Origin of the sequence: Pseudomonas frederiksbergensis, from assembly GCF_001952935.1 — a bacterium.
GTDB lineage: Bacteria > Pseudomonadota > Gammaproteobacteria > Pseudomonadales > Pseudomonadaceae > Aquipseudomonas > Aquipseudomonas frederiksbergensis.
Map to the genome: position 1 here is coordinate 57,672 of NZ_CP018319.1, position 224,725 is coordinate 282,396.

A 224,725-nucleotide genomic window follows, 5' to 3' on the forward strand; every position below is an offset into this window, starting at 1 on the left:
CTACCTACGAACAGTTGAACAGGTTGTCGCAAGGGACACGGATCCACGTATTGGAACGTTCGGAGTATGTCCATGACGGCGTGCGGTTTTTGGGTTGCACCCTGTGGTCCGACTATCGTCTTTTCGATTCTGCAGAGGATCGGGCACGGGGTGTTGATCTGGCTACGAAGCTTATGCGGGACTACACCCACATAAAAATCTCGCCCGATTTTCCAGACCTGTTCACTCCGGCAGTTTCACAACTGGTTTTTTTGCAGACAGTCGCCTGGCTGGAAGACTGCTTCACCCGCGACAGAACGACGCCCACGGTGGTGGTTTCGCATTTCGCACCGACACGGTTGAGCATAAGCCCGCTATTCGAGAATTCACCGATTAACGCGAGTTTTGTTTCAGACCTCGAAGAGCGGATCAACGTCTGGCAGCCGGCGCTTTGGCTGCATGGCCATACCCATGGAAGCTTTGACTACGTGGTGGGCAAAACCCGGGTCATGTGCAATCCCCGGGGTTATGCAAAAAATGGCGTTAATGAAAACCCGCAATTCAGTGACTCATACGTAATTGACCTGGATGTCTGAGGCAACACGGCCCGGTTTCCTGCAAGCCGGATCGAGAAAGCCGAGCAAGGCCTGCCGGGTGTCATGCAAGGCCGCCGGGTGTTCCATATCGAGGAAATGCCCGGTGTTCCTGATGGTGTGGAAGCTGGCCTGAGGGGCGTGATCAGCAAAAATCCGGGCGTCTTCTACCGAGGTGTACTCATCCCATTCGCCGTTGACAAACAGCAGCGGAATTTCAATGGCATTGGCACAGGCGACATAGCAATGAGTGTTTTGAGTCAGCACCTCATTGACGTGGAAATGCATCTGCCGGTACTCGTGCTCGGCCAGGCTGCTGACATGGCGGTCATTAAAGCGTTTGAACAGCGATGGCAGGTGCTTGCCGATCGTGCTGTTGATCAAGCGACTGACATTGAGACGGTCACACGCCTGGAGATGGTTCAAGCCGCGCTCCAGGTAATCGCGCATCGGCGCATTGACCCGTGCTGCGAATGAACCGATCACCGCTTTCTCGATACGTCGCGGCTGCTGGGCCAGCGCCAGCAAGGTCGCCGCACCGCCCCAGGAAAAGGACAGTACATGCTGTGCACAAAAGTGCTCGATCAACTCCAGCAGGATCGCTGCCTCGTCTTCCTTTCGGATCGGTTCGCCGTGGAGGTTGTGTTGCTTCGACTGACCGGCGTAGGGCTGGTCGTAAAGGACCACGTTGAATCGTGGTTGCAGGTAACGCACCGTTTGGGCAAAGGATGCTGTTGTTGCCAGTGAGCCGTTGACCAGAATGATGGTCTTGTTAGCGGCTGTGTTGAGATAGTGCTCGGTATGAACCTTGTACTTCCCGCAGATCTCGACGATGGCAGTTTTCGGCATCATGTAACTTTTCCTTGTACCAATTTGAGCTAAGCGCACAGCATGACGGTGCCCGGACGGCCTCCGTGACTACCTGGTCACGGACTGACCATTGATTCAGAGTTAAGCAGGGATTTTCCCGTCTGCAAGAACCCAGACGCGTTAGTTCGGATGCCGTCGCGCCGGCACTGCACAAAAAAAAGCCGAAGTCCCTAAAGGCTTCGGCTGTTTTTTTCGATCTGTTTTCGAAAGGCAGTGGCTGTCATCAATCGCTAGACGGTCGATTGCACGACTGCCGTTTGCCGCCCCTTGAACGCCAACGAAAAACAGAAAAATACTGCCAACGCGAACCCGGCCGGGAACAGCCAGATGCTTTTCCAGTCATGGCTGCCCGCCAACGCGTAATGATCGGTCACCTGCCCTGCAACCCAGAAGCCGATCAGCATGCCCAGGCCGTAGGTCGCCAGGGTAATCAGGCCCTGGGCGGAGCTTCTGAAGTGCTCCGAAGCTTTGGCATCGGTGTAGATCTGGCCCGAGACGAAAAAGAAGTCATAGCAGATGCCGTGCAAGGCAATGCCGGTGAACAGCATAAAGGCCAGGTCGCCATTGTTACCGTAGGCGAACAACAGGTAGCGCAAAGCCCACGCCAGCATCCCCACCAGGAGTGCGATTTTGATGCCGAAGCGCTGAATGAACAGCGGCAGGAGCAGCATGAACAGCACTTCCGAGACCTGACCGATGGCCATTTTCGCGGTGGGGTTGGTCATGCCGATGTCCGCCAGGAACGGATTGGCATTCTGGTAATAAAACGCCAGCGGAATGCAGATCAAAATGGACGCGATGAAGAACACCAGGTAGCTGCGGTCCTTGAGCAAGCCCAAGGCGTCCAGCCCGAGCATTTGCTTGAGGCCGCCGCTGCCGGACTCTGGCTTCAGAGGTGCAGTGCGCGGCAAGGTGAAGCTGTAAAGGCCCAGAACCAGAGACGCCATCGCCGACATCAGAAAGGTATTGCGCAACCCGCCTGTTGAAATCGCGGCTTGAGAGTCCCAGGCAAACACAAAGCTGATCACCACACCGGCCACAATCCAACCAACGGTGCCCCACACACGGATGCGCGAAAACTCCAGGGCCGGGTCGCTCATCTGCCGGAACGCGACCGAATTGACCAATGCCAGGGTCGGCATGTAGATCATCATGTAGGCCAGTACGAACGGATAAAACGTGCTGAAATCCGGCGCTCGATAAAGCTGATACAGCAACACCGCGCCTACCAGGTGCAGCACGGCGAGGATGCGCTCGGCATTGAAGAAACGGTCGGCGATCAAACCGATCACAAACGGCGCGATGATCGCGCCCCAGGACTGGGTCGAGAACGCCATGCCGATCTGCCCGCCGCTGGCGCCCAGATCACTGGCGAGGAAGGTACCGAGGGTGACGAACCATCCACCCCAGATAAAGAATTGCAGGAACATCATGGCGCTTAATCGCGCGGTCATCAGGGTCATAACAGTCACCGACTTATTGTTTTTGTTTTTGGAGAAGAGCAACGAACAGCTTTTTATTCAGGCATCGGGCAAACCCAGCAGGCGACGATTGAAACCTTCGTCGGACGTCACGCTGGCGAAGTCGTCGAAGGCCTTTTGTGTCTTGGTAATCATGTGCTGCTCGATGAACGCCGCTCCTTGCGCGGCCCCCTGTGCCGAATCCTTCAAACAACACTCCCACTCCAGCACCGCCCAACCGGCAAAGTCGTATTGGGTCAGTTTGCTGAAGATCGATTTGAAATCGATCTGGCCATCGCCCAAGGAACGGAAGCGGCCCGGTCGGTCGACCCATGCCTGATAGCCGCCGTAGACCCCCGAACGGGCATCGGGCCGGAACTCGGCGTCCTTGACGTGGAACATGCGGATGCGGTCGTGGTAGCGATCGATGAACCCCAGGTAGTCCATTTGCTGCAGCAGCAGATGACTGGGGTCATACAGAATGGCGGCGCGTGGATGATGATCGACCGCCTCCAGGAAACGCTCGAACGAGGCACCGTCGTGCAGGTCTTCGCCGGGATGGATCTCGTAGCACAGGTCGACGCCGGCCTCTTCGAAACAGTCGAGGATCGGCAACCAGCGCTTGGCCAGTTCTGCAAAACCCTGTTCGACCAAACCGCTCGGCCGCTGCGGCCAAGGGTAGAGATACGGCCAGAGCAGCGCGCCGGAAAAGGTTGCATGGGCCTTCAACCCCAACCGCTGACTGGCGCGGGCCGCCAGCTTCAATTGGTCGATGGCCCATTCGGTGCGAGCCTGGGGCTGACCGCGCACATGCGCCGGCGCAAAGTCATCGAACAAGGCATCGAACGCCGGATGCACCGCGACCAGCTGCCCCTGCAAGTGCGTCGACAGCTCACTGATTTCGACGCCCGCCTGAGCACAGGTGGCTTTCAATTCGTCGCAATAATCCTGACTGTCGGCGGCGCGCGCCAGGTCGATGTATTGCGTGCCCAACGTGGGTAACTGAATGGCCTTGTACCCTTGGGACGCCGCCCAACGAGCAATATTGGCCAGCGTATCGAATGGTGCTTCAGCGGACATGAACTGCGCCAGGAAAATGCCTGGACCACGCAAGCCCGTCGAGGGTTGGGATGTAGGGTTCACGGGGGAATTCTCCAGGTTCATGGATGGCAGACCAGTTCGGTCCACTTGTTGTCGCCACGATGGTTGGCGATCACGGTTTCGATGAAAGCCATGCCGCGCAATCCCACTTCAATGCCCGGCACACCGGGGGCCTCATTGCCTTTGAGGTTGCTGCGGATCGCGCTGGCGAAGTCGCCGTAGAGGTTGGCCATGGCCTCCAGATAACCTTCGGGATGCCCGGCGGGCAGGCGCATGCGACGGCTCGCGGCTTCGCACAACCAGGGTTGACCGACACCGGAACGCAGGGTGCGCAAGGGTTGATCGATGGAGCGATGAATCAGGCTCGACGGTTCTTCCTGACGCCACTCCAGCCCGCCCTTGTCGCCGTAGATACGGATCTTCAACGGATTCTCTTCGCCAGCGCAGACCTGGCTGGCGATCAATACACCGCTCGCGCCGTCGGCCATCTTGAACAGCATCGCCGCGTCGTCATCCAGTTGCCGGCTTGCAAGGTGCGTATTCAACATCGCACACAGGTGCTTGATCGGTTGGTCTGCGACGAATTCGGCCAATGAAAAGGCATGGGTGCCGATATCGCCAATGCAGCCGCCCAGCCCCGACTGTTCGGGCAGATCGCGCCAGCCCGCCTGCTTGTTGCCCTGCCCGGCCACATCCTGACTGAGCCAGCCCTGGGGATACTCGACGATGACCTTGCGCACCGTGCCGATCACGCCGTCGCGGACCATTTGCCGAGCCTGCCAGACCATCGGATACCCGAGGTAGGTGTGGGCCAATCCATAGAGGCGGTCGCTGCTCTCCAGCAGTTTCTTGAGAGGTAACAGCTCGGACAGATTCAGCGCCGCGGGTTTCTCGCTGAACACATGAAACCCTGCACTCAGCGCCCGAGTGGCAATCGGCGCGTGCAGGTGATTAGGGGTGACGATGACGAGCAGTTCCATACGCCGATCGGCGGGCAGTGCGCCCTCGGCATCGAGCATCTGCTGCCAGTCGCTGTAGCAGCGCGAAGCGGACAATCCCAGCGCCGCGCCCGTATCCTGATTGTTGCGGGCGTCTCGGCTGAACGCACCGCACACCAGTTCAAAACGACCATCGAGCCCGGCGGCCTGACGATGAGCCTTGCCTATGAAGGCGCCTTCACCGCCTCCAACAAACCCCATTCTTATTTTTGGCACTGGAACGTTCATCGCGACTTTTCTCTGTTTGAGGCGGATTCAGGCGGCTTCTCAAAAGTGAAGCCTCACGACTATGTAACCGGTTACATCGTGACGGAAATTTAGGCCCTGTTGCCCGAAGTGTCAAACCCCGGATTAATATCGACGAACATTTCAGGGCACGGTCGACTTGCGCTAAGCTCGCCAGCCGCACAGTTCGACAACGAGGTGGTCTTGTCCAATATCCGTGAAGTTGCCCGGCTTGCCGGCGTCTCGGTGGCCACGGTCTCCAGAACGCTGAAATCGCCTGAGCGCGTGCTCCCCGAAACACGGGACAAGGTCAACGCCGCCGTGGAAAAAGCCGGTTATCGGCCGAACCTGATGGCGGTGCAGTTTCGCTCGCGCAGGACGGGCAATCTGGTGATTCTGGTCCCGGCCATCGCCAACACGTTTTTCGCCCGGGTGATCAGCGGTGCCCAACAGGCTGCCCAGGCCGCCGGGTACCGACTGCTGCTGTGCGACACCCAGGGCCGAGAGGAAATCGAACGGGAATTCGCCGAGCTGGTGTACGCCCATCAGGCCGATGGCGTGATTCAGCTGCGCGCCTACGACCCTTTTGAAGCGCCCTTCCCCAGCGCCGAGTTACCGCCCATCGTCAACGCCTGCGAGATGATTCAAGGCGGCCGCCATCCCACGATCAGCCTCGACAACCGCGCAGCAGCCAAGGCCATGACCGAGCATTTGATAGAACTGGGCCATCGCCGGATTGGTCTGATCAAGGGCCCGAAAAGCAGCCCGCTGACCCGCGATCGTGTGGCCGGTTATCAGGACGCATTGCGCCAGGCCGGCATCGCGTCCGATCCCGCTCTCATCTGCCACGGTGATTTCAGTTTGAAGGCAGGTGATGACGGTGCCGCAACGATGCTGGAGCTGACCGACCGTCCCACCGCGCTCTTTTGCGAAAACGATGAAATGGCCATCGGCGCGTTGAAGCGCATCAAGCAGCAGGGCTTGCGGGTACCCGAGGATATTTCACTGGTGGGCTTCGACGACATTCCCTTCGCAGCCTATTGCGATCCCCCCCTGACGACCATCGCGCAACCCGCCGAAGTCTTCGGCCAGAAAGCCGTCGAAATGCTGATTGCCTTGATTGAGAAGAAACCGATTGCGCAACGTCATGTGGTATTGCCGTTTGAACTGACGTTGCGCAATAGCACCGCAAGGGTCAACGAGCGCTGAACGATTCGCCCCTCGGCTGGATGAGAGGCTTGGGGGCTACTTGCCGGCCCCCCATTGCTACTTGACCAGGCGCTTTTCCTTGGAAGGTCTGTAGCCGAAGTAAGAGCTGTAACACTTGCTGAAATGGCTGGGCGATACAAAGCCACAAGCCACCAATACGTCCACCTGGGACAGTTCGGTGTGCTGGAGCAGCCGACGCGCCTCGGTAATCCGCAATTCCATGTAATACCGTTGCGGTGTCGTGCCCAGTTGCTCCTTGAACAAGCGCTCGAGTTGACGACGCGAACGGCCGGCGTAAACCGCCAGCTGCTCCAGTTCCAGAGGTTCTTCGAGGTTGGCATCCATCAGCTTCACCACCTCGCGTAATGGCGCGCTCACACAGATATTTTCAGTCGGTTTTATCCGCCGATAACGCGACTCCTCGAAAGCCAGGATGTCTTCAATCCCCTCGACAAGGGCTTTGTCGTGCAAGCTTTTGATCCAGTCCAGCGCCATGTGGAACGCCCCCGAGGGACTGGAGGCCGTGAGCCGGTCTCGATCGATGACGTAGGGTTCACTGGTGACATGCGTCGCCTTGGAGATTTCCGCGAGCGCGGGGCGATGTTCGGGGTGAATCGCGCAACGATATCCGTCAAGCAAGCCTGCCCTTCCCAGGAACCATGCGCCATTCCACAACCCGGCCAGAATGACGCCCTGGTCTGATGCGGCCCTCAACAGGGAGATGAGTTCATCCGTCGCTTTGAGTTCTGTCCTGTAGCCGCCGCAAATGACCAGCAGGTCCAGGTCCTGGATCGTTGAGCCAACGAAATGGCCATCCGGGCGGATGACCAGGCCCAGGTCACTGATGACTTCCTCATCGGTCAAGCCGAACGTTCGGGAAGAGAACAACCCGGGTCGCAGAAGATTCGCGGTGACAATCGTATCCAGTGCCTGCGTGAACGCGGGCAGCGAGAAATGCTCAAGCAGCAGAAATCCTGCCCGGACCACCTGAGTCTTCTCGTTGGGGTTCTCATTCAGATAGCGGAGATTTTTCCCCTTCATGCCCCCGCTAAATTGGCGTCGCTCGATCAATGTTCGGCCTACTCGGTTACGTTACCCAACAGGTCGTTGGGTGCGTTGATAAACCTCAATGCTAACTGTAGAGGTTTCAAAACCACTAGCGCCATTTTTCGCCTAAACGATGGCGGGATACCCATCGACACTATCGGGCCAACGGGTCAGCACCTCGAAGCCGTCGTCAGTGACCGCGACCATATGCTCCCACTGAGCCGAGAGTGAATGGTCCTTGGTGACCACGGTCCAGCCATCCGCCAGGGTTTTCACATGGCGTTTGCCAGCGTTCAACATGGGTTCAATGGTGAAGATCATGCCGGTTTGCAGTTTCAGGCCCTGGCCGGGGAAGCCGTAGTGAAGGACCTGCGGCTCATCATGATAAATCTTGCCGATACCGTGGCCGCAGTACTCGCGCACGACGCTGAACCCGTCTCTTTCGGCCACCTTCTGAATGGCATGGCCAATGTCACCCAGCGTAGCGCCGGGGCGGACCACGCGAATACCGGCACACATCGCTTCATAGGTCGTCTGTGCCAGACGTCGGGCTTGCGGGCCGGGCTCGCCCACGAAGTACATGCGGCTGGTGTCGCCGTACCAACCCTCCTTGATCACGGCAATGTCGATATTGACGATGTCGCCATCCTTGAGTGGTGTGGCCGAAGGAATGCCGTGGCAGACCACTTGGTTGACCGATGCGCACACGGTTTTCGGGAAGCCGTGATAGCCGACATTGCCCGGAATGGCTTTCTGCACGTTGACGATGTAATCGTGACAGAGCCGGTCAAGTTCGTCGGTGGTGACCCCCGCTTTGACATGCGGAGCAATCATGGCCAGGACCTCGGCGGCCAGCGCGCCCGCAGCACGAGACATGGCTATTTCTGCCGGGGTATTGAGCTTTACATTGGCCTTCATGGCTTGGCTCCTGATGCTGCATCAACCTGGGCGTTTTGCGAAAAATCGGCGAGTGCGCACAGCTGTTTCACATCGAGGCCGCCCGCCAGCTCCGCACGAATCAGCACGCGGCAGATGTCGCTGTGGTCCAGGTTGGGATGCAACTCCGCAAGCATCCCGATACGCATCCAGTGCTCGGCCTGAGCGTTGATCGAGCGACTCAACGCATCGCTGGCGACGCGCAGATTCTCATGCATGGCTTCTGAAATTTTTACGATACCCACTGATCAATCCAATATGAAATGTATATGGATCGTATATTAGTCGGTCGTCGTGTGAAATTGCAATTTCACGATATACAGCCAAGCCAGAAGCGCGCGGCGGCGTAGAAAGTCATTGGGTGACTTGAAGCCCGACTTCAATAGCTGAGGGAATGAAGTGCTGAGCAATCATCGTTTGTACCCCTACTCGATGATGCTCAGAATTCGTGGCGCAGACGTTAGCCGTTGTTCTTCCAATTGATCGAGTCCGTACCTGTCAGAAAGAGCGCGATTCCCCCCTTTCACACCGCACCATTCGACTCAGGAGATAACAATGAATAAAACCATTTCTCGTCGTAGCGGAGGTCAGATTTTGGTGGATGCCTTACGCATCCATGGCGTCAAAAGAGCTTTTTGTGTTCCGGGAGAAAGCTACCTCGCGGTGCTCGATGCATTGCATGACGTGCAAGAGGAAATCGATCTGGTGGTGTGCCGCCAGGAAGGTGGGGCAGCCTATATGGCAGAAGCCTACGGCAAGCTCACTGGCGAGCCCGGCATCTGCTTCGTGACCCGAGGCCCGGGGGCAACGAACGCTTCGGTTGGCGTTCACACCGCGTTCCAGGATTCATCGCCGATGATTCTGTTCATTGGCCAGGTTGCTCGCGATCAGCAGTATCGCGAAGCCTTTCAGGAAGTTGATTTTCGCCAGATGTTTGGCCCCTTGGCGAAATGGGTCGTGCAAATAGACGACACCCGCAGAATTCCCGAACTGATCAGCCAGGCGTTCCACCGAGCGGTCAATGGCAGGCCTGGGCCTGTAGTGGTCGCCCTGCCGGAAGACATGCTGACCGAAATGGCGGAAGTCAGTGATGCCGGGCCTTTCAAACGCGTATTGATGACCCCGGCAGCCGAGCAAATGGCCGCCATGCAGCAATTGCTTGAACGATCAGAGCGGCCATTGATGGTGCTGGGTGGCAGCGGCTGGGATACCGAATCAGTGCATGACATCCAGCTGTTTGCTGAACAGCAGAACATCCCGGTTGCCGCCTCCTTTCGCTGCCAGGACCTGTTCGACAATCGACACCCGAACTATGTCGGTGATCTTGGTTTCGCCGCATCAGCGCAGCTGTCCTCAGCGGTAAAAAACGCCGACCTGCTGTTGGTCGTGGGCTCCAGAATGGGTGAGGTTTCAACGGGCGGGTATGCGACCCTGGACATCCCGGTACCGAAGCAAACCTTGATCCATGTTCACCAAGGCATCGAGGAACTGGGGCGGGTTTACCAACCTGCGTTAGCGATAAACAGCAGCCTGTCGACCTTTGCCCAATCAGCCGCAAAGCTTCCAGCGGTGACCAGCCCGGTAAAGAGTGAATGGACGCGCACCCTGAACAATAACTACCGCGAAAACCTGCAACACTCGCCCTCCCCTGGCGATGTGCAAATGGCCGAAATCATTGAATGGTTGAATCGCAGACTTCCAGACGATGCAATCCTGACCAATGGCGCCGGCAACTACGCCGTCTGGCTTCAACGTTTCTATCAGTTCCGCCAATACCGCACCCAGCTAGGCCCGACCAATGGCTCCATGGGCTACGGCGTTCCTGCGGCGGTGGCCGCCAAACTGACGTGCCCGGATCGAGTGGTGGTTTCGTTTTCCGGGGATGGCTGCTTCTTGATGAACGGTCAGGAGATAGCGACTGCAACGCAATATGGCGCGCATGTGATTTTCGTTGTGATCAACAACGGAATGTACGGCACCATCAGAATGCACCAGGAACGCAATTACCCTGGACGCGTGTCAGGCACTGAACTGCTCAACCCGGATTTCGCCGCCCTGGCCCAAGCTTATGGGCTGCATGGCGAGGTGGTCACCGCCACGTCGGAGTTTGCCCCAGCGTTTGAACGCTGCCTTGGCATGTCCCGGCCGTCCTTGATTGAGGTCAGGGTCGACCCTGAAGCCTTGACCCCTCGACTCAGCCTGACTCAGATCAGAGAACAATCAAGCAAGAAGTAACCCGCTTCTTGGGTTTTGGGCGCCTGACTCACGATTGACCAGACGCCTTTTTTGAGCTTGTGACTCATCAGTTCATCGACCTGTCCCACCTACAACAGCAGTCGATCAATGGCCTGAACAGCATGCATCCGCAACGACAAACCCTGCACAACGAACTGCACGCGCGTCCGTCACTGTATTTCGACGAACCGGCCCATGTGTTTCATCTGGCCTTCCTTGGCGGGGAGCCGCAGTGCAACGCGCTGCTGGAGCGCTGCTGCCCTGCTCCGATCGATCCTCACGCCGCCCAGGGCATCACCCGACTCGATGGCCACGCCCTGAAATGGGAACGCCACGCCGAGTTCTTCACCCTGACCCTGGTGGTCACTTCATCCAGCGATGACCTGTCCTGGACATCACTGCCCGAGGTGCTGGCGCAAAAGATCGATGCGCATTTGCCGCAGCTGATCAACTCGGTGCAGATCGTCGTGCGTGGCGAAGCCGGCCTGGACCTCGCCGGCTACGGCTTCAAGGACCCGTGCGGTTCCTGCGTGGGCGGTGGCGATGCGGTGGTCTGGAGCGATTTTCGTCTCAGCGCGGATGGCGACAACCACATCCTGTTCGTCAACCGGCGCCTCAACGCTTACCGCCAAGGGAGGATGATCCGTCGTCTGCTGGAAATCGAGACCTACCGCATGATGGCCTCGCTGTCGTTGACCATGGCCAAGACCTTGAGCGCGCAACTCGATGTCTTTGACAAGACCTTGGTCACCCTATCCGAGCGTAACGCCGACGCCGACAGCGGTAACGCGAAAGCCCTGCTGGCTGACATCTCCAACCTGTCAGCCCAAGTGGTCAGCAGCACCGCGAAAACCCGCCACCGCTTCAGCGCCACCCAGGCCTATGCGCAACTCGTGTACGAGCGCCTGGGCGAATTGCGGGAAAGTCACGTCGGCGATTGCCAGCGTCTCGGGGTGTTCATCGAACGCCGTTTCAAACCCACCGTCAGGTACTGCACCGCCACCGAACAACGCCTGGAGCACCTGGCCAAAAGCGTGGCCAACCTGGGCGACCTGTTGCAAGCCCGGGTTCAGGTGGAAATGGAAGAACAGAACTCGGAAATTCTCAAAAGCCTCAACGCCCGCGCCGATGCCCAGATCAAGATCCAGCGCGCCGTGGAAGGCCTGTCGATTATCGCCATTACTTATTACCTGCTGAACCTGCTCAAGCTTGGCTACTCAGGGTTGCACCTGCTCGGCGCCGAGGTGGCTCCGCGAGAGGCGATGCTGGCGATGACGCCCCTCGCGATCGCGATCCTTGCGTTGATTATTTTCCGCATCAAAAAAGTCAAAGAGCACTGATACGGTGAGTCGCAGGGACGCGCCATCCCCCATCAGGACGGGAGCAGGTCCAGTGTGCGTTCAACCTCTTGAATGTCGATCTTGAAGCCATCGCCCTCTGGCGTTCCGACCACAAAGCCAAAATTCTGGTGGTCGCGATCCGTCAAGTACTTGAAGTAGCTGACGAAACGGTTCGGTGGCTGCAGTACCAGCAACGAACCACCCTGCGGCAGTACATTGACACCATGTACAAGCTGGCTCCCTTCGACCCCCATCACGATCCGCGCCCCGGCACACGTCGCCACGATGGTCGGCACATCGGTTTTCAAAGGATCGACTACGCGAAACCCTCTGCTTTTGCGCAGATGTTCAGCGAGCTCCCTTTCATTGCGCAAAAAGCGCAAGTCACCGTCGCCACCTCGCAGAATGAACACGCCGGGGTGAGACTCATAGCTCACGTGCGACAGGAGTTTTTCGCCCATGGCACGGAAACGTAAATGCCTGCTTTGATTGTTGCTCACATCGTCGAACAGCACGAGTTCACGAAAAAACGCACTGTGCAGGCGAAGCGGTTTCATATCAAACCAGTCCTCATAAGCGGGAGCCTGGGTAAACAGAGGAAACCTGGCAGAGGGCGCGGTGGTTATCGGGACGCCTTCGTTACATGCCAATGAATAGGTCGGGCAGTCTTCCATCAACCACGTACCAAACCATGTATTTCCGTTTTGCGTGCAGTAGGCGGCGCCGCGCTCGATTTCGTTTTCCACGAGAATTCGCGGAAACATACCGGGCTTGAGAGACAGCCAGTGACTTGCATTGTTCTTGTAGAGCGCTCCATCGATCAGCCAGACATCCTTGATCAGGTAGCCACGTGTCGGGCCTTGCACAACGGTGCCCAGCCCTTCCATTGTGCGAGCGGGATGCTCGAAAGGATAAAAGCGCTTTGCCTCCCAGCCTGTGACACGGTCCATTTGATTGGGCAGGAAGAAAGCAGGCGGAGAATACGATGTGCCACCCGGAGCCACGTCCCAGGTTTTCGCCGCCAGGCTTTTCAAGCTGATCTCAGCTTTTCGTGCGAATCTTTTTCTTGCCATATACCTGTAGGCGGCAAGGGTCCATTTTTTCCGATTGCCCGTGGTTGAAGTGCTGATTGGCGAGACATCGCTTTCCATGAAAAGTCCTCCCTGCACAGGGTCAATAGTCAGACGCGAAGCGCTCTGTTTATTTCAGGCCTGGAAATTGTTCAGCTCGATGCAATCCTTTTCATAATGGGTGGGGTCTGCAAACTGGCGTAGCGACTACGCAAGGTTTCGAGAAACTGTTCGCCCGAGTTCCTGGCGCAATAAAGATAAATCTTGTGCAGCCCGCCAAATACCATTTCATGATAACGGCTGGCCACTTCCTCATCGCTTGGCCCGTCCGGCAAGCCAAGGTGAAGGGTCAATTCCTTGCCTTCAACCGCGAATAGCGGTGTATCCCAGAGGAATTTGGCCGCCCCTGTCTTGGGCAGCCGGACAAACATGTAAGCGTGGTTGCCCATGGAATCAATATCACCGCCACGCCTTCTTTTCCATTTCAGAAGTCCGTCATCCGGCCGCGCCAGGCAAAGACCGATGTCGTAATAATCGAAGCCATTGTCTATCGCCCATTCAAGTGCCATGAAGGTGGTAATCGAGTTCACTTCACGCAGTCTTTTAGCATCGGAAAAAATCGCCTCGGTGTATCCGAAACGCAGCGTGCTCCAGTAGCGCTTTCCGCCCCGGGTTATTACGCAGCCTAGGTGACAGGCAACGACCTCGTCCTCCAGCATGATCAGGTCGAGCCGGCCGACGGTCTTGGCAATCCTGAAGACCTCCGGCGTGGCAAATTGCGCAGCGTGGATGCCTTGCCTTGCCGTGGCATAAGGTCGAAGCATTTCCCTGTCGGCCTTTTCAATGTCTTCGTCCAACAGCGTCTGGACCATTCGGTAGCGCGGTCGATTCTTGCGTATGTTTCGCCGTAATTCGCTGTCGTATTTTGTGGTGATCTCCTCGATGGATCGCCCCAGCGGTACGACGGCACTCAAATACAGGGGTACAAACAAGGCCCCCGAAGTCGGCATTTCACTGACCACCACTACATGGCTCGACACGCCAGGTTGCGCTTCGACGTCGACAACAGGGGAATCACCCTGGGTCTTTCCCCTGATGAGAAGCTTGGCCATCTCGCGCTTCTTTTTTCTTCCGATATAAAGGATTTCGTAGGGACTTTCGTTCTGCGCTCTGAACCTGGCAATCTCCCAGCGCCAGAAACACGCACGCCCAAGGATGTCTCGCAACCAGTGTGAAGCGTTTCTAATCTCATACCGCATTGAAGGAGATATGAATTTGCGGATAACGGCCGCCACGTTCTCTTTCATTTCTTCGTCATCCTTTGAGCTTTCTTTGGGGCAGATCAGAAAAAGATCAAGGCGGAACTTCAAAGTGGCGCGCTTAAACCTTGATATAAAAGACATTTATTGATGACGAACGCTCTCACGTTCAGTGACTAGTAAAGTTCAAGGTAGCCACTTTGCAAGCGATATGAAGTGGCGTCAGTTGTCTATTTCATGACGCCAATTTTTCCTCCGGATCCGGTACAAAAATCTCGAACTCAAGCCATGGCATCGAATCCAATGTTCAGGCCAATGGAGGTCAGTGAAATGAACAACGATGACAGTGTTAACGACGTCGAATCAGACGAAACGTCAAACGCCGAAAGAGATCTTGAGAACAGGGACACGGACACCAAAGAGGCGAATGAAACCGTCACGCCCTCTTCACCCCGAACCCGGGAGCAGGAAGCTGAGGAGCTCAATCGGAAAATAGCGGAGATAGAACGCAAAGTGGCGGACGGTAACTAGCAGCACGCCAAGGGCCGTGAAGCCATCATCTGACGCCCTTCCGTTCCTGTGTGTCGTCACGCATGTGCATTGACATTGGCCGGGGCTTGACCGGGTTCCGGTGCTACGCTTTTATTTCCTCGAATAGAGAACGAAGCGATGCGCACCGAACCCTCACCCCCCAGACGTTCACGACTGTAGCCATGAAACAGATCCTGATCGGTGGTATCACCGTAGCGCTTATCGGCACGATGACGTATGGGTTTTTCCAATGGAAAATCGTCGAAAGCCAGAAACACGACATGCTGTGCGGAGAAGCCAAGCAGACGCTCAAAGGCGTGGAAATCCGGGCGCGGGCGTTGGCTGCCGGGCTGTCCGTAGAAGCCTATGGCAAGGCTGAAGAAGACGAAGTGGCGACACTCATTGGTGCACTCGACGCCGCCAAGAGCGACGCAGAAGTCGATTCGGTCATAGAAGCTCACGCGGCCACCATCGAAGCAGAGGATGCGGCTATCGACGCAGAGGTCGATACCCGAGGCGATCAGACATTTCTCGAGCAACGGTTGGTGAAACAGCGGATACCGGTCGACGTTAAACAAGAACTGCAACGCGCCGCGAAGGCCGTCAGCGTCAGGTGCAGTTAGTAATCAACAGTAGTGCCCTCCTCCACAGCCCCAAGTAACAGTTCCCGATATCCTCGTGCGAGACCAACCCGCCGAACCTACTCCCACAGATTGACCAACGCTTGCGGCACCATCACGAATTTCAGCCCGCGTCCGGTTTGCGGACGGGAGGATGATCATGGTCAATACTTAGAGACTGGATGTACGTCGCACGAGCCGCACGTCGGGCGGCTAATCCACGGGAGGTTCGTCATGTCTGGTCAATCCCGCTTCATGCTGGTTGCATCACCGCTGATGGAACACAGCCCTGCTTTCGACAGGGCCGCTGCGCTGGCCAAGGCCGAAGACGCCGCGCTGCACATCGTCGCCTTCGATTACCTAGAGGGTCTGGCAACCGCCAGCCTGGTCAACGAAAAGGCCCTGGAACAGATGCGCGTGGGCTACGTCGAGCGCCACCGCCAATGGCTTGAGGAACAGGCCCGTCCCTTGCGCAAAATCGGGGTTCACGTCACCACCGAAGTGGCCTGGGTAGAACGTCCGCTGGAAGAAATCCTGATTCACCTCAAAGAACAGCCGATGGATGTGCTGATCAAGGCGCTGGAGCACGAATCCCTACTGTCGCGGCTGATATTCACCCCGCTCGACGTGCATTTGTTGCGCGAATGCCCGGTACCGCTGCATTTCGTCAGCCACGCCGTGCACGCGCTGCCACGAAAAATCGTTGCGGCGGTCGACCCCTTTCATCGCGATGACCATTACAAAACCTTCAACGACCGGATCCTTCACGAGGCGGCGAAACTGGCGAGCGCCTGTAATGCCGAGCTCGATGTGGTCTATGCCTATGACCTTTCATCCATCAGTGCCGATGAATTCGGCTTCGACAACGGTTCGGCGTACTTCTCGTCGGGCAAGGCCAAGACCGTATTCGATTACCAGGAGGATGCCTTCAACGACCTGGCCGAGCGCAACGGCATCGCGCCGGAGCAGCGGCACATGATCATGGGCAACCCGACCAAGGTCCTCACCCGCTATGTCGATGCCTATGACGTTGACGTGATTGTCATGGGCCGGATCGGCCATCGCGGCATGGGCCGGCTGATCGGCAGTACGGTGGAGCATCTGCTGTACAAAATGCCGTGCAGCGTTTGGGTGGTGTACACCGAGCGGCTGGATGAGTAACTGCCCCCCCGACAAACACCACAAACCCTGTGGGAGCGAGCCTGCTCGCGATGGCGGACTTTCAGTCAACATCAATGTTGAATGTAAGGCCCTCATCGCGAGCAGGCTCACTCCCACAGGGGGATAGTGTTGCCAGATCAACGCCGGGTGATGACTACTTCCAGGTATTCACTCGGCACCACCAGCGATTTTTCTCCCGCTCGGTTCAAGCGGTTCAACAGTTCAGTCAGGTCGTTTTCCAGCGCCTGGGCGCCTTCAGGAGGTAGCGCCGCGAAGGCTTTGTGGACTGGGCCGTACCAGGTGCGGAACGTGTCGATGAAATGCGCGGCCGAGCGGTAACGGAAGTTAAAGGTCTTGCGCGCTACCTGGAGCAGGAAGTCTCGTTCGTCGAACTGCGTGCGCAGCCAGGCTTCGGTGCCCCACTGCGAAGGCGGTTGAGCGCCCGGCGGTGGCGGCAGGTGGCGGCCGAGTGTCTTGAACATCTGGCCGACAAAACCTTCGGGCGTCCAGTTGGCGAGGCCAATCCGCCCTCCGGGACGACAGACCCGCGCCAGTTCCGCCGCGGCCTTGGGCTGGTCCGGGGTAAACATCACGCCGAAGGTCGAAAGCACGGCATCGAAGCTGGCATCCTCGAACGGCAAGGCTTCCGCGTCAGCCACTTGAAAGGTCACGTCCAGGCGCTCTGCCCTGGCCCGGTCTTCGCCGCGTTCCAGTAGCGCGGCGACATAGTCGGTAGAGGTGACGTGGCAACCACGGCGCGCGGCAGCGAGCGTCGCGTTACCGTTGCCGGCGGCCACGTCGAGCACGCGTTCATCGCAAAGCAAATCGCAGGCTTCGGCCAGTTGCTCACCGACAATCTGCAAGGTGGTGCCGATCACGGCATAGTCGCCACTGGCCCAAGAGGCCATCTGACGGTTTTTCAAGGCAGTTAGATCAATGGGTGTACTCATGGATTCTTTCTCCGGCGGAGTGGGATCACTGAGCAGGAACCGGCGGATACTGACTCCGCCGTCATGGGATCGATAATGTTCAGGACCGGGGAAACGCTGACGCTGCGCCCGGGATCTCGCGTTCTATAACAAACTTGGGCATGGCAACCTCTCATTCTTTTTATTGATGACAGGGTCGGCAGACCCTGTGTGCCAACTATCGCGCCGGGCAACGCTGGCGTCCTGCCCGATCGTCGGCCAACCCTGCCCGATCGTCTGGAGATTTCACGGGTGGAGCTGTTGATTTACAGGTTCATGCGGCAGGTACGGGGGCTTTGGCGTCAGTCTTGGCCTCTTCGAGCAACTGCTGAATCATCTTCTCCTGAGCCTCGTAGCGACCTTCACCGAAATGGGTGAAACGCACCTGGCCCTTGGCGTCGATCAGGTAGTGAGCCGGCCAGTACTGGTTGTCGAAATTGCGCCAGATCGCGTAGTTGTTGTCGATGGCCACCGGGTAGGTGATGCCGAGCTTTTTCACCTGATCCTTGACGTTGTCGATGATGCGCTCGAAACCGTATTCAGGGGTATGGACGCCGATCACCACCAGGCCATCCTTCTCGTATTTCTTCGCCCAGTCCTTCACGTACGGCAAGGTGTGCTGGCAGTTGATGCAGTCGTAGGTCCAGAAATCCACCAGCACCACTTTGCCTTTCAGCGAATCGTTGCTCAGCGCCGGCGAGTTGAGCCATTCGACCGCACCGGACAGCGACGGCATCGGGCCTTGGGCGTTGTCCATGGACGACTCTGCGCTGACCTTGCTGACGAAGTAATCGACGACTTTCGGCACGGTTTCCAGCACGCGTTGCTCAACCGTCGTCAGGCTTTCGGATGAAGTGCCGGCCAGCAGTGTCTTGTCGGCACCGGTAGAAATCACCGCCGCAGCCGCCAGCACCGCAACCCCCGTACCCCGACGCAGCCAACCGGTGACCGGAATCGACGACTTCAAGCGATTGACCAGCCCGCGGCCGGCGAAAATCAAGGTGCCCAGGGACAATGCGCTGCCCAGGCCGTACGCCACCAGTAACAGGCTGGTTTGAGCGTTTGCGCCTTGCAGCATGGCGCCCGTGAGGATCACCCCGAGGATCGGTCCGGCGCATGGAGCCCAGAGCAGGCCGGTGGCGACGCCGATCATGACCGAACCCAACGGGCCGGACATTTTGCGGGTGTCTGGATCGAGGCGGTTGCCCAGCGCCACGAAGGGCCGGGCCAGCCAGTCACCGACACGGGCGGAAATCAGCGACAGGGCAAACAGCGCCATTACGATGAGGGCCACGTGACGGCCGGAATTATTGGCGTGTACCACCCACTCGCTGCTGACCACGGCCAGGCTGGAAATCAGGGCGAAAGTCAGGACCATGCCGCCAAGGGTGAGCAGGATCGAGGAACGTGTGCGTTTGACACCGGCGAACAGGAACGGCACGACCGGGAGGATGCAAGGGCTGAGGACGGTCAATATGCCGCCCAGGAAAGCGATGAGAAACATGAAATCACCTTGAATATAGAGAGGGGCGACACACCACCCATCCCTGTGGGAGCGGGCTTGCTCGCGAAAGCGGAGTGTCAGTCGACATGAATGTTGAATGTTCTGACGCCTTCGCGAGCAAGCCCGCTCCCACACTGGATCGGTGGTGTTCACAGATCAGTGTTCTGACTTCAGACCGTCTGGTTTTCCAGCTGCTGGCCCTGCGACGTCCGGCTGGAGCCATCCTCAGCAAGGAAGATTCCAGCCCCCTTCTCCCCCACCGGCGTCAGCTGAAAGCAAGTCGCGCTGCCACAGCTTTTCTGTTCAACAGCAGCATTGGCATGGGCGGCGGCGCCCGCCACGGAGAAGGCAATGGCAGTAAAAAAGCGGCTTACGTTGTTCATGATGTTCCTCCTGTTTGAAATGGGTCAGCGCAGGACTCAGTTGTCTGAGTTGCAGCTATCCGCAAATTTGCGATAGTCCAGGACCTGGGTTTTGTTATGGGAATCCAGGTAAGTCAGCTGGGCATCCACAACTGCGCAGGAAGTCGAGTCGTCCTGTTTCAGCGACACCACTTTCTTGATGTCCAGGTGCGTGCCGTAGGTGTAGGTTTTAGCGGCGACATCGGCTTCGGCGCGGGCCGACAAGGTGCAGATGTTCAGGGCGGCAAACAGGCAAGCGGCACAGACGGCTTTGGCGTTCATGGTGGTTTCCTCAAGGCTTCAACAGGGCAATCGTTGATTGGGCCGAGGCGGTTTGATTTGCCTCGATGGAACCTATTAGAAGCTCGCGAGGTATCTCGTCTGTGTCGGGAACAGGCGCGGGTAAATCGTTACGTATCAGAACCGGGTCGGGATACACAGCGATACAAATGCCCTGAAAACGGGGGTTTTTGCGTCCACGTGTATCCGCCGACAGGCCAGATACACTGCAATACAAAGGACTGCGGGCGAGCGGGCCAAGGCTCGATAGACTGCGCGACATCCCCCATCTACAGAGGCCTGGCCAAATGGAACACGTCGATCACATTCTCATCGTGGACGATGACCGCGAGATCCGGGAACTGGTAGGCAATTACCTCAAGAAAAACGGCCTGCGCACCACCGTCGTGGCCGATGGACGGCAAATGCGCACGTTCCTGGAGTCCACGCCGGTGGACCTGATCGTGCTCGACATCATGATGCCGGGCGACGATGGCCTGGTGCTGTGCCGTGAGCTACGCGCCGGCAAACACAAGGCCACGCCAGTGCTGATGCTCACCGCGCGCAACGATGAAACCGACCGCATCATTGGCCTGGAAATGGGCGCCGACGATTACCTGGTCAAGCCTTTCGCCGCCCGTGAACTGCTCGCCCGCATCAACGCGGTGCTGCGCCGCACGAGGATGCTGCCACCCAACCTGGTGGTCACCGAAAGCGGTCGCTTGTTGGCCTTCGGACGCTGGCGCCTGGACACCTCGGCCCGGCACCTGCTCGATGAAGACGGCACGATGGTCGCCCTCAGTGGCGCGGAATATCGGTTGCTGCGGGTGTTCCTCGATCACCCTCAGCGGGTGCTCAATCGCGATCAATTGCTGAACCTGACCCAAGGCCGCGATGCCGACCTGTTCGACCGCTCCATCGACTTGCTGGTCAGCCGCTTGCGCCAGCGCTTGCTGGACGATGCCCGCGAACCGGCCTACATCAAAACCGTGCGCAGCGAAGGCTACGTATTTTCCCTGCCGGTGGAAGTCCTCGGGGCGCCCTCATGAACCTCTCGATGCGCTGGCCTCGCACCCTCGCCTCGCGACTGTCGCTGATCTTCCTGATCGGCTTGATTCTCGCCCAGGCGCTGTCTTTCGGCGCGCAGTACTACGAGCGGTACGAAAGCACGAAAAACACCATGCTGGGCAATCTGGAAACCGACGTCTCGACCTCCATCGCCATCCTCGACCGCTTGCCGGCAGAAGAGCGCATGAGCTGGCTGCAACAACTGAATCGACGTAACTACCGCTATTTGTTGAACGAAGGCTCGCCGGGCATGCCGATGAGCGATTCACCCATGGCGGTGACGTCGATCAAGGAGGCCATCGGCAAGGATTACCCGATGACGGTGACCGACATCCCCGGGCCGGAAAAACATTTTCAGGTCCACCTGAAACTGGCGGACGGCAGCCCGGTGACCATCGACGTGCGACCCTCGATGGTGCCGTTGTCGCCGTGGCTGCCCATCGTGTTGCTGGGGCAATTGGCACTGATGCTCATCTGCACCTGGCTGGCGGTGAGAATCGCCATCCGCCCCCTCACCCGTCTCGCCCAGGCGGTGGAGACCCTGGACCCCAACACCCACGCGGTGCACCTGGACGAACAAGGCCCGACCGAAGTCGCCCATGCCGCCAAGGCCTTCAACTCGATGCAGGCGCGCATCGCCGCTTACCTCAAGGAACGCATGCAACTGCTGGCGGCGATTTCCCACGACCTGCAGACCCCGATCACCCGCATGAAACTGCGCGCCGAGTTCATGGACGATTGCGCCGAGAAAGACAAACTCTGGAATGATCTTGGCGAGATAGAACACCTGGTGCGCGAAGGCGTGGCCTATGCCCGCAGCGTGCATGGCGCCACCGAGGAAAGTCGCCGCACCAATCTGGATTCGTTCCTCGACAGCCTGGTGTTCGACTATCAGGACATGGGCAAAGACGTGCAGCTCGGCGGCAAAAGCGACGCGGTGATCAACACCCGGCCGCACGCCTTGCGGCGGGTGCTGGTGAACCTGACGGACAACGCGCTGAAGTTCGCCGGCGCCGCCGAGTTGTGGGTGGAAGCGAAGGCTGACGGCAGTGTGTCGGTGAAGGTGATGGACCGTGGTCCGGGGATTGCCGAGGAAGAATTGGCCCAGGTGATGGAACCGTTTTATCGCGTGGAGAACTCGCGTAACCGCAGTACTGGCGGGACCGGGTTGGGGTTGGCGATTGCGCAACAGTTGGCGTTGGCGATCGGGGGATCGTTGACGTTGAGTAATCGTGAGGGGGGTGGGTTGTGCGCGGAGCTGAAATTACCGGCTCAGGCTCAGTAGCTGATCGTTCCCACGCTCCGCGTGGGAATGCCTCAAGGGACGCTCCGCGTTCCAACTCGCGAAAGGGACGCGGAGCGTCCCGGGCTGCATTCCCACGCAGAGCGTGGGAACGATCAGTTCAGGGTCAGGCCGGGTAGTTGGCGCGCAGGGCCTCGAGGCCACCCTGATAGATACCGGTAAACAGCGCCACCACGTCCTCGTCACTCACGCCCACAGGCGTAAACCGCCCGAACCACGTCACTCGCGCGCCCTGCCCCTGCGCATCAACACGGATAGTCGCCAGGTAGTCAGTAGCCGGAAACGGTGCCTGCAAAATCGAATAACTGTAAGTCTTCCCGGCGTTATCAAACGCCTCCAGCCGCTCAACCACCACCGCCCCGTCCGCCGTTTGCAGGCTGCGCACCCGGCCGCCTTCACTCAGCTCGCTTTGGGGAATAAACGGCAGCCAGTCCGGCAGCGAGTTAAAGCCACCAATCAATTGCCAAACCTGCTCGGCGGTCGCCGGGATATCAATAAACGCTGATGCTGTAGCCATGAAATATTCTCTCTCAATCAATAAGGTTCAGATCGCCATGCTATCGACAACACCACCGTCGACCCGCAAAGCCGCGCCAGTGGTGGCCGAAGACAGCGGCGAGGCGATATAAGCCACCAGATTCGCGACTTCCTCGACATCCGCCACGCGCTGGATAATCGAACTCGGCCGCGCCTTGCGCACGAAGGCGTCGGCTTCTTCCCGAACGCTACGCCCCGATTTGTCAGTGGCGTCTTTGAGCATCTGCTCCAGGCCATCGGTCAACGTCGGGCCGGGCAGGATAGCGTTGACCGTCACCCCGGTGCCTGCCAGCCGCTTGGCCAGACCATGAGACACCGCCAGGTTCGCGCTTTTGGTCACGCCGTAGTTGATCATGTCGGCCGGTGTTGCGACCCCGGATTCCGAGGACAGGAAGATCACCCGGCCCCAGCCCTGCTTGACCATGTCCGGCACGTAATGCCGTGACAGGCGCACGCCGGAGATCACGTTGACCTCATAAAAACGCGTCCACTCGCTGTCCGGTGTGTCGAAGAAATCCACGTCGTTGAAGATCCCGAGGTTGTTCACCAGGATGTCCGCCCGCGGTTCGGCGGCGAACAACAATTCGGCGCCTTCGGCAGTACCCAAGTCAGCGGTCAGGCCACGCAACCGCGCATCCGGCACGCTCTGGCGAATGCTCGCCAGCGCCTGTTCAACCTTGGCCGTCTCGCGGCCGATCACCACCACCGTGGCACCGGATTCGGCCAGCGCCTTGCTGATGCCCAAGCCAATGCCGGCGGTGCTGCCGCTGACAATGGCGAGTTTTCCACTCAGATCGATGTTCATGCTCAACCTCCAATGATCGGCAATGGCGCACGTTCGGACACCAGTTTCGCCTCGCGCATCGCCTGCCAGAACGCAGCGGGAATGACCGCCGACATCGCGGCAACGTCGCCGTCGCCGAAGAAGAACACGTCGGTCGCGCCGCCGAACAACTCGAAGGCCTGCGTCAGCGTAGTCTGGATATCGCCCTGGTCAGCGAACCGCCCGTCGCCGACGACCCGGACCTGCTGGGTTTTCAGGTGCTGGACGATCCGATGCTGCTGGCCCTGCCCGAACATCATCCTTTGGCGAACCACACCACACTGACCCCGGCAGACCTGGCCGATCAGGAATGGATCGGCGTGCAACCCCACGCCGCTGTGGGCCGCGTGGCACCGGATCAATTGCGACCGCTGGTGGAAACGTTCAGGAAAGTGCTGACCGAACCACGCCCCCGCCTCATGATCGTTCCCACGCTCTGCGTGGGAATGCCTCAAGGGACGCTCCGCGTTCCAGTTCTCGAAAGGGACGCGGAGCGTCCCGGGCTGCATTCCTTTGCTGCGCGTGGGAACGATCGAACATCGTCATTTATTTGCTCACTTGGGTTTGGTGCTTTACTGGAAAGATCCCAAAACCCAGCGAGAAGCCCGCATGAACCGCAACGACCTGCGCCGCGTCGATATGAACCTGCTGGTGATTTTCGAAACCCTGATGTTCGAAAAGAACCTGACACGGGCCGGAGAGAAGCTGTTTCTCGGCCAGCCTGCCGTCAGTGCCTCGTTGGCCAAGTTGCGCGACCTGTTCGACGACCCGCTGCTGGTGCGTAACGGTCGGGTGCTGGAGCCGACCCAGCGCGCATTGGCGATTCTCAAGGAATTGCAGCCGGCGATGGACACCATCTCCGGCGCGGTCAGCCGGGCCAAGGATTTCGACCCGTCCACCAGCCGCGATGTGTTTCGCATCGGCCTGTCCGACGACGCCGAGTTCGGCCTGTTTCCGCCGTTGCTCAAGCAAATACGCGAAGAGGCACAAAACGTTGTGGTGGTGGTACGTCGGGTGAATTTCCTGCTGATGTCGTCGATGCTTTCCAGCGGGGAGATTTCCGTCGGCATCAGCTACACCACGGAACTGCCAGCCAACGCCAAGCGCAAAAAACTGCGGGACCTGAGCGTGAAGATCCTGCGCGGCGACAATCGTCCCGGCCCCCTGACCCTGGATGATTACTGCGAACGTCCACATGCGCTGGTGTCGTTTTCCGGGGATTTGACCGGGGCCATCGACAACGACCTCGCACGTATCGGCCGCTCACGCCGGGTGGTGCTGGCGGTGCCGCAATTCGCCGGCCTGCGCGCCTTGCTGGCCGGCACCGATATGCTGGCCACGGTGCCGGACTACGCGGCGTGCGCACTGATCGAAGGCAGCAGCCAGTTGCGCGCCGACGACCCGCCGTTTGACATCGTGCTGTCCGAACTGTCCATGGTCTGGAACGGCGTCAACGATAACGATCCGGCAGAACGTTGGTTGCGCTCGCGAATTGCGCAACATATGTCGGCGCCGCTGCCGGGGCTCTAATCGGTTGGAAGGACGCGGGGTCAGTCTCACGCAGGTAGACCGGCAGGTCAGTGACCGGCGGCATGACCGGGATCTCGAAATACATCTGGATCACCCAGCCGCGGTGATAACTGGCGTGGTTGACCACATGCATCAATATCGCCCCGGCGCTCATGACGCCGCTTTCACCCGAGACAAAGCTGAACTCGACGGGCTTATCCAGCGAGGCATCGGTCTGCCGTTCGCTCCAGTCGCAGTACCAGTGATCGATGTCCTTTTGCGCCTGGCGCAACTCGGCGAGTTCGGGGTGCAGCAGATCGTGTGACGTCTTGAAGCCGTGCCCTCGGCCTTCGAGGTGGGCCTGCCAGATGCAGTCCACCACGTAGAGGTGGTTCAGGGTGCCAATCATGTTCTTGAACACCGACACGCGCTCTTTATTGACCTCACCCGGTGGCAGTGCAGCCAGGCTGTCAAAGAGGCGTTGATTGGCCCAGCGCTTGTAATCGGCCAGCATGCGGGCAGTGCGTACGTTAATCATCGCAGGTCTCCCATTGTGATGGGCGCACTGCAAAGCATAGCCCTCACGGCGAGCGGCATCGCAAACGCTGATTACCGGTAGCTCCACAACGCAACGGCTACAAGGAGTGCGGGGTCAACCGCTGCACCACCCGATCGGCCAGCGCCAGGCAACTGGTCAACCCCGGTGACTCGATACCAAACAGGTTCACCAGCCCCGGCACACCATGCTCGGCCGGGCCACTGATGACAAAGTCGGCCGCCGGTTCGGCAGGCCCGGTGATTTTTGGGCGGATACCGCTGTAGGCCGGTTGCAGGCTGTTATCGGGCAATCCCGGCCAGTAACGTCGGATTGCCTCGTAGAAGCCATCGGCGCGGCGTGGATCCACACGATAATCGACCCGATCGACCCATTCGACGTCCGGCCCGAAGCGCGCCTGGCCGCCCAGGTCCAGCGTCATGTGCACACCCAGCCCCGCACTTTCCGGAGCCGGATACACCAGATGCCGGAACGGCGCCCGGCCGCTGAAACTGAAATAGCTGCCCTTGCACAATCGTGCCTCGGGAGCGTGCTGCGACGGCAGGCCTTCAATCCGCCTCGCCACCTCAGGCGCGGACAATCCGGCGCAATTGATCAACTCGCGGCAGCTCAAGGCCACCGGTTGGGCGCCGCCCATTTGCAGTTCGAAACCTTGCTCGGTGCAACGGGCCGACATCAATGGCGTATGAAAAACCAGCGATGTGCCGCAGGCCTCGGCATCCGCCTGAAGTGCCAGCATCAAGGCATGGGAATCGACAATCCCGGTGGACGGCGACCAAAGCGCAGCGACGCAGGACACGGCCGGCTCAAGTGCCCGTGCCTGTTCGGCATCCATCCATTGCAAGTCATCGACACCATTGCGCCGGCCCTGCTCCAGCAACTTCCGCAAGGCCGCACATTGACCTTCATCGGTGGCGACGATCAGCTTGCCCAAACGTCGATAATCGACGCCGCGCTCATCGCAATAGGCGTAAAGGCGTTGCTTGCCCTCCACGCACACTTGCGCCTTGAGGCTGCCGCTCGGGTAGTAAATGCCGGCGTGGATCACTTCCGAATTGCGCGAGCTGATGCCCACGCCAATGCCCTCGCCCGCCTCGACCAGGATCACGTCCCGCTCGCTGCGGGCCAGGGCTCTGGCGACCGCCAGCCCGACCACTCCGGCCCCGACCACCACGCATTCGATATCGACGCTCACCTGTCCTGCGCTCCTTTCACGCCAGCCCTCGCTCCCGATAATCGATCACGCTGGAGAATATCGCCAGCAGCATGACCATGACCACGAAGAAGATCAGCACCAGGAAATACGACCCGGTGAACTGCACGATCAACCCGATCAGGATCGGCACGATCACCCCGGCCATGTTCCCGCAGAAGTTCATGGTGCCGGCCAGTACGGTTTTTGGACCCTCACGGGAGGCCGAATCGAACACGCGACAGAAATGTGTGGCCAACTTCATTCCCTGTGGGAGTGAGCCTGCTCGCGATGGCCTCGGCAAACTCAACATCAAGGTGACAGACCCTCCGCTATCGCGAGCAGGCTCGCTCCCACATTGGATCTCGGATGGCCGCAGAATGTATGACCAACTTCATTCCCGGTGGGAGTGAGCCTGCTCGCGATGGCGTCGGCAAACTCAACATCAAGGTGACTGACCCACCGCTATCGCGAGCAGGCTCGCTCCTACATGGGATCTCGGGTGGCCGCATAATGTGTGATTGACCTCATTCCCTGTGGGAGTGAGCTTGTCCAGATCAGTATTGAACTGATATCGATTCGCCAGGGAACTCCTGACGTCCGCCACGCATCCTAGACTATGAGGTACTTCCTTTTTTGCTTCACGCTTTCCGAGGACACCGTCATGCGTCGTCTGATTATCATCTCTTCACTAGTGCTTTGTTTGCCCGTTGGTTCGGCCATGGCCGATGTAGATGCAAAAGATGTCGCCACCTCGGCTGGGGTCTCCGCATCGCTGTACTCGACCTTTAAGGATGACAAACGGGTGATTCCAGCCCGGGATGACGCCACCAGCTTCGTCGCCAGTGGTGGCGCGATTCGGGGTGCTTATCTGGAGTCGTACTTAAAGCAGGTTCGCCTGGAAAATCCCGGCCTCAACGCCAGCGACGAAGACCTGGCCAGAGCAATCCTCGTCCAGGAAGGCGTAGCTGCAGGTCAATAAAGACTGAAAAAGTAGCGGTGGGGCTCGCGGCACCCGGATAGCGTGTGCAGCCCTACCTCGCTTCCGCACCTGAGAAACGCGCCCAGCCTGCCACCAATTGCGCGCTGATGCTCACGCCGCCGCACACCACAATCACTACATCATGGGCATCGGCAATCGCCGGGTGGTCCAGGTATCCAATCGCCAACGAAACGCCGCACGCCGGCTCGACCAACTGACGCAGGTCGTTGGCGTACCGCACCACGCCCATGATCGCCTCGTCATCGCTGAGCACCACACATTCATGCGGGAAATCGAGGATGTGCTGCACCGGCCAGGCAGCCACCAACGTAGCGCCGAGCGACTTGGCGACCGTATCGATCCGGGGAAATACCACCGGATGTCCGGCGCTGACAGCGGCGGCAAAAGACGCGGCACCCTGGGTTTCACACGCAATCATCCGGCAATCCATGCGCTTGTGGCGGATCAATCCGGTGAGAATCCCCGCTAGCAAGCCTCCGCCCCCTACCGACATCACAAGTGCATCGACCTGAGGACAGTCCTCGAGGATTTCATCGACCATCGTGCTGTGCCCTTCCCACAGCACCGGGTGATCGAAGGCTGGCACGTATTCGGTGTCCGCGCCCTGGGCGAGTTCCTTGGCCCGTAGATTGGCTTCGTCCCAGACCTTGCCATGGACGATCACCTCGGCACCGGTTTTCCTGATCCGTGCACGGGTGGTTTCCGGCGTGGTGTTCGGCACCACGATGCAGGCTTTCAACCCCAGGCTGGCGGCAGCCACGGCGGTGGCAAACCCGGCATTGCCGCCGGAAGGACAGATCACTTTGCGTTTCCCTTGCTCCGCCGCCTGGCTGCACAACAGCCCTATGCCGCGAAGTTTGAATGAGCCGCTCGGTTGCAGGTTTTCCAGCTTGAGCCAGATTCGGCGGGACGGGGTCGACAGATCCGGATGCAGAATCAAGGGCGTTCTGATGTGAAGCATGGTGGTGCTCCTTAAGGGTGAACGGTCCTTATCCAAGCTTAGTTCACCCCGCCCGGCGGCTACCGCTTCAGCTATAACGCGGTGCGGCCGTGGAGTTGCCGAATAACCCCGAAAGCGTCTGGCGCTGGGCTTCGTAAGTGTCCCACTGGTCGCCTTGGTGCAGGCCGGGAATGGTCACCACTTCGCCTTGCGCCAGGCCCGTCAACGCGGCATCGACCATGTCCTGGGCAGACATCACGATCTCTTGCGGCAGGTTTTCCACCGGATTGCCGGCCTCGCTCCAGAAGTCAGTAGCGGTGGCACCGGGCAATACGGCCTGAATACGAATGCCCTTGTCCGCCAGCTCGCGGTGCATCGACTGGCTCAGGCCGAGGACAAACGCCTTGGTCCCGCCATACACGCCGTTAAGAATTTCCGGGGCGATGGCAACGATCGAGGAGATATTGATCACCGTCCCGGTGCCGCGAGCGACGAAGCCTGGCACCACCGCGTAAGCGAGGCGCATCAACGCGGTCACGTTGAGGGTGATCATGTCTTCCATGTCATCCACCGGGCTGCCGAGCAGCGGCATGACAGCACCGACCCCGGCGTTGTTGACCAACAGGGTGATACTGGCGTCGTTGCGTAGAATCTCTTCAACCCGCCGCACGTCGGCCTTATCTTTCAGATCAGCGGCGACCACTTCCACCGCGCGGCCGGTTTCGTTACTCAGGTGGTTGGCCAGGGCGTTCAGTTTTGCCTGGCTGCGGGCGACCAGAATCAGGTCGTAACCCTGCCGCGCGAGGCGGTCGGCATACACCGCGCCGATGCCCGAAGATGCGCCAGTGATGAGAGCAGTGCCTTTGGATGAGAGAGCCATGTCGATTACCTTCACAGTGAGGCGATAACGTCGCCGGGTGCGAACCGTTATAAAGGGTCTAACGCTCGTCTCAAATGACGTTTAAAGTACGTTTTTCGGACATGACCTTTTGAGGACACCTCAATGACATCCGTAGCGTTTGTAGTGTTTGAAGGGTTCCAGTCCATGGCGCTGGCGGCCATGCCGGTGTTCGAGTACGCCAACTTCAGTGCCGGCGAAGCGCTTTATGATGTCAGCGTAGTGTCCGAAGACGGCCGCACATTGCGTGCGTCCGGTGGCCTGAGCGTCGGCACCGAAGCCTTTGGTGAACGAGTGTTCGATACGGTGATCGTAGTCGGCGGCGATGCCATCCTCGAGCAGGCGCCCGAGGGCGTGCTGACGTATCTGCGCGACAGCGTTAAAACCGCACGGCGCACAGCGTCGATCTGCTCCGGGGCGTTCGTCCTCGCCCAAGCCGGTTTGCTCGACGGACGGCGGGCCACCACCCACTGGGCTTATGCCCGGGAGCTGCAAGCGCGGTTCCCGTCGATCAAGGTCGAAGAAGACCGCATCTACGTCGTCGACGGTTCGATCTGGACCTCCGCCGGGATGACCGCCGGCATCGACCTGGCGCTGGCCATGGTGGAAAAGGATCACGGCGCCGCACTGGCCCGTTCCGTGGCGCAGAAACTGGTGATGTACCACCGCCGCGCGGGCGGCCAGTCGCAGCACTCGGCGCTGTTGGAACTGGAGGCGAAATCCGACCGCATTCAAACCGTCCTCGGCTATGCGCGAGAACACCTCACCGAAACCTTGTCGGTGGAGCAATTGGCGGACGTCGCGCGCCTCAGCCCTCGGCAGTTCAGCCGGGCCTTTCGCGCGGAAACCGGTCAATCACCAGCCAAAGCCATCGAGAACCTGCGCCTGGAAACGGCACGGCAGATGCTGGAGCGCGGACGCCTGACCCTCGACCAGATCGCCGAAGAATCCGGTTTCAGCGACTGCCGTCGTATGCGCGAAGCCTTCCTGCGGGCGTTCGGACAGCCGCCGCAAGTGATTCGGCGAAATGCCAGGGCCGACGGCGCCACGTAGGAGCTGCCGCAGGCTCCTACACTGAACGGTGTCAGGTCCGTTTGTGGAGGTGCAGATGAAAATCTCGGCCAAACTGGCGTTTTTCGCCATTGTTTCCACCCTCGCCTACCTTGGGCTTGCGGTGTGGGGGCTTGGCGGGTTCTCGGCGTTTTTCGCTCATGCACCGCTGGTGGTCATCGTGCTTGCCACGTTGGTGATGGTCATCGCGTCCTGGTTCACCGAGGTCAACCTGAGTTCCGGCGAACGTGAAGACCGGGCCAATCGCTGGGTACTGCCGGCGTTCGGGGTGATCGGTTTATTGAGCGGGTACCTGCCGGCCTACACCGACCGGATCGATTTCTGGACCTTTGGCGGCGAAGGGGTGCGCTGGCTCGGGGCGTTGCTGTTCATCATCGGCGGCACGCTGCGGCTGTGGCCGGTGTTTGTGCTGGGCAAGCGTTTCAGCGGATTGGTGGCGATTCAGCCGGGGCACACGCTGGTCACCGACGGGATTTATCGCACCTTGCGCAACCCCAGTTATCTGGGGCTGATGATCACTGCCGTGGGCTGGGCCCTGGCCTTTCGCTCTGGCGTTGGCCTGTTGCTGGCCGCGCTGACGCTAATCCCGCTGATCGCCCGCATTCACGCCGAAGAAGCGCTGTTAAGGGCGCAGTTCGGCAGCGAATACGAGGCTTACTGCGCGCGCAGTTGGCGGTTGATTCCCGGGGTTTATTAGCCAATTCACCTATCCCCTGTGGGAGCGAGCCTGCTCGCGATTGCGATCTTTCAGTCACATCAACGCTGAATGTGCTGACGCCATCGCGAGCAGGCTCGCTCCCACATTAGATTGTGTGTAGGCGGATTTGGTCGTCTTGATCCACATGGGCCTCGACCGAGTCGTAGCTGGCTAATGTGGCATGCGGAGTCTGGAGCGGATGATCGTGGGTTGCGGTCACCACGATCAGGCCCGCTCCCGCTGCCTCGGCGGCGAGAATGCCCACGGTGGCGTCTTCGAAAATCAGGCAATCGGCCGGTTCAACGCCCAAACGCCTGGCTGCCAGTCGATAGCCCGCGGGATCAGGCTTTCCGGCGCTCACGTCTTCGGCAGTGACCATCACCAAAGGCTCTGGAATGCCCGCCGCGGCCATCCGCCGCAGCGCCAATGCCTTCGGCGCCGAGGTGACGATTGCCCATTGGTTGGCGGGCAGCGATTTCAGGAAATTCGCCGCGCCAGGCACCTCGATAATCCCCTCGACATCCTCGATTTCCGCCTCGGTGATGAACGCCGCTTCAGCCTCGCCATCCACACCCGGCAACGCCAGGCGATTGATGGTGTCGATGGCGCGAACGCCATGGATAGTGGGCAGGAATGAGACGACATCGACGCCGTGACGCAAGGCCCAGGCCGCCCAGATCCGCTCGGCAGCGGCGATGGAGTTGAGGACGGTGCCGTCCATATCAAACAGAAAAGCGCGGTATGAGGTGTTGAGGACAGATTTTTGAGCAGACAAGGGGGAGGTACCTCTCGCAAGTGCCAGGCGGGTTCGCCGAACAATGTAGCATTTGCGAGGAGCTGCCGAACGCTACCCGAGCCTTCGGCAACTCCAGCAGAGGACTTTCCAGCTAAGCGGTGCGCGGTGCTTCAACGGGTGGGGTGCCGTCGTGAAACATTGTTTTCAGTTGCGCACGCAGTTCCGGTGAGTCGGTGTGCTTGTGAACACTGACCGCATGCTGTGCAGCAGCCTCGAGCAGTTCGTTTTCAGAGTCTGCGCACAGAGCGACCGAGCATTTGGCATCACTTGGAAACTCGCGGCAGTCGATGTATTTACGCGCCATGATCTTCTCCTCCCTGCGACGAACGCAGGCCGCGGCCTGCGCGAATGGTCACTCGACGCGCCACCCCAGACATCAAACACGATTGCAGGTCGCACCGAGTGTGCCGACTCTTGAAGTATAGGCCCGCCACAAGGCCCATCGTCACAGGTGGGAGTGGTTCAGGTTCTATAGGGTGTCTTTCGACTTCAAGGCAAATTCCACACAGTCCAGCAACTGCCCGAGCGCCCACGGTTTCTTGATGAACGACACCGAATGCCTGACCCCGGAGCTTTCCGGGGTTTCAAAACCGGACATGATCATGATCGGTTTTTCGGGCCAACGGTCGCCAAACAGATTGGCCAGGTCGGCGCCGTTGAGCTTGCCTGGCATGGTGATGTCCGTGAGCAACAAGCTAACCTGTCGTGCATGCAATTCCAGATATTCCGATGCAGCGTCTGCACTGATATGCGGTTCAACCACAAAGCCTTCTTCCTGAAGAATTTCGCAGAGAAATTCCAGGATCAGCGGGTCGTCCTCAACCACGAGAATCAACCCGCCAGCAAGGTGATCACCTGCCATCGATTCTGGACACATGACTTTGCCACTCCCTGATCGTATCAATGATTTCGCGGGCTCAAATCCGCTACCTATCAGGTATGAGCAGCGGACTTCGCGGAAATTCATTTTTGATACAACCGGGAGGCGAAATCAGGCGCATACAGCGCTGCAGGGCGCCTGCCAACCAGGTTCTGGTCTCGACCAGGGGTGTGCGGATCAGTACGACGATGCGTCTTTTTTCATGCTGTCCTTGGACATCGCATCCTTTTTCATTCCGTCCTTGGACATGGCGTCTTTCTTCATCGCGTCCTTGCTCATGGAATCCTTCGACATGGCGTCCTTTTTCATCGTGTCTTTGTGCATCGCGTCTTTGGACATTGAGCCCTTGCTCATGCTGTCGTTGCTCATGCTGTTACTGGTTGCTGCATCAGCTGCAAACACGCTGGCGGCGCCAAACGCCAGGCACATGGACAGTACGGTGGTCGCTAACTTTTTCATGATGAAACTCCTTGAAGCACAGGTTGCGAAGCGCAGCGGGTGCTGCGCAGTGAAGTGGCCAGGCGCCATCAGCTACCAGCAAACCAGTTGTAGCCCTGGTCTTCCCAGTAGCCACCCGGATAAGTGTTGGTGACGAAAAGCGCCTGAATATGTTTGGGGTTTTTGTAGCCCAGCTTGGTGGGCATGCGCAGCTTCATCGGGAAGCCGTATTCGCGCGGCAGCACCGCGCCGTCATAGGTCAGCGCCAGCAAGGTTTGCGAATGCAGTGCGGTGGCCATGTCGATGCTGGTGTAGTAGTCGTCCGCGCATTTGAAGCCGACATATTTGGCATCCGTGTCGGCACCGATCCGTCTCAGGAAGTCGCTGAACCGTACGCCACCCCAGCGCCCGATCGCGCTCCAGCCTTCGACGCAGATGTGTCGGGTAATCTGTTCGGTCTGCGCCATGGCGCGCAGTTCTTCCAGGCGCCAGCTGCGCTTGTCGGCGACCATGCCGGTCACTTCCAGTCGATAACTCTCTTCCTCCACCGTCGGCGCCTCGTCGATGCCGTAGAAGGCATTGAACGGAAACGGCCGGGTGATCATTGACTCGGGATAAGTCGGTGCCAGGGTATTGGGGTTGAACAACCAGCCCTGCACCCGATCGTTGAACCGGGATATGGAGGACAACGCGGTTTCGACGCTCTCGTTGTCGGTGAGGTTGCAGCCGGACAACATGGCCACGCCGCCGAGTGTCAGGCCACGCATCAGGAACGAGCGTCGTGAGCGGTCCTCGATCTGCGGTGCGAGGATCTTTCTGGCATCCGTCAGGATGGACGACTCGTCCAGCCCTGAGCCTTGAATGCGCATTTTCATACCACCTCCTTGCGACCGACAATCATGGCCCACAACGTTTTGGGAACCAGCGCGACCATCACCAGATGAACCGCGACAAAGGCCACCAACAGCGCCATCGCGATGAAGTGCACGTGCCGCGCGCTTTCGTAGCCACCCAGCAGTTCACGCAACAGCGGAAACTGGACGGATTTCCACAACACCAGCCCGGAGATCACCAACAGCGTGATGTCGACCATCACGAACAGGTACGCCACCCGTTGCACCTGGTTGTAATGACTCAGGTCGGCATGCCCCAATCGACCACGCAATGCCGCCCACAAGTCATGCAAAACCCCTTTGGGCGAAACCGGGAAAAAGCGCCGTTTCAGACGACCACTGACGAGGTTGATGATCAGGTAGACAAGACCGTTGACGGCCAGAAGCCACATCGCCGCGAAATGCCATTGCAACGCGCCAGCGAGCCATCCACCCAAGGTGATTTCTTTGGGAAAACTGAAGTCGTACAGCGGGGAGGCGTTATAGATTCGCCAACCGCTGGTGACCATGACCAGCACCGCCAGGGCGTTCAGCCAATGGGTCAGCCGTAGCCAGCGGGGATGGCTGCTGACCGTGGGTGTAGCAGGTAACTGCGACATGATGGGCTCCCGGCGGTTGATCGTTGGAGCCGATTATGCGAGCCGACAGATCGCCAAATCCTCACGTAAAGTTAAATTAAACGTGATAACTGCCCACCTATAACCTGTGGGAGTGAGCCTGCTCCCACAGTTTTTTTGCGTGGTCCGCCCTTGGCTCAATTGTGGTTAAAATGCCGCCCCCACAAATTGCTGGCCCTGCCCGATGAACGCTGACGCCCTTTCCACCCTCCACGACCACTTGCTGACAGCCCTGGCCACCGCCCCCGCCGAAACCCGCCGGCTGTTCCACGGCCGGGGCCGGTGCTGGCCGGGGCTGGAGCAATTGACGGTCGACTGGTTGCAGGGCGTGGTGCTGGTGTCGCTGTTCAAGGAGCCCGAAGCGTCGCAGCTGCAAGCGTTGAAACACAAAATGATGGACCTCACGCAATCGCCTGCGTGGACGCAATCCGGCGCGCATACCCTCTTGCTGCAACATCGCTACCTGCTGCAAAGCACCACCGAGTGGCTGTTGGGGGACGCGATCGACGAGATGACGATCACCGAGGGCGGCCTGCATTATCGAGTGGACCTGGGCCGCAAGCAGAACACGGGGCTGTTCCTCGATATGCGTTACGGCCGCGACTGGGTGCGGGCCAATGCCCAGGGCAAGCGCGTGCTGAATCTGTTCGCCTACACCTGCGGATTCTCGGTAGCGGCCATCGAAGGGGGGGCGACGCACGTGGTCAATCTGGACATGTCCAGCCCGGCCCTGAGCCGTGGCCGCGACAATCACCGGCTCAACGGCCACGACCTGAGCAAGGTGACGTTCCTCGGTCATGACCTGTTCAAATCCTGGGGCAAGGTGATCGGCAAGGGCCCTTACGACCTGGTGATCATCGACCCGCCGTCGTTTCAGAAAGGCAGTTTCCTGCTGACCAAGGACTACCAGCGCGTGCTGCGCCGACTGCCGGAACTGCTCAGCCCGCAGGGTACGGTACTGGCGTGCATGAACGATCCGGCGTTTGGTGCGGACTTCCTCATCGACGGCGTCACCCGCGAAGCACCGAGCCTGCGGTTCGAGCAAAGGCTGGACAACCCGCCGGAATTTCCCGATGCCGATGTTGAATGCGGGTTGAAGGCGTTGGTGTTCAGGCTGGAGTATTGAGCACCAGGGCAAACAACTCACCATGCCCATTCACATTGAGCTTGTGATAGAGATTGCGCCGGTGCACCTTCACCGTTTCCGGGGAAATGCCCATCTGCTGGGCGATCGCCTTGCTTGAGAAGCCCTGGAGAATCAGGCGCGCCGTTTCGATTTCCCGCACCGACAGACGCGCGTCGAAACGATCCAGCAGGGTCGCCAGATCCCCGGCCACCGCCTCGGTGGCCGGTCCTTCCGGGGGCATCAGTTGCAGGTGACGGCGCATCGCCGCCAGCACCCAATCGCGCACGCAAAGCAGGCGGCCCTGCTCTTCAAGCGTGAATCGGGTCGAGCGTCCCAACGACAAACCGAGTACGGCGCCCTCGACGTTGACCATGAACTGCAACTCGTCGCCGCCCACCACACTGCGGAAGTAGCTCAGGTAGTACTCGCTCTGCTGAAACTGGTCGGGAGCCACCGAATCGAGGCTGTGCAAGCCGTCGGCGATGCCGGCACAAGCGGCCTGATAAAACGGATCGAGCAAGTACATGCCGGCGCTGTAGTCCGTCAGGTCTTCATGCTCGGCAGCACCGCCCTTCGAGTCGAAATCGATCAGCAGACGCGGCACCCGCCCGGCCCGCATTACCGCGACCAACGCGTTGTCCATCGGCACCAGCAGCCGCAGCGTATCGACCAGCGCACGCCAGAACCCGTCCTGCCCCACGGCACCAAAGACCCGCGCCAGCCCCTGGTGCACCGGTAACTCTTTCAACAACGCGTCCACGCCCTACCCCTTTCGAGTAACCCATGATGGGAATGGGTGAGTCCACTCCCGGTCGATACGCTGCAAGCACCTGATCATCACCGGCCTGCAGCAGGCCAGGAGTGCCGCATCATGAGTCGTCACCGCTCGTATATCAATCTTGGACTGGGCACCTGTCTGTCGGTCTCGCTATCGGCGGTTGCCGCCGACGGCCCGACGGTTCACGTCTACAACTGGTATGACTACATTGGCCCCACGACCCTGCAGGATTTCAAGCGTGACACCGGGATTGTTCCGGTCTACGACACCTTCGACAGTGCCGAAGTGCTGGAGGGCAAATTGCTCACCAGCCGCAGCGGATACGACGTGGTGGTGGCCAGCAACTTCAGTTTGCCGACCCTGATCAAGGCCGGCGCCCTGGCACCTCTGCCCCACGCGCAGATGCCCGATTTCAAAAACATGGACGCTGACTTGTTGGCGAAACTGGCCAAGAACGATCCGGGCAACCAGTACGCCGTGCCGTATCTGTGGGGCACCAACGGCATCGGCTACAACATCGACAAGGTCCGCGCCGCGCTGGGCGACAAGGCGCCGGTGGATTCCTGGGACCTGGTGTTCAACGAAGCGAATCTGGCCAAGCTCGGCGAGTGTGGCGTGGCCATGCTCGACTCGCCGGCCGAGATGCTGCCGGTCGCCCTGCACTACCTCGGCCTGCCACCCAACAGCACCAACCCCGAAGACTACAAAAAGGCCGAGGCACTGCTGCTCAAGCTGCGTCCGCACATTGCTTACTTCAACTCGTCCAAGTTCATCAGCGACCTGGCCAACGGCAACATCTGCGTGGCGGTGGGTTGGTCCGGCGCGATGCTGGAAGCCAAGACCACTGCCGAACAGGCGAAGAATGGCGTGAAGATCGCCTACAGCCTGCCGAAGGAAGGTGCGCCGGTGTGGTTCGACACGCTGGTGTTGCTCAAGGACGCGCCGCACCCGGAACAGGGTTTGGCTTTCATCGACTACCTGATGCGCCCTGAAGTCATCGCGCCGGTCAGTGATCACCTCTCCTACCCCAATGGCAACCGCAGCGCGACGCCACTGGTGGCCGAAGCGACCCGCAACAATCCGGCCGTGTATCCGTCTGCCGAAGCCATGGCCACGTTATTCACCCTTCAGCCTCTGCCGCCCGCCACCGAGCGCGTGCGCACAAGGATCTGGAGCAAAGTCAAAAACGGTCAGTGAACCCAACGCTGTCCTGTGGCGAGGGAGCTTGCTCCCGCTTGAGTGCGCAGCACTCACAAAATCGGCGTTCTTTACGAAGATCCTGGGCCTGCTACGCAGCCCAACGGGAGCAAGCTCCCTCGCCACAGGACCGCGCTGACTGCAATTGATCGACATAGGTCAGTCGCTTTATTCAATAAAACGAAGATGAGAAAAAACGATGAAACCACGTGCCCGCGACCTGAACATCCAGTTCGGCCAACTGCAACCCGGCCCACTCAACGCCATCACCGATGTGCCCGGCGTCCGGGTCGGCCACAGCAATGTGCGAGGACGCACCGCGAACGGCCGCGACATCCTGACCGGCGTCACCGTGATCGAACCGCGTGCCGGTTCCACCAGCCTGCAACCGTGCTTTGCCGGCGTCCATGTGCTTAATGGCAACGGTGATGCGACCGGTATTGAATGGATTCGCGAAGCAGGCCTCTTGACCAGCCCGATCGCCTTCACCAACACCCACAGCCTCGGTGTGGTGCGCGATGCGCTGGTTGTGCTGGACCGTGAACAGCAACCGGATGACGGGCGTCTCTACTGGAACATGCCAGTGGTGCTGGAGACCTTCGACGGCCTGCTCAACGACATCAACGGTTTCCACGTGAAGCCTGAACATGTGGCCGAAGCCCTTCGCACGGCGGTGGGTGGTCCGGTGATCGAAGGTGCCGTCGGCGGTGGCAGCGGCATGATCTGCCATGAATTCAAGGGCGGGATCGGCACCGCTTCGCGGCGTCTGAACAGTGCTCAGGGCGGCTGGACCGTCGGCGCCATCGTCCAGGCCAACCATGGCATCCGCAACGAACTGCGCGTCGATGGCTACCCGGTCGGGCGTTACATGGAAAAGGCCGACTCGCCGTTCCTCAAGGCGTCCTTGCCGCATCCGGGCATGGGCTCGATTGTCGTCTGCCTGGCCACCGACGCGCCGTTGCTGCCGCACCAGTGCACGCGCCTCGCGCAACGCGCCAGCCTCGGCCTGGCCCGCACGGGCGGTGGTAATGAAGACCACAGCGGCGACATCTTCATCGCCTTCGCCACCGGCAACCAGCACGTGCCGCCGGCCGCTTACGAGAACAAGCGTGCGCCGACCACCGACAACCTGAGCATGGTCAACAACGACCACATCAGCGAGTTGTTCCTGGCTGCCACCGAAGCCGTGGAGGAAGCGATCATCAATGCCTTGCTGGCCTCGGACACCGCCGAAGGCAACGGCCATGCGGTACCGGGTCTGGATGCCGGGACGCTGCTCAACGCCTTGCGTCGGGCGGGCTGGCCGGGTGAGCAGGCCTGACAGGATTAAGGCATCTGGAGGCTGCAAAGAGCTCGCGACCGAGGTTTTTCGCGGCGTCCAGGTGCACCGTCGGGTCCTGGATTTCCGATTCGAGCAGCAGCTCGGACGTCACCACCTGAGCACCGCAATAATCAAAAATCCCATGGTCGATCTGCGTCTTCATGGCCTCGGCATACCCGTGCCGGGCGTAGGTGGCCGCGTCGGCACCGCCGACACCGATCAGGTGAACCCGCAGGTGGCCAAGCTTCTTCTCCAGCTTGGCATCGGCAGTGAAATCGAACGCCCAACCGTTGGCGAACACCCGATCAATCCAGCCCTTGAGCAGCGCCGGCATCGACCACCAGTAGACCGGATAAACCAGCACCACCGCATCGGCGCGGTCTATCCGCGCTTGCTCGGCAATCACATCAGCAGGGGGCGGCGCTTCCCGGTGATGCACCGCCAGATCAGCGCCGCTGAACCTTGGATCGAACTCTTCAGCCGAGAGGTCGGCGATTTCAAAGGTATGGCCCGGATCGTCCTGGGCGATGCCTTGAGCGACTTGCGCAACCAGGCTATGGGTAAGCGAACGAGGATCGTGATGAGCCACAACGATAAGCGCGTGCATGCTGGAAACTCCTGATTGAGAGCACATGGCGGACCTTATATACTCTTGGTAAGTTACGATCAGCAAGTTACTTTTGGTACATAGGCATGTCAACCACCGAAACAGACGCGCAAGATTCCACGCCACAACCACGACGACGAATGTCCCGGGAGGATCGCCAACGCCAGTTGCTGGACGTCGCCTGGCAACTCGTTCGCGAAGAAGGCACAGACGCGCTGACATTGGGGCGACTTGCCGAGCAAGCCGGGATCACCAAACCGGTGGTGTACGATCACTTCACCACGCGCTCCGGGCTGTTGGCGGCGCTCTACCAAGACTTCGATGCCCGGCAGACAGCGCTGATGGATGCTGCACTTCAAAGTAGCGAACCGACTCTACCGGGCACCGCCAGGGTGATCGCTTCGTCATACGTCGACTGCGTGCTGCTTCAGGGCAACGAGATCCCCGGCGTCATCGCGGCACTGGCCAGCTCCCCGGAACTGGAAAAGATCAAGCGCGAGTACGAGGCGATTTTCCTGAATAAGTGCCGGACTGCCCTCGCCCCTTTCGCTGGCGCGGGTGAGATCAAGGCAGCGGGATTGCGGGCGATGCTCGGTGCAGCGGAAGCCTTGTCCCATGCCGCGGCAAATGGAGAGATCACTGCCGTGCAGGCGCAGGACGAACTGTACGAAACCATCACCGCCATGGTCGCAAGAAGTGCCCGTGGCGACCCCGGAAACATTGCGGAAACTGACGCCGAATAGAGGGATTCGACTAGCGGTACTTGAGCGCCAACCGCCAACTTTCTACGATAAATCTACGCAGCCGCTTGTTGACTCAAGCCGTTGCGTAAGTGGTGAGTGAAATGAACCCCTACCAAGCTCGCCACTTGTTTCATGCGCATCTTGAGCCTCGAGGGCTCTACTTCCTCCCCATCAAAGAGCTTTGAGGCTCTTTTTTATCTGCACGATTTCCAGACAAGAAAAAGCCCTTGGCACGCTGTTCGCACCAAGGGCTTTTTTTGCGTTGAGTCGAAGCGACTAGACCAATCGCAGTCTAGGGGACGGGGCTGGTACTGCACCTTCACCCAGCCGCTCCCGAACAAATTCATTGGCCTTGCGCGTCATCTGGTCCAGATGCCGGTCACGCTGTTTCTCCGCATCGAGCATCGCGCGCTTGCCGTGTTTTTGCAGCAGGTACGTATGAATCTGCCGCACCTCCAGCGAGCTGTAGATCGGCGCCACGTCCAGCACGGCCATCAAGCCATCGGTGCCGTGGTCGCGGGTGTTCATCAGCACTTGAGTCGCGCGCACGCCCACCACCTGAAACCCCATTGCCTCAAAATACGGAACCTTGGCCACCGCGCACGTCAGCTCAGCATGCGGGTAACGGCCGACCATTTCCTGCAGCATCCGCCGGGCAATACCTTGGCGCCGATGGCTGGCACTCACCGCCATGTACGCAACACCGCATGCATCGGGATCGTCCTTGACCGGCAGGTACAGCAGGAAGCCGACGACCTTCTCGGGGTCGTCTTCGTCGGTCGCGACGAGCAACTCCACCGCAATCCCTTTTGCCCCGTTCAACGCCTCCAGATAGAGGTGAACCTCGTAGCCGATCGCGTACTGGTAAACGTTGTACAACAGATTGCTCGGCGCGATAGCGACCATGCTGATGTCGGTCAGGTAATCGACCACCATCTGCAGGACCTGGCTATTGATGTGCTCGGGGCACGGGGTTTTGAAATGGGTGATCTGGGGCATTCGTGGCTCTGACTCTGGGGCGGACGTGAAGAGTGTGTTCGCGGGCGTGCCTATCATAACGTGCTGACGTGGCCGAAGGTGGTGTAACGCCCACGCTCTGCGTGGGAATGCAGCCCGGGACGCTCCGCGTCCCTTCCAGAGCCGAACGCAAAGCGTCCGTTGCGGCATTCCCACGCGGGAGCGTGGGAACGATCGTCGCCCGCCACTGATGCGCCAACCTCATGACTCGCGACGACCGTGTTACTGCTCCGGCGCAACCATGCGAAAACGGATAATGATCGTTCCCACGCTCTGCGTGGGAATGCAGCCCGGGACGCTCCGCGTCCCTTCCGGAGCCGAACGCAGAGCGTCCGTTGCGGCATTCCCACGCGGGAGCGTGGGAACGATCGTCGCCTGCCACTGATGTGCCAGCCTCATGACTCGCGACGACCGTGTTACTGCTCCGGCGCAACCATGCGAAAACGGATAATGATCGTTCCCACGCTCCGCGTGGGAATGCAGCCCGGGACGCTCCGCGTCCCTTCCGGAGCCGAACGCAGAGCGTCCGTCGAGGCATTCCCACGCGGGAGCGTGGGAACGATCGTCGACTGCCACTGATGCGCCAACCTCATGACTCGCGACGACCGTGTTACTGCTCCGGCGCAACCATGCGAAAACGGATAATGATCGTTCCCACGCTCTGCGTGGGAATGCAGCCCGGGACGCTCCGCGTCCCTTCCGGAGCCGAACGCAGAGCGTCCGTTGCGGCATTCCCACGCGGGAGCGTGGGAACGATCGTCGCCCGCCACTGATGCGCCAGCCTCATGACTCGCGACGACTGTGTTACTGCTCCGGCGCAACCATGCGAAAACGGATATTGATCTTGTCGGAGACAACACCGTTGGCCCATTCACCTTCGCCGACTTTGAAATCACTGCGCTTGAGCGTTAACTGGCCGTCGAAAATCCCGATGGCGTTCTCGGCCTTCAAAAGCACCGGCACCTCCACTTCACGGGTGATCCCCCTGAGCGTGAGTTTGCCGGTGATCGAGTAACGGTTGTCGCCCAGGACTTTCACGCCGGTCGATTCAAACGTCGCCACTGGATACGTTGCCGTGTTGAACCAGGCTGGTTTTTGCAATTCGCTGTTGGCGTCGCTGCTTCCGGCGTCGATGCTGTCGAGCTGGATGGTGAGCGCCGCCCGGCCTGCCGATGGGTTCGCCGTGTCGAAATCAAGCGTGGCCTCGAACTTGCGGAAGGTGCCGTATACCCGCGAAGAGAACTGTTTATAGGTGAAGGAAATCGTGCTGGCGGTTTCATTGACCTGGGTGTATTCGACCGCCTGGACACAAGGCAACGCGCCGAATGCAAGGGCGGCCACCAGCACGGCGCAGGTCGGGAAGCGGTGTTTCATGGGACTCTCCGGTTGGGCTCCCGTCTTGAGCTGAGGCGCCGCACACGTGAGCCAGCGATAGGTGGACTAAAGCAAACAAACACCGTTAATTCCACCTGCCGCTCACACTTCCGACCACCTGTCGGCCGGCGCCCCAATCGATGACAACTCCCTCCCGCCCAGCAATAACCCCACCGTCGGAGCGACCCGGTTTGAAGATTGGCTGGAGACCACGCATCCCTCTTGAGCCGTCGAGACGGGTCACCGACGAAGAATTTTCCTCCTGTTTCTGACTCAAATAAGACACAGACCGCTCAGTCGTGCCGATCAAAGCCGACGCACTGCGCATTGGGCAATCCACCCTTATGGGGATGACGTCCATGAACACCACTTCCCAAGACATACCAGACACCCTTTATGGCTCACACAGCCACATTGACGAGGCCGCCATCGCCCCGCTGCTGCGTCAATACGCCGAGCCACTGCCGGATCTGGAGGCCAAAACCTATGGTGAAATGTTCGACCGCTACGCTGATGCGCAGGTGGTGATGATCGGTGAAGCCAGCCATGGCACTTGCGACTTTTATCGAGCCCGGGCTGCGATCACCCAACGACTGATCGAGCAGCACGGCTTCAATATCGTGGCGGTTGAAGCCGACTGGCCAGACGCAGGTCATGTCGACCGATATGTGCGGGGGCTGGTGCCCTCGGCCTGGAAACGGCATATCTTCAGCCGGTTTCCGACCTGGATGTGGCGCAACACCGATGTGAGAGCGTTCGCCCATTGGCTCCATCGGTACAACCATCAGCAAGCTCCTGAATCTCGCATCGAGTTTCGCGGTCTGGACGTTTACAGTTTGCGAAACTCCATTCATGAGGTGCTGAGTTATCTGGAAAGGACTGACCCGCACCTGGCACACGAAGCAAGGCGTCGTTATGGCTGCTTGACCCCTTGGCAGGATGATCCTGCGTTGTATGGCCACTTTGTCGAACGCGACGGCCTGATGCCCTGCGAGCAGGCCGTGGTCGACCAGCTCAATGTCATGCTGGCCGAACAACTGGCCGGGCTTGTCCAATCCGACGAAGCGTTCTTCAATGCGGCGCAAAACGCCCGGGTCGTGCGGGCGGCGGAGCAATACTATCGAGCGATTTATCGAGGTTCGACCGCCTCCTGGAACCTGCGTGACCGCCACATGTTCGACACCTTACAGGCCCTGCTGGAACATCGCGGCCCAAAAGCCAAAGCGGTGGTGTGGGCCCACAACTCCCATATCGGCAATGCGGCGGCCACGGAAATGGGCTGGAAAGGTCAGTTCAATATCGGTCAACTGTGCCGCAACGCGTATGGCCGCCATGTCGTGCTGATCGGCATGAGCACCGACCGCGGCCAGGTAGCAGCCGCCGATGACTGGGATGGCGAGATGCACATCAAGGACATCCGGCCCTCTCGTCCAGACAGCTGGGAGCATCAGTTCCTCAAGGCCGGTGTCCCGGCTTCATTGACCGACTGGCGAGATCCGCAGCGAAAAGACCTGCTTCGAGCCTTGTCCAAACCTTTGCTGGAGCGGGCTATCGGGGTGATCTACCGCCCCGACAGCGAGCGCAGCAGTCATTACTTCGAAGCGGTGCTGGCCGAACAGTTTGATGCAATGGTCTGGATTGAACAGACCCGTGCGGTGACGGCACTGGCGCTGCCGAAAAGCCAGGAACTGGAGCCCGAAGACGACACCTTCCCGTTTGGTGTGTAACACCGGGAGTATCACCTGTCAGGCAGTGCGTTTTCGCTTTCGCGACCTGGGCTCACGTATCGGAACGCCCCTGAGCTGTGGCGTCGCTGGCGGATTCTCGCTGCCAGGCCCGCTGCAACAGCTTGATGACCTCGGCATCCGAGGTCTGGGTAAAGTCCATGTACCAATGGCCGATCGACATCAGCCAGTCGGGAATGATCGGGCATATCAGCTCATCCACCTCACTGCGCAACGCCTCCGCCGTCTCGATCGGCGCCACCGGCACAGCGACGACGATACGCGACGGCGCCTGCGCACGTACCGCATGGATTGCCGCCATCATCGAGGCGCCTGTCGCCAGGCCGTCGTCGATCAGGATCACCACCTGATCCTTGAGTTGCACAGGCGCGCGCGTTCCCCGGTAAACCTTCTCGCGGCGTAACAGCTCGCGGGTTTCCCGTGCGACCACTTCATCGAACGTGGCCGGATCAATCGGGTGAACCCGCAGCGCCTGTTCATTGAGGATTTGTATGCCGCCGCTGGCGATGGCGCCCATGGCAAACTCTTGATGAGACGGAACACCCAGTTTGCGCACCAGCATCAGGTCCAGACGAACGTCCAGTGCCGCGGCCACTTCATAGGCCACCGGCACACCGCCACGGGGCAAGGCGAGAACGATGACATCGGGGCGATGGGCGTATTGGCGCAACGGTTCTATCAGCCGTCGACCGGCAGCGGCCCGGTCCTGCAGGATGGTGGGCGATGAGGGACTCATTTGAAAACCTCCTCAGGCGATCACACCTGTCGGTTCGCATCACAGGGTCACTTGCGAAGTGTCGATCTGACGGGGCTGACATCAAGTTCAGCCTGAAGGCCCTCTAGACCGCCAAAATGCTGCAAGGCACCTGATACAGAATATGTTCGGTCGTGCTGCCCAGAAGCTTGCCCACCCCATGGGACTGGACTCTGCCCATCACAATCACATCCACTTGATGGGCGTTGGCGAACTCGCTCAGGACCTTAACGGGATGTCCCTCGATGAAATGTCGCCGATCAGAGGGCACACCGAATCGACCGGCCAACTTCAGGAATGATTTTTCCAGGTCTTTGCGCAGCGCTTTCGTGAGGTCAGCCAGGGTCAAACCGCCCATGTCCGCCAAGAACGCGGCCGAAACATTGCAGGCGTACAGCAAATGCAACTCGGCATCACACTGCAAGGCGAGGCCGCACGCTTGCTGGATGATCCGGTCATTCAGTTCGTCGTCGCAAGACGCAGCATCCGACACTTCCACCGCTGCGACGACCTTGCGTGGCAACACGTAACCGCCGCCGCCCAACAGATAAAGCGGTATCGGACAATGACGTAGCAAATGCCAATCCAGAGGCGTGAAAAAAGCGCGTTTAAGCGCTGATTCATGCTGAACCTCCTTGATCAACAGGTCAGGCTGCATTTCCATGACGTGATCAAGAATGGCTTCGCGCATATCATCGGCCCATGCCACCTCAGCGGTGGTGTCGATGCCCCCGCTGCGCAGACTTTTTGCCTGCGCCTTGAGCCAGTCCTCATGATCCTGCCGATAGCGCTCTCGAGCACTTTCCCGATCGCCAGATTCGAGCAGCGACAACATATCCAACGATGGGATCAAGGCGGCGATATGCAAACTTGCACCGCAGGTCATGGCCAGCGCGGCGGCATGGTTTATTGCCTGGGAATGGCGCAGGGCCGGGTTGATGATCAGTAACAACCGTTGATACTGGCTCATGATCTGCCTCCAGTGGGGTGGGTCTTCGGCGCTCGCTGCCCATCGACCGTTGCCGAGGCCAGTGGTTGATCCCGCAGGATCGAGCACCGGCATTAAATCCAGATTCCTCCTCCAGCATTCCCCTGGCGTTGATCTACATCAAACACCTGTATAAAGCATAGACACCCGTCGAAACGGCGTGATCGCGCTCACCCCTTGACGTTCGACCTGACCGCCAGAATGCTGCCCGGCACCGAGTACAACGCCCGCTCGGTGTTGCTGCCGATCAACCGGTCTACACCCACGCGGTGCACGGTGCCCATCACCACCACATCCGCCAGGTATTGCTCGACAAACTCACTGATCACCGGCACCGGCAGGCCCATGACGAAATGCCGTCGCTCCGGCGGCACACCGTATCGATCCGCCAGGGTGACAAACGCCAGGTGCAAGGATTGGCGCAGCTCCTCAACGAAATCCGCCCCCCAGCCACCGCTGATCAGCGGGGCATCACCATTGAAAGCGGGCGACAGGTCATAGGCATAAAGCAGGTGCAGCGGCGCATCGCATTGCAGCGCCAATGCGTTGGCGGTCTGGATGATGGTGTCGTTCAGGCCACTGATCTGGGTCGAGGGGTCGAGCGGGTCCACCGCGGCGACGACCCGGTGCGGCAGGCTGTAACGGGTCTGATTGACCAGGTGCACGGGGACCGGGCATTCGCGCAGCAAGTGGCAATCGAGCGGGGTGATGAACACTCGCCTGAGTACCGGTTCCAGCGTGACATCCTTGATCAACAGGTCGGGCTTGAGCTCTTCGAGAGCCTTCAAGATGTCGGGCAGTGGATGGGTCGTGAAGACCACTTCGACCGTCACCTCCAGCCCCTGACCGCTGAGCTGCTCGATCTCGTCGGCCACCCAGCGGCGATAGCGGCGCAAATAGCGTTGATAGCCTGCGTCGTCGGTTTTCTCTTCCCACAAATGCACGATCGGCACCGGTTCGACAAAGGCCCGCACGTCCAGCGCAGCCCCGCTCGCCTTGGCCAGCGCGACGGCACGGAGCATGGCTGGAGACTGGTGCAGGGTTTGATCGGCGATCAGCAACAAACGTTGATATTGCCCCATCACACACCTCGGCTCGACACCGGCCCTCAAGCGCCGGCAAATCCAAGACTGCGCCCGTTGCCCCCTGCCCCGGGTTGATTTACATCAAACACGAGCAAATGAGTGCCTGGTGTCACGACTCCCTGATCCAGATCAGATTCAAGCGCCGCAGGCGGGGTAAAAAGGAATGAACCGCGTGGTTGAACACCGCGCGCCAGCCTTTCAAACCGGACGGAGGATCACCCCATGCTCACTGTCAAAGACCACAATGATCGGGCTGCAGCTGCCTACGCGGCAGTGACCGGACAATACTGGATTGAAGCGCTCAAGGATGGCCGCCATGTATTGATCCGGCCGCTGGCGGAAAAAGACCGCGAACGTGAATACGCCTTTATCAAACGCCTGTCCCCCGAGTCCCGGCATATGCGCTTTCTCGCGCGGATCAACGAACCCGGCACCGCCATGCTCAACCAGTTGATGGACACCGACAACCAACAGCGCCTGGCCTACATCGCGCTGGTTCATGAAAACGGCCAACTGATCGAGATCGGCGTCAGCCGCTACGCCGCCACCGGCGAACACGAATGTGAATGCGCCGTAACGGTCGCCGATGAATGGAAGCACCTGGGGCTGGGCACGGTACTGATGGAGCATCTGATCAAGGCCGCCCGCAAGAACGGTTTTCGCCAGATGTATTCGGTGGATGCCTCCAGCAACGCGCCGATGCGCGACCTGGCCAAAGCCCTGGGTTTCGAGACACACAACGATCCCGATGACAGTTGTCAGGTCATCCATCGTCTGTCCCTGTAAAAAACACCCCGTGATGTTCCGGCCAACGGTTCATCGCGGGGTGCCCACTAATGCGCGCCCAACGTCAGCGCCAGCCAAACCGGGTGACCACACGTCGGGCAGCCCGCGCCGTCACACGCCGGTTTGATGCAGATCAAACCGCAAATCCCGGCCAGCGGCAGCATCGGCATCAAGTACCCACATCCAAGGCCATTCGGGCCAGCGTTTGATTTAAAGGAGAGTGTCATGTCCGAGCAATCACGTTTCATGCTGGTCGCTTCGCCCCTGATGGAAAACAGCCCTGCTTTCGACCGCGCCGCCGCGCTGGCCAAGGCTGAAGATGCAGCGCTGCACATCGTGGCCTTCGATTACCTGGAAGGCTTGGCGACCGCCGGCATGGTCAATGAACAGGCCTTGGAGCAGATGCGCCTGGGGTATGTCGAGCGCCATCGTCAGTGGCTGGAAGAACAGGCTCGCCCGTTGCGCAAAATCGGCGTGACCGTCACCACGGAAGTGGTCTGGGTTGAACGCCCCTTGCAGGAAATCCTGATCCACCTCAAAGAGCAGCCGATGGCCGTGCTGATCAAAGCGCTGGAACCCTCGTCGCGGCTGTCGCGGATGATGTTTACGCCCCTGGACATCCACTTGCTGCGCGAATGCCCGGTACCGCTGCATTTTGTCAGCCATGTACAGCATGCCTTGCCGCGCCGGATCGTCGCGGCAGTCGACCCCTTCCATCGCGACGGTCAATACAAAGGCCTTAATGACCGCATCCTGCATGAAGCGGTGAAACTGGCGACGGCGTGCAACGCACAAGTCGACGTCCTCTACGCCTATGACCTGTCGTCAATCGGCGCCGATGAATTCGGCTTCGACAACGCTTCCGCGTTCTTCTCCTCTAGCAACGCCAAGACCCTGTTCGATGCACAGGGCGAGGTCTTCAATGACTTGGCCGAGCGCAACGGCATCCCACCGGAGCGACGCCACATGGTCATGGGCAACCCGGCCAAGGTTCTGGCCAGTTACGCCGATGCCTATAACGTCGACGTGATTGTCATGGGGCGCGTCGGCCATAACGGCCTGGAGCGGCTGATTGGCAGCACGGTGGAACACCTGCTGTACAAAATGCCCTGCAGCGTCTGGGTGGTGGCGCCGGAAGAGCTGGCTGATTGGGGAGTGTCATAAATTTCAGCACGTTAATGTCACTGTCCGGCACCGCCCTCAGCCTTCGACCGTCGACGCGAGCGCAAACCCGACGCAGACTTCGAATCCATCCGTTCGACCTGTCGCCGGCGATACCAGCCGTATTTTCGCGTTGACGCCCTGCACAATGGTTTTGGCAATCGCCAACCCCAACCCTGAACCGCTGGTTTCACTGTTGCCCCGCACAAAGCGCTCGGTAAGGCGCTGCAACACCGGCTCGGGCACCGGCGGGCCACCATTGACCACACGCAGCAGCGCCTGGTCGGTGAGGCTGACTTCGACCGGTTGATCCGCGGCGCCATACTTGAGCGCGTTCTCGATCAGGTTGCGCAACAGGATGGCGAAGGCGTCCGGATCAATCGTCGAGTACACGCTCGTCTGGGTTGGCAGGTGCAACTCGATCCGGTGCCCACTGTTGTGGTTCCACTCATCGACCACATGGGCCAACAACGGAATGAGGTCCTGGGGCGTTTCGGACAACAGCCCTCCCCCCTCGGCCTTGGCCAACTGCATGAGTTTTTCCGAGAGCCGCGTCAGTTCGCGCAACGAGGTTTCGATTTTAGCCGCGCGTAACCGCAACGGGCCTTCAGGCGCTTCGTGACGCAAACGCTGGATCTGCGCCAGGGTCGCGGCCAGCGGCGTACGCAGTTCATGGGCGCTGTTGGCCGTAAAGCTGCGCTCGGCCTCCAAAGCCTTGCGCAAGCGCTCCAGCAGATGATTGACCGCCTCGGCCAACGGGGCGATTTCCGCCGGCAGTCGCGCCACGTGGATCGGCGACAGATCACCCACGCCGCGAGCCTCCACGGCACGACGATAGGCCAATACACTGCGCAAGCTGATGCGCACAAACATCCAGGTGCCAAACAGGCTGATGGGAATCAGCGCCAATAACGGCAACAACAAGGCAAGCAACGCTTCCCGCGCGGCTTCACGGCGATGTTTCAGAGGTTCGGCGATTTCGATGAACACCGTCTCACGCAGCGCACTGGCGCCGTACAGACGGTATTTTTTAGTGGTTGAAAAGCCTTCGGCCGTTTGTTTGTTGAAGATCTTCGGGTTGGCGTCGTGGGACTGCATCAGGATCTCACCCTTGGCATCGCGCACCAGATACGTCAGGTATTCATTGTGCATTTTCAGGGTGGCGACATGCTGCGTTTCACGGGGGTTTTCCCGGTTGCTGATTTCCAGCACGGCCAGGGGCAGGATGCGCTGCGCGGTCTCTTCCAGCGCACTGTCGAACGCCTCGTTCAATTCATGTCGCACCACCAGCCAGGCGCCGACGGTCGCCGCCAGCCAAAGTAAGGTCGTGCCCAGCGTCAATCCCAGGCCGAGACGTTTTTGCAGGCTTGACGACGGCTTCATGCGGACATCAACCGATAGCCCATGCCCCGCACGGTTTCAATCAGGTCGCGCCCGAGTTTTTTACGCAGACGGCTGATATAGACCTCAATGGTATTGCTCTCGATTTCGGCGCCGAAGGCATACAGCCGTTCTTCCAGCTGCGACTTGGACAGCAGCGCGCTGGGGCGCTGCACAAACGCCTCGAACAGCGCCCATTCCCGCGCCGTGAGGTCCACCGTCGCACCGGCCCGCTGCACCGTACGGGCACTCATGTCGATCTGCAAATCACCGAGTTTGATCTGCGGGTTGGGGTTGCCGCTATAACGCCGGGCCACCGCCGCCACACGGGCCGAGAGCTCAAACAGGTCGAACGGCTTGACCAGGTAGTCGTCGGCGCCCGCGTTGAGGCCAGCGATACGATCGGAAATCTGATCCTGGGCAGTCAGGATAATCACCGGGGTCACATCCCCTGCCGAGCGTTGCTGTCGCAAAAAATCCAGCCCACGACCGTCCGGGAGCATCAGGTCCAGCAGGATCAGGTCGTAAGGCGTGGTGCGTACGCTGTTGCGCGCATGGTCCAGGCGCTGCACCCAATCGACTGCGTGGCCGTCATCGGCGATCTGCTCGCGCACCGCCTCCCCCAACCCGGGTGCGTCCTCGACCAATAAAACCCGCATCTGGCACCTCCTGTGATGGTTGTCGTGCAGCACCTTAAACGCCTTACCTGACGTGAATCTGAAGATTCAGCTGGTTGTCAGGAATGCACCTTAGGGTATGCCACAGATGCCGACCTCGGCAGGAGACAGATCATGAAATCAGGTTTTATTGCCAATGCCGCGCTGTTGAGTCTGCTGCTCAGCGGTTACGCCCTGGCCGATGACGACTGCAGCGACCCGGTGAGCGACTGGCAACCGCGCGAAACCTTGCGTCAGCAGGTTGAGCGGCAATACGGCTGGAGCGTGCAGCGCATCAAGGTCGACGACGGTTGTTACGAGCTCAAGGGCTTGGACCGCAAGGGCAATGCCATCGAAGCCAGCTATTCACCGGCATCGCTGCGCCTGCACACACTCGAGATCCATTTCCGGGACGACGGCGATGCCAGGGACTACCTCGGCAGCCCGCTCACCGAATGACACCTCACCTGTCGATGAGTTTTTCCTGCGCTTCAGGTTGCTGTCAGCAAGCAGGTCCAGGCTCTCGACCTAACGATCAAAAGGACACCGCCATGAAAAAGATCATCGCAGCAACCTGCCTCGTCGGCGCCATTGCCCTGCCGGGGCTGGCCCAGGCCCGTGAAGTGACCTTGACCACACAGCTCAAGGACTACGGCGGCAATGATGCCTACCTGGCGATCTACGTCACCGACGCCAATGGCCAATACCAGAAAACCCTCTGGGTGGCCGGCAAGAAGGCCAAATATTACAAGCACCTGGGCGACTGGGCCCGTGGCAGCGGAATGAACCGGAGCGAGTTTGACGGGGTCAGCGGCGCCAGTGTCGGCAGTGGGCGCACGCTCAAAGTCAGCGTCGAACTGGCAGACACCCTGATTGATGCGGGGTATCAGATCCGCATCGACAGCGCCGTCGAGGACAAACGTGACGCCCGCGCCGATGTCAGCGTACCCCTGACGTCCAAGGGTGCAGGCAAGCCAGCGACCGGCAGTACCTACGTCGACTCCTTTACTTACGATCTGTAGCACCCGCCATTACTGGAGGCTGAACATGCTTCGCCAGTTCCATTCCCTACCTGGCCTGATCGCCGCCCTGTTGGTCATGTTGTTGGCCATCAGCGGCGTGATCCTGTCTGTCGACCCGGCGCTGGAACGCCTGCACAGCACGTCCACTCCTGCCGGACAACTCAACGTCGGCCAACTGGCCGGGCGCGTTGCCAGCCACTTTCCCGGCGTGGAGCAGATCCAGCGCACAGCGTCCGGCACGGTGATCGTCTACTACAACCAGAACGGCCAGGCCGGGGCGCAAAAGGTCGACCCACTGACCGGCCAAGGCCTCGCCCCTTACGAGCCCTCCGCGTTCTCACGTTGGGTGAAAGAGCTGCACCGCTCGATGTTCCTTGGTACGCCGGGCCATGGTGTGTCGGGTGTCGGCGCGCTGTTCATGCTGATGCTGTCGGTGTCCGGTGCGCTATTGCTGGCCCGACGCCTGGGTGGCTGGCGCAACCTGCTGCGGCCACTGCGCGGCACCTTCAGCCAGCGCTGGCATGCTGAAGTCGGGCGACTGGCATTGCTCGGGCTGCTGCTGTCGGCATTGAGCGGGCTCTACATGTCCGCCACCACCTTTGGTTTTATCGCCGACGGCAGTCAGAGTGAGCCCGCCTTCCCCGCCCACGTCAGCGCCGGCCCGGCCTTGCCGGTGGCGAAGCTGCAAGCCTTGCAGGCCACCGACCTGAACGACCTGCGCGAGCTGGTCTACCCCAGTCCCGGTAACCCGAAAGACGTGTTTTCGCTGCGCACGGCCCAAGGCGACGGCTACGTAGATCAGGCCAGTGGCGCCTTGTTGTCCTATCAAGCCCATGACTCGATGCACAACCTCTACGAATTGATCTATCAGTTGCACACCGGCGAAGGCCTCTGGTGGCTGGGCCTGCCGCTTGGGCTCTGCGCCCTCTGCGTGCCGTTGATGAGCGTGACCGGCATCCTGTTGTGGTGGCGCCGCCGCAAGGCCTGCCCGAACATCCGCCACAACAGCCCTGCCCACTGCGCCGACAGCGTGATTCTGGTGGGCAGTGAAAACAACAGCACCTGGGGCTTTGCCAACACCTTGCATGAAGCCTTGCACCAAAGCGGCCATCAGGTGCATAGCGCGGCGATGAATGAATGGGGCTGCGATTACCGCAATGCCCAACGGGTGTTCATTCTCACCGCGACCCATGGCGACGGCGATGCACCGGCCTCGGCTTCGCAGTTCCTGGCCCGGCTGGGCAAAACCGGCCTCAAGCCCGGCCTGCCCTTTGCCGTGCTGGGCTTTGGCGACCGCCAGTTTGCGCAGTTCTGTCAGTACGCCCATCAGGTGCAGGACGCAATGTTGCAGGCCGGTGGCTCGCCATTGCTGGAGCTGGAAACCATCAACCGCCAATCCTCTCAGGAGTTTGCGCGCTGGGGCCACGCGTTGGGCGAAGTGTTGGGGCAGGACCTGACGCTGGTTCACACCCCGCAGCAGCCGCGTACCCATCAATTGCAGCTGACAGAGCGGATTGCCTATGGCGAACAGGTGAATGCGCCGACCCACATACTGCGTTTCAAAGCCTGCGGCGAGCTGCCGGAGTTTCTGGCCGGCGACCTGATCGGGATTCTGCCTCCGGGCAGCCCGATCCCGCGTTTCTACTCGCTGGCCAGCGGTTCGCAGGATGGCGTGCTGGAGATCTGTGTGCGTAAACACAACGGCGGCATGTGCTCGGAATTCCTTCATGGCCTGAACATCGGCGCGCAAATCGAAGCCTTTATCCAGCCCAACCCGCAATTTCGCCCGGCATCGGGCACGCACCCGGTGATCCTGATCGGCGCCGGTACCGGCATCGGTCCCTTGGCCGGTTTTATCCGCAACAACAAGGCCCGACACCCGATGCACCTGTATTGGGGCGGGCGCAACCCTGACTCGGATTTCCTCTATGAACCGGAGCTCAACCAATACCTGTCGGACCGACGCCTCACGGCACTGCGCGCCGCCTTCTCTCAGGTTCAGGACCGCAGCTACGTACAAGACCGGCTGATCGGCGATGCCCTGGCCTTGCGCCGACTGATTGAAAAAGGTGCCCAGGTGCTGGTGTGCGGCAGCCGCGAAATGGCCAAAGGCGTGATGCAGGCCCTCGATGAAGTGTTGGCACCTCTGAACCTGAGTGTGCTGACGCTCAAGGCACAAGGACGCTACCGTGAAGACGTCTACTGAGTTGCAGCGCTATAGCCTGAACGGCGAAACCATGGGCACCCGCTACACCGCCCTGTTTTATGCCGGGGCCGGGATCGATACCGACGACGTTGGCTATCGCCTGGCGCACGCCGTGGCCCGGGTGGACCAGCAAATGTCCACCTGGAAACCCGACTCGGACCTCAACCGCCTCAACGCCGCCCCGAGCAGGAATGGGTGGCCGTGCCCAAGGAACTGGCCACGGTGCTGTCTGCTGCGTTGCGTGTCAGTCAGCAATCCGGCGGCGCCTTCGACATCGCTGTCGGTGATCTGGTCAACGCCTGGGGGTTCGGCCCCGGGGAGCAGACGGTCACAGAGCAGGCGATTGGCACGATTGCGTCCCACGCCCGGCTGTTGGCCAGCGCCGCGTTGGTGGTTGACCCGCAACGCAATCAGGTGCGCAAGCGCGTGCCGCTGAACCTTGATTTGAGTGGCATCGCCAAAGGTTTTGGCGTGGATGAACTGGCTCGTTGCCTGGAGGGTTTGGGCATCACCCGCTACTTGGTCGGCATCGATGGCGAGATGCGCGCCCGGGGCGTCAAACCTGACGGCCAGTGCTGGGTCGTGGCCCTGGAAAAGCCCAACCGGGGCGTGCGGGAAGTCATGGGCGTGATGGAACTTGGCGATGCCGCTATCGCGACCTCCGGGGACTATCGACATTGGGTGGACGTGGCCGGTCAGTCCTATGCTCATACCATGAACCCGGCGACCGGCGCGCCGCTGTGCAACCCGCTCGCCGCCGTCACCGTGGTGGCGGCCTCGTGCATGCTCGCCGATGCCTGGGCCACGGCGCTGATGGTCCTGGGCGAAACCGAGGGCCCGCGTCTGGCTCAGGAGCGCGGGATGGATGCGTTGTTCGTGCTGCGCGAGGGTGAACAGTTCAAAGAAATATCCATTGTCGGCGGCCAGTTGCAGGCGCAGATTGAAACCCGCTGACGCCGATTGCCGGACCGCTTGGAACCCGTCCTACTTGAACCGCCCAATGACAGGGAGTCCCGTTAAACAATGAAATTCATGCACAGGCACACCGAGGCACACCGAAGCGATCGTATCGGCTGGCTCCGCGCCGCTGTCCTGGGCGCCAACGACGGGATTGTCTCTACCGCCAGCCTGCTGATCGGCGTCGCGGCCGCCAACGCCAGCCACGCCACGTTGCTGGTCACCGGTATGGCGGGGCTGATGGCCGGTGCCATGTCCATGGCCGCTGGCGAGTACATTTCCGTGCACTCCCAGGCCGATACCGAGCGGGCCGATCTGTCCCGCGAACGGGCAGAACTGGCGAGCGACCCGAAAGCCGAACACATCGAACTCGCCAACATCTACATGCATCGCGGCGTATCACCCGAACTGGCGCATCAAGTGGCCGATCAATTGATGGCCCATGACGCATTGGGCTCTCACGCCCGGGACGAGTTGGGCATCAGCGCCACCCTCACCGCCAAACCCTTGCAGGCCGCCCTGGCCTCCGCCGCCAGTTTCGTGGTGGGTGCCGCGTTGCCTCTGGCCGTGACTTTTTTCGCGCCGCAGCACCGCGTCGGGCCCTGGATATCGGTCATGTCATTGGTGTTTCTTGGGACATTGGGCGCCATTGCCGCCAAGGCAGGCGGGGCCAAGGTTCTGACCGGCGCCTGGCGGGTGACTTTCTGGGGGGCTCTGGCCATGGGGATTACGGCGCTGGTGGGGCACTTGTTTGGCGCAGTGGTCTAGCGGGGCGTCCTCAAAGGGCGCCGTGCCCCTAGACCAACCGCTCGATCTTCTGATGCTGCCAGACCATCTTGTAATACGCCGTCTGCAACACCAGCATCCCCAGATACGCCACCGGAAACGCCATCCACACCCCTTGCAACCCGAAGTGCCCGTCCAGCACATACGCCACCGGCAACTGCACCCCGACCACACAAAAAATCGAAATCGCCATCGGCACCATCACCGAGCCGCTGGCGCGCATGATGCCGCCGACAATCGCCTGGAAGCCGAACACCAACAGGCTCCACAGCATGATGTGCAACAAATGCTCCGCCTTCGCCCGGGTGGAATCATCCGTGAGGAACAACCCCAGCAACCAGTGCGACAACAGATAACCCAACACCACCAAACCACCGGTCAGGCACACATTGATCAACAGCCCCGTGCGCAGAATCGGCCCCATCCGCTCAAGCCGCCCAGCCCCAATCGCCTGAGCCCCGAGAATCGACGCCGTGATCGCAATCGACAGCGCCGGAAACTGCACGTAATTGACGATCTGCGTCACCGCGCCATACGCCGCCGTCGCCTGCGAACCGTGCTGATTCACCAGCGCCAGAATCACCAACTCCGACACCGACAACACCACCATCTGCAACCCGGTCGGCAACCCGATGCGCAACACCTTGCCGAGAATCACCAGGTCCAGGCGCATCGCCGCAAACATCTCCCGATCGGGCGCCAACGGATGCCCCTTGCGAATCAACCGCCACGCCAGCCACCCCATCGCCGACAAATTACCCGCCAACCCCGCATACGCCGCACTCTGAATCCCCATCATCGGCAACCCGAACCAACCCCGAATCAACGCCGGCGTCAGCGCCAACCCGATACACGTCGACACCACCAACGCAATCAGCGGCGACATCGTATCGCTCACCCCACGCAGCAATTGAGTGAACAGCACATACACCAGCAGCGACGGCATGATCCACATCATCACGTGGGCGTAGGACACCGCGTCGTCAATAACATCAGCCGGCGTGCCCAAGCCTTCCAGGGCAGGCCTTGCGAACACACTGCCGAGCACGGCCGCTGTCAGACCGATCATCGCGCCTAACAGCAAAGTTGTGCCGGCGATGGTTTTCACCAAATGCGGCTCACGCGCGCCCCAGGCTTGGCCGATGAGCACACCCGCACCCGCGCCGAGGCCGATGACCAGGGCGATGAAGAAGAAGACGATGGGGAACATGCCGGACACAGCCGCCAAGGCTTGGGTGCCGAGCATTTGGCCGATGTAGATGCTGTTGATGGTGCCCGACATGGATTGGAGGAAATTGGAGAGGACCATGGGGGCGAGGAAAAGGAGGTAGGTTTTCCAGAGGGGGTATTGGGTTGAGGGGGTTTGCATTGAGGGTCCGTCTCGGGTGCGATCGCAGTTTGCAAATTCTACGCTAGAGGACTGGGCACCACTCGATTCGATTTCGCAGATTTGAATAGCGTGAGTAATGTCTGGTTTCGGCCAAAAGCAGCCGTTCATGGTTACCGCTCCCACCCGCAAACAGTAGACGCGGGAGGCAAGCGTCAGTCATTTCCATAGTCCGGTTCGTAGCTAATCTCACGCTCGTCCACTTCAACAATTTCCTCACTCAAACCGGCAGCTGAAAGCTCATCAGTGCCCACAAGGTGCAAATTGCATTGATCACAAATGAATTCAGCTGGAGAATAAGTGGTCTCAATCTCTTCATAACCAGGACTCACTTCCTCCTGATCATCCGTCAGCTCTTCATAGTCTTTGTCCCCGCCCAACACTGCAGTGCATTGGCAAGCGGGACATTGCCGAGTCCAATATCGAGCGTACCTTCCACTTGTTAGGCGATAAAGATGCCACCAAGAGCGCTCCCCGGATTGAGATCTTTGATCTTCCAATGTTTTTGGAGCACGCCTCTTGCCATCGGCGTCTTTGCTAAAGTTGTCTCGCGCATGCTCAATTTTTTGCAATGCAGATTGACACTTGAGATGAGACAAATGATTAATGAGTTCTTCTTTCTCTGCAGCCGCGCCGCCAATAAAATCTTCAAGATCTTTATTCGCCGCCTGCAAAATTAATCGCACTGCATGCCACAACTTCCCCTCCCACACTTCCAAGCTGATCCCAATATATGCAGCGTGCCCTGAATGAAGTTCGGCATTGCGGCGATCGGCCAAATCTTTGCATGAGTTATAAGCTAAGGAGTTGAATCCAGGAATGACATGTTTAAGACGCAGGAACACTTCATTGGCATCAATAGTTCGAACAGCCGTAGCAGTGGATATACCGCACGCTTCCAGCATGCTATTAGAATTTTTTGGGTCCACCACCAAACTTGGGTGAATCCTTGCCAGTGCGAACTTACCAAGCAACTCAAGAGCCAAAGTTGCCCAGAGTTGGTATGCATCCTCCGCGTCAACTTCCTTAGCCTCAAGCGCGCGCCGGGCGTAGAGCGCTGCTTTGCCATACAGCGCATCATCTGAAAGTGCAGGCGGAATCGTTCGTGTCGCTCCACGTCTAGTTGTATTCATATCCAATCCTTCAATGAGATGCGCAAAAGGGTGCGATGACCGATACCAGAGGCATTACCCCGGCGGTGAAGTACTGTCCAATTGTCAACTATAAGAATCACACCGACTGTCCACTCCAGATTCAAACACGGTTGAACTGAATGTAACTCTAATTCCTCGAATATAGTACGTCCCTCTTCTGTATGTGCAGTCATACAAGCCGGATCGAAACGAATCCACGTTCGATCCGTATTGGCTATCGTGGAATAAAAGCTTGAATGTCCATTCTTTATTGTGAAAGTTTCGCGGCGACTTGCGAGGAGTGGAAACCCTGCATCTTTGACTTTCAATAGCTGCGTAGGGGGTGCTCCGCCTCCATTAATCGAGTGACAGCCTAAAATCAAATACCGTGGCGGTATCGGCAGATGTGATCCGTCAATATGCCAAGGCTGAGCACCTGCTCCAGAAAAGCGACTTAACGAGCTTAGAGGAGCTTCATCGGCTCTCAGCGTCTTCAACGTTTCTAAAACCTTTCTATTTCGCCCGGCTACAACCGCACCTCCCATATACAAGGCGAGTTCCTGCATAGCCTGTGAAACTGATATGGAAGGTCTAGCGTTTAAAGAAACATAGCCATGATTGCGAATTGCTGCATGCAGTCCATCGTAACTGTAATCCATTCCTATGACTCTTATAGTGTTTTATATTCGAGATTATCAGTTTCAGCGCCGTCGCGGCCGTATGATCATACTCGGAATACGTCTCCGTCCTTTGTAGTGCACTTTTCCGCATAGAGCAAATTAACTGCCAATCTGTAAGGCAGAGTTCTTAAATGAGGTGATATTCAACTGACCTTGTATTTTTCGTACTCTTCTAGATATAGCCGCTCGGACTCGTCGCGAAATTGATTTCGCCTCCGATGCAAATCTATTAATTTGCTACTAATGCTTTTGTAAATTATCTGGTGAGCTTGGTTTTTTAGATCTTCTTCATTATACTCATCAATTTCAAAATCGTCGGTAAGAGCTAGATTGACGAGTGTTAATAAGACGGATTTATCAATTTTGTCAATGGTTTCGTAATTTCCTTCGGTGTCTCGATAGTATCCTTGGCTTTTTTCAATTTTTAATATTTTCATATCCTGCCTTCCTTTCCATGTAAGCGGATTCGCCTGCTTCCAGAGAGTCCATGGTGACTTTAAAATTATTAATTTTTTTACCGTCGGTTGAGATTAATTCTCTGCTTGAAGGATGCCCCGAATATCTTCTGTATGTTATCTTTTCTTCTTCAAGTTCTTTGGCAGTATAAATTATGTAGTCAGCTCTGATGGACGCGCCTACGACGCTATTGTGCGTTACAATAACTACTGGCATGCTTTTGGATATTTCCTTGAGCATCTGATTGACTTCACTCTTTAGGAAGAGGTTGTCAAATGAAGATTCTGGCTCGTCTATAAGCAGATAGTCAAAGTTTTGAGCATCCTTGATTTCTTGCAATAGTCTAAATTCAGAACGCTCTCCGCCAGAAACCTTAAAGCCATCTTTGTTCAAAATTTCATACTCAATGCATGCAAAGTATTTATAAAATTCTGAAGGAGTGAATGCTTCGTTTGCTTTCAAGCTGGAAAGATATTTGGCCGGATGTGCGTAATCTCTGAACGCATCACTAAAAGCAACCTTTTGGCCGCTAACATTTTTGATTTCACCTGCACCTTGGAACGCACGTTGTTTACAGACGACCTTAAACCCTTGAAAGCTTTCTTGGTATATTATTTTCTCTTCCTGAAGCAGCTTGGCGATTTCGTTAAACTTCAGAAGCTTCTTGTGCTCAAACATGACTCTATAAAGATCGACATCTTTGATCTGAGTTGCTGAGGTCTTTAGTTGGAGTTTGCTTTTAACCTCGCGAATAATGTCATTCACCAAGCTTTTCTTTTTTCTCTCGTAGGCTTTGGACCACAAGATGACTATTAATTCGCAGGCGAGTGCCTTTAGGGCGCTTGTATCGATATACTTGTCTATGATGTCTCTAAATTCGATATTTTCTATCAGTTGCCTTACTGAGCTGACAAGTTCGGTGAGCGAAGTGTGCTCACCTAAGTCGAATAAGGTTTCATTGAATAATGAAGCTCTGGAAAATGAATCAAATTTTTGTGCCTCTTCAGCCGACTTCATTAGAGTATCTAAGTAATCTGCGACTCTTCGTTTGTTGATTTCAGTGTCGATACTCAATACATCGTCTAATACCGTTTTGAAGGGAGCTAGGTGCTTGTCTGAAAAAATACTTTTCTTGCGCGTTACATCTGCATTGAATTCTTTTTCGTAGTTGGCATCGTCTCTTTGTACGAGAGAGAATTGAGGGATGTATTTTACATTTTCGCAGCTATTGTTTATCTGGGTTAAGGTTTCGGTTTTTCCCGAAGATCTAGCGCCAAGAATTACATTTAGGCCAGTCGAGAGACATTGTCCATCCTCGAATACCTGGAAAATTGAATTTCCATCAAGCTTGGAGAGAGCTACTTTGCTCCTGTCGCGCAAGGCAAACTTCAACGATTTTAATGATATATCCCCGCAATCTATGTAAGTCTGCCTTGTTGGGAATTTAGTCATTCCCACGTAAAATCGCATGTCGCTGAAGATTACTGGTGTAAGTTCGGTTTCATCTTTTGACATGCGAACAAATTTTTTAGGACTGTCGACCTCACCTGCAGAAATTACATCTTTAAGTCTTTTAATAGTTTCTGTGTGAAGGCTTGGCTTCTTTTCATAATGGGGGATAAGCAAATAATTGTTAAGGTCACCAAAAATTCGCATCAAATCATCGACATTGATTGAGTCGCCGATTGCTACCACTTTCTTAGCTACTTCATTCGCCTTAAGTTTAAAGTCTTCAAGATCATGGTTTTCTGAAATTAGAAGGAGGTGCCCGACGTCTAAGTTTATCTCAATGCCGGGAAAGACAACGCAGTTTAGTGCTTCACAAATTTCATTAAACTGAGCAAGATCGAAAATGTCATGATTCGTTATGGCGATAGCATCTAACTCTGCTAGCTCAACATATTCTTTAAGTTTCTCTAGTGAGAATTCGAAGTGTGAGTCGCTGATTGTGGAGATGGTATGCATATGGAGGTCAATTTTCTTCAATCTTCGCTCCTTAAATACAAAAGAAAAATAATCCAGCTTGGTTGAAATGCCTCAACCATCTGAAATTGAGGCACTTAATTCGATTGATCAAATAGCCTTGCAGCAAGTTTTGCTTTTTTTGGCAAAAAGCCACTACCCAGAAGCTAAAGGGGTGAATGCTGGTTGTCTAGCAAAACTTTAAAAAAAACGAATAATGCGTGAAGGGTGCGAATTCACTTTTGCCATGGATAAGGTGATGGGATGAAGCCAGATCTTAGTGACAGGCCTTCGAGAGTTCATTGCAAGGCTGGGAATATCGTTACCTGGGGAGGGGCGATGCTCGTCGGGGCAGGAATAACCGCCGGTGGCTATACCACATAGCTGAGCAGATGGAGTCAAATCAACGCGTCGATGCCCGGACGCCTGAGCTCGATACCGAGGCGCTGCATAAACACGACGAGCAGGTGCGCACTAGGCAGTTTGCTAACCGTTCGAGCGTTGATGTCGAAACAGCGAAAAGGGCACAGATTTATTTAATGTGTTCGCAAAGTCCGCTTTTGGCCGATACCAGCCGTTCGCCAAAGACTACTTTCGGCGAACGCTGACTGCCTTGAACGACCGCGATGCTGCGTTTTTTGGGGAGCCTAAATACTCTCCAAAATCACACCTGCTTTCCATATCGGTCCTACAGAAACCTCGGAAATCGCTCCTGTTCCCCATGCAGCGATAAAAACTATAGTCACCCCGTCGCCCACAAAGCGACCAGGTTTGGCGACCTGCAGATCGAATCGGTCCCCACAAATCTGATTCGGAGTTTCACCTATGGAAAGATACATGCCCCTCACCGGAATCGACCTGATCCCGGCCTCCCTGCTCATCGACACCCAAGCCCCACTCGACGTCCTGCAAGCCATGGCCGATTACCGCATTCGCACGGTCACCCAGGTGCTGGAAAACATCGCCTTCCGCGCCGAACTCGGTTGCGACACGGTGGTGCTGTCGGACTTCTCCAAACTGCTGGCCATTCCGTTACGCGACGGCTGTGACTTGATGGACGTGATCGGTCGACGCTTGCGAGCGCAGGCGAAGGAGTAAGTAAAAACGGGCGCCTCAATGGCGCCCGTTTTTTTGTGTCCATGGTCAAAGTGGTCCCTAGCCCCCAATAGACGGCTGACCTGCCTCAGAAAGGCAAAGACCGCGTATGAAGTCACTGTTTTTCCGGAAGCCAAGACAACTGCCCGATTTGATCTAGCCTTGAATAAGATCACCCGGGAGATAAACACCATGCCCCTGGCTCTCAGAAATCTATCCGCCCTTGCTCTGGGCCTGTTTGTTTGCATTGCCGCGTGGGGCCAACAGGTAGCCGATACCGATCACCCACCGGCAATACTCCCGTTGGAATCCGAGGCGGGGCCAACACTCATGGCCTATCCGCCGCTCGCCGCGCCGCTCGCCCGGGGCGTTGTCATCATCCAGTATCGGGCAGAGCACGCGAGGATCATGCCGGTATTTGGCAAAGAGGCGGTTGAGGTGTCACCACGCCTGAGTCACCTTCACGTGACCGTCGACGATTGGAAAGGGACTTGGGCGCACACCAGTGAAGACCCGATTATTTTGGTCGGGCTGACGCCCGGCCCTCACAAGGTTCTTCTTGAAGTGGCTGATCCGAGTCATAAGGTCCTGACCAGTACGGAAGTGAGTTTTATCGTTCCGGAGAAAAAACCATGATCAACAGGGACTGACTTGTTTGGGTCATGCCCTTGTCTGCCAACTGCGAGATAAACCCCTACATCCCTTCAGCCGATCTGCTCGAACCGCCGCCGCTTCAGGAACAACCCCACGCCCAGCGCCACGGCAAAGATTGACAGCAACCCCAGATCAAAGCCCAACACGCGGATCTGGCTTGCAGCAACGCAGCCGACCGCACCAGCCACCACCAGCCACCACCAGCACCACCCCTAGCCACTTGCGCAGCAGATACGGCTTGAGAAACCGATCAAACAGAAAGAACAGCACCAGGGCAATGACCAGTTGGGTAATTTCGGACATGTGAGTCTCCAGTCGGATAAAAGGTGACATCTACTTGAACAATCACAATCAAACCCTCCGCTTTGAGCAGTACTCCACTATCAACTGAGTAACCGCCGCCACAATCGCCTGATCCGCGTCAGGCGAGGTGAACAGCCGACATTGCGCATCCGGTAAATCCGGCAACCCTTGTTCTGCCCCAATCACCGCCAGTCCTTGCCCCAACTGACTCAGTGGCATGGGCGCTACCGCGAAGCCTGCCAGGGCCGCCGCCCGTAATCCGGCGGTGCTGCTGCACAACATTGCCGTGCGTTGGGCGATGCCCGCCTGTGCCAGCCTGGTCAGCGCGGCCTCGCGATAAGGGCACGGCTCGGGGAACAGGGCCAGCGGCAACGGCGTGGGTAACCGGGCGACGGGTTGCGCCGACCAGGCCCACACCAGCGGTTCTTGCCATAGCAACAGCCCCGTTTCGCTGGTTTCGCACAGCGAACCGATGACCACGTCCAGATGCCCCTGCTTCATCAACGCCAGCAACGTACCCGGAATGTTCACCTGCACTTCGATTTTCATCCCGGGGTATTGCGCTGCGAAATCCTGGACCGTGCGCAGTAATCGAGGCTCGACAAAATCTTCGGACACGCCGATCCGCAATCGCCCGTGAAACGGTGTGCGTGTGAGGTCGGTCCAGGCGTCGCGGTTCAGCGCGAGGATCGTGCGCGCATAAGAGACCAGGCGTTCGCCATCGGCCGTCAGTTGCTGGGAACGGGTGGTGCGCGTCAACAGGGGTTTGCCGATCTGTTCTTCCAATCGCCGTACGTGGCCACTGACCGCCGACTGAGTCAGGTGCAGCTTTTGGGCGGCACGGCTGAAGCCGTCTTCATCGACGACGGTGACAAAGGTTTTGAGCAGCAGAGGGTCGAACATAGTTTTATACGTGATCAATTGAGTCTGAATTTACGATTTATATTTCAAATTCAACTATGTTGCAATGCTCACACCTGCCCTGCCCTCCTCATCATTCAAGGTGTGTCATGACGACTCTTCTGCATATTCAATGTTCTCCACGTAAACAGCGTTCGGCTTCCCTTGAAGTCGCCCGCAGTTTCATTGCGCGTTATCAAGCCAACACCCCGGACACCGAAATCATCACCCTCGACCTCTGGAACATGACGCTGCCGGAGTTCGATGATCTGGCCATGGAGGCCAAGTACGCCGGGCTCAATGGCACGCCGTTGACCTCTGCACAACAAGGCGCCTGGAACACGTTGAAAGCGTTGGCCAGTCACCTGCACCGCGCGGATGTGCTGGTGATGTCCGTGCCGCTGTGGAATTTCAGCATCCCGTACAAACTCAAGCACTTCATCGACCTGGTATCGCAGAAAGACATCCTGTTCAGCGTTGACCCGGAACGCGGTCTGGAGGGCATGCTGCACAACAAACTCGCCGTGGTGATGTACGCCCGCGGCCTGGATTTCTCGGCGCAGTCGAGCACCCCGGCGGAGCGCTTCGACTTCCAGAAGCCCTACGTGGAAGCCTGGCTGAATTTTATCGGCGTCACGGATGTGCATTCGGTGATTGTGGAGAAAACCATCCTGGGGGAAGACGTTGATCGGCGTGCGCGTGAGGACGCGACTCAGCAGGCCAGGCGTCTGGCAGACAGTTTGTCGCCGACGCTTCAGGCCTCACGGTTGCACAACGATTCATTGCAAACCGAAAAGCTTGAATAGCCACCACGCCCCCGCCCGAGTCAGTACTGACGGGTTGCTCAGTTCAAGTGAGGCGTACTTACGCTTGCCTGACGATATCGACCGAGATCTCCACCGCCGCAATCGTGCCTCTGTTTTCAAGCCAGTGGGTGGTGTTCCTGTCCTCGGGCCAGCCCACTCCCGGTCCATAGTCCGTGGCGACCCCATTACGATGGTCAGTGATCGTGCCTTGCAGAATGTAGACGGTGCCTGGTCTGTCGATATGGTTGTGAATCGGCCCGAAGACACCTCCGGGCTCGATGGTCACCCTGCGCATCCTGAGTTGGCGCCCTGCCATCCCCTCGATCTCAGGCCCCAGGTCAATCGTTGCGAGTAACTGCACCGTAACGCCTGTCGTTTCAGGTGCAGACTGTTCATTGCTCATCGCGCGCGCTCCTCTGTACGTACAGGGCCTAGCTAGAAGTAGAGACCCCAAAAGGCGTGATCAGGCGGGAGGCGACAAAGGGTCGATTGCATTGCTGCGCGACAGGCTGTCATCGGCCAGGAGCGGTCAGTCATTTGTCTAAAAGATTGCGGCAGTGAAACGGGATAATTACACCTGCTTTCTAAGAACGCATACCCATCCAGATTACCGCTTCAGTCCATGCAGTTACCATCGGTGTCAGTACCCTAAACCAGGGATCGCGCACATCAATCTGCGCTGCTGAGTGGTCATGGTGGTGCTGCTCCTCCTCCACAATCGAAGTAATGGCCGCCACCGCGTGGAGATCGATATTGCCCAGCACATCAAGTTGATGCGCCAGGTGCTTGAGCACCACACTTTCAACCGCGACGGTAGTGGCGACAATGGCTTTGCGGCCACAGATGCCAGTAACCAGACCCAACGCCAGACCGCCGATGCCACACAACCAATAACTACGGCAGCGGGGATAATTGCGACGTTGCAGCTCCTCCTGAAAAACCGTCCGATGGCGGCGCTCGTGGGAGAGGAACTCCTTAAGTTCATTCACCATGCCTGGGACGAAAAGCCGGGCCATAAACAACTGTCCGCTGTAGATACAGATCGCACCATGCTCGCCCGCATGGTCGACCTTCATCATGCGGTTGCCGAGGTCTTCGCCCTTAGCCGTGTAGTCTGGTGAATTCACATTGAGATTTCTTGTTCGAGGGGCTTGGTCATCGGGCCTGTCCTTGCTCTTGAGCCAGCATCGTGCTGTAACGCCAAGCAGATAAGCAAGTGAGTTCACAGGGCGGCCCCTCACCATCGTCGATTTGGCCGATCTTTAAGCAGCTGACCGACCGCTTTGGGTCGAGTTCAGTCAGTCACGATAGGCAAAAATCGGCCAAAAGCCGCCTACCAAAAAGGCGGGCCTTCACTTATCGCCATGCTGTTAAACAACGTCAAACAAGCAACGTCAAAAACCCGGTCATTTAACCAACTCCTTGCGGCTGGAATTTTTTCATGGCGTAAAGGGTGAAGTGCAAAAGGTGTCCTAGACTACAGGCTTAAATGGTCTGCTTTCATGTGTTCTTCACTGCTGCAACTACTGGGTTTTTATATGAATTCAGACAGTTTTCAGTCGCAGCACTGCCTTTATCGGATGCCCTCTATCGACCCAAGAGCGGGATGCCAATATGAATAATAGTTCCGTAGCGGGCTCTCGATTCAGCGTACTTGATGGATGGCGCGGCATAAGCATCCTGCTTGTCTTGGCGTGTCACCTGCTACCACTCAGCCCAAAGGCTTGGCAATTCAATGCCGCCGCAGGCGTTATGGGAATGGCTATATTTTTTACCCTGTCGGGTTTTCTGATTACAAATTTCCTGCTCAACAACAGCAGCGTCGTTGATTTTTTAATCCGCAGAATCTTTCGGGTTGTGCCGCTCGCCTGGTTGTACATGCTCATTGCCTTACCCGTCATGAACAGCACTCCGGATGCCTACATCGCAAACTTTCTGTTCGTCGCCAACTGGCCGCCCATGTGGCTTGGCAGTGTCAACGGCCACCTATGGAGTTTGTGCATGGAGGTCCAGTTTTATTTCGCCATCGCTTTGCTGGTGGTTTTGATGAGAAACAAGTGGGTACTGCTGATCCCGGTTCTCTGCATTGCCGTCACGATGTATCGAGTCATGAATGAAGTCCATGTCGCAATCAACACTTATTACCGCATCGACGAAATACTTTCCGGGTGCATACTGGCACTGATATATAACAACAGACTGGGCAATATCCTTGTCAAACTTCCGGCACAAACGTGGATCACCCAAGTATTTTTAGGCCTTCTATTTGTTTTGTCCTGTCATCCCGATGCGGGCTTCATGAACTACTTGCGCCCCTACCTTGCCGCAGCAATGGTGGGGAGCACGTTACTCAATAGCCGGACACTGATTGCCCAACTTCTGAATAATCGCGCTCTATTTTATATCGCCACTATCTCGTATGCGCTCTACGTTGTTCATCCGTTGCTAATACATACCTGGCTGGGTAGCGGAGACACCGTCATAAAATATTTGAAGCGCCCTTTGTTGTTCGCCGCCATTTTTATCACCGCGCATATCTCGACCTTTTATTATGAAAAATGGTGGATTGCTTTTGGTAAGCGATTTGCCAAGAAAGTCGCTAGCCAGTCTGTTACATCGGTCAGTTGAATCCACTGTCGATTGCCGGTTCAAGCAGCGGAACAAACGAAAACGGGCGCCTTGTGGGCGCCCGTTTTGGGTGTACTTTCTTGTCAGCCGTTATGGCTAATCATGGGATTTTTTCGATACCGACGTTCCGGCTTTACTCAACCCTTTGGTGTTGTGATCGCCTGGAGTCGAGGTCGAGATTGCACTGGCCTTGGTCACGCCGCGAGTATCTTTGGATTGAGCGATACCTGAAGTCGTTTGGCCATGGCCCTGATCACCGCGATCATTGCCATAGTGGTTTCCGCTTTCACCATGGTCGCGAACAGCCTTGCCGGCATGATCGCTGCTCAGTCCTTTGCCCTGGCCGTTACTGTTAGCGCCGCCGGAGTGACCTGAACCGCTATGGCCGCCGCCTGTACCGCCGCCGTGGCCACCGCCATTACCACCACCGTTGCCTCCCCCGTTACCACCGCCATTACCGCCGCCACCACCACCACCACCACCACCACCACCACCACCACCACCACCACCACCACCACCACCGTCTTTCGCAGAGGCGGAGCTCATGATGGACAGGTCAACAGGGAGTAATGGAGCGGCTGCCAGCATCAAGGCGCAGGACATAACAGCAATGAGACTCTTATTCTTCAAAAGCATGATGGCTTCCATAGGGTTGATATCGCGATTGTTATGACGCTTTAAGCCCCAGACAGTTCAAGCCCTGCGACCGACGGATATAAGCGGCGCTAGCGTGCAGCACTTCGGGTTCCCGCGAATGCGCTCGTGCCAAGCCAGCGCCACAAGCTTTGCGCATCCTTCACCGCGCCATCCACACGCAGCTCTTGCGACTGCAGAGCCTCGCGCGGTGTGCGGTCGCCCGTCCACACCTCGGTCAACGCGCGCACGCTGGAGTCGACGACGAGCGTCAGTTCGCGACCGGGGTCGTCGCGGCACAGGTCTGCCACGCCCTGCTCAACCACGAGCCACCACGCTTGCTCGCCGGGCCTCGCGTCGCGGAACTTGAACTGAATGACCACCGGCCAGGACGGGAACGTCTCGATGCGCACGAACCGGCGCACGTCCCACATGAGCAGGCCCGCGTCGAGTTCGTCATCGCGAAGGCGACTGCCAATCCAGCGCGCGCCCCAATGCCCCAGCGCCAAGATGATGGGGCGCAATTCCTCGCCCGCCTCCGTCAGGCTGTATTCCCAGACTTTGCCGGTGGCCGTACGGCGCACGACGCCTATTTCTTCCAAATGCCGCAGGCGTTGGGCCAACAGGTTGGTGGACATCCTTGGCACGCCGCGGTGCAGTTCATTGAAACGTTTGCTGCCGCACAACAACTCGCGCACGACCAAAGGTGTCCAGCGCTCGCACAGTGCTTCAGCACCGCGTGCGACCGTGCAGAACTGACCGTAGCTATCGTCCATGCCTGGGCTCCGCAATTAAAAACGCTTCAGATTCTGAACTAGCGCTGCCACTTCGCCACGCGCACGCTGAAACCTCGAAAGCCAAATACCAAAGGAGCACGCCATGACCAAGGTAGCCATCATTCAGCGCCCGCCCGTGCTGCTCGATCGCAGCGCGACAATCGCCCGGGCCGTGCAATCGGTCGCTGAGGCGGCGGCAGCGGGAGCCTCGCTGATCGTTTTGCCCGAATCGTACATTCCCGGTTACCCGTCCTGGATCTGGCGACTGGCGGCGGGAAAGGACGGGGCTGTAATGGGCCAATTACACACACGGCTGCTGGCCAACGCCGTCGATATCAGCAACGGCGACCTGAGCGAATTGTGCGAGGCCGCCAGGGTTCATGCCGTGACGATCGTGTGCGGCATCAATGAATGCGACCGGCGCAATGGCGGCGGCACGCTCTACAACAGCGTAGTCGTTATCGGCACCAACGGCGAAGTGCTCAACCGCCACCGCAAGCTGATGCCCACCAACCCCGAGCGCATGGTGCATGGTTTCGGTGATGCCTCGGGTTTGCGTACGGTCGACACTCCAGTCGGCCGCGTGGGTGCGCTCATCTGCTGGGAAAACTACATGCCACTGGCACGCTATTCTCTGTATGCACAAGGGGTGGAAATCTACGTTGCTCCCACGTACGACACAGGCGAGGGTTGGATCAGCACGATGCGTCATATCGCGCTCGAAGGCCGCTGTTGGGTGCTCGGCAGCGGCAGCGTGCTGCGTGGCAGTGACATCCCCGACGACTTCCCGGCTCGTGCGCAACTGTTTCCCGATTTGGAGGAATGGATCAACGACGGCGACTCGGTGGTGGTCAGTCCTCAAGGCCGGGTCGTGGCCGGTCCATTACACAAAGAGGCAGGCATTCTGTATGCGGACATCGACGTCTCACTCGTGGCACCCGCGCGGCGGGCGCTCGACGTCACCGGGCATTACGCGCGTCCTGACATTTTCGAACTGCAGGTGCGGCGCACGCCGACGACAGCGGTGCGCTACATCGATGAGTGAAAGCAGGCGGTATCGCCTGACCATTGATCAAGGAGTCATGCCATGAGCATTGAACGGTCTTACCAGGGCAGTTGTTTTTGCGGCGCAGTCGAGTTCACCGTCAGTGGCGAACCGGTCGGGATGGGTTATTGCCATTGCGAGTCGTGTCGGCATTGGTCAGCAGGGCCGGTCAATGCCTTCACGCTATGGAAACCCGAGGCGGTGCAAGTGACTCGGGGTGCTGACAACATCGGCACCTACAACAAGACACCGCGCAGCTATCGCAAGTGGTGCAAGACCTGCGGCGGGCACCTCTTCACTGACCACCCGGAGATGGGGCTGATCGATGTGTATGCCGCGGTCATCCCGGATCTGGCGTATTCGCCGGGGGTTCACGTCCACTATCAGGAGACCGTGCTGCGCATCAAGGATGGACTGCCCAAGCTGAAGGACGTCCCCAATGAATTAGGGGGCTCGGGCATCAGCGTGGACGAATAGCGCCGGTTGCCACCTGTCCGGCAGCAACTCGGCAATTTCATGGGCATAGGGATCATGCCCATTAATCAAAAGCACCGTTGAGCACTTCATAGATGAGCCCGGTCGCCAGCGCGACCAGTATCAAGTCGGTGCCGACTTGCTGCCATTCATACCCATCATAGTGAGGCAGCCTGCCGAGCAACCGACCGTCCAGTTTTTTGGCAATCCCTGGGGGAAGCGGCTTGCCTCGCGCGAGGTTCTTTTGAATGCCAGGTGGCAATGCAGGTCCGGGGCTCCAGTAGTCCCGATATCCGCCTATTACCCCAAGAATACTGCCGTGATTGATGCTTGGGCCATTATCCCAATCGCCGCCCCCGGAGTTTTTGCCTTTGCCACCCTGACCTCCCTGGTTGCCATGATCCTGGCTGTTTTGCGGGTTTCCCTTGCCGTTTCCCTGGCCTTTTCCATTACCAGGATCAGCCAATGCAGTCACTGAACCGGAAACCAGCGCAAGGCAGGTAATAGCTGCAATCAATGAGCGAGATTTGAGCATGGTCGTTCCTTCAGGGTGGCGGGACATCTCTGTAATTTAGACGTTATCGGCGATGTGAGCTTCTATTTCCTCACATCGACATCCAAACGACAGAAGCCGTGAAGGCGTGTAGCAGGCAACGATTGCCACCCATCTACAGCAACGGCTGTACTTGACCGGGCTGTGCGTACGGGAGATAACTAGCGGGGAACATGTAACGAAATACGTCCCGGATGTTTACCCTCAGAACAGATCCTAATACGATGAAGCCCAGATATTTCTACAACAACATGCAACATCATTAGGCCCCGAACGATGAACACCACGAGCTTTCCGGCCGACAACTCTAAAACTTTCAGCATAGTTATAGTCAATTACAAAACACCAGAAATAACCAAGATATGTCTGGAACTATTGCACCAGCATGTGGGCAGCCACAACATTCCGATATGGGTAGTTGACAACTATTCTGCCGACGAAAGCACTGAATACTTACGAACCCTTGACTGGATCAACTTAATCGAGCGTTCCAGCCCCGAACCAGAACCTGGGCATATCGCGCACGGCAAAGCGCTTGACCTGGTTTTACAGCGAGTTGAAACTGATTATTTATTTCTTCTGCACACTGACACTTTTATTTTCGATAAAAATGTTTTTTCGATGATGCTGAACAAATGTTTAAAAAACCCGAAAACCGTAGCTGTCGGTTGTGTCGAGCAAATAAATCGTGGCACGACGAGGACACTTTGGCGCTTTAGTTCACGATTATTCCAACACCATTTCAGACGTTTTAAAATCTCCATGGGATTACGTTCCAGAGAACCCAGACCGTACAAAGAAGTCTACCTGAAGAGTTTTTGTACACTGTGGAACTGCAAGCTCATCAAACAGCACAACATGCATTTTTTGATGGATGATCGCGTGCCGGGCTATACCCTCCAGGACCGCATGATCGAGCTTGGCTATGTCGTTGAAATGTTATCACCGCGTAAAATCTTCAGTTATCTGGACCACATGCAGTCTGGCACTGTCGCAGCGGCTGGCGGCTATGGAAAGACCCATAGACGAACCAAAATGTACAACGATATCCTTGCACGCGTGAAAAAAGAGGCCAGCAAAAGTTAAGCCGCGAAGAGGCACAACGAGCAGTGCATTGGACGCTGCCTGAAGTCACCCACAGGTCTTTAAATCAAGTTATTGGAGCGGTAATGGCACCCATCACTCAAGCACTCCCCATGACCCTCTCCCCGGAGCTTGATTTCGATCAGAACGCCGCCAGTGCCTTGGGTTCTTCGTTGGCCAGTCACTATATTCAGGCTGCGCCATTTCCGCACATCGTCATCGATAATTTCCTGGATGAAGAGCTGATTGCGCGTATCTGCTCGCACTTCCCGGCTGAGCCAACCAACAACGAAATGCTTTATGAGCGCGGCTATAAAGGTCAACGAAAACGTCAAATCAGTCCCAACGAATGCGCCCCCTTTTTAAAGACGGTTTTCAACGCCTTCAACTCTGCCCCCATGTTGCAGTTTCTTGAAAAGCTCACAGGCATCGAAGGCTTGATACCCGACCCTTACTTTACGGGTGGCGGCCTGCATGAAACGAAAAGCGGCGGTTTCCTGGGGGTACACTCGGACTTCAGGCTTAACAAAAAGCTTAAAGTTGAGCGAAGACTGAACATCATCATTTATCTGAATGAAGACTGGCGAGAGGAATACGGCGGCAACCTGGAACTTTGGGATGTCGACATGAAGACCTGCCTTAAGAAAGTCCTGCCCATTTACAACCGGTGTGTCATTTTCAACACAGACAAAGACAGCAATCATGGGCATCCAGAGCCTTTAACCACTCCAGAGCACATCACGCGCCGATCTATCGCGCTGTATTACTACACCGCAGGCACCCTTGTGATCGATCCCGCACAAAGAAATAAAACCCATTACAAGCCAAGGCCCAAAGATCGTTTAAGCCTGAAGTACTACCTGGGCAAACTGATCAAGAAGAAAAACTAGGCTGCGAAAGCATCTGGCGTCAGCCAGAAACGCTCAATTTCGCTCCATTTCGTATACCCTCACACGGCGCCACGCAGCAATTGGCTTGCGCTTGGCGTATCGACATTTTTGCCTTAATGCACCGGAGAATCTTTCATGCTCAACCGTACCCTGGCATTGGCTGTCGGCGTGACGCTGTCTTTTTGCACCCTGTTGGCGCAGGCCGCCGACACCCTGAAAGTCAGTGCGATTCCCGATGAAGCCCCGACCGAACTGCTGCGCAAGTTCAAGCCATTGGGCACCTATCTGGAACAGCAATTGGGCATGAAGGTCGAGTTCGTTCCCGTGAGCGACTATCCGGCCGTGGTCGAGGCACTGGCCACCGATCGAATCGATATGGCCTGGCTGGGCGGCTTCACGTTCGTGCAGGCGCGCCTGAAAACCGGCAATGCCATTCCGCTGGTACAGCGCGAACAGGATGCCCAGTTCACCAGCAAATTCATCACCGCCGACCCGGCCGTCAAGTCACTCGCCGATCTCAAGGGCAAGACCTTTGCCTTCGGTTCGGTGTCATCCACCTCAGGCAGTCTCATGCCGCGCTATTTCATGCTGAAGGACGGCATCAAGCCGGAAACCTACTTCAGTCGCGTGGGCTATTCCGGCGCGCATGACGCCACTGTTGCCTGGGTCCAGGCCGGCAAGGTGGACGCCGGGGTACTGAACGCCAGCGTGTGGGAAAAACTGGTCGCTGCCGGCAAGGTCGACACCACCAAGGTTAAGGTGTTTGCGACCACCCCGGCCTACTTCGACTACAACTGGACGGTGCGCGGGACCCTTGACCCGGCACTGGCGGCCAAGATCAAGGCAGCGTTCCTGGCCCTCGATCCGGCGAACCCGAAGGACAAGGAAATTCTGGATCTGCAAGCTGCCAGCCGCTTTATCGAAACCAAACCTGAGAACTACAAGGGCATCGAAGAAGCCGCACGCGCTGCCGACCTGCTCAAATGACGTTGCATCTGACCCAGGTCAACCTTACCCACGCCAACGGCGTCCAGGCGTTGCGTGGGGTGGATCTGCACATCGGTGCCCGCGAACAGGTCGCCATTATCGGTCCGTCCGGCGCGGGCAAGTCGAGCCTGCTCAACCTGCTGGCCACCGCCCTGCGACCGGACAACGGTGAGCTGCAGGTGCTCGGCGAGCGCGCCTGGCAGCTGTCTGCCGGTCAGCGTCAGCGTCTGCGCGCGCGCATCGGCCTGATCCATCAAGCGCCCCCGCTGCCACCGCGCCAGCGCGTGGTCACCGCGGTGCTGGCTGGAAAGCTGGGTCAGTGGAGTCTGGGTAAAAGTCTGCTCAACCTGCTGCATCCGGTGGATATTCCGGGCGCACGCGCGGCATTGGCCAGGCTCGACCTCAGCGACAAATTGTTCGCGCATTGCCAGCAACTGTCCGGCGGACAGCTCCAGCGCGTGGGCATTGCCCGGGTGTTGTATCAAGCGCCTGAGGTGTTGCTGGCCGATGAGCCGGTATCAGCCATGGACCCGGTGTTGGCTCAGCACACGCTTTCAGTGCTCTGTCGCCATGCTCGGCAACACAACGTCACCCTGGTCGCCAGCCTGCATGCGGTGGAGCTGGCCCTGGCGCACTTTTCGCGCATCATCGGCTTGCGTGATGGACAGATCCTGTTCGACCTTGCAGCCAGCGAAGTCGACCGCGAGTTGCTCGACAAGCTCTACGCCAACGAACAACTGCAATCTCCACCGATTACTCCGGCGCCCTTGAGTGTGCAGATTCCCCGATGCTGACCCGTGATACCCGAGACCCGGCCACCCGGCCCCGCCTGCTGCTCACTTTGCTGGCCCTTGTTTTGCTGTGGCCGGGCATCCACTTCAGCGAGCTGGACCTCAGTGTGCTGGTGGCGAGTGACAGTCAGAGCGAGATGGGCCGGTTTGTCTCAGCCTTCTGGCCACCGGCCCATGGCGAGGAATTCATTGAACTATTAGTGCAAGCCACCTTGCAGACCCTGGCCATCGCCACGGCCGGCATGGCCCTTGCGTTGCTGTTGGCCGTCCCCGCCAGCCTGCTGGCCAGTCGGGCGCTGTCGCTGTCTGCTGCCTCCCGAGCCGGCCACCCCAGCTATTGGGGCCAACTGCTGCGATGGCCGGTCCGCGGTTTACTAATATTCCTGCGCAGCGTGCCGGAAATCGTCTGGGCGCTTTTGTTCGTGCGCGCCGTCGGCCTCGGTCCGACGGCCGGGGTGCTGGCCATTGCCATTACCTACAGCGGCATGTTGGGCAAGGTCTACGCGGAAATTTTCGAGTCGGTCGACCAGCGTCCGGCCCACGCGCTATTGCAGGCTGGCAGCGGTCGGCTCGCGGCCTTTTTCTACGGGATCCTGCCCAATGTCGCAGCCGAACTGCTGTCGTACACCGTGTATCGCTGGGAGTGCGCCATCCGCGCCTCGGTGGTGATGGGCTTCGTCGGTGCCGGCGGTCTGGGCCAGCAAATGGATTTGTCGTTACGCATGTTCGCCGGCGGTGAAGTGGCCAGTTTGTTACTGACGTTCCTCGTGCTGGTACTGCTCGCCGATCAACTCAGCCGTCTGCTGCGCTGGAGGCTGGCATGAATCGCCTGATCAATCTGGTGCTGCTCCTGTGTATCGGCGCAGCGGTGGTCGCCTCGTTCATCTACTTGGGCATCGACCTCGGCGAGCTCGGTGGCAGCGCTAACCTGAAGCAGATGGGCGCTTATGTGCAGCGTTTTCTCAACCCGGACTTGAGCGCGGGCCACCTGCAAGCCATCGGCCACGGCGCTCTGGAAACCCTTGCCATGTCCGCCCTTGGCACCCTGCTCGCGGCGGTATTCGGCCTGCTGTTGGCATTGCCGGCAGCCGGGCGCTTCGGCTGGCCTCTGCAAAGCGCGTCGCGTCTTGTGCTCAACGCCTTGCGCGCGGTTCCGGAATTGGTGTGGGCTGCGCTGATGGTCCTGGCCGCCGGGCTCGGCCCCAATGCCGGCACCCTGGCCTTGGCCTTGCACACCACCGGCGTGCTCGGCCGGCTGTTCGCCGAAGCACTGGAAAACACCCCACCCGAACCGGCCGAAGCCATCCGCCTGCAGGGCGGCAATGCCCTATCGGCGTTCTGCTACGGATCACTGCCCAACCTGTTGCCCCAGCTACTGGCCTACACCCTGTACCGCTGGGAAAACAATATCCGCATGGCCAGCGTGCTCGGCTTCGTTGGCGCCGGTGGTTTGGGGCAAATGCTCTATGTCAGCCTCAGTCTGTTCCAGGAAGCACAAGCCAGCACGGTGATTCTGGCGATGCTGTTGCTGGTATTGGCCGTCGACACATTGAGCAGCTGGAGCCGGCAACGCTGGGTGAAGGCCTGACGGCTTCGCAGAACTGGATGGCAACGTTGTTCCGAACTAAGCCAACCATTCGCGGCCCGAACTGGGCCATGCTGACCATCGTGACAGCGAGAACAACGCGCTGGCACGAAGCTTCAGTGGTGAAGCCTCACGCCAAGGTTCGCGCAGCGCGTGCTTTCGCGTATTTCGAAAGTCCGATCTTGATGCCAACCAGGATGGGCGCGGCGACTACAAAAAGCAGGGCAACAGCGATAAATGCTGTGTCGAAGGCAATCACAGTGGCCTGACCTGACACGACCCGGCCCAGGAGGCTCACCGCTGCACGGCCGGCGGCCGCTGCATCCATCCCTTTCCCCGTCAGCATGGCTGTCGTGGTCGTCAGCCTTTCGATGAGCGCGGCCCCTCCCGGGGTAACGTTGGCGCCGAGGACCACGGCATTGGCGAAGGCGTTATGGTCGATCAGTGTCTGGAGTCCTGCGACGCCCATCAGACCACCCAACTGGCGCCCCGTATTGAACAGGCCTATTCCGCAGGCGAGGTTTCGGCGGTTGAGGTCGCTGAATGCGATTAGCGTGATCGATAGAAACAGGAAGCCAAGGCCCAGACCGCGCAGCAGGATGGCGGCCATCATGTCGGCCGTGCCGCTTTCGCTGGTCGAACCGGACAGCATCCACATCGCGACCATGATCATCAGGATTCCAAAGGGCACCGTGGCGACCGGCGGAACGCGGCGAACCTGCATGAGATAAGCCGATATGAGCAGTCCACCGATAAAAAACCCGCCACTGGGCAACAGCAGCAGGCCGGCATCGGTAGGCCTGAATGCGAGGACCGACAGGGCGAATGCCGGGATCAAAAACGCGCTGCCGAACAAGGCGGCGCCGGCGACAAAACTGACGATAAAGGCGAAGGAAAAATCGCTCGATTTGAATAGGGTGAAGTCGAACAGACCTTGGCCTTTGGCCAACACTTGTTGGCCGAGAAATGCCAGCAGCGCGGCTGTGCCGATAACGCTCAGCCAGAGAATGCGTGGCTCTTCGAACCAGTCCCATCGGCTGCCCTGGCTGAGAACGTACGTGAAGCAGAACAGCGTGGCAGCGATCAGCGCGAAGCCGACCCAATCAAACGGACGGTGCCGGACCTTGGCTGGCATCGGGCCGTCTGCAACCAGCAGAAATCCGCTCGCCGCCAGGGCCAGCGGAACAACACTGAAGAAAATCCATGTCCAGGACTGACTATCGATCAACCACCCTTGAAGGGCCGGGGCGAGCGTCGCGGACGCGACAACGGCGCCCATGGCAAACAGGGCTTGGAGGATGGGCTGGCGGGATCGCGCAAAGGTGCGAAATATGATCGCCTGCCCCCCGACCAGCAGGGTGCCGCCAGCAAAGCCCTGAATAATTCGAAGCGCGACCAGCAGGTCCAGCCGAGCCGTGATGGCGGCAATACCGCATGCCATGCCCATGGCCAGGGTTGCGCCGATGATCACCTGACGTGGATTAAATCGCGTCAGCAGCCAAGGCGCGGTCATGAACCCAATCAGCTTGAGCGCGGTGTAGCCAATATCCAGCCAGGCGAACTCATCAGGCGTTGCATAGGTGTCGCCGATAATGTCGCCGCGTCCGAGCGACAGAATGGTGCTGGCGATCGCCTCCGTCAGCGTGGCAAGCACGATGCCCACCATGAGCAATACACCGGTCATAACGCTGGTGTTGCTCCGCATCGCGCTGGCATCCGCGCTCATGATCCCTCCCCGTGCGCAACCTCGACACGGGCGGACAGGCCCGGCACGATGCGGCCCGGCAACGGGTTGTGGACAAGCCGGATCTTCACCGGAACGCGCTGCACGACACGCACAAAGTTGCCAGTCGCGTTGTCGGTGGGGAGCAGGCTGAACGCCGACCCGCTACCCGGTGCAAAGCTGTCGACCACGCCTTCCAGTGCCCCGCTGGGGTAGCCGTCGACCGTGATGCTCACGCGCTGACCGGGGCGGATCTGTTCGAGCTGGGTTTCCTTGAAATTCGCCACGACCCATACGTCGTTGACCGGCACGATATCGAGCAAGGCAACGCCCGTCGTAACGAAGCGGCCGATGCGAACCTGACGGTTACCGACCACGCCATCAACCGGTGCGCGTACCACGGTGCTGTCGAGATCAATCTGGGCGAGATCGCGTGCGGCTTGCGCCTGCGTCACCGCAGCGACGGCAGATTCGCGCTCCGCCACGAGGACGGCGATGCGTTGCTGTTGCGCCTCGACCGTTGCGGAAGCGCCGGAGACCGTCGCCTCGGCTCTCAATCGTGCCGCGTCGCTTTCATCGACGAGGGCTTGGCTGACCGCGTTGCTGAGGATCAGTTTGCGGCTGCGATCATGGGTTTTGTTCGCCAGATTCATCTCGGCCACGCCCGAGCGTCTCTGGGCTTCGGCCTGTCGAATCAGGGCACGTTGAAGCTGGGTTTCCGCATCGACATGGGTCAGGCGAGCCTGGGCAGCGCTGACATTGGCCACGGCTTGCGCCAGCCGTGCGCGATAGTCCCGATCATCGATACGGAACAGGACGTCACCGGCCCGGACGGTTTGGTTGTCCTCGACCTCGACCGCAGTGACATAGCCGGCAACCTTGGCGGCGAGCGAGGTCACGTCGCCGCGCACATAAGCGTTATCGGTGGAGGTCGCACCGCTCGAAAGCGCCATGGCCCATCCGCCAGCCAGGACCACCACGGCACTGATGCACAGCAGGATGCCGATCTTCTTTTTCTTGCTTTGCCGTGCCACCCCATCAGGGATCTCGGCGCTTGCGCCGGTGGCAATGGCGGCCTTGTCCTGAAGCGCGTTCATGTTGTCTTTTCCTGTTCAATGCCTGGGACTGCAGCAGCCACGGGCGGCTGTGACCTGCCGCCCGGCTGTCGAGCATTTATGAGCGCGTGATTGGCTCACTTTTTGATCGGCGTAACGAGCGGCGTTTTATCGGTGTCGAGGACGAACACGGCCAACAGGCGTGCGGGTTCGGTGTCGCTGGCGTTGGCGCTGACTTCGTGCACGGAGCCCGGCTCCTCTACGAAGTTTTCGCCGACCTTGTAGATCTTTTCCGGCTCGCCTTTGATTTTGATGCGAAATGACCCCTCAAGGACCGTTGCATAAATGAAGGCCGTTTTCGGATGGGTGTGGGCCGGCGACGCGGCGCCCGGCCCATACTCGACGACGACGCCCTTCATGCTCTTGCCAGGGATGTTGGGAATGGGACGGTCAAACACGACCGTCACCTTGCCGGCGGGCGGCTCAGCGGCCGACACTGCGCTGATCGAGAGCGCTGCGAAGGCAGCGGCTAATAAAAATCGAGTCACCATGACATTGCTCCTTCGTGGGTTGGGCGGTGATGGCGCGAATCGTTACCGGGCCGTCGACTGAGCGAGCCAGTCTTCGAAGCGGATCGCGCCCAGGCGCGCGTTCTTGCCGGCGGTCAGCGATTGATCGTCGAGCACAGCGCCGTAGTAGCGCGCATGCACGTCCGGTACGACCTTGCGGGGGTCTTGAGTGGCCCGCAGAAAGCGCCTGACCAGTTCGTCGAGCGGCATGGCCTCGGGGCCCGCGACTTCGACCGTGCCATTGGCCGGCGCTGCCAGCGCGACATCGGTTAACGCCGCCACCACGTCGTCGGACGCTATCGGCTGGATCAGCGCCGGCGACAGGCAAATTTCCTCGCCGACGGTGGCCGACTGCGCGATGCCGCCGACAAACTCGAAGAACTGCGTGGCACGCAGGAGGGTGTAAGGAATGCCGGACGCCTTGATCAGGTTTTCCTGCGCGACCTTGGCCCGGAAATAGCCGTTCTCGGGAAGCCGTTCGCTACCGACGATCGACAGGGCTACGTGATGACGAACACCGGCGGCAGCTTCCGCGGCCAGCAGGTTACGGCTTGACGTTTCGAAGAAATCGAGGACGGCCTGGTCTTCCCACGACGGCGCGTTCGCCACGTCGACGACAACCTCAGCGCCATCCATTGCTTGGGCCAGGCCCTCGCGGGTGATGCTGTTCACACCCGTACTGGGCGCGGCGGCGAGCACGTCATGGCCGCGCTCGCGCAGGTTCTGCACAAGTTTCGATCCAATGAGGCCGGTGCCTCCGATGACGACGATCTTCATGGGTTATCTCCCTACGTTCTCGACGGCAACCATTGCTGTCGATGTAGAAAGAGAGTGCGCGCGCGCGTGCGGGAAGTCCTTGTGCCGGCCTTGAGTTTGCCTTCAGGCAAGCTTGGTTTTTCGTCCAATGGACGGGCATCGCCTGCGGACGGTGCAGCGGATCAAACGCTGCCGTATTATCGACACCTCGTACTTATCGCTAGCTCTGACACGGAGTCGAGGGCGCTCGACCAGGGGATACACGCCTTGCCATTCGTGTTTGAAGACTACGTGCTCGATCAGGAGCGCCGGGAACTGACCTTGCGCGGTCACGTCGTGGCCGTCGGTCCACAGGCCTTCGATCTATTGCTGCAGCTCGTCAACAACCGCGATCGCGTCGTCAGCAAGGACGACCTGCTCAAGGCGGTGTGGAACGGCCGGATCGTCTCGGAATCGACGATCACCAGCCACATCAATGCGGTGCGCAAGGCCATCGGCGATAGCGGCGAGGAACAGCGATTGGTGCGCACGGTCGCCCGCAAAGGCTACCGCTTCGTCGGCGAGATCACGGTCGACGAGATCGACGGAGCACGACAGCCTGACGGGCCTGGCGCCGGCGAAATCGCGTCCGTGGAGCCGAAGCAAGCACCGCCCTCCTCGCTCGTCCTCCCGGACAAACCCTCCATTACCGTCCTGCCCTTCCACAACCTGAGCGGCGACCCGGAGCAGGAGTATTTCGCCGACGGCATGGTCGAGGACATCATCGCCGCCCTGTCGCGTATCCGCTGGCTGTTCGTCATCGCCCGCAATTCGAGCTTCACCTACAAGGGCCGCGCGGTGGACGTCAAAGGCGTCGGCCAGGAACTCGGCGTGCGCTACGTGCTGGAAGGCAGCGTGCGCAAATCCGGAAACAAGGTACGCATCACCGGGCAGCTCATCGACGCCACAAACGGGACGCACATCTGGGCAGAGCGCTTTGAAGGCCTGCTCGACGACATCTTCGAGCTGCAGGATCAAATCGCCGAAAGCGTCGTCGGCGCCATCTCGCCGCAGCTGGAACGGGCGGAAATCGAACGCGCCAAGCGTAAACCGACGGATAGCCTGGACGCCTACGATTATTACCTGCGCGGCATGGCAAAACTGCACAGCGGCACCCGGGAAGCCGTCGAGGTAGCGCTGCCGATGTTCTACAAGGCCATCGAGCTCGACCCGGAATTTGCGTCGGCCTATGGCATGGCAGCCTGGTGTCATTTCTGGCGCAAGTTGAATGGCTGGATGAGCGATCGGACTCGAGAGATCGCCGAAGGCATACGGCTTGCGCGCCTGGCGGTGACACTCGGCCGGGATGATGCAGTGGCGCTGACGCGAGGCGGACATGCGCTGGCCCATCTCGCCGGCGATGTCGATGGCGGCATTGCCCTGCTCGACAGGGCGCGCCTGCTCAATCCCAACCTCGCCCCCGCCTGGTACCTGGGCGGTATCCTGCGCGCACTGCGCGGTGAAACAGACGAAGCGATTGAGAATTTGACCCATGCCGTTCGCTTGAGTCCGCTGGATCCGGAAATGTTCCGGATGCAGGTGGGAATGGCCCTCGCTAATTTCTTCGCAGGGCACTTCGATGCCGCCTCGGCCTGGGCGGAGAAAGCGCTGGGGAACCTGCCCACCCTCCTGCCCTCCGTTGCCCTGATGGCGGCCAGTCATGCGCTCAGCGGACGAATGGACAAAGCGAAGCAGGCGATACAGCGCCTGCACGATCTGGAACCCTCGTTGCGCGTCTCCAACCTGAAGGACTGGCTGCCCATCCAACGGCCCGAGGACCTATCGCGCTTCGCGGACGGACTGCGACTGGCCGGTTTGCCCGAGTGACCGCGGCCGATTGCAGCGTTAAAATCCGACACGTTTGATTCACATTTTTGAGGATGACCACGGTATGTCCAGGCTCGATACCTCCCTGCAAGACACCGCCGCACCGGAAGGCGTTTGTTACGGCTGCGGCAGCAGCAATCCGCACGGGCTTCACATCAAGAGCGTCTGGCATGAGGACGGCGTGCATGTCGTGGCCGAACACGTGCCCGATGCCAAGTTCTGCGGCTGGCCGGATCTGGTTTACGGCGGGCTGATAGCGATGCTGGTTGACTGCCATTCAAACTGGACGGCAATGGCCTATCACTACCGTACGGAAAACCGCGAAGTCGGAAGCCTCCCCCGCATCAATTGCGTCACTGGCAACCTTGGCATCAAGTTCATCAAACCGACACCGATGGGTGTACCGCTGACCCTGCGTGCGAAAGTCGAAGGTGAAGTCGGACGAAAAACTCGCGTTATCTGCGAGGTTTATGCGGGGGATGTGCTGACGGCTATTGGTGATTCCGTTTTTGTTCGTGTAGATACCGAGCAACTGGCTGCGGTTGCTCATAGTCGGTAGTTGCTTGCATCCAGGCACCACCCATCGGCGGTTTCACCATCAAGTGAGGTTCAAATGGACAGCACATCGGGGTTGGAAATCGAGGTGGCCGCCTGTAACGAATTTTTCGGCCTTTGGAACCTGGGAATGTTCGAGAAGCAGCGTCTGGGTCAAGCCTTCTAGTGGTGGTGTGTACGAGCGGACTCATTGGGATTTTCGCCCTGTTTATGACTGAGGTCATATCCCTATTTCAGCGTTCTGCTAGGGTCTGAAGCCCTGATGCTTCCAAGGAAGGTGAGATTTCAGTCTTGTAACACCGAATTAATGATTGGAGCATTCGCGTTGAAAGCCTCGCACTGCATACTCGGAATCTTGCTGATTACGGCACTAACGCTGCTGATTGACATACCTGTCGATACTTGGCTGACGTCGGCAACCCTTAGCCTGACACTCGGGACCAGCGCACTTGTTTACATGGCAGCTTCCTGCCTGCTGGCCAGTCGCTGGGGTGTCGTTGAGAGTCTGTTTGGCGGCCTGGATCGCGTCTATGAGTCACACAAGTGGCTAGGCATATGGGCTCTCGTGTTTGCCTCGTATCATTTTGTATTCAAGGCGAATCTGGATGTCTGGAACAGCGCGCCTATCCTGGAACTACCCAAATACTGGACGCGACTGGTACGCCAGTTGAGCTATGTCGCACTGGGTCTGATAGTGCTACTGGCGCTGAACCGCAACATTCCTTACCGCCTATGGCGATGGTGGCACAAGCTCTCCGGCCCATTGTTCCTGATCGTGATCTTGCATTGGCTCAGTTTCAAATCGCCGATCACCCTGCTCAGCCCTTCGGGTATCTGGTTGACGCTGTTCTGCGGACTGGGTGTGCTCGCCGCCCTCTACAAGCTGGTGCTCTATCCATTTGTTGCCCGTGCGGGCGAGTACCGGGTGACCGCAGTGAATAGAGAAAATGATGCGCTGCATTTGACACTGGAGCCGATCCATAAAGGGTTTGACTTCAAAGCCGGGCAGTTCGCGTTCCTGGCAATGCAGCAAAAGGGCCTGCGGGAGCCACACCCCTTCACGATAGCTAGCGCCAACGGTCCGAATGGGCAGATTGCGTTCATGATCAGAGGGCTGGGGGATTACACCAAAAAGCTGTGCGCGTGCGCCAAAATCGGAATGCGCGCCACTCTATACGCCCCTTACGGACGTTTTAATCGCGCCCCTCAGGCCGAGCGGGAAATTTGGATTGGCGCAGGTGTGGGCATTTCGCCCTTCATTTCCTGGTTGCAAGACCCAGACGCCAAAGACTTCGAAAAAGCGACTCTGGTCTATTGCTTCACGCCCTCGCGCGCCTTCCCTCCGCCCGAGGAGTTGCAAGCCATGACCAAGATGCGTGGGGCACAATTCGTTCGTAATGTCGGTGGCATCGAAAAGTTAGCCGAAACCTTGCGTCAAGCGGTGGTTCAAACCAAGCCACACAAAATTCACGTAAGTTTTTGCGGCCCCAAAGGTTTACTGGCCAAGGTGCATGAACTGATGGATATCAACCGGATCCCGAAAGCCAATCTGCACTTCGAACTCTTCGAGTTCCGTTGACCCGGCGGGATGCAACCTACTAAATTGCCCCAGGTTTTGTCGCCTCATTTGACGGACTTACTTTTCTGGTTTCATCAGTCATCAATGTCAGCAATGGGTGGAGGTCGCTATCGGACCCGAAGCTGTCCTTCAAACCATCTCATTAAAAGTAAAGGTATGGTCCATCACGCCTTTTTCTTGATAGCGCGGATGGCTGCCATGTAAGCGCTGTTTCCGATTCCGATCTGACCCCAGACCTCGCGGCTTTCTCCTTCCTGGCGGTCGTATTGTTCATCCGCATCCCATAGTGAGAGGATTTGGTTTGGAAACCAGTATTCATATGAGGTGAAATCATGAGGGCCAGAGTTATCTGAAGCAGCCATCAATGAAAACACTTCGGTGGCAGAGCGCGCGAAGACATCGATGCCCTTGAACAAGAACGTGAAATTCGGGTTTCCGCAGACACCAATGAACCAGACTTCATCGCTTGGCCCGTAGGAAAACTGCATGCAGGATTCGCAAAAATGATCAACGCCGTCCTGGGAATGCTCGAGTGGGTATCCAATGGCAGCCATTGCTTGCCTCGCTACAGCGCGTGGTACGCCAAGCCGCACAGGACCAATGGCTTCGAGCGGTGAGATTTCAAAAACAGGCATCTGCTGCGCTCCATAAAAGCGAAAAGCCTGAATAATAGCTCAGTGCCATTACTAGTGTTAACGCAACATTTTCAACGACTGCTTTTGGCCGAGGCTGTGTAAAAACGTTTTTCAGCGCGACAGGTACTCAAAACCAGACTGGAAATCGCGCTTCTACGCAAAATCCACATCTGCGGATGTGCCGATAAATTTCAGATTTAACATAGATGCGCGCACTTCAATTTTGACGACGCGTTTTTACACACTCTGGGCCGATAGCAGCCGCCCGCGGAAGGGGCGTAACGGTCCTAGGAGCATCATAAAAACTCCTACACAAACCTCGGAATCCCTAACCTTGCCCGTCGCTCCGATGAAGCTTATAGTCCGCCCCGTCGCCCAAAATGGCGATTCAGGTTTGGCGACCTGACCACAGAGAATGCGAGGGCTCTACGCTTTATTGCAGGGGTCGTCGCACCCGCAAAGCCGCTGTTATGGCGGCTGTGCGCGGGAGACCTTCGGGTCTGCCGGTTTTCTCTGTTGCCGGTTCGCCAACCTGCGCACAGCTGCCACCCAATCGTTTGGCGACGACTGAGTGACGGCCTTTAGCCAATCAAACAGAGATCTTCAAATGAATCGATACATGCCCCTCACCGGAATCGACCTGATCCCGGCCTCCCTGCTCATCGATACCCAAGCCCCACTCGACGTCTTGCAAGCCATGGCTGACCACCGCATCCGAACGGTCACTCAGGTACTGGAAAACATCGCCTACCGCGCCGAACTCGGTTGTGACACGGTAGTGCTGTCGGACTTCTCCAAACTGCTGGCCATTCCGTTACGCGACGGCTGTGACTTGATGGACGTGATCGGCCGACGCTTGCGGGCTCAAGCAGCGGAATAAACGAAAACGGGCACCATGACGGCGCCCGTTTTTTTGTCCGCAAACAAAGAGGTGCGCCAGCATTCATCAGACTTGCCAGCTCCGAGCGAAATCAAAGATTGTGTGCGCAAATGATTGAAGCGGAGGTCATCGCATGGTCAATTTCCAATGTCCGAAAATCCATCGTTCCACAGTTTGGATGAACTCAAAATGGGACAAATGACTGAACAATTGATCGACGTTCTGGATCAGCTCGCCATCGTACTTGAAAGCGATGGAGCCACTGACTGGAGCCAGTGGATGCGCAAAGCCAAGGCACACTTGATGAACTCTGATTACTACGGGGTTGAATACTTGTTGTCAGCCTTTGGCGGAATGGGCTCGTTCAATGACCTGATCCTTGGGCAACACCACGTCGATGGTGTTTGGGCCTGGAAGCCCGGGCATGTCGAGTTGAACACAAGATTTGATGCGTTACGCAGCGAAGCCGCAGCGCTCGCCAGTGCCATAAAACGTACGCAGCAAAATTGATCTGTCCCCATTTAATTCCTGCAATCTGATATGGAGAGCCTGTCGCTTTGAATTACGGACAAGACGTCACTGTTGTAGAAGCCTTTCAAAAGCTTGCACGCAGTATTGACATTGAGTTTCCAGAACGCCTCGCCACGCTCATGGGGATAGCACATACGCTTCCAGCAACGGCAGCACTCAGTAGCCTTGAAGATTTTCTATGGCTTGATGCCGAGGAGGCCGAGCGAGAAATCAATGAGTGGCTCAATCATGATGATCAACAAGGTCGAACCTTTCTTCCCTTTGCGACTACTGGCGGTGGAGAGCCTTACTGCGTGGTACGTTTGGAAAACGGCGCTTCGGGGATTGCCCGGATAGTTCATTTTGCACAGCCATCTTCACTCGCCCATGCCGATATCTCGTCATTCGTGGCCAGGGAATACGTGCGCATTGCCACAAATCTGTCCTGGCTATCACCTCAAGCGGACTTCAGTGCAGCACTGATAGGTGAAGTGGCATTGATCCAGGCAGCGTTACTACCCTCAGACTATGAACTTCTTAAGGATTTGTTCAGCCGGCAATGCGTTGACAAGAGCTACAAGGCTGGGCCAAAAAGTATCCCGAAAATTGTCAAAGCCTTCATTTCTCAAGAAGAAGAGGAAGCGTTAGCTGCCAGGCTGCACCATCCAGACGCCATCGAGTTCGAAGCTCTTCGTGCCTGGATGCGCTAATTGTCTATCTTGTGTTCGGAACCTAAAAATGGGCAAGCTCTGGCCAATAATTGACTGCCATGAATGACCGGGATGGGTTGTGGATTCAACTGGTCGACGCAACAGATTGGCAAAATCGTTCAGCATCCTCAAAGAGCCACAGCAACTTTTCCGGCGCTGCCATGGAACGCACCAATAGCTTTAACGACCCCACGACAATCAGTGTGATACCCAGCGCTTCAGGCGCCGTGGGCCACCGGTAGTAAAACAGCAGCCCCAGGCAGGTAGTGAAGACCATTTCCAGTAGCCAAGCACAGCCAGTGCAAAAGGCACTTGAAGCGAGCGCCAGGAAATCGCGCCCTGAACATTTCCGCTGATGGCCAGCACGACAGGCACGAGCCCTAAGAAGGCGGGCGCGACGACGGGGCCAGCGTCGTCGCGGCGATGATGATGGCGATGAAATAGCCCACGTAGCCGATGAATCCCAGTCCGGCCAGAACTCGCGTGTTCATCGAATTTCTCGCAGAGCGCCTCACGGCAGCGTGCCTGAATAAACACCGTTTTTCACAAAAACCCTAGCGCACCATCGAGGCCGGGAAGCCGCCCTTGTCTTTCCAGACCTGCAGTGAGTCAAGACGATCTGCACTGAACGCAATACGTTCAGAAGCCACGAGCGTGGAATCAAAGGCAACACTGTCCTCACTCCCAACGTAAACCGCGTTGGGCTGCTGAATAGCGTTCGTCCCCACACTCCTGGAAGCCTTGATCATGAAAACCTTAAGCATTGAGAACTACAGAACCAACAACGCACCTAACAATTCAACGCTCGGGATTAAAACCATGGCGTTGGGAACCTACGGTGCTTACTTTGCGCTCGCCGTCATTTACTTCTGGTTCGGCGGCATGAAGTTCACGCACTACGAAGCACAGGGCCTGGTTCCGCTGGTGAGCAATAGCCCTTTCCTGGGGTGGGTTTATGAGATTTTCAGTGTCGATACTTTCTCCAGTTTGCTCGGCATTCTGGAGGTCTCGATCGGTGTTCTGATTGCAGGTCGCCTGCTCTCACCCAAGCTTTCATTGATCGGTGGCGCGTTGTCTGCCGGATTGTTTTTCACCACTTTGAGCTTTATGTTTTCGACGCCTGGCGTGATTGAACCCGGCCTGGGTTTTCCAGCTATTACGGTTGCGCCGGGTCAGTTTCTCCTTAAAGACATCGGGTTGCTTGCCGCTTCTGTATTCGTGGCCGGCCACTCTCTGACTGAGCTGGAAAACCGTTAAACCGATGACTCACCTCCTGGAATGGCCTGAAGCAGTTCAATGCTTTCAGGTCATTGCCCTATCACCCTCTCCTGCCAAATCTTTCATCCAGTCCCGAGGGCTGTAGCCCGTTTTGCGACGAAACGCGCGGGCAAGTGCCGAAGGGCTTTCATAACCGACCTCGGCCGCGATGAGCGTAATCGGGCGCCCTTCACGCAGGCGCTTCTGCGCCAGACTGATACGCCAACTCAACAGATAATCTGCCGGGGTCTGCCCTATAACGGCCCGGAAATGCACGGCGTAGGCAGCGCGCGACATGTTCGACTCGCTCGCAAGGTCTGCAACCGACCAGGCCCTATCCGGTGCGTTGTGCATCTGCACCAGCGAGCGCGCCAGCCGCATATCGGCCAGTCCAGCCATCATTCCGGTCCGCAACTGGTGATGGTCGAGCAGATGCCGAAACAACAAGATGATCAGTAGTTCGAACAAACGATCAAGCGCTGCCTCCCTGCCACAATGTGCGCCTGCCGCCTCACTGAACATCCATTTCAGTGTATCGGCCAGCAGCGGTAGCTCATCCAGGGACAGCACCAGACAATCGGGTAACGAAGCGGACAACGGGTTATCGACCCCGCCCTCAAACTTCATCGACGCACACAAGAGCCGAGCCCCCTCGGGCTCACCGGCGAACAGTTGATGCCGACTTGGGCGTGGCAGAAAAATCAGACTGGGTTGGGTGAGCAGCAGATCCTTGCGATCAGCCCCCTGCAACGTGACGCTACCTGCCTGCAGCAGGTGAATATGACCGCGCTGGTCAGCGCCATCGTATGACGCCATGCCGCAAAGATTGCCGTTGTAAAACAGGTTCGCGCGCACGCCGAACTGCGACAACAACGTAGACAAACGATCCATAGGCAACCTCCGGCGCTTTCGAGCATCACTGACAACACCCCGCCCCAACCCGACAAAAACACGAGGCTTTGATTTCCACATCCGCCCGGGCCATGGCCAGAGCAAGGCGCGTCTGGGCGGCAGCCGCTTCGGCATCCTGGCCCAGCCGTTTCAGGCATTCCACATAACCGTGCAGGCTCCACACATTGTCCAGATGCCAGGACGCACGGCTAAGTGTGTTATCCAGTCCCAGATCGGCTCGATAGGCCTGCAACGCTTCTTCTACCCTGCCCTGTTCCAGCAGCAACGCGCCCAGTGCATGCCTGACCGGTTGCATCCAGCCCCATGGTTCGTCGTAAGGAAGGTTGTCGTCCAGAGAGAGTGCCTGGCGCAAGTGGGCGAAGGCGTCGTCGTAATTGCCCTTACGGTACTCGATTTCCCCGCGCAGCATGCCTGCGGCAACCGCCAGAATGTCGGTGCATTTATTGTTGAAGACGTAGCGTGTGTCCGGCACTCGGGTCCAGGCGTCGAGGAATAGACGCTGTTCGGCTTCTGCGGCGGCGATATACCCGGTGGCCGCATGCGCCACGCCTCTGGCGTAATGCAGCATCGCCGTGGTCACGCAGTACAGCGCCTGATCGTTCGGCAGCGGCGTGGCGAGGATGTCCTGCCATTTGCCGAAGCGGATCTGCACGTGGACCTTCATCGACACGAAGCCTTCCAGCCAATCGGCCATGGGCGGCTGCTCCACGCGCAGCAGTTCTTCCCTGATGGTCGACATCAACTGATCGGCGGCTTCCAGGGCCGGTTGGTATTGCCCGAGGAACATCGCCGAATAGAGTTTGAAGTGGTAGTTGTGGCATCGATACAAGGTGTAGAAGTTCAGTGGCCCTTCCTGTTCGAGGTATTTGCTGTCGGCCAGAATCGCCCGGCTGTTGGTGACCATGGCGCCACGGTAATCACCGCAGAGTACGTCGATGTGCGACGGCATATGGCGCAAATGTCCCGCATCCGGCACCAGGTCACGCAGGACATCGCCGGCGCGCAATGCCCGTTCCGGGTAGGGCGACATTTCCAGGGTGTGGACGTACATGTGCAGCACGCCGGGGTGCGGCGCATCGCCGTGCTGTTCCATCCGCCGTAGCGCCCGTTCCAGCACGTCTACCGTTTCAAGCGTGTCGGCGCCCGGTGCCGGTTTACCGGTTTTCAGGTCCCACAATTGCCAGGGTGTGCGGTCAATCAACGCTTCGGCAAACAGCGCAACGACATCGAGATCTTCGGGAAAGGCTTTGTAGACATCGCGCATGGACGCGGCGTAGGCATCGTTCCAGGCGAAGAGTTGGTCGAGGCTGCTGGCCTGATCGGCCTGGTAGCGTTGTTCCAGCGTGCGGATCAGCGCCTGTTCCACCGGGGTTGCGCCGTCGATATGCGCCAGCGCGGTTTGCGTCGCCCGTCGCGCCTGAGCCACGGCCTCATTCAATTCCTGTTCGATGAAGGCATCCCAACGCTTGTTGTAGTTGGGGCCCGAAGCGTAAGCGATGCCCCAGTAGGCCATCGCACAATCGCGGTCATGTTCGAGCGCCTTGTGGAAACAGCGTATGGATTCGTCGTGGTTGTAGCCGTAGCACCAAACCAAGCCACGATCGAACCAGCGCTGGGCCTGAGGCGAGTGGGTCGTCACCGGGCGGCTGTAGGTGCCCAAATCGTAATAGTCGTGCATCGCTTTATCCTCTCGACCAGAGCAGGGAACCTCGCAGGCAATCCTTGCGGACCTGACGAGCCTCGACAGTTCAAGAGGTCCAGCATACCCCCGCGGTTCTGGCTGAGCGGCAGAGCCGACGACAGGAAGATCATTGCCGGCATCGATAGTCACCATCAACTCAATGAAGTTCTCATAAAAAATCCGCGGAGTAACATCGACCCCACACCAAACAACTACACCCCGGAGCACACCATCATGAAACGCCAAATCCTTCTCAGCATTGTTTTCTCGGTTTTTGCAGTTAACGCTTTCGCCGCTACCTCTGCTCACCCGGTTGTCGCTGAAGGCGGCTCGGATCGTTTGATTGAAAGTCGTGTAGCTGAGGGTGGTTCGGATCGTCTGATCGAAAACCGCGTTGCTGAAGGTGGTTCGGATCGTCTGATCGAAAGCCGCGTCGCTGAAGGTGGTTCGGATCGCTTGATCGAAAACCGCGTCGCTGAAGGTGGCTCCGACCGTCTGATCGAAAACCGCGCTGCATAAATGAATAGTTTTACCGAAGCACTCAACGAAAAGCCCGGCCTGACAAGCCGGGCTTTTTCGTGCACAAAATAAATCGATCCCTGCTTAATGCCTCCGCCGCACCTGTGATACATAACACCTGATTGTGAGTCCTGTACCCAATGAGGTTTTCCGATGCCCCGTTCCCCACATTTACCGCAACTGCTGATCTGCGCCGTCCTCGGTTTACTCGCCAGCAGCGCGCAGGCCGGTGCGCCCTCCCCGGCCCCCGATAGCTTGCAACCGCTGCTGGTGACATTGAACGACCGTCTGAGCATTGCTGATCTTGTGGCGCTGACCAAGTGGGACAGTGGCAAACCGATCCAGGACAGTGCCCGGGAAGCGCAGGTCATCGCCAACGCCAGGAAGCTGGCCGTCGAGCGCAAACTGGACCCGGACGAAGTAGCCGAGTTGATCGCCGCACAAATTGAAGCCAACAAGCTGGTGCAGTACGGGCTGGTGGCTCAATGGCGAGCGGCCGGCAAGGCGCCTGACACACCGCGGCCAGACCTCGCCAATCAAATCCGGCCACAGCTCGATGAACTGCAAAACCGCCTGTTGCAGCAATACGCTGCCTTCGCGCCCTACCGCAAAGACCCGCAGTGCGCGGACTGGCTAGCCAAAGAACGATCCCACCTGGTCAAGGACGGTCTGCATGGTCAGGCACTGATACGCGCCACCGGTGAACTGTGTGTCGCTGCTCAGTGACTTTAAATATGGTCTCTAAAAAGAAGCCCGGCCTGATCCGCCGGGCTTCTTCTTTTTTGTGAGCTACTTTTAGTGCATCCGCAGGGTCGCAAGTCCACCTTGGCGGCACTACCGAATCTCACATGGCCAACCATCGGAGTTGAAATGTCTGAACTGAACCTGCATACCAAAGTCGCAGAATCCCTGAACCAATGGCACGACATGATCAGCAAGAGAGACTTGAGCGCCTTGCCAGGTTTGCTGGACCCACAGGCGATTTTCCGCTCCCCGATGGCTCACATGCCTTACCCGGGTGCAGCCGTGGTCTCGATGATTCTCAACACCGTGCTCGAGGTATTCGAGGATTTTGCCTACCACCGGGAACTGTCGACCGCAGACGGGTTGAGCGTCGTCCTGGAGTTCAGCGCCAACGTCAGCGGGAAAGCGTTAAAGGGCGTCGACATGATCCGGTTCAACGAACAAGGAAAAATCGTTGAGTTTGAGGTGATGGTCCGTCCCTTGAGTGGCCTGCAAGCCTTGGGCGAGCAAATGGGGCAACGCCTTGGCGCTTACCTGGCGGCCAGCAAAGCCTGAAGACGTTGCATCGCCGTGGACGATGCCTCTGTTCCCGGCTTGGTGTTAAATAGAGCGCGAAAAGCAGCGCAACGAGAACACCGATGATTACCCATTTTGAGATTAATGATGTCCCTGAGCCCAACATTCATCGCGTCGCCCATCAGCAGACGGTGGTAACAGCATGATCGAGGTCACCGAAGTTTCCATTGCCGAACTGCGGGCTGCGCTCGAATCGGGTCGAACCACTGCGGTTGAGTTAGTCCAGGCCTATCTCGCCAGGATCGATGCCTACGACGGTCCCGACACGCCCACCGCCCTCAACGCGGTGGTGGTTCGAAACCCCGAGGCGCTGAACGAGGCGCAGGCGTCCGATGCTCGTCGGGCCAAGGGCGAGACGCTGGGTCCGCTCGATGGCATTCCCTATACGGCCAAGGACAGTTACCTGGTGAAGGGGCTCACCGCCGCCTCCGGCAGTCCCGCCTTCGCGAACCTGATCGCCTATCGCGATGCGTTCACCATCGAACGGCTTCGCGCTGCTGGCGCGATCTGCCTGGGCAAAACCAACATGCCGCCCATGGCAAACGGCGGCATGCAGCGCGGGGTCTACGGTCGTGCGGAAAGCCCGTACAACGCTGACTATCTCACCGCTCCCTTCGCCTCGGGTTCATCGAACGGCGCAGGTACGGCAACGGCCGCCAGCTTCGCGGCATTCGGTCTCGCGGAAGAAACCTGGTCGAGTGGACGCGGTCCTGCCTCGAACAATGGTCTGTGTGCCTATACGCCTTCGCGCGGGGTAATTTCGGTGCGCGGCAACTGGCCGTTGACGCCGACGATGGACGTTGTCGTGCCGTTTGCCAGAACCATGGCCGACCTGCTCGAAGTGCTCGACGTGGTGGTGGCCGATGATCCCGACACCCGTGGCGATCTGTGGCGGATGCAACCCTGGGTGCCGATTCCGAGTGTCGCCTCGGTGCGCCCCGCTTCCTATGCCGAATTGGCGGTGAAGCCCGATGCTCTGGCAGGAAAGCGCTTCGGCGTGCCGCGCATGTACATCAACGCGGATCCCGAAGCGGGGACGAGCGATGCGCCTGGCATCGGTGGTCCGACGGGCCAGCGAATCATCACCCGCCCTTCCGTGATCGGGCTCTGGGAAGAGGCCCGCAAGGCACTCGAAGCCGCTGGCGCCGAAGTCATCGAAGTCGATTTCCCGCTGGTCTCCAATTGCGAAGGTGATCGCCCGGGTGCGCCGACCGTGTTTACGCGGGGCCTGGTGTCCAAAGAGTTCCTGCATCATGAATTGTGGGACCTGTCGGCCTGGGCGTTTGATGATTTTCTGCGGGCCAATGGCGATCCCAAGTTGAACCGCCTGGCCGATGTCGACGGACCGCTGATTTTTCCCCACGACCCGGGCACGCTCCCCAACCGGGAGGACGACCTTGCCGCAGGCATGGACGAGTACGTGAAGATGGCCGAACGCGGCATCACCCCGTGGGACCAGATCACCACGCTGCCGGACGGACTGCGCGGACTTGAACAGACGCGTCGGATCGATCTTGAGATCTGGATGGATCGGTTGAGGCTCGATGCGGTGCTGTTTCCGACGGTGGCCGACGTGGGGCCGGCGAATGCCGATGTCGATCCGAAATCTGCGGATATCGCGTGGAGCAACGGCGTTTGGGTCGCCAACGGCAACCTCGCCATCCGGCATTTGGGCGTCCCCACGGTCACGGTGCCGATGGGCGTCATGCCGGACATCGGCATGCCCGTCGGGCTCACGTTTGCCGGTCGTGCCTATGACGATTCGATGCTGCTGCGCCTGGCTTCGGCGTTCGAGTCGATCGGTTCAAAACGAATGATTCCGCCTCGCACCCCTCCCTTGCCGGTTGGCCAACAATAGAAAGGGCGGGATTGGGGTGTTACACGCCCCAATCCCGTCCAATGGTTGAACGTCTGACGGGAATCTTGCGGGCGATGTCGACAAAGGGCGTGACGATCAGGCTATAGAGCGTCAGGTAACGGTCGTGGTCCTGTTTGCCGGTGCCGAACTGGATAGGCTCGGGCGTCGAGTGCGTGACGTAGAGCGTACCGAACATCCAGTCCCAGAGTGACAGGTTGATACCGAAGTTCTTGTTGAAGTGTCGGGGCGCGTCACTGTGGTGAATCTGGTGCTGCGCCGGGCTGTTCAGCACATGCTCGACCACGGGGCCGAAAGACAGCCAGACATGGCTGTGACGCAAATTGGCCGCCAAGGCATTGAAGATCAGGACCATGTAGGTCACGCCGAACAAGGTGTACCGGCTGATCTCCCCGCCGCAGGCGTACCAGAAGACACCGGCAAAAGCGCCGAGGCAGACGATGTCAGCCAGTTTTTCGACCATTTTTTCCACGAAGTGAATCCGGCTTGCCGTCGCCGGCACCAGGACGGACGCGGAATGATGGACTTTGTGAAACGCCCACAGATACCGGGAATGAAAGGCGCGATGGCACCAGTAATGGATGAAGTCTTGCACCAGAAACACGCCGAGCCCGTAGAGCAAGGAAAGTGAGAGGTTCTCCCCCACCTGCGCGCGCGCGCCCCAAAGATTGTTGAAAAACGAGATGTAGTCGCCGGAGCGCAGGACGTATGGATCGACCAGGCCAACAATGGGCAGCACCAGCGCGATCTTCAGGATGCCCCGCACGAAGTAGTACCGGTAATCCAGCAACGCCGAGGGATGAAAATGAACCCGGTGCCCGCCGATGAACTGCCAGAAAGAACGTGAGTCGGTCAGCCCGCGATATTTTCTGAAGCGGTACAGGGTGTAGGCGATGCCGTAGGACACGCAAAGAAACACGATGCTGAAGCGGCCGTTCAGATCGAAAATGCCAAGAAACTGATTCGTGACTGGCTCGATCACCCACTTCAACAAGCTGTCATACAGAAACGCGAGTAAATCCATGAACGGCTGCCCCAGCGCCAAAAGAGAAAAATTGTAAATCAGATCGCAATCAGCGGGTGTTCCGCGCCTGGCGAAAGCCCTATTGCGGCTGAAACGTCTGAAGATACGCCAACAGGTTGTCGATCTTTTCCGGGTCGCTGAGGCCCCAGAAAATCATGCGGGTGCCGGGCACCACTTTTTTTGGCGCTTCAAGGTACGCGGTCAGCGTTTCGCGGGTCCAGACAATACCGGCTGATTTCATCGCATCGGAATATTGGTAATCCGTGGTGCTGCCCGAAGGGCGTCCAAAAACGCCATTGAGCTGCGGCCCGAATGAACCCCGCGCCGACTCCCCAACCTGATGGCAGCCACCGCATATCCGCTTGAACAATGTTGCACCCGCCTCAGCATCGCCGGCCGCTTGTGCCTGCACGCTGAATAATCCTGCATTGAGCATCAGCGCGAAGGTGAGTACGGCGGTGTTCTGCATGTTCTGCTCCCAATCATCTTTGGCTTGGCGCCAGTGAATCAACTCGCACCCGCTTGAAATTTTTTCCTGTAGGCCGCCGGTAGCAGCCCCACTCGCTGGCGGAACAGTCTACGGAACGAATTGCCGTCTTCGTAGCCCACGGCGTAAGTGATGCTGTCGAGTGTCATGCGGGTGGATTCAAGCAGCTGCTTGGCCTTCTCCAGACGCAGGGTTTGCAGGTAGGTAATGGGCGTGTAACCGGTGGCTTCCTTGAAACGTCTTTTGAAGTTCCTGACGCCGAACCCGAACTGCTGGGCGACGTCATCAATCAGCAGCGGCTGTTCGAAGTGCTCCTCCAGCCAGTGTTGAACCCGCAGGATGTCGCCATCCCCATGGTTCTTCGGCAATGACCACATGACGTACACCGATTGCTCGCTGCGCACAGCATCGACCAGCAAGTATTTGCTGCACTTTTGTGCCAGTTCCAGTGAAGCGAACCGGCGCACAAGGTGCAGCAAAAGATCCATGGAGGCACTCGCGCCCCCGCACGTGATCACGCGATTGTCCTCGCAGAGGATTTGCGTTTCCTCCAGACAGACCTCGGCATACCGACGACGAAACAGGTCCGCAAAGGCCCAGTGCGTGGTGGCACGAACGCCGTCCAGAAGGCCCGTTTCGGCCAGCATGAACGCCGCCGTGCACATCGACGCCACCACGGCACCCTGCGCATGTTGTTGACGCAGCCACGGCCCATAAGCTGAAAAGGCCGGCAAGGCGTCTTTCAGGGTGAAGAGGAATCCGGGAATCAGCACCAGATCGGTTCGCGGGATCTCGACAGTGGAGCGGTCCACGCGCAATGTCTGCCCTCCCCACGCGGCGACATCACCCCCCTCAAGCGAGGCGATGACCACTTCAAAAGGCGCGCCGGCAGTCTCTGCGAACAGGTTGGCGGCGCTGAGTATTTCCAGGGCCATGGTGGCGCTGGCGGCGGAACATTGATCCGCCAGTAAAAGCGTGACGTGCATAAATGATCCTAATGCGCTTTTCGCATGGAAAATGTCATTTGCGCACCTACCTTAGCCGATCTTTCCTCCCTAAAGTGCAGCGGTCATTCAATCCTCGGCGTACTTATGAATCTCTGGTTCCGACTTTTCCTTATGCTGTTCCGCCGTCCGTGGCGCAAGCCCGTTGACGCTTTGGCCACCACCGTCGTCCACATGCGCGTCTGGCCGCTTGATCTGGACCTCAACCGGCACGTTACCAATGGCCGGTATTTCACCTTGGCCGATATTGGACGCATGGATTACGTGTTGCGCAGCGGTGCATTCCGGGTGGCGCTGCGCAATAAGGCTGTACCCATCGTCGGGGACACCTGGGGCAAGTTTCGGCGTGAGCTGAAACTGTTCGAAGCGTTCGAGATTCACACCAGGATGCTTGGCTGGGACAACAAGTGGAGCTTTATGGAGCACCGCTTCGTGAGCAAGGGACGCGTGGTCGGCGTGGTGGTGATGCGGGGACTGTTCCGCTCTGCCAAAGGCACGGTGCCCCCTGGCGAGTACGCCCGGGAGTTGGGCTTGTCTGAACAGTCGCCGCCGATGCCGACATGGCTGACAGACTGGTCGCAAAGCTGCAACGACATGAGCCGTGAGCTTCGAGAGGAAGAAGGTCAGCCTGCCCGGCGCCCGCAGACCGTCGCGTAATGCTGTTCACTTAAGCGCGGCGTCCACAGGTCTAGCTCGACTGAAGAATGTCTTAAGTGAACAGTATTACGGACCGTCGCGAGGGCGCGCTCGACCGTTGGCAACGTTACGGCACTGACCCGGTCAGTTTGCTCAGCACCTGGGAGCTGGCGCAGATCGAGCGTTTGCTGAGCGAACTCAAAAACGCGGTTTGAGCGCCTTCCACTCTGGCTTGTAACGCTGCATCTGTTTCACGTCATCACGCTGGCGAATGCCGCACGTCAGGTACTGGTCGTGCAGCTTGCCCAGTTGATCGTGATCCAGCTCCAGGCCCAACCCGGGCGCGCGGGTGATCTTCACGCAACCATCGACGATGGGGATTTTGCCGCCCTTGATCACTTCTTCATCCGGTTCCTGCCACGGGTAATGCGTGTCGCAGGCGTAATCCAGATTGGGCACCGCGGCGGCGACATGCGCCATCGCCATCAGGCTGATGCCCAAGTGCGAGTTGGAATGCATCGACACGCCCAAGCCAAAGGTATCGCACATTTTCGCCAGCGCCTGGGTGTCGCGCAGACCGCCCCAGTAATGGTGGTCGGCGAGGACGATCTGCACGCTGTTCAACGCCACGCTGCGGCGGAACTCATCGAAGTCGGTGACCACCATGTTGGTCGCCAGCGGCAGGCCAGTGCGCTTGTGCAGTTCGGACATTCCCTCGAGGCCCGGCGTCGGGTCTTCGTAATATTGCAGGTCATCGCCCAGCAGTTCGGCCATGCGAATCGAAGTTTCCAGCGACCAGTTGCCGTTCGGATCAATGCGCAACGGGTAACCGGGGAACGCCTTTTTCAGCGCCTTGATGCACGACACTTCGTGCTCCGGCGGCAACGTGCCGGCCTTGAGCTTGATGCTCTTGAAACCGTTGGCCTCGATCATGCGCCGCGCCTGGGCGACGATCTGTTCTTCGTTCAGCGCTTCGCCCCAACTGTCGGGTTTGTAGGGTGAGTCGACGTGCTGGGCGTACTTGAAGAACAGGTAGGCACTGAATGGGATTTCGTCGCGAATCGCACCGCCCAGCAAGTCCACCAACGGCACGTTCAACGAGTGCGCCTGCAAATCCAGGAACGCCACTTCGAACGCCGAATACGCGTTGCTCACCGCTTTGCTGGCATGGGAGCCCGGCGCCAGTTCCGCACCGGCAATGCTCGCCGGTTTGTTCGCCGCCACCGTGGCCTGCACGATGCGGCGCAGTTGATTGAGGTTGAACGGGTCGAGGCCGATCAACTGGTCTTGCAGTTGCTGCTGGATCAACAGCGCCGGGGCATCGCCGTAGCTTTCACCGAGGCCAATGTAGCCGTTGTCGCTTTCAATCTCGATGATCGAGCGCAGCGCAAAAGGTTCGTGGATACCACTGGCATTCAGCAGCGGCGGATCACGGAAGGCGATTGGGGTGACGGTGACTCGTTTGATTTTCAAGAAGCTGCTCCCTTTGAACCTGAACTCAAGGCTTGATGACGGATGGATTTTTCAGGCGTTGCGACGTCGCCACGCGGTGCGGTGCGAGCGAAAAAGATCACCACGGCCGCGACCAGTGACGTGGCCGCCAAACCGTAGAGGCCGCCTTCGATGGAGCCGGTTTTCTGCTCCAGGAAACCGAACGCCGTCGGGGCGACGAAACCGCCGAGGTTGCCGATGGAGTTGATCAACGCGATCACCGCGGCGGCGATGCGAGCGTCCAGATAGCCTTGCGGAATCGGCCAGAACAATGCCGAGGCGGCCTTGAAACCAATGGCCGCAAAACAGATGGCGACGAAGGCGAAGATCGGCCCGCCGGTGGTGGACATGAACATGCCGAACGCGGCGATCACCAGAGTCAAGGCCACCCAGGCTTGCTGGTGTTTCCATTTGCTGGCCATGGCCGCAAAGCCATACATCGCGATGATCGAAATGATCCACGGAATCGAGTTGAACAGGCCCACCTGGAAGTCGCCGAGGTTGCCCATTTTCTTGATCATGCTCGGCAGCCAGAACGTGGCGCCGTAGATGGTCAGGGCGATGGAAAAGTAGATGAAGCAGAACAGCGCGATTTGCTTGTCGGCCAGCAGCTTGAACATCGACGGCTTGACGGTTTGTGTGGCTTCGCGGGCCTGTTGTTCCAGGGCGATGGCGTCAACCAGTGCGTCCTTTTCTTCGGCGCTCAGCCATTTCGCCTCGCGCGGATGGGATTGCAGCCAGAACCAGACAAATCCGCAAAGCACGATCGAGGCAAAGCCTTCAATCAGGAACATCCACTGCCAGCCATGCAGGCTGAAACCGCTGACGTTCAACAGCGCGCCAGAGACGGGACCGGAGATCACCGAGGCAATGGCCGAACCGCTGAGGAAAATCGCCATGGCCTTGCCGCGTTCGGTCGACGGCAGCCATTGGGTGAAGTAATAAATGATGCCGGGAAAGAAGCCCGCTTCGGCTGCACCGAGGACAAAACGCAATACATAGAAGCTGGTTTCGCCGCGCACAAAAGCCATCGCCATCGCCGCCGCGCCCCAGGTGAACATGATGCGCGTCAGCCAGGCGCGAGCGCCGTAACGCTGCAACAACAAGTTGGAGGGGACTTCGAAGATCGCGTATCCGATAAAGAACAACCCGGCGCCCAGGCCGTAGGCTGCCGCGCCAATGCCGAGGTCGGTTTCCAAGTGGCTGCGCACGAAGCCGATGTTGACCCGGTCGATGTAGTTGACGATGAACATCACCACGAACAGCGGCAGCACATGGCGCTTGACCTTGGCTGCGGCGCGGGCGAGCACGTTCGGGTCCGGAGGACTCTGGAGGGTATTCAAGGGGCAACTCCCGTTCATTGTTTTTTTAGGGACGAGCCGATCATGGACGCGCACATTGATCCCGTCTAATCTAACTTGGCATTCGATTGATACCTGGATTAGATCAATGTTCGAACTGACTCAACTGCGCTGTTTCACCACGGTGGCGACCGAACTGAATTTCCGCCGCGCCGCCGAACGGTTGAACATGACTCAACCGCCCCTCAGTCGACAGATTCAACTGCTGGAACATCATCTGGGCGTCGAGTTGTTCACCCGCACCACCCGCAGCGTCGCCCTGACCGCTGCCGGCCGCGCCTTCTTCATCGAAGCGCAGAACCTGCTGGAGCGCGCCCAGCAAGCCGCCGTCACCGCCCGCCGTTTTGCCGAGGGCGACATCGGCTCGGTCAACATCAGCTTCGTCGGCAGCGCGGTGTATGAATTCCTGCCCAAGGTCATCGCCGAAGCGCGGCTCAAACAGCCGCAGGTGAAAATCGACCTGACAGAGATGAACACCTACCAGCAGCATGAAGCGCTGCGTGCGCGGCGAATCGATCTGGGCATCGTTCGAGCGCCGTTGCTGGAGCCGGGATACGCCACCGAATGCCTGGTGCGCGAGCCGTTTGTACTGGCGGTGCCGAGCAGTCATCGGCTGGCGAGCGCAGCAACCGTGTCGGTCAAAGACCTCGATGCGCAACCGTTCCTGATGTACTCCCACGCCGCCTACCCGCCGTTCAACGAACTGCTGACCGGCATGCTCCGCTCTGCCCGCGTCGCCCCGGAATACGTGCAATGGCTCGGTTCATCCTTGACCATCCTGGCCTTGGTCAATGCCGGCATGGGCCTGGCCCTGGTGCCTCGCTGCGCCACCAGCGTGGTGTTCAAGAACGTGGTGTTTCGCGACATCGATTTGGGCGAAGGTGTGCAGAGCGAGCTGCATTTGATCTGGCGCGAGAACAATGACAACCCCGCATTTGCGATGTTGCTGGAGGGCATTCGAAGGGCTGTGCGTGAGGGATGGGGCGTTTGAGTTTGTCCGGTAGGAAGTGATGCTAAGCGCGAAAAAATCGGGTTCCGAAGCGAGGTAAATGAGGTCGAGGTTTTTGCGCTCAACGAAAAAGCCCGGCTAAACCGGGCTTTTTCGCGTCAACAGGCAGAGCTCTGCGCTTACTGAACGTTCTTCAGCTTGACCACATCACCAGAGATTTTAGTGGTGTAACCGGTCAGGACCCACGCCCAGAACCAGTTTTCCTGCACCTGGGTGTTGATCATCGCGTCACCGCCCTTGGCTTTGATCGCCGCGTTCTGAGCGCGAACAAAACGGTTGTTCTGCTGGATCGGGATCACGCCGAACAGCAGCAGGCCAGTGGCGCTCGCTTCGCTGTGGCCCAGGACGGTGTATTGGCTGCTTTCATAATGCTGGGTGTTCATCGGCGTGCCGGTGCAACCCGCCAGAACCAGACCGAACAGGGCAACAGCGACAACTTTACTGAGGTACTTCACTGAAAAACTCCTTGAGATGTAGCCCGGGATCCATCTCTCGGGCGGCGCACACTTTAACGGACGCGATGGCCAATTGGTATCTTCTACCGCCGCTATTCCGCAGTGGCTTTCGACCAAACTGCGTGAGTAAACAGTCGACCTTCGCTCCTGAAGCACGGGCAACTATCGGCCAAAAGCAGTTTCTGACAACGAACCCGGCTCTTGCGAAGTGGTCCAACCAACTGATGGCATCGCAACTGATCACAGGCCTTGGGGCCTGGTTCGTTCAAAAGCGAAGCTTTGCTATTCAGCGCGCTATCACCGTCCTCGCCAAGAGGGGCCCTGATGAATCTTCTAACCCGATGCAAGGGTGCATGCATTGCTCTAGTGCTAGGCCTGGTTGTGCTCCTGACCTTTGTGATCGGCTCCAGTGTTTTGCCGAGGATAGTGCCGGACATGGCCCTCGCGCCCTCTGCGCCCGTGCAACTCGACGGGATAAACGGACCTCTGTCAGCGGAACGCAGCAAAGCCATCATCGACCGACTCAAGTCCACCGGCGCCGAGACCAACATCTTCGATGTGCACCTCGCCATCGAAGAATCCATCTCCGGTAGCCCGCTGACGGAAGGCAACAAAGTCGACTTGCTGCAGGACGGTCCCAGCACCTACCAGTCGATGATCAAAGCCATTGAAGCGGCGCGTGACCACATCAACATGGAAACCTACATCCTCGAAGATGATGAAGTCGGTCAGCGTTTCGCCGCCGCACTGATCGCTCAGCAAAACAAAGGCGTACAGGTCAATCTGATCCGTGACAGCGTCGGAACCCTTAGGACACCCGCAGCGTTTTTCACTCGATTGACCGAAGCGGGCATCAAGGTTCTGGAGTACAACCCAATCAATCCGTTGACGGCCAAAGCAGGCTGGGACGTGAACCAGCGCGACCACCGAAAGCTGCTGATCGTGGACGGTCGTATTGCCTTCCTCGGCGGGATCAATATCAGCAGCGTCTATTCGGGGGGCTCGCTCAGTGCGAGCTCAAAGACGCGTCCCAATGGTGATTTGCCCTGGCGCGATACCGACTTGCGCGTCGAGGGGCCGGTGGTTGCAGAACTGCAGAAACTGTTCATCGCAACCTGGACTGCCCAGAAAGGTGAACCCCTCGCGGCTCGCGACTACTTTCCACCACTGGAGCGCAAAGGCACCGAAGTGATTCGCGCCATCGGCAGTTCGCCCGATGAGCCGTTCAGCCAGATCTATGCGACGTTGATTTCGGCGCTGCGTAGCGCGCAGACCGAGATATGGCTGACCAACGCCTACTTTGTGCCCGATCCGCAGTTGTTGGCGACACTCAAGGAGGCGGCAGCACGTGGCGTCGACGTCAAGTTGGTGCTGCCCGGCAGCACTGATTCCTGGCTGGTGTTCCATGCCGGACGCGCGAACTACACCGAGCTGCTGGAGGCCAATATCAAGCTTTACGAACGCCGTGACGCGCTACTCCACGTCAAGACTGCGGTCATCGACGGCGTGTGGTCGACTGTCGGCTCCACCAACCTCGACTGGCGCAGCTTCCTGCACAACGATGAAGTCAACGTCGTTGTGCTGGGCACCGAATTTGGAAAAAAGATGCAGACGGCCTTCATGGCTGACCTGGCCAAGTCCAACGAAATCACGCTGGAAAAGTGGCAGCGCCGCTCGTTCGCAGTAAGAGCCAAGGAGCAGATGGGACGGCTCTGGGAATACTGGCTGTAAGTCGAGTCGCGCGGTGGCGAATGAGCAACGGAGCTCTGTGTGTTGCGCAATGGAATTGCCAGTGAAGGTGCAGTACCGTGTGGTTGTAACGCCACGTTTCGCAATCCATTCAGGTTGAGAGGTGGAATTCATGAACAACATCATCTACATCGTCGGACTCGTTGTGGTTGTCGTGGTTATCCTGTCGTTTCTCGGGTTTGCATAGAACCGAAGACCGACTCGCATTGGCAAGGCTGTGCCCCGCATCGCGAGGCACAGCTTGGTCGCGCCTGGCCTATTAGGCCTTTAGAAACTCAACCGTTTGCCCCGTGCTCCCCAGGGGATTGGCGGGTAGGCGGACACCGGTCCAGAGGGCAAAATCGTATTCAGGGCAAAGGCTTATTAAGCCGCCCATCAAGGGCAAAAGGCTCTTGCAGCACCAACTCGTACAACCCACTAGCCAATTGCGGGTTCATCAACAAATTCCAGCTATGCCGCGAGACACTAGAAGGGACCAGCACAAACGGATGTTGACTCAACAGCTCAGCGCCGAACTGTTGCTGGCTGCGACTTGGGGTACCCGGTACCAGCCAATTAGAGTTGGCAATGCTATCGGGTTGCACCACATAAATCCTGGACGGGTCCAGCACCCGGGCCTGCGTAAGACAATGGGGCTTGCAATCCAGCGCATCGAAATTCTTATGCACCGCCACCTCAAGGATGGCTGTAGAGGCGTCCAGTGCTGCATAAACCGTGGTCATACCTTTAGGGTTCCAGCGCCCACCCACCTTTTCAGCCCCCACGCCCAAATGCCAGGTGGGCGCATACTCAGCAGGATCAAGGCGCCAGAAATGAATCTCACTGCTCAAAGGGTCTTTAGCCATCAATAGACCCCATACTCAATGCGCGTCAGAAAGTCAGCCACCAACTCATACCCGACCGAATTTGAAATCAGATCGATCGGTACCTCACCATCCAGGCCCCGCGCAGGTTTGACCATCCACTGCTCGGCGAGCTCACGCGAACCCAGCACATCCGTTGCCTTTTCCAACACCTCGGCATAGTTGAGCGCTCGCGTGCTTTGCTCAGCGGTCAACGCCTCATTGGGCGTTTTCAATCGCCGCGCCAGCGTACGATCAGACGCGCCGACGATCTTCGACAACACGCCACATTGCTTAAACACCGTGCTGTTTTCGATCATATCCAGCACCGATTGCAGCGGGAACCCGTGTTTAACGGCCCTGTAAACCTCCATACGATCATCGCTACTTTTTCCAGAAAGCAAGACCGCAACCATCGGTGGCACGCGACTCGAACCCGCCATGGTCGCTGTCACCGTACGCTCGCCTTGATTCAAGATGATAACGGCAGCCTTTGGGGCGCGTGGCCTGACCTTTCCTTTGCGGCTGGCATCTTTGACAGCCTCATCGACTACTTCATCTTTCTTCTTGGCGCTCATGGCAGCCTCCGCCGCTCTGTCATCTGGCATTAACTATAGTGCCAAATGGCAGAAAAGACCTAATCCATCACGCTTCCCTAAAAAACACCCCTGTAGGAGCAAAGCTTGCTCGCGATGAACGATGACGCGGCATCCCGGGCCTGACACCAAACCCAATCACCGGTCAGTAACGGCAACCGCGAAAGCTGTGGCGAGGGAGCGTGCTCCCTCACCACAGCAGGCCGCCGTTACGCAGGCGGTTCAATTTTATCCAGCAATCGGTTTGCCGTGATTTCAGCCACCATGACGCTGTTGGAAATGCCCAGCAGGGAATAGCGCGAGCAACCCTCGAGGAGGTCCACCAATTCGTGGACCATCACATCGATCGAGGCCAGGGTTTCGACCAGAAAAACCGCCAGGGTTTCGGTCGTGGCCTCTGGGTCCACGGAAAACAGGGTGCTGCAGGTTCGCGGGGTGGCTTTGATGTCGGCAATCGACGGGAAGTGGAAGTTGAGGGCGCGCTCGGCGGCTTCGTTGAGTTTTTTTGAATCGGATTCGTACGGAGAGACCGGATCGGTGTCCGGTGGGTTGGGTGTGACCTTGAACATAGTGAAACTCCTAGAGAAATGGAGCTGCCACCATTCGCTGCGAAACGAAAAAAAGGTGGCAACTGTACGCGGGTTCGCAGACCAGGACTCTAGGAACCCGGCAGACCCTAAGGTCTCCCACGCACAGCCGCCATGACATGAATGACAGACCTAATGAAGCGTCTGCTCACGGACGGTAGACGTTGTGCGTCTAGAGTTTGCCCGGGCTGCGAAACCCGATCACTGATGGGCAGTGACACGAATCAAGTTACCGAGTGCCCCCTAGGCACACAAGCCGGCGGATTCTGGCGCAGCCGTAGGCAACGGCGCAAGGTCTTGTGGCTTTCAGGAAGTAACCTTGAACGCGCTTAAACACGCATCCTGTGGCGATGTTTAAAAATCTGACACACGCTTGAAGTCAGGCCCAGCAATAAAAAATCAACCCTGTGAGTAAGGGTCTGCAGCGTCCTGCCGATAACGACAAAGCGTCGCGCTCGATTGCCGGCGTTTTATGGACTCAAAGCATTAGCAGGGACTTTGCATGCGCCACCTCAAACACCTTACTGCCCCTCTGAATCAGCAAAAGATTGCCGGCGTCACCTTCCATTTCGATCCGTCTGATCAGAACGAACTGGTGACCGTGCTGCAGCGTTTTTTTGCCGAGCCGGATCAACATGCGTTGCTGGATATTCCCGAGGAAACCCGCAGCGTGTTCCTTCTCGAAGGTGAGCGTAAATGGGTGTTGAAACACAACCGCCTGATTCACTGGAAAAAGCAGCTGCAGAATTTCCTGGGCCTCAAGCGTGTGTTCGGGCTGCATGACCTGACCAACGAATTCATCAACCTGTCCGTTGTGTCCGCCAAGTCGGAGTCATCGCCCCGAGTGGCTGCATTCGGCCATGTCGGACGGTTTCCGTTTCTCAAGGAAGAGTATTTGCTGGTCAGTTTTTTCGACAATCATTGCAGCGTCGATGATCGACTGATCGCCCACCCCGAGCAGGCGCAAACGCTGCTGTCGGACATTTTCCAACTGTTCGGGCAGACGCTGGTCGAGGGGCTTGTGCACATGGACCCGCACCCCAAGAACATCCTGATCGGACCCGATGGCAGGCTGCGCCTGATCGATTTCGAATGCTGCGCGCATGCGGTGCTGGATCACGACTTCAGCCTGGGTTTTCTGCTGGGTTACTTCTATCGCTTCTGGTTCAACAAGTTCATATCGATGCAAGACTACAACGCGTGCTGTGAACGCTACCTGAAGCATCAGCACCCAGCATTGAACCGCGCAGTTTTCCAGGCGGTGTATGAACGCTTTCGGGACCGCGATGTTTCCCGTAGCACCCGTTACCGCATCCTCACGTGCCCCAAGGCCCAAGCTGCATTCCTGCACGAGTTGATGTAACCGGCAGCGGTGGGCTCAACCTTGTTTCAAGTCGAGGCAGTAGGTGTAGTAACCCGTATCGCGCACATAACCCAGGGATTCATACAACCGTTGCGCGCCGACATTGTCCGTGGCGGTTTCCAGCACCATGCCTTTGGCACCGGTCAACAATGCAAAGGCTCGCGCAGTGTTCATCAGCAACGTGCCGACCCCCTGCCCTCGGGCGGCAGGTGTTGTGAAGAGGTCGCCAAGCAGCCAGGTGCGGTGCGCGTCGATGGAGGAGAACGTCGGGAACAACTGGACGAAACCCAGCGCCTCACCGCCAGGGGCCTGGGCGAAGAAGATCGCCGATTCGTCCCGGGCAATGCGTTCGGCAATGAAGTCGCGAGACTGCGGCAGGTTCGACGGTTGGCCGTAGAAACCGCGATAGGCGTCGAACAGGCTGGCGATTTTATCGAGGTGGGAGGCGTCGGCGCGCAGGGCCTGGATGTCCATGTTGATCGTTTCCTTACGGATTGAGTTGATGTGCGGGAAAAGGGAAAGGTAGATCAAAAGATCGCAGCCTGCAGCAGCTGCCGCAGGCTGCGATCTTTTTGGGCTCACCCAAACTTCCGGTTTCCTCCTTAAGGCCTTTCAGTTCCGCTCAGGACCACCGCCGGCATCGATGTCCTGGCCAGCCCGTAATAGAGAACCCCCGGTACCACCAGCCCAACGATCCAGGAAATATCGACACCGCCGAGCTGCGCGACCATCGGCCCAGAGTAGAAATGCGTATCGACGAAGGGCAACTGGATCAATACACCCACGACATACACGCTGATCCCGCGCATGTTCCAGCGACCATAACGGCCCGCCGGGTCGGACAGCGCCGGGATGTCATAGCGCTCTTTGTTGATGAAGTAGTAATCCACCAGATTGATCGCGCTCCACGGTGTGAAGAAGGTCAGCAAAAACAGGATGAAGTACTTGAAGGCATTGAGAAACGAGTACTGCCCCAGCAATGCGAGGGTGGTGGACGCCGCGACAATCAGCAGCACAAACACCATGCGCTGGCGGGCGGAGATCTCCAGACGACTGCGAAAACCACTGATGATGGTGGCCACGCACATGAAGCTGCCATAAGCGTTGAGCGTGGACACCGTGACCTTGCCAAACACCACGCTCAGGTAAAGCAGGGACGCCATCACACCGGTACTGCCCAACCCGACGATGGTCGCCACCTCGTGACCGCGGAAGTTCGCACCGGCCAAGGCCGCGGCAAATACCCCCAGCACCATGGATGCCTGGGCGCCCAGCACCGTGCCAAGCCCGACGGCAGCAAACGTCTTCCACGACGAGGTCTTGCTCGGCAGGTAGCGTGAGTAGTCAGCCACATATGGGCCAAAGGCAATCTGCCAGGAGGCGGACAACGACACCGCCAGCAGAAAAGTGCTCCAGCCGAAGTGACGGTTTTCCAGCAGCAGACCGATATCGTTGAGGGTCATCAATCGGCTAAACAGATAGCCGAAGGCGATGATGCCCAGCACGCTGGCGACCCGTCCGACCAGGTGAATGACCCGGTAACCGAAGATCGTCAGAAACGCGATGCACAAGGCGAAAATCAGGATGCCGGCGCTGTCGCTGACATGGATCAACTGGGCAATCGCCTGCCCCGAGAGTACCGCGCCAGTGGCGCTGAAACCGAGGTACATCAGGCACACCAGCACAATCGGAATGGCCGCGCCATAGACCCCGAACTGCACACGACTGGAGATCATCTGCGGCAGCCCGAGCTTCGGCCCTTGCGCTGCGTGCAGAGCCACCACGGCACCGCCGAGCACCTGGCCGATCAGCAAGCCGATGAGCGACCAGAACACATCGCCGCCCAGCACCACGGCCAGGGCGCCGGTGACGATCGCGGTGATCTGCAAGTTGGCACCGAGCCACAGGGTGAACTGGCTGTAGAGGCTGCCATGACGCTCGGCCTCGGGAATAAAATCGATCGAACGTGTCTCGATCAGGGGACTTCGCTGCTGACTATCGCTGACCTTGGTCATTACGCTGTTCTCTTATGAGGGGCAGACGGGCAAAGGTTTTTTGTGGCGAGGGAGCTTGCTCCCGCTCGACTGCGCAGCAGTCGCAAAATCGCATTGTCGTCAGTATTTTTGGGCCGCTTCGCAGCCCAGCGGGAGCAAGCTCCCTCGCCACAATTGATCGCTCGACCCTGGGTTTCTGTTAACTCACTGGCAGGGCTTTTAACGCTTAGAACGCCTTGCTGGCGCTGGCAACCACAGTGGCGGAGCACAAATCACCATAGCCATACCAGCTCGTGCACTCGCTTTTCGACAGGTCGGTATCAATGTAGCTAAGGCCCCAGGTCACGCCCACGAAGTCACGGGTCAACTTGGCTTCCCACTCGGTGTAGGCATCACGGCTGTCGCCGCTGGCAGACCAGAACGCCGGGTCTTTGAAATCGTTGCGTCCCACGCGCAGGTCCAGGCCGATGTCGGCCGGCAACTCGATTTTGTAGCTGAGGTAGGTGTAAAGGGTGTCCTGGTCTTCGCCAAAAAAGTTAGGCGTATCGTTTGAGTAGTTGGCGCCGAGCTTCACGCCATATACGTCAAGGATGGCGTAGACCTCGCTCATGTTGAATTGGCCTTCCTTTGGATAGTCGTACTTGATGTACCCCAGATCGAGGCTGATGGCCTCGGTCGCCTGCCAGTAGTAGCCCGCGTAATACTCGAGCTCCTGGCGTGTCTTGAACTCGCCGCCGAAATCGACGTTCGAGGTCCAGGCGCCCACGTACAGGCCGCTGCTATGGACCAGCGTGGCGCCGGCCTGAGCCGCCGGATCACCCAGGGTTTGCGAAATGCCACGGGTGCGGTAGTCGCTGAAGACTCCCAGGGTCATGTCCAGGCTGAAGTCATCGTTGAGTGTCAGTGCGTGGGTGGTCAGGGGTGCCAATGCAAGAATGGCAAGGGTCAATACTGAGCGTGCGTTCATACAAGTCTCTTATTGTTATGGAGGTGCGGGTAATTTCAGGCATGGCGATGCCGAGCCCCTCGTCATGCGAGGAGCCAGGCGTCTTTTGCGGGGTGTGGGTGAACGAAGGGTCAGGACGCGGGCGCGTACACCTCTTTGCCGGCGAAGAAGGTCTTCAGGACTTTGGTGTCGAACAGGTCGTCATCGCTGACCTTGAAGACATCGCGGTCGAGGATGATCAAGTCGGCCTGTTTGCCGGGCGTCAACGAACCAATCTGCTGCTCAAGACGCAGGGCTTTGGCGGCATTGAGCGTGTAGGCATAGAACATGGTCTGGCGATCGATGCTTTCCTTGGCATTCAACACCCCCAGCGGCCCTTTGCGCGTGCTGGCCTGAGCGATGGCGTTCCATGGGTTGGGGCTGGACACCGGCCAGTCGCTGCCACCGGCGATGACCGCACCGGCGTTATGCAGGGACTTGGCGGGATACTGATAACCGTAAGCAAATGCACTGATATAGGGTTTGACGAGCTCGACGGTGTACGTCTCGCCCGTGGCCCACAGCAATTGCATGGAAGCGATCACGCCAAGTTGCTTGAAGCGCGGAAACTCTTTCGGGTTGACCAGTTGCAGGTGGCTGATGCTATGGGCCACCGGTGTCGGATTGAGTTTGCGCGCATAGGCAAAACCATCGAGTGACTCACGCACCGCACGGTCGCCGACCGCATGCATGTGCACAATCCAGTCACGCTTCTCCGCTGCCACCACCAACTCACCGAAGTGCGCGGGGTCGATCAGCAGTTGACCGTTTTTATGACTGTTGTTGAAGGGCACGATGACCGCGGCGGTTTGCCCCGGAAACTCCAGAACGCCATCGGCGAATACCTTGATCCCGGGAAAACTCAGGTTAGGCACACCCTCGAATTTCTTCATCACCTTGGCCAGCACTTCCAGATCGGCCGGTCGGCTTTTCGGGTTGGCCAACAGCAGCGCGGCGACGTGGGCATTGAGTTCGCCCTTCTCTGCCAATTCGCGGTAAAGCGGCAGCACGCCGTAACTCTGCTCGGTTGCCTTGAAATCGAACAACGAATCGCCACTGCCGGCATTCGCCGCCGCGTCCATCCAGGCGGTGATGCCGTATTGATTGTTGACCTTCACCGCCTCGCGGGCGGCTTTCAACATGATCTCGCCGCTGGGCGCGGGGATCTGGCTGCGTACCTGGTCCCAGCGCGACTCGGCAAAATAACCATTGGGGGTGAAATTCGCGTCATGACCTACATAGCTGCGATCCTGTTCCGACAGGCCTTTAACCAGCGCCGCGTCGATTTTCAGGCGCTTGAGCATGGCGTTGTTGGCCCAGCCGGTGTGCCCGTCGATCCCGCTGAGGACCACCGGTTGATTCGCCCAGCGTCCCTGATTGAAGCGCTGGCCCAGCTCCCGGCTCTTGTCCCAATACGCCGAACTGGCCCCGGCGATGCTGATCACGTCACCGGCCCGCGCGATGCCCGCCTGATCCTGTTCGATGATCCACTGTTCAAGCTCGGGCAGCGGTTTGACTTCATCCAGCAGGTTGGCGCCCATGCTGTCGAAGGCCCCGACCACCGGGTGACTGTGGGTATCAATCATTCCCGGCATGAGCACCTTGCCCGCCAGATCGATCCGTTGCGTGCGGGTATCGGCCAGGGCGTTGATTTCGGCATTACTGCCCACTTTGAGGATCTTGCCGTCTTGCACGGCCACTGCCTGGACCAGTCCCTGACCGGGCTCGGCGGTGAAGACCTTGCCGTTGAACAACACAAGGTCAGCGGCGGCCATGGCTTGTACCGAAGAAAAAGCCAGGGCTGCGGCCAACAGGTTTGGAATAAATCGCTGCATCGGAACACTCTCTTGTTTTTATTGGACTGGGGGAGGCAGATGTTTTCGAAGTGGCCCGAACGGACGGTCGCAAGCCCCTGATATGCAGGGCATACCCTATAGAGCGCGGCGGTCGGATGGACCTCCACAAATGAGGAGGGGTAAGGCAAATACCGTCAGCTAAGCAGCAACACAGACCTTGTGGCGAGGGGATTGTTTGCAACAAGGTATGTGTTGTGCGCGGCTTAATTACGACGTGCAGTTTCCGTAGGCGAGGTCGATGAGCGCAGGACAGAACCCAGCTCCACTTTGCTCTTCACGCCGAGCTGCACGTAGCAGTTGCGCAGATAGGTGCGCACTGTGGCCGGACTCAGCGCAAGGATTTTGGCAATTTCCTTATAGGAATGGCCGGCGGCAAACAGCATCGCCGCCGTGCGCTCGCGAGGTGCCAGCACCGCCCCGCGCGACTGTGTTTCGAGTGACAGGATGACGTGCTCGGCGTTGGGGCTAAGCGTCATTGCAGTACGCCCCAGGCGAATCACACACGGCGCTTTTTCCAGGTGTGCGATGACATCAACGGGAAGCATTGAACCACTCCACCCAGGCAATTCGCGCTGAATGGCGGCGCACAGGCTGGCGCCCACATACAGCAGACTGCCATCCATCCGGGCGACCCCGAAGTCACTCGCCCCGTTGCCCGTGTCGCAGCGAATCATGTCCTGCACCTGAAAGCGCCACAGCTGCAACAGGTGGTCGCAGAACGCCGAAAACAACTCGTCCTCGCTGGCATTGAAAGCCTGTGCATGAAGGCCTCGGTAAAGACAAACGAAGAACATCAAGCCGCTTTCCGGGAGCTCGAACGTGATGCACATCAGGTGGTAGAGGTCGTGACGGCGTGCGAAGTCATTCACCTGTTCGCAGGGATCGTTGAACCCACTGTCGCGTAACACTTCCCCGGGCTGACTTAAAGTCTCCTGGGAAAATCGGTCGCTGACCGCTACTTTGTGCCATTCGACGGCAAACGACTCAGGCAGATTGATCCGCCCGTGCATCCAGCTTTGAGGCGTACTGGCGTCTGATGTCGACATCTCGCCCCACCATGCCGAAGCGAAGGGCACCAGTTGACCGAAGGCCTGCAAGCCGTCGGCGATGAATTGGGAGGCGCCGCGATCTCGAGCAAGCCGACCCAGGTGCAACACGCAACGATTGAACGCCTTTAGCGTGGCCAGCGACGTGTTGGCGTCGACCTCATCACCCTCCTCCATTGTTTTTATCCTGTTACTACATGGCGTATTTTTCGACGATGCCATAGCCGCGGTCATGGCGTCCAGCGAGCGCTCGCGACGCCGGCTGTCAGCGAGAACGACTCAAAAGCGCTAATTCCATTAAACCGGCCCAAGAGCCGACACAACACCATCTAACCTGAATAGAGCACGACCACAAACAAGCCTCTAGCCTCTTGATAAAGGGGGAGACCGGATGACCGGAACAACAGCGCGCCGATGGGGCCTGCTCTCCCTGCTCGCCATCAACCTCGCGCTGACAGCGGGATGCTCAGGCAAAGCAGCGACAACTCGCTATGCGGCCTCAAGCCTGGGCGACAGCTGCTATGCAAAAGCGCTCCCCACTGTCGGCGAGGGCGGCCTGGCCTGGGGCTCCACCTTGAACATGGCTCGCAAAAAATCCCTGAATAATTGCATACGCTATGCCGGACGATCCGGTGGCACGCCCGACACCTGCAAAGTGGTATTGGCCGAATGCAAAAATTAAAACAATGGCAATGAAGACCAAGAACATTTGTTGAAAGCGAATCCCTATCAATACAACGCAACTTGCTAACTAAACGAAGTAATGATTGAAATCGTTATAACCCGTTGCGACCCAAGAGCACGGGTTATCAACCGTTGGTCTGTAAACCCCCTGGTAGAAAACCTGCGAAAACTTCGTGATCTAGTCTGACTGCACGTTCGGCAGGAGATTACGCATGTCATTGGCTGAAGAACGAAAACCTCAGCGCCGCAAAGAAACCCGGCTGTTTCTCTTTCTTGTCATCTGCCTCTTCCCGCTGCTGTCAGTCGCTATCGTCGGCGGCTACGGTTTTATCGTCTGGTTTTTCCAGATGCTGTACGGCCCCCCAGGACCACCCAACTAACTAATAGCCTTTTCTGAAAGCCTATTGGAGCCAGCGCATGGACGAAGCTTTGCATATTGCCAGTCTTGTAGTACTTGCCAGGCCTGAATTGTTCGATGCCGTCAAAGCCAACCTGCGTCTGTTGGACGGCCTGGAACTGCATCAGGAAAGTGCGGCAGGAAAACTGGTGGTGGTCCTTGAGGCCGTACACGAAAGCCAGATCCTTCAACGCATCGAACAGATCAACAACTTGCCGGGCGTACTCAACGCGGCGTTGATCTATCACGAACTCCTCGAACCCGAAGGAGACATCGAATGAGCATGTCGCGCCGAACATTCGTCAAGGCCCAGGCCGCCGCCATTGCAGCCGCTGCCGCTGGCCTGCCGATTATTACCGACGCCAGTAATCTGGTAACAGAAGCAGACATGGTCACCCTGGACTGGAACAAGGCCCCCTGCCGTTTCTGCGGCACCGGATGCAGCGTGATGGTCGCGACCAAGGACAACCGGGTGGTCGCCACCCACGGCGACGTCAAGGCCGAGGTCAACCGCGGACTGAACTGCGTAAAGGGCTATTTCCTTTCGAAGATCATGTATGGCGTCGATCGCCTGACCCAACCGCTTTTGCGCATGACTAACGGCCAGTACGACAAGCAAGGCGAATTCCAGCCGATCAGTTGGGAGAAGGCCTTCGACATCATGGAGCTGAAATTCAAGGAAGCCTTGAAGAGCAAAGGTCCCGGGTCGGTCGGCATGTTCGGCTCCGGGCAATGGACCGTGTGGGAAGGCTATGCCGCCAACAAGCTGATGAAGGCTGGCTTTCGCAGCAACAACATCGACCCCAACGCTCGCCATTGCATGGCCTCGGCGGTGATGGGTTTTATGCGCACCTTTGGCATGGATGAGCCGATGGGGTGCTACGACGACATCGAAGCCACCGATGCCTTCGTGCTCTGGGGCTCGAACATGGCCGAGATGCACCCGGTGCTCTGGAGCCGGGTCACCGACCGCCGTTTGAGCCAGCCTCACGTGAAAGTGGCCGTGCTGTCGACCTTCGAACATCGCAGTTTCGAGCTGGGCGACATCCCCATGGTGTTCAAGCCGCAAACCGACCTGATGATCCTGAACTACATCGCCAACCACATCATTGAAAACGGCGCGGTGAACCAGGACTTCATTACCAAGCACACCCGATTTGCCCAAGGTGCCGACGACATCGGGTACGGCCTGCGCCCTGATGATCCACGGGAAATGAAGGCGAAAAATGCCGCCAAGGCCAACACCTGGACGGATATTTCCTTCGACCAATACGCAGCCTTCGTCAAACCTTACACACTGGAGCGAACCGCCAAGGAGACAGGCGTTCCGACTGAAAGGCTCAAGGCGCTGGCCGAGTTGTATGCCGATCCCAAGCGCAAGGTCGTGTCGTTCTGGACCATGGGTTTCAACCAGCACACTCGCGGCGTCTGGGCCAACAACCTGATCTACAACATCCATTTGCTCACCGGCAAAATCAGCGAGCCGGGCAACAGCCCCTTCTCGTTGACCGGCCAGCCGTCGGCCTGTGGTACGGCGCGTGAAGTCGGGACTTTCTCCCACCGTTTGCCCGCCGATCTGGTGGTTACCAACCCCAAGCACCGCGCCATCGCCGAAAAAATCTGGAAGCTGCCCGCCGGTACCATTCAGGAGAAACCTGGGTTTCACGCGGTGGAACAGAGCCGCATGCTCAAGGACGGCGTGCTCAACGTTTACTGGACCCAGGCCAGCAACAACATGCACGCCGGGCCGAACATCATGCAGGAAGTCCTGCCGGGCTGGCGCAACCCGGATAATTTCGTGATTGTCTCGGATGTCTACCCCACCGTTTCCGCGCAAGCCGCCGACCTGATCCTGCCCAGCGCCATGTGGGTAGAAAAGGAAGGTGCCTTTGGCAACGCCGAGCGGCGTACGCAGTTCTGGCATCAATTGGTGACCGCACCGGGGGACGCCAAGTCGGACCTGTGGCAGTTGCTGGAGTTTTCCAAGCGCTTCACCACCGATGAAACCTGGCCCGCCGAGTTACTCGCCAAGTCGCCTGATCTCAAGGGCAAAACCCTGTTTGAAGTGCTTTACAAGAACGGCCAGGTTGACCAGTTCCCGGTCGAGCAAATGGAAGCCGGATACAAAAATGATGAAGCCAAAGCGTTTGGCTTCTACCTGCAAAAAGGTTTGTTCGAGGAGTACGCCCAGTTCGGTCGCGGCCACGGGCATGACCTTGCCACGTTCGACCGCTATCACAGCGAACGAGGCCTGCGCTGGCCGGTGGTGGACGGCAAGGAAACCCGCTGGCGTTACCGCGAAGGGCTCGACCCCTATGTGGAGAAAGGCAGCGAGGTGCAGTTCTACGGTTACCCGGACAAGAAGGCGATTATCTTCGCCCTCCCCTACGAGCCGCCAGCCGAAGCCCCGGATGCCGATTATCCATTCTGGCTGAGCACCGGACGCGTCCTCGAACACTGGCACACCGGCACCATGACCCAGCGCGTCGAGGAACTGTACAAAGCGGTGCCGGACGCATTGGTCTACATGCACCCCGAAGATGCCAAGGCCTTGAAGGCGCGGCGTGGCAGTGAAGTGAAGTTGATCAGCCGACGCGGTGAAATCCGTGCACGCATAGAAACCCGCGGGCGCAACAAACCGCCTCAAGGACTGGTGTTCGTGCCGTTTTTCGATGCCAACAAGCTGATCAACAAAGTCACGCTCGATGCCACCGATCCGATCTCCAAGCAGACCGACTACAAAAAATGCGCGATACGAATCGAGTTGATCAGCGTGGCCTGAGGAGAACCGTCATGCCTTTGCGAACCCTGCCGTTGCTCCTGCTCGCTGCGATTGGCGTGGTGATGGCTGCAGAAGTCAATTACCCCCTCGATGCCTCGGGGCCGGATGGACGCCGGCCCGGTGGCACCTTGACCCAAAGCATGCCGGCCCCGCCCATTGCCAATGAAGAAAACAAGGACCTGAAGCGCGAACGCAATTACCCGGACCAGCCACCCACCATCCCCCACACCATCCTCGGTTATCAGATCGACAAGAACGGCAACAAGTGCCTGTCCTGTCACAGCCGGGCCAACAGCGCGCGAACCCAGGCAACGATGATCAGCATCACCCACTACATGGACCGCGACGGCCAGGCGCTGGCGGCGGTGTCACCGCGCCGGTACTTCTGCAACCAATGCCACGTGCCGCAAACAGAAGTGCTGCCCCTGGTGGGCAACAGTTTCGAGACGATCGACAAAATACTGCAAGACGAAGCCAACGCCACGCAGAAACCCTGAGGAGGCAACATGAAAAAACTGTTCGCCCTGCTTAAGGATTACTGGGGCATTCTGCGTCGTCCGAGCCTCTACTACAGCCTGGGCTTTCTGACGTTGGGGGGCTTTATCGCCGGGATCATTTTCTGGGGTGGCTTCAACACCGCGCTGGAGCTGAGCAATACCGAGAAATTCTGCATCTCCTGTCATGAAATGCGTGACAACGTGTTCGTCGAACTCAAGGACACCATTCACTACACCAACCGCTCCGGCGTGCGCGCCAGTTGCCCGGACTGCCACGTGCCCCACGAATGGACCCACAAGATCGCGCGCAAGATGCAGGCTTCGAAGGAGGTGTGGGGCAAGATTTTCGGCACCATCGATACGCGTGACAAATTTCTCATGCTGCGTCGCGAACTGGCCGAACATGAATGGGCAAGGCTCAAGGCCAATGACTCGCGCGAATGCCGTAATTGTCACAATTTCGAGTTCATGGATTTTACCCGCCAGAGCAAGCGCGCTTCCTCCATGCACTCAACTTCTTTGGCTAACGGTGAGGCCACCTGCATTGACTGCCACAAGGGCATCGCTCACAAGCTGCCCGATATGAGCGGGGTGAAAGGCTGGTAGGTTTTTTTCGATCAGCCCGCACTTGTCCTGGCCTTTTATCCAACCCACAACGCTGGTCACCGACATGCCAACCCCCGAATCCACCCTCCTCGACAGCTGGCACCACAACGCCCAATCCTGGATCGACGCCATCCGCACTGGTGCCATCGAAAGCCGCCTCAAAGTCACTGACCAGGCCATCCTGCTGGCGGTGCTGAGCCGCCAGCCCGAGCGTGTGCTTGACCTGGGCTGCGGCGAGGGCTGGTTGTTGCGCGCGCTGGCTGAACGGGGCATCGAGGCGGTCGGTGTCGATGGCGATGCGACGCTGGTCGAGGCGGCGCGGGCGGCGGGCTCTTCGTCGGTGCATCTGGCGAGCTATGAAGAATTGGTGGAGGCGAAGGTGGACATTGGCCGCGACTACGACCTGATCTGCGCCAACTTCGCCCTGCTGCACCAGGACATCATCCCGCTGCTCGCCGCCATGAACGCCCTGCTCGCCCCTGGCGGCGCGCTGGTGATCCAGACGCTGCATCCATGGACCGCGGCGGCGGGCGACTATCAGGATGGCTGGCGGGAAGAGAACTTTGCCGGGGTCAAGGGCCAATGGCAACCCATGCCGTGGTACTTGCGCACCTTGTCCAGTTGGTTCAACGCGCTGGACATGGCCGGATTTCGGCTGGCCGCCCTGCAAGAGCCGCAGCACCCGCAAAGTCCTGCGCCGCAGTCATTGCTGCTGGTGGCCGAACCGCGGAGGTAAGTGCAATCGATCAATTCGGGCTCGTCAGAAATTCCCTTCCCGCACCCACCGCCTGACCTCAGCCTGTATGGCATAAGCCGGCGCCTCCACAGCATTGAAATCCTGTGTATACCGCTGGGCAAATCCTTCTACCCCCCATTCCTGATATTGCTGCACATGCTTTAGTTCGTGCGCCCAGAGCGCAATGTCCTGCTCTGCGGTTTGAGCGTCCCGGAAAAGGACGATGTCGATCAGCGTCACGGCACCGACATCGGGGTTTTGCAGCATGGCCGTGGCGGCGTTGAATTGGCCGTTGTCGCTCACTTTGTAGCGCGCAGTGTCGAGGACGCTGGGGTCGTACCAGCGCAGCAGTCGCTCGCGGATGTGCGGAGGAATGGGCTGGATGCCGGCGCTGGCGGCGTCAGCGCGGGCTTGGGTCAGCCACATCGCTAGGGCCGGTGCCGCGATCTGGTGGATGTCATCAGACAGGGGACCAAGCAGCGGTCCCACGTCTGGCAGGCAGATGCAGCCGTCCAGGCACACTTGTGTCTCGCCAGCCGGGCAGGCGCTGGTCTGGGCTGGTACTTCAAGCGTCAGGCAAAGAACAAACAGCGCCACCAGGCGCGTGATGATGGACGGCATTGGTCGCTCCAAGGACGGACGCAGCGCGAACAGTGGGTCCCGATTGATCGACGATTCGCATGGCTTTAGCGTAGCCCCGAACCAGGCGCCCCAGCGTTAATCCACGACGAACAACTTGGCACCGGTGGTGCTGAAAGATCGATGCCCCTCAGCGTTGCTACCTACCTGATAGCTCATCCCGGCGGTGAGCGTGAACTGACGACCATCCTCCAGCTCCGTGTGCAACTCGCCTTCCAGGCACAACAGGATATGACCTCTCCAGCACCAGTGATCGGCCAGATATCCGGGGCTGTACTCAACCATCCGCACACGGGTTGAACCAAACTGGCAGGTTCGCCAATAGGCGGTACCGGTCTGTCCAGCATGCTGTACAGGTTCGACGGTCGACCAATCGGTCGTACCAAAGAAAACACCCGTTAGATCCATCGTTGCCTCATCAATCAAGGAATGTCTGTGGACCGTACCCATCCAGTTCTACGTTTGATAGACACAGATGCCCCGCGTTTATGAGATACAGGCTCGAACACCCGCGAACAATCCAAAAAAAGCCCCGCGCTTCAACCGAAGGCGGGGCTTTTGATCTGGCGGGAGACGATTACATCGCGGTATGAAAAATCTGCTCGATCTCGTCCTGATTGGCAGGACGCGGATTGGTAAAGCCGCAGGCATCCTTCATGGCATTGGTTGCCAGGATCGGGACATCGTCGGCCTTGGCGCCCAGTTCGGCGAGGCCGCTCGGGATACCGACATCCGAAGACAGTTTTCGGATGGCGGTGATGGCCGCGGCGGCGCCTTTTTCCGCATTCAGATGCTGGGTGTCGACCCCCATTGCATGGGCGATGTCTTTAAACCGGGCCGGGCATACGCTGGCGTTGAAGCTGGCGACATGGGGCAACAGGATCGCATTACAGACGCCGTGAGGCAGGTCGTAGAAACCACCCAATTGGTGCGCCATGGCGTGGACATAACCCAGCGAAGCATTGTTGAAGGCCATGCCGGCAAGAAATTGCGCGTAGGCCATATTTTCCCGGGCAGTCATGTCGTCACCCTGGGCAACGGCAGTGCGCAGGTTGGCCGAGATCAACTCCACGGCCTTGAGTGCACAGGCATCGGTGATCGGCGTTGCCGCAGTCGATACGTAGGCTTCGACAGCGTGGGTCAGCGCGTCCATGCCGGTGGCAGCGGTCAGGCCTTTGGGCATGCCTGCCATCAGCGAAGGATCGTTGACCGACAACAGTGGCGTGACGTTACGGTCGACGATGGCCATTTTCACGTGCCGGACTTCGTCGGTAATGATGCAGAAACGGGTCATTTCACTCGCCGTGCCCGCGGTGGTATTGATCGCGATCAACGGCATCTGTGGCTTGGCGGATTGATCCACGCCTTCGTAATCACTGATGTGCCCGCCGTTGGTGGCGCACAGGGCAATGCCCTTGGCGCAGTCATGGGGTGAACCGCCGCCCAGGGAAATAATGAAATCACAGTCGCTGCGACCCAGCAGCTCAAGACCTTTCTCGACATTGCTGACCGTCGGATTCGGCTTGGCGCCATCAAACAGAGTGGAATCGATGTCCTGCTGGGCCAGAAGGCTGGCTACCTTGGCGGCCACGCCGGCTTTGGCCAAGCCTGCATCAGTGACAATCAAGGCTTTGCGAAAACCATATTTACGGATGGCGAGCATCGCTTCGTCGAGACTGCCAATGCCCATCATGTTCACGGATGGAATGAAGAAGGTGCTGCTCATGGTAATTCCTCTTTTATTCTGGAAACCCGGAAATCAGGTGAGGTCTTGTACTCAAATCGCAGGCTGTGAGGCGGGTCTGAATATCGTCATTGACGAGTTCAGCGGGAGACGTGCTGCATCAAGTGTTCAGGCGAACAGTGTTTTAAGACGCAGAGGTGGATGGGCCATCGCAGCCGGTATCTTTTGATCATGGGATCGAGCCTAAACCTGTGACGCCAGACTGGAATGGTCCTTTAGCGTTCATTGGCACCTCCTTTAGTACCGGGAGGTCATGCGCCCCTACAAGCCCGGCTCTTGGCTTTACGAGACTGGGTAGATAATTGGTTCGCACGCATATGGATCAATCGACAGGCAGAAATCGGCCAAATGCGGGCAGTCGTGACCGTCTGCTGTGGGCCAATTCTGCCTGCCCCCATCGTCAGCTTTGGATCGATCCAAGTCATACAGCCGCCAATCATCCGCCCCGCGAAAGACTTTGTTGGAAACCTTTTCTGATAGCGCTGAAGAGCGCACGTGTCAGTAAGACGCTTGCACGGGCTTTCTCTTATGGATCTAACATGACGTCCGGGCGACCAGCGTCTTATTCGTCGGGCAAGATGAGGGCTTAGTCAACCATCACCTCGTCCAGTGCCTGCTCGAGGGTGCTGACCGTGCGCTCGATGTTGTGCAGCTTTTCGAGTCCGAACAGACCGATGCGGAAGGTCTGGAAGTCGGCCGGCTCATCGCATTGCAACGGCACTCCGGCGGCGATCTGTAGGCCGTGGTTGGCAAATTTCTTACCGTTCTTGATGTCGGCATCATCGGTGTAGCTCACCACTACGCCAGGGGCCTGAAAGCCGGCTGCGGCCACGCTTTTGATGCCTTTGCCGGTCAACATTGCCCGCACCCGATCGCCCAGAGCCTGTTGTTCGCCGCGAACCTTGTCGAAACCGTAGGCTTGCGTCTCTTTCATCACGTCATTAAATCGCGCGATGGAATCGCTGGGCATGGTCGCATGGTAGGCATGTCCGCCCTGTTCGTAGGCCTGCATGATCTGCAGCCATTTTTTCAGGTCGCAGGCGAAACTGCTGCTTTGCGTCTGTTCGATGCGCTCGAGGGCCAGAGAACTGAGCATCACCAGGGCGCAGCAAGGGGAAGCGCTCCAGCCTTTCTGCGGTGCGCTGATCAGCAGGTCGACTGCGCATTTCTGCATATCGACCCAAAGCGTGCCTGAGGCGATGCAGTCCAGCACGAACAGGCCACCCACCGCATGCACGGCGTCGCCGACGGCCCGCAGATACTCGTCGGGCAGGAGAATCCCTGATGAGGTTTCAACGTGGGGGGCGAAGACAATCTGCGGCTTTTGCGCCTGAATGGCTGCCAGCACTTCGTCCAGAGGGGGTGGGGCGTAGGCAGCCTGGCGACCCGTGTCGACCGGTCGGGCTTTCAGCACCGTGGTGGCCGCCGGAATGTTGCCCATCTCAAGGATCTGGCTCCAGCGATAACTGAACCAGCCGTTGCGTATCACCAGGCATTGCTGGTCGGAGGCAAACTGTCGCGCCACCGCTTCCATGCCGAATGTGCCGCTGCCCGGCACGACCGCAACAGCCTGGGCGTTGTAGACCTGTTTCAGGGTTTTGGAAATGTTCTTCATCACGTCTTGAAATGACTGTGACATGTGATTGAGCGAGCGGTCGGTGTAAACCACTGAGTACTCGACCAGCCCCTCGGGATCGACACTGGGATATAGCTTTGACATGGGGTGACTCCTTTGACAGAGATCTCATTGGTATCGACCCTGCCCTAAGCCTTGGCAAATGACAAGATTGCTCGGGATTGAATGGCGACTTCTGTCGAGCGGCCGGCATCATCAGGTCGATTACTGGACGTAGCAATGCTCGCAGATGGCTGCTGAGTTATGGGAGGGTGGGCCTTAAAGGCTCCTACTTCCTTACGTTCCGTCGATAACGACCAGTTACGAAGGGCAGCAGCCGACCCTTAGCTGCCCACTCACTTAAGGCTGCCATCATCGTTTCGTTGGGCCAAGCGCTGGTAGATAAACTCCACTGCTAGTCGGATTTTCGGGATCAGATAGCGGGATTGCAGGTAAAGCATGTAGATCCCGACCTCGGTCCGCGAGATCCCAACCGGCTGACTAAGGTCTACAGTGACCAATTCCCCCCGCTGCAGGTATTCGCGCAAGCTCCACTCAGGCAACAGCACCATCCCACGGTGCTTGCATGCCATGGCAGTCAAAGAGGCTACGTCATTGCTAATGAATGTTGGAACAATCCGAGGGGTTATCCAGTTCTTGCCATCAAAACCAAGCCATTTGAGGACACTCTTTGAGCCACGATACATGAGTGCCGAGTGGCCTTTTAAGTCTTCTACCGTCCTTGGCGTGCCACGAGTTGCCAAGTAGGTTGTAGAGGCAGCGAGGATGAAGATATTCGGGTCGAGTCGACGCGCTACCACCCGATTCTCTGGTTCAGAACCGGCTCGGAGAGCAATGTCGTATTTATCGCCACCGAGATCCTGTAGCTCGTCACTTAAATCCACGTCAAGGAGGACGTCTGGATAAATGTCGCTGAAATCCTGAAGCACAGGCAGCAGCTTCATCCGCCCGTAGCTTGGCGTACAACTGATGCGTAGCGTACCGCTGGGCCGGCTTGCTTGATCTTTCAAAAGCTCTTCGGCGGCAGCCAGCTGTGCCATCCCTGAACGAACCTGTGCCAGATACGTTTCTCCCATTTCGGTGAGGCTGACGCTTCGGGTCGTGCGATGGAGGAGCACCGCCCCGACAGAATTTTCAAGCTCCGCGATTCGCCGGGATATTGAGGAGGCTGGCACATCGAAAGCTCTGCCCGCCTCGGTGAAGCTTAGGGTATCAGCAACCTTGATGAAGTATTTGAGTGCGCGCAATTTGTCCATCAGTACGACCCTTTCCATCATTGTCTTTTCGACAAAATAGTTTTCTGATTATATCTATTTAAGGACTGCGCATGTTGCCTTAGCCTAGAAATCTCAAACGAGGTCAAGCAATGTGGGAAGTTACAAACCCGCTACATCTGGGCGGCCCAAACCCATAGCCAGCTTCCCTGGCGATCCTTTTGGGTTTAGCAAAGGCAATGCCGGGGAAGAGCTCACTCTGGGGGCCGTGACGCCGAGCGTGGCGGGCGTCACTTGGTTAAGGGGCGCCCTACCCCAAAAGGGGGCACGAGCCCAAGTTGCTGCGCGACGTACACGTTCCGTTGGATGAGATGCTAAAGGGAGATTATCCCAACGCGCTTACGAGCAGAGTAGCCCTGAGATAGTAGCGCGATAAGGGACATACCACTTTTTAGTCGGGTCGCACTGAGCGCTCGGCTCAAGAACGCAAAAACTATTTGATTGTTTATTTTTTACATCCATTGAAATCATAGAGAAGGACAGGCAATGAACCACGAAGAGCAGAATAAGCATTTCGTACTGGAAGCGTTTGAGACACTGTTCAACAAACGCGACTATTCCGCGGCAGAACGCTTCTGGTCACCCGACTATATTCAGCACAGTTCCTACATCGCACCAGGTCGCGAGGGCCTTTTTGACCTCGTTAAGGCAGCGCCCGCTGAGTTTCGCTACGAAAATGCACTGGCTGTGGCGTCGGGCGATTATGTAGTGCTTCATGGCCGTTTTTCAGGATTCGGCGCGCCAGTAAACTGGATTGTGGTCGACATAGTGCGGATCGAAAACGGCCAGCTCGCTGAGCATTGGGACGTAATTCAGGACGAAGCCACGCGCGACGAATCAAAGAGCGGGCTCCCGATGTTCGGCGATAGCTTCCCGAACTGATCCAATAGCGCCGCCCTACATGCGCTCGTCAAGTTATTGAGGACATTGGCCATGACCGATGCAAAGACCCTATTGTTAGATCTACTTGCCGCAACTCCCGATGGTAAAAAATGTGCCGAGCTGTTCGCTGAAGACGGAGTGCTGGAACTTCCCTTCCTGCATTCGCTCGGTATCCCGAGCCGTCACCAGGGGCGGGAAGCCATCGCGAAATTTTACGATTTTGTCGGCAGCACCCTTTACCCCGGCTTCGGCTTCAAACCCGAAAACGTCACTGTGCTGATTGATACGAAGGATCAGGTGTATGCCGAGTATTTGACAGACGCGCGCGCGGCGGCCACTGGGCGGCTGATCCATCACCTGTTCGCGGGACGACTTGTCGCCGAGAACGGCAAAATCAAGCTGCTTCGCGAGTCCCTAAATACGGTGGCCGCCGCGCAGGCCCTTAACACGAATGGTGTTGCCGACCTAGCTTCGCCTGAAGCTGAGATTTTCTCGGTTCCGCCGGGATATAAAAGCTAGGTTGCCGAGGCGATCGGGGCTTGTGATTTTCTTATTATCGAGAAATGCAGCGGTCAACTTTTAACCGGACAGCTCCTTGACGAAGCAGGTCAGGTCGCCTGGCAGTCATGCTACGACTCCGTACGCTGGTAACGGCTGCAGGCGCATATATCGCGAACGACTTAGTTCGAGCGAGCTGAACAGGAGTGACTTCGACTGCCTTGTATCCGCTCGGCAGTTTTGCCATACATTGAATCGCCCCTAGTTTATTAGATAGGCGGAATGGCCGCTCTTGGCCGTAAGCAGTCGCCCGAGGAAGGGGCGTAACGGTCCTGGGAACACTATAAAATTCCTACACAACCCTCGGCCCCCCTAACCAAAATGGCGCCATCCAATCTTTTGGCGACGACTGAGTGACGGCCTTGAGCCATTCAAACAGAGATCTTCAAATGACTCGATACATGCCCCTCACCGGCATCGACCTGATCCCGGCCTCCCTCACTATGAGCGCGTACTTATTCCTCTGGATACGTATCCATCAAAGCATCAATGTAGGGTGCCTTGTGCGCGAGATATTCGGCAATGCCTCCCCGGTTGTTGGCTTCGAGCCGTAGCTTCAAATCCTGATACTGCTGCCGGATGCTGGCGCTTTCTCTCAAAAGGTCTCGGAAGCGCAGCATTCGCGCAATCTGTCCATGACCAGCGACGCACACGTGTATTTTATGAGTTCTCACCCCATCGACATCGCGACGGTAAAAGTGATGGTCGGTCGAAAGATCTGTTCCCCGTACATAGCCCAATGTATGCATGAACTCGCCACGAGCCGCTTCATTTACGTGCTCCGACACCACAACCAAAATGTCGATTTCTGGTTTGGCGCAAAGCCCAGGAACAGCGGTACTACCGACATGATGAGTTTCGATCAGCTCAGCTCCAAAGCCCTCCGCTATTCGTCGTTTTTCGGTAGTAAAAAGTAGCGGCCATTGAGGATCATAGGGCGAGATTTTACTGGTGAGGGTCATCAGCTGTCCTTGCGTCATAGTCGAAGGAGAGAAGATTAACCGTGGTTCAAAAAATTTGAAGTCGGCCATGGGGCCCACCGCAGAAAATAGGCGCTTGAGATTGAAATATTTACTTTGAGCAGAGGATTTCGGGCTCTGATTTCGCTTAGCTGCGCGCAAGGAGGCGTTTTCAGCGGTCAGTTTGCGGGCTGTCTGGAAAGACCGACTTTTTTCAATGAAATCTGCCACAACGACCAGTCACAACAAGTGATGGTCGCTATACGAGCCATCGCTGCCTGTCAGTTTGAATCCTCTTACAAGTATTCGCGTCTAGAGTTTCACTGCCAACTATCCTGAAACAAGATCAGATTCAACCGTGCAACGTCAGGTATCGAGGGTGACTTCGTCCTCAGGGAAACCGGTATGACAAATCCGCAAGATAAAGCCGAGTCCGACGCGGATTTAGCTCAGATGGTGATAGGACGAGGGCCCTGCACCTATCTATTGCTGCTCTTACTAGGATTGATCCTTCTGTTTCCCTTCCTTGAGGAGGGTTTAATGCCTCGCTTGTCGCTCGGCATTCTGTTTTCAACGGTGCTGCTCGTGGGCGCTTTCGCCACCAGGCAGACTCGGCGGGGGTTCATCCTCAAGCTGTGTCTGGCGCTGCTTGGGGTTGGCCTTCAATGGGCGGCCTTGGGGGCTGGGAGTATCGCGATTCTTAAGCTTGCCGGGATTTCCTATGTGGCGTCTCTTGCGGTTTCGTTTAGCGGAGTGCTTCGCTATATCCTCATGCGCGGGCCAATTACAGCTGACAAACTGCATGGCGCGCTGGCGGGTTACATCATGCTGGCCTTCGTTTGGTCCTTCATCTTTGCCCTGGTGGAGATATCCGCCGCAGGCTCATTCGGCCCTGGCCAACTCGACTTCGGACAGCCCGGGACTTTCTTCAAACTGATCTATTTCAGCCTCACGACGCTCACCACCACCGGCTACGGTGATGTTATCCCGCTGACCAACCACGCCCGCTCACTTGTGATGGTCGAAGAATTTTCCGGCGTCTTTTACGTAGGTGTTGTGATCGCGCGGCTTGCGGGTCTTTATCCGTCGAATCAGGTCAGGTAACTGTCGATTTGCCTGAGCCACCTCCGGGGGTAAGCAAGCAGGGTCGGACAAATGTCCCACCAACGCGTGAATGGGACGCAGCGTAAATCCTATCTTTCAAAGTCCTGCACCGAAACGATACTGCCAGACCATGCCGACAGCATCGTATTCGCTGCCAGTGCGGGAATGGCCACCATAGCTCGCATTCAGTTTTATCGAATGGTTGCGGTTCAACGGCAGCGAAAGGGTGCAGCCGTAGCGGGTGCTTTCCTGAAAATCACGATTACTGACCCCATCCACTGAGCTGCTGCCGCCAGCGAAGTAGGTCGCATCCAGCGAACCCCAGACACCATAGCTGAAGGCGTAGATAAGATGCCCCTGCATCTGGTAAATCGGATCCTGGGAAAGCACGTGGTCGCCGAGTAACTCGTCATTGTCGGTGAAAAAGGTTCCTGCGCCGGATAATTCCAGGGTCACTGGCCCCACACGTTTGGAAACCCCGAGTTCAGGCTTGAATGACCAGCGATTATTGCCGAGATTGATCAGCCTGCTGTCGTCGTATTGGCCCAGTGGCGCCGTGATCGCCAGGCTGGCGCCGATAATCACATCCTGTTGGTAGCTGGGGAACTCGGCCAGGGACATCGCCGGGGCGCCATACAAGTTGACCGAGAAGCGAAATCTTGGATCGATCAGCCCAGAGACATTACGTTCCCTGGGTTCACCGGCAAGCAGGGCTGAGCCGGTCAATTTTGCCTCGGGCACGACGATATCGAACTTCCCCGAGCGGCCCCAGACGTCCAGGGATCTGGCAAAGGCAACCACGACCGTCTTGATGTTGAGCTTGGCATCTTCGAGCGGGATCGAGGGGTTGGCCGTCACATTGCCATGGAGATCGCTGTAGCCTATGAGCAGGAAATTGATACCGACCGGTGTATTAGCGTAGGACCTGGGTTCGAGATCTTCTGCCACTGCGCCGGTGGCGAGCATGATGACCGAAGCGGATGCGAACCGAACCAGCCTGATGACACAGAGATTGTGTTTCATCCACTTTCGCTCGCTTCTGTGAGGCCCCCGGAGTTCTATGAGTTGTAGCGCATCTGCATTTGTTTGGCATAGACAGATGCCACCCGCACTGCGTAGTCGCACTTGGCTATCTACAGCACGCTCCGAGCCTTTGACTTAACCGGCCAAAAGGACACGCAGAAACTCAACCGCGCACCAGGTAGGCTCCTGACGGAACCCGATCTCGCAGCTTCTTGCATTTGCCGGGTTTGGGCTGATGCCCGGGCGGGCGATCAGGAAACCAGATTCGGCATTTACCCGGAGGCGGCCAATGGCCGCGGGGAATCTCAACCTCTGGCTCGACGAAAGCCGCTGGCAATTCTCCTTCGGGCCGTAGCCTGCCTGCCGTCGGCGAGTCCGATACCTTCTCTGCCTGTGCGTTAGCGAAGTTGCCAGCGTTGGGTTGTTCAGCAGCGGCCATTTCTGCGGCGCGGCGCTTTTTGGCCTCCTCTTTGAGCCCCTCCTGTACTGCGACCTGGTCCTCTTTGGCGTTGGGTGAGGTACTTGAAGCCTTGGCCTGCTGCGCCGCCTGGATCAATTGGAAGTTGCGATTGCGTAACTCGACGTTGCGACCAACCCGCATGTTCGAGCGCGCCGCCAACGTTTCTGCCTGCTGGTATTGCCCCTGCTGAAGACGCAACACACCAAGGTAATGCAGCGTCGCGGGATTGTTCGGCTGGATATGCAGGGCACGCTCCAGCGTGGCAGCGGCTTGGTCCAACTGGCCATTTTCATATTGCCGCGAGGCGGTTTCGATTAGCGTGGTTGATGCGCTGTTACTTTGCGAGAGCGGTCTTCGCTCGGCAGCAACCGAACAAAGCGACGCGACAGCGCAGAACGCCAGGATGAGACCCGGCAGAAAATTCTTGGTTGGCATCAGGGGGGGGGCGGACTCGGCTGATACAGGAAGACACTGCCGTAAAGCAGGCCACCAGCGCTGCTCGGCATCGCCGATACAGGGCCCCTGTTGACCTGGCCAGTACCCTGAAGTTCCCGCTACAACGGGCATATCGGTACCGGGTTTTCTCATGCGGATTGTCTGCGCCAGTTGCCGGGGGATGTACCGAACTGGCGTTTGAATGCGCGACTGAACGCAACACTGAGGCCTTGGCTATTTAAGCAGCGGCTCCCTAGAACTTTTCTCTATTAATCTGTCTATGTGGATAGGCACATCCACTCGGTAAGCGCGAACCCCCAGCTTCCCGCAGCCAGATGGCCATACGTCCGATTGTCAATCAGAGGTTGCCTTCTCTCATGAAATTCCATGACCCACGGATGGTGCTCTTCGGCCTGTTAGCGTTCGCGGCAGTGGGCTCGGCCTGCGCAACCCAGATGAAGACCCCAACCCCTGTTGTCGCAACTGAAGTCACCGCCGTTCAGGCTCCGGTCCAAGCCGCCGGCAACCCTTGGCCGACCTTGGCCAGTATGGCCGGCAAGCCGCTGGGGCCGTTGCTTGCCCATGACGATCGATACTGGCATGACGGCCGTTGGCACGATCGCCGGGACAATTGGCGCCGAGACGACTGGCGTAGAGATAAGTGGCGTCGAGAGCAAGCCCGTCGAGAAGCTGATCGTCGTGATTGGGAGCGCCACCAGGATCGGGCCATGCGGCACCGCTACGAGGATGATCGCCGCTACTATCGTCGCTAGGCCTGCCAGAGCAGATGTGCGAACCAGACTCGCTCATCCCGCAGCCCTGCCATACTGTTCAACATGACTCGTGCAACCTTCCGCTTCTACGAGGAGCTCAACGATTTCCTGCCGGCCGAACGGCGCCGGCAGTCATTCACCTGCGAGTGCGCGCGAGGGGCGACGGTCAAGCACATGATCGAGGCGCTCGGGATACCGCACACGGAGGTTGAGTTAGTGCTGCTCAACGGCGAGTCGGTGGGCCTGGAGCGGACGATCTTCGACGGTGACCGGCTGGCGGTGTATCCCAAGTTCGAAGCGCTGGACATCAGCCCGTTGCTCAAGGTTCGTGCGCAACCTTTACGGGTGCTGCGCTTCGTTGCTGATGCGCACCTTGGCGGGCTGGCCCACCTGCTGCGCATGAGCGGTTTCGACACCCTCTACGACAATGGCTTCGAGGATGGCGAGATCGCCGAGATCGCTGCGCAGCAAGGACGCATCGTGCTGACCCGTGACCGCGAATTGCTCAAGCGGCGGATCATCAGCCACGGCTGTTACGTGCATGCCCTGAAACCGTCGCTGCAGCTGCGCGAAATGTACGAACGCCTCGACCTGGCGCGTAGCGCGCGGCCATTCAGCCTGTGCCTTCATTGCAACCTGCCGCTGCACGAGATCAGCCCGGAACTGGCCCGGCTGCAGGTGCCGCCACGGGTTGGCGCCCTCTATTCGCACTTCTTGCGCTGCGACGCCTGCCAACGGATTTACTGGGAGGGTTCGCACTGGCGCGGCATGTGTGCGCTGCTGGCGCCTCTGCTGAACCGATAGCCGAGCGCATCGACTTTTTCGTACAAACCCTGGACCGGCCTCAAGCCAGCAACTCGGTGATCCACCGGGCCTGCCGGGCGATGTCTTGCACTTTCTCCTCGGGCAAGGCCTGCCGCGCACGGGCGAAATGGGTCAGGGTCTTCTGCTTTTCGCGCAGGATGCGCTGCCACTTGATCAGGAACGCCGGGCTGCGTGCCTGCATTTGCAGCGGGCCGAAGTAAAGCTCCTCGGCGGTGTACATCACCGGCCCGGCGCGCTCGGCGACAATGATTTCGTAGTCGAAACGATTTTCCCGCAGCAGTTCCTCGCAGAGGATGCGGTAGCCATTTTCCATCAGCCACTGGCGCAGTGGCTGCTCGCCGCCGTTGGGTTGCAGGATCAGGCGCTCCTGGCCGCTCAGGCGCGCCTTGCCGCTGTCGAGAATGTCACGGATCGTCTCGCCGCCCATGCCGCAGATGGTGATCGCAGTGATCCCGTCACCCGGTTCGATCGCTGCCAGACCATTGGCCAGGCGCACGGTGATCCGCTGGTCCAGACCGCTCTCGCGCACGGTGCGTTCGGCCGAATGGAACGGCGTCAACGCCACCTCCCCGGCCACCGCCGCCGCAATGGCGCCACGGCGCATCAACGCCACCGGCAGGTAGCCGTGATCCGAGCCGATATCGGCCAGGCGTGCGTCTGCTGGTACATGCGCCGCCACGCGCTCCAGGCGCTGGGACAATGTCTGTTCGTTCAACTGCAGTTCCTTTTCACCACGAATGTCTGGCACCTTTGGCCGGATCGGGACGCGATTCTGTCGAGCAACGCCGTGCATTTCAAATTTATGCGACCAGAGCCATGGTTCGACCCGAATTCTGAGTTGTTGCGCCATGAGGGCGGCTTTCATGCTGCGGTCATGCATTCGGCGCGTCAGCGGGATTTGCTCAGTGCTTTTTTGACTGAGTTGATCGGTATTTTCGGGGCCGTGCAAACGTCAATAGGAGCAAGCCCCTCACCCGTTTTCAGATCCGGATTTCGCTGGTCGGCATAACGTCGATCCGCGCCACGGGCCCCGTCAAGTGCGCCAGGTCTGCGTTGTGCTCGGTGATGATGTCTTCGGCGGCGAGGTTGCCGTTGTCGACGGTGGAATGCGCATCGGCGGCGAGCACTACGTCATAGCCCAGGTTCAGGGCCTGGCGGACAGTGGCGTTGACGCAATAGTCGGTTTGCAGTCCGCAGACGATCAGGCGGTCGGCGTCCATATCCTGCAATTGCGCTTGCAAGTGGGTCCGGTAGAACGAGTCTCGATTGGTTTTTCGCACGCGAATGTCTTGCGGCGAAGTCTTCAGGCTTTCGGCCAGTTGCCAGCCTTCGGAACCGTATTGCAGTGGGTCGCCCCTTTCTTCGTGCTGGATGAGGATGACCGGGATGCCTGCTTCGCGAGCCTTGGCACTGAGGTCGTTGATGTTCTCGATAACACGCTTGATCTCAAAACATTCGTACTCGCCAGTGCACAGGGCGCGCTGGACATCGATGATCAGCAGTGCGGTAGCCATGGTCCCGTCCTTGAAAAGAATCAGTGGATCAGGGGACGAACAATAGATCCGTCCCCCCTTTGAAAAACACCCCTCAATAACCGAGCGACAACCCGGTGTTACGACGTGGATCGTTCGCCCCATAGAAGCGGTTTTTGCCCACCGGCTTGCCTTCCAGCGACGGTGCGCCGACCAGAATCGCCGCCACATGGTTGGCGTCCTGCGGCCCGGCAAACTTGTGTCCCCAGCTTTCGAGCATCTTCACCGTATCAGGGCTGGTGGTGAAGGTCTCAAGGTTGGTCTCTTCCGGTAACCACTGCTGGTGGAAACGCGGTGCATCCACCGCCTCCTGGATGTTCATGCCGTAGTCGATCACGTTGAGCATAGTCAGCAAGGTTGCAGTGATGATGCGACTGCCGCCGGGTGTGCCGACGACCATCACCACTTTGCCGTCCTTGGTGACGATGGTCGGGCTCATGGACGACAGCGGTGCCTTGCCGGGGGCGATGGCATTGGCCTCCCCTTGCACCAGACCGTACATGTTCGGCACACCGATTTTCGAGGTGAAATCGTCCATTTCGTCGTTGAGGATCACCCCGGTTTTGCTGGCCATGACGCCGGCGCCGAACCAGTCGTTCAAGGTGTAAGTCACCGAGACCGCATTGCCCCATTTATCGACGATGGAGTAATGGGTGGTGTTGCTGCCTTCGTGTGGCGCTACGCCGGGTTTGAGCTCGCGGGACACACCGGCCTTTTGCGGATTGATGGCTTCGCGGATTTTGGTTGCGTAGTTTTTATCCAGCAGATGGGCGATCGGATTTTTCACAAAGTCCGGGTCGCCCAGGTAGCTGTTGCGGTCCACATAGGCGTGACGCATCGCTTCGATCTGGTAGTGCATGCTCTGGGCCGAGTGATAGCCCAGGTCTTTCATCGGATAGCCTTCGAGAATGTTCATGATCTGGCAAATCACCACACCGCCAGAGCTGGGCGGCGGTGCCGAGACCACATGGTAGCCGCGGTAATCGCATTCGATCGGGGCCAGTTCGCGGGTCTTGTATTTGTCGAGGTCGGCCTGAGTGATGATGCCTTTGTTGGCCTGGCTGGAGGTGACGATGGCATCGGCCACCCAGCCTTTATAGAAGCCGTCGGCGCCCTTCTCGGAGATTTCCCGCAGGGTTTTGCCGAGGTCTTTTTGCACCAGTTTCTGACCGACTTGCATCGGCTCGCCGTTGCTCAGGAAAATCGCACCGGAATCCTTGATGTCCTTCTTGAACACGTCAGTGGCGTATTCCAGCAACTCGACATCGCCCTGCTCCAGCACAAAACCGTCTTCGGCGAGCTTGATGGCCGGGGCGATCACTTCCTTGCGCGGTTTGGTGCCGTATTTCTGCAGCGCCAGTTCCATGCCCGACACGGTGCCCGGCACGCCAACGGCCAGATGGCCACGGGTGCTCAGCTCGGGGACAACGTTGCCCTCCTTGTCGAGGTACATGTCGGCGGTGGCGGCCAGCGGTGCTTTTTCGCGGAAGTCGAGGAAGGTCTTGCGCCCGTCCGCCAACTGAATGGTCATGAAACCACCGCCGCCCAGGTTACCCGCCGCGGGATAAACCACCGCCAGCGCATAGCCGACCGCTACCGCGGCGTCGACGGCGTTACCGCCGTTCTTGAGCACATCGACGCCCACATGACTGGCCAGATGCTGGGCGGTGACGACCATGCCGTTTTCGGCCGCGACCGGCGCCACGGAAGCCGCGTAAGCACTGAGGCAGCTGAGCACCAATGAGGTCGCAATCAGCGATTTGGCAAAAGGTTCGAACTTCATGAGTCGGTCTCTTTTTGTTTTTAGGCTCTGTACAAAAACAGAGGGAACGCTTCAAGAGCAGAGGCAAGTATGGCTGGGATTGCGTATTGCGCCTCCCCGTCGAGGCAGTATGCTTGGCCTCGGTTCAGCACTTTTACGGAGTCCACCGGCATGAGTTACACCTTCATCACCCTCGCCACACCGGTGGGCGAGTTGAAGCTGGTCGCGAACGGCTCACGACTGGCAGCCATCCTCTGGGAAAACGACAAACCCGACCGGGTGCGGCTTGGACCGATGCGCGAGGCGCCGGATAATCCGATCCTGATGCGCACAGCTCAGCAGCTGCGGGAATACTTTGCAGGCACGCGCAATCGTTTCGACCTGGAACTGGATTTTGCCGGGACGGAATTTCAGAAGAAGGTCTGGGCAGCGCTGCTCACCATTCCGTTTGGCGAAACCCGCAGCTATAGCGAGATAGCCCGGCAGATCGGCAATCCCAGTGCGGTTCGGGCAGTGGGCGCCGCGAATGGCAAGAACCCGATTTCGATTGTTGCGCCGTGTCATCGGGTGATTGGCGCTTCGGGAAAGTTGACGGGGTTTGCCGGAGGGCTTGAGGCGAAGGAGCAGCTGCTGACGCTGGAAGGTTGCCAATGGTCTGGGGCCGGCAGGACAGGCGATTTGTTCTGACGTGACAGGCCCCGCATTTGTGGCGAGAGGGACACAGCTTAAATCGTGAAGATGTTTTTCATCGCCGCATACTGCAACAGCATGATGGTCTTCGCATCGCAGATTTCCCCGCGATAAAACGCATCAAGTGCGTCGTCGAATTTCCATTCCAGCACTTCCAGTTCCTCGGTTTCCTCCTCCAGCCCGCCGCCCTCGCTGACCTTGGAAGCAGCGTCGTACTCGGCGATGAAGAAGTGCAGTTTTTCAGTCACCGAGCCGGGGCTCATGTAGGCCTCGAACACCTTGTGCACATGGTGCACGCGATAACCGGTTTCTTCCTCGGCTTCTTCGCGGATGCGCTCTTCAGGCGCCGCACCTTCGAGCAGCCCCGCCGCCACTTCGATCAGCAACCCATCGTGGCCGTTGACGAACACCGGCAAGCGGAATTGCCGGGTCAGCACCACGGTTTTCTTTTCACGGTTGAACAGCAGGATCGCCGCGCCATTGCCGCGGTCGTAGACTTCGCGGGTCTGGCGTTGCCATTCACCGTTGTTGCGTTGGTAATCGAAGGTAATTTTCTTGAGCAGATACCAGTCGTGGGACAACACCTGAGACTCGATGAGGTTGACCCGCTCGGCTGTGTTCGACATGACAATGCATCCCTTTTTTCGTCAGAAGGCGCACATCTTAGGCGAAAACGAAAGGCCGACGCTAAGACAGCTGAGCCTTGTATTCCTTCTCATACTGACCCGCGAGCGTCACTTTCTGTTTGTCGTCGAGTAGCTTGCCGGCCATCTGGAAGAACTTCTGCTCCTCCTCTTCCAGGTGGTGATTGACCTTCTCGGCGAGCTTCTTCGCGGCGACCAGCCAGGCCGGGCTGGACATCTCGGTTTCGTCGAGTGCTTCCATCATTTCATCCATCTCATGATGTTCGGCAATCGCATGACGGCTGAGGTCGACGCCGTTATCGAACTCCATCAGCGGAATGTAGAAATGCCGCTCTTCAGCGGTTTCGTGGGCCTGAAGTTCGGACTTGAGCTGCTTGTAAGCCTCGACCCGTTCGGGGGTGTCGCCGCTGGTCTGGATCAGCGCATCGGCGTAGATACGTTGGCGGTCGTGGCTTTCGCGCAAGGCTTCGAAAATATTCACGGATTGTCCTCATGGATCGCGTTCAGAATTGACGCTGTTTAGCCTAGACATCTGCGCCCGAACGACGGTTCCACCTCAAGACTGGAACAACGACCAGGTGACGCGATAGTCTTGGAAATGTTTTCCCTCTGGCCATAAGGAAATAGCTGATGACGCTGCGAATCGAACGATCGCAAAACCCCACGGATGAAGAACGCCAGGCAATCCTGCTGCCGTTGCGCGCCTATAACGCCGCAAAGGCCGGTGTCTCGACTCAGGAGCCCGTTGCCTTGCTGGTGCGTGACGAAAGCGGCGAGATTCTCGGCGGGCTTCACGGTCGGGTGTTTTACCAATGGTTGTATATCGACCTGTTGTCGGTGCCTGAACAGGCCCGGGGACAGGGCATGGGCACGAAACTGATGCAAATGGCTGAAGACCTGGCACGGGAAAAGGAATGCATCGGAGTCTGGCTCGACACCTTCGACTTCCAGGCACCGGAGTTCTACCGCAAGCTCGGCTACAGCGAGCTAGGCCAGATCACCGACTACCCACCGGGCCACAAGCGCTTCTTTTTCCAGAAGCGCCTGAAAAACGAAACCTGACCCGGCGGGAGCAAACCCCATTTTCATAATCAACACAGAACAACTGTGGGACCGGGCTTGCTCGCGAAGGCGGTGTGTCAGTCAACAGAGATGTTGAATGTACCGGCCTCTTCGCGAGCAAGCCCGCTCCCACAGGGGTTTGCGTCAATCCAAAGAATCAGAGGCAGGTCGCCAACGCCGCCAGTCGGCGCTTGGCCACAAAGTCGTCATGCTGCGCGTAATAATTCAGCACGGTAGCGGAAGCGTCAGTCTTCACGTCCACAAAGGACTCCGCCGAACGCGTGTAAACGGTGGTGCCGCCCTTCTCGCCAGGCTGCAAATACGCGCCAGCATCGACACCGAACACCGCCTCATCCTGCCAGGAAAACTGCACACACTGGGCAACTACTTTTTCCGGTTTGTCCGACGTCAGGGTTTTGTACGGGGTTCCAGTGCGGGCGTCGTTCATCGCCGAGCCCGCGCATCCCGCCAGCAACGTTACGGCCAGCGCCACCATCAGAATTCGCATTGCATTCGCTCATCAAGAAAAAGCGGACTGTATCACCGCGGCACGGCGTATCGTTCTGCTTTACTTCATTTATACCGCGACACCGAGTGACGATTCGCGCACCCTGTCGCGCCATTAACACCGCATCGCCCGTTTTTCCGGGCTTATTTTCTGGAAAGGTCATGACACCCAACGCCGAATACTACAAACCGACCGCTGAATATGCCGACAAACTGATCAGCCAGATCGGTCAGACGCCGTCCTGGATTGCCAAGCGGATTGGCGTCACCGACAAGCGAATTCGTTACATCCTCGACGGCGAAAGAACCGTCAAGGGTGAAACCACGCCAATCCAGATGACGTACCCCGAGCAGTTTGCCCTCGAGTGCCTGGCAGCAGCGGCCAAGGCCAGCAAGAAGCAGTCTTCGTAATCCAGCCTCAAGGAGCGACCATGGCGGCAACCGAACAGCAACACGAGCAAGCGCTGAAGAAGTTTCTCGATGAGCGCCCTGAACTGCGCGTCGAACTCGACAACCTCAACCCGCTGTTGGCTCAGGCCAAGGGCGAGACCGCGGCGCAGTACCGCGACGAACGCTTGCATGAAGCCTTCGAAGCCGAGGCCGAGCGCCTGGGATTGTTTGCCTGGGAGCTGACACTGCAACTGACCGCCGCGACGCCCGAGGACTATCAGGCGCAGCGCCTGGAAGTGCACAAGGAAGTGGCCGAGATGGCCGGCATGGACTGGCGGGAGTATTGCGAGTTATATGGATTGAGTAAGTGACTATTTCAGTCGCTGCCTGAGGACGACCTTCGCTGATGTTGCCATCCCTCTCAACTGACCGCGCCAGCCCGGGCCACCTGCATACCCGCAAATGGCGCGGACGCATCGGCATGTCGCTGGTGGCCAGCCTCTCGGTGCTCGCCGGCATGACCGACGCCATCGGCTTCATGGCCAGCGGTGATTTCGTCTCGTTCATGAGCGGCAACACCACCCGCCTCGCGGTCGCCATCAGCGACGGCGACCTGGGCCTCACGTTGCGCCTGGTGATCCTCGTCGGCACCTTCGTCGTCGGCAACGCCTTGGGCATTGTCGTCAGTCGCCTCGGCGGCCGTCGGGCGCTGCCCTTGCTGCTGTGCATCGCCACGCTGCTCTGCGGCGCCGCTGCCTGGCCCTACGACGAACAATTGCCGGCGCTTCTGGCGACGATCATCGCCATGGGCATGCTCAATGCCGCCGTGGAAGAAGTGAACGGACTGCCGGTCGGCCTGACCTACGTCACCGGCGCCCTGTCGCGCTTCGGCCGTGGGCTGGGACGCTGGATGCTCGGCGAACGGCGTAACGGCTGGCGCGTGCAATTGATTCCCTGGACCGGGATGTTTGCCGGCGCGGTAATCGGCGCCTTGCTGGAACATCACCTGGGGCTCAAGGCTTTGTTTGTCAGCGGTCTGCTGGCCGGCGCGGTCGGGTTGCTGTCGCTGAAAATCCCGCAGCGCTGGCAATTGGGTTACATGCCGCGCTGATCGGTGGTTGATCGAATTGGGTGCACCTGACACACCATCTCGCGGCAAAGCCCTTCGCCGCCCCGGCGATAAAGCTTTATCATGGCCGCAGTTTTGCTGATCGAGTCCGTCATGAAATTCGCCATCGCGCTGTTTTCCGCCGCCCATGCGCCCTCCTCGCGCCGCGCCCTGCTGTTTGCCCAGGCTGCGCTGGCCGGTGGGCATGAGATTGTTCGGCTGTTTTTCTACCAGGACGGCGTCTACAACGCCTCCGGCAGCGTGGTCACGCCGCAGGATGAGCAGGACTTGCCCAAGCAATGGCGCAACTTCGTCACCGAGCATCAACTGGACGGCGTCGTGTGTATCGCAGCCGCCCTGCGTCGTGGCGTGCTGAATGAAGAAGAAGCCGGGCGCTATCAGCGTCAAGCTGTGGCGGTGGGCGCGCCGTGGGAATTGTCTGGCCTGGGCCAGCTGCATGACGCGGTGCAGGATGCTGACCGCCTGATCTGTTTTGGAGGCGCGTGAGATGGCTAAATCCTTGCTGATTATCAGCCGTCAGGCGCCCTGGTCCGGGCCGAGTGCGCGGGAAGCGCTGGACATCGTGCTGGCCGGCGGCGCCTTCGATCTGCCGATCGGCCTGCTGTTTCTCGATGACGGAGTGTTCCAGCTCGCCGCGAAACAGGACGCCAAGGCCCTCCAGCAGAAGGACCTCAGTGCCAATCTGCAAGCCTTGCCAATGTTCGGTGTCGACGAACTGTTTGTCTGTGCCGACAGCGTTGTGCAACGGGGTCTGAACCCGGCCGGCTTGGCGCTGGAAGAAGCGCAGGTGCTGGCCGCCCACGAAATCACCGCACTTATTGACCGTTACGACCAGGTGATCACCCTCTGATGTCGACTTTGCATGTGTTGTCTCATTCCCCGTTCGGCGACGATCGCCTGACCAGTTGCCTGCGCTTGATGGGTGCTGACGATGCGCTGCTGCTGACTGGCGACGCGGTTTATGCGTTGCAACCAGGGACCGCGCCGTTCAAAGCGCTGAACGCCCGCAGCCCGAAACTGTTCGTACTGGCCGAAGACGCCCAGGCTCGCGCGCTGGAGATTCCTGACACGGCCAAGGCCATCGATTACCCGGCCTTCGTCGAGCTGTCGATTCACTACGACAAGGTCAACAGTTGGCTATGAAATCCCTGACGGTCGGCGCACGCGCCATCGAGCTGGACAAGGACGGTTTCCTGGTCGAACTGAGCGACTGGTCCTGCGAAGTGGCCAGCGCCCTGGCCGCCGCCGAAGACATCGAGTTGAGCCCCGAACACTGGGAGATCCTCGAACTGCTGCGCAGCTTCTACGCCGAATTCCAGCTGTCGCCGGCCACCCGTCCGCTGATCAAGTACACAGCAACGAAGCTGGGCCCGGAAAAGGGCAACAGCCTGCACCTGAACCGACTGTTCAAAGGCACCCCTGCCAAACTCGCCGCGAAACTGGCGGGCCTGCCCAAACCGACGAATTGCTTATGACCGACTACACTGCGCTGACCCTCGAAACACCCGCCGAACACCCGTTCGCCCAGTTCGTGCGCATTCTCGGCAAAGGCAAGCGCGGCGCCCGCGACTTGACCCGCGAGGAAGCCCGCGAAGCCATGGGCATGGTGCTCGACCACAAGGTCGAAGACACCCAACTCGGCGCGTTCCTGATGCTGTTGCGGCACAAGGAAGAAAGCGCCGAGGAAATGGCCGGGTTTACCGAAGCCTTGCGTGAACGGTTGAATCCGCCGGCACTGGCCGTCGATCTGGACTGGCCGACATATGCCGGCAAGAAACGCCATCTGCCTTGGTACCTGCTGGCCGCCAAGTGTCTGGCACAGAATGGCGTGCGGATTTTCATGCATGGCGGCGGCGCGCACACGGCCGGTAGGCTCTACAGCGAGCAACTGCTGGATGAGTTGAAGATCCCGTTGTGCCGCGACTGGCAGCAGGTCGGCGACGCACTGGATAACGGCAGCCTGGCCTTCATGCCGCTGGTGGATTGGGCACCGCAGCTGCAACGAATGATCGACCTGCGCAACACCTTGGGCCTGCGCTCGCCGATCCATTCCCTGACGCGGATTCTCAACCCGTTGAGTGCCCGCTGTGGCCTGCAAAGCATTTTCCACCCCGGTTACCAGGCGGTGCATCGCGATGCCAGCGGCTTGCTCGGCGATACCGCGATCGTGGTGAAAGGCGACGGCGGCGAAATCGAGATCAACCCAGACGCCGACAGTCACTTGTACGGCACCACTGGCGGCGAAAGCTGGGACGAGGAATGGCCGCAGCTGTCGGCACAACGCCACGTCAAACCGGCCACCCTCGATCCCGAGCACTTGAAAGCCGTGTGGCGTGGCGACGTAGTCGACAGCTATCCGCAAATGGCACTGATCTCGACCATGGCCCTGGCCTTGCGCGGCCTCGGCCAACCCCGTGAGCAGGCCTTCGAAACCGCCCAGCAGTATTGGGATGCGCGGGACAAATCGATATAACCGATCATAAGCGCCCAACCTTTGCGCTTTTTAATCGAACCTATGCGAATAGACTCCTCTCCAACGCTTATTGGTTGAGGAGTCTTGGACATGGGTTTGTTAGTTGAAGGCCGCTGGCACGACCAGTGGTACGAAAGCAGCAAGGATGGCGCGTTCCAGCGTGAACAAGCGCAGCGTCGTAACTGGCTGACCACCGATGGCAAACCTGGCCCGACAGGTGTTGGTGGCTTTGCGGCCGAGGCCGGTCGTTATCACCTCTACGTGTCCCTCGCCTGTCCATGGGCTCACCGCACGCTGATCCTGCGCAAACTCAAAGGCCTCGAAAGCCTCATCGACGTCTCGGTGGTCAGTTGGTTGATGCTGGAAAACGGCTGGACCTTCGACCAGAACCTCGGATCGACCGGGGACAAGCTCGATCATTTCAATTTCATGCACCAGCGCTACACCGCCGATACCGCCGACTACACCGGCCGCGTCACCGTGCCGGTGCTCTGGGACAAACAGCAGAATCGCATCGTCAACAATGAATCGGCGGAGATCATCCGCATGTTCAATGGCGCCTTCGATGATTTGACGGGTAATGACCTGGATTTCTACCCTGCGCCGCTGCGGGGCGAAATCGATGCGCTGAACGAACGGATTTATCCGACGGTGAACAATGGCGTGTATCGCGCAGGATTTGCCACAGCGCAGAAGGCTTATGAAGAAGCGTTCGACGGGTTGTTCGAGGAGCTTGATCGGCTGGAACAGCTGTTGGGTGCCAATCGCTATTTGGCGGGTGAGTACCTGACCGAAGCGGATATTCGGCTGTTCACCACGTTGATTCGCTTTGACGCGGTGTATTACGGGCACTTCAAGTGCAACCTGCGGCGGATTGCCGATTATCCGAATCTGTCGAACTGGCTGCGGGAGATTTATCAGTGGCCGGGGATTGCCGAGACGGTGAACTTCGAGCACATCAAGAATCACTACTACGGCAGCCACAAGACCATCAATCCGACGGGGATCGTGCCGAAAGGGCCGGCGCAGGATTTCACAGCGCCGCATGATCGGGAGCGGTTGAGCGGGAAAGGGGTTTGGCTTAAGAGCCAGGCCTGATCTGACATACTGGGCGGTTTTGAGGGCCCCTTCGCGAGCAAGCCCGCTCCCACATTCAACCGTATTCTTCAGTTAGAACTCGGTCAAATGTGGGAGCGGGCTTGCTCGCGAATGGAGCGACTCGGTGTTCAGACTTGCGCCTGCGCACCCTCGAACCACGCCAGTTTCTCGCGCAACTGCACCACTTCACCAACGATCACCAGCGTCGGCGCATGCACTTCATGCTCCGCCACCAGACTTGGCAAATCGGCCAACGTGCCGGTAAACACCCGTTGATTGACCGTGGTGCCCTGCTGGATCAACGCCGCTGGCGTATCCGCTGCGCGACCATGCTTGATCAACTGTTCGCAAATGATCGGCAACCCCACCAACCCCATGTAAAACACCAGGGTTTGCGCCGGCGCGACCAGGTCGGCCCACGGCAAATCGGTGGAACCGTCCTTCAGGTGCCCGGTGACAAAACGCACAGACTGCGCGTAATCACGGTGCGTCAGCGGAATTCCGGCATACGCCGCGCAACCGCTGGCCGCGGTGATACCCGGCACCACCTGGAACGGGATGCCATGGGCCGCCAGTTCTTCGATCTCTTCACCGCCGCGACCGAAGATGAACGGATCACCGCCCTTCAATCGCACGACCCGCTTGCCCTGCTTGGCCAAATCCACCAATTGCTGGTTGATCTGATCCTGCGGCACAGCGTGATCGGCGCGACGCTTGCCGACGTAAATCCGCTCGGCATCGCGACGGCACAAATCCAGAATCGCCGGCGCCACCAAGCGGTCATACAGCACCACATCGGCTTGCTGCATCAGACGCAAGGCACGGAAGGTCAGCAGGTCGGGATCACCCGGACCGGCGCCCACCAAATAGACTTCGCCCGTTGCATTCGGTGCTTCACCGGCAATTTTCGCCAGCATCAAGCGCTCGGCTTCGGCGCCCTGCCCGGCCAGTTGTCGGTCGGCAATTGGGCCCTGGAACACATCTTCCCAGAACGCCCGACGCTGCTGCACATCCGGGAACAGGTGTTTGACCTGGCTGCGAAAACGTGCGGCCAGGCCGGCCAGTTGACCGTAGGTGGAAGGAATCCAGGTTTCCAGTTTGGCGCGGATCAACCGCGCCAGCACCGGCGCATCGCCGCCGCTGGAGACCGCTACGATCAAAGGAGAACGGTCGACGATCGCCGGGAAGATCACGCTGCACAAGGCTGGCGCGTCCACCACGTTGACCGGCACGCAACGCCGATGGGCATCGGCGGAGACTTGCGCGTTCAGCGGTTCGTCGTCGGTGGCGGCGATGATCAGCCCGCAACCGTCCAGGTCCGATTCAACGTAGCCTCGCACCAGACATTCGCCACCGCTACCGGCAACCAGTTCGCGCAGTTGCGGTTCGATTTCAGGTGCGACCACCCGCAGCAGCGCACCGGCTTCGGCCAGCAGGCGGGATTTGCGCAAGGCAATCTCCCCCCCGCCGACGACCAAGACACGACTGCCGCGAAGGTTATGGAACAGCGGCAGATAGTCCATTTAGCCGATGACCTCGAGGCCACCCATGTACGGTTTCAGCACGTCCGGCACACGGATCGAACCGTCGGCTTGCTGATAGTTTTCCAGCACCGCCACCAGGGTACGACCGACCGCCAGGCCGGAACCGTTCAGGGTGTGAACCAGTTCAGGCTTGCCGGTTTCCGGGTTACGGAAACGTGCTTGCATGCGGCGAGCCTGGAAGTCGCCGCAGTTGGAGCACGACGAAATCTCGCGGTATTTGTCCTGGCTCGGGATCCACACTTCCAGGTCGTAGGTCTTGACCGCGCTGAAGCCCATGTCGCCAGTGCACAGCGCAATAGTGCGATAAGGCAGTTCGAGCAATTGCAGGACTTTTTCGGCGTTGGCCGTCAGGCCTTCCAGCGCTTCCATCGAGGTCGACGGCTCAACGATCTGAACCATTTCAACCTTGTCGAACTGGTGCTGACGAATCATGCCGCGCGTATCGCGACCCGAGGCACCGGCTTCACTGCGAAAGCATGGCGTGTGGGCGACGAACTTGATCGGCAGCCGTTTCGAATCGACGATTTCGCCAGCGACGATGTTGGTCAGCGACACTTCGGCGGTCGGAATCAGGTACAGATCGGCTTCACCTTCGCGAGTGATCTTGAACAGGTCTTCTTCGAACTTCGGCAACTGACCCGTGCCTTGCAACGCCGGCGCTTGAACCAGATAAGGCGTGTAGGCCTCTTCGTAACCGTGTTCGCTGGTGTGCAGGTTGATCATGAACTGCGCCAGGGCGCGGTGCATACGCGCAATCGGGCCGCGTAACAGGGCGAAACGGGCGCCGGACAGCTTGGCGGCGGTTTCGAAGTCCAGCCAGCCGAATTTCTCGCCCAGGGCGACGTGGTCCTGAACCGGGAAATCGAACGCGGTCGGTGTGCCCCAACGGCGCACTTCGACGTTGCCGTCTTCGTCATCACCGATCGGTACGGATTCGTGCGGCAGGTTCGGGATGCCGAGCAGGATCGAATCCAGATCGGTCTGGATCGCGTCCAGCTCGACTTTACCGGCGCTCAATTCATTCGCCATGCGCTCGACGTCCGCCATCAGCGGCGCGATGTCTTCGCCGCGCTGCTTGGCCTGGCCGATGGATTTGGAGCGCGCATTACGGTCAGCCTGCAGTGCTTCGGTGCGGGTCTGGACGGTCTTGCGCTGTTCTTCCAGCGCTTCGATGCGCGCAACATCCAGCGTGTAACCACGGGATGCCAGGCGGTCCGCTACGTCCTGAAGGTTGCTACGTAACAGTTTGGAATCGAGCATGTCGGTCTCTCGTTATCAAAGTTTGGTCAAGGACAGGCCAGCCCAGGTAGCGAGCAGCCCACCGAATACGCTGATGGCAGCATAGACAATAGCGAGCGGCATTTGCCCGGTTTCCAGCAGGCGCACCGTGTCCAGTGAAAAAGATGAAAAAGTCGTCAGCCCCCCGAGGAAGCCGACCATCAACCCGGCGCGCACCTCAATCGGCACCTCCGGGCGTATTAAAAACAGACCGTATAGAACGCCGATCAGCAAACAGCCGACGATATTAACGGCCAGCGTCGCGGTATAGAAGTGCCGCGGCCAATTAGCGTTGATCCAGTTACCCGTGGCAAAGCGCAAAAGCGTTCCGGCGATACCGCCCACAGAAACAGCAACGATCAAAGGGATCACTATTTTCTCCGCTGCCGGGGGCTGAGACGGTCAAGTTGCGCAAGGTGATTGAGCTTCTCGCCGATCTTCAGCTCCAGGCCACGCGGCACTGGCTGATAGAACGGTTGCGGCTCGAGTTCTTCCGGGAAATAGTCTTCGCCAGCGGCGTAAGCGTCCGGCTCATCGTGGGCGTAACGGTATTCGTCGCCATAACCGAGTTGCTTCATCAGCTTGGTCGGCGCGTTGCGCAGGTGCAGCGGCACTTCCAATGAACCGTGTTCGGTGGCGCTGCGCATCGCGGCTTTGAAACCCATGTACACCGCGTTGCTTTTCGGCGCGCAAGCCAGATAGGTGATGGCCTGGGCCACCGCCAATTCGCCTTCAGGGCTGCCAAGGCGTTCCTGCACTTCCCACGCCGCCAGGCACAGGCTCAGGGCGCGGGGGTCTGCGTTACCGATGTCTTCGCTGGCCATGCGCACCACGCGCCGGGCCAGGTACAACGGATCGCAACCGCCGTCGATCATTCGTGCGAACCAGTACAGTGCGCCGTCGGGGTTGGAGCCGCGCACGGATTTATGCAGCGCGGAAATCTGGTCGTAAAACGCTTCGCCGCCCTTGTCGAAACGCCGGCGGGTATCACCGAGCAGGCTTTGCAGGAGATCGACGCCGATCTCGCTGTTGTCTTCAGCCAGGTCCGAGGCGTTTTCCAGCAGGTTGAGCAGACGCCGGCCATCGCCATCGGCGGCCGACAGCAACATCTGGAAGCCTTCATCGCTGAGGGTCAGTTGCCGCTTGCCCAGGCCACGCTCTTCCGTCAGCGCGCGATGCACCAGCTTGCGCAGGGCCGCTTCGTCGAGACTTTTGAGCACGTAGACGCGCGCCCGGGAGAGCAACGCGTTGTTGAGTTCGAATGAGGGGTTTTCCGTGGTGGCGCCGATAAAAATCAGCGTGCCGTCTTCAACGTACGGCAGGAAAGCGTCCTGCTGGGACTTGTTGAAGCGGTGCACTTCGTCGACAAACAGGATGGTCCGCCGGCCGTATTGCCCGGCTTGCTGCTTGGCGATTTCCACCGACTGACGGATTTCCTTCACGCCGGCCAGTACCGCCGAAACCGTTTCGAAGTGCGCATCCGAGACTTCCGCCAGCAGCCGCGCCAGGGTGGTCTTGCCCACACCCGGCGGGCCCCAGAAAATCATCGAGTGCAAGGCACCCTGCTCCAGCGCCTCGCGCAAAGGCTTGCCGCGAGCGAGCAGGTGTTCCTGACCGACGTACTCGTCCAGGTTGGCCGCACGCAGGCGTGCTGCCAAAGGTTGAGCTATCGGGGCACTGCGAAACAGGTCCATCACTACTTATGAAACCTCACTGACTATCAGTCAATAATCTGAACACCGCCGATCCCTGTGGGAGCGAGCCTGCTCGCGATAGCGTCAGGTCAGTCAACATTGATGTTGAATGTAATGCCGCCATCGCGAGCAGGCTCGCTCCCACAGGTTTTGCGTCTTACTCTTGAATCACGTCCGCCCCTTTAGGGATGTCGAACTTGAACTTCGACGCCGGAATCGGCTCGTTGGCTTTCACCCCGGTGAACAGGATGTTGGTGCGCTGACCGACGCTGTCGATCATCTGCATGTCATTGACCAGGCCGTTACGGAACGACAGGCGCAGGCTGTCGAACAGGGTGTCCTTGGTTTTCGGCTTCAAGGTGAAGTCGATCACGCCGCCGGCTTCCTTGGCGCTGATGTCGAAGCTCTGGCTGATCTTGGACACATCACCGGACAGCAGCAAGGCTGGCGTCTGGGTCAGGCGCTGATCGAGGTTCTTGATGGTGGCCTGCTCCAGATCCGGATCCCACAACGTCACCTTCTTGCCGTCGGAGACCATCGTTTGTTCGGCCGGCGCATTGGTGTGCCAGTAAAACAAGCCCGGACGCTGCAAGGACATTTCACCCGCGGTTTCCTGCAATTGGGTACCGCTGCCGTCGAGGGTCAGCTGGGAGAAACGTGCGGTCAGGGTCTGGGATTTTTCCAGCAATTGGGTCAGACGCGCCACGTCCTTGTCATCGGCGTGGGCCGAGAGCGTGGTCAAAGCCAAAACCGGCAGCAACAGCATGCGGATAAGACGCATGGGAGTCCTCATAACATTCGTGGGGGTGCGATGGCGCGTCATTACGCCACCGCGTTTCAATCAATTCAGTCGCGTACCGGGCCCGGGGCCAGGACTTCACGCGAACCGTTGGTATTCATGGACGTCACGACCCCAGCCATTTCCATGGCCTCGATCATGCGCGCGGCGCGGTTGTAGCCGATTTTCAGCTTGCGCTGAACCGCAGAGATGGACGCACGACGGCTTTCCAGTACGAACTGCACCGCTTCGTCGTAGAGCGCGTCGGATTCACTGTCGTCGTCGCCACCGCTGCTGCCTTCAAAGCCACTACCCGGCTCTTCGACACCAGCGAGAATCTCGTCGTTGTATTCCGGTGCGCCGCGCAGTTTCCAGGCCTCGACCACCCGGTGAACCTCGTCATCGGAGACGAAAGCGCCGTGAACACGGATCGGCAGACTGGTGCCCGGTGGCATGTAGAGCATGTCACCGTGACCCAACAGTTGCTCGGCGCCGCCCTGGTCGATGATGGTGCGCGAATCGATCTTGCTCGACACCTGGAACGCCATACGGGTCGGAATGTTGGCCTTGATCAGACCGGTGATCACGTCAACCGACGGACGCTGGGTCGCGAGGATCAAGTGGATACCGGCGGCACGGGCCTTCTGGGCGATACGGGCGATCAGTTCTTCAACCTTCTTGCCGACGATCATCATCATGTCGGCGAATTCGTCCACCACCACGACGATGGTCGGCAGCTTGGTCAACAGCGGCGCTTCGTCGTGAATGCTTTCGCGCTTGTACAACGGATCGGTCAACGGCTCACCGGCGTCCTGGGCTTCCTTGACCTTGGCATTGAAGCCCGACAGGTTACGCACGCCCATCTTCGCCATCAGTTTGTAGCGGCGCTCCATCTCCGCCACGCTCCAGCGCAGGGCGTTGGCGGCGTCCTTCATGTCGGTCACGACCGGGCACAACAGGTGCGGAATGCCTTCGTAGATCGACAGTTCAAGCATTTTCGGGTCGATCATGATCAGCTTGGCGTCTTCCGGGCCAGACTTGAACAGGATCGACAGGATCATCGCGTTCACGCCCACCGATTTACCGGAACCGGTAGTACCGGCTACCAGCAAGTGGGGCATTTTCGCCAGGTCGGTGATGACCGGTTTGCCACCGATGTCGTGCCCCAGGGCCAAAGTGACCGGCGACTTGAAGTTGTCGTACTCGGGGGTCGACAGCACTTCGGAGAAACGCACGATCTGGCGGTCTTCGTTAGGAATCTCGATACCGACGGTGGTCTTACCCGGAATCACTTCCACCACGCGCACGCTGGTCACGGCCAGGGAACGTGCCAGGTCTTTCGCCAGGTTGGAGATGCGGCTGACCTTGACGCCGGCCGCCGGCTGGATTTCGTAACGGGTAATCACCGGGCCGGGGTGAATCGAATCCACCGACACTTCGACGCCGAATTCCTTGAGCTTGATTTCCAGCAAGTGGCCAACCGCAGCCAGGGATTCAGGCGAATAATTGAGTTGTTTCTTTTCTGCCGGGTCGAGAATCGAGATCGGCGGCAAGGTGCCTTCGACGGCACTGTCGACGAACAAATGCGCCTGTTTCTCTTTTTCCACGCGTTTGCTCGGCGCCGCTGGCTTGGGCGGCGCAGGGGCAATCACCGGCGGCACCTGCTTTTCGCGGTCCGACATGTGTTTGCTCAGGGCTTGCTCACGTTCGATCAGGCGTTCCTTGACCTTGGCTTGCTCGCGTTTGTCGGTGACGGTCGGCGCGACCACGTCATGCACGCGATCATCGACTTCACGCAGCTGCGCAACCAATTGTTTGCGCTCGACACGGGCCGCCCACCAGCGGTTGGCCGCGCCCTGAAACAGTTCGAACAGGTCGAGGGTAATCTTGCCGGTGAGGTCCATCACTTTGAACCACGACAGGTCGGTGAACACCGTCAGGCCAAACAGGAACAATGCGATGAACAACAGCGTACTGCCCTGGATATTCAGGGCGTTCCTGGCCAGATCACCGAGGCTTTCGCCCAAAGCACCGCCAGCGCCGGCCGGCAGACCGGTCGCGGCGTGAAAATGGATATGGGCCAGGGCCGCACCCGAGAGCACCAGAAACACCAGGCCGATCAGGCGCCAGGAAAACAGCCAGCCGCTCCACTCCCACTGCTCGTGGCGTTGACGGAAGATTTGATAAGCCTTGATCGCCAGCAACAGCGGGAAGATGTAGGCGAAATAACCCAACACCATGAACAGGATGTCGGCGCTGTAGGAGCCGACCGGTCCGCCGAAATTCTGCACATCGTCGATCTTGCTGTTATGGCTCCAGCCCGGATCGTCCTTGCCGTAGGTCAACAAGGCCATCATCAGGAACAGGCACAAGCCGCCGATGGCGATCAATGCACCTTCCTTGAGCCGGTAGTGCAATTGCTGGCGCCAGAGCGGAACGACTGTTTTTGGTGCTGCGGTGGATTTCTTCAAAACGCTTCTTTTCCTGCGCCTATGGCGCGTCCATCTGTTGAATGACTATAAAAAACTGCCCAATCCAGGCAGGTAAAAAAGTTAACAGGCGTAACCGGGACTACTTTTAACACTACGCTCCGGTTTTTATAAACACGGCGCGCAATGCATATTTTATTACAAACGCTGTTACAGGCAGGCATTGTACGGGTTTGTTCGTCCGATGCCATGCTTGAAACCCAAGGTGTAGCATAGCCAACAGGCACATAACGCGCGGTTCAATTTGAGCATGCATTCTCTTTTGTGACAAAGGCTTATGAGGTGTTTTTATGAGCGAAGCGAAGCATTCCCGCCTGATCATTCTGGGTTCCGGCCCCGCCGGTTACAGCGCTGCCGTTTATGCCGCCCGCGCCAACCTCAATCCCGTTGTCATTATCGGCATACAGGCAGGTGGCCAGCTCACCACCACCGTCGAAGTCGACAACTGGCCCGGTGATGTCGAAGGCCTCACCGGCCCGGTACTGATGGAACGCATGCAAAAACACGCCGAGCGTTTTCACACAGAGATCGTCTACGACCACATCCACACCGCCAAGTTGCAACAGCGCCCGTTCGAACTCATCGGCGACAGCGGCACTTACACCTGCGATGCGCTGATCATCGCCACCGGCGCCTCGGCGCAATACCTGGGGCTGCCATCGGAAGAGACATTTGCCGGCAAAGGGGTCTCGGCCTGTGCGACGTGCGACGGTTTCTTCTACCGCAATCAGGTGGTCGCAGTCGTTGGCGGCGGCAACACGGCAGTTGAAGAAGCGCTGTACCTGTCAAACATCGCCAAGGAAGTTCACCTGATTCACCGCCGCGACAAGCTGCGCTCAGAGAAAATCCTTCAGGACAAGCTCTTCGAAAAAGCCGCCAAAGGCAACATCCGTCTGCACTGGAACCAGAATCTGGATGAAGTGCTGGGCGATGCCAGCGGGGTGACCGGCGCCCGCCTGCGGGACAGCCACACTGACGAAACCAGTGAATTACCGCTGACCGGCGTGTTCATCGCTATTGGCCACAAACCCAACACCGACCTGTTCGAAGGCCAGCTGACAATGCGTAACGGCTACTTGCTGGTCAAGGGCGGCAGCGAAGGCGATGCTACCAGCACCGAAATTCCGGGGGTGTTTGCCGCCGGCGACGTGGCCGATCACGTTTACCGCCAGGCCGTGACGTCTGCCGGGGCCGGTTGCATGGCTGCGCTGGACGCCGAGAAGTATCTCGACGACATTCCAGTCGTTTGACGGCACACTTGACGGTGGGCCCACCCGCCCACCACTGCCCTCCCCTTCTGCAAGCCCGGATGCCATGCTGACTTGGTTACAACGCAACACCCTGACCTTCCCGCCCCTGGAAAAAGCCATGCGCGACCCCAACGGGCTGTTGGCTGCGGGCGGGGATCTGTCCGCCGATCGTCTGATTCAGGCCTATCGCCACGGCTGTTTTCCGTGGTTCTCGGAAGGCCAGCCGATTCTCTGGTGGTCGCCGGATCCGCGCACCGTACTGTTTCCCGACGAACTGCATGTCTCGCGCAGCCTGAACAAATTGCTGCGCCAGCAACGCTATCAAGTGACCTTTGATCAGGATTTTGCCGCGGTGATCCGCGCTTGCGCCGCGCCTCGGGATTACGCCGACGGCACCTGGATCACAGAAGCCATGCAGAACGCCTACCTCGAGCTGCACAGGCGCGGCTACGCCCATTCGGTGGAAGTCTGGGACCAGGGTGAACTGGTCGGCGGGCTCTACGGCCTGGCGATGGGTCAGCTGTTTTTCGGCGAGTCCATGTTCAGTCGTGCCGACAACGCCTCAAAATATGGCTTTGCCACGCTGGTCCGACATCTGAAAGACTCAGGCTTTGTGCTGATCGACTGCCAGATGCCGACCGACCATCTGCACAGCCTCGGCGCCCGAGCGATTCCCCGCCGCGAGTTTGCCGACTACCTTGCGCAGCATCTGGACCAACCCAGCCGCGCAACCTGGGTTTGCTGAGCGACTTTTGCGCGTGTGGCTTACACTTAATTCAAAACCTTATTCCGAGGGTTGATCATGACCGAGTTGGCGCGTTTGAAGTTCTATGCCACTCAGCCCCACTCTTGCAGTTATCTGCCCGAGGAGCAGGCCACGACCTTGTTCCTCGACCCTAGTCAGCCCATGGATGTGCACGTCTATGCAGACCTGTCTGAAATGGGTTTCCGTCGTAGCGGCGATCATCTTTACCGGCCTCATTGTCAAAATTGCAATGCATGCGTACCGGCGCGCATCCCTGTGGCGCAGTTTTCTCCAAACCGCCAGCAAAAACGCATCTTCAAACGCAACGTCGACCTGCAGGTGCGCCCTGCCAGGCCACAGTTCAGCGAAGAGTATTTCGACCTGTATCAGCGGTATATCGAGCAGCGTCACGCCGATGGCGATATGTACCCGCCAAGTCGCGATCAGTTTGCGACGTTCCTGGTACGTGACCTGCCGTTTTCCCGATTCTACGAATTTCGCCTCGAAGGACGACTGGTGGCGGTGGCCGTCACCGACTTGCTGCCGAACGGCCTGTCGGCCGTCTACACCTTCTACGAGCCCGCCGAAGAACGCCGCAGCCTGGGGCGTTATGCGATTCTCTGGCAAATCGCCGAGGCCCGACGACTGGGGCTGGAAGCGGTCTACCTGGGTTATTGGATCAAAAACTGCAAAAAGATGAGCTACAAGACTCAATATCGCCCTATCGAACTGCTGATTAATCAGCGCTGGGTCATCCTGAACTAGAGCAAGCCGTAAACCCCTTGGCGTAAACCCCATTTTTCGGGCACAATGCACGCCGCTTTTGCCTGGCGCAGTTGCACCGGGCCATTCATTGGACACCGAGGGCTTTACTGCATGTCGAAAGAAGACAGCTTCGAAATGGAAGGCACTGTCGTCGACACCCTGCCCAACACCATGTTTCGTGTGGAGTTGGAAAATGGGCACGTCGTAACCGCGCATATCTCCGGCAAGATGCGCAAGAATTACATTCGTATTCTTACCGGCGACAAAGTGCGCGTCGAGCTGACGCCCTATGACTTGAGCAAAGGGCGCATCACTTACCGCGCTCGCTAATCAAGTCAATACAAAACGCCCGGTTTATGCCGGGCGTTTTTGTGTGCCTGCGATTTAACGCCCCACACATTGATCGTTCCCACGCTCCGCGTGGGAATGCAGCCCGGGACGCTCCGCGTCCCTTCTAAAGCCGAACGCAGAGCGTCCGTTGAGGCATTCCCACGCAGAGCGTGGGAACGATCACCCCGGACAGCAAAAAGGCGCCTTTCGGCGCCTTTTGCTTTGTTGCGGTTAACGTCAGGCCATTTCAGCCGTGGTCTCGAAGTCGAAGGTCAGCTCGCCGTCCTTGAGATCGATGTGAACCACACCACCATGGTCGGCCAGTTCGCCAAAGAGGATCTCTTCCGCCAGTGGACGCTTGATCTTGTCTTGAATCAAACGCGCCATTGGTCGAGCACCCATCGCCGAGTCGTAGCCACCCGCTGCCAGCCAGCTGCGCGCCGCGTCCGTCACCTCCAGCTGCACGCGCTTGTCTTCCAGCTGCGCCTGAAGCTCGGTAAGGAACTTGTCCACCACGCTTTTGATGACCTCATGGCTGAGGCGACCAAACTGGATAATGGTGTCCAGACGATTACGGAACTCTGGCGTGAAGCTCTTCTTGATCACTTCCATCGCATCGGACGAATGGTCCTGATGGGTGAAACCGATCGAAGCGCGAGCCGCGGTTTCGGCGCCGGCGTTGGTCGTCATGATGACGATCACGTTACGGAAGTCCGCCTTGCGCCCGTTGTTATCGGTCAGCGTACCGTGGTCCATGACCTGCAGCAGCAGGTTGAAGACTTCCGGATGCGCCTTCTCGATCTCATCGAGCAACAGCACGCAGTGAGGCTGCTTGGTGATGGCTTCGGTCAGCAGGCCGCCCTGATCGAACCCGACATAGCCTGGAGGCGCACCGATCAGACGCGATACGGTGTGGCGCTCCATGTACTCGGACATGTCGAAGCGAACCAGCTCGATGCCCAATGCCTTGGCCAACTGACGCGCCGCTTCGGTTTTACCGACACCGGTAGGCCCTGCGAACAGGAACGAACCGACAGGCTTGTCAGGCGACTTGAGGCCGGCACGGGACAGTTTGATCGCGGTCGACAGTGAGTCGATTGCGGCATCCTGGCCAAATACGGTCAGCTTCAGGTCACGCTCAAGGTTACGCAGCAGCTCTTTGTCGGAGCTGGTGACGTGCTTAGGCGGAATCCGCGCGATTTTCGCGACGATGTCCTCGACCTGAGGCACTTCGATGCGCTTCACGCGTTTCTCGATTGGCTGCAGACGCTGGTAGGCGCCCGCCTCGTCGATGACGTCGATGGCCTTGTCCGGCATGTGCCGGTCATTGATATAGCGTGAGGCCAGTTCGGCAGCCGCACGCAACGCCTCATCGCTGTATTCGATGTTGTGATGCGCTTCGAAACGACCTTTCAGGCCGCGCAGGATGCCAATGGTGTCTTCCACCGAAGGTTCCGACACGTCGACCTTCTGGAAGCGCCGGGCCAACGCACGGTCCTTCTCGAAGATCCCGCGGAATTCCTGGAACGTGGTCGAGCCGATGCAACGGATATCACCCGACGACAGCAGCGGCTTGAGCAGGTTCGAGGCATCCATGACCCCACCGGACGCGGCACCCGCACCAATGATGGTGTGGATTTCGTCGATGAACAGGATCGCCTGCGGACGTTTTTTCAGCTCATTGAGCAACGCCTTGAAGCGCTTCTCGAAATCGCCGCGGTATTTGGTCCCGGCCAGCAAGGCCCCCAGATCGAGGGAATACACCACGCTGTTGGCCAGCAGGTCAGGCACCTGGTTGTCGACAATGCGCTTGGCCAGGCCTTCGGCAATCGCGGTTTTACCCACGCCCGCCTCGCCCACCAGCAGCGGATTGTTTTTGCGACGACGCGCCAGGATCTGCGCGACGCGCTCGACTTCCAGCTCGCGGCCTACCAATGGATCGATTCGACCCTGGCGCGCGAGTTCGTTGAGGTTGCTGGCATAAGCATCCAGGGGATTGCCTGAAGAAGAAGACTCACCGCCCTCGTCGTCCTGCATATCTTGCTCACCTTCAGAGTGATCGCCATGCCCCGGCACTTTGGAAATGCCGTGTGCGATGTAGTTGACGACATCGATGCGCGCAACGCTCTGCTGTTTCAGCAGGAACACTGCCTGACTCTCTTGCTCACTGAAGATCGCGACCAGCACGTTTGCGCCAGTCACTTCGCGTTTGCCCGAGCTCTGTACGTGAAAGACAGCACGTTGCAGAACACGCTGGAAGCCCAGGGTTGGCTGGGTCTCACGATCCTCGTCATGAACGGGGATCAATGGCGTGGTGGAGTCGATGAACTCCTGCAGATCGTGCTTGAGTTTGTCGAGGTTTGCGCCGCAGGCACGCAAAACGGTGGCGGCAGCCTCATTGTCCAATAGGGCCAGCAGGAGGTGTTCGACGGTCATGAATTCATGACGCTTCGAACGTGCCTCCTTGAAGGCAAGATTGAGGGTGACTTCGAGCTCGCGGTTTAACATAGCTTCACCTCATACCCAAGTGGTCGGCGATTAACCGTCCTTCTCGATTTCACAGAGTAGCGGATGCTGGCTTTCCCTGGCGTACTGGTTGACCTGCATGGCCTTAGTCTCGGCGATGTCGCGGGTAAACACTCCACATACTGCCCGTCCTTCTGTGTGGACGGCCAGCATGACCTTGGTCGCCAGCTCCCGATTCAGGTTAAAAAACACCTCGAGCACTTCGACGACGAAATCCATCGGTGTGTAGTCATCATTGAACAAAACCACCTTGTACATCGGCGGCGCCTGTAAAGCAGGCTTTGCCTCCTGAACAGCAATGCCTGCGGAATCGTCGTCGTGAGTCCCCGGGTGTTCTTTTTGGAGAGCCGGGCGATCCTGATTGAATGTTAGTCGAATCTGGCTGATTGCATGCATGGAAAGAAAGGTTCGTCTGTTGTTCAAATACAGTGGTGGGGGCGGCTATGGACGATTTCAACTCCGACTGCCCGGTCACCTTGACTATCGGCAAAACGGTGTTACAACCAATAGAGCCCACAGTGGGTAAAAAAGGTCCGCGGAGTCAATCTTATTTCCAGGAAATGACTGCGGATGAACTGGATGATACTCCAGTGATGGAGTCTGTTGCAGAGGGATATGGGTATGTCAGTCGGCAAGGTGAAATGGTTCAACAATGCCAAGGGGTTCGGTTTCATTAACACCGATGCCAGGGAAGGTCGTGACGAAGACGGTCATCTTATTGATTTCTTTGCCCACTACTCGGCCATTGAGATGAACGGGTACAGGACTCTCAAGGCTGGGCAAGCTGTGAATTTCGAGATTGTTCAGGGCCCCAAAGGGTTGCATGCCGTGAAGATCATGCCCGCTACAACGGAGAACGAGCAGGCCGCCCCTGCCCTCCAGCAAGAAACTGTATCGAGTTAATACAACCCGTCATCCAGTCATAAAAAAAACCGCCCGAAGGCGGTTTTTTTATGCCTATTCGCTTACATGTGCGAAATCAGCGCATCACCAAACGCGGACGAAGACAGCAGTTTCGCGCCTTCCATCAGTCGTTCGAAGTCATAGGTCACGGTCTTGGCGGAGATCGCGCCGTTGGTGCCCTTGATGATCAGATCAGCCGCTTCGGTCCAGCCCATGTGACGCAGCATCATCTCTGCGGACAGGATCAGGGAACCCGGGTTGACCTGGTCCTTGCCAGCGTACTTCGGCGCAGTACCGTGGGTCGCTTCGAACATCGCAATGGTGTCAGACAGGTTGGCGCCCGGTGCGATACCGATACCACCCACTTCCGCCGCCAGGGCGTCGGAGAGGTAGTCGCCGTTCAGGTTCAGGGTCGCGATCACATCGTATTCGGCCGGGCGCAGCAGGATCTGCTGGAGCATGGCGTCGGCGATGGCATCCTTGACGATAACGTTCTTGCCGGTTTTCGGGTTTTTGAACTGCATCCACGGACCGCCATCGAGCAGGGTCGCGCCGAACTCTTCAGCCGCCACTTCGTAGGCCCATTCCTTGAAGGCACCTTCGGTGAACTTCATGATGTTGCCTTTGTGCACGATGGTCAGCGAGTCGCGGTCGTTGTCGACCACATACTGCAGGGCTTTGCGCGCCAGACGCTTGGTGCCTTGCAGCGAAACCGGCTTGATGCCGATACCGCAGTTTTCGTCGAAACGGATCTTGGTGACGCCCATTTCATCTTTAAGGAACTTGATGACTTTGGTCGCTTCCGGCGAACCGGCTTTCCACTCGATACCGGCGTAGATGTCTTCCGAGTTCTCACGGAAGATCGTCATGTCGACGTCGCCTGGCTTCTTGACCGGGCTAGGCACGCCTTCGAACCAGCGCACAGGGCGCAGGCAGACATAAAGGTCGAGTTGCTGACGCAGGGCCACGTTCAGGGAACGGATGCCGCCACCGACCGGGGTGGTCAGAGGCCCCTTGATGGAAACCACGTAATCTTTGACTGCGTCCAGGGTTTCCTGGGGCAGCCAGGTGTCCTGATCGTAAACCTGAGTCGCTTTCTCCCCGGCGTAGACTTCCATCCAGGAAATTTTGCGCTCGCCGCCGTAAGCCTTCTTAACAGCAGCATCGACAACCTTGATCATTACCGGGCTGATATCAACGCCAATACCATCGCCTTCGATGAAGGGGATGATCGGGTTGTTAGGAACATTGAGAGAATGGTCTGCGTTGACGGTGATTTTGTCGCCGACTGCTGGAACCTGAATCTTCTTGTATCCCATGCTGAACTCCATTGTTTGGATTGAACATCTGGCTTCGTTCGAGCGTACCCCAGTTAAATCGGCACGCAAACCCTATGTTCCAACCATCTGCCGCAAAGCTGCACAGTTCGCGACGTACAAGTCTGAAAGCAAAGGGAAAAGCGCCAAACTCAAGCACGGTGCGAGACTCTACGCCCCCCTCGCCCCTGCGACCTTTAGACCAATGGACGATAATCGTTACCTATGAACCATCGGCAGATTGCCAGCTACCTATGTATAATGCCGCCCGCTGACCACAGAGTCACGACGGCCGACTGCTCTACGACGAGACCCACGGCCCGAAAAAGCAGGACTGTTACCGCAGTCCACCCGCTTGACGCTCGACTGATGCACCCAACATCACCGCGAAGAAATCTCGACATTCGGCTCATGGATGACTTTGAACGAACGCGCTTACCCGGCGCCCCTCGAGTTTTTCTGCGCACGCTTTAGCAAAGAAGAGAGAGTTAATCCGAATATGCCCACCCGCTCGAAGATCATCTATACCTTCACCGACGAAGCTCCCGCCCTCGCCACCTATTCACTGTTGCCTATCGTAGAGGCCTTCACCGCCTCCGCTGATATCGCCGTGGAAACCCGCGATATCTCTCTTGCAGGGCGCATCCTGGCCAGCTTCCCCGAGCAACTGGGTGACAAAGCCGTAGCCGACCACCTCGCCGAACTGGGCGACCTGGCCGTTACGCCTGAAGCCAACATCATCAAGCTGCCGAACATCAGCGCCTCGGTTCCGCAACTGCAAGCCGCGATCAAGGAACTGCAAGCCCAGGGCTTCGCACTGCCTGACTACCCGGAAACCGTGACCAGCGACGCCGACAAGCTCGCCAAGTCGCGTTATGACAAGATCAAGGGCAGCGCCGTGAACCCGGTTCTGCGCGAAGGCAACTCCGATCGTCGTGCACCGCTGTCGGTCAAGAACTACGCGCGCAAGCACCCGCACAAAATGGGCGCCTGGGCCAAAGACTCCAAGTCCCACGTTGCGCACATGAGCACCGGCGATTTCTACGGTAGCGAAAAAGCTGCCCTGATCGACGCCGCTGATGCCGTCAAAATCGAACTGATCGCTCAAGACGGCACCACCACCGTCCTGAAAGAAAAAACCACCGTGCAAGCCGGTGAGATCCTCGATTGCGCCGTTCTGAGCAAAAACGCGCTGCGCAGCTTCATCGCAGCCGAGATCGAAGACGCCAAAGCCAAAGGCGTGCTGCTGTCGGTTCACCTCAAAGCCACCATGATGAAGGTCTCCGACCCAATCATGTTCGGCCAGATCGTTGCCGAGTTCTATAAGGACGCACTGGCCAAGCACGCTGACGTGCTGGCGCAGATCGGCTTCAACCTGAACAACGGCATCGGCGACCTGTACGCTCGCATCAAAGCCCTGCCGGCCGAGCAACAAGCGCAGATCGAAGCGGACATCCAGGCGGTCTACGCCGTTCGTCCGTCGTTGGCCATGGTCAACTCCGACAAAGGCATCACCAACTTGCACGTGCCGAGCGACGTGATCGTCGACGCCTCGATGCCAGCGATGATCCGTGACTCCGGCAAAATGTGGGGCACCGACGGCCAGCTGCACGACACCAAGGCTGTGATCCCGGATCGCTGCTACGCCACCATCTACCAGGCGGTAATCGAAGACTGCAAGCTGCACGGCGCTTTCGATCCAACCACCATGGGCAGCGTGCCAAACGTTGGTCTGATGGCGAAAAAAGCCGAAGAGTACGGCTCGCACGACAAGACGTTCCAGATCAAGGCCGACGGTGTTGTCCGCGTGACCGACAGCAAAGGTGGCCTGCTGCTGGAGCAACCGGTTGAAGCCGGCGACATCTTCCGCATGTGCCAGACCAAAGACGCGCCGATCCAGGACTGGGTCAAACTGGCCGTCAACCGCGCTCGCGCAAGCGCCACTCCAGCGATCTTCTGGCTGGACCCGATGCGCGCCCACGACGGTGTAGTGATCGAGAAAGTTCAGGCTTACCTGAAGGATCACGACACCTCCGGTCTGGACATTCGCATCATGTCGCCAGTCGACGCGATGAAGTTCACCCTGGACCGCACTCGCGAAGGCAAGGACACCATCTCGGTGACCGGCAACGTATTGCGCGACTACCTGACCGACCTGTTCCCGATCATGGAACTGGGCACCAGCGCCAAGATGCTGTCGATCGTTCCGCTGATGAACGGCGGTGGCCTGTTCGAAACCGGCGCCGGCGGTTCGGCACCGAAGCACGTTCAGCAGCTGCTGGAAGAGAACTTCCTGCGCTGGGATTCCCTGGGTGAGTTCCTGGCCCTGGCCGCTTCCCTTGAGCACCTGGGTGTTACCTACAACAACCCTAAAGCGCTGGTGCTGGCCAAGACCCTGGACCAGGCCACCGGCCAGTTCCTGGACAACAACAAATCGCCATCGCGCAAAGTCGGCAACATCGACAACCGCGGCAGCCACTTCTACCTAGCGCTGTACTGGGCACAAGCCCTGGCCGCCCAGACCGAAGACACTGCACTGCAAGCGCAGTTTGGCGAACTGGCCAAGACCCTGACCGAGAACGAAGCAACCATCGTTGCCGAGCTCAACGCCGTTCAGGGCAAGCCAGTGGACATCGGCGGTTACTACCACGCCAATGCCGAACTGATCAGCAAGGCCATGCGCCCGAGCAATACCTTCAACGCCGCGATCGCTGCGCTGGTTTAAGGTTGTAAGGATGCAAGGAAGCCCCGGCCCAGTGCCGGGGTTTCTGTTTCTGCCCCACATTCCAATGTGAACACCGAACAAATGTGGGAGCGGGCTTGCTCGCGAATGCGGTTTATCATTCAACATTGATGTCGATTGACCCACCGCTTTCGCGAGCAAGCCCGCTCCCACATTTGACCGTATTTCAATATTCAAAATTCGAGGAAGCTTTATGGATTGGCTACCCCACATCACCGTCGCCACCATCGTCGAAGACAACGGCCGCTTCCTGATGGTCGAAGAATCCAAGCACGGACGAACGGTGCTCAACCAGCCCGCCGGCCACCTCGACCCGGACGAAACCCTGATCGAAGCCGCCGTGCGCGAAACCCTCGAGGAAACCGGCTGGGACGTCGAGCCGACTGGCGTAGTGGGCATTTACCTCTACACCGCTCCGAGCAACGGCGTGACTTATCAGCGGGTCTGCTTCACCGCAAAACCGCTCAAACATCACCCCGACTATCAGCTGGACGACGGTATCGTCGGTGCAAAATGGCTGACGCGTGACGAACTGCTGGCACAGCGCGCAAACTGGCGCAGTGAGCTGATCATCCGCTGTATCGATGATTATCTGGACGGCCAACACTTCGGTCTCGAACTGATCCGCCCTTCTCTTTAGCCTTGCGGGCTTCGGCCTGTTAGAATCGCGTCCTTTTTCAAGACACTCATTGAATCCCTATGCGTGATCCAGCCCCTTCTGACACACAAAAGAAGCGCGTCATTGTCGGCATGTCCGGCGGCGTGGACTCTTCCGTTTCCGCTCTCCTGCTGATCGAGCAGGGTTATGAGGTGGAAGGCCTGTTCATGAAGAACTGGGAAGAAGACGATGGAACGGAATACTGCACCGCCATGGATGACCTGGCGGACGCTCAGGCCGTGTGCGACAAGATTGGCATCAAGCTGCACACCGCCAACTTCGCCGCCGAGTACTGGGACAACGTGTTCGAGCACTTCCTGGCCGAATACAAGGCCGGCCGCACGCCGAACCCGGACATCCTGTGCAACCGCGAGATCAAGTTCAAGGCGTTCCTCGACTACGCCATGATGCTTGGTGCCGACCTGATCGCCACTGGCCACTACGTGCGACGCCGCGATATCGATGGCCGTACCGAGCTGCTCAAGGGCCTGGACCCGAACAAGGACCAGAGCTACTTCCTGCACGCCGTGGGCGGCGAACAGATCGCCAAGACCCTGTTCCCGGTCGGCGAGCTGGAAAAACCCGAAGTGCGCGCAATTGCCGAGAAGCATGAACTCGCCACCGCGAAGAAAAAGGATTCCACCGGAATCTGCTTTATCGGCGAACGTCGCTTCAGCGATTTCCTCAAGCAATACCTGCCGGCCCAGCCAGGCGAGATCAAGACCACCGAAGGTGAAGTCATCGGCCGTCACCACGGCTTGATGTACCACACCATCGGCCAGCGTCAGGGCCTGGGCATTGGCGGTTTGAAAGACGCCAGTGACGAGCCGTGGTACGTGCTGATCAAGGATCTGGTCAACAACGAGTTGATCGTTGGCCAGGGCAATGATCACCCGTACCTGTTCTCCCGCGCCCTGCTCGCCTCGGACATCTATTGGGTCAACCCGATCGACCTGAGCGAACCGCGCCGGCTGACCGCCAAAGTCCGCTATCGCCAAAGCGATCAGCCCTGCACGCTGGAAAAAACCGCCACCGGCTACCGCGCGACCTTCGATGACCCGCAACGCGCGGTCACCCCAGGCCAGTCCGTGGTGTTCTACGACGGTGAAATCTGCCTCGGCGGTGGCGTGATCGAAGTCGCGGAGCCGTGGACCAGCAAAGGCACTCCTCAAGGCGAGCAGCAATGAGCCCCACTCAGGAGCAACTGACGGCACTGGGCGGCGTGTTCCTCGCTGCGGTGCTGGTCGACAAGATCGCCAAGACCGGCCAGACCACCGAAGCCGGCCTGACCTGCATGCTCGGCAGCCTGCTGATTCGCGACCCCAAGGACACCCTGGAAGTCTATGGCGGCGACGACCTCAATCTGCGTGAAGGTTACCGCGCATTGATTGGTGCCCTGGAACGCGACCCGAGCACCCTTCAGCGCGAACCGCTGCGCTATGCGCTGGCGATGCTCGGCCTGGAGCGTCAGCTGGCCAAGCGCAACGACATGCTGGACGAGATCGGCAAGCGTCTGCCGCAGATTCAATCCCAGGTCGAGCACTTCGGCCCGGCTCACGAAAACGTCATTGCAGCGTGCGGCGCCCTGTATCAGGACACCCTGAGCACCTTGCGCCAACGCATTCAGGTCCACGGCGACATGCGTAACCTGCAGCAACCGAGCAACGCTTCGAAAATCCGCGCCCTGTTGCTGGCCGGGATTCGATCGGCGCGCCTGTGGCGGCAGTTGGGCGGTCATCGCTGGCAGCTGGTGATCAGCCGTCGCAAGTTGCTGAAAGAGCTTTACCCGCTGATGCGCAACAGCTGAACCGCGCCCGCAAGACCTTTTGTAATTTGTAACGCGTAAGACGCTGGTCAGTTGGCAACGGACCGGCGGATTTTTTCATGTATGATACGCGCCCCATTTCGTTGCCCGACTGTCCGAGAACACCCCATGCAGCTTTCTTCGCTCACTGCGGTTTCCCCTGTTGACGGCCGCTACGCCGGCAAAACCCAGGCCCTGCGCCCAATTTTCAGCGAATACGGCCTGATCCGTGCTCGCGTTCTGGTTGAAGTGCGCTGGCTCCAGCGCCTGGCCGCTCACCCTGGCATCAGCGAAGTGCCGGCGTTCTCCGCCGAAGCCAACGCTGTGCTGAACACCCTGGCGGAGAACTTCGCTCTGGAGCACGCCGAGCGTGTCAAAGAGATCGAGCGCACCACCAACCACGACGTCAAAGCCATTGAGTACCTGCTCAAAGAGCAAGCGGCCAAGCTGCCGGAACTGGCTGCTGTCAGCGAATTCATCCACTTTGCCTGCACCAGCGAGGACATCAACAACCTGTCCCACGCCCTGATGCTGCGCGAAGGCCGTGATGACGTGATGCTGCCGCTGATGCGCCAGACTGCCGAAGCCATCCGCGAACTGGCGATCCGTTTTGCTGACGTGCCAATGCTGTCGCGCACCCACGGTCAACCGGCCTCGCCGACCACCCTGGGCAAAGAGCTGGCGAACGTGGTTTACCGCCTGGAGCGTCAAATCGCTCAAGTCGCGGCCGTTCCGCTGCTGGGCAAGATCAACGGCGCTGTCGGCAACTACAACGCTCACCTGTCGGCCTACCCGGAGATCGACTGGGAAGAGAACGCCCGCGCCTTCATCGAAGACGAGCTGGGCCTGGGATTCAACCCGTACACCACGCAGATCGAACCGCACGACTACATTGCCGAGCTGTTCGACGCGATCGCGCGCTTCAACACCATCCTGATCGACTTCGACCGCGACATCTGGGGCTACATCTCCCTGGGTTATTTCAAGCAGCGCACCATCGCTGGCGAAATCGGTTCGTCGACCATGCCGCACAAGGTCAACCCGATCGACTTCGAAAACTCCGAAGGCAACCTGGGCATCGCCAACGCACTGTTCCAGCACCTGGCGAGCAAGCTGCCGATCTCCCGCTGGCAGCGCGACCTGACCGACTCCACCGTACTGCGCAACCTCGGTGTCGGCTTCGCCCACAGCGTGATCGCGTACGAAGCCAGCCTCAAGGGCATCAGCAAGCTCGAGCTCAACGCTCAGAAGATTGCTGCCGACCTGGACGCGTGCTGGGAAGTATTGGCCGAGCCGATCCAGACCGTGATGCGTCGCTACAACATCGAAAACCCGTACGAAAAACTGAAAGAGTTGACCCGTGGCAAGGGCATCAGCCCTGAAGCACTGCAAACTTTCATCGACGGCCTGGACATGCCAGCCGCCGCCAAGGCTGAGCTGAAATTGCTCACCCCGGCGAACTACATCGGTAACGCTGTAGAGCAAGCCAAACGCATCTGATCGACCGCTTGACCCTTTTGAGACGCCCGGCAGCGCCGGGCGTTTTTATTCCCGTCTGAAAAGTGCTTTTTTTCAATAGGTTACACATGAATCCTGATATTCCCCTTCAACTTCTGGGCGGCATCACGGCGCGCGAATTCCTGCGCGACTACTGGCAGAAAAAACCCCTGCTGATCCGCCAGGCGATTCCTGATTTCGAAAGCCCGATCGACCCAGACGAACTGGCCGGCCTGGCACTGGAAGAAGAAGTTGAATCGCGCCTGGTGATCGAGCACGGCGAGCGTCCTTGGGAAATGCGTCGTGGCCCGTTTGCCGAAGACGAATTCAGCAAGTTGCCGGAAACCGAATGGACCCTGCTGGTGCAAGCGGTCGACCAATTCGTGCCAGAAGTCAGCGAGTTGCTGGAAAACTTTCGCTTCCTGCCGAGCTGGCGCGTCGACGACGTAATGATCAGCTTCGCCGCCCCGGGTGGCAGCGTCGGTCCGCATTTCGATAACTACGATGTGTTCCTGCTGCAAGGTCACGGCAAGCGCAACTGGAAGATAGGTCAGATGTGCGACTCCGAGAGCAAGCTGCTGTCACACGCAGACCTGCGCATCCTCGCCGACTTCGAAGCCACCGATGAGTGGGTTCTGGAGCCGGGCGACATGCTCTACCTGCCGCCGCGCCTGGCCCATTGCGGCGTTGCGGTGGATGACTGCATGACCTACTCGGTCGGCTTCCGCGCCCCGAGCGCCTCTGAAGTGCTGACTCACTTCACCGACTTCCTCAGCCAGTTCCTGACCGATGAAGAGCGCTACACCGATGCCGACGCCCTGCCGGCGGTCGATCCACACCAGATTCAGCACGACGCCCTTGATCGCCTGAAAGCCTTGCTGGCCGAGCACATGAGCGACGAGCGCCTGCTGCTGACCTGGTTCGGCCAGTACATGACCGAGCCGCGCTACCCGGAACTGATCGTCGGCCCGGAAGAAGTCGAAGAAGAAGACTTTCTCGCCAGCCTGGAACAAGGCGCCGTGCTGATCCGCAACCCGAGCGCGCGACTGGCCTGGTCCGAAGTCGATGACGACCTGCTGCTGTTCGCCAGCGGCCAGAGCCGTTACCTGCCGGGCAAACTGCGCGAGCTGCTGAAGTTGATCTGCGCTGCCGACGCCCTGCACACCGATAACCTCGGTGACTGGCTGAGCGACGAAGACGGCCGCGGCCTGCTGTGCGAACTGGTCAAGCAAGGCAGCCTGGGGTTTGCTGATGAATAAAATTCACGTACGTGTCGCAGACTGGCAAAAGGACAACGCCGAGATCCGGCGCATTCGTGAGACGGTGTTCATCGCCGAGCAATCCGTTCCACCCGAGCTGGAATGGGATGCTGATGACGCAACAGCTGTGCATTTTCTGGCATTTGAAGGCGATTTCCCGATTGGCACCGCCCGCCTCCTGCCTGACGGCCACGTCGGCCGGGTGTCGGTGCTGAAAGACTGGCGCGGCTTGAAAGTCGGCGATGCGCTGATGCAAGCGGTGATCGGTGAAGCCGAAAAGCGCGGACTGAAGCAGCAAATGTTGAGCGCACAGGTACAGGCCACGGCGTTCTATGAGCGCCTGGGCTTCAGCCTGGTCAGTGAGGAATTCCTGGAAGCCGGGATTCCGCATGTGGACATGGTGCGGCATTCGGTCTGACACCCTGCCACCGATCGTTCCCACGCTCCGCGTGGGAATGCCTCTCGGGACGCTCCGCGTCCCATCGCGGCTAGTGACGCGGAGCGTCACAGGCTGCATTCCCACGCGGAGCGTGGGAACGATCACGCCCCGTCATTCTCGGATGCCGGGGCGTTTTGCTGTCTACGATTCAACTTGCCCCACTCCAGGCCGACAAACTGGCAATATCACCACTTCAAGATGTCGGAGATAACGGATATGTCCCTACGCACCCTGCTCACCACGCTGCTGATGGCCTGCAGTTTTTCGGCCATGGCGGCCACCGAGATCGTGCCACTGAACTACCGCACCAGTGCCGACATGCTGCCGATGGCCCAGGATTTCATTGGCAAGGAAGGCCAGGTCAGCGCATACGGCAACCAACTGATCGTCAATGCCGATCAGCGCAAGATCGACGAACTTAAAGCCCTTATCGCCCAACTCGACACCCAACCCAAGCGCCTGCTGATCACTGTCGACACCAACGAAAACAACTTCCAGGGCGATCAGGGTTACTCGGTCAATGGCGCCAAACCGAGCCAGACTCGCATCATCAATCACAGTACCGACAGCCGTGACGGCGGGATTCAGCAGGTCCAGGCCAGCGAAGGGACGCCGGCACTGATCCAGGTCGGCCAGAGCGTTCCGCTCACCAGCACTCAGACCGATTCCTACGGCGATCTGCGCAGCCAGACCGAATACCGCAACGTCACTCAAGGTTTCTATGTCACTGCCAGCGTCACCGGCGACATCGTTCACCTGGCGATCAGCACCAATCGTGACCGAATGAGCCAGGAACGTCCCGATGTAGTGAATGTGCAAAGTACCGACACCACTGTCACGGGACGACTAGGTGAATGGATCACCCTGGCCGGTGTGAACCGCCAGACTCAAGCCGATAAACAGGGTCAGACCCGCAGCTACTCGACTCAGGGCCGGGATGACATGACCCTGCGGGTGAAAGTCGATACTTTGGACTAATTCACCGAAAACTGACTGATTAGTCGTATTAGACCAAAGATGTAGTGCCATAAAAAAAGCACTACAAAACGTTTGACGATACAAAAAAGCAAAGGCATGATGGCCTCGCTCCCGCTAATCAGGGGCCCTGGCAAGGGCCTTCGAAGCGCCGTTCGCACCTACCCCGCGAGCCGTTTCGTGTCTGTACCGCCCACAAGGTGTGTTTGACGAGGTTGCCGACTGGAACGAAGTTGTCCCGAGGGACGGAAGCGTAATTAGGTAACCCGGCTCCACACTGAAGTTCGCACCAAGGCCCACGACGCCCGAATGCGCTCGCCAGTTCGCCCTTACCTGCTCACTTCCCCTCGAGCCCATCGTTCATCCCGTCGCCATCCCCGCCGAATCCGACTTGAATACCTAAGCTTCTGGTCAGCGAGCAGCCCCTTACGCCCCTGATGCGTATTTGGCAGGAGCAGGAATTTTCCACCCAGACCTATGCGACGAGGTTTATCTCCATGGCACTGACACGCGAACAGCAAATTGCAGCCCTCGAAAAAGATTGGGCTGAAAACCCACGCTGGAAAGGCGTGACACGCGCTTACTCCGCTGCTGACGTCGTCCGCCTGCGTGGCTCGGTTCAACCTGAGCACACCTTTGCAAAATTGGGCGCCGAGAAGCTTTGGAACCTGGTAACCCAGGGCGCCAAGCCGTCCTTCCGTCCTGAGAAAGATTTCGTCAACTGCATGGGCGCCCTGACCGGCGGCCAGGCTGTACAACAAGTTAAAGCCGGTATCCAGGCGATCTACCTGTCGGGCTGGCAAGTCGCTGCGGACAACAACTCCGCCGAATCGATGTACCCGGATCAGTCGCTGTACCCGGTGGATTCGGTTCCAACCGTGGTCAAGCGCATCAACAACTCGTTCCGTCGTGCTGACCAGATCCAGTGGAAAGCCGGCAAAGGCCCGGGCGACGAAGGCTACATCGACTACTTCGCGCCGATCGTGGCTGATGCTGAAGCCGGTTTCGGCGGCGTACTGAACGCTTACGAGCTGATGAAGAGCATGATCGAAGCAGGCGCCGCTGGCGTTCACTTCGAAGACCAACTGGCTTCCGTGAAAAAATGCGGCCACATGGGCGGCAAGGTACTGGTTCCTACCCAGGAAGCTGTACAGAAGCTGACCGCTGCCCGTCTGGCGGCTGACGTTGCTGGTACTCCGACCATCATCCTGGCTCGTACCGACGCTAACGCGGCTGACCTGCTGACTTCCGACTGCGATCCGTACGACCAGCCGTTCGTAACTGGCGAACGTACCCAGGAAGGCTTCTACAAAGTGCGCGCCGGTCTCGACCAGGCCATCGCTCGCGGCCTGGCTTACGCGCCGTACGCCGACCTGATCTGGTGCGAAACCGCCAAGCCGGATCTGGACGAAGCTCGTCGCTTCGCCGAAGCGATCAAAAAGGAATACCCGGACCAACTGCTGTCCTACAACTGCTCGCCTTCCTTCAACTGGAAGAAAAACCTGGACGACGCGACCATCGCCAAGTTCCAGCGCGAACTGTCTGCCATGGGTTACAAGCATCAGTTCATCACCCTGGCCGGCATTCACAACATGTGGCACAGCATGTTCAACCTGGCGCACGACTACGCCCGTAACGACATGACTGCCTACGTGAAGCTGCAAGAGCAAGAGTTCGCTGACGCCGCCAAGGGTTACACCTTCGTGGCTCACCAGCAGGAAGTGGGCACCGGCTACTTCGACGACATGACCACCGTGATTCAAGGTGGCTCGTCTTCGGTAACCGCGCTGACCGGTTCGACTGAAGAAGAACAGTTCCACTGATCTGCTTCACCTGAGCAAACGGCCGTTGCAGACCGAATAGAAAGCTAACTGCAACGTCGCACATCTGACGCCCCGACTGGTTCGGGGCGTTTTTTTTGCCTCGGATCTAGCGAGCGGACTCGCTCGTGAAAGCTGTCGACCGTCACCTCCTCGGTAACCGCGCTTTGTTTCCGGTTCGCCAGTTCAATAGTTCAGACGATGAAGTTCACCAGCCGGTTGGGCACCACAATCATCCTGCCAGCCCCTTTCAGGTGGTTGCGCAACCCTGCGTCGGATGACGCCCTGCACCGAATGGCGTCATGCTCGGCATCAGCCTCGATCATAATGTGCCCGCGCAACTTGCCATTTATCTGCACCATCATTTTTACTTCGTCCTGTTTCAAGGCTTCGCTGTCCGGCATGGGCCACGGACTGTCGTAAATATCCCCCTCGAACCCAACCTCCGTCCAAAGGACCTGAGTGATGTGCGGCGTCACTGGGTGCAAAACCTGTAACAGGAAGACCATGGCCTCGCGGCGAATCGGCTGACTGGCCCCCCTGTCCCCCTCCAGCACCTTGAGCATTTTCATTGCGCCCGAAACGACGGTGTTGTATTGCAATCGTTCGTAATCGTTGTTGATCTGCTGCAGCAAACGATGCGTCTCAAAGCGCACGCGTTTCGATTCAGCCGTGTCTTCAACCCGATCATCTGCCCAGCACCGAGACTGCTCGTCGTGGAAGAAACTCCAGAGCCGGCGCAGAAAGCGATAGGCTCCTTCAACGCCGCTATCGCTCCAGATCGTGTCCTGATCAGGAGGCCCTGCAAAGATCGTGAAAAGTCGGGCGGTGTCAGCGCCGAACTTGTTAATGATGTCTTTCGGCTCGACGACGTTATTCTTCGATTTGGACATTTTTTCCACGCCACCGATGATGACGGGCAAACCGTCCTCAAGCGCCGTAGCCCTCAAAGGACGGTTTTTTTCGTCATATTCGACCACCACCTGCGCGGGGTAAAACCACTGCAGGCTACCGTCGTCGGCTTTTCGGAAATAGCTTTCACGCAAGAGCATGCCTTGGGTAAACAGGTTCTTGAACGGCTCGCTGAAATCCACCAGCCCTTCGTCACGCATGGCTCGTGCCCAGAACCTCGCATAGAGCAAATGCAACACCGCATGCTCGATACCACCGATGTATTGATCGATTGGCATCCAGTAACGACTGCCGGAGCCAACCATCGAGGTATCGCTATCAGGATCGCAATAACGCATGAAATACCAGCTCGAATCGACGAAGGTATCCATGGTGTCTGTTTCTCTCTGCGCTGCCGCTCCGCAGCGTGGGCAATCCACATGAAGAAACGACTTATGCGCCAGCAACGGGTTGCCGCTTCCATCCGGCACGCAATCAGTAGGCAATACGACCGGCAAGTCCGAATAAGGCACCGGCACGTCACCACATTGCTCACACTGGATGACAGGAATCGGCGTCCCCCAGTAACGTTGCCGTGAGATCCCCCAGTCGCGCAGGCGCCAAGTCGTAGTCTTCTCTCCCATTCGGCGATCAATCAGCGCAGCGGTTATCGCTTGGGCCGCCTCTGCAACAGAGAGGCCATCGTAGACACCTGAGTTGATGAGGTGCCCCTCTCGACGAGTGCAGTTGTCGGACCAGAACTTCGGGTCGAATACGTGATCGTCCCAGGCAATGACTGGGCGGACGGCCAAGCCATATTGATTGGCAAATTCAAAGTCGCGCTCATCGTGCGCAGGCACCCCCATCAGGGCTCCGTCACCATACTCGCCGAGCACATAATTGGTTATCCACAGCTCAACAGGCTCACCGGTCAACGGATGCTCCACATGCAAGCCACAGTGGACGCCAAACTTGCTCTGACTGCCGGACGGGCCGGAATCCGCCGTTTGTCGGCAGGTTTGCACCTGTGGCTCCAACCCAGGGTTGAGCTCCAGGGCATACTTGGCCAGTGTATGTTCAGGGGATATGGCACAGAAGGTGACGCCCATGAGCGTATCGATACGGGTGGTAAATACCCAGAGTTTGCCTTCGTCGATCACTTGTCCAGCAGCGTCCTGAATTCGGTGGGCAAATGCCAAACGCACTCCTGCGACCTTCCCTATCCAGTTGCGCTGCATGGTGCGGACCCTGTCCGGCCAACCATCCAGAGTGTCGATTGCCGAGAGCAATTCCTCGGCATACTGGGTTATACGCAGGTAGTAACCCGGTATCTGCCGCCTTTCGACGAGAGCCCCCGAACGCCAACCTCGACCGTCGATCACTTGCTCATTGGCCAGCACCGTTTGATCGACAGGGTCCCAATTGACTACCTGGGTTTTCTTGTAGGCCACGCCCTTTTCCAGCAATTTGAGGAAAAACCACTGACTCCACTTGTAGTATTCAGGGTCGCAAGTGGCAATCTCCCGGGACCAATCGAAGGCAAGCCCCAAAGGCTGCATTTGCGATTTCATGTCCGCGATATTCAATAGCGTCCACTGCGCTGGCGAAACACCCGATTTCATAGCTGCGTTTTCTGCAGGCAAGCCAAAGGCATCCCATCCCATAGGCATCAGGACATTGAATCCTTTCATGCGCATATGGCGAGCCAACATGTCGTTGATCGTATAGTTGCGTACATGCCCCATGTGCAACTTTCCCGATGGATAGGGAAGCATCGAGCAGGCATAGAATTTAGGCCGGCAAGTATCTTCAATCGCCCTGAATACATCATTTTCAAGCCATTGGGCCTGACCCGTACTTTCAACAGAGGCCGCGTCGTACTGTGCTCGCATAGAGTGTTCCTCACCTGTGCTGGAGCTGAGCGACAAGACTCGATCAACCCACAATTCCTTTGTTAGTTCTCGATCGGTGTTTCGGATGCAGCCTTAGTCGAGCGATGTGGTGCGGGGTAATACAACTGCCCTGTGTCCGACAAAAAAACAGATGCCTCCAAATGCGATGCCCAGAACCCCATAGAGGCTCCAACTCAACGGGAAACCAACGCCAGCGATCAGCAAGGCTCCCAGCCCCACGGACACCATCCTCGCCCCCGCCAGTACGACAGGAACAAGAGAAAAGAGCGTAGGTTGCGTTTGCAATGGAGCTTTTTGCGAGATGAGCGCGGTGACGTAGGTAACGCTGAGAATCTCACCTAGCGTCCAGAAAAAAACAAAAAACAGAATCAGCACCGTATGTTCGAAAAAGGCATAGGCGCCGAACCCAACACTGTAGAAAATCGCGGCAAAAGCCAAATTGGTGAGCGGCTCGAAACGCGACGTCAATGCAATCAGCGACTGCGTCAACAGTATCACCAGCAGCGCATTGACGATTCCTACTGCACCGAACAGGCTGGCAGCCTTCCCTGCCGTTACCACATCAAGCCACAACGGCAGATGGTACTCACGCTGTGCATCCAGCACCGCCAACGCAAAGAACATGACGCCCGCAGCAATCACGACATGCGGTATGCCAGCCATCATGCCAATTGAAGTTTCCCTTGTTGCAGGTTTGCTGCCGTGGCTTTCCGGCAGAGACAGACAGGCACTTGAGAACAGGCACAACACACTGGTGACTAGCGCAAAAAACATTAGGTAGACGCTATCGAGGGCCAGTAAATATCCGCCAATGACAAACAACAGAGCCGCTCCCAGATTGCTGGCCAGATGCAAATAGCCAAAAAAGGCGACGCGGTTACTATCGTTAGCCGTCAAGGACGTCAAGATACTGAACACAGGTGTGACCAGCCCCGCGCAGAACATGAACAGCAAAACCATGGCAATGGATGCGACCGGCGCACTGAACAAAATCCCGCACAACAAGCATACAAATGAACATACAGAAGAGCAGACCAACAGTGTCCTGAACGTATAGCGTCCGACCAACGCTCCTCCCAACACGTTACCCACGAGAAAAAACGCCGACATCAGCGTAATCACCAATGCCACCCCGGCACTATCGAGCCGGTAATGACGCTGGAAAAACAAAGCGGCGAAGGGACCCAAGGCATTCGTCATGACGAACAGCAATCGGAGCAGCACGATATTGCGCATCCCAGTGCCCAAACCGCTCATTATCAGCAATGGCTTCACTACTGAACTGCTTCCTTCACATCACTCTTGCTGCCCTCATTGCCGCTTCCCTGCATTACCGCCATCAGGAATGTTTTCAGATCCGAAGACGCCGGCACGACTACACGCAGAATGTTTTCAAGTAACCCGAAACTGTGAGGATATTGGGAACAGTCGCTTACGCGAATGTTTGCCCGTGCGAACGCCTTGGCCAAACGGCCGTCGCTATGGTCTTCCAATAGTAGAAAGTTCGTTTCGCTATCGAAAACGACGATTCCGTAAACCCGGCAAAACTCGATTATCTCGTTTTTGACCTGCGCCAGTTCATGGTGGGCTTGCTCTAGTGCTTTACGGTTATTCAAACAGAACAGGGCAGCTTTCACCGCTACGTGGTTGATATCCCAAGGCCCTCGCACCTTCAACAACTCGCGAATTGATTCCGGATGCGTGACGACATACCCCAAACGCAATCCGGCAAGGCCGAAATACTTGGAGAATGAGCGAATGACGAACAATTGCCTGACTGAGCTGAACGCGTCCAGGCAGGTCTGCTGCAAATATTCAAAGTAGCTCTCATCAACAATCACTGGCTTGTTCAGTCTCACACAAGCCTCGACCAGAACCTTCAATTGTTCAGCGTCGATTCGCGCGCCCAACGGATTATTGGGATTGCACAGAATCAGCCCGTGGCTCGTCTGCAAGGCTTCGAGGATGGCTTTGGTCGGGAGAATGAAATGCTGTGTTTGCTTCTCGAATCCCACAATCACCGGTTCTACACCATTCACACTGAGCATCTGGTAATAGAAGGAAAATACCGGAGACGGAATGACCACCCGATCCCCTGGTGAAAACAGCAAGCGCACCACCAAGTCGATTGCTTGATCCGCACCATTGGTCAGCAGCAGGCTGTCGGTCGAAACCTTGCAGTAGTTTGCCAGCTCGGCCAGCAGCGGCTGATAGTTAGGGTAGGTAAACAGATCCCGGACCTGTAACTCGGTGGCAATGAATCTCAGCAGAAAATCGTTTAAAAACTGATTTTCGTTCAAATCCAGCAACACCGACGAGAGGTCGCGTTCAGGTACCTTCCATGACCCGGAACGCTTGATATGCTCATGAACCTTCATCTGTGCATACCCCCGTAGATCACCTGCTCACCCGATTCGTACATGTGCTGCACCTGTTCATCGCTCACGTACACGACCGACTTGCCAGTGGCTGCCGACAAACACTGGCTGGTGATCAGCCGACTGATTTCCGCAGTGAATGCCACAGCACGATGAAACGCCTCAGACAGGTCACGACCGAAACTGGTGATGCCATGACCGGGCATGACAATACAGTTGGTGTCATGCGCGCATCGTCCGATGGCGCTGACGTCCAGTTCGATGTTCACACCTTCGCGAAGAATGCACGGTGGCTTGCCCATCACCAGCGCGGTGTCATTGGACACATACGCCATCTCACGCCATTGCATGACAGCAAAAAAAGAAATGACTTCATTGGGATGAAGATGCACGGTGGCATTAACGTCAGAGCGACACCGCATGATTTCCCGGTGCATTTGATGTCCTGCACTAGGGCGAAAACGACCATGCAGCAGCTCATTGGATTGCATATCCAGCACCGCCAGATGCTCAAGACCGGACTCTTCCAGCGACACGCCTCGGTGCTTGGTGTAGATCACTTCTCGCCGCCAGTACGGGCAATGGTTGCGTATCGCAATATTACCCAAGGTATTGACCAGTAATTGCCGCGCCGCCAACCGCTGACCGTATTGAAGAATACTGTTGCCGATCGCCAGGTCGAACCAGGCCGGCAATCCAGGCTTCGAAGCCTCAGGACCTGCAAGTTTCAACTCAGGCATATCCCTTCGCCTCCATCCGTGCGCAATCAGGATTGATGACGGTGTCCACCCTTTCCCCTCGCAGCAAACTCAGCATCGCTCCCAAAGCACGGGCCTTCAACTGACCCAGCGATCGCTCGCTGTAAAACGCGGCATGGGGTGTCAGCAATACACGTTCATGATCGATTAACGCCTGTGGGGGGGCCGGTTCTTCCTGCAGCACGTCCAGGAATGCCATGGACACAAGCCCGGACTGCAAGGCCCGCTGCAACGCGTCGGTATCGACAATTGCGCCCCGCGCAGTATTGACCAGAGTTGCACCCCGCTTCATGCGTGAAAAACACCGGTCATTCAGCAGGTGTCGCGTATCGGGGGTGAGGGGCAGATGCAGCGATATGACATCTGCCTTGGCGAGCAAAGAATCCAGTGACCCGCCCTCTGCAATGCCTTCAACACATTTCTCAACGCAAGGATCGTAATAGCAGATCTGATAACCCATGGCAGCCGCCCTGCGCGCCAATGCCTGCCCCGTTGCCCCATAGCCGATCAGCCCCAGAACCGTGTCGCGGCACGCTTTAACTTCACCGGAATGCGCTCTCCAACTCCAACCGCCTTGCCTGGTATGCGCGGCGTAATCGAGAAGCTTTCGCTGGGCGGACAATATGAGCGCCATGGCGTGCTCCGCGACTTCCTCTACCCCCACCGAACCAATATTGGAGAGCAGAATGCCCTTCGCGCTCAAGGCCTCGACATCGACATCATCAAGACCGATGGTCGCCTTCACCAACGCCCGGCAACGATGCATTTTGGCAACTAACGGCTCATCGATGACGACCGAATGAAAGGCAATAATGCCGTCGGCCCGGGCGAGTTGCTCATCCGATGGATTGGACGTCACCTCAACTGCATACGGCTGCTGCTCTGGCCCACAGCAGTACTCCCCCGGCTCGACATAATTCACTCGCAACGAATCGATCATCAGAATATTCATGAATGCTCCTCTTTCCCTGTCGGCAACATTGATTGCTGTTTCAAACGTCCCGGTTTAACTACCCTCAAGTACTTAGATAGTTGCAGCTCATGCCGATGTGCTTTTCCTTGGCCAAGGCATAGATACAAGTAGCAGTCACCATATCTTGACTGGCATGCCCGACGCTGCGGAAGTAACTCAGACCACGCTTCAGCATTGCCGGCGGAGAATGATCGGCAACCAATGCACTCATCTCACGGATGTCCTTTTCGCCGATTATCGATAACGCTAAAGCCTGAGAAATTTCTCCCGACTCACATCGAGCGCAACCCAGATGGTCAACATGAACCTGAGCATCAGCCAACATTGCAGGGTCGATCTCACACGCCAGCAGCGAACTGCCGCCAATGGCGTTTACATGGGCGGATGGTTTCAGTTGGTGCGCCATAATCAGCGGTTGCGCACGATCATGGGACGTTGTCGTGCAGACGATGTCAGCATCGGCCAGCGCCTCATCCATACTTCGCACCGCAGTGATCGGCAGCGACAGTTCATTGGAAAGACGTTCGGCCAAAGCGACACTTTGATTAAATCGACGCGAAAACACCTTGATCCACCCCAACTCCCGGATGGTGGTCATCGCTCTTATATGCGCCGCAGCTTGGGTACCGGCACCGATGACGGCCAAATTAAGTCGCTCATGCGGGCAAAGCTTGTCCGTCGCCAAGGCACTCATGGCACTGGTACGGAGGGCAGTAAGGGTCGCCCCGTCGAGTATCGCCAGTAACTGCCCGGTTTCGATATCCATCAACAAAACCGCGCCATTGACTGACGATAACCCCCGCTCTGCGTTGCCTGGATGAAATGACGACACCTTAATCCCCAGTGTCTGGCTCTGGGGTATAAATGCCGGCATGAACAGTGAGAAAGCTCTTTGTCGCTCATGTGTAATGATCAAACGTTGTGGGACCACCGGGGACGCCAACGCAAACCCTCTATGAGCCTCCTCCAGTGCCTGGACAAGCCTTGGAAAATTGATACACCGCTCAATGTCTTCACTGTTCAGAAGCAGCATGGCAATTCCTTGTTCCATTGATGCTGTTCGAAAGGGCCTGTCATTCCTGGAGCTGCGGTTGGTCACCGCCAGCCAGGTCTGCGACCAGAATCTCGGAATGGCGCTGCCTTATCCGACGGGGTAGTCCTGCGACATACCGTTCCGGGGAACTAGGAATGTACGCAAGTAAGTGATCACCGGTGTTCCATCCTGCTTGCGTCCAATGACCTTGATGGTGACGATGCCTTGCCCTGGACGCGACCGGGATTCGCGCTTGGAAACCACCTCACTCTCAGCGTACAAGGTGTCACCAACATAGACCGGGTTCGGCAATCGAATCTCGTCCCAGCCCAGATTTGCGATCGCACGCGCACTCATGGTTGCCACTGTCATTCCGCTGACAATGGACAGTGTCACCGAACTGTTGACCAACAACTTCTTGAATTCGGTTTGCTGTGCATACGCAAGATCGATATGCGCAGGATGGTTATTCATATTGATTAATGACTGCCAGATATTATCCAACTCCGTTACGGTACGGCCGGGCCGGTGCTCGAAAATATCACCCACCACAAACTGTTCGTAATGCAGGCCATAGGACTCGCGATATCGATTTTCACCGATCCGCTCGTGGGCCAGAATCATCGGTTCCATTGCCTTCTCCTCACCGACCCAACTCTTGAGCGCGCTGGATCAATTTTCTTGCTTGTTTTACAAACGGAGGCCCCACCATCAGGTTCTTCAATTTCGTAATTTTTTCGCCGCTGTTTTCCGAAGCCTGCACAATTGCCAATGCATGCTCATATTCAGCAACGGACGGAGTGAAGACTTCATTGATAGTGGATATTTGCTTTGGATGAATGGCCGTCTTGCCACTGAAACCCAACTCCCGGACGTCACGGCACTCTTGCAGAAGTCCCATCTCATCATCGAGTTTGAAGTAGGCGGTGTCGAACACAGGGATCCTCGCCGCACTGCCAGCCGAGACGATGCTCGCGCGAGCATGCAGCATATTGGCCCAACCTCCGATAGTGACACCCAGGCTGGCCGCATAGTCGGCGGAGCCAAAGATCAGTCCATCAGCACTGGACGCGATGGTGTGAATATCACGTAGACAGGCTGGCGTCTCAACCGTAACCAGAATCTTTGGGCTCTCTCCGTCGCGGCTCAAATTGGCCCGTACAATATCTATTTCAGCAGCCGCCTCGGTCATCGCCATGACGATGAACTCGGGTCGCTGATCAAGCGATTGCACCAGCAGCAGATCAAGCAATCCCTGATTATCGCGCAGAGGGTTAATTCGCAGCGCCGTGCGCTGCGAGACATGGCCACGGTAGAACTGCTCGACACACAACCGTGCTTGAACCTTCTGAGGGAGTGGAACGCCATCCTCCAGGTCAATCACCATTACATCAGTCAGATTATTCTTAGCGTATTGCCCGGGGTACAAAGCGGAGCAGTACAGTAAGCTTCTTGGTGTGGGATTGATCATCATGTCCTCTCAATACTGGGCTGGTTTCAAGCTCAGACGAACCCTTTCGATCTCCGCCTTAACTGCGGAGCAGAATCCCAGAACATCGCCTTGGGACATGTCTGCACGCATCATCACGCGCAAACCGGATTTATTCCTGGCCACAATCGGGAAGAAGACTGCGGAGGTGTAATACCCACGTTTGAATACCCCCTCGGAAACGCCGATCGCCATATCCGGACTGTCCAAGGGAATAACCCGAATAGGCAAACCCGATCCCGCGTGTTCCGTCACAAACAAGCTGTCGAACAGGCGGATATTGGAATTGAGTTTCTCCTGCAAAACGGCCAGTTCACTGGTCTTGTGAATATCCAGGGAAGCCATGGCCGCGCCAACAGTGGCGGGGTTTACATATTGCGAATAGGACATCGGCCCGCCAAAACGGCGGAAAACCTCGTGGTAATTGGCCTTTTCCGACATATATATACCGCCACCATTGGCACCAAACGCCTTGGCCAATGAATAAACCAGTATGGTTCGCGGATTAAGCTCAGGCATGAAAGTACGAATATAGCCCTCACCCTTCTCGCCATAGGCACTTAATGAATGAGAATCATCGAAGTAGAGAAATAGCCCATATTTGTCCTGCAAAGCCAACAGTCGCTCAACAGGCGCACTTCCCCCCATACTGTAAGCACCGTCAGCAACATACGCGACCAAAGGATGGCGCTTACACATATCCTCAATAAAGTCGACATCATTATGATTGCAAGTGAAAACTTGCGTTTCATCACCACAGATGGCCTTGACCTGATTCAGAGCAAAGTGGGCATGCTTATCAAAAATCAAAACAGGGCGCTGGCCATCAGTAAACATCCCGGCTGCCAGTAAGGGTAAAGACGCGACAATGCCCGCGCTGCAGGAAGTCGCGGTGAACGCTCGACAAGCAAAATGTGCCGATAAGGCTTCTTCAAGTTCATCGAGTTCTTTCAGCCTTATTCTGATACGTGAGGTGGGCAAATTCACAGTACCGCAACTCAACACATAATCTGCGGCACGTCGAGCCAGACGCTCATCGACTTCAAGACCCAAATATGAACACGAGCACATATTCATGAATAAATGACCATTCTGGTCCTGCATACGTCCCTGCTGAGCATGCTTGATACTCAAATCGGTCAGCCCCGAATTTTGCGCAAGCGCCCAAGAGGGATTACCGATCTCTACCGACCTGGCGGTGTTTATAAACTTATTTATTTGCTCAGACATACATGACCTCTCTCTATGGACTTAAGAGTCAGACCAATACTGATTTCAATGCCATCTATCTAGCCATCTAATTTACCTAATGGCAGCGTACTATCAATCTCATAAAATCAAATTCCACCAATGCTTAGGAAAGTTCGCTCATTGAAAAATGAATGATCCGTAGGAATTTTCTGAGAATTTCCGCTCATATTCAAAACACAACAGATAACCGCGTCCGAGCCCCACAAACCTGGAATAAAAACCCCAACCCAGAACCGCAACACGAGGCAACAAACGAAGGCACTACTATTAGAATTCACGCTAGCAAAAAGCGACGCACCGTCTACATTCAAGTATCACGCCATATTCATACGTTATGCACACGACCAGCAAACTCTCTGCGGAGTATTAACTCATCATGAATGGAAGACTAAGAGGCAAGCGAGCGCTTATAACAGGTGCATCGGCAGGCATTGGAAGAGCTATAGCCGAAACCTACATTGCCCAGGGCGCCGATGTTTTCATTACCGCCCGCACTGACGAGGCTGGGGCTCGTGCAGTAATTGCATTAGCTGAACAAGTTGGCCAGCGGGCCGGCTTCACCCTTATGGATGCCGCAAGCACCAGCATTGATGCACTCTTTGAAGAAGCGCAAGCAGCCGTTGGTCCCTTGGATATACTCGTCAACAATCCGGCATTCATAACCCGTACTCCGTTTCTTGAGCTGAGCGAAGACGAGTACGAACGCACCCTTGCGGTCAACCTCCGCTTTCCATTTTTTATGACTCAACGCTTTGCAAAAGACTGCATCGCTCGCAAACAGGGCGGCAGCATCATTAACATTTCATCGGTCAGTGCCTTCAAGGCGGTCAGTCGAATGTCAGCTTATCAGGCAAGCAAAGCAGCACTGTCGATGCTTACTCGAAGCTGCGCGGTAGAACTGGCACCCTATGGCATCAGAGTCAATACGATTTCACCGGGGCTGACCGCGACCAGTGGTAACGCCAATCAGTGGCGGGACTCCCCAGAGATTTGGCAAAACAGGAAAAAGGAGATTCCCATGCAGCGTGCTGGAATGCCTGCAGATATGGCAGGCGCTGCCATCCTGCTGGCATCTGATGAGTCATCTTGGATGACCGGTGCGGATCTGGTAATCGATGGGGGACACAGCTGCACATAAAGAACCCGGAAAGTCGCGGGGCACGCTGATCGCCGCACCGCCGGCTGCCACAGGGAATGCGAGAAGCCGCAAACGGTGCGAAAACCTTGATCCGGAGCATTTTCTCGATCAGGAAAAGAAGGTAAAACGACCCCGGCCACTACTTGTAGTAACGCGCATATAAGACAACTTCCCGACCCTCACCCCATTAGACAGTTTGAAAACCGGCGCAAACAGTATTGATTATCATTTAGCTGTCGCTATATTCGTTACATTCCCAACAAAACAATATTGATGAAATTCCGGCTAATGCCCGAACCGCATGGGCTGCGGAGCTTTGGAGGTACGCTATGTCCTTATTCCTGTAAATAATTTCGCTATCTGAATTTTACTTGCACGGTGTTGTGCCATAAAATCAGCGGGATTGATTGCTGCGACATATCGTCACTGCTTTATTTCTTTTCAAGCTCAGAGACCTTTGCTCTCTGTTAAGGATTACCAGCATGCCCGAAGCGACAGGACTCATGGCCCACAACTGGGGCTTTGCCATTTTCCTTCTGGGCGTTGTCGGCCTCTGTGCCTTCATGCTCGGCGTTTCCAGCCTCCTCGGGTCAAAAGCCTGGGGCCGCAGCAAAAACGAACCGTTCGAATCCGGCATGCTGCCTACAGGTGGCGCCCGTCTGCGGCTCTCTGCAAAATTCTATCTGGTCGCGATGCTCTTCGTGATCTTCGATATCGAAGCCCTTTTTCTCTTTGCCTGGTCTGTGTCCGTCCGCGAAAGCGGCTGGACCGGATTCGTCGAAGCTCTCGTTTTCATAGCAATTCTGTTGGCAGGTCTTGTCTACCTATTTCGAGTGGGCGCCCTTGACTGGGCTCCGGCAGCTCGTCTTAAGCGGCAAGCGAAGCTGAAACAATGAGGCTTTGGCAATGCAATACAATCTCACCAGGATCGACCCCGATGCTCCTAACGAGCAGTATCCGATTGGCGAACGGGAAACCGTTTCCGATCCGTTAGAAGATCAAGTCCACAAAAACATTTTCATGGGCAAGCTCGAAGACGTGCTTAACGGCACGATCAACTGGGGGCGCAAGAACTCCCTGTGGCCGTACAACTTCGGTCTTTCGTGCTGCTACGTGGAAATGACCACCGCCTTCACGGCGCCCCACGACATCGCGCGCTTTGGCGCCGAGGTTATCCGGGCATCGCCGCGCCAGGCGGATTTCATGGTTATCGCCGGTACCTGCTTCATCAAGATGGCGCCGATCATCCAGCGTCTCTACGAGCAAATGCTCGAACCTAAATGGGTTATCTCCATGGGTTCGTGCGCCAACTCCGGTGGCATGTACGACATCTACTCCGTCGTTCAAGGGGTGGACAAGTTCCTTCCCGTGGACGTCTACGTGCCTGGCTGCCCGCCCCGCCCAGAAGCTTTTTTGCAAGGCTTGATGCTCTTGCAAGAGTCGATTGGACAGGAGCGTCGTCCGCTTTCCTGGGTCGTCGGCGATCAAGGCGTGTACCGCGCCGAGATGCCTTCGCAAAAGGAACAGCGCCGCGAACAGCGAATCGCAGTCACCAACCTGCGCAGCCCCGACGAAGTCTGATCCAGACCTGCTTCTTTTATAGAACGAGAACCTGGCTTCATTCTTTACGTTGACCGAAAGCGATAAATAACCATGACTACAGGCAGTGCTCTGTACATCCCGCCTTATAAGGCAGACGACCAGGATGTGGTCGTCGAACTGAACAACCGTTTTGGCCCCGAGGCGTTCACCGCCCAGCCTACTCGCACCGGCATGCCGGTGCTTTGGGTTGCCCGCGCCAAACTCGTCGAAGTCCTGACCTTCCTGCGCAACCTGCCCAAGCCGTACGTCATGCTTTATGACCTGCACGGCGTGGACGAGCGTCTGCGCACCAAGCGTCAAGGGCTGCCAAGCGGCGCCGACTTCACTGTGTTCTATCACTTGATGTCGATCGAGCGTAATAGTGACGTAATGATCAAGGTCGCCTTGTCCGAGAGCGACCTCAGCGTGCCGACCGTGACCGGCATCTGGCCGAACGCCAACTGGTACGAGCGTGAAGTGTGGGACATGTACGGCATCAACTTTGCCGGTCACCCGCACCTGACCCGCATCATGATGCCGCCGACCTGGGAAGGTCACCCGTTGCGCAAGGACTTCCCGGCCCGTGCCACCGAGTTCGACCCGTTCAGCCTGACCCTGGCCAAGCAACAGCTTGAGGAAGAAGCCGCGCGCTTCAAGCCTGAAGACTGGGGCATGAAGCGTTCCGGTGCGAACGAGGACTACATGTTCCTCAACCTCGGTCCTAACCACCCTTCGGCGCACGGTGCGTTCCGCATCATTCTGCAGCTGGACGGTGAAGAGATCGTCGACTGCGTGCCGGACGTCGGTTACCACCACCGTGGTGCCGAGAAGATGGCCGAGCGTCAGTCCTGGCACAGCTTCATTCCGTACACCGACCGTATCGACTACCTCGGCGGCGTGATGAACAACCTGCCGTACGTGCTCTCGGTCGAGAAGCTGGCCGGCATCAAGGTGCCCGAGAAGGTCGACGTCATCCGCATCATGATGGCCGAGTTCTTCCGGATCACCAGCCACCTGCTGTTCCTGGGGACTTACATCCAGGACGTCGGCGCCATGACCCCGGTGTTCTTCACGTTTACCGACCGTCAGAAGGCCTACACGGTGATCGAAGCCATCACCGGCTTCCGTCTGCACCCGGCCTGGTACCGCATCGGTGGCGTCGCTCACGACCTGCCGCGCGGCTGGGAAAAACTGGTGAAAGACTTCATCGACTGGATGCCAAAGCGTCTGGACGAGTACCAGAAAGCCGCACTGGACAACAGCATCCTGCGTGGCCGGACCATCGGCGTCGCCGCCTACAACACCAAAGAAGCCCTGGAATGGGGCGTCACCGGTTCCGGCCTGCGTTCGACCGGTTGCGATTTCGACCTGCGTAAAGCTCGCCCGTACTCCGGTTACGAGAACTTCGAATTCGAAGTGCCGCTGGCGGCCAATGGCGATGCCTACGACCGTTGCATCGTGCGTGTCGAAGAAATGCGCCAGAGCCTGAAGATCATCGAGCAGTGCATGCGCAACATGCCGGAAGGCCCGTACAAGGCGGATCACCCGCTGACCACGCCGCCGCCGAAAGAGCGCACCCTGCAGCACATCGAGACCCTGATCACGCACTTCCTGCAAGTTTCGTGGGGCCCGGTCATGCCGGCCAACGAATCCTTCCAGATGATTGAAGCGACCAAGGGCATCAACAGTTATTACCTGACGAGCGATGGCGGCACCATGAGCTACCGCACCCGGATTCGCACCCCAAGCTTCCCGCACTTGCAGCAGATCCCTTCGGTGATCAAAGGCAGCATGGTCGCGGACTTGATCGCGTACCTGGGTAGTATCGATTTCGTTATGGCCGACGTGGACCGCTAAGCATGAACAGCACGCTTATCCAGACAGACCGTTTCGCCCTGAGCGAAACCGAGCGCTCGGCCATCGAGCACGAGCTGCATCACTACGAAGACCCGCGCGCGGCGTCGATCGAAGCCTTGAAGATCGTCCAGAAGGAACGTGGCTGGGTGCCTGATGGCGCGCTCTACGCCATCGGCGAGATCCTCGGCATCCCGGCCAGCGACGTTGAAGGCGTGGCGACGTTCTATAGCCAGATCTTCCGTCAGCCGGTCGGCCGTCACATCATTCGCGTCTGCGACAGCATGGTCTGCTACATCGGTGGCCATGAATCGGTAGTCAGCGAAATCCAGAGCAATCTGGGCATCGGCCTGGGTCAGACCACCGCCGACGGTCGTTTCACCCTGCTGCCGGTCTGCTGCCTCGGCAACTGCGACAAGGCGCCGGCGTTGATGATCGACGACGACACATTCGGTGATGTGCAGCCTGCCGGCGTTGCCAAATTGCTCGAGGGCTACGTATGACCCTGACTTCCTTCGGTCCAGCCAACCGCATCAAGCGGTCGGCCGAGACTCACCCGCTCACCTGGCGTCTGCGTGACGACGGCGAAGCCGTTTGGCTCGACGAGTACCAGGCCAAGAACGGTTACGCGGCTGCGCGCAAGGCCTTCGCCGACATGGCTCAGGACGACATCGTCCAGACCGTGAAAGACTCCGGTCTTAAAGGTCGCGGCGGTGCAGGCTTCCCCACAGGCGTGAAGTGGGGCCTGATGCCCAAAGACGAATCCATCAACATCCGCTACCTGCTGTGCAACGCGGACGAGATGGAACCGAACACCTGGAAAGACCGCATGCTGATGGAGCAACTGCCCCATCTGCTGATCGAAGGCATGCTGATCAGTGCTCGCGCGCTGAAAACCTACCGTGGCTACATCTTCCTGCGTGGCGAATACACCACCGCCGCCAAGCACCTGAACCGTGCCGTCGAAGAAGCCAAGGCAGCGGGCCTGCTGGGTAAGAACATCCTGGGCAGCGGCTTCGATTTCGAGCTGTTCGTCCACACCGGCGCCGGGCGTTACATCTGCGGTGAAGAAACCGCGCTGATCAACTCCCTCGAAGGCCGCCGCGCCAACCCGCGCTCCAAGCCGCCCTTCCCTGCCGCCGTTGGCGTGTGGGGCAAGCCGACTTGCGTGAACAACGTTGAAACCCTGTGCAACGTGCCGGCGATCATTGCCGACGGCGTGGACTGGTACAAATCGTTGGCCCGCGAAGGCAGCGAAGACATGGGCACCAAGCTCATGGGCTTCTCCGGCAAGGTCAAGAACCCGGGCCTGTGGGAATTGCCGTTCGGCGTCACCGGTCGCGAGTTGTTCGAAGACTACGCCGGCGGCATGCGCGACGGTTACAAGCTCAAGTGCTGGCAGCCAGGCGGCGCCGGTACCGGTTTCCTGTTGCCGGAACACCTGGACGCACAAATGTACGCCGGCGGCATCGCCAAAGTGGGCACCCGTATGGGTACCGGCCTGGCCATGGCGGTGGACGACAGCGTCAACATGGTTTCCCTGCTGCGCAACATGGAAGAGTTCTTCTCCCGCGAATCCTGCGGTTTCTGCACCCCGTGCCGTGACGGTTTGCCGTGGAGCGTCAAGCTGCTGCGCGCGATCGAGAACGGTGAAGGGCAAGCCGGCGATATCGAGACCCTGCTGGGTCTGGTCGGTTTCCTCGGCCCAGGCAAGACCTTCTGTGCTCACGCACCGGGCGCCGTGGAGCCGTTGGGCAGCGCAATCAAATACTTCCGCCATGAGTTCGAAGCCGGCATCGCGCCTACCAGCGCCGTCGTCCCGCCTCTGGCAAGGCCGATCGTAGTCGGCGCGTAAACGCTTAAAAAAGCGAAGGGTCCGTGCCCTTCGCTTTGTCGTGTGATGACGCCTTGAACGGCTGTGTTGATTCACGCGAATAACAAGATTCCATTAGCCACGCCCGCTGACACCGGGCCAACGAAGAACTTTGAACCATGGCCACTATCCACGTAGACGGCAAAGAGCTCGAAGTCGATGGGGCAGACAACCTGTTACAGGCATGTCTGTCGCTAGGCCTCGATATCCCTTATTTCTGCTGGCACCCAGCCCTTGGCAGCATTGGCGCTTGCCGCCAGTGCGCGGTCAAGCAGTACACCGACGAAAACGACAAACGTGGTCGGATCGTCATGTCGTGCATGACCCCCGCCACCGACGGCAGCTGGATCTCCATCGACGACGAAGAAGCGAAAGTGTTTCGCGCCAGCGTCGTTGAATGGCTGATGACCAACCACCCTCACGACTGTCCGGTCTGTGAGGAAGGTGGTCACTGCCATCTGCAAGACATGACGGTAATGACCGGCCACAACGAGCGCCGTTATCGCTTCACCAAGCGTACTCACCAGAACCAGGATCTCGGCCCGTTCATCGGTCACGAAATGAACCGCTGCATCGCTTGCTACCGCTGCGTGCGCTTCTATAAGGACTACGCCGGCGGCACCGACCTCGGCGTATTCGGCGCCCACGACAACGTGTACTTCGGTCGCGTTGAAGACGGCACCCTGGAAAGCGAGTTCTCCGGCAACCTCACCGAGGTCTGCCCGACCGGTGTATTCACCGACAAGACTCACTCCGAGCGCTACAACCGCAAGTGGGACATGCAGTTCTCGCCGAGCATCTGCCATGGCTGCTCCAGCGGTTGCAACATCTCCCCGGGCGAGCGCTACGGTGAACTGCGTCGTATCGAAAACCGTTTCAACGGTTCGGTAAACCAGTACTTCCTGTGCGACCGTGGCCGTTTCGGCTACGGCTACGTCAACCGCGAAGACCGCCCGCGTCAACCAAAGCTGGCCAACGGCGCCAAGCTGACCCTCGACGAAGCGCTGGATAAAGCCGCCGATCTGTTGCGCGGTCGCAACATCGTCGGTATCGGTTCGCCGCGTGCCAGCCTCGAAAGCAACTACGCGTTGCGCGAACTGGTCGGTGCCGAACACTTTTACTCCGGTATCGAAGCCGCTGAGCTGGAACGCATTCGTCTGGTCATGCAGGTGCTCAAAGACAGCCCGCTGCCGATCCCGAACATGCGCGACATCGAAGACCACGACGCGATCTTCGTCCTCGGCGAAGACCTGACCCAGACCGCTGCGCGCATGGCCCTGTCCCTGCGTCAATCGGTCAAAGGCAAAGCCGAAGACATGGCCGACGCCATGCGCGTTCAGCCTTGGCTCGACGCCGCCGTGAAGAACATCGGTCAGAACGCGCTGAACCCGCTGTTCATCGCCAGCCTGGCTGAAACCAAGCTCGACGACATCGCTGAAGAATGCGTTCACGCTGCGCCAGACGACCTGGCCCGCATCGGTTTCGCCGTGGCTCACGCCCTCGACGCCAGCGCGCCTGCCGTTGAAGGTCTGGACGCTGAAGCCCTTGAGCTGGCCAAGCGCATTGCCGACGCCCTGCTCGCCGCCAAGCGTCCACTGATCATTGCCGGTACCTCGTTGGGTTCCAAGGCGCTGATCGAAGCCGCGGCAAACATCGCCAAGGCCCTGAAGCTGCGCGAGAAGAACGGTTCCATCAGCCTGATCGTGCCAGAGGCCAACAGCCTCGGCCTGGCCATGCTCGGTGGCGACTCGGTCGATGCCGCGCTGCAAGCGGTGATCGACGGCAAGGCCGACGCCATCGTTGTGCTGGAAAACGATCTGTACACCCGTACCGACAAAACCCGTGTCGATGCTGCCCTGAACGCCGCAAAAGTTTTGATCGTGGCGGACCATCAGAAGACCGCCACCAGCGATCGCGCGCACCTGGTTCTGCCAGCGGCCAGCTTCGCTGAAGGCGACGGTACGCTGGTCAGCCAGGAAGGCCGCGCCCAGCGCTTCTTCCAGGTCTTCGACCCGACTTACCTCGACGCAAGCATCATGGTTCACGAAGGCTGGCGCTGGCTGCATGCCCTGCGCGCTACCCTGTTGAACCAGCCGATCGACTGGACCCAACTGGACCACGTCACCGCTGCCTGTGCCGCAAGCACTCCACAACTGGCCGGCATCGTCAGCGCTGCACCGTCCGCCGCGTTCCGCATCAAAGGCCTGAAACTGGCTCGCGAACCGCTGCGTTACTCCGGTCGTACCGCCATGCGCGCCGACATCAGCGTGCACGAACCGCGTACTTCCCAGGATAACGACACCGCGTTCTCGTTCTCCATGGAAGGTTACTCGGGCTCGGTCGAACCGCGTCAGCAAGTGCCATTCGCCTGGTCTCCGGGCTGGAACTCGCCGCAAGCCTGGAACAAGTTCCAGGACGAAGTCGGTGGTCATATCCGCGCTGGCGACCCGGGCACTCGCCTGATCGAAAGCACCGGTGACTCGCTGAACTGGTTCGCCAGTGTTCCTCGCGCGTTCAACCCGGCTCCGGGCACCTGGCAGGTTGTGCCGTTCTTCCACCTGTTCGGCAGCGAAGAGAACTCTTCCAAAGCCGCACCGGTTCAGGAACGCATCCCGGCCGCTTACGTGTCGCTGGCCAAATCCGAAGCCGACCGCTTGGGTGTCAATGACGGTGCCCTGCTGAGCTTGAACGTGGCTGGCCAGACCCTGCGTCTGCCGCTGCGCATCAACGAAGAGCTGGGTGCCGGTCTGGTCGCATTGCCGGCCGGTATCGCCGGCATTCCGCCAGCGATCTTTGGCAAATCCGTTGACGGTCTGCAGGAGGCAGCTCAATGACCTGGTTCACGCCTGAAGTGATTGACGTGATCATCGCGGTCCTCAAGGCCATCGTGATTCTGCTCGCCGTCGTGGTGTGCGGCGCGCTGTTGAGCTGGGTCGAGCGTCGTTTGCTCGCCCTCTGGCAGGACCGTTACGGTCCGAACCGCGTCGGCCCGTTCGGCGCGTTCCAGATCGCGGCCGACATGATCAAGATGTTCTTCAAGGAAGACTGGACCCCGCCGTTCGCCGACAAGGTGATCTTCACCTTGGCGCCGGTCGTGGCCATGAGCGCCTTGCTGATTGCCTTCGCGATCATCCCGATCACCCCGACCTGGGGTGTGGCGGACATCAACATCGGCATCCTGTTCTTCTTCGCCATGGCTGGTCTGTCGGTCTACGCGGTGCTGTTCGCCGGCTGGTCGAGCAACAACAAGTTCGCCCTGTTGGGCAGCTTGCGGGCCTCGGCACAAACCGTGTCGTACGAAGTGTTCATGGGCCTGTCGCTGATGGGCATCGTGATCCAGGTCGGCTCGTTCAACATGCGCGACATCGTTGAATACCAGGCGCAGAACATGTGGTTCATCATTCCGCAGATCTTCGGTTTCCTGACCTTCTTCATTGCCGGCGTCGCCGTGACTCACCGTCACCCGTTCGACCAGCCGGAAGCGGAACAGGAACTGGCCGACGGTTACCACATTGAATACGCCGGCATGAAATGGGGCATGTTCTTCGTCGGTGAGTACATCGGCATCGTGCTGATTTCGGCGCTGCTGGTGACCCTGTTCTTCGGTGGCTGGCACGGTCCGTTCGGCATTCTGCCGCAGATCCCGTTCATCTGGTTCGCACTGAAAACCGCGTTCTTCATCATGTTCTTCATCCTGCTGCGCGCTTCCATTCCGCGCCCACGGTATGACCAAGTGATGGATTTCAGCTGGAAGTTCTGCCTGCCGCTGACCCTCGTCAACATGCTGGTGACCGCTGCGATCGTGTTGCTCAACACGCCCGCTGTCGCGGCTCAGTGAGGATAGAGAATCATGAAGTACATATTTGACATCGTGCATGGCTTCTTTACCCAGCTTCGCAGCCTGGTGATGATCTTCGGCCACGCCTTCCGCAAGCGCGACACGCTGCAATACCCGGAAGAGGCGGTGTACCTGCCGCCGCGCTTCCGTGGCCGCATCGTGCTGACCCGCGACCCCGACGGCGAAGAGCGTTGTGTAGCCTGCAACCTGTGCGCCGTGGCGTGCCCGGTTGGCTGCATCTCGCTGCAGAAAGCTGAAACCGATGACGGTCGCTGGTACCCGGAGTTTTTCCGTATCAACTTCTCGCGCTGCATTTTCTGCGGCCTCTGCGAGGAAGCCTGCCCGACCACCGCGATCCAGCTGACACCGGATTTCGAGATGGCCGAGTTCAAACGTCAGGACCTGGTGTACGAGAAAGAAGATCTGCTGATCTCCGGCCCCGGCAAAAACCCTGATTACAACTTCTATCGTGTTGCAGGTATGGCGATTGCCGGTAAGCCAAAAGGCTCCGCGCAAAATGAAGCCCAGCCGATCAACGTGAAGAGCTTGCTGCCTTAAGGAAGAAAGATGGAATTCGCTTTCTATTTCGCATCGGGTATCGCTGTTGTGTCCACGCTTCGCGTGATCACCAACACCAACCCCGTGCACGCCCTGCTCTACCTGATCATTTCGCTGATTGCCGTGGCGATGACGTTTTTCGCCCTCGGCGCACCGTTTGCCGGTGTGCTCGAAGTGATCGCCTACGCTGGCGCCATCATGGTGCTGTTCGTGTTCGTGGTGATGATGCTGAACCTGGGCCCGGCCTCGGTTCAGCAAGAGCGCGTCTGGCTCAAGCCCGGCATCTGGCTCGGCCCGGTCGCGCTCGGCACCCTGCTGCTGGTTGAACTGCTGTACGTGCTGTTCAGCGACGCCAGCGGCCAGGCCATCGGCCACACCACCGTAGACGCCAAGGCCGTGGGCATCAGCCTGTTCGGTCCTTATCTGCTGGTGGTCGAACTCGCCTCGATGCTGCTGCTCGCCGCAGCCGTCACGGCGTTCCACTTGGGCCGCAACGAAGCCAAGGAGCAATGACGATGCCTGCTATCCCTATGGAGCATGGTCTGGCGGTCGCCGGCATCCTGTTCTGCCTCGGTCTGGTCGGCCTGATGGTCCGGCGCAACATTCTTTTCGTGCTGATGAGCCTGGAGGTCATGATGAATGCCTCCGCACTGGCCTTCATCGTTGCCGGTAGCCGCTGGGCGCAGCCGGATGGACAGATCATGTTCATCCTGGTGATCAGCCTGGCAGCCGCCGAGGCCAGTATTGGCCTGGCGATTCTGTTGCAGCTGTATCGCCGCTTCCACACTCTCGATATCGACGCTGCCAGCGAGATGCGCGGATGAATCTTCTCTATCTGACTTTCGTATTCCCTCTCATAGGTTTCCTGCTGCTGGCGTTCTCACGCGGCCGTTTTTCGGAAAACCTGTCGGCGCTGATCGGCGTCGGTTCCATCGGCTTGTCGGCCATCGTCACGGCTTATGTGATCTGGCAATTCAACGTCGCGCCACCTGAAGGCGGTCACTACACCATGGTGTTGTGGCAGTGGATGGCGGTGGAAGGCTTTACGCCTAACTTCGCGCTGTACCTGGATGGTCTGTCCCTGACCATGCTTGGTGTGGTGGTCGGCGTCGGCTTCCTGATCCACCTGTTCGCGTCCTGGTACATGCGCGGTGAAGCCGGTTACTCGCGCTTCTTCGCCTACACCAACCTGTTTATCGCCAGCATGCTGTTCCTGGTCCTGGGCGATAACCTGTTGTTCCTGTACTTCGGCTGGGAAGGTGTGGGCCTGTGCTCGTATCTGTTGATCGGTTTCTACTACAGCAACCGCAACAACGGTAACGCGGCACTCAAAGCCTTCATCGTGACCCGGATCGGCGACGTGTTCATGGCCATCGGCCTGTTCATCCTGTTCGCGCAACTGGGCACGCTGAACATCCAGGAACTGCTGGTGCTGGCACCGCAGAAATTCCAGGCCGGCGACTTCTGGATGGTCATGGCGACCCTGATGCTGCTGGGCGGCGCTGTCGGTAAATCGGCGCAACTGCCGCTGCAAACCTGGCTGGCGGACGCGATGGCCGGTCCTACTCCGGTTTCGGCACTGATCCACGCCGCAACCATGGTGACCGCCGGTGTCTACCTGATCGCCCGTACTCACGGCCTGTTCACCCTGGCGCCGGAGATCCTGCACCTGGTTGGCGTTGTCGGCGGTGTGACCCTGGTACTCGCCGGTTTTGCCGCACTGGTCCAGACCGACATCAAACGTATCCTCGCCTACTCGACCATGAGCCAGATCGGCTACATGTTCCTGGCATTGGGCGTTGGTGCCTGGGATGGCGCGATCTTCCACCTGATGACCCACGCCTTCTTCAAGGCACTGCTGTTCCTTGCGTCCGGTGCGGTGATCGTTGCCTGCCACCACGAGCAGAACATCTTCAAGATGGGCGGCCTGTGGAAGAAACTGCCACTGGCCTACGCCAGCTTCATCGTCGGCGGCGCGGCTCTGGCGGCGTTGCCACTGGTGACCGCGGGCTTCTACTCCAAGGACGAAATCCTCTGGGAAGCGTTCGCCAGCGGCAACAACGGTCTGCTCTACGCAGGTCTGGTCGGCGCGTTCATGACCTCGCTGTACACCTTCCGCCTGATCTTCATCGCGTTCCACGGTGAATTGAAGACCGAAGCGCACGCCGGTCACGGCATCGCTCACTGGCTGCCGCTGTCGGTGCTGATCGTATTGTCGACCGCCATTGGCGCGATGATCGTTCCGCCGCTGCACGGTGTGCTGCCGCAAAGCGTCGGCCATGCCGGCGGCGATGCCAAGCACAGCCTGGAAATCGCCTCGGGTGCTATCGCCCTGGCCGGTATCCTGCTGGCCGCCTTGCTGTTCCTCGGCAAGCGTCGTTTCGTCACTGCTATCGCCAACAGCGGCATCGGCCGCTTCCTTTCGGCCTGGTGGTTCGCTGCCTGGGGCTTCGACTGGATCTACGACAAACTGTTCGTCAAGCCATACCTTGCGCTCAGCCACGCACTGCGCAGAGACCCGCTCGACCAGACCATCGGTCTGATCCCGCGTATGGCCAAAGGCGGTCACACCGCCCTGAGTCGTACCGAAACCGGTCAACTGCGTTGGTACGCGGCATCGATGGCAGCCGGCTCCGTGCTGGTCATCGGCGCCATCGTGCTGGTAGCGGTCTGAATATGAACCTTGCGAACTTGCGAAAGGAATTGAGCCCGTCATGATTCTGCCTTGGCTAATCCTGATCCCCTTCATCGGCGGCCTGCTGTGCTGGATGGGTGAGCGCTTCGGCGCTACCCTCCCCCGCTGGATTGCGCTGTTGACCATGACCCTGGAACTCGCACTCGGCCTCTGGCTGTGGGCCCACGGTGATTATTCATTTGCTCCGGCGCCTGGCGCCGATCCGACCTGGGTGCTCGAGTTCAAGCACATCTGGATCGAGCGCTTCGGCATCAGCGTGCACCTGGCCCTCGACGGCCTGTCGCTGTTGATGATCCTGCTGACCGGCCTGCTGGGTATCCTCTCGGTACTTTGCTCGTGGAAAGAGATCCAGCGTCACGTTGGTTTCTTCCACTTGAACCTGATGTGGATCCTGGGCGGTGTCGTCGGCGTGTTCCTCGCCCTCGACCTGTTCATGTTCTTCTTCTTCTGGGAAATGATGCTGGTGCCGATGTACTTCCTCATCGCGCTCTGGGGTCACAGTTCTTCGGACGGCAAGAAAACCCGGATCTACGCGGCGACCAAGTTCTTCATCTTCACCCAGGCTTCCGGCCTGATCATGTTGGTGGCGATCCTGGGTCTGGTACTGGTCAACTTCGACGACACCGGCGTGATTACCTTCAACTACGCCGACCTGTTGAAAACCAAGATGTCGCTGACCACCGAGTACATTCTGATGCTCGGCTTCTTCATCGCCTTCGCGGTGAAGCTGCCAGTGGTGCCGTTCCACTCATGGTTGCCTGACGCTCACGCCCAGGCGCCAACAGCGGGTTCGGTCGACCTGGCCGGTATCTTGCTGAAAACTGCTGCTTACGGTCTGCTGCGTTTCGCCCTGCCGCTGTTCCCGAATGCCTCGGCCGAGTTTGCGCCGATCGCCATGACCCTGGGTCTGATCGGGATCTTCTACGGTGCGTTCCTGGCCTTCGCCCAAACCGACATCAAGCGCCTGATCGCCTACTCCTCCGTTTCCCACATGGGCTTCGTGTTGATCGGCATCTACTCCGGCAGCCAACTGGCGCTGCAGGGCGCAGTGATGCAGATGCTGGCGCACGGTCTATCGGCGGCGGCACTCTTTATCCTCAGTGGTCAACTGTACGAGCGCACTCACACCCGTGACATGCGTGAGATGGGCGGCCTGTGGTCAAAGATCGCTTACCTGCCGGCCATCAGCCTGTTCTTCGCAGCCGCGTCGCTGGGCTTGCCGGGTACCGGTAACTTTGTGGGTGAGTTCCTGATCCTGATCGGCACGTTCCCGGCCGCCCCATGGATCACGATCATCGCGACGTCCGGCCTGGTGTTCGGTTCGGTCTACTCGCTGATCATGATCCACCGTGCCTACTTCGGCCCGTCCAAGTCGGACGCGGTGCTGCATGGCATGGATGGTCGCGAACTGATCATGGTGGTTGGGCTTGCGGCGCTGCTGATTTACATCGGCGTGTACCCGCAACCGTTCCTCGATACCTCTGCTGCGACGATGCATGGCGTGCAGCAATGGCTCGGTACCGCCTTCACTCAACTCGCTTCGGCCCGGTAAGAGCGCTATGGAATTCACGACTCAACACTTTATCGCGCTTGCGCCGTTGTTGATCACCAGCGCCACGATCATCGTGGTGATGCTGGCGATCGCCTGGCGCCGCAACCACTCGCAGACCTTCCTGATTTCCGTGGCGGGCCTGAACCTGGCATTGCTGTCGATCCTGCCAGCCCTGAAAGTCGCGCCCCTGGCCGTGACGCCATTGCTGCAGATCGACACCTTCGCTTGTCTGTACATGGCGCTGATCCTGGTCGCCACCCTCGCTTGTGTGACCCTCGCCCACGCCTACCTCGGCGATGGCGGTTCGGGTTACCCGGGCAACCGTGAAGAACTTTACCTGCTGATCCTGATGGCCGCCGCCGGTGGCCTGGTTCTGGTCAGCGCGCAGCACCTGGCCGGGTTGTTCATCGGTCTGGAACTGCTCTCGGTACCGGTCTACGGTCTGGTGGCGTATGCCTTCTTCAACAAGCGTTCGCTGGAAGCCGGTATCAAGTACATGGTGCTGTCGGCCGCCGGTTCCGCGTTCCTGTTGTTCGGTATGGCTCTGCTCTACGCCGACTCCGGCAGCCTGAGCTTCGTCGGCATCGGCCAGGCCCTCGCAGCCACCGGCCTGCCAAGCTCGCTGGCGCAACTGGGCCTGGGCATGATGCTGATCGGTCTGGCGTTCAAGCTGTCGCTGGTACCGTTCCACCTCTGGACCCCGGACGTTTACGAAGGTGCTCCGGCACCGGTGGCCGCGTTCCTGGCCACCGCTTCGAAAGTGGCTGTGTTTGCGGTAATGGTGCGTCTGTTCCAGATCTCGCCGGCTGCAAGCAGCGGTGTCCTGAGCGACGTGCTGACCATCATCGCCATCGCGTCGATCCTGTTCGGTAACCTGCTGGCACTGACCCAGAGCAACCTCAAGCGTCTGCTGGGTTACTCGTCCATCGCTCACTTCGGTTACCTGCTGATCGCCCTGGTGGCGAGCAAGGGTCTGGCCGTGGAAGCCATCGGCGTGTACCTGGTCACCTACGTGATCACCAGCCTCGGCGCGTTCGGCGTGATCACCCTGATGTCCTCGCCGTACAACGGCCGTGACGCGGATGCGCTGTACGAATACCGCGGCCTGTTCTGGCGCCGTCCGTACCTGACCGCCGTACTGACCGTGATGATGCTGTCCCTGGCCGGTATCCCGCTGACCGCGGGCTTCATCGGCAAGTTCTACATCATCGCTACCGGTGTCGAGTCGCACCAATGGTGGCTGGTCGGTTCCCTGGTTCTGGGCAGCGCCATCGGCGTCTTCTACTACCTGCGCGTGATGGTCACCCTGTACCTGATCGAGCCGAACCTGCGTCGCCACGATGCACAACTGCATTGGGAACAACGTGCAGGCGGCGTGATGCTGCTGGCGATCGCCGCACTGGCGTTCTTCCTCGGTCTGTATCCGCAACCGTTGCTGGTGCTGGTTCAGCAGGCGGGGCTGGCGGGTTGATCGCTTAAGCGACACTTGGTAGAAAACAGAAACGGCACCTTCGGGTGCCGTTTTTGCGTTTGTGGGATTTGTTACTGCTGCCCTGCCCTCCTTCTCTAATCCCAGAAAGCTCTCGCGGAATCGTCAGGTTCGTCCTACAGCCAGAATTGGGGTAGTGCCTCTATCTTGAGTGCCTGCCGGACAGACAAACCGAAGCGAGGACGAGCAATGAAACGCGACATCTTTTATGAACTGGTAGACGGATCTGACGCTTTGGCCACTGGACGTCGGAACGAAGCTTCACCTGAGCGCTACGACATCAAACCGACCCTTTTGCCATTCGTCTGTGCTGAGCTCTTGCGCAATTTTGCAGCTCCACAAAATTCTGGCTATATTTGTCCAGAATATAGGGAGGGGCGAATCATGATCATTGTTCCGTTAGCAGAAGCAAAAAACAATTTATCCAAACTCGTCGATGACGCAGCCGCCGGACAAGTCATCACGATCGCCAAACACGGCCGTCCCCTTGCCCGCCTGGTTCCAGTGGAAAGACCGCGCGGACAGCGAATTGGAGCGATGAAAGGCAAACTCATCCTTACCGACGGCTTCGACGCCGCTTTGCCAGACGACCTGCTGGATGCATTTGAAGGGCAGCAACCATGAGGGTGTTGCTCGATACCCATGTACTGCTCTGGACACTCGCCGACGATCAGAAATTATCTGGCAAAGCCCGACAACTCATTAATAACGCCACTGAAGTTTATGTCAGCGCCGCGACCTTCTGGGAAATGGCTATCAAGGTCGGTCTAGGAAAGCTAAGCGTTGATCTGGAGGAAATCCGCCAATACTGCATCCAAAGCGGATTTATTGAACTACCTGTTTCATCCGAACACGCCATTGCGGTGAAAGATCTGGAACCTCACCATCGTGATCCGTTCGACCGCCTCATCGTGGCCACTGCAATGACAGAACCGATGAAACTTCTTACTGCGGATCCAATGGTAGCCAAGTACACATCGTTGGCCATTTTGATTTGAGGCTGCTGGTCCCTAGGCAACGCAATAAAAAACGGGGCCTTCGGATTGTGTTGTTCCTTAACTGATTGCAAGGTTCAACTACCAAAAGCTGATGCTGATCACTGCTTCCGCAGAGATCGATCAGCTCGCAACCCTGACCTGAATGCTTAGGGCTTTTACTCCACCCACATAACGAAATTGTAATTCCCGCATCACCTTGGCGTTATCCGCAGCTTGCAACGATGTCACCCGGCGACCATGCCGGCGGGCCTTCTCCGCCGAACAATAAAAACCCACGCCGAAGCACGTTCCCGTTCTGCCGAACCCAAGGAGTGATTGATGGTTAACAATACAAAAATGTCGATGGCCGCTTTAGCGGTGGTGGTCGGCTCCGGACCGTCCATGGTGATGGCGGATGATAAAGCCGAAGGGTTTATCGAGGGCAGCAGCCTGACGGTGCTCAACCGTAACTTCTACTTCAACCGTGATCACCGCAACGGCCAGTCCAGCCCCACCGGCAATGGTTATTCCGAAGCCTGGGCCCAAGCGGTGATCAGCAAGTTCGAATCCGGGTTTACCCAAGGCACCGTCGGCGTCGGTGTCGATGCGTTTGCGATGATCGGTTTGAGGCTCGACACCGGTGACGGGCGCAACGGTGGCCGTAGTTCGTTTGATGTGCTGCCAGTCAACAATGATGGCGAGGCGCGCAATGAGTACACGAAGATGGGTGGCGCCGCCAAAGTGCGAGCCTTCGATACGGTGGTCAAGGTCGGTGACGTGTTCCCGGCCAACCCGGTGGTGGCGGCCGGTGACTCGCGCTTGCTGCCGGAAAGCTTTCGCGGCGTGACGGCGACCAACACCAGCATCGAAGGCCTGTCGATTCAGGGCGGTCGGTTGCATGCGATGAGCCAACCCGTGTCCAGCGACATGCGCGAGAACTTCGCCACGTTTTATGCCGGCCCGGTCAATTCGCCGTGGATCGCTTACGGCGGCGGCGACTATGTACTGAACAAGAACCTCAGTTTCAGCCTGTACTCCAGCCGCCTCAAGGATGCCTGGAATCAGTACTACGCCGGCACTGCCTGGACCTATCCGCTATCGGATGACCTGTCGCTGTTTGGCGGCCTGAACTATTACAAGGCTGTCGACGAAGGCAAACAATTGCTCGGCAAGTTCGATAACAACATCTGGAGCGGCCGGGTCGGCGTGAAACTCGGCGCGCACTCCGTTGCGCTTTCGCACCAGCGCAACAACGGCAATGACGACTTCGATTACCTGCGTCAATCCGACTCGATCTTCCTCGACAACTCCATCCAGTACAGCGACTTCAACTCGCCCAAGGAACGTTCGTGGATGGTGCGCTACGACCTCGACATGACCACTTACGGTGTGCCGGGGCTATCGTTCATGACTCGTTACGCCCGAGGCACCGACGCCGATTACTCCAACGCCAACGCCGTGTACATGCGCCGCGATGCTGACGGCAATCCACTGACCGACCAGAAGCGCTGGGAGCGCGATGTCGAAGTCAAATACGTGGTGCAGAGCGGTTCGATGAAAGACCTGTCGCTGCGTTTGCGCCAGGCCACGACTCGCGCCACGGCGTTTGAATCGGATCTGGATGAAGTGCGGGTGATTGTCGAGTACCCGTTGGCGATTCTCTGATTGAGCGGTTGATACACATTCACCTTTAGAAGCTCCTTGCTCCTTTGGTAAGAGGTGAATCTTTGGCGTCCTTCGGGGCGCCTTTTTTATGTGCGCCTGAATAAAACCCGAAGGAGCTGCCGAAGATTCGGCAGCGCCTTCGGAGAATCCGGTCCTGGCCATCAAGGCGGTGTCAGCCGCCGCGATTGCGGCAATCCCCCGCCACGGTGTATTTGATGGTGTTGAGTTGGCCCTTGGAGTCTTCGTAGGTCATGGCGGTGGGGACTACGGCGCAGGCAGCTGGCGGGCGCACAACGCTCACCACTTTCACCACGTCCAGCTTCATTCCGTATTCGTAGTCCTTGACCACCGGCGCCGGTTTGCCCTGGTTGGCCGCGTACTGCTGCATGGCTTTGGTATTGGCACTCAGCGCCCGCTCGAACGTCCGGTCACCACCACCCTCGGCGAACACATTCAGGGACATCGCCAGCACGCTGGCGAACGTCATTGACTTAAGCACTTTCATATCCATTTCCTTCCAATCCTGGCCCATAAAAAAGCCCGGCATCGAGACTCGATGTCGGGCTTGTTCAAGTGCGATGCGCTTACAAGTCTTTGGTGTTGTCGTCTTTCTTTTCATTGACGACGACGGGGTCGCGAGCTTGTTCCTTGGCGACGAACAGTTCTACGGAGCGGTCATTGGCGGTCATCATTTTTTCGAAGGTCCGATCGCCGCCGCCTTCGGCCAAGGCCAGAGAAGACATCGCCAACGCTGCTGCAAAGGCACTGATTTGTGCGAATTTCATGTTTGATTCCTCGTTTAGTAGCTGACGGGATCAAGGTAACAATCCGAACCTTTCGTAACGGTGGCGCACAAATTACATATCCGTCATGTGCCAAAAAAACTGTGGGAGCGAGCCTGCTCGCGAAAGCGATGGATCAATCAACATCAGTGTCGACTGACAGATTTGCTATCGCTAGCAGGCTAGCTCCCACAGGTAGATCACCTACTCTGTTGGAGCTGTGTCTTCTTCTCGGCGATGGGCGAGCTGATACAGCGCCGGCAAGATCAGCAGCGTCAGGAGGGTCGAGGACAGGATCCCGCCAATCACCACCGTCGCCAATGGTCGCTGCACTTCCGCGCCAGTACCGGTCGCCAGCGCCATCGGAATAAAGCCCAGTGACGCCACCAGCGCCGTCATCAACACCGGGCGCAGACGTGTCAGCGCGCCTACGTTGATCGCATCAGACAGCGAACGCCCCTCCTCCCGCAGGTTGCGGATGAACGCAATCATCACCAGCCCGTTGAGCACCGCTACCCCCGACAGCGCGATGAAGCCCACGCCTGCCGAGATTGACAGCGGAATGTCCCGCAACCACAGCGCCATGACCCCGCCGGTCAACGCAAACGGAATCCCGGTGAACACCAGCAAGCCATCCTTGAGGTTGTTGAACATCATGAACAACAACCCGAACACCAGCAGCAACGCCACCGGCACCACGATCTGCAGGCGCTTGGCCGCCGATTGCAGTTGCTCGAACTGCCCGCCCCAATGGGTCCAGTAACCCGCAGGCACCTGCACATCTCGCTCGATCACCTCGCCCGCCTCTTCGACGAACGAACCGATATCGCGCCCGCGCACGTTGGCGCTGACGATCACCAGGCGCTTGCCATTTTCGCGGCTGACCTGATTCGGCCCCAGCACCAGATCAAGGCTGGCGACTTCTTTCAAGGCAATAAAACCAATCTGATCAGCCGCGCCATTGAGCGGTGCCGGCACCGGAATCAACAGCGCTGACAGACCTTCGATGTCCTTGCGCATGGCATCGGACAACCGCACCACCATGTCGAAACGTCGGTCGCCTTCATACAACGTGCCGGCCTGACGCCCACCCACCGCGACGGCAATGGTGTCCTGCACATCGCCGACGTTGAGCCCGTAACGCGCCGCCTTGTCGCGGTCGATGTTGATGGTCAGCACCGGAAGGCCGGTGGTTTGTTCGACTTTGACTTCAGAGGCGCCATTGACCTTCTGCATGGCGGCGGCAATCTTCGCCGCGGTGGCGTTGAGCACGTCCATGTCATCGCCGAATACCTTGACCGCGACGTCGCTGCGCACGCCGGAGATCAGTTCGTTGAAGCGCAACTGAATCGGCTGCGACAGTTCGTAGTTACTGCCCGGCAACGTCGCGGCGGCCTGTTGCAGTTCCGCCATCAGGGTTTCGCGAGACTTGTCCGGGTCCGGCCATTGCTCTTTTGGCTTGAGCATCACGTAGCTGTCGGAGATGTTCGGCGGCATCGGGTCGGAGGCGATTTCCGCAGTGCCTGTGCGGGCGAACACCCGCTCGACTTCCGGTACTTTGCCCAGGATCAGGGTTTCCAGACGCTGCTGCATGTCCACCGATTGCGTGAGGCTGGTGCCCGGCACGCGCAAGGCTTGCAGGGCAAAATCGCCCTCGCTGAGGCTCGGCACGAACTCGCTGCCCATGCGGCTGGTCAGCACGCCGCTGAGCACAATCACGCCCAACGCCGCGCCCACCGCCACGGCGCGATGGTTCATCACCCACGCCAGCGCCGGCGCATACACCCGGCGCGCACCGCGCATCACCATGCCCTCTTCTTCCTTGACCTTGCCGGTGACGAACAGCGCAATCGCGGCCGGCACAAAGGTCACCGACAGCAGCATGGCGCCGAGCAAGGCGATGACCACGGTGAACGCCATCGGGTGGAACATTTTCCCTTCGACGCCGCTCAGGGCAAAGATCGGCAGGTACACGACCATGATGATCAACTGGCCGAAAATCAGCGGTCGCCGAGCCTCTTTGGCCGCCGCAAACACTTCACGGAAACGCTCGGAGCGGGTCAGCAAACGCCCGTGATGCTGCTGCGCATGGGCCAGCCGTCGCAGGGTGTTTTCGACGATCACCACCGCGCCGTCGACGATGATGCCGAAGTCGAGGGCGCCCAGGCTCATCAGGTTGGCGCTGACCCTGTTGCTGTACATACCGGTGAAGGTGAATAGCATCGACAACGGAATCACCATCGCGGTAATCAATGCCGCGCGGATGTTGCCGAGAAACAGGAACAGAATCGCGATCACCAGAATCGCGCCTTCGATCAGGTTCTTTTTCACCGTGGCAATGGCCTTGTCCACCAGGTGCGTGCGGTCGTACACCGGCACCGCGATCACGCCTTTGGGCAGCGAACGGTTGATCTGCTCCAGCTTGCTGGCGACGGCCTGGGACACGGTTCGGCTGTTTTCGCCGATCAGCATGAACACGGTGCCGAGCACCACTTCACGGCCGTTTTCCGTGGCCGCACCGCTGCGCAGTTCGCGGCCGATGTCCACGGTGGCGACGTTCTTCACCCGGATCGGCGTGCCATCGACGTTGGCCATGACGATATTGGCGATGTCCTCGATGCTCGCCACTTGTCCCGGCGCCCGAATCAGCAACTGCTCGCCACTGCGCTCGATGTACCCGGCGCCGACGTTGGCGTTGTTGCGCTCAAGCGCCGTGATCAGGTCGGTGAGGGTCAACTTGTAGGCTGCCAGCCGTTTCGGATCGGGGGCGATCTGGTATTCCTTGGCAAAGCCACCGATGGTGTTGATCTCGGCCACACCAGGGACGTTGCGCAGTTGCGGCTTGATGATCCAGTCCTGAATCACCCGCAAATCCGTCGGCGTGTAGGCACTTGCATCGTCCTTGAGCGCACCTTCCCTGGCTTCCACGGTCCACAGGAATATCTCGCCGAGGCCAGTGGAAATCGGCCCCATCACCGCGTTGGAGCCCTCGGGCAATTGCTCCTTGGCGATCTGTAACCGCTCGTTGACCAATTGCCGGGCGAAGAACAGGTCGGTGCCGTCCTTGAAAATCACCGTAACCTGCGACAGCCCCGAACGCGACAGCGAACGGGTCTGCTCCAGCGCCGGCAGACCGGCCATGGCGGTTTCAATCGGGAAGGTGATGCGCTGCTCGGTTTCCAGTGGCGAGAACCCGGCGGCGCCGGTGTTGATTTGCACCTGGACGTTGGTGATGTCGGGCACGGCGTCGATCGGCAGTTTTTGATAACTGGCGATCCCGAGGCCGGCCATGAGCAGAACGGCGAGCAGCACGATGATGCGCTGCTCGATGGCAAACTGGATCAGGCGTTCGAACATGAGAACCTTCTCGTCGAGGGGGCGAATCGATGGGCGTCTTTAGGGGGAGTCTTCAATGAGAGTGCTCGGCCGAGGCCTTGCCCAGTTCCGATTTGAGAACGAAGCTGCCGGCCGCAGCGACTTGCGCACCGGCCTCCAGCCCCTGCGTAACTTCCACCTGCCCCGCTGCACGACTGCCCAGCTCCACGGCCCGCGCCTCGAAGCCGTCGTCGGTGCGCACGAACACCGTGGGTTTGTCCTCGACGGTCTGGATCGCAGCTTCCGGCACCGCCACGTTGGCCTGACGGCTGTCGGTAGCGACCAGTGCGGTGACAAACAATCCGGGACGCCACGAACCTTGAGGGTTTTCCAAGGTGACGCGAACGGTGGCGGTACGGGTCTGTTCGCCGAGTAAACTGCCGACGTAAGCCACCGTGCCGGCGACTTGCGCATTGAGTTCCGGGGCGCTGACAGTGACCGCTTTGCCCACCTGCACCTTGTTCAGATCCTTGGACGAAACGCCGAAGGTCACCCACACTCGCGACAGGTCCGAGAGCGTGAACGCCGCCGTGGTTTCGTCGACCACCTCCCCTGACGTCAGATGCTTTTCCACTACCACCCCGTCGAACGGCGCGCGCAGTTCATAACGATTGCCGCCGGTGGCAACCACGCTGCCACTGAGTACGCTGATCTTTTGCCGGGCGTTGTTCAGGGCGATTTCGGCTTCTTCCAGCGCCTGGCGCGCCTGCAGCAAATCCTGCTCGGCGGAAATCTTGTCCTGCCACAACTGCTTCTCGCGCTCGTAGGTGGTGCGCGCCAAGGCCAAGCGCCGTTGCGCCGCAGCCTGTTCGCTACGCTGATCGGAGATCTGCTGACTGGCGATCACCGCCAGCAGCTGGCCCTTCTTCACCCACTGCCCGAGATTGACCGACACCGACTCGACTACCCCTGGCACCCGCGGTACGACGTGGGCGGTGCGGTCTTCGTCCAGGCGCACTTCGCCGGGGAACGACAAACCGAGGCTGATGCTTTGCGCCCGCGCTTCGGTCAGTTGAATGCCCGCCGCCGCGATCTGCTCGGCACTCAACGTCAGATGCCCCTCTTCACCTTCGGCTGCAACGCCTTTTTCGTCGTGGTCCGCATGCTCCGCCGCTTCATCGGCGTGGGCCTCGATGGACCCGTTGCCCGCCCACATCGAGCCAATACCAATGCCCAGCGCCAACGTTGCCACCGCGACAACGATCAGTTTTTTATCCATGGAAACTCCTCTGCGCCATGCCATCGCGCAGTGATCTGAAAGGTGAAATTCAAGGGCTGACGGCGAGTGCGCCGAGGTCGCCGAAAATGCGTTCGATGCGCACCCGCGCGTCCGTCGCCTCGGCAACGGCCTGGATGTATTGGGTGCGGGCGCTGATCAGGGTGCGCTGGGCGTCGAGCACGTCGAGGAAACCGAACTTGCCCATTTCGAAGCCGCGCGTGGCGCTGTCCACTGCACGTTGTGCGGCGGGCAGGATGGTCTGGTTGAACGCCTGGACTTCGCCGTTGGCGGTCTGCCATTGCTCAAGGGTGGTCTGGATTTCGGTGCGCAAGCGCAGCTCGGTGGCGTTGCGCAGATCCCGCGCCTGATCGGTACGGCGCGCTGCCGCCAGCACGTTGCCCTGATTGCGGTTGAACAGCGGAATCGGCATCGACAGCCCGACCACGTTGACCCGCTCGCGCTCCTGTTCGCTGTACTGACTGCCGATGCTCACGGTCAGGTCGGGAATCCGTTGCGCCTTCTCCAGTCCCAACGATGCCTCGCGCTGATCGATCTGCAACGTGGCCAGCTGCAGCTCGGCGGTCTCGTTCAGGCGCTCCAGCAAGCGGGTCGGCGGCGGCACGGCGGGCATGCTTTGCGTGGCCGTCTGCACGGTGGTCGAAGTCGGCAACGGTGCGCCCATGACCTGCGCCAGTTGCTGATAGGCGTTGGCCTGATCCCGTTCGGCGCGGCTCAGTTCCAGTCGCACTTCGGAGCGTTGCACTTGCGCCCGTGTGCCTTCGACTGGCGACGACTTGCCCGCCTCGATCCGCCCCAGCGCCACGCGCAATCCGTGCTCGGCCAGTTGCAGCGACTGGCGAGACAACTGCACGCGTTGCTGCGCAGTCTGGGCGCTGGTGAACGCCTGAATCACATCGGCGCGCAAGACATTGCGCTTGCGCTGCAGTTCGATCCCGGCGGCGTCCTGGGCGCGGCTGGCGACATCGATCCGCGCGCCGCGCTTGCCGCCCAGTTCAATCGGCTGGCTGAGCATCACTGTGGTGGTGCGCGAATCGCGGCGGGTGTCCTCGGCTTCCCACGACACTTCGGGGTTGGGGATCAGACCGGCCTGCTGGCGGTCACCCTCGGCGATGCCGATTTCCCATTGCGCCGCTGCCAGATCCGGGTTGCCGGCGAATGCGGTTTGCAGGGCCTGATCGAGGGTCAGGGTCGATGCATTGGCAAAAGGCGCGCCGGCCAGCAACAAACCGCCGCTGACCATGACCACCCACGCCGTTTTTTTCAGGCGTGACCGCGCCGTCAGTTCTCTTAAACCGGGCAATGGAATACTTCCTTTAATCAAGAATCTTCGATGCCGCCACGGTAGGGTTTTGAACTTATCGACAAGGTGACTGAAACATTACAAATCCGTTATCCACGGTTGCGCCAAGTTGTTTTGCTCTAGCATGAAAGCGCAAATACCTAACTAGCAATACATAGAAACAAATGATGTGCCGTCATCCGTCGAACAGTACTTGTCTCAATTCAGCTCTCATGAGGCAGATGGATTTTTGTTCCCGCCTGCTGCGACAGGCTGTCGCAGACTGTGGTTTTAAAGCCTCAACACCGAGTAATCGGTTGACTCTGTAGTCACTACAGCCTTTACCTTGCACGCCTGCAAACGGAGAAAGTGCTGTAGGAAAATAGTGAGTCGTTATTCAAACCCGTCCGGAAGCCCTTACAAAAACAACAACTTTCCCGGCCACCTTAATTAAATATCCATTCAATGAAAGTGGTGATTGATCATGCGAATCCTTGTCGTCGAGGACGAGCTTAAAGCTGCCGAATACTTACATCAGGGACTGACGGAAAGTGGTTATATCGTTGACCACGCCGCCAATGGCGCCGATGGATTGCATCTGGCGCAACAACAGGTTTATGACCTGATCATTCTGGATGTGAATCTGCCGGAACTGGACGGCTGGGGCGTGCTGGAACAACTGCGTCGCACTCACTCCACGCGGGTGATGATGCTCACCGCGCGCGGTCGCCTGGCTGACAAGATTCGTGGCCTCGATCTGGGCGCCGACGATTATCTGCTCAAGCCGTTCGAGTTTCCGGAATTGCTGGCACGGGTGCGCTCTCTGATGCGTCGCAGCGAGAACATCCCGGTGCCGCAGGTACTGAAAGTCGCCGACCTGGAACTCGACCCTGGCCGTCATCGTGCGTTTCGTGGCGAACAGCGTATCGACCTGACCACCAAGGAGTTCGCCCTGCTGCATCTGTTGATGCGCCAGTCCGGCGAAGTGCTGACCCGCACCCAGATCATTTCGCTGGTGTGGGACATGAACTTCGACTGCGACACCAACGTGGTCGAAGTGTCGATCAGGCGGTTGCGGGCGAAGATCGATGACCCGTTCGACAACAAGTTGATCCACACCCTGCGCGGTGTCGGCTACGTGCTGGAGTCGCGGGAATGAAGCCGGCCAGCCTGTCGATGCGGCTGGGGCTGACGGTCAGTATTCTCGGCGCGCTGCTCGTGGTGTTCCTGGCGATCCTGGCGTATTTCGCCCTGACCCATGAGCTGAACGGGTTATCCAGGGACAGTCTGGAAAAGAAGATGGAGCAGGTTGAACACAGCCTGTCGCTGTACACCGACCCCGGCGAAATCAGGGCGAAACCGCACATCCTGCTTGATCAGGTCATGGGCCATGACAACCTCACGCTAACCATTTACGACCGCAACAACCTGCGCACGCAACTGCTCAAATCCGGCACCGGCATGGCCGATCCGCGAATTGAATTGAAGGCGGTGCGGGCCGTCAGCGACGAGTTGGCCTACACCACCAACACCGACGCCAAGGGGGCGAAATTCCTCACAGCGTCCAGGCTGATCAGCCTCAAGGACGGCACCCGCGTCCCGGTGCTGTTATCGATGGACAACGCCCACGATGAGGCCTTGCTCAGCGCCTACCTGCGCTCGACCCTGATTGCCTTGCCGTTGCTGCTGATCTTTATCGGACTGAGTGCCTGGGGCGCGGTGCAGCGCGGTCTGGCGCCGATGCGTGAATTTCGCAAAGTGGCGGCGATGGTCTCGACCCAGGATCTGGATCATCGGCTGTCGGTGGTGAACATGCCCCAGGAGCTGAGCGAACTGGCGCAGGGCATCAACTTCATGCTGCATCGTCTCGACGCCGGTGTGCAGCAGCTGTCGCAGTTCTCTGATGATTTGGCGCATGAGCTGCGTACGCCGATCAACAATTTGATGGGCAAGGCGCAGGTGACGTTGTCCCGCGAACGCAGCGTGAATGAGTACAAGGATGTCCTGGTTTGCTGCACTGAAGAGCTGGAGCGCGTGGCGCGGATTGTCTCGGACATGCTGTTTCTGGCACAGGTCAGTCACCCGTCGGCGCTCGCGCCGTTCGAGTCGGTTGCCCTGGAAGAAGAAGCCTGGAAAGTCGCCGAGATGTTTTCCCTGTCGGCGCAGGACAAGCAGGTCCATCTGAACGTGGTCGGCAGTGCGCAGGTGATGGGTGACCGGTTGATGATTCAACGGGCGATCTCGAATTTGCTGTCCAACGCACTACGCCACTGCCCGCCCGGGAAAACCGTAACGCTGCTGATTGAGCGCGGCGCGACCCAGGTTTCGTTGCTGGTCAGCAACCCGGGCGCTGGGATTGAGGCGCAGCATCTGCCGCACCTGTTTGATCGGTTCTACCGGGTCGACAGCAGCCGCTCGCGTTCACAGGGCAGCACCGGGTTGGGGTTGGCGATTGTGCGGTCGATCATGAGCCTGCATCAGGGTGTGGCCGAGGTGAAGAGCTTGCCGGGGGCGATGACGGTGTTTCGGTTGGGATTTCCTGCGGTTGAGCGGGTGGCGCGCTGAGGTGTCCGCCTCCCGACTTCCAATATCCGGGCCGGCCACTTCGGGGGCAAGCCCGGCTCCCACAGTGATCGGGGGTGGCCACAGAATCTGTAGACATCACTGAAACCTGCGGGAGCGGGCTTGCCTGCGAAGGCGCCCGGTCAGTCAACACCTTTGTTGCCTGACACACTGCTATCGCGAGCAGGCTCACTCCTACAGGCGTTGTGCCGGTCACAAATGCTGTGAACACCGCAGATCATTGTAGGAGCGAGCCTGCTCGCGATTGCAATGGATCAGGCGCCAAAGAAAACGGCACCTCACGGTGCCGTTTGCGTTTCACATTACAGACGCTTACTTACGCGCCGCCTCCCACGATTTCAGCAGTTCGGCATAGCTCACGGTTTCACCTTTAGGCTTCTCGTTCGCCAGTTTCGGCTTCGGTGCACCCGGTTGGTCCAACCAGTACTGCGCGTCACGTTCGGGGTTCATTTTCGGTGCGCAGGTGGCTTGCGCCTTCGAGCGTTCCAGACGGGTCAAGATCGCGTCCTGATCCTTGGCCAGACCATCCAGCGCCTGTTGCGGGGTTTTCTCGCCGCTGGCCGCTTCGGCGATGTGGCTCCACCACAGTTGCGCCAAACGCGGATAGTCCGGCACGTTGGTCCCGGTCGGGGTCCATTGCACACGGGCCGGGCTGCGATAGAACTCGACCAGACCACCGAGTTTCGGCGCCAGGTCGGTCATGGCTTGCGAGTTGATGTCCGACTCGCGGATTGGTGTCAGGCCGACGATGGTTTTCTTCAGGGATACGGTTTTCGAGGTCACGAACTGCGCGTACAGCCAGGCCGCGAGTTTTTGTTTCTCAGGCGTGGACTTGAGGAAGGTCCAGGAACCGGCGTCCTGATAACCGAGTTTCATGCCCTCTTCCCAATACGGACCTTTCGGCGACGGTGCCATCCGCCATTTCGGCGTGCCGTCGGCGTTCATCACCGGCAAGCCCGGTTTGGTCATGTCGGCGGTAAACGCGGTGTACCAGAAGATCTGCTGCGCGATGTTGCCCTGGGACGGCACCGGACCGGATTCGGAGAAGGTCATGCCCGCCGCTTCCGGTGGCGCGTATTTCTTCAGCCAGTCGACGTATTTAGTGGTGGCATAGACCGCCGCCGGGCCGTTGGTGTCGCCGCCGCGGGTCACGCTGGAACCAACCGGATGGCAGTCCTCGACGCGGATGCCCCACTCGTCCACCGGCAAGCCGTTGGGAATGCCTTTGTCGCCAGCGCCGGCCATCGAGAACCAGGCATCGGTGAAGCGCCAGCCCAGGGACGGGTCTTTCTTGCCGTAGTCCATGTGACCGTAGACGCGCTTGCCGTCGATTTCCTTGATGTCTTCACTGAAGAATTTGGCGATGTCTTCATAGGCCGACCAGTTCACCGGCACGCCCAGTTCGTAACCGTATTTTTCCTTGAATTTTGCTTTCAGATCCGCCCGCTCGAACCAGTCGGCGCGAAACCAGTAAAGGTTGGCAAACTGCTGGTCGGGTAGCTGATAGATCTTGCCGTCCGGCGCGGTGGTGAACGAGATGCCGATGAAGTCTTTGATGTCCAGGGTCGGCGAGGTGTAAGCCTTGCCTTCGTTGGCCATCAGGTCGGTGATCGATTCGGTTTTGCCGTAGCGAAAGTGCGTGCCGATCAGGTCCGAATCGTTGACCCAGCCGTCATAGATGTTCTTGTCCGATTGCATCTGGGTCTGCAGCTTTTCCACCACGTCGCCTTCTTGCAACAAGTCGTGGGTCAGCTTGATCCCGGTGATTTCGGTAAAGGCTTTGGCCAGGGTTTTGGATTCATATTCGTGGGTCGCGATGGTTTCCGAAACCACCTTGATGCTCATCCCGCGAAACGGCTCGGACGCCTTGATGAACCACTTCAACTCTTCGAGCTGCTGTTCCGGGGTGAGGGTGGACGGTTTGAATTCGCTGCCAATCCATTTCTTGGCGGCGTCTTCATAGGCATCGGCCCAGGCTGCAGCGCTCAACCCGCTGAGTGCCAGCATGGCTGCCAATGAAACGCTATGTCGCAGCTTATTGTTTTTGTCGAACATAGAGACCTCCTTATAGGGTTTCGGAGCAACTTTGCCGAGCGATTCGACTAGCCCCAACGCATCACAGCCAACAGCCACACCAGGGACAACGCGAACGCCACCCAGATGCTCCAGTCGGTGACGCCGATTACCAGCAAATGCAGGTAGGCGCTGCCGAGAAGACCGATAAACAACCGATCGCCACGGGTGGTGGCAATCGGCAACAAACCACGGCGAAGAATGCTCGGCGACCGCAGTTCCCAGGTCGTCATGCCCACCAGGATCAAGGCAATGACGCTGAAGAATGCCGCCGTAGGACCGGTCCAACTCATCCATTCCATCATCAGCTCCTCAGACCCGGCCCAGGGCAAAGCCCTTGGCCACGTGGTTGCGAACAAACCAGATCACCAGCATGCCTGGCAGGATAGTCAACACCCCCGCCGCCGCCAGCACGCCCCAGTCGATGCCGGACGCCGAGACCGTGCGCGTCATCACCGCCGCAATCGGTTTGGCGTTGACCGAGGTCAGCGTCCGCGCCAGCAGCAGCTCGACCCAGGAAAACATGAAGCAGAAAAACGCCGTCACACCGATCCCGGAGCCAATCAGCGGAACGAAAATCTTCACGAAGAACTTGGGAAAACTGTAGCCGTCAATGTAGGCGGTTTCGTCGATTTCCTTCGGCACGCCGGACATGAACCCCTCAAGAATCCACACCGCCAACGGCACGTTGAACAGGCAGTGCGCCAACGCGACCGCGATGTGGGTGTCGAACAAACCAATCGAGGAATACAGCTGGAAGAACGGCAGCAAAAACACCGCTGGCGGCGCCATGCGATTGGTCAGGAGCCAGAAAAACAGGTGCTTGTCACCGAGGAACCGATAGCGCGAGAACGCATACGCGGCCGGCAAGGCCACGCTCAGGGAAATCACCGTGTTCAGGCTCACGTAGTACAGCGAGTTGAGGTAACCGGTGTACCAGGCCGGATCGGTGAAAATCACCTTGTAGTTGGCGAAGGTGAAATCCTGCGGAAACAACGTCAGGCCGCTGAGGATTTCGGTGTTGCTCTTGAAGGACATGTTCAGCAACCAGTAGATCGGTACCAGCAGGAACAGGATGTAAATCAGCAACGGAATGAGCTTTCTTTTACTCATGGCAGACCTCAGCGGTTGGCGTCAGAGTGAGTCATGGCCGTGTAGAACAGCCAGGACACCAACAGGATGATCAGGAAGTACACCAGCGAGAAAGCCGCCGCCGGGCCGAGGTCGAACTGCCCGATCGCCATTTGCGTCAGGGTCTGGCTCAGGAAGGTCGTGGCATTCCCCGGACCGCCACCGGTCAGCACAAACGGCTCGGTGTAGATCATGAAACTGTCCATGAACCGCAGCATCACCGCGATCAGCAATACGCTCTTGAGCTTGGGCAGCTGGATGTGTCGGAACACCGCCCAGGCCGATGCCCGATCAATCCGTGCCGCCTGGTAATACACGTCCGGAATCGCCCGCAAACCGGAGAAACACAACAGCGCCACCAACGACGTCCAGTGCCAGACGTCCATCACCAGCACCGTGACCCAGGCGTCCATGGTGTTCGCCGCATAGTTGTAGTTGATGCCCATGGCCTTGAGGCTGGCGCCGAGCAGGCCAATGTCCGCCCGACCGAAGATCTGCCAGATCGTCCCCACCACGTTCCACGGAATCAGCAACGGAATCGCCAGGATGATCAGCACCAGCGACGACCAGCGGCCCTTGGTCGGCATGGTCAGGGCGATGGCGATGCCCAGCGGGATTTCGATCAGCAGCACACAGCCGGAATAGATGAACTGACGCAGTAATGAGTCGTGCAAGCGCGGATCGAGCAGCACTTGCCTGTACCAGTCGGCGCCGACGAAGTAGCGGCTGGACTGGTCGAAAATGTCCTGCACCGAGTAGTTGACCACGGTCATCATCGGGATCACCGCACTGAACGCCACCAGCAAAAACACCGGCAACACCAGCCACCAGGCCTTGTTGTTCTGCACCTTGTTCATGGCTACGTCTCCAGGAGGTATTCGTCGGCATACACCATCAACCATTGAGCCGGGAAGCTGATGTAGGCAATTCCCTCAGGCACTGGCTTGTCTTCGGCCAGGCGCACTTTCAAAGGGGCGCCGTCGAGGTTCAGGGTCATGATCTTGTAGGTGCCAAGGTCTTCGACGTGTACGACCTGTGCCTGCATCGCCTCATCAAACGGCTCATCCCACACGTGCACGAACTCCGGACGGATGCCGACCTTCAGGGTTTTCCACTCGGACTCGGCGATGCGTTTCTGCTGAGCATCGGACAGCGGCAAATGAGTCGAGGCGAAACCGGCCCCCCCCGGCTGCGGCTGAACCTCGATCAGGTTCATCCCCGGACTGCCGATGAAATAGCCGACAAAGGTGTGGCTCGGCCGCTCGAACAGTTCTCGCGGCGTACCGAATTGCACAATCTGCCCGCCGTACATCACGGCGATCTTGTCAGCGAAGGTCGAGGCCTCGAGTTGATCGTGGGTGACGTAGACCATGGTGATGTTGAACTGCTCGTGGATCTGCTTGAGCTTGCGCCGCAGCTTCCACTTCAGGTGCGGGTCGATCACGGTCAGCGGTTCATCGAACAGGATCGCCGACACGTCATCGCGCACCAGCCCACGGCCCATGGAGACTTTCTGTTTTTCATCGGCGGTGAGGTTGCGCGCCTTCTTGCCCAGCAACGCCTGGAGGTCCAGGACTTCAGCGATTTCCTGCACCTTGCTGTGAATTTTCGCCTCGGCCATGCCCTGATTACGCAGCGGGAAGGCCAGGTTATCGAACACCGTCATGGTGTCGTAGACCACCGGAAACTGGAAAACCTGGGCGATGTTGCGCTTCTCGGGTGTCAGGTCGTTGACCACTTTGCTGTCGAACAGCACCTGGCCCTGGGACGGACTGAGCAATCCGGAAATGATGTTGAGCAAGGTCGATTTACCGCAGCCCGAAGGCCCGAGCAAGGCATAGGCACCGCCCTGCTCCCAGACGTGGTCCATCTCGCGAATCGCGTAATCCTCGGGGCCGGTCGGCGTGCGGCTGTAACTGTGGGCAAGGTGCTGCAAGCGAATTTCGGCCATCAGGCAACCCTCGCGATACGGCGACCGGGCGCCTGGACCAGCCGCCCCTGCGTATCGAAGACAAACAGTTTATGGGTCGGGATATAGATCCGAATCGGCGCATCGACGTCGTATTCGTGGACGCCGGGCAAGTGCAGCACCAGCAGGAAATGCTCGTTGCGCACGTGCAGGAAGGTTTCCGACCCGCTGATCTCGGCCACCTCGACGGTCACCGCCAGTTCCAGGTCATCGTCGTTGCTTGGCACCAGCGAAATATGGCTCGGCCGTACGCCAAAGCGGAACTCGCCCTCGCCTACTGGCCGCAGATCGACGTTGAGCGGGAAGTGCACGAAATTGGCGAAGCTGACTTCGTTGCCGGCGATACGCCCCGGCATCAGGTTGATCGGCGGCTCGGAGAACAGCTCCGCCGCCAGCACGGTTTGCGGCTGGTGATACACCTCGGAAGACTTGCCGCTTTGAATCACCCGGCCTTCATGAAGAATGGTGGTGGTGCCGCCCAGCGCCAGGGCTTCGTTGGGTTCGGTGGTGGCGTAGATGGCGATGGTGTGGTGAGCCTTGAACAGCTCGCGCATTTCCTGACGCAATTCTTCGCGCAGTTTGTAGTCGAGGTTGACCAGCGGCTCATCGAACAGGATCAGCTCGGCATCCTTGACCAGCGCCCGGGCCATTGCCGTGCGCTGTTGCTGACCGCCGGAGAGTTCAAGCGGATGGCGCTGGAGGAATTTCTCGATGCGCAACATCTTCGCGGTTTCCAGCACCTTGCTCTGGATCAGCTCATTGGAAATGCCGCCCTGGCGCAAGGGCGAGGCGATGTTCTCGAACACCGTCATGGTTGGGTAGTTGATGAACTGCTGATAAACCATCGACACGTTGCGCAATCGCACCGGGCGCTGGGTAACGTCGACGCCGTTCATCAGGATGCGCCCGCTGTCGGGCTTGTCCAGACCGGCCATCAGGCGCATGAGACTGGTTTTGCCGGACAGCGTGCGCCCCAGCAAAACGTTGAAGGATCCCGCTTCGAAACTAAGGCACGCATCATCGATCCAGGTCTGGCCCTCGACGGTGCGGCTGACGTGCTCCAGGGTTAACGACATGGCTCGGCCTTTTTATTATTGGAGTCAAGCGACCTGAGCAACAGAGCGACATTCGTGCCAGAAACTGCAAGCCGTTGATCCGGCTTGGGAATCCTGAAAATGGAAGAAAAACCGGGTTCGTTGCTGAACAGAAATGAACAACCGCGACTGAACAATTGAACAATCCAGCGGTTGACAATGAACAATAGTGAACAACACTCTACGGATGCTTTGTCTTGCCTGCAGATGCGTAAAGTCGCAGAACCTGTGGGAGCGAGCCTGCTCGCGATAGCGGTGGATCAGTCAGCATTGAAGTCGACTGACCAATCGCTATCGCGAGCAGGCTCGCTCCCACAGGGAACTACCTATAACAACAATAAAAGCTTGCTCAGAGATCGACTGCCATGGCCGCACCCGCCCTGCCGCTCTCCCATGACGCCATCATTCAGGACTCCTGGTCCCGTTGCCGCGCGTTCGGCCTCAATCATCAGAGCGCACCGGCGTTCGATCAGTTGCCGGCCGAGGGCATTGCGCAATTGCTGGAGAGCCAGCACTCACTGGTGCAAACCACTCACCAGGAAGTCCTGCCGTATTACGAGAACATCCTCAGCAACTCCAACTGCCTGATCATGCTCGCTGACAATCAGGGCCAGGTGCTGACGTCCTGGGGCACCCAGCGTTTTATCGAGCCGAGCCTGACCCGCGGTTTCAGCGCCGGCGCCAGTTGGATGGAACGCTGCAGCGGCACCAATGCGATCGGCACCGCGCTGGCCTGCGAGCAGGCGGTGCACATCGAGCACGATGAACATTTCCTCAAGGCCAACCGTTTCATGACCGGCTCCGCCGCACCGATTTTCGATGCCGAACGCAAGGTCATCGCGGTGCTGGATGTGTCCAGCGACAGCTACCTGCCGCCGTCCCACACCCTCGGCATGGTCAAGATGATGAGTCAGACCGTGGAAAACCGGCTGATCCTCAACCTGTTCCACGGCCAGCATTTCCAGCTGACCTTCAACACCGGGCTGAATAACCTCGACAGCCAATGGGCCGGGTTGCTGATCTTTGACGAAACCGGCCAGGTGCTGTCGGCCAACCGTCGGGCCGACAACCTGCTGGGCATCAGTCTGTCGCGGGTCAGCGTCGAAAGCCTGTTCAAGGTCTCGCTGCTGGAGTTGTTGAACCAGCCGGACGGCCTGCCCTTCGCCCTGCAAGCCTCAGGACGCAACCGCTTTCAATGTCTTTTGAAGCGGCCGAAACAGACAGTGATTCAGGCGCGGCTGTTTGCGCAACCTACGGTGGAGACGCCAGCTGCGATTAGCCTCAACACCCTGCATTTCGGTGACAGCCGCGTGGAAAAAGCCGTGCGCCAGGCCGAGCGTTTGCTGGAAAAAGACATTCCATTGCTGATCCACGGCGAAACCGGGGTCGGCAAGGAAGTCTTCGTCAAAGCCCTGCATCAGGCTAGCTCTCGGAGTAAAAAACCGTTCATTGCCGTCAACTGTGCCGCCATCCCCGCCGAACTGGTGGAATCTGAGCTGTTTGGCTACGAGAAAGGTGCGTTCACCGGTGCCAACCAGAAAGGCAGCATCGGGCTGATCCGCAAGGCCGACAAAGGCACCCTGTTCCTCGATGAAATCGGCGATATGCCGTTGCCGACCCAGGCTCGACTGCTGCGAGTGTTGCAGGAGCGCTGTGTGCAACCGGTGGGCAGCAGCGAGTTGTTCCCGGTGGATATACGGATTATTTCGGCAACTAACCGCTCATTGCGCGAACAGGTTCAATTGGGGCGTTTCCGTGAGGATTTGTATTACCGGATTGGCGGTTTGACCCTGGAACTGCCGCCATTAAGAGAACGCAGTGATAAAGAGGCCTTGTTCAAACGCCTGTGGGAACAACACCGCGAGCCATCGCAGTGGGCCGGGCTGAGCCGAGAGGTATTGGAGTTGTTCGGGCGCCACCCGTGGCCGGGGAATTTACGCCAGGTCAGCAGCGTGATGCAGGTAGCGCTGGCCATGGCCGAGGAACAACCGGTGCGGCCGGAGCATTTGCCGGATGATTTTTTTGTTGATTTGGAGATGGAGCCGGTGGATTTGCCGGAGCCGGTAGCGGTTGACTTGAATGATGCCGAGGAATTGAATCGGCAGTTGCAGGCGGCTGGGGGAAATATCTCCCATTTGGCCCGCAGGTTGGGGGTTAGCCGGAATACGCTTTACAAGCGGTTGCGGCAGATTGGAGATTGAGTGAGGCGTTCTCCCCAGCCCTCTCCCCCAGGAGAGGGAGCCGACCGGGGTTTCTGGCGCTATACATCGACCTGAGCGACCGAGTTGATTATGGATTCAAAGCATGAATTCCGAGTTGCCGAGCATCTTGAGCATCCCCCAATCAGTCCCCGCTCCTGGGGGAGAGGGCTTGGGTTAGGGCGAAATTCCGGACAGTGCCAATTATTGAAAGGCTGGCTCAACATTCGCAGCTGAGACCGCACTCAATGTGCGCAACCCAACCAGCACGACTACTACCATCACGACCCCGGCGCCAATGGCCACCCCGAATCCTGCCCGCGCGCCATAAGAATCGATAACCAGACCCGAAAGCATGCCACCGAGCGCTACGCCGATGCTGATGCCGGTGGTCATCCACGTCAGGCCTTCGGTAATCCTAGATGGCGGAACAATGATCGTACCCAGGTGCATCACCATCACCATGGTTGGCGCAAATGACATGCCAGCGATAAACAGCATCCCTGAAAGGATATAAACGTCCGCTGAAAAAATCGGTAAAACACTTGTGAGTGCCGTGACCAATATCCCGATAAAGAACTGTTTTTCTATCGACAGAGAAATCCTCAACGCACCAAACGTCAGACCCGCAATCATCGAGCCGAGCGCATAGGCTGCGAGGATGAATGTGGCGGACTCTGGCCAGCCTTGTGCGTTGGCGAAGGCCACGACTGCCACGTCGATCGATCCGCCAATCATCCCCATCGCCAGCAGCGCGAGGACGATGGTGCGTACGCCGGGAATAAGCAACGTGGAGCTGGTGCGGCTGATGTTGCCCACGACCACTTTCGGTTCTGTCTGGCGCTGCATAAGAAAAGCCGTCACCCCGACCGCCAGCATCACAACGGCAACCAGCGGCCCGGCTTCGGCGAAAAAACTCACGCTCAAACCAATCGCCAGGGGTGGGCCGATGATGTAGGCGAGTTCAGTCAGCACGGTGTCCAGAGAGAACGCCGTGTGCAATTGCGGTTTGCCACGGAACAGCTGCGACCAGCGTGCTCTGATCATCGAGGGCATGCTCGGCATCGTCCCCGCGAGTGCCGCCAGAACAAACAGCAGCGCGACCGGCGCCCGCAGGTACACAGCGATGATCAGCGCCAACAACATGCCAATGCTGAAAGCGGTGACGACGGGCAGCACGCGACTCTGGCCACGCTGATCAACCAGTTTCGAGATGTGCGGGCCGATCAGCGCATTGGCCAAGGTAAACGTACCGGCGACTGCGCCGGCCAGCCAGTAAACACCGGTTTGCTGCACCAGCATGGTGATAATGCCAATGCCGATCATTGCCTGCGGCAACCGCGCAATAGAACTCGCGAGCACTAACCCCGTGGCACCGGGGGTCGTTAGAAGCTCGCGATAGTGATTAGCCATGATGTCTCCATTCCATAATCGTTGCCGATCAGCATCCCGCTGCATGCGCCGCCGCCAAGTTTGGCCGCGTCAGACATCAAGACCTACGCGCACGGCAAAAGCAACCACAGGCTTTGGTTTTGATGACTGCGTTTACCGTGCAGCCGACGCAAAGCGTTGCCCTCACCCCAGCCCTCCCGGAGGTAGAGGGGGCCGACCGAGGTGTCTGGCGTTGTACATCGACCTGAAACATCGAGTTGATTATGGATTCGCTAAAAATCGTTCAGGTCGGCGTATCTCTTGAACATCCCCCAATCGGTCACCTCTCGCTTTGGGAGAGGGTTAGGGTCTCTTTTCGCGCCCAAACAAAAACCCGCACAAGGCGGGTTTTGTTTGGAGCAAACGCAGCAATCAGTCAGCCAGACGCCAAGTTGTCCCGCCCTTGCCGTCTTCCAGCACCACACCCATCGCGGTGAGCTGGTCGCGGATACGGTCGGATTCGGCCCAGTCTTTACCAGCACGTGCCGCCAGACGCGCAGCAATCAGCGCATCAACCTCAGCCGCATCAACCCGCCCTTCGGCGCCGGCCTGCAAGAAGTCGTCAGCCTCAAGCTGCAACACCCCCAACACACTCGCCAACTCCTTCAAGCGCGCCGCCAGACCGGCCGCGGCATTGAGATCGCTCTCGCGCAGACGGTTGATCTCGCGAACCATCTCGAACAGCACCGCACAGGCTTCCGGCGTACCGAAGTCGTCGTTCATCACCTGGGTGAAACGCTCGACAAAGGCTTCGCCGCCAGCCGGCGCGACGTTCGGCAGGCCTTTCAACGCGTGGTAGAAACGCTCGAGCGCGCCCTTGGCGTCCTTGAGGTTGTCTTCCGAGTAGTTGATCGCGCTGCGGTAGTGGCTCGACACCAGCAGGTAACGCACGACTTCCGGGTGGTACTTTTCCAGCACGTCGCGAATGGTGAAGAAGTTGTTCAAGGACTTGGACATCTTCTCGCCATTGATGCGAATCATGCCGCAATGCATCCACGCGTTGGCGTAGGTCTTGCCGGTGGCCGCTTCGCTCTGGGCGATTTCGTTTTCGTGGTGCGGGAACTCGAGGTCGCTGCCGCCGCCATGAATGTCGAAGGTCTCACCCAGGCAGCAGGTGGACATCACCGAGCACTCGATGTGCCAGCCCGGACGCCCGGCGCCCCACGGCGAAGGCCAGCTCGGCTCACCCGGTTTGGTGGCTTTCCACAGCACGAAGTCCAGCGGGTCCTGTTTCGACTCGTCGACTTCGATCCGCGCGCCGATGCGCAGGTCTTCGATTTTCTTGCGCGACAGCTTGCCGTAGCCCATGAACTTGGCGACGCGGTAATACACGTCGCCATTGCCCGGGGCGTAGGCGTAACCCTTGTCGATCAGCGTCTGGATCATGCTCAGCATGCCCGGAATGTGATCGGTGGCCCGCGGTTCCATGTCCGGCTTGAGGATATTGAGGCGGGCCTCGTCCTCGTGCATCGCGGTGATCATGCGTTCGGTCAGCGCGTCGAACGGCTCGCCGTTCTCCTTGGCCCGATTGATGATCTTGTCTTCAATGTCGGTGATGTTGCGCACATAGGTCAGGTTATAACCGCTGAACCGCAACCAGCGGGTCACCAGGTCGAACGCGACCATGCTGCGGCCGTGGCCAATGTGGCAGTAGTCGTACACGGTCATCCCGCAGACGTACATGCGCACATTGTTGCCATCCAGCGGCTTGAAGACTTCTTTGCTCTTGGTGAGCGTGTTGTAGATCGTAAGCACTTTAGGTTGCCTATTTATCAAGGCCGGTCAGGCCTGTAATCACTGGCCCCACGAATCACGCAAGGTCACGGTACGGTTGAATACCGGAGCGCCCGGTTTCGAGTCCTTGATATCCGCGACGAAGTAACCTTCGCGCTCGAACTGGAAACGGTCTTCCGGCTGTGCATTGCCCAGCGAAGGCTCGGCACGACAACCGGTGAGGACTTGCAGCGAGTCAGGGTTGATGTTGTCCAGGAAACTGGCGCTGTCTTCGGCCTTCTCAGGGTTGGCCGAACGGAACAGGCGATCGTACAGGCGCACTTCGCATTCGACGCTGGCCGCAGCCGGCACCCAGTGCACCACGCCTTTGACCTTGCGGCCTTCAGGGTTCTTGCCCAGGGTTTCCGGGTCGTAGGAGCAACGCAGTTCGACGATGTTGCCATCGGCGTCCTTGATCGCTTCGTCGGCGCGGATCACGTAGCTGCCGCGCAGACGCACTTCGCCGGCCGGTTCCAGGCGCTTGTAGCCTTTTGGCGGCTCTTCCATGAAGTCTTCACGGTCGATGTAGAGCTCACGGGCGAACGGCAGGACGCGCACGCCCATGTCTTCTTTCGGGTGGCACGCCAGTTCGAGGTTCTCGACCTGGCCTTCCGGGTAGTTGGTGATCACGACTTTCAGCGGACGCAGCACGCACATGGCGCGTGGGGCGCTGTGGTCGAGGTCGTCACGGATGCTGAATTCCAGCATGCCGAAATCGACCACGCCATCGGAGCGGTTGGTGCCGATCATTTCGCAGAAGTTGCGGATCGATTTGGGCGTGTAACCACGGCGGCGGAAGCCGGACAGCGTGGACATGCGCGGATCGTCCCAGCCATGAACGTGCTTTTCATCGACCAGTTGCTTGAGCTTGCGCTTGCTGGTGATCGTGTAGTTCAGGTTCAGGCGGCTGAACTCGTACTGACGCGGCTGCGCCGGCACGGGCAGGTTCTCGAGGAACCACTCGTACAGCGGACGATGGCTTTCGAACTCCAGGGTGCAGATCGAGTGGGTGATGCCTTCGATAGCGTCCGACTGACCGTGGGTGAAGTCGTAGTTCGGGTAGATGCACCACTTGTCACCGGTCTGGTGGTGATGCGCGTGACGGATGCGATACATGATCGGGTCGCGCAGGTTCATGTTCGGCGAGGCCATGTCGATCTTGGCCCGCAGCACGCGTGCGCCGTCCTTGAACTCACCGGCCTTCATGCGGGCGAACCAGTCGAGGTTTTCTTCGACGCTGCGATCACGGAACGGGCTGTTTTTGCCCGGCTCGGTCAGCGTGCCGCGATATTCCTTGGCCTGTTCAGGGCTCAGGTCATCGACGTAGGCCTTGCCGGCCTTGATCAGCTCAACGGCCCAATCGTGCAACTGGTCGAAATACTGCGAGGCGTAGCGCACTTCACCGGACCATTCGAAGCCCAGCCATTTGACGTCGCTTTCGATCGCGTCGATGTATTCCTGGTCTTCCTTGGCCGGGTTCGTGTCGTCGAAACGCAGGTGCGTGACGCCGCCAAATTCCTGGGCCAGGCCGAAGTTCACGCAAATCGACTTGGCGTGACCGATGTGCAGGTAGCCGTTGGGCTCAGGCGGGAAACGGGTGACGATCTGCGTGTGCTTACCCGAGTCCAGGTCCGCCTGGATGATCGGGCGCAGGAAATTGACCGGCACGGCAGGGCCGGTCTTGGAATTCGAGGTAGGGTCGACAGTGGGCTTGCTCATAGGATCCTTGAACGTACAAGTGCGCGGCCAGTTGGCCAAATCAAAGCGGCGGTTAAAACAAAGGGGCTTATCATAGCCGATGCCGTCAAGTCGCTGACAGAGCAGGCCCGAAAACGGCTGCATTTAATCGGGGGCAAGTGAAAAACAGCCTCGAAATTCGCGCCCGGCACGCTAAACTGCGAACCTTGGCCGAATTTGGCCGGACCGGTTGAGGGCTTCAATGCCCCAAAACCCACGAATTATTAGAAACCGCTTCTTTTATAAAGAGTCCCCGATCATGACCCAAGTCAAACTGACAACAAACCATGGCGACATCGTCCTGGAACTGAACGCTGAGAAAGCCCCGATCACCGTGGCCAACTTCATCGAGTACGTCAAAGCCGGTCACTACGAAAACACTGTTTTCCACCGCGTCATCGGTAACTTCATGATCCAGGGCGGCGGTTTCGAGCCAGGCATGAAAGAAAAGAAAGACAAGCGCCCAAGCATCCAGAACGAAGCCGATAATGGCCTGCCGAACGAAAAGTACAGCGTTGCCATGGCCCGCACCATGGAGCCGCATTCGGCTTCCGCCCAGTTCTTCATCAACGTGGCTGACAACAGCTTTTTGAACCACAGCGGCAAAACCGCTCAGGGTTGGGGCTACGCCGTATTCGCCAAAGTCGTTGAAGGCACCGACGTGGTCGACAAGATCAAAGGCGTGGCCACGACTTCCAAAGCCGGCCACCAGGACGTACCTGCAGAAGACGTGATCATCGAGAAAGCCGAGATCATTGAGTGATACTGCTGATTTCAGACTTGCATCTGGAAGAGGAGCGCCCGGACATCAGCCGGGCGTTTCTGGATTTGCTCGCCGGACGCGCCCGCTCGGCGAGTGCGTTGTACATCCTGGGCGACTTTTTCGAGGCGTGGATTGGCGACGATGCCATGACGCCGTTCCAGCGTTCCATCTGCCAGGCCCTGCGCGACCTCAGCGACAGCGGCACGGCCATTTTTCTGATGCACGGCAATCGCGACTTCATGCTCGGCCAGGCCTTTTGCAAACAGGCCGGTTGTACATTGCTGAAAGATCCGAGTGTCGTGCAGTTTTACGGCGAGCCGGTGCTGTTGATGCACGGCGACAGCCTCTGCACCCGCGACGAGGCTTATATGAAGCTGCGTCGCTATCTGCGTAATCCGGTCACCCTGTTCATCCTGCGCCACTTGCCTTTGCGGACTCGCCATAAGCTGGCGCGCAAGCTGCGCAATGAAAGCCGTGCGCAGACGCGGATGAAGGCCAATGACATAGTTGATGTCACGCCCGAAGAAGTGCCGCGGATCATGCAGGCCTTTGGCGTAAAGACCTTGATCCATGGGCACACCCATCGCCCGGCCATTCACAAGTTGCAGATTGGCGAGCAGGCGGCTAAACGGATTGTGTTGGGGGATTGGGATCGTCAGGGGTGGGCGTTGCAGGTGGATGAAAGTGGGTTTGCGTTGGCGCCGTTCGACTTCGCCCCGCCACCGCAACTCGCAGCACCTGCTAACTGACTACCGAACACAGAACCCTGTGGGAGCGGGCTTGCTCGCGAAGGCGGTGTGACAGTCAACAGAGATGCTGAATGTGAATCCGTATTCGCGAGCAAGCCCGCTCCCACACTGACCGCGTTTTGC

223 protein-coding genes and 6 pseudogenes (1 of these 229 running past the window's edge) are annotated in these 224,725 nt (G+C 58.4%); 113 read left to right on the plus strand and 116 right to left on the minus strand.

Annotation, left to right across the window (positions count from 1 at the left end):
• Window positions 1-575, plus strand: partial view of a metallophosphoesterase gene (locus tag PFAS1_RS00275; RefSeq protein WP_076027778.1) — the 3' portion only. Its footprint begins 193 nt before the window's first position; only the last 575 of its 768 coding nucleotides appear in the window; its start codon lies off the left edge, out of view; it ends in the stop codon at window positions 573-575.
• Here the strand turns inward: PFAS1_RS00275 and PFAS1_RS00280 are convergent.
• The 4 genes from PFAS1_RS00280 to PFAS1_RS00295 all read right to left on the minus strand — a co-directional run bounded on the left by PFAS1_RS00280 (window position 549) and on the right by PFAS1_RS00295 (window position 5,229).
• Window positions 549-1,424, minus strand: coding sequence for an alpha/beta fold hydrolase (locus PFAS1_RS00280; RefSeq protein WP_076027779.1), 876 nt, complete (start codon window positions 1,422-1,424; stop codon window positions 549-551). The two genes, PFAS1_RS00275 and PFAS1_RS00280, sit on opposite strands and share 27 nt — an antisense overlap.
• A gap of 248 nt (window positions 1,425-1,672) precedes the next feature.
• Window positions 1,673-2,905 carry a nucleoside permease gene (locus PFAS1_RS00285; RefSeq protein ID WP_076027780.1) on the minus strand — a complete coding sequence of 411 codons (1,233 nt, stop codon included), beginning with the start codon at window positions 2,903-2,905 and terminating at the stop codon, window positions 1,673-1,675.
• Window positions 2,906-2,962: 57 nt separating this feature from the next.
• The gene (locus PFAS1_RS00290; protein ID WP_076027781.1) at window positions 2,963-4,066 is read right to left on the minus strand and encodes a sugar phosphate isomerase/epimerase family protein; all 1,104 of its coding nucleotides are present in this window, start codon (window positions 4,064-4,066) and stop codon (window positions 2,963-2,965) included.
• The gene (locus tag PFAS1_RS00295; protein ID WP_076027782.1) at window positions 4,063-5,229 is read right to left on the minus strand and encodes a Gfo/Idh/MocA family protein; all 1,167 of its coding nucleotides are present in this window, start codon (window positions 5,227-5,229) and stop codon (window positions 4,063-4,065) included. The genes PFAS1_RS00290 and PFAS1_RS00295 overlap by 4 nt, the downstream gene beginning before the upstream one ends.
• Window positions 5,230-5,430: 201 nt before the next feature.
• On the opposite strand from PFAS1_RS00295, the gene PFAS1_RS00300 reads away from it, so the two are divergent.
• Complete coding sequence (locus PFAS1_RS00300; RefSeq protein WP_076027783.1) at window positions 5,431-6,435, plus strand: LacI family DNA-binding transcriptional regulator; 1,005 nt, start codon at window positions 5,431-5,433, stop codon at window positions 6,433-6,435.
• Between the two features lie 57 nt (window positions 6,436-6,492).
• Here the strand turns inward: PFAS1_RS00300 and PFAS1_RS00305 are convergent, their stop codons facing one another.
• From PFAS1_RS00305 to PFAS1_RS00315, 3 genes are all read right to left on the minus strand, one after another.
• Entirely contained in the window at window positions 6,493-7,506 is a 1,014-nt protein-coding gene (locus PFAS1_RS00305) for a GlxA family transcriptional regulator (protein WP_198044939.1), read from the minus strand.
• A 102-nt stretch (window positions 7,507-7,608) separates the two neighbouring features.
• Complete coding sequence (gene map, locus PFAS1_RS00310) at window positions 7,609-8,400, minus strand: type I methionyl aminopeptidase (RefSeq protein ID WP_076027785.1); 792 nt, start codon at window positions 8,398-8,400, stop codon at window positions 7,609-7,611.
• Complete coding sequence (locus tag PFAS1_RS00315) at window positions 8,397-8,663, minus strand: ParD-like family protein (RefSeq protein ID WP_074877849.1); 267 nt, start codon at window positions 8,661-8,663, stop codon at window positions 8,397-8,399. The genes map and PFAS1_RS00315 overlap by 4 nt, the downstream gene beginning before the upstream one ends.
• A gap of 310 nt (window positions 8,664-8,973) precedes the next feature.
• Between PFAS1_RS00315 and PFAS1_RS00320 the strand changes: the two genes are divergently transcribed.
• Window positions 8,974-10,653, plus strand: a complete 1,680-nt coding sequence (locus PFAS1_RS00320) for a thiamine pyrophosphate-binding protein (protein WP_076027786.1) — start codon at window positions 8,974-8,976, stop codon at window positions 10,651-10,653.
• A gap of 122 nt (window positions 10,654-10,775) precedes the next feature.
• On the plus strand, window positions 10,776-11,993 hold the full coding sequence (locus PFAS1_RS00325; RefSeq protein WP_076031470.1) for a DUF3422 domain-containing protein: 1,218 nt from the start codon (window positions 10,776-10,778) through the stop codon (window positions 11,991-11,993).
• A gap of 32 nt (window positions 11,994-12,025) precedes the next feature.
• Here the strand turns inward: PFAS1_RS00325 and PFAS1_RS00330 are convergent, their stop codons facing one another.
• Entirely contained in the window at window positions 12,026-13,144 is a 1,119-nt protein-coding gene (locus PFAS1_RS00330) for a glycosyltransferase 61 family protein (protein ID WP_076027787.1), read from the minus strand.
• Between the two features lie 71 nt (window positions 13,145-13,215).
• On the minus strand, window positions 13,216-14,370 hold the full coding sequence (locus tag PFAS1_RS00335) for a hypothetical protein (protein ID WP_076031471.1): 1,155 nt from the start codon (window positions 14,368-14,370) through the stop codon (window positions 13,216-13,218).
• A 282-nt stretch (window positions 14,371-14,652) separates the two neighbouring features.
• Here PFAS1_RS00335 and PFAS1_RS00340 point away from each other — a divergent pair, with 282 nt between their 5' ends.
• From PFAS1_RS00340 to PFAS1_RS00350, 3 genes are all read left to right on the plus strand, one after another.
• Window positions 14,653-14,853 (plus strand): hypothetical protein, encoded by a 201-nt coding sequence (locus tag PFAS1_RS00340; protein WP_076027788.1) that lies wholly within the window; start codon window positions 14,653-14,655, stop codon window positions 14,851-14,853.
• 182 nt (window positions 14,854-15,035) lie between these two features.
• Complete coding sequence (locus tag PFAS1_RS00345; RefSeq protein WP_076027789.1) at window positions 15,036-15,476, plus strand: hypothetical protein; 441 nt, start codon at window positions 15,036-15,038, stop codon at window positions 15,474-15,476.
• Window positions 15,477-15,707: 231 nt separating this feature from the next.
• Entirely contained in the window at window positions 15,708-16,634 is a 927-nt protein-coding gene (locus PFAS1_RS00350) for a universal stress protein (RefSeq protein WP_076027790.1), read from the plus strand.
• A 137-nt stretch (window positions 16,635-16,771) separates the two neighbouring features.
• Here PFAS1_RS00350 and PFAS1_RS00355 read toward each other — a convergent pair whose 3' ends face one another.
• The 4 genes from PFAS1_RS00355 to PFAS1_RS00370 all read right to left on the minus strand — a co-directional run bounded on the left by PFAS1_RS00355 (window position 16,772) and on the right by PFAS1_RS00370 (window position 19,789).
• Entirely contained in the window at window positions 16,772-17,584 is an 813-nt protein-coding gene (locus PFAS1_RS00355; protein ID WP_076027791.1) for a class I SAM-dependent methyltransferase, read from the minus strand.
• A 292-nt stretch (window positions 17,585-17,876) separates the two neighbouring features.
• A complete protein-coding gene (locus tag PFAS1_RS00360) occupies window positions 17,877-19,106 on the minus strand; it encodes a cytochrome c biogenesis protein DipZ (RefSeq protein WP_076027792.1) in 1,230 nt (409 codons plus the stop codon).
• Window positions 19,107-19,276: 170 nt separating this feature from the next.
• Window positions 19,277-19,489, minus strand: coding sequence for a hypothetical protein (locus PFAS1_RS00365; RefSeq protein ID WP_076027793.1), 213 nt, complete (start codon window positions 19,487-19,489; stop codon window positions 19,277-19,279).
• A 36-nt stretch (window positions 19,490-19,525) separates the two neighbouring features.
• Entirely contained in the window at window positions 19,526-19,789 is a 264-nt protein-coding gene (locus tag PFAS1_RS00370; RefSeq protein WP_076027794.1) for a DUF2790 domain-containing protein, read from the minus strand.
• Window positions 19,790-20,094: 305 nt separating this feature from the next.
• Between PFAS1_RS00370 and PFAS1_RS00375 the strand changes: the two genes are divergently transcribed.
• Complete coding sequence (locus PFAS1_RS00375; protein WP_074877865.1) at window positions 20,095-20,835, plus strand: response regulator; 741 nt, start codon at window positions 20,095-20,097, stop codon at window positions 20,833-20,835.
• Window positions 20,832-22,139, plus strand: coding sequence for a sensor histidine kinase (locus tag PFAS1_RS00380; RefSeq protein WP_076027795.1), 1,308 nt, complete (start codon window positions 20,832-20,834; stop codon window positions 22,137-22,139). Before PFAS1_RS00375 ends, PFAS1_RS00380 begins: the two co-directional genes overlap by 4 nt.
• 124 nt (window positions 22,140-22,263) lie before the next feature.
• On the opposite strand, the gene PFAS1_RS00385 is transcribed toward PFAS1_RS00380, so the two are convergent.
• The 3 genes and pseudogenes from PFAS1_RS00385 to PFAS1_RS29370 all read right to left on the minus strand — a co-directional run.
• Entirely contained in the window at window positions 22,264-22,674 is a 411-nt protein-coding gene (locus PFAS1_RS00385; protein WP_076027796.1) for an SRPBCC family protein, read from the minus strand.
• Between the two features lie 27 nt (window positions 22,675-22,701).
• Window positions 22,702-23,499, minus strand: a complete 798-nt coding sequence (locus PFAS1_RS00390; RefSeq protein WP_076027797.1) for an SDR family NAD(P)-dependent oxidoreductase — start codon at window positions 23,497-23,499, stop codon at window positions 22,702-22,704.
• Between the two features lie 2 nt (window positions 23,500-23,501).
• Window positions 23,502-23,606: pseudogene (locus PFAS1_RS29370) on the minus strand (aldo/keto reductase); the annotation flags it as partial.
• Window positions 23,607-23,636: 30 nt separating this feature from the next.
• Here PFAS1_RS29370 and PFAS1_RS29140 point away from each other — a divergent pair.
• Both PFAS1_RS29140 and PFAS1_RS00400 read left to right on the plus strand, forming a co-directional pair.
• Window positions 23,637-23,924, plus strand: a pseudogene (locus tag PFAS1_RS29140) (LysR substrate-binding domain-containing protein); the annotation flags it as partial.
• Window positions 23,925-24,126: 202 nt separating this feature from the next.
• Window positions 24,127-25,047 (plus strand): LysR substrate-binding domain-containing protein, encoded by a 921-nt coding sequence (locus PFAS1_RS00400; protein ID WP_076027799.1) that lies wholly within the window; start codon window positions 24,127-24,129, stop codon window positions 25,045-25,047.
• On the opposite strand, the gene PFAS1_RS00405 is transcribed toward PFAS1_RS00400, so the two are convergent.
• From PFAS1_RS00405 to PFAS1_RS00415, 3 genes and pseudogenes are all read right to left on the minus strand, one after another.
• Window positions 24,968-25,564: a DinB family protein gene (locus PFAS1_RS00405; protein ID WP_076027800.1), complete on the minus strand. Its 597-nt coding sequence runs from the start codon at window positions 25,562-25,564 to the stop codon at window positions 24,968-24,970. The two genes, PFAS1_RS00400 and PFAS1_RS00405, sit on opposite strands and share 80 nt — an antisense overlap.
• A 97-nt stretch (window positions 25,565-25,661) precedes the next feature.
• Entirely contained in the window at window positions 25,662-26,777 is a 1,116-nt protein-coding gene (locus PFAS1_RS00410) for an NAD(P)/FAD-dependent oxidoreductase (RefSeq protein WP_076027801.1), read from the minus strand.
• A gap of 16 nt (window positions 26,778-26,793) precedes the next feature.
• Window positions 26,794-26,976 (minus strand): annotated as a pseudogene (locus PFAS1_RS00415) (MFS transporter); the annotation flags it as partial.
• A 462-nt stretch (window positions 26,977-27,438) separates the two neighbouring features.
• Here PFAS1_RS00415 and PFAS1_RS00420 point away from each other — a divergent pair.
• The gene (locus PFAS1_RS00420) at window positions 27,439-27,756 is read left to right on the plus strand and encodes a DUF2388 domain-containing protein (protein ID WP_074880773.1); all 318 of its coding nucleotides are present in this window, start codon (window positions 27,439-27,441) and stop codon (window positions 27,754-27,756) included.
• 52 nt (window positions 27,757-27,808) lie between these two features.
• On the opposite strand, the gene PFAS1_RS00425 is transcribed toward PFAS1_RS00420, so the two are convergent.
• Complete coding sequence (locus tag PFAS1_RS00425) at window positions 27,809-28,738, minus strand: pyridoxal-phosphate dependent enzyme (RefSeq protein WP_076027802.1); 930 nt, start codon at window positions 28,736-28,738, stop codon at window positions 27,809-27,811.
• Window positions 28,739-28,805: 67 nt separating this feature from the next.
• Window positions 28,806-29,597 (minus strand): SDR family NAD(P)-dependent oxidoreductase, encoded by a 792-nt coding sequence (locus PFAS1_RS00430; RefSeq protein WP_076027803.1) that lies wholly within the window; start codon window positions 29,595-29,597, stop codon window positions 28,806-28,808.
• 123 nt (window positions 29,598-29,720) lie between these two features.
• On the opposite strand from PFAS1_RS00430, the gene PFAS1_RS00435 reads away from it, so the two are divergent.
• A complete protein-coding gene (locus tag PFAS1_RS00435) occupies window positions 29,721-30,668 on the plus strand; it encodes a GlxA family transcriptional regulator (RefSeq protein ID WP_076027804.1) in 948 nt (315 codons plus the stop codon).
• Window positions 30,669-30,723: 55 nt separating this feature from the next.
• Complete coding sequence (locus PFAS1_RS00440; protein WP_076027805.1) at window positions 30,724-31,383, plus strand: methyltransferase family protein; 660 nt, start codon at window positions 30,724-30,726, stop codon at window positions 31,381-31,383.
• 106 nt (window positions 31,384-31,489) lie between these two features.
• On the opposite strand, the gene PFAS1_RS00445 is transcribed toward PFAS1_RS00440, so the two are convergent.
• The 6 genes from PFAS1_RS00445 to PFAS1_RS00470 all read right to left on the minus strand — a co-directional run bounded on the left by PFAS1_RS00445 (window position 31,490) and on the right by PFAS1_RS00470 (window position 34,989).
• Window positions 31,490-32,158 carry an HAD-IA family hydrolase gene (locus tag PFAS1_RS00445; protein ID WP_074877931.1) on the minus strand — a complete coding sequence of 223 codons (669 nt, stop codon included), beginning with the start codon at window positions 32,156-32,158 and terminating at the stop codon, window positions 31,490-31,492.
• Between the two features lie 112 nt (window positions 32,159-32,270).
• Window positions 32,271-32,483 carry a DUF1059 domain-containing protein gene (locus tag PFAS1_RS00450; RefSeq protein WP_074877933.1) on the minus strand — a complete coding sequence of 71 codons (213 nt, stop codon included), beginning with the start codon at window positions 32,481-32,483 and terminating at the stop codon, window positions 32,271-32,273.
• Between the two features lie 165 nt (window positions 32,484-32,648).
• Window positions 32,649-33,056: a response regulator gene (locus tag PFAS1_RS00455; protein ID WP_076027806.1), complete on the minus strand. Its 408-nt coding sequence runs from the start codon at window positions 33,054-33,056 to the stop codon at window positions 32,649-32,651.
• A gap of 180 nt (window positions 33,057-33,236) precedes the next feature.
• Window positions 33,237-33,518 (minus strand): pentapeptide MXKDX repeat protein, encoded by a 282-nt coding sequence (locus tag PFAS1_RS00460; RefSeq protein WP_076027807.1) that lies wholly within the window; start codon window positions 33,516-33,518, stop codon window positions 33,237-33,239.
• A gap of 68 nt (window positions 33,519-33,586) precedes the next feature.
• Entirely contained in the window at window positions 33,587-34,372 is a 786-nt protein-coding gene (locus PFAS1_RS00465; RefSeq protein ID WP_076027808.1) for a molybdopterin-dependent oxidoreductase, read from the minus strand.
• Window positions 34,369-34,989, minus strand: a complete 621-nt coding sequence (locus PFAS1_RS00470) for a cytochrome b/b6 domain-containing protein (RefSeq protein WP_076027809.1) — start codon at window positions 34,987-34,989, stop codon at window positions 34,369-34,371. Before PFAS1_RS00470 ends, PFAS1_RS00465 begins: the two co-directional genes overlap by 4 nt.
• A 202-nt stretch (window positions 34,990-35,191) precedes the next feature.
• On the opposite strand from PFAS1_RS00470, the gene PFAS1_RS00475 reads away from it, so the two are divergent.
• On the plus strand, window positions 35,192-36,133 hold the full coding sequence (locus tag PFAS1_RS00475) for a class I SAM-dependent methyltransferase (protein WP_076027810.1): 942 nt from the start codon (window positions 35,192-35,194) through the stop codon (window positions 36,131-36,133).
• On the opposite strand, the gene PFAS1_RS00480 is transcribed toward PFAS1_RS00475, so the two are convergent.
• A complete protein-coding gene (locus PFAS1_RS00480) occupies window positions 36,117-36,893 on the minus strand; it encodes a helix-turn-helix transcriptional regulator (RefSeq protein ID WP_076027811.1) in 777 nt (258 codons plus the stop codon). The genes PFAS1_RS00475 and PFAS1_RS00480 overlap by 17 nt on opposite strands.
• Window positions 36,894-37,004: 111 nt before the next feature.
• Here PFAS1_RS00480 and PFAS1_RS00485 point away from each other — a divergent pair, with 111 nt between their 5' ends.
• Window positions 37,005-38,108, plus strand: a complete 1,104-nt coding sequence (locus tag PFAS1_RS00485) for a polyamine ABC transporter substrate-binding protein (protein ID WP_074877948.1) — start codon at window positions 37,005-37,007, stop codon at window positions 38,106-38,108.
• A gap of 199 nt (window positions 38,109-38,307) precedes the next feature.
• Complete coding sequence (locus tag PFAS1_RS00490; protein WP_076027812.1) at window positions 38,308-39,429, plus strand: DmpA family aminopeptidase; 1,122 nt, start codon at window positions 38,308-38,310, stop codon at window positions 39,427-39,429.
• Here the strand turns inward: PFAS1_RS00490 and PFAS1_RS00495 are convergent.
• Window positions 39,386-40,036, minus strand: coding sequence for an NAD(P)H-dependent oxidoreductase (locus PFAS1_RS00495; protein WP_076027813.1), 651 nt, complete (start codon window positions 40,034-40,036; stop codon window positions 39,386-39,388). The genes PFAS1_RS00490 and PFAS1_RS00495 overlap by 44 nt on opposite strands.
• Window positions 40,037-40,122: 86 nt before the next feature.
• Between PFAS1_RS00495 and PFAS1_RS00500 the strand changes: the two genes are divergently transcribed.
• Entirely contained in the window at window positions 40,123-40,779 is a 657-nt protein-coding gene (locus PFAS1_RS00500) for a TetR/AcrR family transcriptional regulator (RefSeq protein WP_076027814.1), read from the plus strand.
• Window positions 40,780-41,055: 276 nt separating this feature from the next.
• Here PFAS1_RS00500 and PFAS1_RS00505 read toward each other — a convergent pair whose 3' ends face one another.
• Both PFAS1_RS00505 and PFAS1_RS00510 read right to left on the minus strand, forming a co-directional pair.
• Window positions 41,056-41,778 (minus strand): GNAT family N-acetyltransferase, encoded by a 723-nt coding sequence (locus PFAS1_RS00505; protein WP_076027815.1) that lies wholly within the window; start codon window positions 41,776-41,778, stop codon window positions 41,056-41,058.
• 822 nt (window positions 41,779-42,600) lie between these two features.
• The gene (locus tag PFAS1_RS00510) at window positions 42,601-43,170 is read right to left on the minus strand and encodes a YceI family protein (protein ID WP_076027816.1); all 570 of its coding nucleotides are present in this window, start codon (window positions 43,168-43,170) and stop codon (window positions 42,601-42,603) included.
• Window positions 43,171-43,529: 359 nt separating this feature from the next.
• On the opposite strand from PFAS1_RS00510, the gene PFAS1_RS00520 reads away from it, so the two are divergent.
• Window positions 43,530-44,897, plus strand: coding sequence for an erythromycin esterase family protein (locus PFAS1_RS00520; RefSeq protein ID WP_076027818.1), 1,368 nt, complete (start codon window positions 43,530-43,532; stop codon window positions 44,895-44,897).
• 52 nt (window positions 44,898-44,949) lie between these two features.
• Here the strand turns inward: PFAS1_RS00520 and PFAS1_RS00525 are convergent, their stop codons facing one another.
• The 3 genes from PFAS1_RS00525 to PFAS1_RS00535 all read right to left on the minus strand — a co-directional run bounded on the left by PFAS1_RS00525 (window position 44,950) and on the right by PFAS1_RS00535 (window position 47,739).
• On the minus strand, window positions 44,950-45,651 hold the full coding sequence (locus PFAS1_RS00525) for a phosphoribosyltransferase (protein WP_076027819.1): 702 nt from the start codon (window positions 45,649-45,651) through the stop codon (window positions 44,950-44,952).
• 103 nt (window positions 45,652-45,754) lie between these two features.
• On the minus strand, window positions 45,755-46,639 hold the full coding sequence (locus PFAS1_RS00530) for a universal stress protein (RefSeq protein WP_076027820.1): 885 nt from the start codon (window positions 46,637-46,639) through the stop codon (window positions 45,755-45,757).
• A gap of 188 nt (window positions 46,640-46,827) precedes the next feature.
• Window positions 46,828-47,739 carry a universal stress protein gene (locus tag PFAS1_RS00535; protein ID WP_076027821.1) on the minus strand — a complete coding sequence of 304 codons (912 nt, stop codon included), beginning with the start codon at window positions 47,737-47,739 and terminating at the stop codon, window positions 46,828-46,830.
• A 225-nt stretch (window positions 47,740-47,964) separates the two neighbouring features.
• Here PFAS1_RS00535 and PFAS1_RS00540 point away from each other — a divergent pair, with 225 nt between their 5' ends.
• Window positions 47,965-48,528 carry a GNAT family N-acetyltransferase gene (locus PFAS1_RS00540; RefSeq protein WP_076027822.1) on the plus strand — a complete coding sequence of 188 codons (564 nt, stop codon included), beginning with the start codon at window positions 47,965-47,967 and terminating at the stop codon, window positions 48,526-48,528.
• Between the two features lie 47 nt (window positions 48,529-48,575).
• Here PFAS1_RS00540 and PFAS1_RS30155 read toward each other — a convergent pair whose 3' ends face one another.
• Window positions 48,576-48,698 carry a hypothetical protein gene (locus PFAS1_RS30155; protein WP_257787313.1) on the minus strand — a complete coding sequence of 41 codons (123 nt, stop codon included), beginning with the start codon at window positions 48,696-48,698 and terminating at the stop codon, window positions 48,576-48,578.
• Window positions 48,699-48,753: 55 nt separating this feature from the next.
• Here PFAS1_RS30155 and PFAS1_RS00545 point away from each other — a divergent pair, with 55 nt between their 5' ends.
• A complete protein-coding gene (locus PFAS1_RS00545) occupies window positions 48,754-49,692 on the plus strand; it encodes a universal stress protein (protein ID WP_076027823.1) in 939 nt (312 codons plus the stop codon).
• Between the two features lie 36 nt (window positions 49,693-49,728).
• Here PFAS1_RS00545 and PFAS1_RS00550 read toward each other — a convergent pair whose 3' ends face one another.
• Both PFAS1_RS00550 and PFAS1_RS00555 read right to left on the minus strand, forming a co-directional pair.
• Window positions 49,729-51,072 (minus strand): sensor histidine kinase, encoded by a 1,344-nt coding sequence (locus PFAS1_RS00550; protein ID WP_076027824.1) that lies wholly within the window; start codon window positions 51,070-51,072, stop codon window positions 49,729-49,731.
• The gene (locus PFAS1_RS00555) at window positions 51,069-51,728 is read right to left on the minus strand and encodes a response regulator transcription factor (protein WP_076027825.1); all 660 of its coding nucleotides are present in this window, start codon (window positions 51,726-51,728) and stop codon (window positions 51,069-51,071) included. The genes PFAS1_RS00550 and PFAS1_RS00555 overlap by 4 nt, the downstream gene beginning before the upstream one ends.
• A 132-nt stretch (window positions 51,729-51,860) precedes the next feature.
• Between PFAS1_RS00555 and PFAS1_RS00560 the strand changes: the two genes are divergently transcribed.
• From PFAS1_RS00560 to PFAS1_RS00580, 5 genes and pseudogenes are all read left to right on the plus strand, one after another.
• Window positions 51,861-52,184 carry a PepSY domain-containing protein gene (locus tag PFAS1_RS00560; protein ID WP_033060166.1) on the plus strand — a complete coding sequence of 108 codons (324 nt, stop codon included), beginning with the start codon at window positions 51,861-51,863 and terminating at the stop codon, window positions 52,182-52,184.
• Between the two features lie 92 nt (window positions 52,185-52,276).
• The gene (locus PFAS1_RS00565; protein ID WP_074877975.1) at window positions 52,277-52,747 is read left to right on the plus strand and encodes a DUF2271 domain-containing protein; all 471 of its coding nucleotides are present in this window, start codon (window positions 52,277-52,279) and stop codon (window positions 52,745-52,747) included.
• Between the two features lie 25 nt (window positions 52,748-52,772).
• Window positions 52,773-54,953: a PepSY domain-containing protein gene (locus tag PFAS1_RS00570; RefSeq protein WP_076027826.1), complete on the plus strand. Its 2,181-nt coding sequence runs from the start codon at window positions 52,773-52,775 to the stop codon at window positions 54,951-54,953.
• 31 nt (window positions 54,954-54,984) lie between these two features.
• Window positions 54,985-55,907 (plus strand): annotated as a pseudogene (locus PFAS1_RS00575) (FAD:protein FMN transferase).
• Between the two features lie 69 nt (window positions 55,908-55,976).
• Window positions 55,977-56,678 (plus strand): VIT1/CCC1 transporter family protein, encoded by a 702-nt coding sequence (locus PFAS1_RS00580; RefSeq protein ID WP_076027827.1) that lies wholly within the window; start codon window positions 55,977-55,979, stop codon window positions 56,676-56,678.
• 28 nt (window positions 56,679-56,706) lie between these two features.
• On the opposite strand, the gene PFAS1_RS00585 is transcribed toward PFAS1_RS00580, so the two are convergent.
• From PFAS1_RS00585 to PFAS1_RS00605, 5 genes are all read right to left on the minus strand, one after another.
• Window positions 56,707-58,065, minus strand: coding sequence for an MATE family efflux transporter (locus PFAS1_RS00585; protein ID WP_076027828.1), 1,359 nt, complete (start codon window positions 58,063-58,065; stop codon window positions 56,707-56,709).
• A gap of 173 nt (window positions 58,066-58,238) precedes the next feature.
• On the minus strand, window positions 58,239-59,216 hold the full coding sequence (locus tag PFAS1_RS00590; RefSeq protein WP_076027829.1) for a hypothetical protein: 978 nt from the start codon (window positions 59,214-59,216) through the stop codon (window positions 58,239-58,241).
• Window positions 59,213-59,875: a TauD/TfdA dioxygenase family protein gene (locus PFAS1_RS29375; RefSeq protein ID WP_156886691.1), complete on the minus strand. Its 663-nt coding sequence runs from the start codon at window positions 59,873-59,875 to the stop codon at window positions 59,213-59,215. Before PFAS1_RS29375 ends, PFAS1_RS00590 begins: the two co-directional genes overlap by 4 nt.
• Window positions 59,876-60,039: 164 nt before the next feature.
• Window positions 60,040-60,333 carry a hypothetical protein gene (locus PFAS1_RS00600; protein WP_076027831.1) on the minus strand — a complete coding sequence of 98 codons (294 nt, stop codon included), beginning with the start codon at window positions 60,331-60,333 and terminating at the stop codon, window positions 60,040-60,042.
• Window positions 60,314-62,338: a phosphotransferase gene (locus PFAS1_RS00605; protein ID WP_076027832.1), complete on the minus strand. Its 2,025-nt coding sequence runs from the start codon at window positions 62,336-62,338 to the stop codon at window positions 60,314-60,316. Before PFAS1_RS00605 ends, PFAS1_RS00600 begins: the two co-directional genes overlap by 20 nt.
• A gap of 801 nt (window positions 62,339-63,139) precedes the next feature.
• On the opposite strand from PFAS1_RS00605, the gene PFAS1_RS00615 reads away from it, so the two are divergent.
• Both PFAS1_RS00615 and PFAS1_RS00620 read left to right on the plus strand, forming a co-directional pair.
• Window positions 63,140-63,412, plus strand: a complete 273-nt coding sequence (locus PFAS1_RS00615) for a hypothetical protein (RefSeq protein WP_076027834.1) — start codon at window positions 63,140-63,142, stop codon at window positions 63,410-63,412.
• Window positions 63,413-63,601: 189 nt separating this feature from the next.
• Complete coding sequence (locus PFAS1_RS00620; RefSeq protein ID WP_074877990.1) at window positions 63,602-64,045, plus strand: DUF6130 family protein; 444 nt, start codon at window positions 63,602-63,604, stop codon at window positions 64,043-64,045.
• A 150-nt stretch (window positions 64,046-64,195) separates the two neighbouring features.
• On the opposite strand, the gene PFAS1_RS00625 is transcribed toward PFAS1_RS00620, so the two are convergent.
• Both PFAS1_RS00625 and PFAS1_RS00630 read right to left on the minus strand, forming a co-directional pair.
• A complete protein-coding gene (locus tag PFAS1_RS00625) occupies window positions 64,196-64,366 on the minus strand; it encodes a hypothetical protein (protein ID WP_335720571.1) in 171 nt (56 codons plus the stop codon).
• Between the two features lie 48 nt (window positions 64,367-64,414).
• Entirely contained in the window at window positions 64,415-65,269 is an 855-nt protein-coding gene (locus PFAS1_RS00630) for a LysR substrate-binding domain-containing protein (RefSeq protein ID WP_076027835.1), read from the minus strand.
• Window positions 65,270-65,376: 107 nt separating this feature from the next.
• Here PFAS1_RS00630 and PFAS1_RS00635 point away from each other — a divergent pair, with 107 nt between their 5' ends.
• Window positions 65,377-66,072, plus strand: a complete 696-nt coding sequence (locus tag PFAS1_RS00635) for an FMN-dependent NADH-azoreductase (RefSeq protein WP_076027836.1) — start codon at window positions 65,377-65,379, stop codon at window positions 66,070-66,072.
• 58 nt (window positions 66,073-66,130) lie between these two features.
• On the opposite strand, the gene PFAS1_RS00640 is transcribed toward PFAS1_RS00635, so the two are convergent.
• Together PFAS1_RS00640 and PFAS1_RS00645 are read right to left on the minus strand one after the other, a co-directional pair.
• The gene (locus PFAS1_RS00640; protein WP_076027837.1) at window positions 66,131-66,475 is read right to left on the minus strand and encodes a cupin domain-containing protein; all 345 of its coding nucleotides are present in this window, start codon (window positions 66,473-66,475) and stop codon (window positions 66,131-66,133) included.
• A 181-nt stretch (window positions 66,476-66,656) separates the two neighbouring features.
• Entirely contained in the window at window positions 66,657-67,298 is a 642-nt protein-coding gene (locus PFAS1_RS00645) for a 3-demethoxyubiquinol 3-hydroxylase (RefSeq protein WP_232252185.1), read from the minus strand.
• A gap of 388 nt (window positions 67,299-67,686) precedes the next feature.
• Between PFAS1_RS00645 and PFAS1_RS00650 the strand changes: the two genes are divergently transcribed.
• A complete protein-coding gene (locus PFAS1_RS00650; protein WP_076027838.1) occupies window positions 67,687-68,700 on the plus strand; it encodes an acyltransferase family protein in 1,014 nt (337 codons plus the stop codon).
• Window positions 68,701-68,796: 96 nt separating this feature from the next.
• On the opposite strand, the gene PFAS1_RS29695 is transcribed toward PFAS1_RS00650, so the two are convergent.
• On the minus strand, window positions 68,797-69,336 hold the full coding sequence (locus PFAS1_RS29695) for a hypothetical protein (RefSeq protein ID WP_076027839.1): 540 nt from the start codon (window positions 69,334-69,336) through the stop codon (window positions 68,797-68,799).
• An 89-nt stretch (window positions 69,337-69,425) separates the two neighbouring features.
• The gene (locus PFAS1_RS00660; RefSeq protein ID WP_076027840.1) at window positions 69,426-70,109 is read right to left on the minus strand and encodes a winged helix-turn-helix transcriptional regulator; all 684 of its coding nucleotides are present in this window, start codon (window positions 70,107-70,109) and stop codon (window positions 69,426-69,428) included.
• 103 nt (window positions 70,110-70,212) lie between these two features.
• Between PFAS1_RS00660 and PFAS1_RS00665 the strand changes: the two genes are divergently transcribed.
• Both PFAS1_RS00665 and PFAS1_RS00670 read left to right on the plus strand, forming a co-directional pair.
• Complete coding sequence (locus PFAS1_RS00665) at window positions 70,213-71,154, plus strand: carbon-nitrogen hydrolase family protein (protein ID WP_076027841.1); 942 nt, start codon at window positions 70,213-70,215, stop codon at window positions 71,152-71,154.
• Window positions 71,155-71,196: 42 nt separating this feature from the next.
• Complete coding sequence (locus tag PFAS1_RS00670; protein ID WP_074878015.1) at window positions 71,197-71,631, plus strand: GFA family protein; 435 nt, start codon at window positions 71,197-71,199, stop codon at window positions 71,629-71,631.
• A gap of 61 nt (window positions 71,632-71,692) precedes the next feature.
• Here the strand turns inward: PFAS1_RS00670 and PFAS1_RS00675 are convergent, their stop codons facing one another.
• Window positions 71,693-72,163, minus strand: a complete 471-nt coding sequence (locus tag PFAS1_RS00675; RefSeq protein ID WP_074878018.1) for an anti-virulence regulator CigR family protein — start codon at window positions 72,161-72,163, stop codon at window positions 71,693-71,695.
• A gap of 294 nt (window positions 72,164-72,457) precedes the next feature.
• Here PFAS1_RS00675 and PFAS1_RS00680 point away from each other — a divergent pair, with 294 nt between their 5' ends.
• The 6 genes from PFAS1_RS00680 (at window position 72,458) to phnE (ending at window position 77,520) form a co-directional block, all read left to right on the plus strand.
• Window positions 72,458-73,267: a glycosyltransferase gene (locus PFAS1_RS00680; RefSeq protein WP_076027842.1), complete on the plus strand. Its 810-nt coding sequence runs from the start codon at window positions 72,458-72,460 to the stop codon at window positions 73,265-73,267.
• Between the two features lie 83 nt (window positions 73,268-73,350).
• Window positions 73,351-74,154 (plus strand): 2OG-Fe(II) oxygenase, encoded by an 804-nt coding sequence (locus PFAS1_RS00685; RefSeq protein WP_076027843.1) that lies wholly within the window; start codon window positions 73,351-73,353, stop codon window positions 74,152-74,154.
• Window positions 74,155-74,289: 135 nt separating this feature from the next.
• Window positions 74,290-75,141, plus strand: coding sequence for a putative selenate ABC transporter substrate-binding protein (locus PFAS1_RS00690; protein WP_008154709.1), 852 nt, complete (start codon window positions 74,290-74,292; stop codon window positions 75,139-75,141).
• Entirely contained in the window at window positions 75,138-75,935 is a 798-nt protein-coding gene (locus PFAS1_RS00695; protein WP_076027844.1) for a phosphonate ABC transporter ATP-binding protein, read from the plus strand. Before PFAS1_RS00690 ends, PFAS1_RS00695 begins: the two co-directional genes overlap by 4 nt.
• Complete coding sequence (locus PFAS1_RS00700; RefSeq protein ID WP_076027845.1) at window positions 75,929-76,756, plus strand: PhnE/PtxC family ABC transporter permease; 828 nt, start codon at window positions 75,929-75,931, stop codon at window positions 76,754-76,756. Before PFAS1_RS00695 ends, PFAS1_RS00700 begins: the two co-directional genes overlap by 7 nt.
• The gene (phnE, locus tag PFAS1_RS00705; protein ID WP_076027846.1) at window positions 76,753-77,520 is read left to right on the plus strand and encodes a phosphonate ABC transporter, permease protein PhnE; all 768 of its coding nucleotides are present in this window, start codon (window positions 76,753-76,755) and stop codon (window positions 77,518-77,520) included. Before PFAS1_RS00700 ends, phnE begins: the two co-directional genes overlap by 4 nt.
• A 127-nt stretch (window positions 77,521-77,647) precedes the next feature.
• Here the strand turns inward: phnE and PFAS1_RS00710 are convergent, their stop codons facing one another.
• From PFAS1_RS00710 to PFAS1_RS00725, 4 genes are all read right to left on the minus strand, one after another.
• The gene (locus tag PFAS1_RS00710; protein WP_076027847.1) at window positions 77,648-79,243 is read right to left on the minus strand and encodes an MFS transporter; all 1,596 of its coding nucleotides are present in this window, start codon (window positions 79,241-79,243) and stop codon (window positions 77,648-77,650) included.
• The gene (locus PFAS1_RS00715) at window positions 79,240-80,337 is read right to left on the minus strand and encodes an HlyD family secretion protein (protein ID WP_074878038.1); all 1,098 of its coding nucleotides are present in this window, start codon (window positions 80,335-80,337) and stop codon (window positions 79,240-79,242) included. Before PFAS1_RS00715 ends, PFAS1_RS00710 begins: the two co-directional genes overlap by 4 nt.
• 95 nt (window positions 80,338-80,432) lie before the next feature.
• The gene (locus tag PFAS1_RS00720; protein ID WP_076027848.1) at window positions 80,433-80,846 is read right to left on the minus strand and encodes a cupin domain-containing protein; all 414 of its coding nucleotides are present in this window, start codon (window positions 80,844-80,846) and stop codon (window positions 80,433-80,435) included.
• A 42-nt stretch (window positions 80,847-80,888) separates the two neighbouring features.
• Window positions 80,889-81,641, minus strand: coding sequence for an SDR family oxidoreductase (locus PFAS1_RS00725; RefSeq protein ID WP_076027849.1), 753 nt, complete (start codon window positions 81,639-81,641; stop codon window positions 80,889-80,891).
• Between the two features lie 246 nt (window positions 81,642-81,887).
• Between PFAS1_RS00725 and PFAS1_RS00730 the strand changes: the two genes are divergently transcribed.
• The 3 genes from PFAS1_RS00730 (at window position 81,888) to PFAS1_RS00740 (ending at window position 85,620) form a co-directional block, all read left to right on the plus strand.
• Complete coding sequence (locus tag PFAS1_RS00730; protein WP_076027850.1) at window positions 81,888-83,486, plus strand: winged helix-turn-helix domain-containing protein; 1,599 nt, start codon at window positions 81,888-81,890, stop codon at window positions 83,484-83,486.
• Window positions 83,487-83,550: 64 nt separating this feature from the next.
• Window positions 83,551-84,045, plus strand: a complete 495-nt coding sequence (locus PFAS1_RS00735) for a PaaI family thioesterase (RefSeq protein ID WP_076027851.1) — start codon at window positions 83,551-83,553, stop codon at window positions 84,043-84,045.
• A gap of 321 nt (window positions 84,046-84,366) precedes the next feature.
• Entirely contained in the window at window positions 84,367-85,620 is a 1,254-nt protein-coding gene (locus PFAS1_RS00740; RefSeq protein ID WP_076031473.1) for a ferredoxin reductase family protein, read from the plus strand.
• A gap of 164 nt (window positions 85,621-85,784) precedes the next feature.
• Here the strand turns inward: PFAS1_RS00740 and PFAS1_RS00745 are convergent, their stop codons facing one another.
• Window positions 85,785-86,255, minus strand: coding sequence for a hypothetical protein (locus PFAS1_RS00745; RefSeq protein ID WP_076027852.1), 471 nt, complete (start codon window positions 86,253-86,255; stop codon window positions 85,785-85,787).
• A 607-nt stretch (window positions 86,256-86,862) separates the two neighbouring features.
• On the opposite strand from PFAS1_RS00745, the gene PFAS1_RS00750 reads away from it, so the two are divergent.
• The 4 genes from PFAS1_RS00750 (at window position 86,863) to PFAS1_RS00775 (ending at window position 89,612) form a co-directional block, all read left to right on the plus strand.
• Entirely contained in the window at window positions 86,863-87,135 is a 273-nt protein-coding gene (locus PFAS1_RS00750) for a hypothetical protein (protein WP_076027853.1), read from the plus strand.
• A 147-nt stretch (window positions 87,136-87,282) separates the two neighbouring features.
• Complete coding sequence (locus PFAS1_RS00755) at window positions 87,283-87,645, plus strand: DUF6966 domain-containing protein (protein ID WP_335720572.1); 363 nt, start codon at window positions 87,283-87,285, stop codon at window positions 87,643-87,645.
• A gap of 47 nt (window positions 87,646-87,692) precedes the next feature.
• Window positions 87,693-88,355, plus strand: coding sequence for an SMI1/KNR4 family protein (locus PFAS1_RS00760; RefSeq protein WP_076027854.1), 663 nt, complete (start codon window positions 87,693-87,695; stop codon window positions 88,353-88,355).
• 747 nt (window positions 88,356-89,102) lie between these two features.
• The gene (locus tag PFAS1_RS00775) at window positions 89,103-89,612 is read left to right on the plus strand and encodes a YkgB family protein (protein WP_076027857.1); all 510 of its coding nucleotides are present in this window, start codon (window positions 89,103-89,105) and stop codon (window positions 89,610-89,612) included.
• 45 nt (window positions 89,613-89,657) lie between these two features.
• Here the strand turns inward: PFAS1_RS00775 and PFAS1_RS00780 are convergent, their stop codons facing one another.
• The gene (locus PFAS1_RS00780) at window positions 89,658-90,503 is read right to left on the minus strand and encodes an AraC family transcriptional regulator (protein WP_076027858.1); all 846 of its coding nucleotides are present in this window, start codon (window positions 90,501-90,503) and stop codon (window positions 89,658-89,660) included.
• A 25-nt stretch (window positions 90,504-90,528) separates the two neighbouring features.
• Window positions 90,529-92,202, minus strand: a complete 1,674-nt coding sequence (locus PFAS1_RS00785; RefSeq protein ID WP_076027859.1) for a tetratricopeptide repeat protein — start codon at window positions 92,200-92,202, stop codon at window positions 90,529-90,531.
• 237 nt (window positions 92,203-92,439) lie between these two features.
• On the opposite strand from PFAS1_RS00785, the pseudogene PFAS1_RS30210 reads away from it, so the two are divergent.
• The 4 genes and pseudogenes from PFAS1_RS30210 to PFAS1_RS00805 all read left to right on the plus strand — a co-directional run.
• Window positions 92,440-92,721: pseudogene (locus PFAS1_RS30210) on the plus strand (phage infection protein); the annotation flags it as partial.
• 156 nt (window positions 92,722-92,877) lie between these two features.
• Complete coding sequence (locus PFAS1_RS00795; RefSeq protein ID WP_076027861.1) at window positions 92,878-93,450, plus strand: chorismate mutase; 573 nt, start codon at window positions 92,878-92,880, stop codon at window positions 93,448-93,450.
• Window positions 93,451-93,594: 144 nt separating this feature from the next.
• On the plus strand, window positions 93,595-94,023 hold the full coding sequence (locus PFAS1_RS00800; protein ID WP_076027862.1) for a nuclear transport factor 2 family protein: 429 nt from the start codon (window positions 93,595-93,597) through the stop codon (window positions 94,021-94,023).
• 163 nt (window positions 94,024-94,186) lie between these two features.
• Entirely contained in the window at window positions 94,187-95,902 is a 1,716-nt protein-coding gene (locus PFAS1_RS00805; protein ID WP_076027863.1) for an amidase, read from the plus strand.
• Between the two features lie 19 nt (window positions 95,903-95,921).
• On the opposite strand, the gene PFAS1_RS00810 is transcribed toward PFAS1_RS00805, so the two are convergent.
• The 3 genes from PFAS1_RS00810 to PFAS1_RS00820 all read right to left on the minus strand — a co-directional run bounded on the left by PFAS1_RS00810 (window position 95,922) and on the right by PFAS1_RS00820 (window position 98,417).
• Entirely contained in the window at window positions 95,922-96,944 is a 1,023-nt protein-coding gene (locus PFAS1_RS00810; protein ID WP_076027864.1) for a sterol desaturase family protein, read from the minus strand.
• Between the two features lie 79 nt (window positions 96,945-97,023).
• Window positions 97,024-97,413 (minus strand): c-type cytochrome, encoded by a 390-nt coding sequence (locus PFAS1_RS00815; RefSeq protein ID WP_076031475.1) that lies wholly within the window; start codon window positions 97,411-97,413, stop codon window positions 97,024-97,026.
• Between the two features lie 38 nt (window positions 97,414-97,451).
• Window positions 97,452-98,417, minus strand: coding sequence for a GlxA family transcriptional regulator (locus tag PFAS1_RS00820; protein WP_076027865.1), 966 nt, complete (start codon window positions 98,415-98,417; stop codon window positions 97,452-97,454).
• Between the two features lie 105 nt (window positions 98,418-98,522).
• Here PFAS1_RS00820 and PFAS1_RS00825 point away from each other — a divergent pair, with 105 nt between their 5' ends.
• Both PFAS1_RS00825 and PFAS1_RS29385 read left to right on the plus strand, forming a co-directional pair.
• Window positions 98,523-99,092: an acyl-CoA thioesterase gene (locus PFAS1_RS00825; protein ID WP_074878069.1), complete on the plus strand. Its 570-nt coding sequence runs from the start codon at window positions 98,523-98,525 to the stop codon at window positions 99,090-99,092.
• Between the two features lie 71 nt (window positions 99,093-99,163).
• A pseudogene (locus PFAS1_RS29385) lies at window positions 99,164-99,286 on the plus strand (DUF7693 family protein); the annotation flags it as partial.
• Here PFAS1_RS29385 and PFAS1_RS00830 read toward each other — a convergent pair.
• Together PFAS1_RS00830 and PFAS1_RS00835 are read right to left on the minus strand one after the other, a co-directional pair.
• Window positions 99,270-100,544 (minus strand): glucarate dehydratase family protein, encoded by a 1,275-nt coding sequence (locus PFAS1_RS00830; RefSeq protein ID WP_076027866.1) that lies wholly within the window; start codon window positions 100,542-100,544, stop codon window positions 99,270-99,272. The pseudogene PFAS1_RS29385 and the gene PFAS1_RS00830 sit on opposite strands and share 17 nt — an antisense overlap.
• Window positions 100,541-101,905: an MFS transporter gene (locus tag PFAS1_RS00835; protein ID WP_074878073.1), complete on the minus strand. Its 1,365-nt coding sequence runs from the start codon at window positions 101,903-101,905 to the stop codon at window positions 100,541-100,543. Before PFAS1_RS00835 ends, PFAS1_RS00830 begins: the two co-directional genes overlap by 4 nt.
• 106 nt (window positions 101,906-102,011) lie before the next feature.
• Between PFAS1_RS00835 and PFAS1_RS00840 the strand changes: the two genes are divergently transcribed.
• On the plus strand, window positions 102,012-102,914 hold the full coding sequence (locus tag PFAS1_RS00840) for a LysR family transcriptional regulator (RefSeq protein ID WP_074878075.1): 903 nt from the start codon (window positions 102,012-102,014) through the stop codon (window positions 102,912-102,914).
• Between the two features lie 137 nt (window positions 102,915-103,051).
• Here PFAS1_RS00840 and PFAS1_RS00845 read toward each other — a convergent pair whose 3' ends face one another.
• Window positions 103,052-103,387, minus strand: a complete 336-nt coding sequence (locus PFAS1_RS00845; protein ID WP_074878077.1) for a hypothetical protein — start codon at window positions 103,385-103,387, stop codon at window positions 103,052-103,054.
• Window positions 103,388-103,822: 435 nt separating this feature from the next.
• On the opposite strand from PFAS1_RS00845, the gene cls reads away from it, so the two are divergent.
• The gene (gene cls, locus PFAS1_RS00850) at window positions 103,823-105,118 is read left to right on the plus strand and encodes a cardiolipin synthase (protein ID WP_232252193.1); all 1,296 of its coding nucleotides are present in this window, start codon (window positions 103,823-103,825) and stop codon (window positions 105,116-105,118) included.
• Between the two features lie 365 nt (window positions 105,119-105,483).
• Here the strand turns inward: cls and PFAS1_RS00855 are convergent, their stop codons facing one another.
• From PFAS1_RS00855 to PFAS1_RS00865, 3 genes are all read right to left on the minus strand, one after another.
• Window positions 105,484-105,981: an RES family NAD+ phosphorylase gene (locus tag PFAS1_RS00855; protein ID WP_076027868.1), complete on the minus strand. Its 498-nt coding sequence runs from the start codon at window positions 105,979-105,981 to the stop codon at window positions 105,484-105,486.
• The gene (parS, locus tag PFAS1_RS00860) at window positions 105,981-106,556 is read right to left on the minus strand and encodes a type II RES/Xre toxin-antitoxin system antitoxin (RefSeq protein ID WP_076027869.1); all 576 of its coding nucleotides are present in this window, start codon (window positions 106,554-106,556) and stop codon (window positions 105,981-105,983) included. Before parS ends, PFAS1_RS00855 begins: the two co-directional genes overlap by 1 nt.
• A 227-nt stretch (window positions 106,557-106,783) precedes the next feature.
• Window positions 106,784-107,143, minus strand: coding sequence for a DUF6124 family protein (locus tag PFAS1_RS00865; RefSeq protein ID WP_074878081.1), 360 nt, complete (start codon window positions 107,141-107,143; stop codon window positions 106,784-106,786).
• A gap of 520 nt (window positions 107,144-107,663) precedes the next feature.
• Between PFAS1_RS00865 and PFAS1_RS00870 the strand changes: the two genes are divergently transcribed.
• Window positions 107,664-108,524, plus strand: coding sequence for a phosphotransferase (locus PFAS1_RS00870; RefSeq protein WP_076027870.1), 861 nt, complete (start codon window positions 107,664-107,666; stop codon window positions 108,522-108,524).
• 15 nt (window positions 108,525-108,539) lie between these two features.
• Here PFAS1_RS00870 and PFAS1_RS00875 read toward each other — a convergent pair whose 3' ends face one another.
• The 5 genes from PFAS1_RS00875 to PFAS1_RS00895 all read right to left on the minus strand — a co-directional run bounded on the left by PFAS1_RS00875 (window position 108,540) and on the right by PFAS1_RS00895 (window position 114,582).
• Window positions 108,540-108,998 carry a GNAT family N-acetyltransferase gene (locus tag PFAS1_RS00875; protein ID WP_076027871.1) on the minus strand — a complete coding sequence of 153 codons (459 nt, stop codon included), beginning with the start codon at window positions 108,996-108,998 and terminating at the stop codon, window positions 108,540-108,542.
• Between the two features lie 128 nt (window positions 108,999-109,126).
• On the minus strand, window positions 109,127-110,539 hold the full coding sequence (locus PFAS1_RS00880) for a purine-cytosine permease family protein (RefSeq protein ID WP_076027872.1): 1,413 nt from the start codon (window positions 110,537-110,539) through the stop codon (window positions 109,127-109,129).
• A gap of 205 nt (window positions 110,540-110,744) precedes the next feature.
• Window positions 110,745-111,485, minus strand: a complete 741-nt coding sequence (locus tag PFAS1_RS00885) for a TorF family putative porin (protein WP_076027873.1) — start codon at window positions 111,483-111,485, stop codon at window positions 110,745-110,747.
• Between the two features lie 110 nt (window positions 111,486-111,595).
• Window positions 111,596-113,338: an amidohydrolase gene (locus tag PFAS1_RS00890; protein WP_076027874.1), complete on the minus strand. Its 1,743-nt coding sequence runs from the start codon at window positions 113,336-113,338 to the stop codon at window positions 111,596-111,598.
• A gap of 224 nt (window positions 113,339-113,562) precedes the next feature.
• Window positions 113,563-114,582 carry a helix-turn-helix transcriptional regulator gene (locus PFAS1_RS00895; protein WP_076027875.1) on the minus strand — a complete coding sequence of 340 codons (1,020 nt, stop codon included), beginning with the start codon at window positions 114,580-114,582 and terminating at the stop codon, window positions 113,563-113,565.
• Window positions 114,583-114,796: 214 nt separating this feature from the next.
• Here PFAS1_RS00895 and PFAS1_RS29835 point away from each other — a divergent pair, with 214 nt between their 5' ends.
• From PFAS1_RS29835 to PFAS1_RS00930, 7 genes are all read left to right on the plus strand, one after another.
• The gene (locus tag PFAS1_RS29835) at window positions 114,797-115,087 is read left to right on the plus strand and encodes a hypothetical protein (protein WP_076027876.1); all 291 of its coding nucleotides are present in this window, start codon (window positions 114,797-114,799) and stop codon (window positions 115,085-115,087) included.
• Window positions 115,088-115,301: 214 nt separating this feature from the next.
• Window positions 115,302-115,469 carry a periplasmic nitrate reductase, NapE protein gene (gene napE, locus PFAS1_RS00905; protein ID WP_008154754.1) on the plus strand — a complete coding sequence of 56 codons (168 nt, stop codon included), beginning with the start codon at window positions 115,302-115,304 and terminating at the stop codon, window positions 115,467-115,469.
• A gap of 37 nt (window positions 115,470-115,506) precedes the next feature.
• A complete protein-coding gene (locus PFAS1_RS00910) occupies window positions 115,507-115,767 on the plus strand; it encodes a chaperone NapD (RefSeq protein ID WP_033059994.1) in 261 nt (86 codons plus the stop codon).
• Window positions 115,764-118,268 carry a nitrate reductase catalytic subunit NapA gene (gene napA / locus PFAS1_RS00915; RefSeq protein ID WP_076027877.1) on the plus strand — a complete coding sequence of 835 codons (2,505 nt, stop codon included), beginning with the start codon at window positions 115,764-115,766 and terminating at the stop codon, window positions 118,266-118,268. The genes PFAS1_RS00910 and napA overlap by 4 nt, the downstream gene beginning before the upstream one ends.
• Window positions 118,269-118,279: 11 nt before the next feature.
• Window positions 118,280-118,765, plus strand: coding sequence for a nitrate reductase cytochrome c-type subunit (locus PFAS1_RS00920; protein WP_074878098.1), 486 nt, complete (start codon window positions 118,280-118,282; stop codon window positions 118,763-118,765).
• 9 nt (window positions 118,766-118,774) lie between these two features.
• Window positions 118,775-119,371, plus strand: coding sequence for a cytochrome c3 family protein (locus PFAS1_RS00925; RefSeq protein ID WP_074878101.1), 597 nt, complete (start codon window positions 118,775-118,777; stop codon window positions 119,369-119,371).
• Window positions 119,372-119,435: 64 nt separating this feature from the next.
• Window positions 119,436-120,107, plus strand: coding sequence for a class I SAM-dependent methyltransferase (locus PFAS1_RS00930; RefSeq protein ID WP_076027878.1), 672 nt, complete (start codon window positions 119,436-119,438; stop codon window positions 120,105-120,107).
• 24 nt (window positions 120,108-120,131) lie between these two features.
• On the opposite strand, the gene PFAS1_RS00935 is transcribed toward PFAS1_RS00930, so the two are convergent.
• The 5 genes from PFAS1_RS00935 to PFAS1_RS00955 all read right to left on the minus strand — a co-directional run bounded on the left by PFAS1_RS00935 (window position 120,132) and on the right by PFAS1_RS00955 (window position 125,382).
• A complete protein-coding gene (locus PFAS1_RS00935; RefSeq protein ID WP_076027879.1) occupies window positions 120,132-120,728 on the minus strand; it encodes an eCIS core domain-containing protein in 597 nt (198 codons plus the stop codon).
• A gap of 96 nt (window positions 120,729-120,824) precedes the next feature.
• Window positions 120,825-121,154, minus strand: a complete 330-nt coding sequence (locus PFAS1_RS00940; RefSeq protein ID WP_076027880.1) for a DHCW motif cupin fold protein — start codon at window positions 121,152-121,154, stop codon at window positions 120,825-120,827.
• Window positions 121,155-121,323: 169 nt separating this feature from the next.
• Window positions 121,324-122,472, minus strand: a complete 1,149-nt coding sequence (gene yiaY / locus PFAS1_RS00945) for an L-threonine dehydrogenase (protein ID WP_076027881.1) — start codon at window positions 122,470-122,472, stop codon at window positions 121,324-121,326.
• A 604-nt stretch (window positions 122,473-123,076) separates the two neighbouring features.
• Window positions 123,077-124,210 carry an aminotransferase class V-fold PLP-dependent enzyme gene (locus tag PFAS1_RS00950; protein ID WP_076027882.1) on the minus strand — a complete coding sequence of 378 codons (1,134 nt, stop codon included), beginning with the start codon at window positions 124,208-124,210 and terminating at the stop codon, window positions 123,077-123,079.
• Window positions 124,211-124,461: 251 nt separating this feature from the next.
• Window positions 124,462-125,382, minus strand: coding sequence for a LysR family transcriptional regulator (locus tag PFAS1_RS00955; protein WP_076031476.1), 921 nt, complete (start codon window positions 125,380-125,382; stop codon window positions 124,462-124,464).
• A gap of 504 nt (window positions 125,383-125,886) precedes the next feature.
• On the opposite strand from PFAS1_RS00955, the gene PFAS1_RS00960 reads away from it, so the two are divergent.
• Both PFAS1_RS00960 and PFAS1_RS00965 read left to right on the plus strand, forming a co-directional pair.
• Entirely contained in the window at window positions 125,887-126,282 is a 396-nt protein-coding gene (locus PFAS1_RS00960; RefSeq protein WP_076027883.1) for a nuclear transport factor 2 family protein, read from the plus strand.
• Window positions 126,283-126,333: 51 nt separating this feature from the next.
• On the plus strand, window positions 126,334-126,801 hold the full coding sequence (locus PFAS1_RS00965; protein ID WP_076027884.1) for a nuclear transport factor 2 family protein: 468 nt from the start codon (window positions 126,334-126,336) through the stop codon (window positions 126,799-126,801).
• A gap of 494 nt (window positions 126,802-127,295) precedes the next feature.
• On the opposite strand, the gene PFAS1_RS00970 is transcribed toward PFAS1_RS00965, so the two are convergent.
• Complete coding sequence (locus PFAS1_RS00970) at window positions 127,296-127,802, minus strand: GrpB family protein (RefSeq protein ID WP_076027885.1); 507 nt, start codon at window positions 127,800-127,802, stop codon at window positions 127,296-127,298.
• A gap of 402 nt (window positions 127,803-128,204) precedes the next feature.
• Here PFAS1_RS00970 and PFAS1_RS00975 point away from each other — a divergent pair, with 402 nt between their 5' ends.
• Complete coding sequence (locus PFAS1_RS00975) at window positions 128,205-128,903, plus strand: ion channel (protein WP_076027886.1); 699 nt, start codon at window positions 128,205-128,207, stop codon at window positions 128,901-128,903.
• Between the two features lie 96 nt (window positions 128,904-128,999).
• Here the strand turns inward: PFAS1_RS00975 and PFAS1_RS00980 are convergent, their stop codons facing one another.
• Entirely contained in the window at window positions 129,000-129,926 is a 927-nt protein-coding gene (locus tag PFAS1_RS00980; RefSeq protein WP_076027887.1) for a transporter, read from the minus strand.
• A gap of 163 nt (window positions 129,927-130,089) precedes the next feature.
• Window positions 130,090-130,821, minus strand: a complete 732-nt coding sequence (locus tag PFAS1_RS00985; RefSeq protein ID WP_076031477.1) for a tetratricopeptide repeat protein — start codon at window positions 130,819-130,821, stop codon at window positions 130,090-130,092.
• Between the two features lie 377 nt (window positions 130,822-131,198).
• Between PFAS1_RS00985 and PFAS1_RS00990 the strand changes: the two genes are divergently transcribed.
• The gene (locus PFAS1_RS00990; protein ID WP_076027888.1) at window positions 131,199-131,594 is read left to right on the plus strand and encodes a hypothetical protein; all 396 of its coding nucleotides are present in this window, start codon (window positions 131,199-131,201) and stop codon (window positions 131,592-131,594) included.
• 63 nt (window positions 131,595-131,657) lie between these two features.
• Window positions 131,658-132,398 carry a Mut7-C RNAse domain-containing protein gene (locus PFAS1_RS00995; RefSeq protein ID WP_076027889.1) on the plus strand — a complete coding sequence of 247 codons (741 nt, stop codon included), beginning with the start codon at window positions 131,658-131,660 and terminating at the stop codon, window positions 132,396-132,398.
• A 40-nt stretch (window positions 132,399-132,438) separates the two neighbouring features.
• On the opposite strand, the gene PFAS1_RS01000 is transcribed toward PFAS1_RS00995, so the two are convergent.
• The 3 genes from PFAS1_RS01000 to ggt form a co-directional block, all read right to left on the minus strand.
• Entirely contained in the window at window positions 132,439-133,134 is a 696-nt protein-coding gene (locus tag PFAS1_RS01000; protein WP_335720573.1) for a tRNA (adenine(22)-N(1))-methyltransferase, read from the minus strand.
• Between the two features lie 265 nt (window positions 133,135-133,399).
• A complete protein-coding gene (locus PFAS1_RS01010; RefSeq protein ID WP_076027892.1) occupies window positions 133,400-133,933 on the minus strand; it encodes a cysteine hydrolase family protein in 534 nt (177 codons plus the stop codon).
• 73 nt (window positions 133,934-134,006) lie between these two features.
• Window positions 134,007-135,734 carry a gamma-glutamyltransferase gene (ggt, locus tag PFAS1_RS01015; protein ID WP_076027893.1) on the minus strand — a complete coding sequence of 576 codons (1,728 nt, stop codon included), beginning with the start codon at window positions 135,732-135,734 and terminating at the stop codon, window positions 134,007-134,009.
• 150 nt (window positions 135,735-135,884) lie between these two features.
• On the opposite strand from ggt, the gene PFAS1_RS01020 reads away from it, so the two are divergent.
• Window positions 135,885-136,400 (plus strand): methylated-DNA--[protein]-cysteine S-methyltransferase, encoded by a 516-nt coding sequence (locus tag PFAS1_RS01020; RefSeq protein WP_076027894.1) that lies wholly within the window; start codon window positions 135,885-135,887, stop codon window positions 136,398-136,400.
• 38 nt (window positions 136,401-136,438) lie between these two features.
• Here the strand turns inward: PFAS1_RS01020 and PFAS1_RS01025 are convergent, their stop codons facing one another.
• Together PFAS1_RS01025 and PFAS1_RS01030 are read right to left on the minus strand one after the other, a co-directional pair.
• A complete protein-coding gene (locus tag PFAS1_RS01025) occupies window positions 136,439-137,029 on the minus strand; it encodes an NUDIX domain-containing protein (RefSeq protein WP_076027895.1) in 591 nt (196 codons plus the stop codon).
• A 61-nt stretch (window positions 137,030-137,090) separates the two neighbouring features.
• A complete protein-coding gene (locus PFAS1_RS01030; RefSeq protein ID WP_076027896.1) occupies window positions 137,091-137,528 on the minus strand; it encodes a hemerythrin domain-containing protein in 438 nt (145 codons plus the stop codon).
• A gap of 149 nt (window positions 137,529-137,677) precedes the next feature.
• Between PFAS1_RS01030 and PFAS1_RS01035 the strand changes: the two genes are divergently transcribed.
• On the plus strand, window positions 137,678-138,109 hold the full coding sequence (locus PFAS1_RS01035) for a GNAT family N-acetyltransferase (protein ID WP_076027897.1): 432 nt from the start codon (window positions 137,678-137,680) through the stop codon (window positions 138,107-138,109).
• Between the two features lie 157 nt (window positions 138,110-138,266).
• Here PFAS1_RS01035 and PFAS1_RS01040 read toward each other — a convergent pair whose 3' ends face one another.
• The gene (locus PFAS1_RS01040) at window positions 138,267-138,617 is read right to left on the minus strand and encodes a hypothetical protein (RefSeq protein WP_008154821.1); all 351 of its coding nucleotides are present in this window, start codon (window positions 138,615-138,617) and stop codon (window positions 138,267-138,269) included.
• 161 nt (window positions 138,618-138,778) lie between these two features.
• Here PFAS1_RS01040 and PFAS1_RS01050 point away from each other — a divergent pair, with 161 nt between their 5' ends.
• The 9 genes from PFAS1_RS01050 (at window position 138,779) to PFAS1_RS01090 (ending at window position 143,706) form a co-directional block, all read left to right on the plus strand.
• Window positions 138,779-139,027: a hypothetical protein gene (locus tag PFAS1_RS01050; protein ID WP_008154823.1), complete on the plus strand. Its 249-nt coding sequence runs from the start codon at window positions 138,779-138,781 to the stop codon at window positions 139,025-139,027.
• A 20-nt stretch (window positions 139,028-139,047) separates the two neighbouring features.
• Window positions 139,048-139,377: a DUF6388 family protein gene (locus PFAS1_RS01055; protein ID WP_076027898.1), complete on the plus strand. Its 330-nt coding sequence runs from the start codon at window positions 139,048-139,050 to the stop codon at window positions 139,375-139,377.
• A 35-nt stretch (window positions 139,378-139,412) separates the two neighbouring features.
• A complete protein-coding gene (locus PFAS1_RS01060; RefSeq protein WP_076027899.1) occupies window positions 139,413-140,117 on the plus strand; it encodes a YoaK family protein in 705 nt (234 codons plus the stop codon).
• Window positions 140,118-140,228: 111 nt separating this feature from the next.
• Window positions 140,229-140,621 carry a sulfurtransferase complex subunit TusD gene (gene tusD / locus PFAS1_RS01065; protein WP_076031479.1) on the plus strand — a complete coding sequence of 131 codons (393 nt, stop codon included), beginning with the start codon at window positions 140,229-140,231 and terminating at the stop codon, window positions 140,619-140,621.
• 1 nt (window position 140,622) lies between these two features.
• Window positions 140,623-140,985 (plus strand): sulfurtransferase complex subunit TusC, encoded by a 363-nt coding sequence (tusC, locus tag PFAS1_RS01070; RefSeq protein ID WP_076027900.1) that lies wholly within the window; start codon window positions 140,623-140,625, stop codon window positions 140,983-140,985.
• Complete coding sequence (gene tusB / locus PFAS1_RS01075; protein WP_076027901.1) at window positions 140,985-141,278, plus strand: sulfurtransferase complex subunit TusB; 294 nt, start codon at window positions 140,985-140,987, stop codon at window positions 141,276-141,278. The genes tusC and tusB overlap by 1 nt, the downstream gene beginning before the upstream one ends.
• Window positions 141,275-141,610 carry a TusE/DsrC/DsvC family sulfur relay protein gene (locus PFAS1_RS01080; protein WP_074878158.1) on the plus strand — a complete coding sequence of 112 codons (336 nt, stop codon included), beginning with the start codon at window positions 141,275-141,277 and terminating at the stop codon, window positions 141,608-141,610. Before tusB ends, PFAS1_RS01080 begins: the two co-directional genes overlap by 4 nt.
• On the plus strand, window positions 141,607-142,608 hold the full coding sequence (locus tag PFAS1_RS01085) for a glycosyl transferase family protein (RefSeq protein WP_076027902.1): 1,002 nt from the start codon (window positions 141,607-141,609) through the stop codon (window positions 142,606-142,608). Before PFAS1_RS01080 ends, PFAS1_RS01085 begins: the two co-directional genes overlap by 4 nt.
• A gap of 90 nt (window positions 142,609-142,698) precedes the next feature.
• Complete coding sequence (locus PFAS1_RS01090; RefSeq protein WP_076027903.1) at window positions 142,699-143,706, plus strand: glutathione S-transferase family protein; 1,008 nt, start codon at window positions 142,699-142,701, stop codon at window positions 143,704-143,706.
• A gap of 128 nt (window positions 143,707-143,834) precedes the next feature.
• Here PFAS1_RS01090 and cysG read toward each other — a convergent pair whose 3' ends face one another.
• The 6 genes from cysG to PFAS1_RS01120 all read right to left on the minus strand — a co-directional run bounded on the left by cysG (window position 143,835) and on the right by PFAS1_RS01120 (window position 151,471).
• Window positions 143,835-145,229, minus strand: a complete 1,395-nt coding sequence (cysG, locus tag PFAS1_RS01095) for a siroheme synthase CysG (protein WP_076027904.1) — start codon at window positions 145,227-145,229, stop codon at window positions 143,835-143,837.
• The gene (gene serS, locus PFAS1_RS01100) at window positions 145,230-146,510 is read right to left on the minus strand and encodes a serine--tRNA ligase (protein WP_074878166.1); all 1,281 of its coding nucleotides are present in this window, start codon (window positions 146,508-146,510) and stop codon (window positions 145,230-145,232) included.
• Between the two features lie 15 nt (window positions 146,511-146,525).
• Window positions 146,526-146,900 (minus strand): fluoride efflux transporter CrcB, encoded by a 375-nt coding sequence (gene crcB, locus PFAS1_RS01105; protein ID WP_074878168.1) that lies wholly within the window; start codon window positions 146,898-146,900, stop codon window positions 146,526-146,528.
• Window positions 146,900-148,222 (minus strand): replication-associated recombination protein A, encoded by a 1,323-nt coding sequence (locus PFAS1_RS01110; protein ID WP_076027905.1) that lies wholly within the window; start codon window positions 148,220-148,222, stop codon window positions 146,900-146,902. Before PFAS1_RS01110 ends, crcB begins: the two co-directional genes overlap by 1 nt.
• Before the next feature lie 157 nt (window positions 148,223-148,379).
• Window positions 148,380-149,003: an outer membrane lipoprotein periplasmic chaperone LolA gene (gene lolA / locus PFAS1_RS01115; RefSeq protein ID WP_008154853.1), complete on the minus strand. Its 624-nt coding sequence runs from the start codon at window positions 149,001-149,003 to the stop codon at window positions 148,380-148,382.
• Window positions 149,004-149,068: 65 nt separating this feature from the next.
• A complete protein-coding gene (locus PFAS1_RS01120) occupies window positions 149,069-151,471 on the minus strand; it encodes a DNA translocase FtsK (protein ID WP_076027906.1) in 2,403 nt (800 codons plus the stop codon).
• A gap of 308 nt (window positions 151,472-151,779) precedes the next feature.
• Between PFAS1_RS01120 and trxB the strand changes: the two genes are divergently transcribed.
• The 4 genes from trxB to infA all read left to right on the plus strand — a co-directional run bounded on the left by trxB (window position 151,780) and on the right by infA (window position 154,579).
• A complete protein-coding gene (trxB, locus tag PFAS1_RS01125) occupies window positions 151,780-152,739 on the plus strand; it encodes a thioredoxin-disulfide reductase (protein ID WP_076027907.1) in 960 nt (319 codons plus the stop codon).
• A gap of 64 nt (window positions 152,740-152,803) precedes the next feature.
• Window positions 152,804-153,484, plus strand: coding sequence for a leucyl/phenylalanyl-tRNA--protein transferase (aat, locus tag PFAS1_RS01130; RefSeq protein ID WP_076027908.1), 681 nt, complete (start codon window positions 152,804-152,806; stop codon window positions 153,482-153,484).
• 57 nt (window positions 153,485-153,541) lie between these two features.
• Complete coding sequence (locus PFAS1_RS01135; protein ID WP_074878177.1) at window positions 153,542-154,249, plus strand: arginyltransferase; 708 nt, start codon at window positions 153,542-153,544, stop codon at window positions 154,247-154,249.
• A 111-nt stretch (window positions 154,250-154,360) separates the two neighbouring features.
• Window positions 154,361-154,579: a translation initiation factor IF-1 gene (gene infA / locus PFAS1_RS01140; RefSeq protein ID WP_002553999.1), complete on the plus strand. Its 219-nt coding sequence runs from the start codon at window positions 154,361-154,363 to the stop codon at window positions 154,577-154,579.
• A 237-nt stretch (window positions 154,580-154,816) separates the two neighbouring features.
• On the opposite strand, the gene clpA is transcribed toward infA, so the two are convergent.
• Both clpA and clpS read right to left on the minus strand, forming a co-directional pair.
• Window positions 154,817-157,087, minus strand: coding sequence for an ATP-dependent Clp protease ATP-binding subunit ClpA (gene clpA / locus PFAS1_RS01145; protein WP_008146900.1), 2,271 nt, complete (start codon window positions 157,085-157,087; stop codon window positions 154,817-154,819).
• Window positions 157,088-157,117: 30 nt separating this feature from the next.
• Window positions 157,118-157,501, minus strand: coding sequence for an ATP-dependent Clp protease adapter ClpS (gene clpS, locus PFAS1_RS01150; RefSeq protein ID WP_076027909.1), 384 nt, complete (start codon window positions 157,499-157,501; stop codon window positions 157,118-157,120).
• A 225-nt stretch (window positions 157,502-157,726) separates the two neighbouring features.
• On the opposite strand from clpS, the gene PFAS1_RS01155 reads away from it, so the two are divergent.
• Window positions 157,727-158,008, plus strand: coding sequence for a cold shock domain-containing protein (locus tag PFAS1_RS01155; protein WP_076031480.1), 282 nt, complete (start codon window positions 157,727-157,729; stop codon window positions 158,006-158,008).
• A gap of 62 nt (window positions 158,009-158,070) precedes the next feature.
• On the opposite strand, the gene icd is transcribed toward PFAS1_RS01155, so the two are convergent.
• A complete protein-coding gene (icd, locus tag PFAS1_RS01160) occupies window positions 158,071-159,327 on the minus strand; it encodes an NADP-dependent isocitrate dehydrogenase (RefSeq protein ID WP_008146904.1) in 1,257 nt (418 codons plus the stop codon).
• A gap of 496 nt (window positions 159,328-159,823) precedes the next feature.
• Here icd and PFAS1_RS01170 point away from each other — a divergent pair, with 496 nt between their 5' ends.
• The 9 genes from PFAS1_RS01170 (at window position 159,824) to aceA (ending at window position 170,522) form a co-directional block, all read left to right on the plus strand.
• Window positions 159,824-162,049: an NADP-dependent isocitrate dehydrogenase gene (locus PFAS1_RS01170; protein ID WP_076027910.1), complete on the plus strand. Its 2,226-nt coding sequence runs from the start codon at window positions 159,824-159,826 to the stop codon at window positions 162,047-162,049.
• A gap of 211 nt (window positions 162,050-162,260) precedes the next feature.
• Window positions 162,261-162,707, plus strand: a complete 447-nt coding sequence (locus PFAS1_RS01175; RefSeq protein WP_074878184.1) for an NUDIX hydrolase — start codon at window positions 162,261-162,263, stop codon at window positions 162,705-162,707.
• A 59-nt stretch (window positions 162,708-162,766) separates the two neighbouring features.
• Window positions 162,767-163,912 carry a tRNA 2-thiouridine(34) synthase MnmA gene (mnmA, locus tag PFAS1_RS01180; RefSeq protein WP_076027911.1) on the plus strand — a complete coding sequence of 382 codons (1,146 nt, stop codon included), beginning with the start codon at window positions 162,767-162,769 and terminating at the stop codon, window positions 163,910-163,912.
• Window positions 163,909-164,532 carry a high frequency lysogenization protein HflD gene (hflD, locus tag PFAS1_RS01185; RefSeq protein WP_076027912.1) on the plus strand — a complete coding sequence of 208 codons (624 nt, stop codon included), beginning with the start codon at window positions 163,909-163,911 and terminating at the stop codon, window positions 164,530-164,532. Before mnmA ends, hflD begins: the two co-directional genes overlap by 4 nt.
• Before the next feature lie 126 nt (window positions 164,533-164,658).
• Complete coding sequence (gene purB / locus PFAS1_RS01190) at window positions 164,659-166,029, plus strand: adenylosuccinate lyase (RefSeq protein ID WP_027925117.1); 1,371 nt, start codon at window positions 164,659-164,661, stop codon at window positions 166,027-166,029.
• Between the two features lie 86 nt (window positions 166,030-166,115).
• The gene (locus PFAS1_RS01195; protein WP_076027913.1) at window positions 166,116-167,285 is read left to right on the plus strand and encodes a ribosomal protein uL16 3-hydroxylase; all 1,170 of its coding nucleotides are present in this window, start codon (window positions 166,116-166,118) and stop codon (window positions 167,283-167,285) included.
• Window positions 167,278-167,703 (plus strand): GNAT family N-acetyltransferase, encoded by a 426-nt coding sequence (locus PFAS1_RS01200; RefSeq protein ID WP_074878193.1) that lies wholly within the window; start codon window positions 167,278-167,280, stop codon window positions 167,701-167,703. Before PFAS1_RS01195 ends, PFAS1_RS01200 begins: the two co-directional genes overlap by 8 nt.
• A 237-nt stretch (window positions 167,704-167,940) precedes the next feature.
• Window positions 167,941-168,702 (plus strand): secretin N-terminal domain-containing protein, encoded by a 762-nt coding sequence (locus PFAS1_RS01205; RefSeq protein ID WP_076027914.1) that lies wholly within the window; start codon window positions 167,941-167,943, stop codon window positions 168,700-168,702.
• 494 nt (window positions 168,703-169,196) lie between these two features.
• Window positions 169,197-170,522 (plus strand): isocitrate lyase, encoded by a 1,326-nt coding sequence (aceA, locus tag PFAS1_RS01210; RefSeq protein ID WP_008032724.1) that lies wholly within the window; start codon window positions 169,197-169,199, stop codon window positions 170,520-170,522.
• A gap of 191 nt (window positions 170,523-170,713) precedes the next feature.
• On the opposite strand, the gene leuS is transcribed toward aceA, so the two are convergent.
• From leuS to PFAS1_RS01255, 9 genes are all read right to left on the minus strand, one after another.
• On the minus strand, window positions 170,714-173,302 hold the full coding sequence (gene leuS, locus PFAS1_RS01215) for a leucine--tRNA ligase (protein ID WP_076027915.1): 2,589 nt from the start codon (window positions 173,300-173,302) through the stop codon (window positions 170,714-170,716).
• 93 nt (window positions 173,303-173,395) lie between these two features.
• Window positions 173,396-174,598: an MFS transporter gene (locus PFAS1_RS01220; RefSeq protein ID WP_232252194.1), complete on the minus strand. Its 1,203-nt coding sequence runs from the start codon at window positions 174,596-174,598 to the stop codon at window positions 173,396-173,398.
• Window positions 174,598-175,701 (minus strand): pyridoxal phosphate-dependent aminotransferase, encoded by a 1,104-nt coding sequence (locus PFAS1_RS01225; RefSeq protein ID WP_076027916.1) that lies wholly within the window; start codon window positions 175,699-175,701, stop codon window positions 174,598-174,600. Before PFAS1_RS01225 ends, PFAS1_RS01220 begins: the two co-directional genes overlap by 1 nt.
• Window positions 175,698-176,441, minus strand: a complete 744-nt coding sequence (locus PFAS1_RS01230; RefSeq protein ID WP_076027917.1) for a class II aldolase/adducin family protein — start codon at window positions 176,439-176,441, stop codon at window positions 175,698-175,700. Before PFAS1_RS01230 ends, PFAS1_RS01225 begins: the two co-directional genes overlap by 4 nt.
• On the minus strand, window positions 176,434-177,411 hold the full coding sequence (locus PFAS1_RS01235; protein WP_076027918.1) for a C-terminal binding protein: 978 nt from the start codon (window positions 177,409-177,411) through the stop codon (window positions 176,434-176,436). The genes PFAS1_RS01230 and PFAS1_RS01235 overlap by 8 nt, the downstream gene beginning before the upstream one ends.
• 64 nt (window positions 177,412-177,475) lie before the next feature.
• Complete coding sequence (locus PFAS1_RS01240; RefSeq protein ID WP_076027919.1) at window positions 177,476-178,465, minus strand: ornithine cyclodeaminase family protein; 990 nt, start codon at window positions 178,463-178,465, stop codon at window positions 177,476-177,478.
• Window positions 178,466-178,573: 108 nt separating this feature from the next.
• Window positions 178,574-179,098: a MaoC family dehydratase gene (locus tag PFAS1_RS01245; protein WP_076027920.1), complete on the minus strand. Its 525-nt coding sequence runs from the start codon at window positions 179,096-179,098 to the stop codon at window positions 178,574-178,576.
• A 10-nt stretch (window positions 179,099-179,108) separates the two neighbouring features.
• Window positions 179,109-179,939, minus strand: coding sequence for an HpcH/HpaI aldolase/citrate lyase family protein (locus PFAS1_RS01250; protein ID WP_232252196.1), 831 nt, complete (start codon window positions 179,937-179,939; stop codon window positions 179,109-179,111).
• 6 nt (window positions 179,940-179,945) lie between these two features.
• Window positions 179,946-181,184 carry an aminotransferase class I/II-fold pyridoxal phosphate-dependent enzyme gene (locus tag PFAS1_RS01255; RefSeq protein WP_076027921.1) on the minus strand — a complete coding sequence of 413 codons (1,239 nt, stop codon included), beginning with the start codon at window positions 181,182-181,184 and terminating at the stop codon, window positions 179,946-179,948.
• 397 nt (window positions 181,185-181,581) lie between these two features.
• Here PFAS1_RS01255 and PFAS1_RS01260 point away from each other — a divergent pair, with 397 nt between their 5' ends.
• The 17 genes from PFAS1_RS01260 (at window position 181,582) to PFAS1_RS01340 (ending at window position 200,425) form a co-directional block, all read left to right on the plus strand.
• The gene (locus PFAS1_RS01260) at window positions 181,582-182,343 is read left to right on the plus strand and encodes an SDR family NAD(P)-dependent oxidoreductase (RefSeq protein ID WP_076027922.1); all 762 of its coding nucleotides are present in this window, start codon (window positions 181,582-181,584) and stop codon (window positions 182,341-182,343) included.
• A gap of 482 nt (window positions 182,344-182,825) precedes the next feature.
• Window positions 182,826-183,239, plus strand: coding sequence for an NADH-quinone oxidoreductase subunit A (locus PFAS1_RS01265; RefSeq protein ID WP_008146033.1), 414 nt, complete (start codon window positions 182,826-182,828; stop codon window positions 183,237-183,239).
• Between the two features lie 10 nt (window positions 183,240-183,249).
• The gene (locus PFAS1_RS01270) at window positions 183,250-183,924 is read left to right on the plus strand and encodes a NuoB/complex I 20 kDa subunit family protein (protein ID WP_008146035.1); all 675 of its coding nucleotides are present in this window, start codon (window positions 183,250-183,252) and stop codon (window positions 183,922-183,924) included.
• A gap of 72 nt (window positions 183,925-183,996) precedes the next feature.
• On the plus strand, window positions 183,997-185,781 hold the full coding sequence (gene nuoC, locus PFAS1_RS01275) for an NADH-quinone oxidoreductase subunit C/D (RefSeq protein WP_074878214.1): 1,785 nt from the start codon (window positions 183,997-183,999) through the stop codon (window positions 185,779-185,781).
• Between the two features lie 2 nt (window positions 185,782-185,783).
• A complete protein-coding gene (gene nuoE / locus PFAS1_RS01280; protein WP_008146039.1) occupies window positions 185,784-186,281 on the plus strand; it encodes an NADH-quinone oxidoreductase subunit NuoE in 498 nt (165 codons plus the stop codon).
• Window positions 186,278-187,633, plus strand: a complete 1,356-nt coding sequence (gene nuoF / locus PFAS1_RS01285) for an NADH-quinone oxidoreductase subunit NuoF (protein WP_008146041.1) — start codon at window positions 186,278-186,280, stop codon at window positions 187,631-187,633. The genes nuoE and nuoF overlap by 4 nt, the downstream gene beginning before the upstream one ends.
• Window positions 187,634-187,770: 137 nt before the next feature.
• Complete coding sequence (gene nuoG, locus PFAS1_RS01290) at window positions 187,771-190,485, plus strand: NADH-quinone oxidoreductase subunit NuoG (RefSeq protein ID WP_076027923.1); 2,715 nt, start codon at window positions 187,771-187,773, stop codon at window positions 190,483-190,485.
• The gene (nuoH, locus tag PFAS1_RS01295) at window positions 190,482-191,489 is read left to right on the plus strand and encodes an NADH-quinone oxidoreductase subunit NuoH (RefSeq protein WP_074878218.1); all 1,008 of its coding nucleotides are present in this window, start codon (window positions 190,482-190,484) and stop codon (window positions 191,487-191,489) included. Before nuoG ends, nuoH begins: the two co-directional genes overlap by 4 nt.
• 12 nt (window positions 191,490-191,501) lie before the next feature.
• Entirely contained in the window at window positions 191,502-192,047 is a 546-nt protein-coding gene (gene nuoI, locus PFAS1_RS01300; protein WP_198044941.1) for an NADH-quinone oxidoreductase subunit NuoI, read from the plus strand.
• 9 nt (window positions 192,048-192,056) lie between these two features.
• Complete coding sequence (gene nuoJ, locus PFAS1_RS01305; protein WP_007905076.1) at window positions 192,057-192,560, plus strand: NADH-quinone oxidoreductase subunit J; 504 nt, start codon at window positions 192,057-192,059, stop codon at window positions 192,558-192,560.
• A 2-nt stretch (window positions 192,561-192,562) separates the two neighbouring features.
• The gene (gene nuoK / locus PFAS1_RS01310) at window positions 192,563-192,871 is read left to right on the plus strand and encodes an NADH-quinone oxidoreductase subunit NuoK (protein WP_007946416.1); all 309 of its coding nucleotides are present in this window, start codon (window positions 192,563-192,565) and stop codon (window positions 192,869-192,871) included.
• Window positions 192,868-194,721, plus strand: a complete 1,854-nt coding sequence (nuoL, locus tag PFAS1_RS01315) for an NADH-quinone oxidoreductase subunit L (RefSeq protein ID WP_076027924.1) — start codon at window positions 192,868-192,870, stop codon at window positions 194,719-194,721. Before nuoK ends, nuoL begins: the two co-directional genes overlap by 4 nt.
• A gap of 40 nt (window positions 194,722-194,761) precedes the next feature.
• On the plus strand, window positions 194,762-196,294 hold the full coding sequence (gene nuoM / locus PFAS1_RS01320) for an NADH-quinone oxidoreductase subunit M (RefSeq protein WP_076027925.1): 1,533 nt from the start codon (window positions 194,762-194,764) through the stop codon (window positions 196,292-196,294).
• 7 nt (window positions 196,295-196,301) lie between these two features.
• A complete protein-coding gene (gene nuoN, locus PFAS1_RS01325; protein WP_033057078.1) occupies window positions 196,302-197,765 on the plus strand; it encodes an NADH-quinone oxidoreductase subunit NuoN in 1,464 nt (487 codons plus the stop codon).
• A gap of 207 nt (window positions 197,766-197,972) precedes the next feature.
• Window positions 197,973-198,407, plus strand: a complete 435-nt coding sequence (locus PFAS1_RS29845; RefSeq protein WP_232252198.1) for a type II toxin-antitoxin system Phd/YefM family antitoxin — start codon at window positions 197,973-197,975, stop codon at window positions 198,405-198,407.
• Window positions 198,404-198,781: a type II toxin-antitoxin system VapC family toxin gene (locus PFAS1_RS01335; RefSeq protein WP_074878228.1), complete on the plus strand. Its 378-nt coding sequence runs from the start codon at window positions 198,404-198,406 to the stop codon at window positions 198,779-198,781. The genes PFAS1_RS29845 and PFAS1_RS01335 overlap by 4 nt, the downstream gene beginning before the upstream one ends.
• A gap of 318 nt (window positions 198,782-199,099) precedes the next feature.
• Window positions 199,100-200,425, plus strand: a complete 1,326-nt coding sequence (locus PFAS1_RS01340) for an OprD family porin (protein WP_074878231.1) — start codon at window positions 199,100-199,102, stop codon at window positions 200,423-200,425.
• Between the two features lie 172 nt (window positions 200,426-200,597).
• Here the strand turns inward: PFAS1_RS01340 and PFAS1_RS01345 are convergent, their stop codons facing one another.
• The 5 genes from PFAS1_RS01345 to PFAS1_RS01365 all read right to left on the minus strand — a co-directional run bounded on the left by PFAS1_RS01345 (window position 200,598) and on the right by PFAS1_RS01365 (window position 207,122).
• The gene (locus PFAS1_RS01345) at window positions 200,598-200,930 is read right to left on the minus strand and encodes a DUF2790 domain-containing protein (protein WP_076027926.1); all 333 of its coding nucleotides are present in this window, start codon (window positions 200,928-200,930) and stop codon (window positions 200,598-200,600) included.
• A 79-nt stretch (window positions 200,931-201,009) separates the two neighbouring features.
• On the minus strand, window positions 201,010-201,210 hold the full coding sequence (locus PFAS1_RS01350) for a co-regulatory protein PtrA N-terminal domain-containing protein (protein WP_076027927.1): 201 nt from the start codon (window positions 201,208-201,210) through the stop codon (window positions 201,010-201,012).
• 201 nt (window positions 201,211-201,411) lie between these two features.
• Window positions 201,412-204,564 (minus strand): CusA/CzcA family heavy metal efflux RND transporter, encoded by a 3,153-nt coding sequence (locus PFAS1_RS01355; RefSeq protein ID WP_076027928.1) that lies wholly within the window; start codon window positions 204,562-204,564, stop codon window positions 201,412-201,414.
• A gap of 52 nt (window positions 204,565-204,616) precedes the next feature.
• Window positions 204,617-205,801 (minus strand): efflux RND transporter periplasmic adaptor subunit, encoded by a 1,185-nt coding sequence (locus tag PFAS1_RS01360; RefSeq protein ID WP_076027929.1) that lies wholly within the window; start codon window positions 205,799-205,801, stop codon window positions 204,617-204,619.
• A 49-nt stretch (window positions 205,802-205,850) separates the two neighbouring features.
• Complete coding sequence (locus PFAS1_RS01365; protein ID WP_076027930.1) at window positions 205,851-207,122, minus strand: TolC family protein; 1,272 nt, start codon at window positions 207,120-207,122, stop codon at window positions 205,851-205,853.
• 463 nt (window positions 207,123-207,585) lie between these two features.
• On the opposite strand from PFAS1_RS01365, the gene PFAS1_RS01370 reads away from it, so the two are divergent.
• Window positions 207,586-208,260 carry a heavy metal response regulator transcription factor gene (locus tag PFAS1_RS01370; protein ID WP_074880806.1) on the plus strand — a complete coding sequence of 225 codons (675 nt, stop codon included), beginning with the start codon at window positions 207,586-207,588 and terminating at the stop codon, window positions 208,258-208,260.
• Window positions 208,257-209,666 (plus strand): heavy metal sensor histidine kinase, encoded by a 1,410-nt coding sequence (locus PFAS1_RS01375; RefSeq protein ID WP_076027931.1) that lies wholly within the window; start codon window positions 208,257-208,259, stop codon window positions 209,664-209,666. The genes PFAS1_RS01370 and PFAS1_RS01375 overlap by 4 nt, the downstream gene beginning before the upstream one ends.
• Before the next feature lie 330 nt (window positions 209,667-209,996).
• Here PFAS1_RS01375 and PFAS1_RS01380 read toward each other — a convergent pair whose 3' ends face one another.
• From PFAS1_RS01380 to PFAS1_RS01405, 6 genes are read right to left on the minus strand one after another with little or no spacing between them, the layout of a single operon-like run.
• Window positions 209,997-211,739, minus strand: coding sequence for an ABC transporter substrate-binding protein (locus tag PFAS1_RS01380; RefSeq protein WP_076027932.1), 1,743 nt, complete (start codon window positions 211,737-211,739; stop codon window positions 209,997-209,999).
• A 47-nt stretch (window positions 211,740-211,786) separates the two neighbouring features.
• Window positions 211,787-212,059 (minus strand): DUF2160 domain-containing protein, encoded by a 273-nt coding sequence (locus tag PFAS1_RS01385; protein ID WP_008146061.1) that lies wholly within the window; start codon window positions 212,057-212,059, stop codon window positions 211,787-211,789.
• Window positions 212,060-212,069: 10 nt separating this feature from the next.
• Window positions 212,070-212,870 carry a carbohydrate ABC transporter permease gene (locus tag PFAS1_RS01390; RefSeq protein ID WP_017339615.1) on the minus strand — a complete coding sequence of 267 codons (801 nt, stop codon included), beginning with the start codon at window positions 212,868-212,870 and terminating at the stop codon, window positions 212,070-212,072.
• Between the two features lie 8 nt (window positions 212,871-212,878).
• Window positions 212,879-213,745 (minus strand): carbohydrate ABC transporter permease, encoded by an 867-nt coding sequence (locus PFAS1_RS01395; protein ID WP_074878246.1) that lies wholly within the window; start codon window positions 213,743-213,745, stop codon window positions 212,879-212,881.
• A gap of 2 nt (window positions 213,746-213,747) precedes the next feature.
• Entirely contained in the window at window positions 213,748-214,839 is a 1,092-nt protein-coding gene (locus tag PFAS1_RS01400) for an ABC transporter ATP-binding protein (protein WP_076027933.1), read from the minus strand.
• The gene (locus tag PFAS1_RS01405) at window positions 214,839-215,933 is read right to left on the minus strand and encodes an ABC transporter ATP-binding protein (protein WP_076027934.1); all 1,095 of its coding nucleotides are present in this window, start codon (window positions 215,931-215,933) and stop codon (window positions 214,839-214,841) included. The genes PFAS1_RS01400 and PFAS1_RS01405 overlap by 1 nt, the downstream gene beginning before the upstream one ends.
• A 383-nt stretch (window positions 215,934-216,316) precedes the next feature.
• Between PFAS1_RS01405 and PFAS1_RS01410 the strand changes: the two genes are divergently transcribed.
• Window positions 216,317-218,152, plus strand: a complete 1,836-nt coding sequence (locus PFAS1_RS01410) for a sigma-54-dependent Fis family transcriptional regulator (protein WP_076027935.1) — start codon at window positions 216,317-216,319, stop codon at window positions 218,150-218,152.
• Between the two features lie 201 nt (window positions 218,153-218,353).
• Here PFAS1_RS01410 and PFAS1_RS01415 read toward each other — a convergent pair whose 3' ends face one another.
• The 3 genes from PFAS1_RS01415 to PFAS1_RS01425 form a co-directional block, all read right to left on the minus strand.
• Window positions 218,354-219,562: an MFS transporter gene (locus tag PFAS1_RS01415; protein WP_076027936.1), complete on the minus strand. Its 1,209-nt coding sequence runs from the start codon at window positions 219,560-219,562 to the stop codon at window positions 218,354-218,356.
• A gap of 390 nt (window positions 219,563-219,952) precedes the next feature.
• Window positions 219,953-221,335 (minus strand): cysteine--tRNA ligase, encoded by a 1,383-nt coding sequence (cysS, locus tag PFAS1_RS01420; protein WP_076027937.1) that lies wholly within the window; start codon window positions 221,333-221,335, stop codon window positions 219,953-219,955.
• Window positions 221,336-221,374: 39 nt separating this feature from the next.
• The gene (locus PFAS1_RS01425) at window positions 221,375-223,072 is read right to left on the minus strand and encodes a glutamine--tRNA ligase/YqeY domain fusion protein (protein WP_076027938.1); all 1,698 of its coding nucleotides are present in this window, start codon (window positions 223,070-223,072) and stop codon (window positions 221,375-221,377) included.
• A 277-nt stretch (window positions 223,073-223,349) separates the two neighbouring features.
• On the opposite strand from PFAS1_RS01425, the gene PFAS1_RS01430 reads away from it, so the two are divergent.
• Together PFAS1_RS01430 and lpxH are read left to right on the plus strand one after the other, a co-directional pair.
• Complete coding sequence (locus tag PFAS1_RS01430) at window positions 223,350-223,853, plus strand: peptidylprolyl isomerase (RefSeq protein ID WP_074878254.1); 504 nt, start codon at window positions 223,350-223,352, stop codon at window positions 223,851-223,853.
• On the plus strand, window positions 223,850-224,602 hold the full coding sequence (gene lpxH, locus PFAS1_RS01435) for a UDP-2,3-diacylglucosamine diphosphatase (protein ID WP_076027939.1): 753 nt from the start codon (window positions 223,850-223,852) through the stop codon (window positions 224,600-224,602). Before PFAS1_RS01430 ends, lpxH begins: the two co-directional genes overlap by 4 nt.
• Window positions 224,603-224,725 lie beyond the last annotated feature (123 nt).

Coding starts and splice junctions, on each gene's coding strand:
- PFAS1_RS00280 (WP_076027779.1), bottom strand. CDS start 1,424: ATGATGCCGAAAACTGCCATCGTCGAGATCTGCGGGAAGTACAAGGTT.
- PFAS1_RS00285 (WP_076027780.1), bottom strand. CDS start 2,905: ATGACCCTGATGACCGCGCGATTAAGCGCCATGATGTTCCTGCAATTC.
- PFAS1_RS00290 (WP_076027781.1), bottom strand. CDS start 4,066: ATGAACCTGGAGAATTCCCCCGTGAACCCTACATCCCAACCCTCGACG.
- PFAS1_RS00295 (WP_076027782.1), bottom strand. CDS start 5,229: ATGAACGTTCCAGTGCCAAAAATAAGAATGGGGTTTGTTGGAGGCGGT.
- map (WP_076027785.1), bottom strand. CDS start 8,400: ATGAAGGCCAATGTAAAGCTCAATACCCCGGCAGAAATAGCCATGTCT.
- PFAS1_RS00320 (WP_076027786.1), top strand. CDS start 8,974: ATGAATAAAACCATTTCTCGTCGTAGCGGAGGTCAGATTTTGGTGGAT.
- PFAS1_RS00325 (WP_076031470.1), top strand. CDS start 10,776: ATGCATCCGCAACGACAAACCCTGCACAACGAACTGCACGCGCGTCCG.
- PFAS1_RS00330 (WP_076027787.1), bottom strand. CDS start 13,144: ATGGAAAGCGATGTCTCGCCAATCAGCACTTCAACCACGGGCAATCGG.
- PFAS1_RS00335 (WP_076031471.1), bottom strand. CDS start 14,370: ATGAAAGAGAACGTGGCGGCCGTTATCCGCAAATTCATATCTCCTTCA.
- PFAS1_RS00340 (WP_076027788.1), top strand. CDS start 14,653: ATGAACAACGATGACAGTGTTAACGACGTCGAATCAGACGAAACGTCA.
- PFAS1_RS00345 (WP_076027789.1), top strand. CDS start 15,036: ATGAAACAGATCCTGATCGGTGGTATCACCGTAGCGCTTATCGGCACG.
- PFAS1_RS00350 (WP_076027790.1), top strand. CDS start 15,708: ATGTCTGGTCAATCCCGCTTCATGCTGGTTGCATCACCGCTGATGGAA.
- PFAS1_RS00355 (WP_076027791.1), bottom strand. CDS start 17,584: ATGAGTACACCCATTGATCTAACTGCCTTGAAAAACCGTCAGATGGCC.
- PFAS1_RS00360 (WP_076027792.1), bottom strand. CDS start 19,106: ATGTTTCTCATCGCTTTCCTGGGCGGCATATTGACCGTCCTCAGCCCT.
- PFAS1_RS00365 (WP_076027793.1), bottom strand. CDS start 19,489: ATGAACAACGTAAGCCGCTTTTTTACTGCCATTGCCTTCTCCGTGGCG.
- PFAS1_RS00370 (WP_076027794.1), bottom strand. CDS start 19,789: ATGAACGCCAAAGCCGTCTGTGCCGCTTGCCTGTTTGCCGCCCTGAAC.
- PFAS1_RS00375 (WP_074877865.1), top strand. CDS start 20,095: ATGGAACACGTCGATCACATTCTCATCGTGGACGATGACCGCGAGATC.
- PFAS1_RS00380 (WP_076027795.1), top strand. CDS start 20,832: ATGAACCTCTCGATGCGCTGGCCTCGCACCCTCGCCTCGCGACTGTCG.
- PFAS1_RS00385 (WP_076027796.1), bottom strand. CDS start 22,674: ATGGCTACAGCATCAGCGTTTATTGATATCCCGGCGACCGCCGAGCAG.
- PFAS1_RS00390 (WP_076027797.1), bottom strand. CDS start 23,499: ATGAACATCGATCTGAGTGGAAAACTCGCCATTGTCAGCGGCAGCACC.
- PFAS1_RS00400 (WP_076027799.1), top strand. CDS start 24,127: ATGAACCGCAACGACCTGCGCCGCGTCGATATGAACCTGCTGGTGATT.
- PFAS1_RS00405 (WP_076027800.1), bottom strand. CDS start 25,564: ATGATTAACGTACGCACTGCCCGCATGCTGGCCGATTACAAGCGCTGG.
- PFAS1_RS00420 (WP_074880773.1), top strand. CDS start 27,439: ATGCGTCGTCTGATTATCATCTCTTCACTAGTGCTTTGTTTGCCCGTT.
- PFAS1_RS00425 (WP_076027802.1), bottom strand. CDS start 28,738: ATGCTTCACATCAGAACGCCCTTGATTCTGCATCCGGATCTGTCGACC.
- PFAS1_RS00430 (WP_076027803.1), bottom strand. CDS start 29,597: ATGGCTCTCTCATCCAAAGGCACTGCTCTCATCACTGGCGCATCTTCG.
- PFAS1_RS00435 (WP_076027804.1), top strand. CDS start 29,721: ATGACATCCGTAGCGTTTGTAGTGTTTGAAGGGTTCCAGTCCATGGCG.
- PFAS1_RS00440 (WP_076027805.1), top strand. CDS start 30,724: ATGAAAATCTCGGCCAAACTGGCGTTTTTCGCCATTGTTTCCACCCTC.
- PFAS1_RS00450 (WP_074877933.1), bottom strand. CDS start 32,483: ATGGCGCGTAAATACATCGACTGCCGCGAGTTTCCAAGTGATGCCAAA.
- PFAS1_RS00455 (WP_076027806.1), bottom strand. CDS start 33,056: ATGTGTCCAGAATCGATGGCAGGTGATCACCTTGCTGGCGGGTTGATT.
- PFAS1_RS00460 (WP_076027807.1), bottom strand. CDS start 33,518: ATGAAAAAGTTAGCGACCACCGTACTGTCCATGTGCCTGGCGTTTGGC.
- PFAS1_RS00465 (WP_076027808.1), bottom strand. CDS start 34,372: ATGAAAATGCGCATTCAAGGCTCAGGGCTGGACGAGTCGTCCATCCTG.
- PFAS1_RS00470 (WP_076027809.1), bottom strand. CDS start 34,989: ATGTCGCAGTTACCTGCTACACCCACGGTCAGCAGCCATCCCCGCTGG.
- PFAS1_RS00475 (WP_076027810.1), top strand. CDS start 35,192: ATGAACGCTGACGCCCTTTCCACCCTCCACGACCACTTGCTGACAGCC.
- PFAS1_RS00485 (WP_074877948.1), top strand. CDS start 37,005: ATGAGTCGTCACCGCTCGTATATCAATCTTGGACTGGGCACCTGTCTG.
- PFAS1_RS00490 (WP_076027812.1), top strand. CDS start 38,308: ATGAAACCACGTGCCCGCGACCTGAACATCCAGTTCGGCCAACTGCAA.
- PFAS1_RS00495 (WP_076027813.1), bottom strand. CDS start 40,036: ATGCACGCGCTTATCGTTGTGGCTCATCACGATCCTCGTTCGCTTACC.
- PFAS1_RS00500 (WP_076027814.1), top strand. CDS start 40,123: ATGTCAACCACCGAAACAGACGCGCAAGATTCCACGCCACAACCACGA.
- PFAS1_RS00505 (WP_076027815.1), bottom strand. CDS start 41,778: ATGCCCCAGATCACCCATTTCAAAACCCCGTGCCCCGAGCACATCAAT.
- PFAS1_RS00510 (WP_076027816.1), bottom strand. CDS start 43,170: ATGAAACACCGCTTCCCGACCTGCGCCGTGCTGGTGGCCGCCCTTGCA.
- PFAS1_RS00520 (WP_076027818.1), top strand. CDS start 43,530: ATGAACACCACTTCCCAAGACATACCAGACACCCTTTATGGCTCACAC.
- PFAS1_RS00525 (WP_076027819.1), bottom strand. CDS start 45,651: ATGAGTCCCTCATCGCCCACCATCCTGCAGGACCGGGCCGCTGCCGGT.
- PFAS1_RS00530 (WP_076027820.1), bottom strand. CDS start 46,639: ATGAGCCAGTATCAACGGTTGTTACTGATCATCAACCCGGCCCTGCGC.
- PFAS1_RS00535 (WP_076027821.1), bottom strand. CDS start 47,739: ATGGGGCAATATCAACGTTTGTTGCTGATCGCCGATCAAACCCTGCAC.
- PFAS1_RS00540 (WP_076027822.1), top strand. CDS start 47,965: ATGCTCACTGTCAAAGACCACAATGATCGGGCTGCAGCTGCCTACGCG.
- PFAS1_RS30155 (WP_257787313.1), bottom strand. CDS start 48,698: ATGCCGATGCTGCCGCTGGCCGGGATTTGCGGTTTGATCTGCATCAAA.
- PFAS1_RS00545 (WP_076027823.1), top strand. CDS start 48,754: ATGTCCGAGCAATCACGTTTCATGCTGGTCGCTTCGCCCCTGATGGAA.
- PFAS1_RS00550 (WP_076027824.1), bottom strand. CDS start 51,072: ATGAAGCCGTCGTCAAGCCTGCAAAAACGTCTCGGCCTGGGATTGACG.
- PFAS1_RS00555 (WP_076027825.1), bottom strand. CDS start 51,728: ATGCGGGTTTTATTGGTCGAGGACGCACCCGGGTTGGGGGAGGCGGTG.
- PFAS1_RS00560 (WP_033060166.1), top strand. CDS start 51,861: ATGAAATCAGGTTTTATTGCCAATGCCGCGCTGTTGAGTCTGCTGCTC.
- PFAS1_RS00565 (WP_074877975.1), top strand. CDS start 52,277: ATGAAAAAGATCATCGCAGCAACCTGCCTCGTCGGCGCCATTGCCCTG.
- PFAS1_RS00570 (WP_076027826.1), top strand. CDS start 52,773: ATGCTTCGCCAGTTCCATTCCCTACCTGGCCTGATCGCCGCCCTGTTG.
- PFAS1_RS00580 (WP_076027827.1), top strand. CDS start 55,977: ATGAAATTCATGCACAGGCACACCGAGGCACACCGAAGCGATCGTATC.
- PFAS1_RS00585 (WP_076027828.1), bottom strand. CDS start 58,065: ATGCAAACCCCCTCAACCCAATACCCCCTCTGGAAAACCTACCTCCTT.
- PFAS1_RS00590 (WP_076027829.1), bottom strand. CDS start 59,216: ATGAATACAACTAGACGTGGAGCGACACGAACGATTCCGCCTGCACTT.
- PFAS1_RS29375 (WP_156886691.1), bottom strand. CDS start 59,875: ATGGATTACAGTTACGATGGACTGCATGCAGCAATTCGCAATCATGGC.
- PFAS1_RS00600 (WP_076027831.1), bottom strand. CDS start 60,333: ATGAAAATATTAAAAATTGAAAAAAGCCAAGGATACTATCGAGACACC.
- PFAS1_RS00615 (WP_076027834.1), top strand. CDS start 63,140: ATGGAAAGATACATGCCCCTCACCGGAATCGACCTGATCCCGGCCTCC.
- PFAS1_RS00620 (WP_074877990.1), top strand. CDS start 63,602: ATGCCCCTGGCTCTCAGAAATCTATCCGCCCTTGCTCTGGGCCTGTTT.
- PFAS1_RS00625 (WP_335720571.1), bottom strand. CDS start 64,366: ATGTCCGAAATTACCCAACTGGTCATTGCCCTGGTGCTGTTCTTTCTG.
- PFAS1_RS00630 (WP_076027835.1), bottom strand. CDS start 65,269: ATGTTCGACCCTCTGCTGCTCAAAACCTTTGTCACCGTCGTCGATGAA.
- PFAS1_RS00635 (WP_076027836.1), top strand. CDS start 65,377: ATGACGACTCTTCTGCATATTCAATGTTCTCCACGTAAACAGCGTTCG.
- PFAS1_RS00640 (WP_076027837.1), bottom strand. CDS start 66,475: ATGAGCAATGAACAGTCTGCACCTGAAACGACAGGCGTTACGGTGCAG.
- PFAS1_RS00650 (WP_076027838.1), top strand. CDS start 67,687: ATGAATAATAGTTCCGTAGCGGGCTCTCGATTCAGCGTACTTGATGGA.
- PFAS1_RS29695 (WP_076027839.1), bottom strand. CDS start 69,336: ATGCTTTTGAAGAATAAGAGTCTCATTGCTGTTATGTCCTGCGCCTTG.
- PFAS1_RS00660 (WP_076027840.1), bottom strand. CDS start 70,109: ATGGACGATAGCTACGGTCAGTTCTGCACGGTCGCACGCGGTGCTGAA.
- PFAS1_RS00665 (WP_076027841.1), top strand. CDS start 70,213: ATGACCAAGGTAGCCATCATTCAGCGCCCGCCCGTGCTGCTCGATCGC.
- PFAS1_RS00670 (WP_074878015.1), top strand. CDS start 71,197: ATGAGCATTGAACGGTCTTACCAGGGCAGTTGTTTTTGCGGCGCAGTC.
- PFAS1_RS00675 (WP_074878018.1), bottom strand. CDS start 72,163: ATGCTCAAATCTCGCTCATTGATTGCAGCTATTACCTGCCTTGCGCTG.
- PFAS1_RS00680 (WP_076027842.1), top strand. CDS start 72,458: ATGAACACCACGAGCTTTCCGGCCGACAACTCTAAAACTTTCAGCATA.
- PFAS1_RS00685 (WP_076027843.1), top strand. CDS start 73,351: ATGGCACCCATCACTCAAGCACTCCCCATGACCCTCTCCCCGGAGCTT.
- PFAS1_RS00690 (WP_008154709.1), top strand. CDS start 74,290: ATGCTCAACCGTACCCTGGCATTGGCTGTCGGCGTGACGCTGTCTTTT.
- PFAS1_RS00695 (WP_076027844.1), top strand. CDS start 75,138: ATGACGTTGCATCTGACCCAGGTCAACCTTACCCACGCCAACGGCGTC.
- PFAS1_RS00700 (WP_076027845.1), top strand. CDS start 75,929: ATGCTGACCCGTGATACCCGAGACCCGGCCACCCGGCCCCGCCTGCTG.
- phnE (WP_076027846.1), top strand. CDS start 76,753: ATGAATCGCCTGATCAATCTGGTGCTGCTCCTGTGTATCGGCGCAGCG.
- PFAS1_RS00710 (WP_076027847.1), bottom strand. CDS start 79,243: ATGAGCGCGGATGCCAGCGCGATGCGGAGCAACACCAGCGTTATGACC.
- PFAS1_RS00715 (WP_074878038.1), bottom strand. CDS start 80,337: ATGAACGCGCTTCAGGACAAGGCCGCCATTGCCACCGGCGCAAGCGCC.
- PFAS1_RS00720 (WP_076027848.1), bottom strand. CDS start 80,846: ATGGTGACTCGATTTTTATTAGCCGCTGCCTTCGCAGCGCTCTCGATC.
- PFAS1_RS00725 (WP_076027849.1), bottom strand. CDS start 81,641: ATGAAGATCGTCGTCATCGGAGGCACCGGCCTCATTGGATCGAAACTT.
- PFAS1_RS00735 (WP_076027851.1), top strand. CDS start 83,551: ATGTCCAGGCTCGATACCTCCCTGCAAGACACCGCCGCACCGGAAGGC.
- PFAS1_RS00745 (WP_076027852.1), bottom strand. CDS start 86,255: ATGCCTGTTTTTGAAATCTCACCGCTCGAAGCCATTGGTCCTGTGCGG.
- PFAS1_RS00750 (WP_076027853.1), top strand. CDS start 86,863: ATGAATCGATACATGCCCCTCACCGGAATCGACCTGATCCCGGCCTCC.
- PFAS1_RS00755 (WP_335720572.1), top strand. CDS start 87,283: ATGTCCGAAAATCCATCGTTCCACAGTTTGGATGAACTCAAAATGGGA.
- PFAS1_RS00775 (WP_076027857.1), top strand. CDS start 89,103: ATGAAAACCTTAAGCATTGAGAACTACAGAACCAACAACGCACCTAAC.
- PFAS1_RS00780 (WP_076027858.1), bottom strand. CDS start 90,503: ATGGATCGTTTGTCTACGTTGTTGTCGCAGTTCGGCGTGCGCGCGAAC.
- PFAS1_RS00785 (WP_076027859.1), bottom strand. CDS start 92,202: ATGCACGACTATTACGATTTGGGCACCTACAGCCGCCCGGTGACGACC.
- PFAS1_RS00795 (WP_076027861.1), top strand. CDS start 92,878: ATGCCCCGTTCCCCACATTTACCGCAACTGCTGATCTGCGCCGTCCTC.
- PFAS1_RS00800 (WP_076027862.1), top strand. CDS start 93,595: ATGTCTGAACTGAACCTGCATACCAAAGTCGCAGAATCCCTGAACCAA.
- PFAS1_RS00805 (WP_076027863.1), top strand. CDS start 94,187: ATGATCGAGGTCACCGAAGTTTCCATTGCCGAACTGCGGGCTGCGCTC.
- PFAS1_RS00810 (WP_076027864.1), bottom strand. CDS start 96,944: ATGGATTTACTCGCGTTTCTGTATGACAGCTTGTTGAAGTGGGTGATC.
- PFAS1_RS00815 (WP_076031475.1), bottom strand. CDS start 97,413: ATGCAGAACACCGCCGTACTCACCTTCGCGCTGATGCTCAATGCAGGA.
- PFAS1_RS00820 (WP_076027865.1), bottom strand. CDS start 98,417: ATGCACGTCACGCTTTTACTGGCGGATCAATGTTCCGCCGCCAGCGCC.
- PFAS1_RS00825 (WP_074878069.1), top strand. CDS start 98,523: ATGAATCTCTGGTTCCGACTTTTCCTTATGCTGTTCCGCCGTCCGTGG.
- PFAS1_RS00840 (WP_074878075.1), top strand. CDS start 102,012: ATGTTCGAACTGACTCAACTGCGCTGTTTCACCACGGTGGCGACCGAA.
- cls (WP_232252193.1), top strand. CDS start 103,823: ATGGCCCTCGCGCCCTCTGCGCCCGTGCAACTCGACGGGATAAACGGA.
- PFAS1_RS00855 (WP_076027868.1), bottom strand. CDS start 105,981: ATGGCTAAAGACCCTTTGAGCAGTGAGATTCATTTCTGGCGCCTTGAT.
- parS (WP_076027869.1), bottom strand. CDS start 106,556: ATGAGCGCCAAGAAGAAAGATGAAGTAGTCGATGAGGCTGTCAAAGAT.
- PFAS1_RS00865 (WP_074878081.1), bottom strand. CDS start 107,143: ATGTTCAAGGTCACACCCAACCCACCGGACACCGATCCGGTCTCTCCG.
- PFAS1_RS00870 (WP_076027870.1), top strand. CDS start 107,664: ATGCGCCACCTCAAACACCTTACTGCCCCTCTGAATCAGCAAAAGATT.
- PFAS1_RS00875 (WP_076027871.1), bottom strand. CDS start 108,998: ATGGACATCCAGGCCCTGCGCGCCGACGCCTCCCACCTCGATAAAATC.
- PFAS1_RS00880 (WP_076027872.1), bottom strand. CDS start 110,539: ATGACCAAGGTCAGCGATAGTCAGCAGCGAAGTCCCCTGATCGAGACA.
- PFAS1_RS00885 (WP_076027873.1), bottom strand. CDS start 111,485: ATGAACGCACGCTCAGTATTGACCCTTGCCATTCTTGCATTGGCACCC.
- PFAS1_RS00890 (WP_076027874.1), bottom strand. CDS start 113,338: ATGCAGCGATTTATTCCAAACCTGTTGGCCGCAGCCCTGGCTTTTTCT.
- PFAS1_RS00895 (WP_076027875.1), bottom strand. CDS start 114,582: ATGGAGGAGGGTGATGAGGTCGACGCCAACACGTCGCTGGCCACGCTA.
- PFAS1_RS29835 (WP_076027876.1), top strand. CDS start 114,797: ATGACCGGAACAACAGCGCGCCGATGGGGCCTGCTCTCCCTGCTCGCC.
- napE (WP_008154754.1), top strand. CDS start 115,302: ATGTCATTGGCTGAAGAACGAAAACCTCAGCGCCGCAAAGAAACCCGG.
- PFAS1_RS00910 (WP_033059994.1), top strand. CDS start 115,507: ATGGACGAAGCTTTGCATATTGCCAGTCTTGTAGTACTTGCCAGGCCT.
- napA (WP_076027877.1), top strand. CDS start 115,764: ATGAGCATGTCGCGCCGAACATTCGTCAAGGCCCAGGCCGCCGCCATT.
- PFAS1_RS00920 (WP_074878098.1), top strand. CDS start 118,280: ATGCCTTTGCGAACCCTGCCGTTGCTCCTGCTCGCTGCGATTGGCGTG.
- PFAS1_RS00925 (WP_074878101.1), top strand. CDS start 118,775: ATGAAAAAACTGTTCGCCCTGCTTAAGGATTACTGGGGCATTCTGCGT.
- PFAS1_RS00930 (WP_076027878.1), top strand. CDS start 119,436: ATGCCAACCCCCGAATCCACCCTCCTCGACAGCTGGCACCACAACGCC.
- PFAS1_RS00935 (WP_076027879.1), bottom strand. CDS start 120,728: ATGCCGTCCATCATCACGCGCCTGGTGGCGCTGTTTGTTCTTTGCCTG.
- PFAS1_RS00940 (WP_076027880.1), bottom strand. CDS start 121,154: ATGGATCTAACGGGTGTTTTCTTTGGTACGACCGATTGGTCGACCGTC.
- yiaY (WP_076027881.1), bottom strand. CDS start 122,472: ATGAGCAGCACCTTCTTCATTCCATCCGTGAACATGATGGGCATTGGC.
- PFAS1_RS00950 (WP_076027882.1), bottom strand. CDS start 124,210: ATGTCAAAGCTATATCCCAGTGTCGATCCCGAGGGGCTGGTCGAGTAC.
- PFAS1_RS00955 (WP_076031476.1), bottom strand. CDS start 125,382: ATGGACAAATTGCGCGCACTCAAATACTTCATCAAGGTTGCTGATACC.
- PFAS1_RS00960 (WP_076027883.1), top strand. CDS start 125,887: ATGAACCACGAAGAGCAGAATAAGCATTTCGTACTGGAAGCGTTTGAG.
- PFAS1_RS00965 (WP_076027884.1), top strand. CDS start 126,334: ATGACCGATGCAAAGACCCTATTGTTAGATCTACTTGCCGCAACTCCC.
- PFAS1_RS00970 (WP_076027885.1), bottom strand. CDS start 127,802: ATGACCCTCACCAGTAAAATCTCGCCCTATGATCCTCAATGGCCGCTA.
- PFAS1_RS00975 (WP_076027886.1), top strand. CDS start 128,205: ATGACAAATCCGCAAGATAAAGCCGAGTCCGACGCGGATTTAGCTCAG.
- PFAS1_RS00980 (WP_076027887.1), bottom strand. CDS start 129,926: ATGAAACACAATCTCTGTGTCATCAGGCTGGTTCGGTTCGCATCCGCT.
- PFAS1_RS00985 (WP_076031477.1), bottom strand. CDS start 130,821: ATGCCAACCAAGAATTTTCTGCCGGGTCTCATCCTGGCGTTCTGCGCT.
- PFAS1_RS00990 (WP_076027888.1), top strand. CDS start 131,199: ATGAAATTCCATGACCCACGGATGGTGCTCTTCGGCCTGTTAGCGTTC.
- PFAS1_RS00995 (WP_076027889.1), top strand. CDS start 131,658: ATGACTCGTGCAACCTTCCGCTTCTACGAGGAGCTCAACGATTTCCTG.
- PFAS1_RS01010 (WP_076027892.1), bottom strand. CDS start 133,933: ATGGCTACCGCACTGCTGATCATCGATGTCCAGCGCGCCCTGTGCACT.
- ggt (WP_076027893.1), bottom strand. CDS start 135,734: ATGAAGTTCGAACCTTTTGCCAAATCGCTGATTGCGACCTCATTGGTG.
- PFAS1_RS01020 (WP_076027894.1), top strand. CDS start 135,885: ATGAGTTACACCTTCATCACCCTCGCCACACCGGTGGGCGAGTTGAAG.
- PFAS1_RS01025 (WP_076027895.1), bottom strand. CDS start 137,029: ATGTCGAACACAGCCGAGCGGGTCAACCTCATCGAGTCTCAGGTGTTG.
- PFAS1_RS01035 (WP_076027897.1), top strand. CDS start 137,678: ATGACGCTGCGAATCGAACGATCGCAAAACCCCACGGATGAAGAACGC.
- PFAS1_RS01040 (WP_008154821.1), bottom strand. CDS start 138,617: ATGCGAATTCTGATGGTGGCGCTGGCCGTAACGTTGCTGGCGGGATGC.
- PFAS1_RS01050 (WP_008154823.1), top strand. CDS start 138,779: ATGACACCCAACGCCGAATACTACAAACCGACCGCTGAATATGCCGAC.
- PFAS1_RS01055 (WP_076027898.1), top strand. CDS start 139,048: ATGGCGGCAACCGAACAGCAACACGAGCAAGCGCTGAAGAAGTTTCTC.
- PFAS1_RS01060 (WP_076027899.1), top strand. CDS start 139,413: ATGTTGCCATCCCTCTCAACTGACCGCGCCAGCCCGGGCCACCTGCAT.
- tusD (WP_076031479.1), top strand. CDS start 140,229: ATGAAATTCGCCATCGCGCTGTTTTCCGCCGCCCATGCGCCCTCCTCG.
- tusC (WP_076027900.1), top strand. CDS start 140,623: ATGGCTAAATCCTTGCTGATTATCAGCCGTCAGGCGCCCTGGTCCGGG.
- tusB (WP_076027901.1), top strand. CDS start 140,985: ATGTCGACTTTGCATGTGTTGTCTCATTCCCCGTTCGGCGACGATCGC.
- PFAS1_RS01080 (WP_074878158.1), top strand. CDS start 141,275: ATGAAATCCCTGACGGTCGGCGCACGCGCCATCGAGCTGGACAAGGAC.
- PFAS1_RS01085 (WP_076027902.1), top strand. CDS start 141,607: ATGACCGACTACACTGCGCTGACCCTCGAAACACCCGCCGAACACCCG.
- PFAS1_RS01090 (WP_076027903.1), top strand. CDS start 142,699: ATGGGTTTGTTAGTTGAAGGCCGCTGGCACGACCAGTGGTACGAAAGC.
- cysG (WP_076027904.1), bottom strand. CDS start 145,229: ATGGACTATCTGCCGCTGTTCCATAACCTTCGCGGCAGTCGTGTCTTG.
- serS (WP_074878166.1), bottom strand. CDS start 146,510: ATGCTCGATTCCAAACTGTTACGTAGCAACCTTCAGGACGTAGCGGAC.
- PFAS1_RS01110 (WP_076027905.1), bottom strand. CDS start 148,222: ATGGACCTGTTTCGCAGTGCCCCGATAGCTCAACCTTTGGCAGCACGC.
- lolA (WP_008154853.1), bottom strand. CDS start 149,003: ATGCGTCTTATCCGCATGCTGTTGCTGCCGGTTTTGGCTTTGACCACG.
- trxB (WP_076027907.1), top strand. CDS start 151,780: ATGAGCGAAGCGAAGCATTCCCGCCTGATCATTCTGGGTTCCGGCCCC.
- aat (WP_076027908.1), top strand. CDS start 152,804: ATGCTGACTTGGTTACAACGCAACACCCTGACCTTCCCGCCCCTGGAA.
- PFAS1_RS01135 (WP_074878177.1), top strand. CDS start 153,542: ATGACCGAGTTGGCGCGTTTGAAGTTCTATGCCACTCAGCCCCACTCT.
- infA (WP_002553999.1), top strand. CDS start 154,361: ATGTCGAAAGAAGACAGCTTCGAAATGGAAGGCACTGTCGTCGACACC.
- clpA (WP_008146900.1), bottom strand. CDS start 157,087: ATGTTAAACCGCGAGCTCGAAGTCACCCTCAATCTTGCCTTCAAGGAG.
- clpS (WP_076027909.1), bottom strand. CDS start 157,501: ATGCATGCAATCAGCCAGATTCGACTAACATTCAATCAGGATCGCCCG.
- PFAS1_RS01155 (WP_076031480.1), top strand. CDS start 157,727: ATGTCAGTCGGCAAGGTGAAATGGTTCAACAATGCCAAGGGGTTCGGT.
- icd (WP_008146904.1), bottom strand. CDS start 159,327: ATGGGATACAAGAAGATTCAGGTTCCAGCAGTCGGCGACAAAATCACC.
- PFAS1_RS01170 (WP_076027910.1), top strand. CDS start 159,824: ATGCCCACCCGCTCGAAGATCATCTATACCTTCACCGACGAAGCTCCC.
- PFAS1_RS01175 (WP_074878184.1), top strand. CDS start 162,261: ATGGATTGGCTACCCCACATCACCGTCGCCACCATCGTCGAAGACAAC.
- mnmA (WP_076027911.1), top strand. CDS start 162,767: ATGCGTGATCCAGCCCCTTCTGACACACAAAAGAAGCGCGTCATTGTC.
- hflD (WP_076027912.1), top strand. CDS start 163,909: ATGAGCCCCACTCAGGAGCAACTGACGGCACTGGGCGGCGTGTTCCTC.
- purB (WP_027925117.1), top strand. CDS start 164,659: ATGCAGCTTTCTTCGCTCACTGCGGTTTCCCCTGTTGACGGCCGCTAC.
- PFAS1_RS01195 (WP_076027913.1), top strand. CDS start 166,116: ATGAATCCTGATATTCCCCTTCAACTTCTGGGCGGCATCACGGCGCGC.
- PFAS1_RS01200 (WP_074878193.1), top strand. CDS start 167,278: ATGAATAAAATTCACGTACGTGTCGCAGACTGGCAAAAGGACAACGCC.
- PFAS1_RS01205 (WP_076027914.1), top strand. CDS start 167,941: ATGTCCCTACGCACCCTGCTCACCACGCTGCTGATGGCCTGCAGTTTT.
- aceA (WP_008032724.1), top strand. CDS start 169,197: ATGGCACTGACACGCGAACAGCAAATTGCAGCCCTCGAAAAAGATTGG.
- leuS (WP_076027915.1), bottom strand. CDS start 173,302: ATGCGAGCACAGTACGACGCGGCCTCTGTTGAAAGTACGGGTCAGGCC.
- PFAS1_RS01225 (WP_076027916.1), bottom strand. CDS start 175,701: ATGAAGGTTCATGAGCATATCAAGCGTTCCGGGTCATGGAAGGTACCT.
- PFAS1_RS01230 (WP_076027917.1), bottom strand. CDS start 176,441: ATGCCTGAGTTGAAACTTGCAGGTCCTGAGGCTTCGAAGCCTGGATTG.
- PFAS1_RS01235 (WP_076027918.1), bottom strand. CDS start 177,411: ATGAATATTCTGATGATCGATTCGTTGCGAGTGAATTATGTCGAGCCG.
- PFAS1_RS01240 (WP_076027919.1), bottom strand. CDS start 178,465: ATGCTGCTTCTGAACAGTGAAGACATTGAGCGGTGTATCAATTTTCCA.
- PFAS1_RS01245 (WP_076027920.1), bottom strand. CDS start 179,098: ATGGAACCGATGATTCTGGCCCACGAGCGGATCGGTGAAAATCGATAT.
- PFAS1_RS01250 (WP_232252196.1), bottom strand. CDS start 179,939: ATGATGATCAATCCCACACCAAGAAGCTTACTGTACTGCTCCGCTTTG.
- PFAS1_RS01255 (WP_076027921.1), bottom strand. CDS start 181,184: ATGTCTGAGCAAATAAATAAGTTTATAAACACCGCCAGGTCGGTAGAG.
- PFAS1_RS01260 (WP_076027922.1), top strand. CDS start 181,582: ATGAATGGAAGACTAAGAGGCAAGCGAGCGCTTATAACAGGTGCATCG.
- PFAS1_RS01265 (WP_008146033.1), top strand. CDS start 182,826: ATGCCCGAAGCGACAGGACTCATGGCCCACAACTGGGGCTTTGCCATT.
- PFAS1_RS01270 (WP_008146035.1), top strand. CDS start 183,250: ATGCAATACAATCTCACCAGGATCGACCCCGATGCTCCTAACGAGCAG.
- nuoC (WP_074878214.1), top strand. CDS start 183,997: ATGACTACAGGCAGTGCTCTGTACATCCCGCCTTATAAGGCAGACGAC.
- nuoE (WP_008146039.1), top strand. CDS start 185,784: ATGAACAGCACGCTTATCCAGACAGACCGTTTCGCCCTGAGCGAAACC.
- nuoF (WP_008146041.1), top strand. CDS start 186,278: ATGACCCTGACTTCCTTCGGTCCAGCCAACCGCATCAAGCGGTCGGCC.
- nuoG (WP_076027923.1), top strand. CDS start 187,771: ATGGCCACTATCCACGTAGACGGCAAAGAGCTCGAAGTCGATGGGGCA.
- nuoH (WP_074878218.1), top strand. CDS start 190,482: ATGACCTGGTTCACGCCTGAAGTGATTGACGTGATCATCGCGGTCCTC.
- nuoI (WP_198044941.1), top strand. CDS start 191,502: ATGAAGTACATATTTGACATCGTGCATGGCTTCTTTACCCAGCTTCGC.
- nuoJ (WP_007905076.1), top strand. CDS start 192,057: ATGGAATTCGCTTTCTATTTCGCATCGGGTATCGCTGTTGTGTCCACG.
- nuoK (WP_007946416.1), top strand. CDS start 192,563: ATGCCTGCTATCCCTATGGAGCATGGTCTGGCGGTCGCCGGCATCCTG.
- nuoL (WP_076027924.1), top strand. CDS start 192,868: ATGAATCTTCTCTATCTGACTTTCGTATTCCCTCTCATAGGTTTCCTG.
- nuoM (WP_076027925.1), top strand. CDS start 194,762: ATGATTCTGCCTTGGCTAATCCTGATCCCCTTCATCGGCGGCCTGCTG.
- nuoN (WP_033057078.1), top strand. CDS start 196,302: ATGGAATTCACGACTCAACACTTTATCGCGCTTGCGCCGTTGTTGATC.
- PFAS1_RS29845 (WP_232252198.1), top strand. CDS start 197,973: ATGAAACGCGACATCTTTTATGAACTGGTAGACGGATCTGACGCTTTG.
- PFAS1_RS01335 (WP_074878228.1), top strand. CDS start 198,404: ATGAGGGTGTTGCTCGATACCCATGTACTGCTCTGGACACTCGCCGAC.
- PFAS1_RS01340 (WP_074878231.1), top strand. CDS start 199,100: ATGGTTAACAATACAAAAATGTCGATGGCCGCTTTAGCGGTGGTGGTC.
- PFAS1_RS01345 (WP_076027926.1), bottom strand. CDS start 200,930: ATGAAAGTGCTTAAGTCAATGACGTTCGCCAGCGTGCTGGCGATGTCC.
- PFAS1_RS01350 (WP_076027927.1), bottom strand. CDS start 201,210: ATGAAATTCGCACAAATCAGTGCCTTTGCAGCAGCGTTGGCGATGTCT.
- PFAS1_RS01355 (WP_076027928.1), bottom strand. CDS start 204,564: ATGTTCGAACGCCTGATCCAGTTTGCCATCGAGCAGCGCATCATCGTG.
- PFAS1_RS01360 (WP_076027929.1), bottom strand. CDS start 205,801: ATGGATAAAAAACTGATCGTTGTCGCGGTGGCAACGTTGGCGCTGGGC.
- PFAS1_RS01370 (WP_074880806.1), top strand. CDS start 207,586: ATGCGAATCCTTGTCGTCGAGGACGAGCTTAAAGCTGCCGAATACTTA.
- PFAS1_RS01375 (WP_076027931.1), top strand. CDS start 208,257: ATGAAGCCGGCCAGCCTGTCGATGCGGCTGGGGCTGACGGTCAGTATT.
- PFAS1_RS01380 (WP_076027932.1), bottom strand. CDS start 211,739: ATGTTCGACAAAAACAATAAGCTGCGACATAGCGTTTCATTGGCAGCC.
- PFAS1_RS01385 (WP_008146061.1), bottom strand. CDS start 212,059: ATGGAATGGATGAGTTGGACCGGTCCTACGGCGGCATTCTTCAGCGTC.
- PFAS1_RS01390 (WP_017339615.1), bottom strand. CDS start 212,870: ATGAGTAAAAGAAAGCTCATTCCGTTGCTGATTTACATCCTGTTCCTG.
- PFAS1_RS01395 (WP_074878246.1), bottom strand. CDS start 213,745: ATGAACAAGGTGCAGAACAACAAGGCCTGGTGGCTGGTGTTGCCGGTG.
- PFAS1_RS01400 (WP_076027933.1), bottom strand. CDS start 214,839: ATGGCCGAAATTCGCTTGCAGCACCTTGCCCACAGTTACAGCCGCACG.
- PFAS1_RS01405 (WP_076027934.1), bottom strand. CDS start 215,933: ATGTCGTTAACCCTGGAGCACGTCAGCCGCACCGTCGAGGGCCAGACC.
- PFAS1_RS01410 (WP_076027935.1), top strand. CDS start 216,317: ATGGCCGCACCCGCCCTGCCGCTCTCCCATGACGCCATCATTCAGGAC.
- PFAS1_RS01415 (WP_076027936.1), bottom strand. CDS start 219,562: ATGGCTAATCACTATCGCGAGCTTCTAACGACCCCCGGTGCCACGGGG.
- PFAS1_RS01425 (WP_076027938.1), bottom strand. CDS start 223,072: ATGAGCAAGCCCACTGTCGACCCTACCTCGAATTCCAAGACCGGCCCT.
- PFAS1_RS01430 (WP_074878254.1), top strand. CDS start 223,350: ATGACCCAAGTCAAACTGACAACAAACCATGGCGACATCGTCCTGGAA.